Genomic DNA, 224,120 nt, shown 5'->3' with positions numbered 1-224,120 from the left:
GAAGGATGCGGGGGTCGATATCGGTGCCGGCAAGGACAGCTGGTATCGCGAGATCGGCCAGGGCATGGGTCCGGCGCTGAACATGGCCTCGTCCTCGAATGCCTATTTGCTGTCCGACCGCGGCACCTGGCTGTCATTCAAGAATCGCGGCGAGCTTGCTGTCCTGACCGAGGGCGATAAGCGCCTGTTCAACCAGTACGGCGTCATGCTGGTGAATCCGGCGACGCATGCGAACGTGAAGGCGAAGGACGGACAGGCCTTCATCGACTGGCTGGTCTCACCGAAGGGGCAGGATGCGATCGCCGGCTACAAGGTCGGCGGCGAGCAGCTATTTTTCCCCAACGCGTCCCACTAGCAGGAAGGCAATGGTCGACACCGCGACGCTGAGTGCGAGCAGGATCAGTCCGAGTCCGAGCGCCAGCGGCAGGTCGCCCTTGCTGGTTTCCAGTGCGATGGCCGTCGTCATCGTGCGCGTGAAGCCGCGGATGTTGCCGCCGACGATGATGATGGCGCCGACCTCGGCGATCGCGCGCCCGAACGCCGCGAGAAACGCCGTCAGCAGCGAGGTTCGGCCGAGCGCGAACAGCAAGCCGATGCTGCGCAACGTCGACAGCCCGTCGATGCGTGCGAGGTCGCCGTACTCCGCCCACAACAAGCTCGCCGGCCGATGCACCAGCGCGACCACGATCGGCGTCGCGAGCAGCGTCTGCGCGATCATCATGGCCGTCGGCGTGAACAACAGACCGGCCGCGCCGAGCGGACCGGACCGCGACAGCAGAAGATAGAGCGCAAGCCCGACCACGACTGGCGGAAGGCCGAGTAGTGCGTTGGTCAACACGATGACGACCTGCCGCCCGCGGAATCGGGTGATCGCGAGCAGGGCGCCGAAGGGTGCACCGATCAGCAGCGCGACGATGCTGGCGGTCAGGCTGACGCGCACCGACAGGACGACGATGCCGAGCAGCTCGGCATCGGCCTCGCCGATCAGCGTGAACGCGGCGCCGATGGACCGTGCGAACTCGTTCATCCGTGCCTGAACGGCGTCGCCAGCCAGAATGCCTTGGGTGCGTCGATTTCGGGACTGCGGAGGCGTTTCACGTAAAATTCCCTGCAAGTATCGTCGTGCAAAGCAGCGGCGCGGTCGCGTTCCGCAGGCACTGCGTGGCTAGGCCTGCCGCCGGGATGAGCTTTCCGACGGCAGGCCAGTCACAGAATACTCACGAGGAGCGGTTTGGAAACCGAATTCAGCCGGGTCCGCCGTCGGTCTCAGCGCTTGACGTTGGCCGATGCCGAGACCGTGGAGGTTGCCCCGACGCTCTGCTGCCAGTAGCCCTCGATCTGGTCGACCAGGGCGGGTGGCAACGGCACGTAGTTGAGCGTCTCGGCCTGCGGCTTTCCGTTTTCCAGCGACCAGCGGACGAAGTCGATGGCCGCAGCCGACCGTTCCGGGGATTTCGGCGCCTTCGGCATCAGCACGAACGTCGTGGCGGTGATCGGGTAGGCGTCCTCGCCGGGGGCATTGGTGAGCACCAGATGGAAGTCCTTCTCCGCCTTCCAGTCCGCGCTCGAGGCCGCCGCCTGGAACGATGCGGCGTCAGGGACGACGAAATTGCCGGCGCTGTTCTGCACGATGCCGAAGGAAATCCGGTCGAGTCGTTGCAGCGCGTAAGTGTATTCGAGATAGCCGATCGAGCCGGGAACGAGGCTGACGAGGGAGGCGACGCCGTCATTACCCTTGCCACCGAGGCCAAGCGGCCACTCGACCGAGGTGCCTTCGCCCACGCTGGTCTTCCACTGCGGGCTGACCTTCGAGAGGTAGTTCGACCAGTTGAACGTCGTCCCCGACCCGTCGATGCGATGAACCACCGTGATCGGCGCGTTCGGCAATTTCACGTCGGGGTTGACCGCGCGAATGGCCGGATCGTTCCAGGATTTCAGCTTGCCGAGATAGATGTCGGCGAGTATCGGCCCGGTAAAGCGAATCTGGCCGGGCCTGATGCCGTCGATGTTGACCACCGGTACGACGCCGCCGATCACGATCGGGAATTGCATCATGCCGAGCCTGTCGAGCTCTTTGGGATCAAGTGGCATGTCGCTTGCGCCGAAGTCGACGGCCTCCTTCTTGATCAGGCCGACGCCGATGCTCGACCCGACTGCCTGATAGCTGACAACGTTTCCGGTCTTGACCTTGTATGCGTCGATCCATTTCGCCATCACGGGCGAAACGAAGGTTGAGCCGGCTCCCTTGATCTCGGCTGCCAGGCTCTGTGTGGCGGCGAGCAGGGCGGTGAAAATGATTGGTAGTGCAATCTGTTTTTTCATATGTGCGACGCTAACGGCTGGGGCACGAAGCCCATGTGGTCCATGTCACAATGGCCTCGCGTAGCATTCGGCTGGCCATTGCGCCTCGATTACACCCCGCTGGCGGGCGCTGCATCGTCCGATCGAGGGAGATCATGCGTTGCGCCGCTCTTCCGCCGGCGAGGCGCCGGGCAGGCGCAAATTCGGCGAAAACCGGCTGCCAGGCCGCCAGATCATGCCGTTTCGCGCCCGAATGGCGGCTTTATTCCGGCTTCGGATGCTTTAAGGAAGGGGCAGGATCAGGTCGCACCAGCCCGGCGGTGGTGCTAGACCCTGATGCAGGAACAATGGGGCCGGGCCGCCAGGCACGCCCGCAAGGATGAAGGATTTGAGGCAATGATCAACACCGTTGGCATCATCGGGGCAGGGACCATGGGGAACGGCATCGCGCAGATCTGCGCGGCTGCCGGGCTTTCGGTGGTGATGGTCGACATTTCCGATGCGGCGGTGAACCGCGGGCTGTCGACCGTTGGCGGCAGCCTCGAGCGCCTGGTCAAGAAGGAGAAGATGTCGGCGGCCGATCGCGACGCCACGCTCAAGCGCATCACCGGCACGACCGATCGCGCGAAGCTCGCCGATTGCGACCTCGTCATCGAGGCCGCGACCGAGAACGAGGAGCTCAAGGTCAAGATCCTGAAGGACCTCTGTGCCACGCTGTCGCCGCGCACGCTGCTCGCGACCAACACGTCGTCGATCTCGATCACGAAGCTCGCCGCCGCGACCGACCGGCCCGACCGCTTCATCGGCATGCACTTCTTCAACCCGGTGCCGGTGATGGCGCTGCTGGAGCTCATCCGCGGCCTGCAGACCTCCGACGACACTCATGCCAAGGCACTCGATTTCGCCCAGCGCGTCGGCAAGGTAGCGATCACCGCCAAGAACAGCCCGGGCTTTGCCGTCAACCGCATCCTGTGCCCGATGATCAACGAGGCGATCTTCGCGCTGCAGGAAGGCATCGCAACCGCCGAGGAGATCGACGCCGGCATGAAGCTCGGCTGCAACCATCCGATCGGGCCGCTGGCGCTGGCCGATCTGGTCGGCCTCGACACTATGCTTTCCGTGATGGAGGTCTTCTACAAAGGCTTCAACGATCCCAAATATCGGCCAGCGCCGCTGCTCAAAGAGATGGTCGATGCCGGTCATCTCGGCCGCAAGACCGGGCAGGGCTTTTACACCTATAGCGCCTGATCATGGCGCCGGCGGTGGACGCTTGGCGTCCGCCGCCCGATCCCCGCAATTTGCGCTGCGACAAAGACGCCGCGCGCGAATGGCCCGACAATGTCGAACGGGCGGCCCGCGGGAACAACGGAACGGATAGCAAAGGACATGTCGGATCGACTGAAGGCCGAGCGCGAGGCGGCGGCCGCGCGGCGGAACCTGCTGACCCAGGACGCCATCGAGCGCACCGGGATCACAGAGGAGATGATCGGGGAACTCGTCACCCGCTTCTACGGACGCGTGCGCGAGGATGCGCTGCTGGGGCCGGTCTTTGCGATCGTGCAGAATTGGGACGAGCATCTCGCCAAGCTCAGGGATTTCTGGTCGTCAGTCGTGCTGATGAGCGGCCGCTATCACGGTTCGCCGATGCGGGCCCATATGCCACTCAGTCTGGTGGGCGATCATTTCGACCGCTGGCTCGATCTGTTCGAACAGACCGCACGCGAGGTCTGCCCGCCACCGGCGGCGGCGCTCTTCATCGACAAGGCACGCCGCATCGCCGACAGTTTCGAGATGGCATCGGCGACCATCGCCGGCCGCATCGCTGCGCCGCGTCACGTGCTCCGGTCCTGACGACGATCGGGCTGCCTGCAAAACGTGCAGTTGTATCGCTTTCAGGTTGCGCTGCGGGCCAATAGCGCGCTGCACCAATTCCAACATCATCGGTCTGATCTGCAAAATCATCATGCGGATCGCGCGATGTGACGTTGCAATTGCCAATATGCGCGGGAATACACGCATTCGCGTTCAATCAACGCGAGCAAAGACATATTGATGCACTGCGGCGCCAATTCTCCGCCTTGTTTTCGGCAGAGTTCCAGCGCCTGCTAACGTGCATGTCGCGCGCATCGTTCAACAGCACTACCTCATCATCCGAGAGCACTGCGGAACCAGAAGTCGACGAGGGCATGGAGCAGACGCGGCGAACGCTGCTGCTTGGTGCGCTCGCCACTACGGCTTGCCTTGGTTGCTCAGCACAGGCGCGCGCGGGTGAGGATCCGCCGGGCTCCGACGAACGTCCGCAGAAGGGTGATCTTCTCGTCTTCTCCGAGGGCGACCAGGAAGGGAAGCTGATCACCGCGGCGGATCTTGCGGCCGGTGGACCGCCCGTTCATGCTTGGCCGAAGGATCCCAAGACATCAGTGGTGCGCAGCGCCTCCCGGCTCAACGAGATCCTGATCATCCGGCTCGATCCCGCCGAGCTCGACGAGAAAACGCGCGAGCGCGCCGTCGACGGCATCCTCGCCTATTCGGCGATCTGCACGCATGCCGGCTGTCCCGTCACCGCCTGGGTCAAGAGCGATGTCGGCGAGAAGGACGTGTTCAAGTGCATGTGCCACAATTCCGAATACGATCCCCGCGCGGGCGCGCAGGTCGTATTCGGGCCGGCGCCGCGGCGGCTCGCCGCGCTGCCGCTCGCACTCGCCGACGGTTCGCTCAGCGTCGGCGGCAACTTCATTGGAAAGGTAGGTGGCGTGCAGCCAGGATGATGGACGGTGCGGGTTATGCCTGCGTCACGAGAGGCCGCATCCGCCGAGGGGCGGACGACGGGACAAGCGACAAGAATTCAAATCAAGAATTCAAACGGATGAAAAAGGGGAATACGTCCATGACCAGGAAGCAATGGTTACTGTCCGGCTTCGTCGCCTTTACGTGTCTTGCCTCGACCGCCGCCAGCGCCGGCCCGATCGAGAATTATTCTCCGGTCACCGCGCAACGGTTGGAAAATCCGGAACCGAGCAACTGGATGCTCTATCGGCGCACCTATGACGGGCAGGGCTATAGCCCGCTCGACCAGATCAACACCTCGAACGTGAAGAACCTCACGCCGGTCTGGACCTTTGCCACCGGCGTGGTCGAAGGCCACGAGGCGCCGCCGATCGTCAACAACGGCGTGATGTTCGTAGCGACCCCGATGGGACAGGTGATCGCGCTGAACGCGAAGACTGGCGACGAGTACTGGCGCTACAAGCGGCAGCTCCCCGACGATCTGTTCCAGTTGCATCCGACCAGCCGCGGTGTCGGCCTCTGGGAGGACAAGCTCTATCTTGCCACCACTGACGACCATGTCGTGGCACTCGACGCCAAGACCGGCAAGGTGGTGTGGGACACCAAGGTGCAGGATTACAAGAAGGGCCAGTACATGACCCTGATGCCGCTGGTCGTCGACGGCAAGGTCATCGTCGGCGGCTCCGGCGGCGAGTTCGGCGTGCGCGGCTATGTCGCTGCGTTCGATGCCAAGGACGGCAAGGAGCTGTGGCGGACCTACACCATTCCAGGCGAGGGCGAGCCCGGTCACGATACCTGGCAGGGCGATGACTGGAAGAACGGCGGCGGCTCGGCCTGGATGACCGGCAATTACGACAAGGACACCAAGACGATCTATTGGGGCGTCGGCAACGCCGCGCCGTGGCCCGGTGAGATGCACCCCGGCGACAATCTCTACACCTCGTCGGTGCTCGCGCTCGATCCCAGCAACGGCAAGATTAAGACCTATCACCAGTATCACCAGAACGATTCCTGGGACTGGGACGAGGTCGAAGCGCCGATCCTGGTCGATCTGCAACGCGACGGCCGCAACATCAAGAGCTTGATCCATCCGGGCCGCGACGCGATCTTCTGGGTGCTCGAGCGCACACCGACCAAGATCAATTACGTCGCCGGCTGGCCGTTCGTCTCGACCGACGTCTGGAAGGGCATCGACGAGACCGGCAAGCCGATCGTCGATCCTGCCCATAAGCCGGTTGTCGGCAAGCGCGTCGAGTTCTGCCCGTCGCTGTGGGGCGGCAAGGACTGGCCGTCTGCGGCCTACAGCGAGCGGACCAAGCTCGTCTACGTGCCCGCCAACGAGAATTTCTGCGGCGGCTTCACCGGCGAGAAGCTTCCGCTCAAGCCGGGCGAGCTCTGGCTTGGCACCAAGCCGGAAGACATCGGCCTGAAGACCAAGCCCGGCGCGGATCATTTCGGCGAGCTCCAGGCCTGGGATCCGGTCACCGGCAAGAAGGTGTGGCAGCACAACTTCCCGAAGTCGCAGCTGTTCGGCTCGGTGACGGCGACCGCAGGCGACCTCGTCTTTGTCGGCGGCACCAACGACCGCAACTTCCGCGCCTTCAACGCCAAGACCGGCGAACTGTTGTGGGAGCAGAAGACCAACTCCGGCATCATGGGCATGCCGTCGTCCTATGAGATCGATGGCACGCAATACATCGCGATCCAGTCCGGATGGGGCGTCGACGCGCAGCGCATCCAGGATGCGCTCGTGACCAACAATATCGGCATTGAGTCCAATGTGCCGCAGGGCGGCGTCATCTGGGTGTTCGCGCTGAAGAAATAAGCTCCGCGGGCGGATCGAAGGAAGCGGAGCGGTGAGGGGGCAAATGCGGCGGACGGCAACGTCCGCCGCATTTTGCGTGCGCTGCCCTTTTCCCCTTGTGGAAGCAGGTGGCGCGAAGCGCCGGATCAGAGGTCTCTATCCGCGGAGACAGACCCCTCACCCAAGTGAGGTCGTAGCAGCCAACGTCGCTGCCCTCTCCCACGAGGGGAGAGGGCACATCGATGCGCTTCGGCGGTGTGCCGAATTACTACTTCCCCTGCCGGTCCACCTTGTCCTTCTCCTTCTGGTTCATTTCCTGAACCTTCGGATCGGTGTTGCTCTGCCCGGTGGTCTGGGTGGTCGAGGCGGGCGGAGCGGCAGCGTTGGGGAGCGAGTTCTGGTCCGGCGCGGCGGGGCGCGTCGCGGTGGTCGGGGGCGTCGTGTTGCTTTGTGCGTGGACGCTCACGGCGGTCAAAGAAAAGGCGCCCGACAGCAACGAGACTGCGAGCGCCTTTGAGATGTTGATCATCGATCTGCTCCTGTCAGATCGATGGAAACGGCGCGAGGCCGTCTTATGTTCCCGCTTCCTACGCCTCCAATTGCTTGCCGAGCGGAAGGTTGCGGATGCGCTTTCCGGTCGCCGCGAAGATCGCGTTCATCAGCGCGGGCGCGAACGGCGGAACACCGGGCTCGCCGACGCCGCTCGGCGGCGTGTCGGGTCCGGGCGGGACGATGTAGACGTTGGTGACAAGAGGAGATTCATCCATCCTGAGAACCTGGAAGTCGTCGAAGTTCTTCTGCTCCACCTTGCCGTCCTTGAAGGTGACCGCGCCGTATTTGGCGACGCTCAGCCCCATGATCGCCGCGCCCTCGATCTGCGAGGCGATGCGTTCGGGGTTGACATAGGTGCCGCAGTCGATCGCGGTGTCGACCCGCGGCACCGTCAGCTTGCCCTTCTCGTCGACAGCCACCTCGACGATGGTCGCGATGTAGCTGACGAAGCTGCGGTGCACGGCGATGCCGAGACCGTGGCCCTTCGGCACCTGGCGGCCCCATTCGCCCTTCTCGGCAACCAGCTCGACCACCTTGCGCAGGCGCGCGGTGTCGATCGGGTAGCTGTCGAAGGGCTCGCCGTAGTTCCACATGTCCTTCACCGCGGGCTTGACGATCCGCGGGCTGCCGATCAGGGCGAGCAGCGTCTCCTTCTGGTCGCGCCCGGTCGCATGCGCGATCTCGCCGACCATCGACTGCACCGCGAAGGCCCGCGGGATGTTGGAGACCGAACGGAACCAGCCGATGCGGGTGAACGCCGCGGCTTCCGGGTTCTCGCAGGAGATGTTGGCGATCTCGAACGGCATGTCGACGAGGCCCATGCCGAGCTCGAAGGGGGCCTGGTTCTTTGCCCCCGCGGCGAAGGTCGAGGCGATGGTCGGCGCCACGCTGCGATGGCGCCAGGCGATCACCTTGCCACTCTTGTCGAGGCCTGCCTCGATCCGCTCGACCGAGACGGTGTGCAGGAAGTCGTGACGGACGTCGTCCTCGCGCGTCCATTGCACCTTCACCGGCGCGCCGAGCTCCTTCGACAGCAGCGCCGCCTCGAGCGCAAAGTCGCATTTCGACTTGCGCCCGAAGCCGCCGCCGAGCAGCGTGACGTTGACGGTGACGTTGCCCTCGGGAATTCCGAGCGTCTTGGCGACGTCCTCGCGGGTGCCGCCGGGGCTCTGCACCGGTGCCCAGATCTCCGCCTTGTCACCCTTGACGTCGGCGACCGCCACCGGCGGCTCCATGCTGACATGGGCAAGGTGCGGCAGATAGTATTCGCCGACCACGACCTTATCGGCGCCCTTCAGGGCAGCGTCTGCGTCGCCCTCCTGGCGGACGACGAGGCCCGGCTTGCGCGAGGCTTCCTCGAGCTCCTTGCGATAGGCGACGGAGTCGTATTTGCCGTTGGCGCCGTCGTCCCAGGTCAGCTTCAGCGCGTCGCGGCCCTTGATCGCCGCGCCGGTATTGCGCGCGATCACCGCGACGCCGCCGAGCGGCTGGAATTTCGACGGCCACGGCCAGCCGCGCACCTGCATCACCTTCTCGACGCCGGGGACCTTCAGCGCCGCTTCGGGATCGAACGAGACCAGCTTGCCGCCCGTCACCGGCGGGCGCGCGATCACGGCATACTTCATTCCGGGCAAACGCACGTCGGCGCCGTAACGCGCCTTGCCGGTGGTGATGTCGTGGAGGTCAACGATGCCGACCTTGCCCTTGCCGAGATAACGGAAGTCCTTGGGGTCCTTCAGCTTGAGGCCTTCGATGCTCGGCACCGATTCCTTGGCTGCGTCCGCAGCGAGCTCGCCGAAGCCGAGCTTGCGGCTGGTCGCGCTGTGGACGACCTCGTGGTTGACGGCCTTGACCTCGGTCGCTGGCACGCCCCAGCGCTTCGCCGCGGCCTGCTCCAGCATGGTGCGGGCGGAGGCGCCGATCTGGCGCATCGGGATCAGATAATGCCGCGTGCTGCGGGAGCCGTCGGTGTCCTGGTTGCCGAACTTCACCTCGTCGCCGTGGGCCTGCTCCACCTTGACCCTCGACCAGTCGGCCTCCATCTCCTCGGCCACGATCAGGGGCAGGCTGGTGCGCACGCCGGTGCCCATTTCGGCGCGATGGGCGAGGATGGTGACGGTGCCGTCCGGCGCGACCGCGACGAAGACGCGCGGATCGACCACGACGCCGTGCGGCATCTTGCCGGCGCCAGTCTCATAGGCGAAGGCCTGGCGCGACATCACGGGGGCGGCGAGCACGAAGCCGCCGGTGACGCCGAGCCCCTTCAGGATACTGCGGCGCGAGACCTTCTCGACCCGAATGGTCTTCTCGAAGCTGTGAAGCTTCCTGGGGTTGTCGATGAAATTCATGTCACACTCCCGTCGATGCGAGATGGACTGCGTTCTCGATGCGCTGGTAGCAGCCGCAGCGGCAGATGTTGCCGGCCATCGCCTCGCGGATCTGATCATGAGACGGCTTCGGGTTCTCCATCAGCAACGCGGCGGCCTGCATGATCTGGCCGGCCTGGCAGAAACCGCATTGGGGGACGTTGACCTGGCGCCAGGCCTTCTGCACCGGGTGATCGCCATTCGGATGCAGCCCCTCGATCGTCGTGACCTCGCGGCCGGCCACGTCGTTGATCGACGTGATGCAGGAGCGCACGGCCTCCTTGTCGACGATGACGGTGCAGGCGCCGCACAGGGCCTGGCCGCAGCCGAACTTGGTGCCGGTCAGCCCGGCCTCGTCACGCAGGAACCAGAGTAGCGGGAGATCCGGGTCGCCGTCCCAGCTCTGTTCCTGGCCGTTGATCTTTACCTTGATCATGATCGTCCCTCGCTCTTCATAAGCTTGTGATTTTGAACGCGCCGCCATCGGCCGGCGCAGTGGTCCATGCGTCGTCACGTCCGCATCCCCGCCGTTCGCCCGCGCAGGCAAATCCCGGCGGGCGGCTGGAATGCGCATCGCAATGTCCGGATGTGCTCGATACCTCCCGGTCTTGTTCTTGATTGATTGAACTTCGCGGCATCGTCGCGACGCGATCGTAACAGAGATCGCCTCGGCCCGGCGTTCACAGCCGGGTGTTCTTGACGGGAAAAGATTGCAACCAAGGTTTGTCAAAAGCAGGGCGCGGCATCATGCCCCCGTGCTCGCGGAAGGTGCACGACGAAAAATGCTTCGTCCGGCAGAGACTGCACGGACGAAGCAGGATGCCTCAGTCGAGGGAGGGAGAAGCGCAGAGGCGCGGACTTCGAGGGGGAAGTGGGCGGCACTGCGCAGTCATTCAGAGACCAGGACTGAGGAGTTCATGGTCCTCGCATCTGCGTCGTGCGAAGCGGCGGCATCGCCGCGATCAGTTGGGGCCGGTCCCCGTCCGGCTCGCCGGCGCTGGTTGCGGCCAGCGGGCGGACGGGGCACGGCGAAGGTCTGGCTGCCTTGGTCAGGCGGCCTTGGCTTTCGCCACGTGGGTCGCGATCGCGTCCATCAGCGCCGGCGACAGGCAGTCATAGGGCTCGAGCCCGATTTCCTTCAGCCGCGAACGGATGCCCGCCATCTGCTCCGGCTTCACGCCGGATTCGATCACGGAGGAGACGAAGGCGGCGAATTGCGGCGCCTGCGAGCCCTGTTCCTGGAACAGCTCGGGATGGATGAAGTCGAGGCCGTAGAAGGGATGGCCCTTGTTCTCGATGCGGCCATACATATGCGTGCCGCAGGCCTTGCAGGCGTAGCGCTGGATCACCGCCGAGGGATCGACGATCTGGAGCTTGTCGCCGTTCTCGAGCACGGTCACGTTCTGCCGTGGCACCACGGCGACGACCGAGAAGTTCGCGCCCTGCGGCTTCCAGCACTTGGTGCAGCCGCAAGCGTGATTGTGGGCGACGTCGCCCTTGATGCCGACCTTGACCTGATGGTCCTTGCATTTGCAGGCCAGCGTGCCGCCGGCAAAGCTGCCGCTGCCTTGCTTGACGCCGTTGTCGATCGAGGGATGGAGTGCAACAGTCATGGTTCGATCCTCCTTGGGTGTGACGCTTTCGAGCTAGAACACGACGACTGAACGGATGGATTTGCCCTCGTGCATGAGGTCAAAACCCTTGTTGATCTCCTCGAGCTTGAGCACGTGGGTGATCATCGGATCGATCTGGATCTTTCCGTTCATGTACCAGTCGACGATCTTGGGCACGTCGGTGCGGCCGCGTGCGCCGCCGAAGGCCGTGCCGCGCCAGTTGCGCCCGGTGACGAGCTGGAACGGGCGGGTGGCGATCTCTTTGCCGGATTCGGCAACGCCGATGATGATCGAGGTGCCCCAGCCGCGATGGCAGGCTTCCAGCGCCTGGCGCATCACCGTGGTGTTGCCGGTGCAATCGAAGGTGTAGTCGGCACCACCGTCGGTCAGGTTGACCAGATGCGCGACGATGTCGCCGGTGACCTTCTTCGGGTTGACGAACTCGGTCATGCCGAACCGGCGGCCCCAATCCTCCTTGGCATCGTTGATGTCGACGCCGATGATCTTGTCGGCGCCGGCCATCTTGGCGCCCTGGATCACGTTGAGGCCGATGCCGCCGAGGCCGAACACGACCACGTTGGATCCCGGCGTGACCTTGGCGGTGTTGACGACGGCGCCAACGCCGGTGGTGACGCCGCAGCCGATGTAGCAGCTCTTGTCGAACGGCGCGTCCTCGCGGATCTTGGCGACCGCGATCTCGGGCAGCACGGTGAAGTTCGAGAAGGTCGAGCAGCCCATGTAGTGGTAGACCGGCTTGCCCTTGTAGGAGAAGCGGCTGGTGCCGTCGGGCATCACGCCCTTGCCCTGCGTCGCGCGGATCGCGGTGCAGAGATTGGTCTTCTGGCTCAGGCAGCTTTTGCACTGCCGGCACTCCGGCGTGTAGAGCGGGATGACGTGGTCGCCCGGCTTCACCGAGCTCACGCCGGGGCCGATTTCGCGGATGATCCCGGCGCCCTCATGGCCCAGGATTGACGGGAAAATTCCCTCACTGTCGAAGCCGTCGAGCGTGTAGGCATCAGTATGGCAGATGCCCGTCGCCTTGATCTCGACCAGGACTTCGCCTGCCTTCGGTCCTTCCAGATCGACTTCGACGATCTCGAGTGGTTTCTTCGCTTCGAAAGCGACGGCGGCACGTGTCTTCATCGTAAACTCCTCAAATTCTCGCAGGACGCCAAGAGGTAGTACCGGCAGCCCTCGTAACGTTCATTTCTTGCCCATGCAGGCGTCTTCCGCCTTGGTGTAGACCTCGTTCTTCTCCTCCTTCTTGGAGGGGCGTTGCCGGCCCCACGCCTCGTCGGAGCGGGCGCGCAGATAGACGTAGAGATCGTCCATGTAGCAGGCGACGTTGGGGTTGTCGCCGAAGGCCGGCATGACGTTCTCCTGCGCGGTCGAGATGTTCTTGCGACCGGAGGCGACGACGCCGAGGAAGTCGCCATAGCTCATGGTCTTGACCGAATCCTTCAACGCCGGTGCGTAGGTCGATCCCATGCCGTCGGGGCCATGGCAGACGTGGCAGTCGGAGTGATAGCGGCGATATCCGGAATAGGTGAACCAGTCCACGGTGCCGTCGGCCGAAATCTTGTAGGTCGGGTTTCCTTCCTTATCGAGCCATTTTCCGTCGTCTTCCTTCTTGACGGCGGTCGGGTCGCCCGGACCGTCCGCAACGGCAATTCCGCCGGACGCAACGAAGATCATCGCAGCAATGGCAAAGCAGATTTTACGCAAGAGAATATCCTCGAAGGCGTTCGGTGGAGACGAGCCGGCGCGTGGAGTTGATCCACGCGCCGGAGCGACACGAAGGTGAGGCTAGTTCGCCGGCAGCGAGAACACGGTCAGCGTACCGCCGAGTGCCGTGTAGTTGCTGAGAGCCGCGTAGCCACCGACTGCGCCGAGACCGGCGGTCGGATCGGTCAGACCTGCTGCCAGACCGATGCCGGCCCAGCCGCCCACGCCGGAGAGCACTGCGACATACTGCTTGCCGCCGTTCTCATAGGTCGTGACGTTGCCGATGATGCCGGAGGGAGTCTTGAACTTGTAGAGCTCCTTGCCGGACTTGGCATCGACCGCCTTCAGGTAGCCTTCGAGCGTGCCGTAGAACACCACGCCGCCGGCGGTTGCGAGCGCACCCGACCAGACCGAGAACTGCTCCTTGTTCGACCAGACGATCTTGCCGGTCTTGCCGTCCCAGGCGATGAAGTTACCCATGTGGGTTTCACCCTGCGGCGGATACATCGAGAGCGTCGCACCCACATAGGGCTGGCCCGCGGTGTAGCTCACCTTGAACGGCTCGTAGTCCATGCAGACGTGGTTGGTCGGAACGTAGAACAGCTGCGTGTCCGGCGAGTAGGCTGCCGGCTGCTCGTCCTTGGTACCGAGCGCGGCCGGGCAGATGCCCTTCACGTTGTGGTCTTCGCCGGCCTTGTCGGTCGACGCTGCGTCGAGCACCTTCGGACGGCCATAGGTCGCCGAGTTCTTGTCCATGTCGACGCCGGAGGTCCAGTTCACCTTCGGATCGTACTTTTCGGCGACCAGCAGTTCGCCGTTCTCACGGTCCATCGTGTAGGCGAGGCCGTTACGGTCGAAATGGGTCAGCAACTTGCGCGGCTGGCCGTTGATCTGCTGATCCGAGAGGATCATCTCGTTGACGCCGTCATAGTCCCACTCGTCGTGGGGCGTCATCTGATAGACCCACTTGGCCATGCCGGTGTCCGCGTCGCGCGCGAAAATGGTCATCGACCACTTGTTGTCGCCCGGACGCTGCTTCGGATTCCAGGTCGAGGGGTTGCCCGACCCGTAATACACGAGGTTCAGAGCGGGATCGTAGGACATCCAGCCCCAGGTGCAGCCGCCGCCGATCTTCCACTGATCGCCTTGCCAGGTCTTCAGCGAGGAGTCGGCTCCGACCGGCTTGCCGAGCGACGTCGTCTTGGCCGGATCGACCTTGATCTGGTCATCCGGACCTTCCGAGAAGGCGCGCCAGACCTGCTTGCCGCTCTTGAGGTCGTAAGCGGTGACGTGACACTGCACGCCGAACTCGCCGCCGGAGATGCCGACCAGGACCTTGTCCTTGACGACCAGCGCGGCCGACGTACCGGTCTCGCCCTTGGCAGGGTTGCCGTTCGTCGACGACCACTCGACCTTGCCGGTCTTGGCGTCGAGCGCGACGAGGTTGGTGTCGGCCTGATGCAGGATGATCTTGCCGTCGCCGTAGGACAGGCCGCGGTTAACCGTATCGCAGCACATCACCGGGATGACGTTCGGATCCTGCTTCGGCTCGTACTTCCAGACGATCTTGTTCTCGTTTGAAAGGTCAATAGCGTAGACCTTGTTCGGGAACGGCGTGTGGACGTACATCATGTTGCCGATGATCAGCGGGCCGCCTTCGTGGCCGCGCAGCACGCCGGTGGAGAAGGTCCAGGCGACCTGGAGCTTGCCTACGTTTTGTGCGTTGATCTGATTCAGCTTGGAATAGCGGGTATTGGCGTAGTCGCCCGCCGGCATCACCCAGTCTTTGGGGTTCTGCGACATCTTGATCAGCTCGTCATTGGCTGACGCGCTGCCGACGGCGAGCATCGCCGCGGAGCCAAGATAGGTCGCCATTAGCACCTTGCGCATAGTCATTCCTCCGTTGGTCTCGTTTTATTGTTTCCGAAGCATTGCTAAATCACCGGGCTTCTCGTCCGGCGTCTGCTCGTGCAGGGCGGTCACGATTGGGACCAGAAACGATGCTGTGCTGTTTCCTCCTCCGGATGAGAGCTACGGGTCCACGTGCAGGAGCGGCCCGTTCTTCTTGTTCCTGTCGCAATCCCTAACGACTTCGTCATCGGGAAACTTGCCCAAGAGAGAAGCCGCTTTGCTCGACAGCGCACGGATGCGAAGATTTTGATTTTGCAGTAGCGAATTCAGCGGCTTCCGCGGGGCTTCGCGACCGGCTTCGAGGCTCAGGTTCCCCTTGACGGCGCTGCAACTAAGGCGGAGGATTAACTGTCAAGGGTGGCAATGGAACGATCGCGCTCGTTGCAAAGACCGCTCAATTTCGAGGTAAACGTCACGCAATCATGGCTGAGGGCTCCGGCAGCGCTGGTCGCGATTCGCGTCGAATCTCCGGATGCAACCACAGTGGCTGGATTAATGTCCGACACAATTCACACGCTCTCGACGACCGGACTGACGCCGAAGCGTCAGATCCAGAGCTGGATCGACGGGCTGACGAGCCTGTGCGGGCATTTCGACGTCGATCCGCTCGAGGCATCCTCGCTCGAAGGCCGCATCGACTACACCAGCGTCTCGCGCCTGAAGCTCTGCCAGATCGAGGTCAGCCAGCATCGCATCGCGCACACGCTGGCGCGCGCCAAGGCCAATGAACACCCGTACATCAAGATTCACTTCCAGACCTACGGCGTGTCCTATTTCGAGCAGGAAGGCCGCCACATCGAGCTGAACCCGGGCGACATCATCGCCTATGACGTCTCCTGTCCGCATTCGATCATCAGCCCCGCCTTCACCCGCCACGACGTGGTGATCGTGCCGAAGGCTTTGCTGCGCGACCGCGGATTCCCGTCGCAGCGGATGCCGGCCTGCAAATTGTCGGCAAAGACCGGGACGGGGAGGATCGCCCACGATTTCGTCCATGCCACCTTCGACGAGGCGGCCAAGCTGTCGGCGAACAGCGCGGTCGGTGTTGCCGATTCGCTGATCGACCTCCTGCTGCTGCCGTTGCGCGAAGCGGACACGATGTTCGATCGCGTGGGGCCCGAGGCGATGTATGTGCGCGCGCAATTCTTCATCCGCGAGCACCTGCGCGATCCGGATCTGTGCATCGACCAGATCTCCGCCGAGCTAGGCTGCTCCAAGCGCTATCTGCACATGCTGTTCTCCGAGCGCGGCACCACGGTGAGCGATTACATCTGGCAGGCGCGCTTGCAGAACTGCCGCCAGGAGCTCGAGGCGCACGGCGGCAAGACCATCACCGACGTCGCCTTCTCCTGGGGCTTCTCCAGCTCATCGCATTTCAGCCGCGTGTTCCGGAAATATTTTGGCGTGGTGCCGTCCTCGATCCACAAGGCCCAGCAGGGCACTACGGCCTCGGGCGAGCATTAGGCGAACGCCGCGCCGCAGCCGACGCAGGCCGCCGCGCGGCGATACCTCTCAGGCCGATATGGCGACGTAGGGAATGCTGGTCACGAGAGCGACGAGCAGCACCGCGTTGCCCAGCATTCCGCTCCAATGCAGCCACCGCAGTCGACGCGGGGCTTCAGCATCGCCGGCGTCTCTCGCGCTGAGCTGGTCGTCCATCCGTTGCATGAACCAGCGGCGTCCCCAGATGGCCAGGGCTGTGAGCAGGCCGACGCCCGTTGCGGCGACCAGGCGGCCGTCGAGGAGGAAAGCCAGCGTCCCGATCACGCCGGCAATGCGCATCACCAGAAAATGGGCGTTGAACATCCCGCGCAATAGCTGGGCGACGGGCTGAATATCGAGCTTCACCAGCAGGAAGGCCGGCGAGGCCAACGTGAAATAGCCCATCGGAAAGAGCAGGATGATCATGACGGCTACGGCGACGCCATCCGGTGTCATGCGAGCGGCCCTTCTCGTTCGCCCCGGAGAGGGCTTCCGGAAGCGGCGCACAATCATAGCCGGAAAATGCGTTTCCGACACTAGGCTTTGGTAGGACGCCGGGCTGCGATGGGACAGCCCGTGTGCCGCGTCACGTTCAGGCCGGCTCGAGACCGAGCGACTTTGCGCTCTCGATCCAGATCGGGAGCTCGCGCTGATACAGTGCGTTGGTCTCCTTGAAGCCGATCGCCGGCTCGAGCACGAAGGTCGCGAGCACCTCCTTCACCTTCGGATCGCTGTTGGCGGCAACGCATAGCTCGGCCAGCCGGTCGACGACCGGCTGCGGCGTCGCCTTCGGCACCGCCCAGCCGGAGAAGCCGCTCACGGTGAAGAATTTTGACGTCGCGCCCTGCTCGGGGAGCGTCTTGATGGCCGGGATCGCGTCCACCTTCTTCGAATGCACGGCGAAGTCCGTGCCCCGGTCGCTTTGCAGGACCGATTGCGCCGCCGTGTAGCTGCCCATCGCGGCATCGAGCGTGCCTTCCAGCATCCCCGTCCACATCGGTGCTTCGCCGCGGTAGTGAACCGGCTCGATGGAAAGGCCATACTGCTTGTTGAGCTCGTTGATCGTCATGTGCGGGGCCGAGCCCGCGCTGTAGGTGCCGAAGTTGACCTTGCCGCTCTTGCGCGCGAAGGCGACGAAATCCTCCAGCGTCTTGACGCCGGTCTTGGGGTTCGCGACCAGCAGAAGGCCGGCGCCCGGAATGACGCTCACGAGCGTCAGATCCTTGTCCATGTCGTAGCCGGGATTCTTCATGACCACCCGGTTCATGATGTAGGTGGTCGAGATCGAGCACAGGATGGTGTGGCCGTCGGGCTCCGCGCGGGCCACTTCCGCGGTGCCGATCGCGCCGGAGGCACCGGGCTTGTTCTCGACGACGACGGTCTTGCCGACCTGCTTGGAGATGAATTCGCCATAGGCGCGCGCGAGCAGGTCGGTCTGTCCGCCGGCGGGATAGCTGCAGATCATGCGGATTTGCCGCGAGGGCCAGGTGCTTTGCGCCGAGGCGCCGCGCGCGACGAAGGGCATCGCGAGTGCAGTGGTACCGGCGGCGATGAAGTGGCGGCGATCGAATTTGGCGGACATGATTCCCTCCTGATTTTGGCCGAACCTACTGCATCGGGCTGGCGCTGCCATGGTCGGGAGGCGAGACAGATTGGCGCATTGATCAGGCGGCGCGGCCTTCATTTTCCGTTACCCGGACGATCACGGCTTGCGCATGACCCGAAGCCAGACGATCTCGGTCAGGGCGACGGCGATGAGGCCAAAAGTACCGCCGATCAGCACGTTGACGATGCGCTCCTCCGCGATGCCGCTTGCGCCGCCGGCAAAGGACGCAGCCAGCGCGATGAAGAAGCAGCGCAGGCCGAAGCCGACGACATAGCGTGAGAACGAGATCAGGGTGAGGGTAGCCGCCAGCACCGCGATGGCATAGCCGACGCGGCTTTGCGGCAGGGTAAGGCCCGCGAGGAAGCCGAGCGGCACGCCGACGAAGGCGCCGATCGCCCGCTGTCTCAACTTGCCGGTGGACGCGGAGAGATCGCCGACCACGACGCTCGCGGCCGACCACATCACCCATTGCCCCTGCGCAAGGTCGAGGATCTCGACCAGCGCCGCTGCCGCAAAGACCGCCATGGCGGTTGCTACCGCGGGCAGAAACCACTCGGCCGCGGGCGGTCCGAACGAAGTCGCCGCATTGTCACTTCGCCGCTGGTCGTAAAATTGGATAGCGCAGACGAGCGCCAGCGCGATCGGGGAGGAGGCGATGATCACGCCGGCGTGACGGACGGCTTCCGAGGCGCTCACGCCCTCCCGCACCTCGCAGGCGAGGTAGACGGCGGGGATGAACACCCAATTGCCAAGCGTGCGGAAATGCTCGCCATAGCGCGTCCCGGCCACAGCAAGGAAGCCGGCGAGCGCCGTCAGCGCCACGAAGGCCGGCTTGATCGGGCTCGCGAGGAACAGCGTAGCGAAGGTAACGATGATGACGAGGTAATGCCACGCGACGACTTTTGGCGGCAGGTGCAGCCTGAGGGCTGGAATGAGCAATGAGACTGCGACCAACCCGAGATTCAACAGCGCCGTCTCGCGCGAGATGAAATAGGCGACGACCATCGGGCCGACGACGATCAGCGCCCGCAGCAGTTCGCCCGTCTTGATCTCGCGGGAGAGAAGATCGCGCAGGCCTGCGGCGGATGCGGTCGGGGAATTCACGGCGCACCGAATGGTCGAAATGAAATGCGGGGCATCATACGGTTCGCGGTGCCGCCAGGCGAATCGATGGTGACGCGCTCCGTTGCCAACCGCACCCTCCGTCATTCCGGGATGCGCGCGCAGCACGCAGGCCCGGAATCCATCGGGCCGCATGTGCTGCGGAGAAATGGATCCCGGGCTCGCCCTGCGGGCGCCCCGCAAATGACAGGCGTCACCGCTGAATGATCTTCATCCAGACATCGCCCAAGATCGCAGGCTCGCGCGGCGGCAAATAGGTGAGGCCGGCCTGCTTGCCGAATTCGGCGATCTTGCCTTCGGCAGCAAGGCCGGTCAGCGCGGAGTTGACGGCATCGATCAGCGCGGGATCGCTGGCAAGCCCGACATAGCCGCGATTGGCGCCGATCGGATAGTAATAGCCGGACGCGGTAATTGCCGTATCGGGATGTGCGGCGCGGTGGGCGTCGAAGCGGCCGAGGTCGATCAGCGTCGCGTCATAGTCGCCGCGCTGGAGCGCGCCGAGGAGATCGTCGCGGCCGGGAACGAGATGGGTGATGCCGTCGATCAGGCGGCCCTTGTCGAAGGTCATCAGGATGGCATCGCCCAGCGAGCCGCTCTCGATCGCGAGGCGAAGGCCGGCGAGGTCGCCGATGTCGCCGATCTTGCGACCCCGCGCCTTCGGCCCGAGCACGACTGTCATCGGCGAGTAAACATAGGGCTGGCTCGGCGCGAGCACGCCGACGGCGACGCGGCGGCGCCGGTCGTCACGCGTGGCCCCGGAGAAAGCCGGCAAGCGTGCCGTCTTCATGCCAGGCTTGACGAGAGAATCCGTCGTCAGCGCATAGCCGCCGACCAGCGAGCAGCGCCCGTCGGAGAGCAGGGCGTTGGCCTCGAGCTGCGGACTGGAATCCTCGTCCAGCTTGCTCTCGAACCACTGGATTTTCAGCGGCCTTCCCATCCGCTCCGCGATCGCCTGTGCCAGCAGCACGTCGAAGCCGGAATCCGGCTTGCCCCGCAGATGCACCGAGAGCGGCGGTCGGTCCTCGTCGAGACATACTTTGAGCGGATCGTCGGCCGCGCGGGCGACCGTCGCCGCCGCGAGGATCGCGGCAACACTCCACGCAGCGAGCCAGCTCCTCATGGCTTTCTCCGGCTGGAGACGAAGGCCCAGAGATCCGCGATCTGGTCGTCGTTGAGAATGTCGGCCCAGGGCGGCATCTTGTTGTTCTTGCCGTTCTTCACGGTGGTGACGAAGCGCATCTTGTCGTCGGGGAAGGCGCGCAGGTCCGGCGTGATGGTGCCGGAGTTCATCAGATTGGGGCCGTGGCAGTGCGAGCATTTCGAGGCATAGGTCGACTTACCATGGTCGATCTGCGCCTGAAGGGGATTGCCGGTTGCGTCGTCCGCGGCACGAACGGTCGCCGCAAGCGCGACCGTCAGCACCGCGACGGTGGCGATCGTCGCCACCGTCTTGTGAGATACGTCTTTCCGCATCGCGCCGGGGTTACTGCTTGACCGCAAAAACCCACAGCGAGCCGCCGGGCGGCACCTTGGCAAGCCGCTCGTCGCCGGAGAACAGCGAGTAGACGCCGCCATAGCCGGAGGTGACGGCAACGTATTGCACGCCATCCTGCTGCCAGGTCACCGGTTGTCCCTCGATGCCGGAGCCGGTCTGGAACTGCCAGAGCTTCTTGCCGGTGTCGGCATCGAAGGCCTCGAACTCGCCGGTCAGCGCGCCCGTGAACACGACGCCGCCCGCGGTCGACAGCACGCCGGAGAAGCGCGGAATGTCGGCCGGTGCCTCCCACTTGGCCTTGCCGGTCATGGGATCGATCGCCTTCAGATGGCCGCGCGCGCCGTCCCCGAACTCCCAAGGATCGGTCAGGTCCATGCCGAGATACCATTCGCCCTGCTTGAAGGTGACGGGCTCCGACTTGTACTTGCCGCCGAAGGCGAGCGTGTTGGCGTAGGCCAATCCGGTCTGCGGATTGAACGACATCGGCTCCCAGTTCTTGCCGCCGAGGATCGACGGATAGACGATCACCTTCTTGCCCTCGCGCGCATCCTTGGAAACGTCGGTCTCGATCGGCTTGCCCGTCTTCATGTCGACGCCGGTTGCCCAGTTCACCTTCACGTAGGGATTGGCCGCGAGCAGCTTTCCGTTGGTGCGGTCGAGCACGTAGAAGAAGCCGTTGCGGTTGGCATCCATCAGCACCTTGGTCGGCTTGCCCTCGACGTTCATGTCGGCGAGGACCATCTCGGCCACGGCGTCATAGTCGAACGGGTTGTTCGGCGAGAACTGGTAGTGCCACTTGATCTTGCCGGTCTTGGGATCCATCGCCAGCACGGAGCAGGTGTAGAGGTTGTCGCCGGGGCGCACCGCCGAATTGAACGGGCCGGGATTGCCGATGCCCCAATAGACCGTGTTCAGCTCGGGATCGTACGAGCCCGTGATCCAGGTCGAGCCGCCGCCGAGCTTCCAGGTGTCGCCCTTCCAGGTGTCGCCGCCGGGCTCGTCCGGCGAGGGGATCGAATGGGTGCGCCACAGATGCTTGCCCGTTGCCGGATCCCAGCCGTCGATGAAGCCGCGGGTGCCGAACTCGGCGCCCGAGATGCCGGTGATCACGACACCGTCGGCGACCAGCGGCGCCACCGTCATCGAATAGCCTTCCTTGATGTCGGCGGCCTTCTGCCGCCACAGCTCCTTGCCGTCCTTGGCATCGAGCGCGATCACGTTGGCGTCGAGCGTGGTGCGGAAGACTTTGCCGTCATAGAGCGCGGCGCCGCGGTTGATGATGCCGCAGCAGACGATGCGCGGCGTCTCGGCAGGATACTCGACCTTGGATTTCCAGATCTGCTTGCCCGTCTTGGCATCGACCGCCATCGTGGCGTTGTGGGAGGTCACATAGATGACGCCATTGTATACCAGGGGTTGCGATTCCTCGCTGCGATCATCGTTGAAGCTGTAGTTCCAGACCGGGACGAGATTCTTGACGGTGTCCTTGTTGATCTGGTTCAGCGTCGAGAAGCGCTGGAGATTGTAGCCCATCCCGTAATTGAGAACGTTCGATGTATCGGTCGCGCCCTTGACCAGTTGCTCGGTGGTTTGTGCGCTCGCACAAGTCGATGCAAGCATGACGAGGCTCGCGGCCATCGCAAAGCGTTTCATCCGTTCCTCCCAATATGCGCGCCTTTTGACGCTGCGACAGCAACACTCCGCCCGAACGCAAAACTCGTCAATACGAAAGTCGTAATTGCGACGCCGATATGCTGGGCGCCCGATGCCGGTTACCTGACGGAGACCTTACGGGCGGCTCTCACTTGTGCGCAGGCGCTGAAAAAATTCCGCGGCATGAAGCAGCGCCGGCACGGGCTGCCGCGCTCGGGCCGTCGGGTTCCGCGAGTTGTGCGGCGCGCAAGATGCAAGTCCGGACTTGAACCGCGGCTCGCTTGTGGACTTATGTCGTTTCGAACCGGCTCGAATCGGAGCCCTTGGTCAGGGAGGTTTTCATGATATCGCGTCGCTCTGTTGCGCTTGCACTCACGCTTGCACTGCTGTCCGGCCCGGCATGTGCGGCCTCCGGCAACGCCGTAAAGATGTTCGATACCGACAATGACGGCACGCTCGATCTCGCCGAAGTGAAGAAGGCTGCCAGCGCGTTGTTCGCCAGGCTCGATCCCGATCGCGACGGCACGCTCGACGCCCGCGAATTGCGCGGACGGTTAACGGCGAAAGAACTCGCGGCCGCCGATCCTGATCGCGACGGGACTCTCACGCTCGACGAATATCTCGCGGTGGTGGAGCAGCGCTTCAACGCGGCGAATCCCGACAAGGATGGAACGCTGGATGCGAAGGAGCTGAACTCGCGCGCCGGCCGCGCGCTGCTGCGATTGTTGCGGTGAAATCAGCTGCGCTTGACTGGGAGCGAAGACGGTTTGCCCGAGAGAGAAATTCGTGAGCGCGATGCGACAGTTCGCTGTGTCGGCGGTTCGATTCCCCGCTTGCGCTGTGCCTGACGCAGCCCTAGGTTTTGCCCCGCGCGATGTCGCGCTCAATCCCTTGGGAGACCCCGAATGGCTTGGAAAGCTCCGAAGATCGTGGAAGTGCCGGTCGGCATGGAAATCAACATGTACGCCTGCGCTTCGCGCAAGTAAGACTGACGACCTGCCGCGGCTTCGATGGCAAACGCCGTCGAAGCCGTGGTAGTGTCAGGGATGCGCGCGAGAGCCCATACATTCTGGACCATAGCCGCCTGCAGCATCGCGCTTGCACCGGCGTGCGCCAGCGCCGAAGAGGGCTTTGATACCGAGCATATCTTCGGCTTCATGATCGGCACCGATGTCGGCAATCCCGGCGAGCGCGAATTTCAAAGCCAGACCACGGGGCGTTTCGGCAAGGGCGGCGGGACCTATCGCGCCTTGGCGCAGGAGGTCGAGATCGAGGTGGTGCCGTTGCCGAACTTCCGCATCGAGGTCGGCGGCACCGCCACGCTGCACGACATCACCGGCGTCCCCGACATCGACGATCGCCGCCAGTTCAATTTTCAGGGCGCATCGCTCGACCTGCGCTATCGCCTGCTCGACCGCGAGCGCGCGCCATTTGGCCTGACTGTCGCCGCCGAGCTCCATGGCGACCGCATCGACGAGACCAGCGGCGCGAAAGGGCGGATGTACGGCACCGACTTCACGCTCGCCTTCGATCGCGAGCTGATCCCGAACTACGCCATCGCGGCGCTCAATCTGATCTACCAGCCGGAATGGGCTCGCTTCGAGGTCGCGGGCGTGTCGGAAAAGAGCTCGACCGTCGGCGCGGCCTTCGCCGGCATGGTGCGCGTGCGCCCCAATTTTCTGCTCGGCGGGGAGATGCGATACTTCCGGCAATATGACGGCATCGGTCTCGGCGAGTTTTCAGGCCAGGCCTTGTTCATCGGTCCGACCGCGTATTTCCAGCTCTCGGAGAAGTCGCGGCTCACGTTAAGCTGGAGCATGCAGGCCTGGGGACGTCCGGCCGGATCGAGCGCCAATCTCGACCTCGTCAATTTCGAGCGGCACCAGGCGCGATTGGTGTTCGGGGTTAACTTCTAGACCGGGTGTGTTACCGCGACGGAGGTGCATCTTCTCCCCCACGAGGAGAAGGCAGTCAGTGTGTGGCCCACGGTTCCTCCCATTATCTCCCACCAAATTGAAACTTCCCGCTCCGCGAAGCGTAACCTTTCGTGCTAATCTCTATCGCCCTTGCGAGAGGATCCCGGCATGAATCCGATTGACCTGGTGGTGACTGTGTGTGCGGTGCTCTCGCCTGCGACCTGCGAGGAGCAGCATCTGGTGTTCAACTATGCGGGGTCGCCGCGGCAATGCGCGATGGCCGCGCCACCCTATATCGCGCAATGGGTCGGCGACCATCCGAAGTGGCAGGCGGTGCGGTGGCGCTGCGAATATCCGCACCCGAACGACAAGGCGTGAAGCGCCCGCGCTACTTGGTACAGTCTTTCAGATCCTTGTCGGCGATCGAGAACACCGCATCGGCCCTGATCTCGATGTCGCGGACGACGCACTGCCGCGCGTTGGGATAGCTGACCTTGGCGTCGTAGCGGCCGGGCTCGACGCCGGTGATGCGCAGCCGCTCGTCGTGATCGACCTCCTTGTCCTTGTCGTTCAGGCACTGGTTCGGTCCCCAGTCGGTCTTGCCGGCCGGCGAGAGCTGGAAGCCGGAGATGGTCTCCGTCGTCAAATTCCAGAGCCGGATGCCCTTGCCTTTGCCTTGCGCGGCGGCTTCGCCGGCAAACGCCAGCACCGCGATCAACACCAGAGTCCAACGCATCAAATCGTCCTCCCAAGGCGACGCCGTTATTGCCTGATCAGGCGCTCGCGGTTCTTTGCCTTGTCGAAATTCTTGGCGCGGTCAAGGCCGATCGGTGCAATCAGCTTGGCGGAGGTGAGGTCGGCGCCCTCGAAATCGGTGTCGATGACGGTTGCCCCGGTCAGGTCGGCGCCGCCGAGCTGGGCGTTCCGGAGCGACGCCCCGGTCAGGTCGGCTCCCCTGAGGGAGGCAAACTCGAGATCGACGCGCGACAGGTCGGCGTTGCGCGCGTTCAACCGTTCGAGATTGGCCGATCGCAGCACGGCGCGCATCAACCCCATCGACTGGTTGCGCATGTCGGCGCCGAGATGCGCGTCGGCGATCGAGGCGCCGACCAGGCTCGCGCCGCTGAGATCGGCCGCGATGCGCGCTCCGGTGAGATCAGCGCCGTCGAGGCGAGCGCGCGCCATCTGCGCAGCGAACAGGTTGGCGCCCTTCAGGCTTGCCCCCGTGAGATCCGCGTCGAGCAGCCACGCCTGATCGAGGATCGCTCGATCAAGGCGGGCGCCGCCGAGTTTGGTCTTGTTGAGACGTGCCGTGCGAAGCACCACCCCGGAAAGGTCGAGCCCCGAGAGATCGAGTCCCGACAAGCGCGTGCCGGTGAAGTCGGCGGGCACGCCGGCGCCCGTTTTGGCCAGCACGGCCTCGACTTCCTGCCGGCTCATTTCAGCGGAGACCATGGCGGGTGAGGTGAGGTCGACGTCACGCATCATGTCCTGAGCGCTCGCCATGGTCGCGACGAACGCGAAGCCAAGCGTCGTCAGAGCAACGGTTCGTCTCATCGTCAGGCTCCGCTACCGGCCTGTTTAGCACACGCGCCGCGCGGTTGCCTATGAGACATCCCGCCCGGAGCGTTCGCCGCCCTGTTCACCCTGGGCTCGCTGCGCAAGTCCGGCCTTGATCGCGGCGATCGCGGCGTCGTCGCGTGCCTCGCGCGGGATGCCGATGGGTACCTCGGCCAGGATGCGCGCCGGCCGCGGCGACAGGAAGAACAGGCGGTCGCCGAGACGGATCGCATCATCCAGGCTGTGGGTGACGAGCAACGTCATCACCGGACGGCTCGCCACCAGCGTCGCGATCTCGTCGCGCAAGCGGCCGGCGAGCGCGTCGTCGAGCGAGGCGAGGGGCTCGTCGAGCACGAGCAGATCGGGCTCGACCGCGAAGGCGCGGGCAAGTGCAACGCGCCGGGCCAGGCCCAGCGACAATTCGCCCGGAAAGTGGCTGCGATGTGCGTCGAGCTCCAGGATCCTGAACAGCTCCGACAGTTTTGCCGCGGAGATATCAGGAGCCGCAAGCCGCACATTCTGTTCGACCGAGCGCCACGGCAACAGCCGCGGCTCCTGGAACACCATCCCGATCCGCACTTCCGGTGGCCGTGCCACGGTCCCGCGAAAATCGCGGTCGAGCCCGAGGATGATGCGCAGCATCGTGCTCTTGCCGCAGCCGGAGGGGCCGATGAGCACGCCGACCTCGCCGGACTGAAGTGAGAATTTGACCGGCGCCAGCACCTCGTGGGTTTCGCCCGCGACGCTCCGGAACGTCTTGCCCGATATCTCGACCTCAAGCCGCACGGGGCCGCCACCGTGTTGCGCGGGCTTCGAACGGCTGCACCAGCAAGGTTTCGATGACGAGCACGACGGCGGCGAATGTCAGGGAATAGGCGAGCAGCCGCGGCGTGTCGAACAGCTGGAAGGCGACCCCGATCTCGAAGCCGACGCCGTTCGGCCGTCCCAGCAGTTCGGCGACCAGCACAATCTTCCACACCAGCGACAATCCGGAGCGGGCAGATGCCGCGATATAGGGTGCAAGCTGCGGCAGCACGACATGGCGGAACGCGCGCCAGCGCGGCATTGCGAACACGGTTGCCATCTCGTCGAGCGAACGGTCGAGCGCGCGCGTGCCCTCGCGCAAGGTGACGATGGCGGTTGGCAGCTTGTTGATGGCGATCGCGGCAATTGCGGCTGCCTCGGTCAGCCCCGCCCAGATATAGGCCAGCACGATCACGACCAGTGCCGGCAGGTTCAGGAGCAGGATCAGCCAGGGATCGCAAAGCCGGTCGGCGAGCTTCACCCGTCCCATCAGGTAACCGATGGCGCTGCCGAGCGACATCGCCAGCACGAAGGCAAGCGCGACGCGGGCGAGCGTGGCGCCGAGATGCAGGAACAGCGCGCCGCTCGATGCCTCGGCGATGATGACGTTGAGCACGGCCGGCGGGGAGGGCAGCTTTGCGCCGCCGACGAACAGCGCGGCGGTCCACCAGATCGCGAGAAACAGGGCAAACGACAGAAGACGCAGCACCTCAGTCTCCGGGGACCGCATGATAGAAAGTGCCGGGATCGAGCTCGGCCGCCGGCCCGACCAGGTCGCGTCCGCCGATCCCGGCGAGCACGCGATAGAGCACGCGCGCATCAGCCTCCTCGTCCGCGATGCTCCGGCGCGGAATGCCGTCGCGATAGCGGTCGCGGTAGGTCTTGAGCATGGCCGGATCGCTCGCGCCGGTGAGTGGCGCGATCTTGTCCCAGGCCGCGTCCGAGGTGACCAGCAGCTGCTTGGCCTTGCGGGTCATCGCAATGAAGCGCGCTACCGTATCGCGGTGGCTGGCGGCCCAGCTCTCGTCGAAGACATAACCGACCGCGGACACCGCGCCCTTGGCTCCCAACTTCGGTAAAATGTCCTCGATGCCGGCGAGGCGGCGAAAGCCCTTGGCCTCGAGCTGCGCGCAGAAATTCCAGAAGTTCAGGCTCGCGTCCATCTCGCCGTCGAGCGCCTTGGCGGCGATCAAGGGCGGGGCGCCATAGACGATGGTCGCGTCCGACTTCAGGTCAATGCCGTCCTGCTTCATCCGCGCCTGAAGCATCAGCCAGCTCTTGTCGATGGGACCGCCGCCGACGGCTAGCTTTCGCCCCTTGAGATCGGCGAGGGTCTTGATCGGCGAGGCGGCCGGCACCATCACCGCGCCGAGCGCGCTGGAATAGGGGTAGAAGGTGAGCTTGGCGCCGAGCGCACGCTCGCGCGACACCCACAGCCAGTCCGACAGCATGATGTCGGCACTGCCGGCACGGAGCGCGATCTTGCCGGCTTCGGGGCTGGCGAGCTCGGTCACCTCGAGCGAGAGGTCGGCCTCCTTGTCGAGACCGGCGCTGCGGATCGTGGCCAGTTCCCAGGAGAATGTTCCGGTCTTCTGCACCGCAAGGCGAATATTGTCGGCGGCGCGGCCGCTTGTGGCCAGCGTCATCGCCAGCGCCATCGCGAGCGCCAATGTTCGTCCCAAAACTCTCATCACCTTGTGAGCCGTTTCCTCGAAGGGAGTGCTTTTCAGGACAATACGCATAGCATAGCTTTCGTCGCAACCAGCGGGAGGACGCTCATGAATCTGGCGGGACAGCTACGACCGATTGTCGCCGCATTGGCGGTGCTGACAGCGACCGCGTACGCCGCGCGCGCCGAGGACGCCAATGATTACCCGACCTCGGCACGTGCCGAGTACGTCTATGGCTGCATGAAGGCCAACGGCGAAAGCCGGCAATCGATCGAGCAGTGCTCATGCTCGATCGACGTCGTCGCGTCGATCGTGTCCTATGACCGCTACGTCACCGCCGAGACCGCGCTCAGCATGTCCCAGGTGCGCGGCAATCTCGGTGTCCAGTTCCGGACGTCCGAGCAGGCGAACACGGCCGTGAATGATTTGCGCCGCGCGCAGGCGGAGGCCGAAGTGAGGTGTTTCTGACTGTCGCGGCATAGACGGTGCAATCCCTTCTCCCCTTGCGGGAGAAGGTGGCGCGAAGCGCCGGATGAGGGGTATCTCTCCTCGTGTTCAGACGTTTGAGAGAGTCGCTCGCGGAGACATACCCCTCACCCGTCTCGCCGCTATTGCGGCGAGCCACCCTCTCCCGCAAGGGGAGAGGGTAAGAAGGTGCATCTCACGTCCCCGGCTTCTCCACATCCCATTCATTGCGGAAGATGTGGCCATCCGTATCCTTCGCCTCCGCACGGAAACGCTTGGCGCCGTTGGAGACATAGGTGAAGCGCAGATTGGGATCTTCCGAGATCGAGATGCCGCCTTCCATCGACAGCACTGGGCTGTCGTCTTGCGTCAGCTTCAGCTGGTCGACGAAAAAGGCGGGGATGTAGAGCTGCGTGACCTGGTCCATCTGGAGCCCGGAATTGTTGGGATGGCCGATCATGATCTGCGCTTCGCGGACGCGGCTCGCCGGCGCTTCCTCGCGCGCGAACTGCCGGTAGCGCATCTGGCCGAGGCGATTTTTGGCTTCCTCGATATTCTTTCCTGCCGGTGCCGAGCAGCCGCCGGAGGCCTTCACATAGACTTTCGAGACATAGAGCTGGCCGTCGCTGAGCTCGGCGACGGCGTGGACGTCGGTGTAGTTGTTGACGCGCACGCGCGTGGAGATCTCGGTGACGTTGGCATCCGCGCCGAGCTCGAACCTGGCCGCCATTGGCGCGGGGTTGCGGTCGATCACGAGCGTGATCGAGCGGATGCGCCTGCTGTCGCCGGGCGATAGCTTGCTGCGCAGGGTCACCGGCACGATGGCGGCGTCCTCGGCGCGATAGGGCATCTCGATGCCGATGACGGCGCCGCCGTCATTCATCGGACGGTTGCTGAAGATGTCCTGCACCAGGCCCGGCCAGGGATCATCGGCCTCTTCGGCAGTCGCCGGCACGGCGAAGGCGATGCCAAGGAGTAGGGCGATCAAGCTCAGGCGGCGCGTGCATCCGATCATGGTCATGGTCCTGTGCGGACGAAGCAATGTCTCGGCCATCGTAGCGCGCCCGCTACTCCCATTCAATTTCCGAGAATGCTGCGGTTGCGTTGCGGGCGTTGTAGTCGTCGAACAGCTGCCAGTGCGGCCGCTCCGATGCGGCCGCCGTGTCCGCGGCGGCCCGGATTGGCTCGCCCTTCTTGTTCAGCGCGCGGACGTCGGACAGAAGTGTCGACAAATAACGTCGTTCATCGGCCAGCGCGGCAGGCCAGTTGCTCACGGGTCCGTGACCCGGAACGACGCGTAGCGCCGGGATGGCCTCCAACCCTCTCAGCGTTTCGAGCCAGCCGCGGATGCTGCCGTCCATGACCGGAATGTGGCGGAGAAAGACGAGGTCGCCGGCGAACAGCGTCTTGCTCGTCTCGTCGAACACCGTCAGATCGTTGTCGCTGTGCCCGGCCGGCCATGCGCGCAAGGTCAAGCGGCGCGCGCCGAGATCGAGTGTCAGCGTGTCTGACACGAGCATTGTGGGTGGCACGATCTTCACTGGATCGATCAGCTCGCTGCCCATGATGCGCCTGAAATTGTCGAGATAATACGGCCCACGGCTCGCCATCGCCTGCGGCAGCTTGCTGTGGCCGACGAAGCTGGTTCCCTCCGCGACAAAGGCCGCGTTGCCGAAGACATGGTCGGGATGGCCGTGGGTGTTGATGACGTAGCGGATCGGCTTGGAGGTGCGAGCCCGCACCGCCGCCAGCAGCGCCTCGCCCTCGCGGAGGCTGCCGCCGGTGTCGATCACGGCCACCGCGTCCTCGCCGACGATGAAGCCGACATTGGCGATGTCCCCTTCGTTCTCGCGGGTCATGAGCGCGATGGTCCCGGAGTGTACGAAGATTCCCGGTGCGACTTCGCTCACAGGCAATTCGGCCGCTCGGGCACGTGCTAGCGTCGCTGTCCCCAGCAGGGACAAGGCTGCGATCACGAGAGCGATGCGAGACACTTTTCCGCCTCAGTTCAAAGGGTTGACCGCATTGCACTGCAGCAAAGTCAACAAGCCAGCACAAAGTTTGGCAAGACATGGCGCGTCATGCGTTGCATGGCTAGCATTCAAACGAACCGAGGAGGAAGCGCGATGACGGAGGCCGGACGATATCGTCGCTGGTTGTTTTCAATGTGGGTCCTGGCTGCATCCTGCGCGCTCGGCGACGTCGCCATCGCGCAGACCAGCGAGACCGGCGACCTCTCGTTCGAGCTGGTCGACCCAAAGGTGCTGCGTGTCTGCGCCGACCCGCGCAATCTGCCTTTCTCCAATGAAAAGGGCGAGGGGTTCGAGAACAAGCTCGCCGAGCTGCTCGCGGACAAGCTCCAGAAGAAACTCGACTACGTCTTCTTCCCGCAGGCCACCGGCTTCGTGCGCATGACGCTGGGCGCGCATCGCTGCGACGTCATCATGGGATTTCCGCAAGGCGATGACCTCGTGCAGGGCACCAATCCCTATTACCGCACGAGCTATGCGCTCGTTGCCAAGACCGGCAGCGGGCTCGAGGACGTCGATACGCTCGAAGACGCGCGCCTGAAGGGCAAGCATGTCGGCATCGTCGCCGGCACGCCGCCGGCGACCAACATGGCGCTGGCCGGTCTGATGGGCGATGCAAAACCCTATCCGCTGATGATCGACACGCGCTTCGACAATTCGGCGCAGGCGATGGTCGACGATCTCGTCGCCGGCAAGATCGACGCCGGCGTGTTGTGGGGACCGATGGCCGGGTATTATGCGAAGAAGGCCGGCTCGATTCACGTCACGCCGCTGGTGAAGGAAACCAGCGGGCCGAAGCTGGTCTATCGCATCGGCATGGGCGTGCGTCCCGCCGACCAGAACTGGAAGCGGCAGCTCAACAAGCTGATCCAGGAGAACCAGGGCGAGATCAACAAGATCCTGCTCGACTTCGGCGTGCCGCTGCTCGACGAGAGCGACCGGCCGCTCGGTGCGGAGACGGCCAAGAAGACGCCATGAGGCGACAGCTTGCCGCCGCGCTGCTCGCCGCCAGTCTGGCGGCGCCGGCGTTGACGCAGCAGCAGGAGCCGTTCGAGCCCGAGGGGTATCGCGCCGACAATTACCGCGCGCCGGTGCCTGCGACGCTCGCCGGAGCGCGCGTGCTGACGACTGGAGAGGCCGAAGCGATCTGGCGTGCGAAGAGTGGCGCGTTCATCGACGTGCTGCCACGCGCGCCGAAGCCGAAGAACCTTCCCGAAGGCACCGTCTGGCGCGATACGCCGCGGAAAAACATTCCGGGCAGCATCTGGCTTCCAGACACCGGCTACGGCGCGCTGCCGCCCGCCATGGACGATTATTTCCAGCGCGGCCTCGCGCTGGCCTCGCGCGGCGACAAGACCGCGTTGCTCGTGATCTATTGCCTGGCCGATTGCTGGATGTCGTGGAACGCCGCCAAGCGCGCATTGGCGTATGGTTATGCCAACGTCGCCTGGTACCGCGATGGCACCGACGGCTGGGAGCGTGCGAAGCTCCCGACGGATGAGGCGCAGCCGGAGCCGCGGCCCGAGCAGTAGGCAAACTGCACGAGTGCCCTCGTGGTTCGAGACGACCGCTTCGCGGTCTCCTCACCATGAGGGTCTCACATCTCGCCGAAACCAGACCTCACCCTCAGGAGCCCGCCGAAGGCGGGCGTCTCGAAGGATGGTCACAGAAGACTGCTACTGCTTCTGCAACTTCGTCAGCGTGCCCGTGCCGTTGGTGTCAGTTGCCGAGTACGTCACCCTGTCGCCGGCGTGCACGGCATCCAGCATCGCGGCGTCCTTGGCCTTGTACTCCTGAAGCGCGCCGGCGCCGCCTCCGCTGGCGCCGACCGTGCCCTTCTGTGTCTGCTGGATCGAGATCGTGCTGTTGAGCCGGTCGATTCTCGTGACCATTCCGGTCATGTCGTCAGCAAAAGCAGCGGATGCGAGCGTGCTGATGGCTGCAACGCTCGCGAAGATGAATTTTGTTGTTCCCATCGAGGCCTCCCGACGTCTTGGAGTTCACTTCGACAAGCCACCTTAAATGGATTTGGTTCCGGCAGATAGCACGGCAAAAGGTTAACAATCCCGAGGCGATGGCGGGAACTTTTCGTGAGCCGTCAGCGGGCCTGACGCTATTCCATTTCCTGTTGGATGACGCGGCCGAGCGCGAACAGGCGCTGGTCGATCGTGGTTGGAACCTCGCAGACGAACCTCACCACCTTGTGACGGTCCTCGAAGATGCGGGTCTTCCAGATCAGCTCGTTGCTGAGCGCCTCGACCTTGGCCTCGTCGCGCGGTGTTGCGCCCTGCAGCGCCTGAAGCTGAATCGTCTCCTCGCGAATCTTGTCGGCGGCCTCACGCTGCTTGCGGCTGACGCGTTCGAGGCCGCTCATCACCTGGGAACGCTGGGCGTTGAGCGTGTCAAACAGGCCGGCGAACAGCAATTTGGCATTCGCGGTCTTGTCGGAGGCGGAGCCGGCCAGAAATTCCTTCACGGATTTCTCGGCCTCATCCAGTGGCGTCTTGCGCGCCGACAGCTTTGAGACAAGCGCGGTGACCTTGGCATCGTCCTTCCATTTGGTCTCGGCGTCGCCGAGTTCCGGGCCGGCCCAGACCGCGGCGAGCGAAATCACGGGCACCTTTGCCTGCGTGCACGGCCAGTCCGGATAGCGCGGATCGGCCGCGCGCGCAGCCGTGCCTGCAACAGCGAGCGCCAGAGCGGCTATGGTCACGATCCCCGATCTCATCCTTCGCCTCCCGCAGGACCCCGTCGCGCCAGCCCGCGCGAGGGATCATAGGCCAGAATCGCGCCGATCATGAAGACGATTGTGCAGGCTGCCACCACCGCCAGCGAGATCCAGTTGATCTGCCCGTAGAGTGCAAAACGGATGAGTTCGACCGCGTGGGTGAACGGGTTGGCCTCGCAGAGATAGTAGAGGTAGGGGCTGCCCTCCTGCACCCGCCAGAGCGGGTAGAGCGCGGAGGAGGCGAAGAACATCGGGAAGATCACGAAGTTCATCACGCCGGCGAAACTCTCGAGCTGCTTGATGCCGGAGGAGATCAGCATGCCGAGTGAGCCCAGCATCAGTCCGGACAGGATCAGCGCCGGCAGCACGGTGAGATAGCCCGATGGCGGCGGGGTGATGTCCCAGAACCACGCGATCAGCAGGAACGCATAGACCTGGAGCAGCGACACGGCGGTGCCCGCCAGCAGCTTGCAGAACAGGAGGAACCCGCGCGGCAGCGGGCTCACCAGCAGCGTCCGCATATTGCCCATCTCGCGGTCATAGACCATCGAAAGTGAGGACTGCATGCCGTTGAAGAGCTGGATCATCGCCATCAGCCCGGGCGCGATATAGACCTCGTAGAGGATGTAGGTCTCGTAGGGCGGGATGATGGAGATGCCCAGCACCTGACGGAAGCCGGCGGCGAAGATGAATAGCCACACCAGCGGCCGAACCAGCGCCGAGACGAAGCGCTCGCGCTGATGCAGGAAGCGCAGGCCCTCGCGCCAGACGATGCCGGTGAGGCAGGTCATGTATTCCGCGGTCGAGAAACCGCGCGGTGTATCCCGCGTCGTGATGCTGCTCATGCGCCTCCTCCCGGCATCGTTTGCGCACCGGTCAGGCGCATGAAGGCGGTGTTGACGTCCTGCGCGCCCGCCTCGGTAATGACGCGGCTCATCGGCCCCTGCGCCAGTACCTTGCCCTGGTGCAGCACCACGAGTTCGTCGCCGGGCATGATCTCGTCGAACAGATGCGTGGCCCAGAGCACGCCGATGCCTTGCTCGGTCACGAGCTGGCGGACATGGCTGATGATGTCGGCGCGCGCCTTGACGTCGAGGCCGACGGTCGGCTCGTCCAGCAGGAGCAGCCGCGGCCGGTGCAGCAGCGCCCGGGCGATCTCCAGTCGCCGCATCTGGCCACCCGAGAGGTCGCGCACCTTGCTGCCGGCGCGCTCCGAGAGCCCGATGCGGCCGAGCAGTTCGACGCTACGCGCGGCGGCCTCGCGCCGGCTGATGCCGTGCAGCGCGGCGTGATAGAGCAGGTTCTGCGTCAGCGACAGGTCGAGATCGAGCGTGCGCGGCTGGAACACGACGCCGAGCAGCCGCAGCGCCTCGCCGGGGCTCTTGCTGATGTCGTGGCCGAAAATGCCGACGCGGCCGCTCTGGATGCCGAAGAGGCGCGTGACGAGCGAGAACAGCGTGCTCTTGCCGGCGCCATTGAGGCCGAGCAGGGCGGTGAAGCTCGCGGGCTGCACATTGAAGGAGACGTCCATCAGCGCCCGGCGCGGCCCGTAAGCATGGCTGACGCCGCCGATCGACAGCGCTGGCACCGCGGCCGGATCAGTCCGTGGCGTCTCGCGCTGTTCGGCGATGGGGGCAGGGCTGGTCATGGCGCGATCGTGATACCCCAGGGCAGCTCGCCCACCTGAATGGTCTTGATCACTTTTTGCGCGGCGACGTCGATGACGGAAACATCGTTCGACACGCCATTGGTGGTGAGCAGGTATTTCTCGTCCGGCGTGAACGCCATGTGCCAGACGCGCTGTCCGACCAGCAGATATTTCGTCACCTTGCGCGAGGCGACGTCGACCACGGCGACGCGGTTGGCCGGGCCGAGCGCGACGAAGGCGGTCTTGTCGTCTTTGGTCATGCCGATGCCGACCGGCTGGATCGCCTCTTTCCGTAGGCCCGGAATCTCGAACGTGACCTTGCCGACTACCTCATGCTTTTTGGGATCGATGATCGAGACGGTGCCGCCGATCTCCGAGGACACCCACAGCTCTGAACTGTCATGCTTGAATTCGGCAAAGCGCGGCCGCGCGTCGACCAGCACGTTGGCGACGATCTGGCGCGAGGCGGTGTCGATGAAATGCGCCATGTTGGTCGTCTCGGACGTGTTGATCAGGGTCTTGCCGTCGGGGCTGATGGTCATGCCCTCGGGCTCGACGCCGACCTGGATGTCGCCGAGGCGAGCGCGCTTCTCCAGGTCGATCACGGTGACCGTGTTGTCGTTCTCGTTGGCGACATAGAGGATTTTTCCGGCCGCATCCTGCGCGAACAATTCCGGGTCCGGGCCGGAGGGCAGGCTGTCCACAACGGCTTGGGTCTTGGCGTCGATGACCTGGATGGTGTCGTCGTCGCCGACCGCGACCATCACGAACTTGCCGTCGCGGGTGAAATCGATGCCGCGCGGGCGCTGGCCGACCTTGATGGTCTTGGTCACGGTCCAGCTGTCGGTGTCGATCACCGACACCGTGTTGCTTTTCTCGTTCGAGACATAGGCGATGAACGCATGCGCGGGCGCCGCCGCGAGCGCCAGTCCGGAGAGGAGCCCAACACGCCACGTGCGCAACATCCAAGTCCTCACTTTAATGTCCTCATTTCAGCTTGCATTTGCTCTCCGGGCGATCGTAGCCGAGCGTGTCGAGTTCGGAGACCTGATGCAGAAATCCCTCCTGCGGCGACACCGACACCACCATGCGGCCGTCGACCAGCAGGATCGGCTGGCGCAGCTGGAGATTCCAGTCGCGCAGGGTCAGCCGCGTGCCCTTGAAGGCGGCGACCGAGAAATCCGGGCTCTTGATGAAGTCGGTGACCTTCTTGACGTCGCCGGAATTGGTGCGCGAGGTGGCTTCCCCGATCATGCGCACCGCCGTCCAGGCTTGCATGTCGAGCGGCGTCATTCGCCGCGAGTTCAGCTTGACGAAGCGGTTTTGCATCTGGATCGCGCCCCACTGGTCCTGCGAGGCATCCCAGCTCTTCGGCACAAGCCCGGCCGAGCCCGCGACGGGGCGGGGATCCCAGGTGCGGTAGGGCAGGTAGGCGCCGAACACTTCGCTCTCGTCGGCGGCGACGAGAACATCGTAGGCCGGCGCGCCTTGCGTGAACACCGGCATCTGACGCTGGATCAGCGTCACGCCGCTATCGGTGCGCCGCGCGCCGCCCTTGTCCTCGAAGGTCTTCTCCTGCACGACCTTGGCGCCGAACCGGGTGGCGGCGCGCTTTAGTGCGTCCGCGAACAGCTTGTCCTCGTCATGCGAGCCGACCACCAGCAGCCAGCGTGACCATTTCTTCCACACCAGGTACTGGCCGAGTGCATCGGCGAGCATCGCCCGCGTCGGCGCGGTGTGGATGACATTGGCGCGGCAATCGGCCTCGCGCAGCCGCTCGTCGATCGCGCCGGCGTTGAACACCAGCGTGCCGCGGTCGCGCAGCGCGTCCGAGACTTTCAGCAGCGCATCGGCCGGCAGATCGGCGATGATGAAGCCGTTCTTGTCGGCCAGCGCGGTCGCAGCCTGGACGACGTCTTCGCCCTCCTTGATCCGGCGTTCCTCCAGCGTGAAGCGCTGGCCCGTGAATTTCCCGGTGGTGTTGTTGTCCTCGATGGCGAGGCGCGCGCCGGCGACGCCGTCATTGTCCGCGGGCTGCTCGACCAGCGACAGCGTCGATCTGGTGCCGGCGATTCCGAGATAGCCGACGCCGATCTGGGCAGGCTCCGCCGCGAGCGCGCTCGTCGCGGCAAGACCCAAGCCGATCAGGCCGACCAACCATCGGATCATGTTTCCTCCAGATGTTCTCCCTGGCTTGACCGCCGGTGGAGAATTGTCTCTGCTAAAGCATGACCGATTTGGCCCGGCTTGCAACCCCGCATTTCGTCCCCGCGCGCGCGAGGCCCGGAATCACGATCATGCGAGCGCTGCTATGTTTCGCGGCTTTGCTGTTGACGGGTTCGGTCGCGCGCGCCGATCCGCCGAAGCTGGTGGTGTTCGATTTCGAGCTGATCGACACCAGCCTGCCCGGCGAGTTCTACGGCTCCAAGCCGGAGGAGGCGCGGCTCGAGCGCATCAGCGAGCAGCTGCGCAAGGAACTGACTGCTTCGGGAAGGTTCCAGCTGCTCGATATCGCGCCGGTCAGGGATGCCGCCCGTCACGCCAATCTTCAGGCCTGCGGCGGCTGCGACCTCAAGCTTGCCGGGCAGCTGGGTGCCGACTTGGAGATCACCGGCATGGTGCAGAAGGTTTCGAACCTGATCATCAACCTCAACATCTATCTGCGCGACGTGAAGACCGGCAACATGATCGCCGCCGCCAGCGCCGACATGCGCGGCAACACGGACGAATCCTGGTCGCGCACGATGAGCTATCTGATCCGCAACCGATTGCTGGCGCCGAATTACGGCAAGCCGGAGTAGATTCTTCTCTCCACGCGCGTCACTGCGCCCTCTCCCCTTGTGGGAGAGGGTGGCTCGCCGCTTTAGCGGCGAGACGGGTGAGGGGTATCTATCCGCGCGCACGTTCACGCAGTTGAATGCGCGGAAACAACCCCTCATCCGGCGCTTCGCGCCACCTTCTCCCGCAAGGGGAGAAGGAAGAAGGCAGCGAGCGCTCGCTACCCCTTCAATCGCTCCGCATGCCAGTGCAGATGGTCTCCCATGAACGTCGAGATGAAATAATAGCTGTGATCATAGCCCGCCTGGCGCCGCAACGTCAGCGGGATGCCCGCCTTGGTGCAGGCTGCTTCCAGCAACTCCGGCCTGAGCTGCTCCTTGAGGAAATTATCGGCCTCGCCGACGTCGACCAGGAAGCCGGAGTACTTCGCGCCGTCCTCGATCAGCGCCACGGTGTCGTGGTTGCGCCAGGTGTCCTTGTTCGGCCCGAGATAGCCGGTCAGCGCCTTGATGCCCCACGGCACAAGCGAGGGCGCCACGATCGGCGCGAACGCGCTCGCGGCGCGATAGCGGTGCGGATTGCGCAGCGCGACCGTCAGCGCGCCGTGGCCGCCCATCGAATGGCCCATCACCGATTGCCGCTTGGCGTCGACCGGAAAGTTCTCCGCCACGAGTTTGGGCAGCTCGTCGGTGACATAGCTCCACATGCGATAGTTGCGCGCGAACGGCTCTTGCGTCGCGTCGACATAGAAGCCGGCCCCCAGGCCGAAATCATAGGCGTTGTTGGCATCGCCCGGCACGTCCGGCCCGCGCGGGCTGGTGTCGGGGGCGACGAAGATCAGGCCGAGCTCGGCGCAGGCTTTGCGGAATTCGCCCTTTTCGGTGACGTTGGCATGCGTGCAGGTGAGGCCGGAAAGATACCAGACCACGGGAAGCTTCGCGCCTTGCGCATGCGGCGGGACATAGACCGAGAACACCATGTCGGTTCCGGTCGTCTGGCTCGCATGGCGATACACGCCCTGCACGCCGCCGTAGGATGTATTGGTCGAGACAGTCTGAATCGTCATGCCCTAAGCTCCAGTGGCTCCTAACCACATCAACATTGCAACGCTTGTGTGACCGAAATCGTGGCGGTTGTCGCGCGTCAGGCGACGCCGCTGTCGATCGCCAGCCGAACCAGCTCGACCGAGGTCTTCACGCCGAGTTTCTGGCGCATGATCGAGGAGGTGTTGGCCACCGTCTTGTAGGACGATTGCACCAGCCAGGCGATCTCGGACAGGCTCTTTCCGGCGCTGAGCAGCCGCAGGATCTCCATCTCGCGCGCGTTCAGCTTCGACAGCGGGCTTTGCGCCAGCGCAGGTCCCGCGAACGCGATGCTGCGTGCGATCGCGGTGGGCAGATAAGTGCCGCCGCCTCCGACAGCGCGGATCGCCTCGACGAGGTCGTCGGGGTCGCCAGTCTTGGAGACGTAGCCCTTGGCGCCGCACTCGATCGCCCGCGCGGCAAAGGCAGGGTCGTCGTTCATGCTGAACATGATGATGCGGGCTTCCGGCGCGCGCTCGAGGATGCGGCGCGCGAGCTCGAAGCCGGAGACGGTCGGCAGGTTGATGTCGATGATCGAGAGGTCGGGGCGCTCGACGATGAAGACGCACTCGCCGTCTTCGGCGTCGGCGGCCTCCAGGATCTCGATCTCGCCCTCGTCGGCCAGCACGGCACGGCAGCCGGAGGCGACAATAGGATGATCGTCGACGATCAGAATGCGCATAGGCGTTCCCCGTGACAGCGTCTTGGCCTGTTTCGCGCTCGGCCGGGATTGCTGTACGCTCTCGATTAGATATCGGGCGCTTCGCCTCTGTCAACGTCATCGGACAGGCGCGGGCCAACCTTCGCGAGGCACGGGCGGCACCCATGTGGCAAAATCTATCGTTGCGCGCGCGCATCAACCTGTTGCTGGCGCTGCTGCTGGCGCTGGGGCTCGCGGTCAATATCGGCCGCCAGGTCGCCGAAGCCGGGCCGCGCGTGCAGGCCGAGGACCAGAGCGTGATCCGGCTCGCGCGCGAATTCATCGAGATGATCGTGGCCGACCTCAACGAAGCGCCCGATCCGGATGCCAAGCTGAACCAGATCGCGCGCGATCTCAGCCGCCTGCGCCATGTCAGCATAGCCCTCAAGGACGCCGGCGGGAACCCGCTGACGCCGCCGCGAACCGAAGCCGACGACGATGCGCGCGGGCCGCCGGCCTGGTTCGTCAGTCTGGTTCATCCCGAGCAGAGCGCGGTGAGCGTGCCCGTCTCGATCCAAGGCAAGCCCGGCTCGCTGGTGATCACCGCGCATCCCGATGACGAGATCGCCGAGATCTGGGACGCCATCGTCACCCAGCTCGAGGTTGGCTCGGTGATCGCGCTCGCGCTGTTCCTGGTGATGATGACGGTCGTGGGTCGCGCGCTCGCCCCCCTCCAGTCATTGGCGCAAATGATGGCCGAGCTCGAAGACGGGCGCTATGGCGCGCGCGTCGCGCCGGGCGGTGCCCCTGAGCTCGCCGCGATCTGCACCAAGCTCAATCATCTTGCGGCGACGCTGGGTGAGGCGGTCGAGGACAAGCGGCGCCTTGCCGAGCGCGCGGTGTCGCTCCAGGACCTCGAGCGCAAGGAGATCGCACGCGAGCTCCATGACGAGTTCGGGCCCTATCTTTTCTCGCTGCGCGCACATGCGAGCGCGCTGGCGAAGCAGGCGGATGGACGCGCCCCGAGCGCGGATGCCGTGCGAAAACACGGCAGTGCCATGATGGAGCAGATCAACGCGCTTCAGCAGTTCAATCGCCGGGTGCTGGAACGGCTCCGGCCCGTGGGCCTCGCCGAGCTCGGCCTGCGCCAGGCGCTGGAATCGCTGTCGCGGTTGTGGCGGGAGTCGCATCCCGACGTCGCGATCGAAACCACGATCTCGCCGGCGCTCGGCGTCACCGGCGAGACCGCCGACCTCACCATTTACCGCATCGTGCAGGAGGCGCTCACCAACGTGTTCCGCCATGCCGGCGCGACCTCGGTGAATGTCGTCATCGAACCCGTGGAGCAGGCCGGCGGCCGCGGCTGCGCCCGGGTACGGGTCAGCGACAATGGCCGTGGCATGGAGCCGGGCCAGAAGCTCGGCTTCGGCCTCGTCGGCATGCGCGAGCGAATTCTGGCGCTGGGCGGGACGCTCAACGTCGTCTCCGGCGAGGGCGGCTTGACCGTCGAGGCGCTGGTTCCGACGGCGGGGGCCTGATCGCATCCGAGATGATCGGGAAAAATTCCCGATTTTGTCGGGAAAATGGGCGCGGAGATTACCCGACCTTTTGTGGCTGGCGGGATTGCGACCGCTGATTACACTTGGTCTCACCCAAACGGCGAAAATCAAAACGGCCGGTGGTCACGGATGGGAAAGCAGGGATGGGCAGGCGTCGTTTGTTGATGGCCTCGGTGTCGACGGGGCTGATGTCGGGGTTGGTTTTCGCAGGCCCTGCCGGGGCTGCGCAGGACGAGCAGACCAACGTCCAGAACCTGCCGCCGATCGAGGTCACGGCGCCACCGCCGCCGGCCGTGAGGCGCACCGCGCCAACGCGACCGGTCGCGCGCATCGGCGCGCCGGCGTCCGCCGCTCCGAAGACCCGAATATACGTTTATCCGACATCACCGGGCACCGGCAGAGGTCTCGATGTCGACAAGGTGCCGTCGGCGATCAATGCGGTTGATGCCAGCCAGATCAGGCGTACCGCCTCGCCAGATATCGCCGTTGCCCTGCAGCAGTACGTGCCTGGTCTCAGCATCAATGAAGTGACCGGCAATCCATTCCAGCCCGATGTGCAGTTTCGCGGCTTCGTCGCTTCACCTCTGGCCGGCACGCCGCAGGGCCTCGCCGTCTACCAGAACGGCGTGCGCATCAACGAGGCGTTTTCCGACACCGTTAATTGGGATCTGATCCCGACGGCTGCGATCCGATCGGCAGTGGTCGTAACAAACAATCCGGCATACGGCCTTAACGCGCTCGGCGGCGCCATCGATCTGCAGATGAAGAACGGCTTCAACTATCAAGGTGCCGAGATCGACATCATGGGCGGTTCGTTCGGCCGCATCCAGGGCTCTGCGCAATGGGGCAAGCAGGTCGACAATAACTGGGCGGTCTACGGAGCGCTCGAAGGCATTCGCGACAACGGCTTCCGCAATTTCTCGTCATCGGACGTCAGGCGCTTCTACGGCGATGTCGGGTATCGCTTTGAAGGCAACGAATTCCACCTCAATATGGGCGTCGCCAACAATTCCCTGGCAGGACCCAGCACTGTTCCGGCCGAATTGCTCCAGCAATATTGGGGTGCGACCTACACGACGCCGCAAACCATTTCCAACAAGGTCGGCTATCTCAACCTGACCGGCAAGGTGGAGGCGACGCCGACCTGGACCTTCGAGGGCACGGCGCATTTGCGGGGCTTCAAACAGAATACCGCGGATGGAAACCCGACTGATACGGTGCCCTGCGACGCGGATGCGACACTGCTTTGCTTTGGCGACGTCAACCCTTTGACCGGCCTTCAAGCGCCGGCCAACGGCCTCAACGGCGTTCAGCTCGCCAATACCTTTGCGCCGGATGCCATTCTCGGCGAGATCGATCGCACCAGCACGAAATCGACCACGTTTGGCGTCTCCGGGCAGGCGACGAACACCGATCAGTTGTTCGGTCATGACAACCGCTTTGTGATCGGCGCAAGCTATGATGTCAGCAGCACGCGCTTTACCGGTAGCGCCGAATTGGGGACGGTAGGTACGAACTATGTCGTTACGGGCAGCGGCATATTCCTGGGCGCGTCCGGTGACCCGACATCGGTAGGCCCCGTGTCGCTTCGTACCGTCAACCAATATCAGGGGCTCTATGCGCTCGATACGTTCAACGTGGACGATCGCTTTGCGGTGACGGCGGGCGGCCGGTTCAATGCGGCCCGTGTCACGCTGATGGACCAGCTCGGCACCGCGCTCAATGGCGATCATACCTATGACCGATTCAATCCCATCATCGGCGGCACCTACAAGATCACGTCTGAAGTCACCGCCTATGCCGGCTATTCCGAAGCCAACCGGGTGCCGACGCCACTCGAACTCGGCTGCGCTGATCCGGCGAGGCCGTGCATCATCGGGCAGTTCCTGATCGCTGACCCCCCACTTCAGCAAGTCGTATCCAAGACGTTCGAAGCTGGCTTCCGCGGCACCAAGGAATTGAACATCGGTTCGCTCGGCTGGAAGATCGGTGCCTACCGTGCCACCAACTACGACGACATCCTCGCGACCCCAATTCCGGGCCTGACCGGCTTTGGCTTTTTCCAGAACGTCGGCCGGACACGCAGGCAGGGCGTCGAAGCCGAAGTGAGCCTGAAGTCGAATGTGCTTCAGTTCCAGGCGAGCTACGCATTCCTTGATGCACGCTTCCTCGACGCGCTGACGCTTGGCTCAGACAGCCCGTTCGCCGACGCGGACGGCAACATCCAGGTCTTGCCGGGTAATCACATCCCGCGCCTGCCGAGCCACCTCATCAAGGCCAGCATCGAATATGCGGTTACCGATGTTTGGAAGGTCGGTGGTGATGCGCTCTTTGTCTCGAGCCAGTATTTCGTCGGCGATGAGTCCAACCAGTTTCCGAAGTTGCCCTCGTACACCGTCTTCAACCTCCACACCTCCTACCAGATCACCAAGAACTTCCAGATCTACGGGCGGGTGAACAATATTTTCGACAACCGCTACTCGACCCTTGGCACATTCTTCGACCGCGAAGCCCTGCCCAACTTCACCAATGGCGCCGAATTCAACGACCCGCGCTCGCTGAGCCCGGCAAGGCCAAGGGCGTTCTATGCGGGCATGCGGGTGACGTTCTGAGGGTGGTTCCGTTGAGCCACCGGCGTCGGCCACAGGCGAGACAGTACAAACCCCACAGACCTGCCTGCTCGGCGCCGCGTTCCTTAACCGATCAGAAACCATCGCCAATGATCTTAAAATTGTAACGAAACGACTTGGCTGTTTCCGGGTAGGTTTGCCGGAGGGCCCGTCCGATGACCGAGCGCCAGTTGCAAGAGCAGGAATTCCAGATCGCGCGTTACAGGCGCCTGGAGCGGGAAGTCACCGATCCGCTTGCCGCCGGTCTGCTTCACAGCATCATCGAGGAACTGGAAGCCGAGTTGCGAAAGGAGCGACCGGATTCGCACGGGCCGCGCGATTAACCGTTTCTTAGCGCTGATCATGCGGATTGTTCGCGAGGGAATGTCAGCGGAGACTCCCATGCTGAAGGACGGCACCTACGCGGCCTGGTACAAGACGCCGATCGACCAGGGGACCGGGATCGTCCATGTCGCAGACGGACAGATCTGGGGCTGCGACAGCCTGATGACGTATCACGGCTCCTGCAAGCTCGATGGAGATCGCTTCACCGCCACCGTGTCGACGAAGCGTCATACCGACGGACGTGCAACGGTCTTCGGCGTCGACGATGAGCTCACGCTGGAGATCCAGGGGACGTGCCCCGGCAAGATCGCGACTTACACCGCGACGGCGGGACAGGCGCCGGGCGTCTTGCTCCAGGGAACGCTCATTCGGACCGAACAGCCGACGCCGGCCCCCGAACAGATCGCGAAGGTCCCCCCGTTCGATCCTGGCAAGCTCCCGAAATTGCCGAAGCGCTCGCGCTGACCGCACGCGCGGGCACCTGCGGGCCCTCCTGCGCCTTGCTCCGGCATCGGCTCCTCGGATGCATCGAACGCTGGCTGCGTCAGTTCGCCCGACCTATTCGTGCCAATCCGAAAGAATTCCGGTCCTGTGCCTGATAGCTGCGTATCTTCGTACCGGCTGAGTACTGGCCAGAACCGATGATCCCGCGCGATCCCGATATCACCCGATCCAACGCTTCCCGTGCCTGCGACATCTTGTCGAGATGCTGTAGCCGCAAGACCAGCGATCGCGCGACGCCTCCGCAGAACGGCCGACCGATCGACCATCGCTTCGCTGAGGGCTGAGCAGGCAATGTCGGGTCCGGAAGTTACGTTTGGACCATTTCGTTTCAGCCTGGCCAGACGCCTGCTGTTGCACGGTGAGACCCCCGTGAGGATTGGCTCGCGCGCGGCTGCGATCCTGGGTGCTCTCCTGGAAGCTCCGGGTGAGCTCGTCTCGAGGTCTGAGCTCTACGATCGGGCGTGGCCCGGGAGGATCGTGACCGAGGCCAACCTGAAGGTTCAGATCTCCGGCCTGAGAAAAGCTCTTCATGAATACGGCGACCTGATCCGCGCAGAGCCATCCTTCGGATACCGCTTCGTCGGGGAGGTCAGCGTCTATCGCGCACCGAAGAGCCGATCTCGGGCGCCGGCCGCGACGAACACGCCGATTGGCCGCGGTGCGGTGATCGGCAACATCGGGGAGCTCCTGCAGAACCACCGGCTTGTCACGGTCCTGGGGCCCGGTGGAATCGGCAAGACGACAGTGGCGCTTGCCGTGGCAAGCGAACTCGAAGCGGCCTACGCCGACGGCGTGTGCCTTGTCGAGCTCGACCGCATCACCGACGGAAGCCGGGTCTGCGCGGCAGTCACTGGCGCGCTTGATCTGCCGGTTCACATCGCCGCAAGTCTCGATCAGGTCCTGCTGGCCCTCCATGGCCGGCACCTGCTGCTGGTCCTGGATTCCTGCGAGCATGTCACCGAGAATGTCGCGCTTCTCGTCGAAAGTGTGCTCAGCGATACGAGCGACGTCCACATTCTGGTGACGACCCGCGAAACCATGCGGATCGAAGGCGAGCTGGTCTGGCGTCTCGGTCCGCTGGAAACACCGCCGTCGTCCGTTCCGGTGACGGCGGAGAACCTTCAGGATTATTCATCAGCCCAGCTGTTCACGCGAACCGTCTGCCAGCGAATTCCGGGCTTCGAGATCGACGATACCGTCGCGGCAGCGATCGCGGATATCTGCCGGCATCTCGACGGAATGCCCCTGGCTATCGAGCTCGCGGCGTCGATGGTCGACGTCCTCGGCGTCGACGAGGTTCGCCGCGGGCTCGACGAGCGGTTTTCCCTGCTCTGGGTCGATCGCCGGACCACCATTCCGCGTCATCGCTCGCTCGCCGCCACGATCGACTGGAGCTACAACCTGCTTCCCGAAAGGGAGCAGGTGGTGCTCGGGCGCCTCTCCCTTTTTGCCGGGCCTTTCACCCTCGATGCCGCGATTGCGGTTGCCAGCGATGACGATCTGGACATGGCGGGTGTCCGCGAAGCGGTTGCCGCATTGGCGAGCAAGTCGTTTCTGAGCCTCGATCATCGCGCCACGCTGCTGGAATATCGCTTGCTGGAGACCACGCGGGCCTATGCCACGCGGGCATCGGGCGCGGCAGGCGATCGGGAGCGGGTGCACGAGCGCCACGCGCGCTATTTCCTCGACGTGCTGGAACGGAGGGATTGGGACGCCCCCGAGTCCGTCGCGGACGGTGCACGGCTGCGCGGTTACATCGACGAGGTTCGCGTTGCTCTCGATTGGGCGTTTTCCGTCAACCCCGGCCTCGGGATGGCGCTGGTTCTTGCAGCCGAACGTCTATGGCTCGAGTTCACCTCACTCGCGCAAGGCGTTCCTCATCTGGAGCTGGCGTTGCGCTTTGCCGACAGCAGCCCCGATGTCGGGCCCGCCGTGAGATCTCGCGTGCTGGTCGCGCTCGCGGCGGCGCAGGTCTATGTGCCGGGCCTCGAAGGCGCGAGCCTCTACGAACACGCCTGGCGCGCAGCGCAAATCGCGCGCAACGATTTCCTGGAGATGCGAGCGCTCTACGGCATCGTTCAAAACATGCTCCTGACCAGGCGTCCCGCTTCGCCGTACATCGATGCGTTCGCAGCGGTATGCAGGAGATCGAACGATGCCGTGATGTCGAGACTTCTCCTGCGCTGGTCTGCCTTCCAGGCTTTTGAGGACTCCGACATGAGGTTGGCACAGCAGAAGTTCGAGGCGTTTCTCGACGACCGAACGGCGATTCCGCGAAGGGTTTCGCTTTATTTTGGCGGTATCGACTCGATCATCTCCTGCAAGGTCGGCCTCGGGCTCGCTAAATATTATCTGGGGTATTCCGATCAGGCGCGGTCTCTGCTGGCTTCGACCGTCAGCCAGGCGGAAAGCCAGGGCCACGTGACCACCCTGTATTTTGTCCTCGCCCAGGGAGCTATCTGGGCCAACCTTGCGTCCGGCGATTTTGAGCGCGTCAGACTCTATTTGCGGAAGCTCGAGGCTGTTTCCAGCTTCTATCGTCCATGGCGCGTTCTGGTTGATGTCTTCCAGGCCCTTCTGGTCCGCGAGGAAGCCCGTGACCTGGAGGCGGCAGAACGCAGTCTGACCCGTAGTCTGCAGGACGGATTCATCCTGAAGACAGGGACGCTTCATCCGATCCTGTGGGTTGAACTTGCGGAGACGCGACGCTTGTTAGGTGATCTGGATGGAGCGGAGGCCGCGGCAAAGCAGGCGATGACACAATGCCTCGGCGACCGGGATGGCCGGTTCATTGGACGATACAACCCCGTCCTCGCAAGGATCCTGATGGCGCGCAATCGGCCGGGCGATCTGGATGCCGCGAGAAACCTGTTCGTGGGCGCGATCGAATTGATGCGCTCGCTGGGCATCTATTTCCATGAATGCGATGCCAGCGTCGGTCTCGCCGAACTGGAGCTGGTCGCCGGACGAACGGCGGTCGCGCACGCCGTCCTCAGCGAACTGCTGGGACGTCTCGGCGACCGGGAGCACGTTCCCGGGCTGGCCCGGGCGCGGGAAATTCTTGACGAGACCAGAGGGGAGGCGATCGCGCGGCGGCAGATCGCCCGCTTGTCCTGATCCATCAAGCGATGCTGCCGCCTTGCGGTGAAATCAACCGCCGTTGTGGCCGAGGATTTCCAGCCGCCTGACCACGACGCCACCTTCCGCCAGTTCGGGAAGCCGGCCGAACCACTGCTGGACATAGGGCATGGCGTTGTGGGCCTCGAAGTCGTCGCGGGTTGCGAAGATCTCATAGAAGATGAAGCGTCCCGGCGTCTCGCGATCCTCCTGGAAGAAGTAGACGAGGTTCTTTGGATCGCTGCGGACGAGCGTGACGAGCGGCAGCGTTGCTTCGCGAAGCGCGCGCTCCTTGCCGGGCTTGGCCCGCACTTCAGCGACAACCGAATAGGCGCCGTCGGGAATGGCGCGATAGCGAACGCCATCGCGCTCCTGTGTGGCGGCCGGCGCCGCGCCGCCGAGTAAAGCAGCGGCGAGGGCCAGGATCATTCGTGTTCGTGACGTCATGGGGATCATCCTCCGGTACGCACGCATGCGTCTTGCAGGGCAGGGGCTCACAGGAACAGGCGTCGTGCTGCTCTAGCCCCGCTGCTGGCGGGCGGCGAGCGCGTCACTGAAGCGTTTCTTGACCGGCCCCAGGGCCTTGACGAATTCAAGCTGTTCTCCCTCGGGACCCTTGCAGTAGATCAGCTCCCAGCCTTCCGAGAGGCCCTGCGTGATGCGATTGGTGTTCGCCTCGATCGGGGCGGCGCGGCGTTGCTGCTCGGACGTCACGGTGATCACACGATTGGCCCGCACCTGCGTCATGCCGCGGCGCGCCGATTCTGCTTCGAGGTCATGGATGAACTTGTTGAAGTCGACGTCATCCCTCACGTAGAAACAGATGTGCATGGAGCGCGGAAACGCCGGGCTCATGTGATCGCGAGGTTCCGCGAAGCTGTCGCCGCTGCCCGACGGCTGACCGGCGTCGCGATATTGCAGAAGCTCGATCACGACGTTGTCGAACTGGACGAAGCGCACGTCCAGGCGTTGGGTGCCGCCCCTGAGATCGGGAACCCCGATCGTGCGCGGGTTGACATGACGCTCGCGCGCTTCGATTTCCTGATCGGTCAAGAGCGTGTTGTGGATCGGTTCACCCTGGAAGTCACCGTCGCGGAAAATCTCGGTGCCGCCGAGCACTTCAGTGTAGAATTCGAAGGCGCGATTCATGTTTTGCACGGTCACGCCGAAATGCTGGACGCCTTGCAGCCGCGCGCCGAGCGGCGCGGAATCGCGGGCGACCGAAGCGGGGCGGGGAGCGCCTTGGGCATTCGCAGCCGCCGGATTGGCTGCCGTCATTCCTGCCAGCATGGCTCCGGCCGTGAGAAGAACATCCCGGCGTCCAATGCCGGTCGTCTCGAGGTCTGTCTCTTCGCTCATCTTCCGTCTCCATCGCTTGATCGACATGGCTCGACGCAAAACTTGCTGGAGAACGGAGAGCTTTGCAGGTTAATTGAGGTAAATTCTGTGGTGGGTCGGTGTGCCGCAATTCTGCATCTGCAAATCCCGGCCTCACGTCTTCTCAAACCGCCTGCGACGCGCCATTGTGCCGCAGCATCAGCATCACCCTCGGAGCAGCATCAATGTCGGACAAGGTCTCGCGTCGCCAGTTTGCCACGCTGGCGGGATTGTCCGCGGCCGGGCTGGCAAATCCGTTGGAGGCCGCCGAGGCCAAGCGGGCGGCGGCGCCGCGAGGCATGGACGGCTTTCCGGCGGGCTTTGTCTGGGGCACGGCGACCTCGTCCTATCAGGTCGAGGGCGCGGTCAATGTGGACGGGCGAGGGGCTTCGATCTGGGACAAGTTCGTGCGCATCCCCGGCAAGATCGAGGACGGCACCACCGGCGATCGCGCCGTTGAGCATTATCACCGCTACAAGGAGGACATCGCGCTCATCAAGGAGCTCGGCTGCAAGGCCTATCGCTTCTCGGTGGCCTGGCCGCGGGTGTTTCCGGATGGCGACGGCAAGCCGAACCCTAGGGGGCTCGACTTCTACAACCGCCTCGTCGACGAGCTCCTCAAGAATGGCATCGAGCCGTGGCTGACGCTCTATCACTGGGACCTGCCGCAATCGCTCCAGGACCGTTTTGGCGGCTGGCGCTCGACCGAGACCTGCAAGATTTTCGGTGACTATGCGGGCTATGTCGCCGAGCGCCTGACCGATCGCGTCAAGAACGTATTCACGCTGAACGAGAGCGGGCGCTTCGTCCAGTTCGGCTATGGCCTCGGCATCGATGCGCCGGGCGTGACGCTGCCGCAGGCCGAGGTCAACCAGATCAGGCACAACAGCGCGCTCGCGCACGGGATCGCGGTGCAGGCGGTGCGAGCCCGTGGCCGCCGCGGCACACGGGTGGGGCCGGCCGAGAACATCGACGTCTGCGTTCCCGCGATCGACACGCCCGAGCATGTCCGCGCCGCCGAGATTGCGCTGCGCGAGATGAATGCCGGTTATCTCAACGTCATCATGACGGGCCAATACACCGACGCCTTCCTGAAATATGCGGGCGCCAATGCGCCGAAATACACCGACGCCGAGCTGAAGATCATCTCCTCACCGGTCGACTTCCTTGGCCTCAACATCTACGCGCCGCAGAACTACGTGGTGCCCTCCGACCAGGGCGCAGGCTTCATGCCGCTGCCGATCCCGAAATCGTTCCCGCATATGAGTTCGGACTGGCTCCGGATCGCGCCGGAGACGATCTACTGGGTGCCGAAGCTGGCGGCGAAGATCTGGAAGACGGATGCGATCTACATCACCGAGAACGGCACCTCCAGCGACGACGTGGTGTCGCCTGACGGCAAGATCTACGACACCGACCGCATCATGTACCTGCGCAACTATCTCGCCCAGCTCCAGCGCGCCACCGCCGAAGGCGTGCCGGTACGCGGCTATTTCCTCTGGAGCCTGCTGGACAATTTCGAATGGGTGTTCGGGCTCGGCAAGCGGTTCGGGCTCTATCACGTCAATTTCGACACGCAGGTGCGTACACCGAAGCTCAGCGCGAGCTTCTACCGCAACGTGATCGCGAAGAACGCGGCGGGGGTGTAGTCGCTTCCATTGCGTTCAGACGCCGTCAAGCCGGGCCATGAGGTTGCGGAGGCTTTCGTGCGCAAACCGCGCAGCGGAAAATCCGGGTGAGAAGGGTCTGCGCCGCACATTGACTCCGCCCACCCCCTGATTCAAAACCGTCCTCAACACTCATAACAAGAGGACAACGCCCATGACCGATGCGCTGATCATCGATGCCTGCCGGACCCCGCGAGGCGTCGGCAAGGCCGGCAAGGGAGCACTCTCGGGCATTCATCCGCAGCAGCTCGGTGCAACCGTGCTGCGCGCGCTCGCCGACCGCACCGGCATCGACACCGCCGATGTCGATGACATCGTCTGGGGCTGCAGCGCGCAGGTGGCGACGCAAGGCGGCGATCTCGGCCGCATGTCGGCGCTCGATGCCGGCTACGACGTGCGCGCCAGCGCGGTGACGCTCGACCGCTTCTGCGGCTCCGGCATCACCAGCGTCAACATGGCCGCGGCCTCGATCATGTCGGGCACCGAAGATCTCGTCATCGCCGGCGGCTGCGAGATGATGTCGATGGAAGGGCGCCGCGGCGGCGGTCCGATGATGATGGACTCTGGCAATCTGCGCCTGCGTGCGCGGCATCCGCAGTCGCATCAGGGCGTCTGTGCCGATGCGATCGCGACGCTCGAAGGGATCACGCGGCAGGACGTCGACGCGCTCGGCCTCGAAAGCCAGAAGCGTGCGGCGCATGCGATGGCGAACGGCTACTTCAAGAAGAGCCTCGTGCCTGTGCATCGCGAGGACGGCAGCCTCGCGCTCGACCATGAAGAGTACCCGCGGCCGCAGACCACGATGGAAGGGCTGGCCGCATTGAAGCCGGCATTCCCCGCGATCGCCGACTATGCGCTCGACGACAAGGGCACGACCTATCGCGGTCTCATCCTGCAAAAACATCCGGACCTGAACATCGACTTCATGCATCACGCCGGCAATTCCTCCGGCGTCGTCGACGGTGCTGCCGCGATCCTCCTTGCATCGCCCGCTTATGCCAAGGCGCATGGCCTGAAAGCCCGCGCGCGCGTGGTCGCGATGGCCAACATGGGGGACTCGCCGACCCTGATGCTGAACGCGCCGGTGCCGGCCACGCGCAAGGTGCTGGCGAAGGCGGGGCTGACCATCGACGACATCGACCTGTTCGAGATCAACGAGGCGTTTGCGGTGGTGGCGGAAAAGTACATCCGTGACCTCAAGCTCGACCGCGCCAAGGTCAACGTCAATGGCGGCTCGATCGCCCTCGGCCATCCCATCGGCGCCACCGGCTCGATCCTGATCGGCACCGTGCTCGACGAGCTCGAACGGCGTGACCTCAAGCGCGGTCTCGTCACCATGTGCGCCGCCGGTGGCATGGCTCCGGCCGTCATCATCGAGCGCGTCTAGCCCTATTTTTCAGGGTGAATCGCGACCGGCCTCCGGCAAAGAGGCCGGTCGTCGCTTGTCGAAAGCAGCGAATCAGCTTTAGCAAGGCGACGTGCGGGCCTTTGAAACAAGGCAAAAACCGCTGCCGGAGGCTCCTTCCGCTCTGGAAGCCGCTGAAAAGCAGGGTTTTTTGCCCGAGAGGGCCAAAAAAGCCCGTAAAACCGCGACAAAACTGTGCAGAAGGCTCTAAGCCTTCAACGGTTGGTCTAGTATGCAACCGGCAACGAATCAGAGGAGACACGATGCCAACCCAAATGTCCAAATCGCAGCTGATCGAAAAGATTGCGACCGCCACCGAGCTTTCCAAGCGCGACGTCAAGAGCGTCATGGAGACGCTGACCGATGTCGGTCACAAAGAGCTCAAGAAGAACGGCCTGTTCCTGGTGCCGGGCTTCGCCAAGTTCGTGGTCATCAAGAAGCCCGCGACCAAGGCGCGCAAGGGTACCAACCCGTTCACGGGTGAAGAGATGATGTTCAAGGCCAAGCCGGCCCGGAAGATCGTCCGCGCCCGCCCGGTCAAGGCCGCCAAGGACGCCGTGGGCTAACAACGCAAGGGCCCCCTCGGTTAGGAGGGGGCCTTTTGTTTGGGGCTGCCGCAAGGGCTCGAGACGGAGGGCTCAACCCTTGCGGCGCTTCACCCGGACCGGAACGGGCTGAAGCCGCGGCCCGGGTGCCGCCAGCGCATCGCGAACCCGGTCGATGGCACGATCGAGCAGCTGGCGCAGCCGCTGCGTCTTCCGCGATCGCTTCGCTTTTTCCAGCAGTTTCTTCATCACCTTCACTCCGCCGCCTCGACCTTGGCATCAGCCGGCTCGAGCGCAGCCGTAATGGCCTCGTCGACGCGCTCCAGCCAGATGAATTCGAGGTTGTCCCGCGCGCTCTTCGGGATGTCGTCGTAGTCCCGCTTGTTGCGCGCCGGCAGCATCACCCGCTTCAGTCCGGCGGCGGCCGCAGCCACCACCTTCTCCTTGATGCCGCCGACCGGCAGCACCAGGCCGCGCAGCGAGATCTCGCCGGTCATCGCGGTGTCGCTGCGCACCGTGCGATTGGTGAGCAGTGACGTCAGCGCCGTGAACATCGCAACGCCCGCGCTCGGCCCGTCCTTCGGGGTTGCGCCCGCAGGGACGTGAACGTGGATGTCGCTCTTCTCGAACACCTGGGGATCGATGCCGAGCTGCGTAGCCTTGCTCTTCACCAGCGTCATCGCCGCCTGCACGCTCTCGCGCATCACGTCGCCGAGCTGGCCGGTCAGGATCATGCCGCCGCGGCCGGGCACGCGCGAGGCCTCGATGAACAGGATGTCGCCGCCGACCGGCGTCCAGGCAAGGCCGGTGGCCACGCCCGGAATGCTGGTGCGCTGCGCGATGTCGCCTTCGAAGCGCGGCTGGCCGAGCACGGTGGCGATGTCCTTCGGCGTCACCACGACCTTCGCAGCCGTACCTTCTGCGACCTGCACCGCGGCATGCCGGAACACCTTGCCGATCTCGCGCTCGAGATTGCGCACGCCGGCTTCGCGGGTGTAGCCCTTGACCACCAGCTTCAGCGCCTCCGGCTCGATCTCGGCCTGCTCGGCCGAAAGGCCGTTGGCCTCCAGCTGCCGCCGCACCAGATAGCGCCGCGCGATCTCCAGCTTCTCCTCCTCGGTGTAACCGGCGAGGCTGATCAGCTCCATGCGGTCCAGCAGCGGACCCGGAATCTGGTCGAGCATGTTGGCGGTCGCGATGAACACCACGCGCGACAGGTCGAAGGGCACGCCCAGGTAATTGTCCCGGAACGTCCCGTTCTGCTCGGGGTCGAGCACCTCCAGCATCGCAGCCGAAGGATCGCCCTGGACGCCGCGGCCCATCTTGTCGATCTCGTCCAGCATCATGACGCAGTTCCGCGTGCCGGCCTTCTTGATGCCCTGGATGATGTTGCCGGGCAGTGCGCCGATATAGGTGCGGCGGTGACCGCGGATCTCGGCCTCGTCATGCACGCCGCCGAGGCTGACGCGCACGAAGGGGCGATCCATCGCACGCGCGATGGACTGGCCGAGCGAGGTCTTGCCGACGCCGGGCGGGCCGACGAAGCACAGGATCGGGGCCTTGCCCTGCGGGGCCAGCTTGCGCACCGCCAGATATTCGATGATCCGGCTCTTGATCTTCTCCAGGCCGAAATGATCGGCATCCAGGATCCGGCGGGCTTCCGTGATGTCGATCGGCTTCTCCGCGGGCAGCGCCCAGGGCAGCTCGATCAGCCAGTCGAGATAGGTGCGGACCATGCCGGCTTCACCGGCAGCCTCCGGCATGCGCTCATAGCGGCGCAGCTCCTTCTTCGCATGCGCATCCGCCTCGGGCGGCATGTTGGCCTTGGCGATGGCAGCCGTCAGCTCGGCGACCTCGGCCGCCTTGCCGTCGCCTTCGCCCAGCTGGCGCTGGATCGTCGCCATCTGCTCGCGCAGGATCGCCTCGCGCTGCCGCTCGTCGAAGCTGGCGCGGGTCTTCTGCCCGATCTCGTTGGAGATGCGCAGCACCTCCAGCCGCTCGGCCAGGTGCTTCGACACCTTCTCGACGCGCAAGGCGAGATCGATGGTCTCCAGCACCTCCTGCTTGTCCTGCGGCTTGATGTCCATGAACGAGGTCGCCAGATCCGCCAGCGCGCCGGGCGCGGTGGTGCTCTGGAACATCGCGACCAGTTCGGGCGGCGACTGCGGCAGCAGCTCGATCGCCTCGATGGCCTGGCGCTGCAGATTCAGCGCGCGCGCCTCGATCTCGGGCGAATTTGTGGTCGGCTCTGGGATCTGCTGGATGCGCGCAGCCGGGAACGGCGTCCCCGGCAGGAAGTCGAGGATGCGCGCGCGCTGCACGCCCTGGCAGACGATGTGATGGGTGCCGTCGGGCGCGGTGATATAGCGCACGATGTTGGCGATGGTCGCGACCCGGTAGAGATCGTCCGGCCCGGGCTCCTCGATCTCGGGGCTGCGCTGCAGGACGATGCCGACCGGCCGTTGCTCGCGCAGCGCCTGCTGCGCGGCGGCGATGGACTTCGCCCGGCCGATCGCGATCGGCGCGATGGCGCCGGGAAACAGCACCATCTCGCGCACGGGGATGATGATCAGCGCGTCTTCGGGGATCTTCACGTCGGAATTGCTCTGAGAGTTGGTCTGTTCGTTATTCATCTGTTCGGTGGCCATGATCGACCTCAGGATTTGGCGAGACGCAGCGCGACGCAGCCGTCCATCACGAAGCGGCTGATGGCGTAGCGGCCAAGGGGAAGCGCGATGCGCCGCTCGAAGCGGCCCTGCGGCAGCTCGAGGCGGTGGATGCGGGCGTTGCGAAGCTCCGGCGGCAGCGTGCGCTGGCCGGAGACGACGAGCACGCCGTCATGGATCACCGTCTCGACATTGTCGGGATTGACCCCGGGAAGCGCCACCAGGATCAGCAGCTCATGCTCGGTCTCGAGCACGTCGATCGGCGGCTCCCAGCAGGCGTCCTGACGACCGAACTGCTGGCGCAGCCGTTCGGCGCGGGTCAGCGAGTCCAGGGCTTCGGACAGCATCCAGTCGAGGGGATTTTTGGGTTGCATGGCAAAACTCGGGGAAGGCGCTGCGATTGGAAAACGAGGATATGGGGATGGTTCCCCAAAATTCCAGCATCGCGCGTTTGGAGCATGCCTGGCCCCACGGACCGGAAGAGGCCCTTGCACTCTAACGCATCGACGCCGCGGAGATGTTCCGCGGCGTCGGAGGCAACAGTAGGGCAGGCGCGCGTATCAGGCGGCCGCGCGGTAGCCTTCTTCCGCCTCGAGGTTGATGACGGAGGTGGCGAGCTCGGTCAGGGTGTGATCGGTCGCCTCTTCCTCATCCAGCGTGGCCTGAAGCAGCCTTGCCGCGTCGGGCATGCCGAGCTCCTCGGCCCAGGTGCGCAGCGTGCCGTAGCGGGAGATCTCGTAATGCTCGACGGCCTGCGCCGCGGCGAGCAGGCCGGCGTCGAGGGCAGGGGCGTTCTTGAAGTCCTTCATGATCTCGGCGCCCTCTTCGGTGATGCCGTTGATCGCTTCGCAGGGCTTGCCGCGCGCGGGCTTGCCCAGCATCTTGAAGATCTGGTCGAGACGTTTGACTTGGCCCTGCGTCTCGCGCAGATGCTTGTTGAAGGCGGCGGCGAGATCCCTGGAATGCGCGGCCTTGGCCATCTTCGGCAGCGTCTTGATGATCTTGTTCTCGGCGAAATAGATGTCCTTCAGCGTTTCCAGGAACAGGTCGCTCAGCATCTTCGGCGCCTGACGTGGGCGGCGCGCGGCGGTCTTCCTGGTGGTGCGTTTCTTTGCTCGTTTAGCCATAGATCCTCCTCATGAGGCGACACGGGAAGGCATGCCCTTCCTCATTCCTCTCGCGATAAAGACTCTTCGAAAGCAATTGTTCCTCGCGAAGGCGATCGCGAGCCGCTATGGCTGGTCGCCCGAGTGACGCCCGCCCGAGACGCCTGATCCATGCTTGACTTCGCCCTGTCCGCCTTCGTGACGCTGCTGCTGGTGGTTGATCCCGTCGGCCTTGCGCCGGCCTTCCTGGCCGCGACCGGCGGGATGCCCGACAAGGTCAAGCGCACGATCGCGCTGCGCGCGCCGTTGATCGCGGCGTCGATTCTGGTGGTCATCGCGTTGATCGGAAACTGGCTGCTGCGCCAGCTCGGGATCGGCATCCCCGCCTTCCAGATCGCCGGCGGACTGCTGCTGTTCGGCGTGTCCTACCAGATGATCTTCGGCGACCGTCCGCACCGCGAGGCGCGCGAGGCCGACAAGGCCACCTCGGAGCATGCCTCCGACGTCGCGGTGTTTCCGCTGGCGATCCCGATGATGGCCGGTCCCGGCGCGATCGCGACCACTCTGCTGCTGGCGGGCGATGCCGGCTATGGGGCCAGGCTCGCGATCATCATCGCTGTCGTGGTCGCGGTCTGTCTGCTCTGCATGCTGTGCTTCGTCTCTGCGGGCCTGATCGCCCGCACCCTCGGGCGTACCGGCAACGCGGTCCTGTCGCGGGTGCTCGGCATGCTGCTCGCGGCCTATTCGGTGCAGTTCGTGATCAACGGAATCGCGGCTGTCAGGGCGAGCTTTTCCTGAACCTGCGACAATCTGCTAATGTGCTGATTTTACAGCTGGTTTCCTGATGTAACGGTACAGCCGGCACGACGGGACCTCATCCGGTCCGCTTTCTCTTGCACTGCCATATTGCTTTGACGTACTTCGGGTCTAACAAGCGCCCATCGCCAAGAAATCGAGAAGAAATCGAGAAGAAACCGAGATGTCGATGACAGCGGACGAGCTCGCAAAGAGACAGGCCATCATCGACGCTTGCCGCCGCATGAACGCGCTCGGCATCAACCAGGGCACCTCGGGCAATATCAGCGTCCGGCATGCGGACGGGCTTCTGATCACGCCGACCAGCACGCCCTACGATGCCATGACGCCGGACCAGATCGTGTTCATGGCGATGGACGGCTCGCATGCGCCCGACCAGAAGCCGTCTAGCGAGTGGCGCTTCCACCTGGACATCCTGAGGGCGCGGGACGACGTCAACGCTGTCGTCCACGCCCATCCCACCTATTGCACCATCCTGGCGATCATGGGCATGGAGATTCCACCCGTGCACTACATGATCGTGGCGGCCGGTGGCGACAGCATCCGCTGCGCGCCCTATGCCACGTTCGGTACGGCGGAGCTCTCCGAGCATGCGTTGCGGGCGCTGGTGGGGCGGCATGCCTGCCTGCTCGATCATCACGGCATGATCGCGCTCGGCAAGACGCTGGACAAGGCGATGTGGCTCGCCGTCGAGGTCGAAACGCTGGCGCGGCAGTATCACGGCTGCCTCCAGATCGGGAAACCGCCGCTGCTCCCCAGCGACGAGATCGAACGTGTCCGCCAGCGCATGGCCGGCTACGGCATGTCGGAAGGCTAGGGCGGAAAGGTGTTCGTGCGGATCAGACATCTCGTCGATCGCAAGGGGTCGAACCGCACCATGGTTCGGCTGCGCGCGCTGCTGCGCAGCAACGAATTCTACCTGATCCCGCTTGCCCTCGTGATCGGCACGCTGGCCGGCGCGGTCGTGACGCTGATGGCCGAGATCGCGCAGATTGCGCACGTGGTGATCTATGGCATTCCAATCGACGTCCGCCTGTCCGCCAATACGCGCGTCAGTCCCTGGGCGGCGCTGATTGCGCCGGCGCTCGGCGGACTCGCGCTCGGCATCATGGAATGGTCGCGGCGGCGCATGAAGATCTCGAATGCGGTCGACCCGATCGAGGCCAACGCGTTGCGCGGTGGCAACCTGTCGATGCGCGACAGCGTGGTGGTGTCGAGCCAGACGCTGATCTCGAACGGCTGCGGCGCCTCGGTCGGCCTCGAGGCCGGCTACACCCAGATCGGCTCGGGCATCGCCTCGCTGTTCGGCAAGTTCTTCAATCTACGCCGCAACGATTTGCGCCTGATCGTCGGTTGCGGCGCCGCCGCTGCGATCGCGGCGGCGTTCGGCGCGCCGATCACCGGCGCCTTCTATGCCTGCGAGTTGATCGTCGGCGTCTATTCGGTCGGCAGCGCCGCGCCGATCCTGGCGGCCTCGCTGGCCGGCGCCCTGACCGCGCAATGGCTCGGCGGCGCGCCGTACTCCCTCGAGATCCCGAAGGTCAGTTCGGTCGGCATCGAGCAATATCTGGCACTGGTCGGGCTCGCGCTCGTGACCAGCGGCGTCGGCATCGCGGTGATGCGTTCGTCTTCGATGTTCGAGCGCCTGTTCGCCTGGCTGCCGATCTGGCTGCGGCCGGTGATCGGCGGCCTCATCGTCGGCGGATTCGCCATCGTCACGCCGCAGGTGTTGGCGGCCGGCCACGGCGCCATGGTGCTCGATCTCTTTCACGACATGACGATCGGCCTGATCGCGCTGATCATCGCCCTGAAGGTGACGGCCTGCCTGATCTCGCTCGCCTCGGGTTTCCGCGGCGGACTGTTCTTCGCCTCGCTGTTCGTCGGCAGCCTGATCGGAAAATTCTTTGCCGCGGTGCTGTTGCTGATCAGTCCGAATTTCGTGATCGACCCGCTGGTCGCGATGCTGACGGGCATGGCGACGCTCGGCGTCGCCATCGTCGGCGGTCCCCTGACCATGTCGTTCCTCGTGCTCGAGATGACCCGCAATGTCGACGTCACGGCCGTGGTGCTGGCCGGCTGCATCGTCACCTCGATCTGCGTCCGCTTCATGTTCGGCCATTCGTTCTCGACCTGGCGCCTGCATCTGCGCGGCGAGACCATCCGCAGCGCCAATGACGTGGGCTGGCTGCGCAACCTCACCGTCGAGCGGCTGATGCGCTCCGATGTCGGCAAGGTGCCGTCGACCACGACGATCGCCGCGGTCCGCCGCGAATTCGCGCTGGGCTCGCGGCCCGGTATCGTCATCGTCAACAATGCGGACGAATATGTCGGGCTCGTCCTGCTGCCCGACCTGTTCTCCAGCGATCTCGACACCATCGCCGACGACATCCAGGTCATCGAGCTCGCGCGCCTGACCGAGATCGTGCTGATCCCGGAAATGAACGTGAAGTCGGCGATGGCGGTGTTCGACGAGGCCGAGGCCGAGATGCTGGCGGTGGTCGATTCCACCGACAGCCGCAAGGTGGTCGGCTTCCTCACCGAGAACTTCGTCCGCCGCCGCTATGTCGAAGAGATCGACAAGGCGACGCGCGGGGTGTTGGGAGCGTTGTCGTAAAGGTCTGAGGCCTCGGGATCGAGGAGGTATTGGGGGAGGGGGCATGGCACCCGTAGTCCCCCGGCCTCCGAATTTCCTTGAAGGCGTCTTGCTTTGGACAAATCGCGTCAGCGATGATCGGGGCAAGCAAATGTGACGGACGCCTTCGGGCGACATTGGGCTGCGAAGAGGAGCGCCAATGAATTCCGTAACGACACCGATCGAGCCGTATGCGCTGTCCGCGCGCATGGACGCGGAGCTCACGCATACCTTCGAGAAAATCAAGAGCGTGGATGAAGAGATCGCGCGCGCCAACGAGCAGCTTGCCCAGCTGGAGCGCGATGCCATGCGCAGTCGCCTGCGGCGTGGCGGACCAGCGCTACGCGGCCTCGCCGGTCTCGGGCTGGCTGCAGGGATCGGCATCGCTGCCTTCGTCTCGCAATCATCCCACGGTGATACGGTCAGGCAGATGATCGCAGGTTGGGCGCCGTTGCAAACTGCGACGTCGTCGCAGTTGCAAGCAGAGCCGGTGCGCGAAGCTGAGACGAGCCCGACTGCTCAATTGGCCGAGGCGTCGCCGCAACCGGCATCTGCCGCCGAAACCGTACCGGAGGTCGTCGCGTCAACCGGCAGCACGCTCCCGCCGGAGTTGACCGAATTGCTGCAGAAGCTGGCGAGCGATCTCGCAAACGTGCAGCAAGGCATCGATCAGCTCAAGGAGAGCCAGGCGCAATTGAAAGCGAACCAGGAGCAAATGTCGCTCGACAATCTCAGGCTTGCCGATGAATTGAAAGCAGGCCAGGAACAGATGGCGCGGCTGGTCGCCAAGATGCCTGGGGACAAGGCGTCTGAAAGCAAGACGTCGGATAACAAGATGCCCGAGATCGCCGGGAAAACGACCGACCGGTCGAACGCGGGGCAGAAGAAACGCGCAGCACCAGTGCCTGCGCCACGTCCGGCTGCGGCTCAGACGCGCAAGCCGGCGCCGGCAACGTCGTCACCGCATGCGGCGGTGCGACGGGCGGCCCCGGTCCAGCTGCAATCGGCGCGACAATAGTCGCGATCGACACGGGCCCGTAGTCGCGGCCACATTCACGGTAACGATCGCCCCCACATCGATGGTGCCGACGTTGCCGAGAACTACCGCCGGCATCGCGCCGAGGAAGATGGCGGATATGCCGCTTTCGAATTCGCCGGAGCCGCACCAGCGCGAGGCGGACCACGCCGCTTATCGTATGGCGCCCATAGCCATCCGCGTGATGATCGAGCCCTGCGAGGCGCGAGAGTAGGCTGCCGGTTAGTGCATAGATCTGCCAGTCAATCGCTGCGGTGAGCGACTTGATAGGAGCATTCCGACAGGGTTCGCGCCGCGATGTAGAGCAGCAGTCGACGATGTCGCGACAAGGCAACGGGTAGAGATGAAAGAGTGGAAGCTCGATCCAAGGTGTCGGGTGATCATGGAAGCGGGACGGCGTGCTTCATGCGCGCCGCCCGCGTCCGGCTAGCGGCCTGGTTGAGACGGAGCCGCGACGAGGCAGGCCACGATCCGGCGGACCAGTGGCAGCACCATCAGCAGCGTTGGAAAGGCGACGAGCCATGACAGCGCCCAGGCGCCCGGCCAGGTCGCGAGGAACGCCGGCGTTGCGCCGAGGCTCCTGAGCGTCGAAATGACCGACACCACGGCGGTCATGAGGATGGACAGCACAAATGGCATCACGATCGGCGCATAGCGCGCCGGCAGTTTGCGAACCGCAATCATCTGGTTTCTCTCGAGGAAAAGGACGCGTCAGTCACATTGAACCTTCGAAATGGCATCGATCCCGACGGCGTCGGTTGATGCGTTGGTTCACGTGAAACGCTTACGGCGACCGAAAAACGGCGCGGCTGTTCATTATCCGCTCAGGTTGGATGGTTCAAGCTGCATCTGGTGGTTCGGTTTACAATCGTTCAAACGTGGCGGATTGCCGCGATCATGAAACTATTTCAATGGTTTGCGCGTTACGCGTTGTTGCATGTCTCTTGATTGGGCGAGAACAGAGGACTTTGAAATGAGTGATGGACTCGTGCGTTCGATAACCGGCCGCAGCACCGTGCTGGCAGCAGTCGCCAGCCTCGCCCTGGTCGCCGCCTCGGTATCGCCGTCGGCTGCCGCGTCGCCGTTGCCGGCCAAGGCGCCAGCCGCAAAGGCCGCTCTGGCAGGACAGGGCTCGTCCGGCGTGACCGACTTCAGTGCAGCCCGGCGGCGCCATTACTATCGGCGTGGTCCGAATGCCGCGGGCCTTGCCTTTATGGGTGTCGCGGCCGGCTTGATCGGAGGCGCAATCGCTGAAAGCCGGCGCCAGGAGTATTACGAGAACCGCTATTATTATGGCCCGGGTCCTTACTATGGCGGGCAGGGATATTATGGCGGCGGTCCCTACTACGGTCCGCGTGGTTATTATCAGCCTTATTAGGGGGCTGTCTGGGCTGTACTCTGCAGCTTGCCAAAGGGGCGGTGCTTGCACCGCCCCTTTGTTGCATCCGTGCGACGTGCCCCGTCGACGGCCGCCTGTTTCGCTGCCCGTCAATCCCCTGTCAGCAAAATATTCCACTTTACCGAAATTCGGAAACGGCGTATGTGTCGCGCATCCCGGCTCGATCTTGAGGGGCGATCTTGTGTCGTCGCGTTTCGCGAGGCGGGTTGCGGTGGACGCGGCAGCGTCGGCACGTGATGCTGAGGGCAGGGCGGATTGCTCTCCGTGAGCCCGAGGCTTCGTGCGGACGAGCGGCGCTGTGAGTTCGTCTCGCCAACATTTCGACGGCAAAGTGCACAACGTCGTCGAACCCTGTGGCGCCAACGAACGCGCGTACGGCAAAACCGTGTGGTCCTGGCCGTCGTTGCTACGGTCAAGCTCTTGCGGAGACGGCAGTCGCGTCAACCGGCGCGGTGTCCGCGAATTTCGCCGGGGCGAGGGAGGCCAGAACGAACTCGGCTCCCGGGAGAGCACGGCATAAGCCGTCAACCCACTGCGCAGGGAAGGCCGTGTGTTGGGCTTCACCTGTATGCCGCTGTGCATTTCTTTTGCGCTACAAGCGCACAGCGGACCGTGGGTGCCGGCCGGCACCCGGCCTTCCCTGCGCCCTCTTGGTTCAAGAGGGTGGAGTGACGAAGCAGAGCTCGGGCGAATTGAGCCGCGAGAGCGGATCAGTGTGTCCAGGATTCAAATGCGAGCTGGAGGGGCGATGCTGCTACCTTGCACCCCGGATTTCGAGCGCAGCGAAGCAATCCAGAATCCTTCCGCAGGGGGATTCTGGATTGCTTCGTCGCATCAGCGCAAAATTGCTAGGCAATTCTGTCGCGAGCTCCTCGCAATGACGGTTATGAACCAGCCGAGCGCCCCAAGGTCGTTTTGACGAAGGACTGGAGCCCACTCAGAATCATGAGCGCGTGCCGGCCAAATATTCGGCACCCTTGCCCCGCAGCGCCGGTGGACTCGCCCCCTGCAATCGGGTTCAATGGGCCGAATTCGGTTTTCAGGCGACAACGATGTCGAGATATCTGCTGATCCTTCTCCTGATCGCCGCGCCGGCGACCGCGCAAGTCAAGCTTGCTCCGAAGACCACGGCGGCGCATCCGGATCCCTGCGCCCCGATCGGGCGCACCGCGGACGGCAAGCTGGTCTACTCCCTGAAATGCGAGAACCTGCCGGCGCCGCCTCCACCGGCGCCGCAAGCGGAACTGAAGGAAGCGCCGCAGCTTGTGGCCGAGCCCGAGCCGGAGGTGCGGCGGAGTGGCATTTTCGGCTGGTCCTACGACCGCAGGTGAGGGGCCGCGCCACTTGCGCGAAGCCCTCTGGAATGCTCTTTGCTTGAAAATTCCCCGCGGGGCCACGCCCCCGATCCAGAGAGATGAGATGAGCAAACTCGTTATCCGCGCCGGTGATTTCACCTTCGATGCCCGCTTCGAGGAGCAGCTGGCGCCCAAGACCGTCGCCGCGTTCCGCAAAGCGCTGCCGTTCGAAAGCCACATCATCCACGTGCGCTGGAGCGGCGAGGGCGTGTGGATGCCCCTCGGCGATCTCGATTTCGGCGTCGGCTACGAGAACCACACCAGCTATCCTGCGCCCGGCCAGATCATCCTCTATCCCGGCGGCATCAGCGAGACCGAGATCCTGCTCGCCTATGGCGGCGTGCACTTCGCCAGCAAGATGGGTCAGCTCGCCGGCAATCACTTCATCACGCTGACCTCGGGCCTGGAGAATCTGGCGACCCTCGGCAAGAGCGTGCTGTGGAAGGGCGCGCTGCCGATCCGCTTCGAGGAAGTCTGAGTGACTGATACAAGCTACCCGCGCGATCTCCGCGGTTACGGCCGCAATCCGCCGCATCCGGAGTGGCCCGGCAACGCGCGGGTCGCGGTGCAATTCGTCGTCAATTTCGAGGAAGGCGGCGAGAACAACATTCTGCACGGCGACCGCGCCTCGGAAGCGTTCCTGTCCGACGTGCTCGGCGCGCAGCCCTGGCCGGGCCAGCGCCATGCCAATATCGAGTCGATGTTCGAGTATGGCTCGCGCGCCGGCTTCTGGCGGCTGTGGCGGATGTTTGGCGCGCGGAAGTGGCCAGCGACCGTGTTCGGCGTTGCCACCGCGCTGAAGCGGAATCCCGAGATCGTCGCGGCGATGAAGGAGGCGGGCTGGGACATCGCGAGCCACAGCCTGAAATGGATCGAGCACAAGGACATGACCGAGGCGCAGGAGCGCGCCGAGATTGCCGAGTCCATCCGCGTCCACACCGAGGCCACCGGCGCCCGGCCGCTCGGCTGGTACACCGGGCGCTCCTCGATCAACACCAACCGCCTGCTGATGGAGGAAGGCGGCTTCCTCTATCTCTGCGACTCCTATGCCGACGATCTGCCCTACTGGGTCAAGGGCGCGGCCGGCAAGCAGCTCATCATTCCCTATACGCTCGATGCCAACGACATGCGCTTCATCAACCCGCAAGGATTTGCGGAAGGCGAGCAGTTCTTCACTTACCTGAAGGACGCCTTCGACGTGCTCTATGCGGAAGGGCAGACCGCGCCGAAGATGATGTCGGTGGGGCTGCACTGCCGTCTCGCCGGCCGGCCCGGCCGCGCCGCCGGGCTGATCCGCTTCCTCGACTACATCGGCAGGCACGATCGCGTCTGGGTCCCGACGCGACTCCAGATCGCGCAGCACTGGCACGACAAGCATGCGCATCTTGCCGCCGACGCATTCGAGATCGGGTGAGACGATGCCGCAGATTTCGCTCACCGATCTCAACGCTGCAAGCAAGGCCGATTTCGTCGCTGCACTCGCCAATGTCGTCGAATATTCGCCGTGGATCGCCGAGCAGCTCGCCGGCAAGCGGCCGTTCGCCGGCATCAACCAGTTGCACGCCGCGCTGATGGCGGCGATCCAGAGCGCCGAGCCCGACGTGCAACTTGCGCTGATCCGGGCGCATCCCGATCTCGCCAACAAGACCCAGCGTGCGGCGGGCCTCACCGCGGAATCGAACGACGAGCAGAACAGCGCCGGTCTCGACCGGCTGTCGGACGCCGAATACGCGGCGTTCGAGCGCGTCAACAACGCCTATCGCGACAAGTTTGGCTTCCCCTATATCGTCTGCGTGCGCCGTCACACCAGGGATTCCGTTCTGCGCGACTTCGAGACGCGGCTGCGCAATATCGCCAAGACCGAGACGCGGCGCGCGATCGAGGAGATCGGCCGCATCTCCGCGCTTCGGCTCGATCAGCTCGTCATCGCCGACGACAAGCTGAAGGTGCACGGCCTGCTCTCAACCCATGTTCTGGACAATCACGCCGGCAAGCCTGCGTCCGGTATTGCGGTCGAGCTGGTCGAGCTTGCGAACCTCGGCGAAAGCCGCGTCATCGCGCGCGCCGTCACCAACGCGGACGGCCGCACCGACCAGCCGCTGATCGGCGGCCGTCCGCTGCCGATCGGCCGCTACGAGCTCAAATTCAGCGTCGCCAAATACTACGCGGAACGCAACGTGCCGCTGTCGGACCCGCCGTTCCTCGACGAGATCCCGCTGCGCTTTGCGATCAGCGACCCGGAAAGCCATTACCACGTGCCGCTGCTGGTCACGCCGTGGAGCTACTCGACCTATCGCGGAAGTTAATTGCCGAACTTCTCGTGCAGCGCCGGAAATAGCCGGTCCGGCTTGAAGGGCGGCGCGGTGAAGCGGATGCCGGTGGCATCCGCAATCGCGTTGCCGAGCGCGGCGGCGACTGGATTGTAGGGGCTCTCGCTCATCGACTTGGCGCCCAGCGGCCCGACCGTGTCGGACGTCTCGGCGAAGAACACGTCCGTGCGCGGAACGTCTGCGAAGGAGGGCAGGTGGTAGTCGCGGAATTTCGGGTTGGTGACGCGCCCCTCTGCGTCGATCACCATCTCCTCGTAGAGCGCCGCACCGAGCGCCTGCGCGACGCCACCTTCGACCTGGCCGCGGCACTGCATGGGATTGGCGACGACGCCGGCATCAGCCGCGTGCACGCTCCTGAGAATCCTGAGCTCGCCGGTGCCCTTGTTCACGGCGATGCGAAAGCCCTGGACGTTGAAGCCGACCGAGCGCGGCGTGCCGTCGGAATTGCCGCTGGCGACGAATGGCTGGCCGCGTTCGCGCGCGAGCTTCGCAAGCTCCGCAAATGACATCCGTCGCACGCCGCTGACGACGGCTTCGTCGTCGAGCGTGCAGCTCGCGGCGTCGCATAACCACGCGCTTGCCGCCGCCGCCTGCAGCTCGGCCGCAAGCCGCATGGCCGCATCATGCGTTGCCTTGCCTGCGACGAAGGTGCCTGCGCTGCCATAGGCGCCGGTGTCGTGGCCGCCATGGGCAGTGTCGGACTGGCGCAGACGGATCCTGTCGACGGTGGTTGCGAGCGTCGTCGCCGCGATCTGGCGGTGCACGGTGCTGGTGCCATTGCCGAACTCGGCGGTGCCGACGGTGAGATCGAAACCGCCGTCGTCGTTGAGCGCGATCATCGCGTCCGCGATATGGCCGGCCGGCGGCGCCGTGTCGATCATGGTCAGGGCGACGCCGTCGCCGATCAGCCATTCCGGCGACAGGTCCGGCTGCGGCCGATCCGCCTGCATCGCACGCTCGACGAGGTCGATGCACTGGTCGAGCCCGTAGGAGCCGTAGAGCACGTCGTGAAATTCCGACGGCGGCGGCGACAGCATGGGGTCTCCTGGCTTGACGACGTTGCGCCGGCGCATGTCGTAAGGACTGATACCGAGCTGGCTTGCCAGCTCGTCGATCGCGGCTTCGATCGCGATCTGCGTCTGGGGCAGGCCATAGCCGCGAAACGCGCCTGACGGCACCGTGTTGGTGTAGACGGCAAAGCCGTCGACCTTCTTGTTCGGACAATTGTAGACGGCGATGGACTCGGACAGCGAGTGGAACATCACGGGGCCGGCGTGATTGCCGTATGCGCCGGTGTTGGAGAGCACCTCGAGTTGGAGCGCGGTGAGCTTGCCGCCGGCGTCGGCGCCGGCCTTGATGTGGACGCGCATCGGGTGCCGCGTCGAGGTCGCGATGAACTGCTCCTCGCGGGTCAGCTCCAGCTTCACCGGACGCCCGGTCTTGAGTGCAGCGAGCGCCAGAATGTCCTCGACGAACATCTCCTGCTTGCCGCCAAAGCCGCCGCCGACGCGCTCGCAGAACACGCGGACCTTGTCCATGGGAAGCCCGAAGATGTCCGATAGCGCACGCCGGGTCAGGAACGGCACCTGCGTCGAGGTGCGGACGTTGAGCACGCCTGATGCGTCGAGCCAGGCGAGGCCGCCATGGGTCTCCAGCGCCGCATGCTGCACGCGATGGCTGTGAAACGTCGCCTCGTAGGTGACGGCGGACGTCGCAAGCGCAGTTGCGACATCGCCGTACTCGCCATGCGTCTCCGCCGCGAGGTTGCGCTGGGGATCGGCGATGCGGTTCGCGGTGGTGCGGTCAGGATGAAGGACGGGCGCGCCGGGCGTCATCGCCAACTCGGGATCGATCAGCGCAGGCAGGATCTCGTAGTCGACCTTCAGCCGGCGGCACGCCTCCTCGGCGGCGGCTTCGCTCTCGGCGACGACGGCTGCAACCTTCTGGCCGATGAAGCGGACGACCTCGTCGAGGATGCGGGTGTCCTCGGGGTCCATCCAGTCCTTCTCGTGCCGCGCGGTCGAGATCAGGACCGACGGAGCATCTTCATGTGTCAGCACCGCGTGCACGCCGGGGACGCGCAATGCGTCCGTCTTGTCGATCGCGACGATCCTCGCGTGGGCGTGCGGTGAGCGCAGCAGCTTGATGTGCAGCAGGCCGTCGATGGCGGTGTCGAAGGTGTAGCGCGCCTTGCCGCGCACGACATCCGGGCCGGCCGGTGCCGGCAGGCTGCGGCCGAAGGCGGCACCGGCCTCGACGCTCTCGTCGACATTGGTCTTGCCGAGCAGCGCATCCTCGATGGAACGATAGCCGGTGCAGCGGCAGATATTGCCCTTCAACGACGACCCGAGATCGGTACGCTGCGCCTGGTTCAGCGAGGCGCAGGTCAGGATCATGCCGGCGGTGCAGAAGCCGCATTGAAAGCCTTGCGCGTCGAGGAAAGCCTGCTGCATCGGATGCGCGCCGCCGTCGCCGCCAAGCCCTTCGATCGTGGTGACGACGCGCCCCTCGGCGCGGAACGCCGGGATCAGGCAACTGTGCACGGGCTCGCCGTCCAGCAGAACTGTGCAGGCGCCGCAATCGCCGGCATCGCAGCCCTTCTTCACCCCGAAATGACCGAGCTCGCGCAGGAACGTGCGCAGGCACTGGCCGGCGCGCGGTGTTTGCGGAAACGCCTTGCCGTTGACCTCGAAGCTCATGACGATGCTGCCCCGAGAAGTTCGCTGCGAATCTCTTCGGCGAGCCGTAGCGTCATATGCTTGCGCCAGAGCGGCTTGCCGTGGATGTCGGTGTGGTACTGATCATCCGGGATCTGCTGCGTGATCGCGTTACGGAGTGTGCTCGGGTCCGGCGGCTTGGGAAAGGATAGCTGGATCGGTCGCACCGTCGATGCCGTCACCGTCAGCATCAGCTTGCCATCGGCATCGAGGCTTCCGATCAGAAGCGCGGCCGAGCGGCCGACGGGTGCCAACGAGATCTGGCGGAACGCCGTGCGGCGCTTCAGCGCAGCAATCGGGATATCGATTTGCCGGATCAGGTCGCCCGGCGTCAGGCGGTTGCGCTGGTTGCCGGTCACGAAGTCGACGACGGGAATCTTATGTTCGCCGCCGCCGGCCTTCCAGATGGTGCAGATGCCGTCGAGCGCCGCGGTGAGCGAGATCATCGGTCCCGCCGGCAGCGACATGCAGAGATTGCCGCCGACCGTCGCCGTCTTCCAGATCTTGAATGAGGCGAGGAAGGCCCGGCAGCACTGCCCGATCAGCGGTGCCGCGAGCCAGTCGGGCGGACAGGTGAAACCGTCGAGCTGCGCGACAGTGCAGGTCGCGGCGATGGAGAGATGGCCGTCGGTGATCGTCAGCGCCGGCCATTTCAGATCGGAGAGATCGATCAGCCGCCTCAGATGGACCTGCGGCTCCGAGAACAGCCAGGTGCCGCCGGCGAGCCAAGCATCACCTGCCGTCCAGGCGGGCAGCTCCGCACGCGTTTGCGGATGGGCCACCGTCGTGATGGTATTCAAATCCATGGTTGCGCCGACGCCTTCACCCGGTGAATCGTGCAGATGAGTCTTGCAAGACCGGAGCCAAGTCGCAACAAACAAGTCGTAGCGGGACGGCGATTGGGCAGTTGGCCGCAGCAAATGCTTGTCGCGCGAATGTGAGGAGAATCGGGATCATGAGCGACGCAAAGCCGATCTGGATCAGGGATCCCCTCGCCATCCTCGCCGACGGAGCCGAGCGCGGGATCGTGATCAGGGATGGCCGGATCGTCGAGCTGGTGCCAGCCGGCGGCGTGCCGGCGACGGCGGATGTCGCAATGTTCGACGCAAGCGAGCATGTCGTGCTGCCGGGGCTCATCAACACCCATCATCATTTCTACCAGACGCTGACGCGGGCGCTGCCGGCGGCGATGGACCGCGAGCTGTTTCCCTGGCTGCAAGCGCTCTATCCGGTCTGGGCGAAGCTGACGCCTGATGCGCTCGAGCTTGGCGTCACCGTGGCGATGTCCGAGCTCCTGCTCTCCGGCTGCACCACCACGACGGATCATCACTATGTGTTCCCGGCGGGGCTCGAGGAGTCCGTCGATATCGAGGTCGGGGTCGCAAGACGGCTCGGCGTGCGCGTGCTGCTGACGCGTGGCTCGATGAACCTGTCGCAGCGCGACGGTGGCCTGCCGCCTGACAGCGTCGTGCAGGACGAGGACACGATCCTGGCCGACAGCGCGCGCGTGGTTGCAAAGCATCACCAGCGCGGCGCGGATGCGATGGTGCAGATTGCGCTGGCGCCGTGCTCGCCGTTCTCGGTGACGACATCCCTGATGCGTGCCACCGCGGACCTCGCCGAAAAGCTCGACGTCCGCTTGCACACTCATCTTGCGGAAACCGAGGACGAGAACAAATTCTGCCAGGAGATGTATGGCTGCCGTCCGCTCGACTATCTCGAGCAATGCGGCTGGCTCAATGCGCGCACCTGGCTCGCCCACGGCATCTTCTTCAATGCCGAGGAGATGAAGCGGCTCGGCAAGGCGAAGACGACCATCAGCCACTGCGCCTGCAGCAACCAGCTCCTGGCCTCGGGCTGCTGTCCCGTCTGCGAGATGGAGGAGGCCGGTGTCGGTATCGGCATCGGCGTCGACGGCTCAGCCTCGAACGACGGATCGAATTTGATGCAGGAGGTGCGCGCGGCGTTCCTGCTGCAACGGGCCCGTTATGGGGTGACGAAGGTCAGCCACAAGGATGCGCTGCGCTGGGCCACCAAGGGCTCGGCGGCCTGCGTCGGCCGTCCCGAACTCGGCGAGATCGCCGTCGGCAAGGCCGCCGATCTCGCACTGTTCAAGCTCGACGAGCTGCGCTTCTCCGGCCAAGGCGATCCGCTGGCCGCGCTGGTGCTGTGCGGGGCGCATCGGGCCGACCGGGTGATGGTGGCGGGACGATGGGCCGTGATCGACGGCGCGATCCCCGGCCTCGATGTCGCCGATCTCATCCGCCGCCACAGCGCAGCGGCGCGGGCGATGCAGGCGGGATAATCAAGGCAAAATAAAAGAGGGGGCGACCACAAGTGCCGGGTGCTTCTGGCCACCCCCTCCGAACCTCCTCCGGGAGGAGCAGGTGTTTTAGGCAATGCAAGAAGCGTGCTACTTGCCCGGCAGCTTGTCGTCGATACCCTTCACGTAGAAATTCATGCCGAGGATCTGGCCGTCGTCGAGGTGATCGCCGCCCTTGCACTCGATCGGCTTACCGTCCTGCCCAACGATCGGGCACTTGAACGGATTCAGCTTGCCCGCTGTGATCGCAGCCTGGGCGTCCTCGGCGATCTTCTTCACGTCGTCAGGCATGTTGGTATAGGGCGCCATCGCGAACATGTGGCTGTCGAGGCCGCCCCAGCTGTCCTCGGACTTCCAGGTGCCGGCGAGTTCGGCCTTGACGCGCTCGATGTAGTAGGGGCCCCAGGTGTCCAGGATCGAGGTGAGCTGGGTCTTCGGCCCGAACTTGATCATCTCGGAATCCTGACCGAAGGCGAGCTTGCCGCGTTCGCTGGCGATCTGCATCGCCGCCGGCGAATCCGTATGCTGCATGATGACGTCGGCGCCCTGGTCGATCAGCGCCTTGGCGGCATCGGCCTCCTTGCCCGGATCGAACCAGGTGTTGGCCCAGATGATCTTGACCTTGATGTTCGGGTTGATGGTCTGCGCCGCCAGGATCGTCGCGTTGATGCCTGAGACGACCTCCGGAATCGGGAACGAGCCGATATAGCCGAGCACGCCGGACTTCGACATCTTGGCCGCGATCAGGCCCTGGATGTAGCGGCCCTGGTACCATTTGGCCGAGTAGGTCGACATGTTCGGATTGCGCTTGTAGCCGGTGGCGTGCTCGAAATGCACGTTCGGATACTTCTTGGCGACCTTCAGCGTCGGGTCCATGTAGCCAAACGACGTCGTGAAGATCAGCTTGTTGCCGGCGCGGACGAGCTGCTCGATGGAGCGCTCGGCGTCGGGGCCTTCGGGCACGTTCTCGAGATAGGTGGTCTCGATCTTGTCGCCCAGCTCCTTCACCAGTGCCTGGCGCGCGAGGTCGTGCTGGTAGGTCCACCCGAGGTCGCCGATCGGACCGAGGTAAATGAAACCGACCTTCAGCTTGTCGGCGGCGGAGGCTGCACTGACGCTGCCGGCAAGCAAAAGCCCGGCAGCCAGCGCAAGAAGTGATTTCCTCATCATCAATCTCCAAACATCAGGGGAAGGCCACGATCCGCAATTTGCGCGCCCCATCGCGCACCTCGCGGAAAAAGATCAGCGATCAGGCACGAACACGGTGCCGAGCGCCGCCGGTGCGGTCGAGCCGCCGGTGCGCGCGCGGGACAAGAGGACCAGCACGATGACGGTCGCGAGGTAAGGCAGCGCCGACATGAACTGCGAGGGAATGCCGACGCCCCAGCCCTGCGCGTGCAGTTGCAGGATCGTCACCGCGCCGAACAGATAGGCGCCGACCACGAGCCGTCCCGGCCGCCAGGACGAGAACACGACCAGCGCCAGCGCGATCCAGCCGCGGCCCGCCGTCATGCCGGGAATGAAGAATGGCGTATAGGCGAGCGGCAGATAGGCGCCGGCAAGCCCGGCGCAGGCGCCGCCAAACATCACGGCGAAGGTGCGAATGCGCAGAACAGGATAGCCGAGGGCATGCGCGGAGACATGATTGTCGCCGCAGGCACGGAGGATCAAGCCCGCCCGCGTGCGGTACAGGAACCACCAAACGCCGATGATGAGCGCGATGGAGAAATAGACGAAGGCATCTTCGCCGAACAGCACGCGGCCGATCAGCGGGATGTCGGTGAGGCCGGGAATGGCGAGATGCACGGCCGGTGCGATGCGCTCGCCGACGAAGCCGGCGCCGATCAGGCCGGACAGGCCGACGCCGAGGATGGTCAGCGCGAGACCCGTTGCAACCTGGTTGACGGCGAGCCCGAGCGCCATCAGCGCAAAGATCAGCGACATCAGCGTGCCCGCGACGATGCCGAACAGCGCGCCGATGAAGATCGAGCCGGTGAGCCACGCACCCGCAAAGCCGCAGGCCGCGCCGACGATCATCATGCCCTCGACGCCGAGGTTGAGCACGCCGGAGTGCTCGGTCACGAGCTCGCCGGTGGCCGCGATCAGCAACGGCGTCGATGCGGCGAGCACCGAAAGGATGATGGCTTCAACCAGCTCCACGAGTCACCTGTCGGTTTGGGAACACCAGCCTGAAGCGGTAGAGGATCAGGGAATCGCAGGCGAGCACGTAGAACAGCAAGATGCCCTGGAAAACCTTGGTCACGTCCAACGGGATCTTCATCGCGATCTGCGCCTGCTCGCCGCCGATAAAGGTCAATGCGAGAAAGAGGCCTGCAATTAATATTCCAAGCGGGTTCAGCCGGCCGAGGAAGGCGACGATGATCGCGGTAAAGCCGTAACCGGGCGAGATGCCGGGCTGGAGATGCCCGACCGGACCCGCGACCTCGATGATGCCGGCAAGACCTGCGAGCGCGCCGGAGACGGCGAAGGTCAGGATGATCAGCTGGTTGGCATTGAAGCCGCCGAACCGCGCCGCGCGAGGCGCCGCACCGACCACGCGGATCTCGAAACCCTTGATGGTGCGCCCGAGCAGGATTGCCGCTGCCGCGACGACGAGCAGGGCGATGATCGAGCCGAGATGCAGCCGGCCGCCCTCGATCAACAGGGGCACCGTTGCGACCGGATCGAACTCGGCAGTAGTCGGGAAGTTGAAGCCGTGCGGGTCGCGCCATGGGCCGCGCACGAGATAGTCGAGGAAGAGGTCGGCGACATAGACCAGCATCAGACTGGTCAGGATTTCGCTGGCGCCGAACTTCACCTTGCAGATCGCGGGGATCAACGCGTAGAGCGCGCCGGCCGCGGCTGCGAGCACGAGCATCACCGGCAGCACCCAGGCCCCGACATCGGTGCCCTGTGTCTTCACCGCGATCCAGCTTCCGGCGACAGCGCCGATCAGGAATTGCCCCTCCGCGCCGATGTTCCAGGCATTGGCGAGATAGCAGAGCGACAGCCCGATCGCGATCATCACCAAAGGCGTGGCCTTCACCGCGATCTCCTGGAGCGAATAGCCGTCGGTCAATGGCGCGATGAAGTAGGCGTGCAGCGCGAGCAGCGGATTCTTGCCGAGGATCGCGAACAGGATGACCATGGTCACGATCGTGAGGCCGATCGCGATCAGCGGCGAGACCAGCGCGATCGTGTTGGAGCGCTCGGCGCGCTTCTCAAGCACCAGCTGCATGCGCGGCCTCCTTCGGCTCGAGGCTGCTGCCGCCCATGAGAAGGCCGAGCTTTTCGCGGCTCGCGTCGCTTGTCGCGAGCGGCGCGGAGAGCCGGCCGTGGAACATGACGGCGATGCGGTCGGCTATCTCGGCGAGCTCGTCGAGGTCCTGGCTGGTCACGAGCACGGCCGCACCTGCGGTTGCGAGATCGAGCAGTGCCTGGCGGATGACGGCGGCGGCGCCGGCATCGACGCCCCAGGTCGGCTGGCTCACGACGAGAACCGCCGGGTTGCGCAGGATCTCGCGTCCCACGATGAACTTTTGCAGATTACCGCCGGAAAGACTGGCAGCTTCCGGATCGCGCTTGGCCTTGCGGACGTCGAACGTTTCGGTCGCGCGATCGACCGTCTTCAGCGTGGCCGCCGTGTCGATGAAGCCGTGATGGACCATGCCGCTGGCCGCGTGTCCGGTGAGCAGGGCGTTCTCCGACAGCTTCATGCGCGGCGCGGTGCCGTGGCCGAGCCGTTCCTCCGGGACGAAGGCCGCGCCCAGCTTCCGGCGCTGGGTGATCGAGAGGTGGCCTGCGGCGATGCCTTCGATCACCACCGTGCCGGGGTCCTTCGACAGGCGTTCGCCCGAGAGCGCGGCGAACAGTTCGTCCTGGCCGTTGCCGGCGACGCCGGCGATGCCGAGGATCTCACCGCCCTTGAGCTCGAACGAGATGTGCTCGAGCCGGACGCCGTGCGCCTCGGCTGGTGCAAGCGAGAGGTCGTTGACGACGAGGCGCGGCACGGTGGTCTTCCGTCCGGCCGGTGCTTTGACTTCCCTGATCTCGCCGCCGACCATCATGCGCGCGAGCGAAGCGGCGGTCTCGAGCCTGGGATTGCAGGTCTCGACCTTCTTGCCGCCGCGCAGGATCGTGGCGGTGTCGCAGAGCCGCTTCACTTCTTCCAGCTTGTGGCTGATGTAGAGGACGGCGCGGCCTTCGGCCTTGAGCCGTTCCAGCACGATGAAGAGCTGGTCGGCCTCCTGCGGCGTCAGGACGGCGGTGGGCTCGTCCAGGATCAGGAATTTCGGATCCTGCATCAGCGCACGGACGATCTCGATGCGCTGGCGCTCGCCGACGGACAATTGCCAGACCTCGCGTTTGGGATCGAGCGGCAAGCCATAAGTCTTCGACACCTGCTCCAGCCGTGCCGACATGTCCCTGAAGGATTCTCTTCCGTCGAGGCCGAGCGCGACGTTCTCGGCGACGGTGAGATTGTCGAACAGCGAGAAATGCTGGAACACCATGCCGATGCCGCGGCTGCGCGCTTCCGACGGGCCGGCCAGCATAATGGGCTGGCCGAGCCAGCGAATCTCGCCGGCGCTGGGCTGGATCAGCCCGTAGATCGCCTTGACCAGCGTCGACTTGCCGGCGCCGTTCTCGCCGAGCAGCGCGTGGATTTGCTTCGGCCAGATATCGATGTCGATGGAATCGTTGGCGAGGAAATCCCCATAGCGCTTGGTGAGCCCGAGCGTCCGGAGCAGCGGCGGTTCGCTGGAATGCAGGCCGTTGGGCGTCGGATCTAACATGCGTGACTGCTTACAGGGGTGAGCTGCCTCAATTGTGGGCTAGTTTGAACCGCCACGTAAGATGTGAAAAAGCGTCATCCCTTGCTCAACGCTTCGGCAGGCGCCGGCGTTCGTTCGCTGCTATTGGCCTTCATCGACAATTGCAGCAATCGCGCCAGTGCTTCGGGCGCCTGTTGCAAATTTGTGACGCTTTGAAGTGAATCGGAACCCGCTGTGCAGGCTTGACCTGAAGTTGAGCAGCGGCACTCCCATTCCCGCATGCTGCGCCGCGACGTAAAGCGATCGCCGCATCTCGCGATCGATGCGTCGTGCAGCGCCAACAAAAGCCGAGCAAAACCAAACGGGAATGTCCGGCAACGTGCGCGCGTCCCGCGCACGCAAGTCGCGTGCGCGGACACGCAAAATCCGCGATGAAGCGCCGCGTGCTGCCAAAACATCCGGCACGCCATGGGAAATGTTGAGGCTTCTCACTTCCGGATATCGGCGCAAGTGTCGCACCCAGGGGCAGTCAATTCGACCTGTCAAAACTTGGGGGCTATCAGGATGTCGTTTCGTTTTACGGCAGTGACAGCAATGGCGTTGTCACTTGCTACGCTGGTCAATGGCGACCTGGCTCACGCGGCGGACCTGCCGGTCAAGGCGGCCAAGAAAGCCGCGGACCTTCCGTTCTTCCTGGTGATCGACAACCGCGTGACGTTCTCCTGGATGCCCAAGGGCACCGACCCCGGCATGTGGAGCGTCAACCCGAACGGCAGCATCAACGGCACCACCCCCAAGCAGGTCTACTCCTTCACCCACTTCGACCTCTGGGCCTACGGCACCAACTTCTTCACGATCTCGATGTTCAAGTCGGGCAAGAACGATCCTGCCAGCCCCTGTGTTGCGCCGGGCGTGACCATCACTGGCGGCGCCGCCGATTGCGCGGGCGCGACCGAGATCTACGGCCTGTTCCGCTCGACCCTCGGCTGGAACGAGCTGTTCAATACCAAGGCCTTCAGCATGGGGCCGCTGCACAATATTTCGTTCGAAGTCGGCATGGACGCCAATACAGAAAACAATTTCCTCGCGCCCGCCAAGCGCGACGTCGTCGCCGGTCTCCAGTTCGCTTTCGACCTTCCGTACAAGGGTTACATCAACGTCGCCCCGTTGATGTACTGGGAGTTCTCGAACCACAACGCCTTCACCGAGTGTGGCCTGTTCGGACCGGGCGTGCCGGGGGTGACCTGCAACTCCGATGGCAACGTCAGTTACAGGCCGACCTGGGCCGTCGAAATCAACTACTACATGGACTTGGGCTTCCTGCCGCCGAACATGCAGTTCTGGTCGATCAGCGGCCGCGCCGGCTGGTATGGACCGAAGGGCGACTCGAACGGCCTGCCTGCGCTTTCGGGCCCCGGGCGGCTCTCCACGGCCTCCAAAACCGAGCTGAACAGCGAACCGATCCGTCTGACCTTCGACGCCTCGAAGGCCGCCTGGGGTGACAAGTACTCGCACTTCGTCGACCTCTGGGTCGCCTACAGATACTGGCAGAACAAGTTCGGGCTCGACCACAACGCCATGCCCGGCGTCTGCACGATCGCCGCAACCGGCCAGAGCACCAACAGCTGCACCGAGTCCACGGTGTACGGTGGCGTGACAGTGAAGTTCTGATCGGCTTGGGGGCCCATTCACATCTGAAGCGTAGGGTGGATTAGCCGAAGGCGTAATCCACCTCTTCGCTTTCATCGTGTTGAAGAAAGAGTGGTGGGTTACGCTTCGCTAACCCACCCTACGCAGTCGAGTTCTTGGAAGCAGCTACTTCGTCCACACCCCGTCGTGGAGCGCCTCGGCCTCGTGCTCGAGCAGCGGGCCGACGACCTCCGTCGGCCGCTGGCCGCTGGCAAAGACCTCGCGGCAGGGCAAATCGAGCGTCGGGTTCTCCGGATGGTTGCCGGTGACACCGCGCAGGCGGTGCTCGCTGAGGCCGTAGACGACACGGCCGATGCCGGCCCAGTAGATTGCGCCTGAACACATCGCGCAGGGCTCGGCGGAGGAATAGAGCGTGGCTTTCGCCAGCACCTCGCGGCTGAGCGTACGGCAGGCCTGCGTGGCCGCCAGGCGCTCGGCATGCGCGGTGCCGTCGTGGTCGGGCATGTAGCCGTTCTCGGACTCGACCAGCACCTTGCCATCCGCATCGACGACGACGCAGCCGAACGGATGGTTGCCATGGGTGAGGGAGCGGCGGGCGACCGCGAAGGAAAGGCGGAGGAAGTGCTCGTCGCGCCCGGATCCGCCGCTCATCGCTCTTCCCTGGTCACTGACCCGCCATATGCCGGCCGACCACGGTGAGATCGGCCTCGCTGGTTCGTGCTTCATACACGAATTCGCCATGGAACATCACCACCAGACGATCGGAGAGTTCGAGCAATTCGTCGAGATCCTCGCTGACGAGCAGCACGGCGGCGCCACGGTTGCGTGCGGCCATGATCTCGGCATGGATCTGCGCCACCGCCGCGAAGTCGAGGCCGAAGCAGGGATTGGCGGCGATCAGCACCTCGACGTCGCCGCTAAGCTCCCGCGCCAGCACGGCGCGCTGGACGTTGCCGCCCGACAGCGCCGCGATCGGCGTCTCGGGCGTGCGGGTCTTGATCTTGTATTGGCCGATCTTCTTCCTGGCATCGTCGCGGAAGGCGCCGCGGTTGAGCCACCAGCCGCCGCTGGCGAAGGGTGCGCGGTCGAATTCGCGGAAGGCGATGTTGTCGGCGACGCTCATGCCGCCGACGCAGGCGTTCTTCAGCGGTTCCTCGGGCAGGAGCGACATCTTGTGGCGGCGCATCTCCTGGCGGCTGGCGTGATAGGGTTCGCCGGCGACGCGGACTTCGCCGCTCTCCGCCTCGCGCTGGCCGGCCAACACCTCGACCAGCTGGCGTTGGCCATTGCCGGAGACGCCGGCGATGCCAACGATCTCGCCCGCACGCACGGTAAGCGAGACATCATGCACAGCGACGGCACCTGCATCGTCGCGTGCGCGGACCTTTGCCAGTTCGAGCCTGGCCTGACCTGCCTCGCCGATGCGCGGAGGCTGCACCGTCAACTGCTCTGCGCCGATCATGGTGCGCGCCATCGCGTCAGGCGTGAGCTCGGCGACCTTGCCGGCTCCCGCGAGCTTGCCGCGGCGCAGGATCGTGACGTCGTCGGCGAAAGCCATGACCTCGCGGAATTTATGCGTGATCATCAGAATGGTCAGCTCGCCCTTGACGACCATGTCGCGGAGCATCCCGAGCACCTCGTCAGCTTCGGCGGGCGTCAGCACCGAGGTCGGCTCGTCCAGGATCAGGAAGCGCCGCTTCAGATAGAGCTGCTTGAGAATCTCGCACTTCTGCCGTTCGCCCGCGGAGATGTCGGAGACCTTTGCGCCGAGCGGCACCTTGAAGGGCATGCGCGCCAGGAAGGCCTCGAGCTCCTTCATCTCCTTCGGCCAGTTCACCATGGCTGGCACATCGTCGCGTGCCAGCACGAGGTTTTCCGCGATCGTCATCGCCGGCACGAGGGTAAAATGCTGGTAGACCATGCCGAGGCCGAGCGCGTGGGCGTCCTTCGGGTTGGCGATCGCCTGCTCGCGTCCGCCGACGAGGATGTCGCCTTCACTCGCGTGGTAATAGCCCATGATACATTTGACGAGCGTCGACTTGCCGGCGCCGTTCTCGCCGAGCAGCGCATGGAACGAGCCCGGCCTGACCTTCAGCTCGACATTGTCCAGCGCCAGGAAGTCGCCGAAGCGCATGGTCATGGCAATCGCGTCGACGCCGAAGGCGCCTGACGGCGGTGGCGTCTCGCCGATGATCACGAAATCGCTCCAATGAAGGCGTCCGACGTCGAGACTGCGCCGAATACGCCGCCCTGCATCTTGATCATCTTGAGCGCGTGGTCGTGGTTGCTCTTGTCGGTCGCGCCGCAGCAATCGTGCAGCAGCACGCATTCGAAGCCGCGGTCGTTGGCCTCACGCATTGTGGTGTGAACGCAGACGTCGGTGGTGATGCCTGTCAACACGATGTTCTCGATACCGCGCACGCGCAGGATCAGCTCCAGGTCGGTAGCGCAGAACGAACCCTTGCCGGGCTTGTCGATGATGGGTTCGCCGGGGAGGGGCGCCAGTTCGGGAATGATGTCCCAGCCGGGCTCGCCGCGCACCAGAATGCGGCCGCGGGGGCCGGGATCGCCGATGCCGGCGCCGATCTGCCGCGAACGCCAGCGCTTGTTGGCGGGAAGATCCGAGAGATCGGGACGATGGCCTTCGCGGGTATGGATGATGTGAAAGCCTTGCTTGCGCATCGCCGCGAGCAACCTCTTGATCGGCTCGATCGGTGCCCGGGTCAGCGAGAGGTCGTAGCCCATCTTGTCGACATAGCCGCCGACGCCGCAGAAATCGGTCTGCATGTCGATGATGATGAGTGCGGTGTTCTCCGGGCGGAGATCGCCGTTGTAGGGCCAGGCATAGGGCTCGGACTTGATGGTGCGCTCGGGCATGATTTCGCTCTCTAGCGGGTGATCGACAATTCGGCCGGGGCTCCGGTCAGCGTGCGTTTCGGCGAGCAGGTGATGATCATAATCGCCAGCGTCAGGATGTAGGGTGCGGCGTTGAAGAGGTGATAGCCGGAGGTGACGCCGACCGATTGCAAGGCCGGTCCCAGCGCCGCGGCACCGCCGAAGGCGAGCGAGGCCCACAGGCAGAGCAGCGGATCCCATCGCGCGAAGATCACGAGGGCCACGGCGGTGATGCCCTGACCGGAGGACAGGCCCTCGTTCCAGCTGCCGGGATAGAACAGCGACAGGAAGGAGCCGCCGATGCCGGCGAGGAAACCGCCGACCATGGTCGCGCGCAGGCGGATCAGCAGCACGGAGTGGCCCATCGCGCGCGCGGCGTCCGAGCTCTCGCCGGCAGTGCGGATCAAAAGGCCCCAGCGCGTGGTGCGGAAGGCCCAATAGAGGATTGGCGCGAGCGCAACGCCGATCAGGAACAGCACGTTGACCCGCAGCGCGGCGCGGACCTGCGGGACGTCGCTCCACCAGCCAAAATCGATCGCGGGCAGCCGCGGCGCAGTGGGTTCGATCAACGGCTTGCCGAGATAGAAGGCCAGTCCAGTGCCGAACAGCATCAGCGCGATGCCGACCGCGACGTCGTTGACGCGCGGCAGCGAGCAGATGCCGGCATGCAGAGCGCCCAGCAGTGCACCGGTGATGCCGGCGGCGAATACGCCGAGCCAGGGCGAGCCGGAGAGATACGAGATGCCGTAAGCACTCATCGCGCCCATCACCAGCGTGCCTTCGAGGCCGAGATTGATGCGGCCGGAGCGTTCGGTGATGCATTCCCCCAGGCTCACGAACAGGAAGGGCGTGGAGACGCGTATGGCGCCACCGAGCACGGCGAGCGGTACGGTCCACAGTCCGATCGATCCGTCTGCCATCTCAGGATTTTCCCTTCAGGAATCCGATGCGGCCGTAGAGCGCATCGCTGGCCAGCACGAAGACGAAGATGATGCCCTGGAGCACCAGCACAGATGCGTCCGGTAATCCGAGGCGACGTTGCAGCAGGCCGCCACTGGCGCTGATGCCGCCGAGCAGGATCGCGACGGGTATGATCGCGAGCGGATTTTGCCGGGCCAGGAAGGCAACGAGAATGCCGGTGAAGCCGTAGCCTGCCGCAAGATTGGCGTTGGTGCGTCCCTGTACGGCCGCGACCTCGACCATGCCGGCAAGGCCCGCGGCGCCGCCGGCGAAGAAGCAGATGGTCAGGATCAGCTTGCTGACGCTGAGGCCGACGATTTTTGCGGCGCGGATATTGCCGCCGGCAACGCGCGCCGCGAAGCCGAACACCGTGTGATAGATCAGGATATAGGCGGCGATGGCGGCAACGAGGCCGAAGACGAGTCCCCAATGCACGTCGGTGCCGGGAATCGATCCGATCATGTTGGCGGCGCCGATCTCGCGCGTGGACGGCTTGTTGAGGCTGGCGGGATCGCGCATCACGCCTTCGACGAGATGGTTGAGGATCGCAAGCGCGATGTAGACGAGCAGCAGGCTCGAGATTGTCTCGTTGACGTTGCGGTACTGGCGCAGCGCGCCTGTGAGCATGATCCACAAGCCGCCGCCGATTACGCCGGCGATGACCATGGCAATTTGCACGATGAGCGGGGGCATGCCCTGAAGCGCCAACGCGGCGCTGGTCGCCGACAGCGCGCCGATCAGGAGCGCGCCTTCACCGCCGATGATGACCATGCCGAGCTGCGCGGGCAGCGCCGTGCAGAGTGCCGTGAGGATCAGGGGCGCCGCGCGTGTCAGCGTGTTCTGCCAGGAGAACCAGGTGCCGAAGGCGCCGTAATACATATAAAAATACAGATCGAGCGGGTTCTTGCCGAACATCGCGACAAAAATACCGAAGACCACGAGCGCGCCGGCCAGCGCCGCGCCCGGGATCAGGATGTATTCGATGGTGCCGCCGTGGCGCTGGAGAAAGCCGGGATCGGCGGCCGGGGCAACTGTCCCGACCGCTTCAGTGGAATCCGCGGCTTCCGTCGTCACGAAGTCGCTCCGATCACGCCTTCGACGAGGTAGTCCATCTTCTCGAGTTCAGGATCCTTCTGGCCGCGATCGGTCCCGGCCGGGATGACCGTCTTGCCCTTGTTGTCGACCAGTCCTCCCTTGAAGATCGCGTAGCCATCGGCCGACAGGAATTTTGCCTTGACCTCGTCGGCGTGCTTGCGTGCCTCGGCGGAAACCGCTTCGCCATAAGGCGAGGTCTTGACGATTTCCTCCTTGAGGCCGCCGCGATAGAAGTTCGGAATGCTCTCGCCGGCCGCGATCATCTTCACGAACTTCGGATAGAGCGCTTCCCAATTCCACTCGGCGCCGGTCAGATACGCTTTCGGCGCGAGCGGCGACTGGTTGGTGTGATAGCCGCAGACGAAGGCGCCGCGGCGCGCCGCGTTCTCGACCATGGTCTTCGGACCGTCGACGTGACAGGTGAGGACGTCGACGCCCTGGTCGATCAGGCTGTTGGTGGCTTCGGCTTCCTTGACCGGCATCGACCAGTCACCGGTGAAGATGACTTGCGTCGTGGCCTTCGGGTTGGCGAGCCTGGCGCCGAGCGCGAAGGCGTTGATGTTGCGCAGCACCTGCGGGATCGGCTTGGCCGCGACGAAGCCGAGCTTGCCGCTCTTCGACGTGTAGCCGGCCACGATGCCGGAGATGTACTGGGCTTCGTCGATGTAGCCGAAATAGCTGCCGGCGTTCTTCGGGTCCTTGTCGCTCCAGAGGCCGCCGCAGTGCTCGAAGCGCAGCTTCGGGAACTTGTTGGCCATCTTGATCATGTGCGGGTTGTAGTAGCCGAACGAGGTCGGGAAGAGCAGGGTGGCGCCGTCGAGATTGATCATGGACTCGATCGTCTTCTCGACCGCGTCGGTCTCCGGCACCTTCTCCTCCTCGACGACCTTGAGGCCTGGAATTTTCTTCAGTGCCGCCGCGCCCTGCGCATGCGCCTGGTTGTAACCGTAGTCGTCGCGCGAGCCGACATAGATGAAGCCGATGGTCGTCTCGGCCGCAAAGGCCGGGCGGACGCCAACCGCGGCGCCGAGGGTGAGGGCCGCACCGCCCTGCAACAAATGACGTCGTGAAATCCTGCCAAAATCCATTGCTTGCTCCCCTTTGGCGGCTGCCCCGCCTTGCTCTCGCGGCCGCGCCGTCTGGCGGAGCCGGCAAGAGATGTCGCAAGCTTCGTGCCAAAGGTTAGGAAGCAATCAATTGCTTATACGTGATTGAAGAATTTGATATTTTTAGATTTCACGTCTCGTGCTAGGGAAATCGGAAGATTAATTTTTGAGCACTATCACCTTGTTGTATGCAATCTGGTTAAGCAGCCTTAACCAGTTCGGGCCGTGTATGACGAGAGCTGGGCGGTCGGCCGGCAACCCGCATTCGTGCTAACCACGCGCTGATTAGGACGGTGCCGGTCAGGTGATTTTCGCTGGCACTGAACTTGTATCGATCGTCGTAAGGACCACCGCGGTCCAGGAAATGGAAAGCTCGCCGAGATGGGTGCTGGTAACGCCGTTCAGAAAGCATCACTCGGCGAAGAGATCGTGTGCCGCACCAACGAGCTCGCCGCGATCTCTGAGGAAGGCGACAAGCTCACCCGCATCTATCTCACGAAGGAGTTGCGGAAGGCCGCGGACCTCATCCTGAGCTGGATGCGCGATGCCGGCATGAGCGCGCATCTCGACGCGATCGGCAATGTCTGCGGCCGTTATGAGTGCGAGCAGCCGGGGGCGCCCTGCCTGATGCTCGGCTCGCACTACGACACCGTGCGCGATGCCGGCAAATGGGACGGGCCGCTGGGTGTGATCACCGCGATTGCCTGCGTCGCGGATCTCAACCGCCGCGGCAAGCGCCTGCCTTTCGCGATCGAGGTGATCGGCTTTGCCGATGAAGAGGGGGTGCGTTTCGCCTCGACACTCCTCGGCAGCCGTGCGGTGGCCGGTACCTTCGACGAGAGCGTTCTGAACACGCGCGATCGCGACGGCGTGTCGATGCGCGATGCGCTCGTCTCGTTCGGCCTCGATCCCGATCACATCGGCGCCGCCGCGCGGACCCGGCGCGAACTGCTCGCCTATCTCGAATTGCACATCGAGCAGGGCCCGGTGCTGGAAGCACAGAACCTGCCGGTCGGTGTCGTCACCGCGATCGCGGGAGCGACACGGCTCGCTGCGCGGTTGACCGGCATGGCCGGTCACGCCGGCACCGTGCCGATGGCGCTGCGCCGTGATGCGCTCGCCGGCGCGGCCGAATGCATCGGCGCGATCGAGCAGTTTTGCCGAACCGACGAAAGCGGGTTGGTCGGCACCGTCGGCTATATCCAGGCGAGGCCCGGCGCGACCAACGTCATTCCGGGCGAGGTGTCGTTCACCATCGACATGCGCGCGCCGACCGATATGCACCGCAAACGGGCGGTCGCTGATGTCGTCCGGCAGATCGAGGCCATCACCAAGCGCCGGCAATTGGCGCTTCAGCTCGACGTCACTCACGAGAACCGCACCGCGCCTTGCGCGCCCTGGCTGAAGGACCAGATCGCGCAGGCGATCCAAGCCGAAGGCCTTGGAACGTTCGAGCTGCCGAGCGGGGCTGGGCACGATGGCATGGCAATGATCGACATCGCCGACGTCGGCATGATCTTCGTCCGCTGCCGCGGCGGCATCAGCCATCACCCGGATGAGCACGTCGAGCTCGCCGACGCCGACGCCGGCGCGCGCGTGCTGCTGCGGGTGATCGAGCATTTCAGGCCGCGAGAAGGCCGCTCCGGCGCGAGCTGACCGAGGGGCCCCGCGTCATCAGGGCGAGACACGAATCAGTCATGCTTGGAATGGTGACCGGCCATCGTCGGGGATCACCAGATACCAGGCGCATATGAGCAGCGATATTTCCTTGCCGTCACATCGTGGAAACCGGTTTTATCAGGGCGCGGCCGCGACCTTCGTCGCCAACGCTCTCCAGGCGGTGAATTTTCTCGGTGATCGATTCCTGAGGAGGTCGCATCATTCGTTCTCGGCCATCGAGGACCTCTATCGGCACTCGATGGACAGCGCCTTTTCGGTGACCGAGGCGTTCCTCGTCACGGGGGCGCCGCATGCTTCCGCCTATTACCCGCGCGACTTCGCCTGGTTCTATCCTGATGTCCTCGACCCCGAGACCATCATGGATTCGCAGGACGCCGTGCGGCGGGCTCGGCTGCTCGAGAAGAGCGTCCGCCTGCTGCTGGAGGCGATCCGCGCCGACATCGTCACGACGACCATCGTCCCGGCGGGACGGGCCCGCTACCTCGGCGTGAACTATTTCTCGCGTCCGTCGGATACGCTGCTCGGTATTCTCGCCGGTCTCCAGCAGATGATCTCTGCGGAGGAGAGAGCGTCGCCTTACCTGGCGATGTCGCAATGCGCGCATGCCGGCCGCCTGTTGCTGGCCGAATACGGCGGTGATCTGAAGCGGGCGATCCTGAAGCTCGCGAGCGAGCTGGAGCCGTTCGACGCTGACGGGACCAGATATTTGCTGTGCGACGCCCGCGCCCCGCGCTCTGCGGCAACCGACACGCGTGCGGAACGCCGGCGTTTCGTCACCAATGCCTGCGTCTACACGACGTTCGTGTGGGGCGTTCAGCTCGGCGTCGTCGAGGAGAGCGAACTGAAGCGGCTGCTGGGACGCGACCTCGCTCAGTACAAGACAGACCTTCTGCGCCTGTTCGGCAAGGACGGCCATATCAGGCATTCGCTAGACGGCCCGGCGGGCTCGCCGGTGTCCTCGGTTGCGCTGGATTTCGTCAGCGTGCATCGCGGATTCTGGGACCTGAACGATGCGAGCGAGCGCGCGCTGTTCGCGGCCACGACGGATCTGATCATTGCGGAGCCGCGCTTTCGCATCCCCAGCACGTTCCACTTCCTGGTCTCCGCGGACAATCCGCGGAACAAGATGATCCACAAGATCGCAGCGCCGGCCTACCAGGGACGTTCCTCCTGGCCGACATTCAACGTCGAGTTCGCGGATCGCATGCTGGACTATGACGAATTCTCGGGGAGCGATACTTACCGGGCCTGCGCGCAAGGGATATTGAAGGACATTCGCACGGCGACCGAGGTCCATGGCGGATATCAGGAGCTGATCTCGGAGCAGGGCCTGAAGTACCGCACCTGGGCCTATAAGGGCGCCGTGGCGCACTCCTGGTTTCCGCGCTTCCTGTCGGTCTGGAGGAGGGCGTATGGAACGCCGCTCCTCCAGTGGAATGACTGATCCGCGGGGGCGCTATCCCGCCGTCACGTCCACCAGTTCGCCGCCCTCCAGCACCTTGGCCGCCTTGGCGCGGTCGAGGTCGCCTTCCCACGCGGCCACGACGACCGTCGCCACGCAATTGCCGACGAGGTTGCCGACGGCGCGGGCCATGCCGATGAACCAGTCGACCGACAACACCAGCACGAGGCCGATGGCAGGAATGCTCGGCACGGCGTTGAGCGTCGCGGCCAGGATCACGATCGCCGAGCCGGGCACGCCGTGCGCGCCCTTCGACGTGATCAGCGAAACGCCGAGCACCAGCAGGAGGTCGCCAAACGACAGCGGCGTGTTGGTCGCCTGCGCAATGAAGACGACGGCAAGCGTCAGGTAGATCGAGAAAGCGTCGAGGTTGAAGGAATAGCCGGTCGGGATGACGAGGCCGACCACGGAATCCTTCACGCCCATCCGCTCCAGCTTCTTCATGATCTGCGGCAGCACGGCATCGGAGGAAGCGGTCGCGAGCACGATGGTCAGCTCTTCGCGCAAGTAAGCGAGGAATTTGAGGATGTTGATTCCGGCGAGCGCCATGACGCTGCCGAGCACGCCCAGCACGAAGATGCCGACCGAGACGTAGAACAGCATCACCAGCGACACGAGCTGCTTCAGCGAGCCGACGCCATATTTGCCGACGGTATAGGCGACCGCGCCGAGCACGCCAAGTGGGGCGACGCGAACGATCAGTCCCATGACGCGGAACAGCACGGTGGAGGCCGCGTCGATCATCGATGTGACAAGCGCGCCCTTCTCGCCGCCGACGAGCGCAAGGCCTACACCGAACAGAACCGCGAAGAACAGCACCTGGAGCACGTCGTTGCGCGACAGCGCATCGAAGGAGGTGCTGGGAATCACGTTCATCAGGAAAGCGCCGATGCCGCCGCCGGACAGCTTGTGGGCGTTGTCGGCATAGGTGTTGAGCGCCTTGGCATCCAGCGTCGAGGGATCGATGTTCATGCCATGGCCGGGGCCGAAGAGGTAAGCGAGCAGCAGGCCGACGACGAGTGCGACGGTCGTCATGACCTCGAAATAGACCAGCGCCTTGACGCCGACCCGGCCGACCTTCTTGAGGTCGCCCGCGCCGGCAATGCCGTGCACGACGACGCAGAACACGATCGGGGCCACGATCATCGAGATCAGCTTCAAAAAGGCGTCGCTCAGGATCTTGAGGCCGACGGCAAAGTCGGGGACGAGCATGCCGAGGACGATGCCGAGGATCAGCGCGGCAAGGACCTGGACGAACAGCGAGGTATAGAGCGGCTTGGACTCGGCGGCCGGTGCCGCGGCAATGGTCGACATGGTGAACTCCCCCGATTTGACGCGTCTCGATCATCAATAGGGAGCAACTACCGTGCCAGATTGTCGCGGTTTGTTCTGGAAGGTCATCCAGGGCCGTCGGAAAATCCGGGATTCCTGCGTTGCGCCCTCCGGTTTGCAAGTCGGCATCGCAACCGCTATGTCCCGGCTTTCGGAAGAGCTCGATATGACAATCTCGAATGAGAACGATCTGATCTGCCTGAAAGAGGTCGGGCGTATCGTCGCCAACGCCCTCGAGGCGATGGGGAAGGCCCTCGAGCCCGGCATGACCACCTCTGAACTCGACCAGATCGGACGAAGGATGCTGGAGGCTGCCGGGGCGCGTTCGGCGCCGGAACTGGCCTATGCCTTTCCCGGCGCAACCTGCATCAGCGTGAACGAAGAGATCGCTCATGGCATTCCCGGTGCCCGGCGGATCGAACGTGGCGACCTCGTCAACATCGACGTTTCGGCTGAGAAGAGCGGCTTCTTCGCCGATACGGGAGCCTCGTTCGCCGTTCCGCCCGTGACCCGTTCGATCGAGCGTCTTTGCAGGGATGGTCGGCGGGCGATGTGGACGGGCCTGCGGCAGGTTGGAGCCGGCAAGCCGATTGCCGGCATTGGCCAAGCCATCGGGGCCTTCGCCCGGAAAAACGGCTATACGCTCGTCAAGAACCTCGCCAGTCACGGTGTCGGTTTGTCGCTCCATGAGGAGCCGACAGAGATCGCAACATGGCCCGACTCCTCCGAACGTCGCGTCATGGGCGATGGCCTGGTGTTCACCGTCGAGCCGTTCCTGTCCATTGGCGCCGAGTGGGCAGAGGATGGCGATGATCCATGGACGCTCTACGGCAGCCCCGAGGCGCCTACGGTTCAGTACGAACACACGGTTGTCGCAACTCGAAATGGACCTTTGGTCGTTACGTTGGCGGGTTGAGGTCATCCCCGCGACGCGCCCTCAGCAGCGCGCGAAGGATCATTTTTCAGGCGATCGTGCAAAGCTGTTGCGACAGCCTCGTCACGCCACGAGATCCAGGAGCCTGCATGATCCGCGCACGAGAACCTTGCGTCCGGTCGGCGTTATCGAAGGTACGCCGTCACTGACGACAACGAGGCCGAGCTTGACGAGACCTTCCACGATGTAGGCCTTCGAGAGGCGACCGTTCGACACGGGGTTGCGAAGCGCCTTCAGCGCTTCCCATTGGTCCGGCGAAAGATCGAAGTCGATGTCATTGCTCATGTTGCCTCAAGCGATCGTCAAGTTCGCGTGCCCCTGTTAACGGCGCTGCATGAAGACCATGCGACGACAATGAGTCGGGAATTCGGTGAGCTGTTTAGAACGTCTCTTCACAAATTGCCGCACTTCATTGCGTCACAAGAGTTAAGATCGCTCGGACGCGAGTATCGTCCCGATCTTCGATCACTAATTGATGATCTGCTCTTGATTGTGCGCCGCGAGCTACCGCAGTGCACGGGAAGCATCGCTGTCCCATTCTGCGTCGCGATATGCACAGAAATCATCAGGCGAGAGGGGCGGGACTCTGTTAAGCCTGATTCACGGGGAATGACTTCACATGGCAGGAGTGGAGTGTATGAACAGACTGGTTGAAATTCGCGGTCAGGAATTTTTGTGCCGTGAACGTGCGGCTCTCGATTCGGAGCGCCGGGTATTCTGGCTTGCGCAGGCCCAGGAATGGGAGCAGCGCGCGCTCGACGAAATCGCGTATCACTTTCGTGAATGCAATCTCGCACAGGCTGAGCTGAACGCCGCCTGACGCCGGGGCCCGATCACACTTTACTGATAGGTCGCCACGATATCGGACACCGCGCGCTCGAGCTGCTGCGCGGTCGCGCATTGGCGCACGACGCTGCAGAAGGTCGCGTAGCGCGGCATCTCGGAATCACCGAAGCCCCAGGCGAGCCGTCCTTCGGGATTGAGCCAGACCACGCGCTTCGAGCGCTCGGAGATGCGGCGCAGGATGTCGGCACGCGGATCGAGATTGTTGCTGCGGGCGTCGCCGAGCACGATCACCGTGGTCTGCGGTGTCAGCGTGCTCATGAAATCGTGCTCGAAATCGACCAGCGAAGAGCCGTAGTCGGACGAACCGAATCCGACCTTGGACATGATCTCGGCCATCGCCTCTTCCGGCGATTTCTTTTCCAGGATCTCGCTGACCTCGATCAGATGCGAGGAGAAGGCGAAGGAGCGGACGTCGTCGACCACCTCGTGCAACGAGTGGATCAGCAGCAGGAAGAAATCGGAGACCTGCGCGACCGAGCCGGAGACGTCGCAGAGCGCGACGATCTTTGGCCGGTCGCGATGCTTGCGCCTCCATGCGGTGAGGAAGGGCACGCCGCCCCACGCGGCGTTGCGGCGCAGCGTGCGACGGACGTCGAGATGGCCGCGGCGCTGCCGCTTGCGCGGCTTCGAATAGCGCTCGCGCAGGCGGCGCGCGATCTGGCGGATGAGGGCGCGCATCTCCGCGACCTGCCGCCGCTCGATGCGGGCGAGCGGCGCATTGCGCAGGATCTCGTTGCGGAGGTTCTCGGCCTCCTCGCGGGCATAGAGCGCAAGCCCCTGCGAGACCGTGTCCCGCACCGCCTCGCGCAAGGCGTCCAGAGCGGCACGGAGGCGCTCGGCGAGCGATGGATTGGTCGCGGTCAATTGGTCGAGATCGTCGCGCAGGCGTTGGAGGCCCATGGCGTCGAGGATGCGGCTGGAGAAGATGCCGCGCTGGGTGGAATAGCGGATGTCGGACAGGGAGGCGGCGCCCGACGCGCTGGCGATCGCGGCCGCGATCGCGTTGCGGTCCTGCGACAGCAGCATCTGCGCCAAGGGGCCAAGTGCTTCCGGAGGCTGACCTTCGCCCGCTTCGCTGGCCGAGCCTGATGAGGGCGACTGATCCGCGTCCTGCGAGGCGTCGTCGTCGCTGTTGGCCTCGGGCTGATCCTGGCGCGGCTCCGGCTGGCTGAAGAACAGATCAAAGCAGTCGCCGAGCGCGAGCTTCTCGTCCTGCGACTTGGCGAGCGTCAGGAGCAGCGCGTCGCGCAGGATAGCGCGGTCGGAAACACCGACCTGCGACACCGCACGCATCGCATCGATGCTTTCGGCGGGCGAGACATGAACGCCGGCGCCGCGCGCTGCCCGAAAGAAACGATGGAGGTTCTCGCGCATCGGCGTCAACCGAAGACGTTGGACCGTGCCGCCTTGGCAATGAAGGTCGTGATTTGAGGGTGAGCCGCCTCGATATCGGCCTCGTATTTCAGGAGCACGTTGAGCGTGTCCTTGACGATCTCGGTATCGAGGTCCGTGGCCTGAAGCAGAACCAGCACGCGCGCCCAGTCGATGGTCTCACTGACCGAGGGCAGCTTCTTGAGGTCGAGCGAGCGGATCTCGTGGATGAAGCCGACCATCTGCCGGCGCAGCGTCTGCGAGATGCCGGGCACGCGGCTTTCGACGATGCGCTCCTCCAGCCGCTGCTCGGGGAAGCCGATATGCAGATGCAGGCAGCGCCGCTTCAGGGCGTCGCCGAGATCGCGTTCGCTGTTGGAGGTGAGGATCACCGTCGGCGGCGTGATCGCCGAGACCGTGCCGAGCTCGGGGATCGTGACCTGGAAATCGGAGAGGATTTCCAGCAGCAGCGATTCGAATTCCGCATCCGACTTGTCGATCTCGTCGATCAGGAGCACGCAGCCGCCCGGCTGCTCCAGCGCCTGGAGCAGAGGGCGGGGCTCGACGAACTCCTTAGAGAAGAAGACGTCGCCGAAATCATGGAGCTGCTCGAGCGCGGCGTGCAACGTCTGTGCGCCGCCGAGGACTTCGCCGAGCTTGTCCTTGAGGATCTGGGTGTAGAGAAGCTGCTTGGCGTATTTCCACTCGTAGAGCGCCTTGGCCTCGTCGAGGCCTTCATAGCATTGCAGGCGGATCATCTTCATGCCGCGCCAGGCGGCAATGGCCTTGGCAAGCTCGGTCTTGCCGACGCCCGCGGGGCCTTCGACCAGGATCGGTTTCTCGATCTGTTGCGACAAATAGACGGCCGTCGCGATCTGCCGGCTCGCGATATAGCCCTGTGCGGCGAGGCCGCTCTCCACTGCCTCGATCGAGGTCGAGGCCTTCTGTTCAGCCACGAAAGGGCGCTCCCAAAGGTCTTGCTTGGGGCTTGTTCTGCCTGCGTTCCCGGCAAAGAACAAGCCTCGTTTGGGAGGCATCAGACCCGCGCCGACGGCGTTTTTTCCGCTTAACGCAAATACTTGAGCGGTTCGCCGACGGCGGTCAGTGCCGCAGCAGCTCCGGCTTGCGGATGGTCTGCCGGACTTCGGCGCCGCAGTCCGCGCATTCATAGACGAAGTCGATCGTGGCAAGGCTCCAATGCGGTTCGATCTCGCGAACATACATCGGCAGGAACCCCATACAGGTGGGGCAGATTACAGGCGCGATTTCGATGTCCTGATGATGCTGTACATAAGCTGGCATCTCGGCTCTCCTTCGCAGGCGACCACCAAACCCCGTGCGAAACCTACTGCCGGTCGCACCAAGGGCCGTCATCACCTTTTACGAACAGAGGCGGAACGGCCGGCGTTTGTCGTTCGCTGTGACATTCTTGTTACGTCTCTGTACTGTAACGGGCGGACCAAATGCCTATTTCACAGGCCGATCCGCTTTCCACGGACCTTCACTGCAACGAATAAGGGAGCAACGCCCATGACGCATGCCATTCGCTTTCACAAGACCGGCGGTCCTGAAGTCCTGGTCTGGGAGGAGGTCAGCGTCGGCAAGCCCGGACCTGGCGAGGCGCGCATCCGCCACACCGCCGTCGGTCTCAACTTCGTCGACATCTACAATCGTTCCGGCGTGTATCCCGCGCAATTGCCGAGTGGTCTTGGCAGCGAGGCGGCCGGTGTCGTCGAGGAAATCGGGCCCGGTGTTACCGATCTGAAGCCGGGCGATCGCGTCGCCTATGGCGCATCGCCGCTCGGCGCCTATTCCGAGGCGCGGCTGATTCCGGCCGACCGGCTGTTGAAGCTGCCTGACGGCGTCGACGACAAGACCGCGGCGGCCATGATGCTGAAGGGACTCACCACGCAATATCTGATCCGGCAGACCTATCGCGTGAAGGCCGGCGACACCATCCTGCTCCATGCCGCGGCCGGCGGCGTTGGCCTGATCCTGAGCCAGTGGGCCAAGCATCTTGGCGCAACCGTGATTGGCACCGTCAGCAACGACGAGAAGGCCAAGCTCGCCAAGGCGCATGGTTGCGATCATGTCATCATCTACACGCGCGAGGATTTCGTGAAGCGCGTGGACGAGATCACGGGTGGCAAGAAGGTGCCGGTGGTCTACGATTCCGTCGGCAAGGACACGTTCCTGAAGTCGCTGGACTGCCTTGCGCCGCTCGGCGTGGCCGCGCTGTTCGGTGCGTCCTCCGGCGCTGTCGAGCCGCTCAATCTCGGTCTGCTCGCGCAGAAGGGCTCGCTCTACGTCACTCGGCCGACGCTGTTCACCTACGCCGCCAAACGCGAGAACCTGGTCGCGATGGCAGGCGAGCTGTTCGACGTCGTGAAGTCCGGCGCGGTCAAGATCGAGGTGCACCAGACGTATCCGCTGAAGGATGCCGCCAAGGCGCATGCCGATCTCGCCGCGCGCAAGACCACGGGCTCGACCGTTCTCACGGTGTGATCTCCAGCCGGATGTTGGCGCAGGTTTATCAGAGCGTTTTCGAGCGAAGTCGATACCGGTTTGCGTAAAGAAAACGCGTCAAAACAAAAATCTGGAGCGCCGTTCCGATTCCATCGGAGCGGTGCTCCCGGCCTGCGTCACGTCCGCTCATGCTTGCGCAGGTCGCGGGCGTGATCGAGCCGGATCGCCTGGAGGTCGACTTCTTCAGGTGGAACCCGGGGGAGGGCGGCCTCGGTCAGGATGGCCTCGGTGACGTCCTCGACCGAATTCTCCGCGATTTCGTGGATGAACGAGATGTTTTGATATTCACCCGAAGCGACGCGGGAGACGACCTCGCGCCTTGTGATTTCGGGATCGACGACCGCCTCGCGTCCGCGCCGCCCATAGTCGATCATCACGACGAAATACTGCATGAAACGATCCTGCCGCGCCCGTGGTCGGAGCGCGGCAGAGTATTTACGAAAATCAGAACTAAGTCAAGGAACTTTCCGAAAATCGGAAATAGACGCCTATTTGCTCTTCTTGCGAGGGCGCGCCGACTTGGCACGCAGCCGCTCGAGCTGACCCTTGGGCATGGACAGGCAGATCTCGCCGACCCATTCGAGCTTGACGCCGACGATCGGCTTGGCGTTGAAGCTGGTGAGGTTGACGACCGAGGGCGACTTGCCCCGCTCGATGGTCTTCAAATAACGCTCGCCGGTCTTGAGCCGCACCACGGCTTCTTCGCCGTAGAAGCTCGACAGCGGATGGCGCTGATCCTTGTAGACCACGATCACGTCGCCGCTCTCGTATTTGGGCAGCATCGAGTCGCCCACGATCTCGAAGGCGACCGTCTCTTCCATGATCGGGAATGGCAGCGCGATATCGCCGAGGCCCTCCGGCGGAACCTGCTCATAATCCGGCTCGATCACGGCGCCGGCGCCGACGCGGCCCATGATGGGCGCGAGATTGAGCTCAAGATATTCCATGATCGGAATGATTTCCGACGCCTTCACCAGGCGTTCGCCGCCGAGAATCTCCGACACCGCGCCGGGCCGCACGCCCATGGCTGCCGCAAGGCCGCCCTTGCTCTTGCCCGTCTTCTCCAGGCCCCGCTCGATCATAGCAACGTCCAACATGGTGATTCCCTCGATTACCCATCGTCCCGCCTCTTGTAATCCGAAATTCGGAATTGATGCAATTATGAATATCAGAATTATGGCTTGACTATCGCTTCGGAATACCGGAATGTGTGCTCCGCCTTCCGGTCGCGCGATCGGGGAAATCACAGGACAGCTGCATGGAACCGGGCCATTGGCCGTCGGAGCACTCCGACGCGCTTCGCGACTATTTTCTCAAAGGCATCTCTTATGCGGAGATCGGACGCCAGATTAACGCAAGGTTTGGAACCGCTTATACGCGCAGCGCGGTGGTCGGCCGCGCCAAGCGCCTCGGCCTCATCGCGCCGGCACGGATGAGGAGTCCGTCGATCGTGCCGTCTTTGCCGGGTGAGGCGTGGATGCCGTCGCCGCGCCGGTCGACATTGCCGTACCTGAACGTGCCGCCGAAGTCCGCAATGAAGCCCGTCGCGCGGGTCAAGTTGCGCTGTGTCGGCGTCCAGCCGCGCCTGATCACGCTGGTCGAACTCGGGCGCGACGACTGCCGCTATCCCTATGGCGGCGACAGGGAGGGGGAGGAGATCGCCTTCTGCGGCCATCCGCGCCAGCCGGGTTCGAGTTACTGCGCGCCGCATGCTCGCCTGACGCGGAGATCCGGATCTGGATCCGCCCGTGCCGCTGGTCCCGTCGTATTGAGGCTGGTCTCTGCCGCCTGACGGATTGCTATCCGTTGGATCGTCAATTTTGCAAGGAGTATCCGAGTGGCCCGTGCCCGACGCAACAAATCCTACAGACTGAGTGGAATCTACGACCGGCGATCGCGCGAGGCGCCGTTCAATGCCGATTTGGCGGAGGTCGAGGTCGACAATCCGCTGGCGCTTGATGCCGGCGAGAAGATCGTGGCCGTCCGCTCGGTTCGCGGCGATCCGCTCGGCCGGTTACACGCGCATCACCAGATCGACGAGGCGCAATATCGCGGCGGGCGCGCCTTCCAGACCGATTGGGAGAGGGCGGAGCGCGGTCCCCAGGCGGTGGACCCGACGCGCGAATATGTCGATGGCACGCGTTCGCGCGAGCCCGTCACCGAGGGCCAGCGCCAGGCTGTGCTGCGCCTGAACCACGTCGAGCGCGAACTCGGTACCGACGGCGCCGCGCTGGTGCACGACGTCCTGGTGCTGGGGCTGACCATGGATCAGATCGGGGAACGGCGCGCCGTTCGGACCCAGCGCTGGAACGACTATTTCGCACGGCGCTTTCGCGAATGCCTGGACCGGCTGGCGCTGGTCTACGGCTTTGCAACGGAACGCGAGGCTCGTCGGGCACAGCGGTCCCGATGACGGCGGTGCGCCTGCGAGCCCGGCCGCAGGCGCACCGCCGCTCCTTAGGGATGCGGCACGATCTGGTAAGGCGTCGTATAGGGCTCGACACGGAGCGATGCGTTGGCCAGAAGCCCGATCTTCGCGGTCGGCGCCTGTTGCAATTCGCCGTTGGGGCCGCGATGCACGTTGTACTGCCAGACCGTGAGATCGCCCTTTTGCGCCAGCGCGTGCGCAACCGCGCTCGCATCATTGCCGCCGAGCGCCTGGAGTTCCTCCGCCGACAATCCGACGACGATCTCGTCCTTGATGGTGACGATCTTGAACAGATTCATTCTGGTCTCCTGCGCCCGTGCGCCTTGTATCGAGAGGGTGAGAAGCGCGACCGCGGCGCCCTTGATGAGATCGCAGCGAGAAAGCATGCCGTCGTCCTTTGGTGCTGAGGCGCGCCCGAATCGAGAAGTCCGTCAGCCATGGCGCCCCTGGTCTGCGTGGCCGCTTCGCAACCGCTTGGTCGTTCCAGGTTGAACGACGGTTCATTGGCAGAGATAATCTTCGGACCGATGAACCTTGGGGAGGTCATCCAAGTGCCCCGTCCCTTTGCCTGCACAGAGCCGCAGTACTAAGGTGACGAATGATGGCCCGGACATGATCTTCCAGGGCGCATTCGACGAGATGCAGCGGGGCGACAAGAAGGCCGATCCCAAGGCGCTGGCCGCATCGCTCGGCTTCACTGGCGGACGGATCAAGACGCTGGAGACCGGATGCGAAGTCGAAGTTCATTTCGTCGACGATACAACCGCCAAGGTCGGGCTCAACAATTACGTGTATACTCTGAAGAAACTTTAATCTGACATCGCCAATCGCCGTTCACACCGGAAACACGGCGAAACGGCGCGCCGATTGACAGCGATCAAGGCTGTGTGCGTGAGTGATGCCGCTTCTTGACGCAGGAGGGTGACGGCTGTTCATATTCCTGTTATCCGGAATTGCCGTGGTGCGCTGCAGACGGAGCATCGCTGCGGCGACGGTTGGGCTTGCCGGAAGGGTTGTTTCTTGACATAATTGCAACCTGTTCGGTTGAGCCAGTTCGTGTGAATATGCGGTTCAGCGTGCTAACCCACCGGGTGCCCCGGCGGAGATCTCAAGGTCACCATGGCGTCCGGTCATGGTGTTCGGTTCTCGAGCGAGACCTCGATATCTGATCACGAAGGCCGATGCTTGTCATAGGTGCGAGATGAAAAACCTCAATTTCGCGGCTGAACTGCACCTTAAGCTCGGCGCGCCCGCAAGCAGCACCGTCGAAAGTCTACGCCTGCTTCGTGCGTTCCTGAAGCTAGCGCCTCGACAGCGCTTCGAGGTCATCAAGCTGGTCGAAGACCTCGGCACCGAAGAAACCCTTCCCGAGCACCCCCTGTCCTGAGCCCGGCCGAGCGCCGGCGCTACGCCTCGTTCCCCGTTTCCTACCGGAGCCGGACCGCCGGACGGCGTTTGTTCCCCAGGCTCCCGCTGGAATGCGATCCGGCAAGTGTGGTATTCAGTTGGGAAAAAGGGAGGAGGACGACCATGATCGAACCGAAGCTCGAAGTCCCAGCCGAACTGCGCGATTTGGCCGAAAAGACGATCGACCAGGCCGAAAAGGCATTCGGCATGTTTTTCGAGGCCGCCACGAAGTCGATGACGTCGGTTCCCGGAGCGGGCACCGAAGTGTCCAAGCAGGCGCTCGCGTTCACTGAGCAGAACATGAAGTCGGCGTTCGAGCACGCGCGCAAGCTCGTGCAAGCCACCGACCTTCAGGAAGCGATGCGAATCCAGTCGGACTTCCTGCGCAGCCAGTTTACCAGCGCAGGGGACCATATGCGCCAGATGACCGGCAGTTTCATGCAGCCCGGCAAGGGGAAGTCCTGATTTCCGGCGGGTGCGCCGCAGGCCCACATATTGATCGTGCGTGATGCGGAGATCCGCACGTCGCTGCTGGCGCAGGTCCATGACAGGCCACCAAACAGGCTATTCGCCGTCCATCATGCTTTTGCTGATCCCTGTCGGTCCTCCGGCAGGGATTTGCATTTCGCGGATTGTGTCGCGACCCGTCAGCGCGCAGCTGATGTAGCGATCCGATGTAGGCCGCGATGCCGTCGGGTTCGGTCCGATTCAAGGGAAAGTTGCCGATGCATCCGGCGACCCCCATGCATTTGCTTTCGGCCGCCGGCGCTCAGCCGCAGCACGATCCTGGAAATTGCGAGAGATCGATGCGGGCGATGATCGACCGCAGCAGCTTGCGGGTCGCACGATAGAGATACCGCGCAAATGCCAATGCCCTCGCTGCGGGCAGGCCAAAGCTTGCCGCATCAAGACTTTTCGTATCAAGGCTTTCGATGGAGCGCGACACGTGCCTCTCCGGGATGGTGAGGCCTTCCTATCGTAGCCAGCCCGAAGCTGCCTTGATCTGCCGCAAACGGCTCCGGGCTAATAGTCGCCGGGGTTCATGATCATCGGGCTTCTGGTGTCCGCCGGCGCGAGCGCGCTGCTGGCACTGTCACGCAGGAAGCGGTCGAGCGTCTCCTGGATCTTCTGCTTGACCGCATCGGGACCGCGATCGCTCATCTCGGTGTGCTGAGCACCGGTATGGACGATGTCGATGCCGCGCGCCTTGGCTTCTTCCGGCGTTGGCAGCACGCCCGGATCGGTCTGGAAATGCGGATCCTTGGAGCGGAACGACAAGATCTTCATGTTGTCGCTGAGCACGAAGGGCACCCGCAGATTGTCGAGCGTAATCACCTTCGACACGATCTCCGGGTGCTGATGTGCGACATACATCGAGACGTCGCCACCGTTGGAATGTCCGACGAGAGTGATGTGGTCGTAGTCGACGTTTTCCTGCCGTCGCTTCAGTTCGGCCAGGCTGAAAAGGATGTTGGCCTCGCAGCGGATATAGACCTCGCGCCGCCCGACATATTGCTGACCGACATGGGTCATCAGCGGCGGATCGCTCGGCAGGTCCTGCTGGATGCTGGCAACGAGATAACCGCGTGCGGCGAGCACGTTGGCGAGGAAGGAATACTCGGTGGCCTTGACGGTGTTGCCGTTGCTGATGATGGCGAGCGGGAGCTTCCAGAGTCCGAGATTGGCCTTGGTCTCGTAATCGCGCCGAACCGCGAGTTCGACCGTGATCGGCCGCTGACGCGCGGCATCGAACAGGGTCAAAACCTCATGGCGGATCGCGAACCGGCTGACCACGAAATACTGGCCGACGCCGAGGACGCAGAGAAAAGCCAGGATTGCAAACACCCTTTTCATGGATCGGTCTCAAATCACTTTCGGCTGAACATGGCTATCGGGAACTCCCGGATCGAGCGATCGTGAGCAGGCTGCGGGATTAAATTTCGGCAAGTCTGTGAGAAGCGCCCCAAAAGGGCCGCATCAAGGCGCGCGTCAACCGAAAGGCTGTGCGGCTAGAGGCAGCCGCCCCTGCCGCGTTCGGGGCAAAGCCGGAACGCGCTCGACAGGGTGAACAGGAAGCGCGGGCTGCGGCGCTCGTTGTCCGGCGCCCGGTAGCTCAAGGGAACGGCCACGCCGAGATCGGCCTGGAGATCGTCCGGCAGGAAGAACCGCACGCCGGCTCCGGCCGATGTCAGCGCCAGGCCGTCGCTCAGGCGGTAACCGTCGTTCCAGACTGCGCCCGCGTCGCCGAAGGCGTAGAGCTGATAACCGGTCCAGTAACGGAAATTGAGCTTCTGGTCGAAACGCACTTCGAGCGAGCCGGCAAGGCCATTGTCGCCGCTGATCTCGGCCGCCCCATAGCCCCGGCCGAACGCCGCACCGCCGAGATAGAATTGCTGCGAGGTGAAGAGCGGCCGTGATGCCGTTTGGCTCGCAGCGGAGAGCCTGAGCGACCAGGCGTCGTTGAGCGTCTGGTAGCGCGTGAACCAGAGGTTCAGCACCGAGAAGTTCGACGCGGCGCCGTCGCGCGACAACAGATCGTCGTCGAAATGCGAGGCGCCGAAGATGTCGAGGCCCTGACGGTAGGTCAGCGTCGCGAAATTGGTGCCGCCGAAGCGATCCTGGAGCCGGTAGTCGGCGGTCAGGCTCGCGGTCCTGATGTGGTCGTTGTACCACGGGCCGTAAACATCGTGCTCGGACACGTTGCTGAAGATCCCCGCCATGGTGAGCGTCAGCGCCGAAGATTGTGACATGAAGGGCACGGTGCTTGCCCGCAGCTCGAACGCCTCTGTCGTGGTGATGTCGCTGTCGAGTCGGCGGGCGTCGCCCGGCCGGACCGCGCTGTACAGCACGGAAGCGCCGAGACGCACGCCGTCGACGCCGACGGGTGCGTCATAGGACAGCCGCGCAAAGCCGAGCTCGCGCGGGTCGTTGGTAATCGTCGACAGGTTGACCGCGAGCGTGTCGCCCGGCGTGAGATAGGAGTTGAAAGCGCCGGTCGCATAGGTCTGCCACGGGCCGACTGACGACGAGCCCAGATTATCCAGGCCGAACGACGAGAAGACGTGCCAGGTCTTCAAATAGACGATGAGGCGGAAGCGGCCGGTGGCACCGCCGATCTCCTCGAGTGCGGTGTCGGTGATCCGGACGCCCGGCCTGCCGTTGATGAGAAAGAGTTGACGTTCGAGCGTTGCCAGGCGCGACGGCTGCTCGGCAAGAACCGGCCCCAGCATCGGCCTCACGCCGAACTGCCCGGCGCCGTCGCCTTTCAGCTCGGCTTGCACGATGGCGCCTTCGATCACCTGGATCCGGACACGGCCGTCGGCGATGTCCTGCGGCGGCACGATCGCGCGGCTTAAGTGGAAGCCGTCTGCGCGGTAGAGATCGCTGATCGCGCCGGCGATCGCGGCGAGGTCGGCTTGCGAGACCTTCTTGCCGAGATAGGGCTGATAGGCTGCGGCGATGCGATCGCGGGAAATGGCTTGGGCGCCGCTGACATTGACGCCGCGCAGCACGAATTGCGGCTTTGTATCTCCACCAGTGTTGGGCTGGCCGACATTCGGCAGCTTGACCGAAGGACGGCTCAGCGATTCCTGCTCGGTTTGGTTCTCAAAGTATTTCTCGGGCTGACGCGGATCAAAGCCCGGCTGGTTCGCCTGCTGTGCGAAAGAGTGCGGGACACTCGTAAAAATTGGTGCCAGGAGCGCCAATGCGGCAAGGAGATGCCGCTTCTTAAGGCACGCGGCGAAGCGGTCCCCGTAGTTTGACTGAGATCTTCCCGCAGTGCCGTAAGAGTTCGTTAGCTGCATGATTTTTCTTAGTTTTTTATGGTCAATGATTGGTTAATGCCGCTGCTCGGCTCGCCACTTCCCGCTAATCCTCTCTTGAGTGATTTCGGATACGTCCCCGGTCTGGCTGTAACGCGGACTGAGGAACGTCATGCTCGGCAGAATTGGAATGCGGTGCGGCTTTGCGGCGGCGCTGATCCTGGGAATGGCTTCCGCTGCATCGGCCGCAGAGGATGGCGTCTGGTCAGTCAGCAAAGCCACCGGCGAGGTCTGGGTCGCCACCACCGGCGCGCAGCCTGTGTCGTTGAATCAGGACGAGGCGCTCAAGCCTGGCGACACCATTCGCACCGGACGAAACGGACGCGTGCTGCTCGTCCGCGGCGAGGAATCGATTTTGATCTCTCCCAACTCGGTGGTCGGGTTGCCGGCCGAGAAGAAGGAAGGGCTCTCGACCACGATCATCCAGCGGGCGGGTTCGATCCTGCTGGAGGTCGAGAAGCGCAACGTCAAGCATTTCGAGGTCGAGACGCCGTATCTCGCCGCCGTGGTCAAGGGAACGCAGTTCAGCGTCACCGTGAATGCTGGCAGCACCAAGGTCGGCGTGGTCCGCGGCCAGGTTGAAGTCTCCGACTTCAAGACCGGACAGATCGCGCAGGTCATGCCGGGACAAGCCGCCACGGCCTTCGAGCACGGCAAGCCCGGCCTCAGCCTGAGCGGTGCCGGGACCTTCAATCCGATCGAGCACGGCAAGCCGCGCGCCTCGACGATCGAGCGCGTCCCGGTGCCCAAGTCGGGCCTGTCGGCACCGCGCAACGCGGCAAACGGCCATGCGATCCATGCGCTCGGTCCGATCGACAAGGGGACCAAGGCGGCCGGCGCGGCGGCGCAATCGCATCCAGCGGCCGGCGCTCAGGCGCCCAAGGGCGGCGTCGTGCGCATCTCGAGCTCGCTCGGCGAGGTCAAGCTGAACTTCAACAAGGTCACGCGCGGGCTCGCTCACGGCGCCGTCGCGCCGGGGCGCGTGCGTAACGCGAACGCCAGTAGCAGCAGCACCGAAACGGTCTGGAGCGATACGAAGGCAAGCACGACGACAACGGCCAGCAACAGCTCCAGCGTAACGGCGGTCACGGCGAGCAGCAGTGCATCCGCGGCCAGTGCCACGTCGACGTCGTCAAGTGCGACGACGACCGTTGCGACGACTGCTGGTTCGACCAGCGACGTGTCCGGCGGAAGCTCGGGCACCGGAGGCAGCGGGACCGGCGCGACCGGCAACGGTAGCAGCGGCAATAACGGCAACAGCGGCAGCGGGAATAGCGGAAGCGGGAATAACGGCAACAGCGGACGCGGCAACAACGGCCACCACTACGGTTGGTATTGGGGCAGGGGCCATCGCTAGGACTGTGCCGTCGGTATAGGGGAGCACCTGGCGGCGGGTACCGCCGGTGCGGGGGGGAGCAAAGTGAAGCGAAATCGGCCGCATATTCTTGTCATGATCGCGCTTGCGGTGGTGCTATCCACGGGGTGGCACGGCGCGCTTCGCAACGCGCTGACCGATCTGCGGTTCGCCTGGCAATCGCGTACCGCCAGCGGCAATGTCGTTGTGGTGGCCATCGACGCGCCCTCGATCGACCAGATCGGGGTGTGGCCCTGGCCGCGCCGGCTCCACGCGGAGCTGTTGCACAGGCTCGAGGCCGCGGGCGCGCGGGACATTGCCTTCGACGTCGATTTCAGCACACCATCGGACCCGGCCTCCGACGAGGCCTTCGTCACGGCGCTGCGCGAGGTCGGCGGATCGACGATCCTGCCCTCCTTCAAGCAGCCGACGCCGAATGGTGGCGCAGCTCACATCAATCGTCCGCTGAAGCCGTTCAGCAACCAGTCGTGGCCGGCCGTCGTCAATGTTGCGATCGAATCCGACGGGCTCGTTCGCCGCTATCCGGTCGGAGAGAAGCTCGGCGATGCCGTGATGCCGTCGATGGCCGTCGTGTTGGCCGGGCAGGACGCCAATCGGCGGCCACCCTTCCTGATCGATTTCGGCATTCGTGCAGCCTCCATCCCAAGCGTCTCCTATTTCGACGTGCTGCGCGGCGATACCGCGACCGTGGACAAGCTGAAAGACAAGAAGATCATCGTCGGTGCTACCGCGCTCGAACTGGGCGACCGGTTCAGTGTTCCAAACGGCAAGATCATCTCTGGGCCCGTTCTCCAGGCGCTCGCGGCGGAATCGATCCTCCAGAACCGGATGCTGCGCTGGACGTCCGATGTCGGCATGATCATTGGGTTGGGCCTGATCTGCCTGTTGATGATGTATTCGTGGCGCCGTTTGGCACCGGGTATCCGTGTCACGATCCTGGTCGCCGCAGGAGTGGGCGTGGAACTTGCTGCTGCCCTTGTGCAGGCAAGCTGGCCGCTCATCATCGACACGTCGCTGTTTCACATTGCAATCATTGCCTATCTGACGGCGATCGCACTCGACGAAATCGATTTCCGTAGTCTCCTGGGACGCATTGCCGAGAGCCGCTTTCACCGTATCGCGATGTCGCTCGGCGACGGTCTGATCTGTACCGACGAGGATCACCGGATCACGGTGTGGAATCCGGGCGCCAGCGCGATCTTCGGCTACATGCCGACTGAAATGATCGGACGTCCGTTCGAAACGCTCTGCGCGCAGCCCGCCGACGGTGGCGCAAAGGTGTTTGCCATGCGCGATGCTGCGCGCCAGGCGCTGTTGGTGCCCGGCGGCGCCGTCGTCGTCGAGTTCGAAGGGCGGCGGAAGAACGGCGAGACGTTCCCGGTCGAAGCGAGCTTCTCGGGCTGGCAGGGCACGGATGGCTTCCAGTACGGAGCGATCCTGCGCGACATCTCGGTCCGCAAGCGCGAGGCCGAACGCGTCAGGTATCTCGCCGAACATGACGCGCTGACAGGTCTTGCCAACCGCAACATGCTGCATACGAGCCTAACCAATCTGATCGTTGCTGCGGAGCGGCGGTCGTCCGACGTCGCGCTGCTCGTGCTCGGGCTCGACGGCTTCCAGCAGATCAACGACATGCTTGGACATGCGGCCGGCGACCTCGTGCTGCGGGCCGTCGCGGAGCGCCTCCAGTCCAAGGTCGATGGTAAGGCAGTCGTCGCCCGGCTCAGCGGCGACGAGTTCGCCATCGTGCTTGATTGTACAGAGGCCGGCGAGCCGATTGTGGAGTTTGCGGATCGGATTGCGCGCGCGTTCGAGGAGCCGCTCATAACGGGCGCGCGCCAACATCGCGTTAGGGGCAGCATCGGCGTCGCCGTCTATCCGGAAGGCGGGCACAACGCTGACGATCTTCTCAGCAATGGTCATCTGGCGCTGAGCAAGGCAAAGATGACGCGGCGCGGCAGCCATGTGATCTTCGAGAGTGCGATCAGGCAGGAGCTGGAGAACCGGCTGACGCTCGAGAGCGAACTGGCGCTTGCCGCGGATCACGGCGAGTTCGAACTGTTTTACCAGCCACAGGTTCGGCTGGTCGACGGCAGCCTGCTCGGGGCCGAAGCGCTCATTCGCTGGCGGCATCCCGTGCGCGGCTATGTCTCGCCCGGGGAATTCATGCCGGTGGTCAACACCTCGGCCCTGTCCGAGCGGATCGCGAATTGGGTGATGGAGACCGCCTGTCGGCAGGCCCGAGCCTGGGAATTGTCCGGCAACAACGTGCGCGTCGCGATCAACCTCTCGCCGTCGCAGCTGGATTCCGGCGACCTCGCGCCTGCCGTTGCGGCGCTGCTCGAGGTGACGGGGCTCACGCCGTCGCTGCTCGAGATCGAGGTCACGGAGGATATCCTGCTCCATGACGAAAGCCGCGTGCTCGACATGTTCAAGCGGATCCAGCAGCTCGGCGTCCGCGTTCTGTTCGACGATTTCGGCACGGGTTATGCGAGCTTGAGCTACCTGAAGAAGTTTCCGCTCGACGGGCTCAAGATCGACCGGTCGTTCGTGCTTGACGTGCTCACCGATTCCGATGACGCCGCGATCGTCGGCTCGACCATCGGTCTCAGCAAGCAACTCGGGCTCACTGTCGTGGCCGAAGGCATCGAGAACCGTGCCACGGCCGACTTCCTGGTCAGCATGGGATGCGAGGAAGGGCAGGGATATTTCTTCGGCCGCCCGATGCCTGCCGCGGCGTTCGAGAGGCAATTCCTGGCCGCTGAACTCGAAGCGGTCAGCGCAGCCTGAATCGCTTCAACTCCGATCGCTAGCGCCGGCGTGCGACCGCCACGCCGAAGAGGAAGGCGACGAACAGGCTGGCCAGGGGCGCTTCGCGCGTGATTGCCGCGACTGTCGCGAGCGGCCGGCCGGGTTTTCGTGCTTCGTCGATTGCGGCAGTGAGGCGATCGACCGCGGCATGCAGGCCGCCTGCGACCTCGCCGATGGTGCGGGACACGTCGGTCGCTGCGTCGATGGCACGCTCGGCAACCCCGGGCTGGGGATTGGGCTGCGGTATTTCCGTGCTCAAGCTCGCGACTCCAGAGTTGGAAAAGAGATGGAGGCCGGCACCTTTGGCTATCCGCGCGAGCGCTCGTTTTGAACAGCGGGTCGAACGACCTTTGGCTATCCGCGACAGGCGCCGTCTGTAAACGGCGGGTGCCGGCCTTGCGGAGGAAATGCGGCGTGCGGGAATTTGTTCCAGGGCGCGCGGGCCCTTTCGTCATCCCCGGGCAACGACGGGTGCGAATCTCTGTTAGGCTGGCGGAGCCTTGCTGATCTCAGGAGACTGCCGTGACCGATCGGATCATGACGGATCGAGCCCGGCGCATCGCCTTGCTCGGCGCGCCCATCGACATGGGGGCTTCGCAGCGCGGCACCTTGATGGGCCCTGCGGCGCTGCGCACCGCCGGCCTTGCGGCACTGCTCGAAGGCCTTGATTTCGAGGTTGTCGATTGCGGCGATCTCTCGGTGGCGGAGGTCAGCGACCTCGCTGACAGGCCGCCGGGAAAAGCCAATCACTACCGCGAAATCCAGCGCTGGACCCGCTTGCTGAGCCGCAAGGGATATGAGATCGCGCAAACCGGCGCGCTACCGATCTTCCTCGGCGGCGATCACACATTGTCGATGGGCTCGGTGAATGCCATGGCGCGCCACTGGCAGGAGCGCGGACGCGAGCTGTTCGTGCTCTGGCTCGACGCCCATGCCGATTACAATACGCCCGAGACGACGATCACCGCCAACATGCATGGCATGTCGGCGGCGTTCTTGTGCGGCGAGCCCGGCCTCGACGGATTGCTCGGCGATGATCCGCGCACTTCGATCGATCCTGATAGGCTGGACCTGTTCGGTGCGCGTTCGGTCGACAAGCTCGAAAAGGAGTTGATGCGCACACGCCGGATCAGGGTTGTCGACATGCGCCAGATCGACGAGTTCGGCGTCGCTGTGCTGATCCGGCGTGTCATCGAGCGTGTCAAGGCGAGCAATGGCGTGCTCCATGTCAGCTTCGATGTTGATTTCCTCGATCCCAGTGTGGCTCCGGGAGTCGGCACCACGGTACCGGGCGGAGCGACCTATCGCGAGGCGCATCTCATCATGGAGCTGCTGCACGATTCCGGCTTGGTGGGATCGGTCGACATCGTCGAGCTCAATCCGTTCCTGGACGAGCGCGGTCGCACCGCGCGCACGGCGGTGGAGTTGATCGGCAGCCTGTTCGGACAGCAGATCACCGATCGGCCGACGCCGAGCAACGCGATCGCTCCGGGCGAGTAACGCGAGAGATGTTTGTGCGTTGCGAAGAATGGAACTGCTGACGCGACCGGCGGATTTGGATCAGTCATGATCGAAATCGCCTGTTTTTGAAATACGAGCGAATTGCAATTGCACTTCGCGGAAGGTTTGATGCGGGTCGAGCTTCAGCCGAGGATCCGCAATGAGCAGCACGATCGACGCCGCCGGAAAATCCGCGCAGACAACACGCCGTCGCTTCCTGCAAGGCGGCACTGCGGTGGCGGGCAGTGCCGCTCTGGGGGCTGGCGCGGCGGCCGCGGCTGAGACGGACAACCTTCCGCCCGGCATTCCAGAATGGATGAAGGCGCCGGGCGAGCCGATGGGAGCCGAGCCCTATGGCGCGCCGTCCCCGTTCGAGAAGGGCGTCGTCAAGAACATCTCGAAGACCCTGAAGCAGTACATATCGGCCTCCAGCCGGACGCCGTTACAGGAGCTCGACGGCATCATCACGCCGAACGGATTGTTCTACGAGCGGCATCATGGCGGTGTTCCGACCATCGATCCGGCGCAACATCGCTTGATGCTGCACGGGCTGGTCGGGCGTCCCCTGATGTTCACGATGGACGATCTCCGGCGTTTCCCGTCGGAGTCGCACATCCACTTCCTCGAATGCTCCGGCAATCCCGGTTACACCAAGCCCTATGGCAAGACGGCATCGGACCTCGTGGGTCTGGTGAGTTGCGCCGAATGGACCGGGGTGAGCCTGAAGCTGGTGCTCCAGGAGGCCGGATTGAAACCGGGCGCCAAGTGGGTCGTCGCCGAAGGCGCTGACGCCGCTGCGCTGACACGCAGCATTCCGATCGAGAAATGCCTCGAGGACGCCCTTCTGGTCTACAGCCAGAACGGTGAGCGGCTGCGTCCGCAGCAGGGCTATCCGTTGCGGCTGTTCCTGCCGGGCTTCGAAGGCAATATGAGCGTGAAGTGGCTGCGCCGCCTGCATGTGACCGCGGAGCCCACCTATTCGCGCGAAGAGACCTCGAAATACACCGATCTCCTGCCTGACGGCACGGCGCGCGAGTTTTCCTTCTACATGGAAGCCAAGTCGATCATTACGCGCCCCTCGGGCGGTCAGCGCCTGGGAGCGCCTGGCTTCCACGAGATCACCGGCATCGCCTGGAGCGGACACGGCAAGATCAAGCGTGTCGAGGTGTCGGTCGATGACGGCAAGAGCTGGCAGGATGCGCGATTGCAGGAGCCGGTATTGACGCGCGCCCTCACGCGGTTCCGTCTGCCCTGGCAATGGGACGGCAAGCCGGCCGTGATCCAGAGCCGTGCCGTCGACGAGACCGGCTATGTGCAGCCGACGCTAGCCGAGCTGCTCGCAGTGCGCGGCGAGAACTATTTCTACCACAACAACGCGATCTGGCCCTGGCGCATCGCTGATGACGGCGAGGTGACCAATGCGCTGGCGTGAGACTTGCGGCATTGCCGCTGCAATCGCGCTCGGTGCCATCGCGAGCGAGGCGCAGGCGCAAAGCGTCTACGGCATCGGTCGCCCGGCGACGGCCGCGGAGATCGCGGGCTGGAATATCGATATCGGACGTGACGGCAGCAATCTGCCGAAGGGAGGCGGCTCGGTCAGCCATGGGCGCGACGTGTTCGCGCAGCAATGTGCCTCCTGCCATGGCGACAAAGGCGAGGGTGGCTTGGGTGACCGGCTCGTCGGCGGGCAGGGCACGATCGGGACGGCGAGGCCGATCCGCACCGTCGGCAGCTATTGGCCTTATGCGCCCACGCTGTTCGACTATATCCGCCGCGCCATGCCGCAGAACGCGCCGCAGTCGCTGAGTGACGAGGACGTCTATGCGGTGTCCGCCTATATCCTGAACCTGAACGGGCTGGTGGGAGCCGATGCGACACTCGATGCCAAATCGCTTGCGGCCGTCAAAATGCCGAACCGCGACAGATTCGTCGGCGACGCGCGCCCCGATGTGAAGAAGTGATCATATCGGCACGATCCGGTTTCGCGCAGTGGCTCGGAACTTGCTTAAAGCGACGGCGGAACTCGCAGGATGGGTTTGAGTTAACCTGCGAGAGGAAACATAACGGGTCTTTCGATGGCAACTCATCGCTTCGCGAACTCCATGTCCTCGGCGCTTCGCCACCCCGGCGTGATCGCGCTGATCGTGGCCGGCTTGACGATTGCTGCGATGTTGATCGTCGATCATGGGCCATGGAACCGCGCCAAGACGCAGCCGGCACATGTCGCGATGTATGCGAACACGGGTGAGGCTGCCCACGCTGCCGGCGCCAGGGTGCTACCCACCGAGCCGAAATCGCCGGTCGAGCCGGAGCGGCTGGGGCCGAAGACGTCTCCGACCGTCAATCCCGTGACGCCGTAATAGGCGGTCATCAGCGTGCCGGCCGTGTGCGCGGCGTTCGTCATCGCGTCGCAGATCTCGGCGCCCTCCAGCAGCCGACCCTTTCGAAGTTGCACTTACATATTTTTCAGCAAACGCTGATGGAGAGTTGCGGCATTGGGCTGCCTAACGGCCCATTCCAAGTTACGTTCGCCATCGATCTTAACCCAGTACGTACGAGTAGGCGCATCGCTCCCAGTGAGCGAGTTGAATGTACATGAGGCCCTTTCTCGAATGATGGCGCCGATGGCGTCCTGAGCTTGGTAGTCGATGAGGGCCACATACTGAACCGGCTGCCCTCGCGCAGCCTGGATCATAGCTTTTCTGGTTGATTCAGGCACGGACCGCTCCGGCTCAGCGAAAAACTCGTCCCATGTGATCGTACTTCTGGAGTCGTCCACACCGATCCGACGATAAGACAAAGGATCTGCCAGCCGCTCTTTGATTGCATTCTCGCAAGTCTGCACAAATTGAGACGTGAATGGTGCATAGCCACCAATGTAGGCATAACCAAGCGCGACAGAGCCAACGAGCAGGAACGCTGCGATAGCGATCGTAACCTTCATCTGTCACTCTCACGCGTCTTTGCCAATTTGCGTGCATGGTAGCCATGCCCGCCTAATTTGCACGGTGCCAATCAATAGAGACAAAATCGAAGACCGACTCTTGTTGTGAAGTCGTTTACTAGGCGCTAACGAAATCCGCTTGGGGTCAAAATCCGAAGAACTCTCGTTGAGCACAATTGGTCTGCTATGCTCCCGGAAGCAGACTTCCCATCCGGCCGTTTATGAGTGCACGCCCTGGTCAGCCGATCAATGACGAGCCGAGCAGAGCGAGGACGGCCAGCGCCATGATCGCGGTGCCGAGCCAGCCCAGCGCGACCAGCCATGGGCGGGCCTTGAAGCGGCCCATGATCGCACGGCTCGATACGATCAGCATCATCATGGCCATGATCGGCACGGCGACGATACCGTTGAGCACCGCGCTCCATACCAGCATGTGGATCGAGTCGATGCCGGTGAAGCCGAGGCCGAAGCCGATGATGGTTGCGGCCGCGATGATGGTGTAGAAGCCGACCGCTTTCTCCGGCTTCGCCTCCAGCGTGGCGCGCCAGCCGAAAATCTCCGCAACGCCGTAGGCCGCCGAGCCCGCCAGCACCGGGATCGCCAGGAGGCCGGTGCCGATGATGCCGATCGCGAACAGTGCGAAGGTGAAGTCGCCGGCGAGCGGACGCAGCGCTTCGGCGGCCTGGGTTGCCGAGTTGATCTTGGTGACACCATTGGCATTCAGCACGGACGCCGTGGTCAGGATGATGAAGAAGGCGATGCAGTTGGAGAGCAGCATGCCGACGATGGTGTCGAAGCGGATGCGCGCGATCTCGGGGTCGCCGCCGTTCGGCATGTCGCGCAGCGGCTTGTCGCGCTTGCCCTGGTTCATCTCCTCGACTTCCTGCGAGGCCTGCCAGAAGAAGAGATAGGGGCTGATGGTGGTGCCGAGCACGGCGACGACCATCAGGAAATACTCGGCGCTGACATTCGCCTTCGGCCACACCGCGGCGAGCAGGGCGGTGCTCCAGGGGATCCTCACGGTGAAGGCGGTGGCGACATAGGCGAACAGCGCCAGCGTCAGGAATTTGAGCACCGGCGAATAGCGGCGATAGGGCACGAACACCTGAAGCAGGGTCGAGCCGGCTGCGAAGATCAGCGCGTGCTCGTGATTGAGCCCGCCGATGACCAGCGAGAGCGCCTCCGCCATCGCGGCGATGTCGGCGGCGATGTTGATGGTGTTGGCGATGACGAGCAGCGACACGAGCCCCAGCACGATCCAGCGCGGCGCGAGCTGCAGGACGTTGGCGGCGAGACCCTTGCCGGTGACCCGGCCGATCAGCCCACTGACGAGCTGAATCGCGATCATGAACGGCAGGGTCAGAAACACCGTCCAGAGCAGCCCGTAGCCGAATTGCGCACCCGCCTGCGAATAGGTGGCGATGCCCGACGGATCGTCGTCGGCGGCGCCGGTGACGAGGCCGGGCCCGAGCCGCTTCAGCAGCGCCGGCCCGGACGTCGTCGGGCCTTCGGTGTTGGCGTGCCTGGCGGCGTGTTTCGATCGGTTTGACAGGGCTGACCTTCCGGAATTGCGAATTGTGCTTCAAGCGCGATAAGGCCAGCAAAGTTCCATCGTCGGCCAGCGCCGCCGCCTGCTGACGCCAATGCTCCGCCGTTGCTTTGACGCGTCGGGCAAAACACTTGTAGAGTTATACCGTCACAGAAATCGTAGAGCCCGCACCGTCGCCGGTCGCGGGCTCTTCGTTTGCCCCATGTTCAACCGGTCACCAGTGCATCGCGCCTCTCAGCGCCTTGTCGCCGATGAAGGCGAGCGTGCCATCGGACAGGGCAGCGAGGTCATGGTCCACGGTCGGGTCGTGCAAGGCAGTACTCCGCTCGGCTCTCGTGCGGATTGACATTCGTCAAACTGGAGCGCCCGCTGCAAGCTTGGAACGATAGATTGATTCGCGCGTTGCGCTGCCGCTCGACGGGCCGTTGCACACCCGCCCCCGGCAGCAAACACACGGTGCGGTCCCCCGCCTAGCCAAGGCCGGGATCGCGCGCCGTGCAGGCAAAGAATTTGCAAACACGAAAGGGGGCACGCGTGGCCGCCGACCTGGTTTTCAGAATCGCAATTGCCGGGCTGTTTGTGTTTTCAGCGGTGCTCGCTTCGATGCTGTGGCTCAACGTGTGAGCCTCGCCGCACCGTATGGAACGGCCGGTCCCCGATGGCGTTTTTCCTGCCTGAGGGAGGAAACGCCATGGACAACCTGACGAAGCGCGAGCAACCGGACCGCAGCAAGATCAACATGCACGAGGCCTTCGAGGTCAAGTACTGGACGCACGCGCTCGGCGTATCGAAGGAGGAGCTGAAGAAGGCCGTCGACAAGGTCGGCAATTCGGCCGCCGCCGTCCGCAAGGAATTGGCGAGGTAGCGCGTTGAGCGGAAGAATTCGAAGGAGGGCCTCATGGGCCTGGAAGCAGTGTTCTTTGTCGGTGCCTTCGTCCTGCTGGTGGCGCTGATCTACGGCGTGCTGCGCAATCGCTACCGCAGCCCGACCGAACGTCGTGTTGCCGAAAGCATCGTGCGCAAGCGCTACAAGAACGACGAGACTTAAAGCCGGCGCGCCGAAGCGGGTGCCGCTACTTGACGCTGACGAACATGCCCCAGGCGGCGGCCAGCGCGCCGCCGGTGAAGACCAGCACCGGGCTGTCGCAGAACGTGCTGCCATAGCGGCACATGTTCGCGCCGAACTGGCCGAGCTCGTGATGGCCCGCGGAGTAGAACAGTCCCGACAGCACCAGCAATGCGGCGGCGACGTAATACATCGACGGTCTCTCCAGCTTGCCCGAGCGTCCTTCGCAGGGGACATGTCCCAGCATGGCGCGAAGAGATTTCGTTCCGCCCAATCCGCTTCGCCGCATTTGGTTAAAGTTTGACCCGTCGGGGTATCGCGGGCGACAACCTGAGAAAATGAACGCGGCTAGATGGAAGGTCCGCACCTCAGCGAGGTGATCTTGCCGGACGCATTGAAGGTGAGTGTCGCGCTTACGACGCCGGCGTGTGAGATATAGGAAATGGCGGCTCCATCCCCGGACGGCTGGAGATCGTCCAGGCGGGAGGCGGGGTGATTTTTGAGACGGTCGACCCAATAGGCGCGCAGGCCCTGCGGGGTCGAAATCGTCTTCATGCCATCGCAGCCGCAATGGACGATCGCGTCGTCGGCATACATTCCCAGGATGGCTTCGATATTGCCGGCGCGGTAGGCGTCAAGCCAGTCGACCGCAGCGGCCATCGGGTCAAAGGACATCTTCCTACCTACGTGCCGTTGTCGGCCGGAGGTTTAGGGCAGGCATCATGAACTTGAGGTGAAGGTTAGCCTCCTATTGGATGCTGCGCGCTACCTACTTGAAACTTGCAATGGCTCGTTTTGTTTTTGGAACGAACGGTTCACTTTGGTACTTAGGAACCTCGCGGGGCACGCGGGCGATTCGAATGCTTGGAATGGTGTTGATCATGATGGTTGGCGGCGGCGGCGTTGTCGCAATCATCATCGCGCTGTCCGAGATCCATGCTGCGAAGGCTCGCAGGCGGCTCGGAGGACCCACGTGAAATCCTGATACCCCGGCATTGTCCAAAGAAGCTGGTGTGGCGACGGCGATCCTATTCGGACGTCCCGTCCACATCCCGGATGGTGCGGATTTTCTCGGCACGGCGGGCGAGCTCTTCGTAAGTCTCCGCGACCTTGCGCAGCGATGCCTTGACGGGCGGGTGCTCGGCATTGTCCGCCTTGGCTCGGAACTCCTCCGCTCTCATCCGCCAGTATCTCGGCGGCCGGTTTCGCTCGACGCCCACGATACCAATCCCTGAATTGGTTCGATCCGGTGGATTAATGGACCCCTGGTCCATGCGTTCCGGCAATATTGGTAACAGAGTCGTGCCATCGGTGTGCCTAGCCAGGTATCCTTTTGGACTGTCGTGATTTGATTTTCGGTTATGGTCGGTGGGCAATCGGAGTGCGGCAATGGTATCCGAATACGACCCCCAGGCATTTCTCGAAAGCCAAAGTCGCTTCGTGGAGGTTTATGCGCGTGGTGTTGCGGCGCATGAATTCGGCCTCGCGGTCTTGAAGCTGCCGAAACCTGATATCTTCCTCGGCCGCAAGACGCATGAGCCGTTCCCGCGCGAAGACGGCAACGCCTGATTTTTCCGATCGAGGCGCGGCGGATCGCAAAGGCCATTTCGCGATGGCCGAACTTGTCGAAGCGTCCTCCGGTTGTTCGCTTTGCCTACCCGTCGAGAAACTTGTCGAACCCGACCAGCAGCCAGAACATTGCTGCGGTGACGGCGAGGAAGGCGGTGAAATACCAGATGCGAACCATGCCGGGATAACCGGCTCGCCATGGCATTGTTCTGATCGAACCGGCCTCAATGTCGCTTCGCATTGGACTCGAAGATGAGCGCAGCCTGAAAGACGCGCCCTTCCTCCGTGCGAACCTCGACGGCCACGTCCGGCCGCTCGTCCTGAACGGCCAGGTCATGCGCCAGGCCTGCCAAGGTTTGCGCCGCCTCCACCTCGGCCTCGCGTTGCGTTGCGAACTCCAATCCTTCTTCGTCCGGATAAACTTCGCCGTCGTCTCGAATGTCGAAAAAATATCTCGCCATGATGGCACCGCTGCTCGAGCATGGCGCCAACTTGGCTCCGGCCGAGAACGTTCCTAATCGCTCACGGCGCTGTTGTGCGGGTGATGAGCCAATCGCTGAGCTTCGCGCCGGTCTCGGCGAGGCGGGCCCTTTTCAAAAGGGCTTCGCGCTCCGTGCCCGCCGGCAACTGATCGGCGCGCTCCCTGAGCCTGGCCGCGTTCTCGGCCATTCGTTCTTCGAGCGAGCGGGTTTGCTTCACTCTAAGACGGCGCGCTGTCATGGCGGACTCCCGGGGGCGTTGAAGATACCCCTCAACTGCATCGGATCGAGCCGGTTCCTGTTCGGAACGAAAGTATGACTGACTTGTTCGGCGCAATCTGCGAGCGAAAAGTTCTTGGAGTCGTCCGCTCAATTTTAGGAACTTATTGTTCCAAACGCGAATTGGTTTCGCGGCCGGCCTACCGCCGATTGCCGGCCTTGGAATGACGGCCCCGACGCTCCAGCCCCCCGTCCCCGCGCCGGGGCCGTTTTCACGATTGAGGGCTGGCGTTTTCGATCCCGACGAAACACGCCTGAAACATTGCTGAAACCCGATTGTCCTGAACGCCGCGCCCGTTCGTCCCGACCAACGGAGCGAAAGGGAAGCAAGTCATGATCCAGATCGGTTCGAAGGAAGAAGTCGCGTTGCTGCTGGCGCTGTTCGGCACCCACACCCAGCCGGTCAAGCGGCCGAGGCCGAAATCGCGGCAGGGCTGAAGGCTGAACCCATGCCCGGTTTGGCCGATTGCCAGAGCCTCTTGCGTCTGTTGATCGCAAGGGGAGATCCGAGGGCGATCCCGATCGCCAAGGGCGCCATCGATCAATATCTCAACACGGCGCCGGCCAGCCTGCGCGGCCGCGGCCTGCGCGTGCTCCAGCGCGACGCGCTCGACCAGCACGGTGCCGCGGTCGGGGTGCAGCGCTCCTTTGCCGAGACGGTGGACGCCTATATCGAGCGCAAGCTTGCGGAGGAGTGAGGGCCGCTGCGCGAGCCGGCGCAGAGGTCATTGAGGCGTCAGCAATCTCGCCGGCTCTTCGGGCTCGAGCACCGCGATCTTTCGGCCGAGCTGCCAGACCTCGACCTTGCCGTGCCGCGTGAACTGCTGCGCAATGCGAAGCGCGGACTCGTCGGAGGCGGCCTCGAACGCTTCGGCGGAGCGAAACACCCCGTTCTCCCCGACGAGGTAAGCGCGATATTGATGGGTCATGTCGGCGGCCTCAGGCCCGGCGACTTCAGCCAGGCCTCGATCTGGATCGCGGTCTCGTCCTGCCGCGCCCGGCGCAGCAGCATCTCGCGGTCGTGCCCGGGCCTGAGCGCGCGCGCTTCCTTGCGAAGCCGTGCGGCCTCGTCCGCAGGCCGTTCGTTGAGCGTTCTGGATTGTCTGAAACGACGCCGTTTCATCATGGCGCTGCTCCCTCGTTAGCGCAGGGGCGGGAGCGCAACTGGCGTTCTCATCACCGGTCTATGCCACGGGCCGTGCGGTGACGAGGGAACCGTATGCCTGCCTTCGGCGGGAGTCTGCATCATTTGATACATTGCGCTGCAAATTTCGCGCGTCCGTCGAGGCGAGGTTTTAGTCCCTTGAGCCGCTTACTCATTCTTTGCCGAGATCGACGCTGGCGATGAGGGGGCGCAACGGGGATCAATCCGACAAGTTGAGGTGCAGGAATTGTTTGAAGGCGCTCGGCCGGTCGTCGGCGAACGCCTCGCCATCGACGGAGCCATGCTAGCGGTCCAGAGCCGACGCCGGCTTGAAGGGCGGGGGAGCCGGACTTTCGCCCATCGTGCAGAACACCAAGAGAGCGAAGTGCAGCGCAATCAGGAGTTGACGTTGTTCCTGTTATGTTCTATTTTGGCGCGATACAATCTGTGGGCGAGCCGCGGCAGAACATAGGTCGCGCCTCAAGCCTTCTGTGAGGCGGCCGATGAGTAAGTCCTTTCTTGCCCTGGTCCTGCTGGATACTCCCGCAACTCCGGATATGGTCGCGCTTGCCGAGGCCATTCGCGCACGACATCCCGAGCTGCCGATGGAGGTGGAAGGAGGCGGCGAGGGGAGCGCTCGCCGGGGTTCGCCGCTCATTCGCTGTGGCGACGAACTCGTGGCGGTGATGTCGATGCCGGCGCCCATTCCAGAGGATCCAGGGCTGTGGTCGCGCGCGTCCACGTTGTGGCCGCAGGGCAAGGCGATTGCGGCGCAGCACCAAGGGCATCTGATCGTTTCGGTGCTTGGCCAAAACCAGCGACCGTTGCCCACCGCGCGTCTGACGACTGCCGTCATCGGCGCGTTGATTGCGACCATGCCACAATGCTGCGGCGTGGTCTGGAACGGCAAGGTTGCGCGACCCGCCGATCTATGGCTGGACATGTCCAGCCGATCGTTCGCGCCGTACCCCGACTATCCCTGCTCGCTGTGGGTCGACATCCTGCCGTTCCGATCAGAGACGGGCATCGGAGCGGTGACGATGGGGCTGTCGGCGTTTGCCGAACGTGAAATTCAGTTCGAGACCCACAAGCTGCCCCTTGGAACAATGATCAACAAGGTGGACGGTCTTGCCGTCTATCTGGTTGAACACGGGGCGGTGGTCAAAGACGGTAATACGTTTGGTGGCGACGCGCGCGAGCGCTTTACGGTTCGTCACAAGAACTCCGATCAATTCGGCGGCTTGCCCGTGCTTTTCTGTAGCGATGGTTCGGCACAATAGAGTGTGATGATTCGCGGAGGGAGTTGCGGGCGTGCCGTTCAGGATCGTTCGTTTGACACGTCGGGCAAAACACTGGCAGAGTGGCATCATCGAGATGAATTTGGATGAAGCCCGCGGAACGCCGCGGGCTTTATTGTTGGGCAGTTGATATTGGTTCTCTACATGGCGTCATTGCAGGTACGGTGTTTCAATGGGGCGCAGTCATCGGTGAAGAAAAGGCCGCTTCGAAACGACTCAGCGCGCGATTGAGCGGACTCCAATTAGCTCGGTCGATTGCCTTTGTTTTTCTGTACCGACGGTTTGGCATGATGGTGTGATGAGCGGAGATATGTGGAGGAGCGATAATTTATGGCTGCGACCCGTCATGAAAGGCGAAAACCAAACGCGCCGAAACTCCATCGTGTGGGGCTGGATTTCAGATTTCGGACGAATCCCGGCTGGCAAATGGAGAATTTTGACGCCCTTGGCGCCGGCCGCGTGCTGCTTTCACCGCGAGGCAAGCGAAGCTTTCCTCCACTCGCCGAAACGCCACGGCTGCTGATCGACAAATCTCTCGGGCGGCCGCCGGTCGATTGGGAGCTATTTGACGACTTTTGGCTCGTGTCTGATCGGATGAAGAGTGTTCTGGAGGCCGTGGATAGAGGCGGTGTGGCGTTCCTGAGGTGCGAAACACGGTCGCCGAGTGGAGATGCGCCTGTCTATTGGCTTTGCGATGTCGTGCGCCAGCTCGATGTCATCGACGAGGAAAAGTCGAACGTCGTAATCCTCGATGATGGGACAGATTTCAGGCGGTACGACAACATGGCGATTTCCAGTTTTGTCTTCAGAGAGGCGGCCATCGGTTCGGCTCATATTTTCCGGCCACGCTTTCTGGAGACGAGGGTTATTTGTGACCAGGCCATGAAGGACGCCTGTAAGGCTGCCGGTCTTAGGGGCCTGAGCTTCGGAGAAGCCTACCTCAATTGATAGAACCTTCGTCCCTAGTTTCTTCACGTTGAGAGTCGCGCAAGATCTGGCTTTTCCGTTCGTGGGTTCGTCGCAAAATCGCTCTGTTGCCGAAGACATTTGCACGACTCCAGCAGAGGGGCGGATGCCCTGATTTTGTTTCAGTATTGCTGAGCGCTGTCGTCGTTACGCCGACCTGAAGGCGACGACCTTTAGGCGCTGTGTGCTGAGCGGCGATGCCGGGCGCGGCGGGCCGCATGGATATCCAGCGCACGCAAAGAGGCCGGCCTTCGCTGCCGGCCATCCACCAAGCATTTCAGATCAGACCCGCCGGCTGCGATCACCAGCAGCTCGGATGCTGGCCGGCGCCAGAAAGCAGCAGTCGCATGTTCCAAGATCATCACGTTTTTCCGCAGAAATTTGCAAGCCATCCGGTCATCCGTCTCTTGGGGGAACGGTTCAATCATGATGCGATCCGAAATCTGATTAAGTTGCCGTCCAGGCAGCGGCTGGCAACGGAATTTAGTTCGAGTCCGCATACCGGGGGACATCTCGGAAAGTACTATGAGGGATTTTGCGAGTATCTAAAGCAGGTCAAGTCGTCTCCAGGGTTCGCGGCGGCTAGCACGGGCGATGCACGTGCGCTTGACGAGATAGCTTCCGACGTGAACGCGCTCGTAGCCGCTGCCAAGTACGCCCAGGCGAACGGCCATCTGTTTGCCAATACACCCGAGGGAATGACGCCTGAGGAGGCAAATGCCGAGAACCGCAAATGGTTCTCAACCTGGCGGAAGTATGCCGCGGACAATGCAGAGCAGATCCGGCAGATGCAGGAAACGGTCGATCAGTTGCACAATGCCGGTCGACGGGATGCGGCCTTGCATTTTCCGCTTCTGTACCCGACCAGCGGTCTCAGCATGGCAGAGAGGATCGAAGTCTTAAAGCGCTTCCCGGAAGGCTCGCCAATTTCGCTGCAATCCACCGCCGTCGGCCCTGTTCCTGGCCTCCCGGGACTTACTCCCTCTCAAGTTGATACTCGCTTGCGAGGCTTCTCTCCACCCGCTCACTCCGATCTAAACGAGAAGGAAGGGTTCACGCGGAGTGACCCACGCTTCTCGGGCGGTTCGCCAGCATTTCCAATGCCAAGTCCGGACGAGCAGCGGCTTGGTCGATTGCCTCCCAGCACAGCCATGCCGCCGACACCGCAAGTCCTGCAATTCCACCGCGAGACCGGTGATCCGCTGAGGTTCACCGATGGATCGCCCATGCTGGGGCCGGATCCCTACGACATGCCTCATGACCCGGCTGACGGTGCAGCGGTTCTGCGGGGCATGGCGATATTCGCGGCGGCAATGGCTACACCTGCATTGCTTCCATTGTTGCCGATTATGGCGCCAATAGCGGCTCTTGGACTGGCGGGGGCAACGGCGGCTCGTGCAGAGCCTGCTGGTGACAGAGCGACCGCAACCTCTGCCACAGAGGCGTCTCCTTACGGTCCGTTCAGTCCGAATGGTGACATGTCGAGTACTGGCAACGAGGACCGTCCACTCGGGTCTGGCCCCGCTGCATCGCAAGCCGCCGGCAACTCGTTTGATCAAGGCCCGACAAGCGCTGGCACCTTTGATGATCGCTTTGGCCGCTGGAGTGTAACGCCGAACGGTATCACGCCCGATCGGCCATCGACAGTGAGCGAACCGCGTGCTGTGGGTGCGATCGCCCGAAGAAGTTCGGCGCCTGACCCGTGTGAACGGGTCGAACGCGGGTAGCGTGTTTGCGTCGGGAAGTACGCCAATCCCATATCTGCCTCCCGCAGAATTCAACGATCGGTTTGGCAGCTGGAGCGCGCCGATTGGCGAGGGCCCGCAGCAGCAGGCGAGCAAGCCGATCGGAGTGTTTGCGGATGAACCGAGCTACCTCATTCCGCCTCCGATCTTCGGAGTGGATGATCCGGGCAATCCGCGCAACGATGCCGAGGAGTGGTTTTCGCGCTGGATAGGACCTCTCCTTCGGCCGTAGTGAACGCCAGTTGTCTTTACGCCGCTCAAGATTGGCGACGTCGCTTGAATTGCGTGTGCGTTACTCCGCAGCAGCCGGTCCGAACCAAATGGTAAGTGCCTCCGCTAGTCCGAGGTGTCTATGATCTCCGACCCATGCGACGTGCCCATCTGGCCGCACCAGCACGGCTTCGGGGGCGGCGACCTGTCCGATGACCGGAAGCTCCCATCCTTCGTCGCAAGCCGCGCGGATGAGTCTGACGCGGTCCGCCCAGGGTGCGATGTTCAAATCGCCGCCCTCACCGAGATTGAGCAGCGCGGCTCGCGCGCCGTGCAGCAGCGTGAACAGCCGCGTGGGACGGCCTTCGACCACCAGATCGAGATCGGGCATGCGGCGTCCGAGCAGTTCGTGTCCTTTGCCGAGATTGTAGTGAATGTCGAGCCCGCTCATCATCGCGCCAAAACGTTTGCGCGGCTCGTCCATGGCGAGCAGGTCGGACACCACCTCGCGCGCGGCCTTGAGGCCGTCGTCGCTGCGGCGGAGCAGGGCGATCTGCGCCATGGTGTTGCGCAGGACGCGCGCGGCAACGGGATGACGTTCGGCGTGGTAGCTGTCGAGCAGGCTGTCGGGCGAAATGCCCTTCACCACCTGCGCCAGCTTCCAGCCGAGATTGACGGCGTCCTGCACCCCGGTGTTGAGGCCTTGCCCGCCGACGGAGTGATGGATATGCGCGGCATCGCCGGCGAGCAGCACCCGCTCCCGGCGATAGGACACGGCCTGCCGCGCCGCATCGGTGAAGCGGGAGATCCAGGCGGGATTTTGGAGTCCGAAGTCGGTGCCGTACACGGCGACGAGCGCATCGCCGAGATCGCGCAGGCCGGGTTCGCCGGTGCGGCCGAGCGTCGCTTCCGTCACGACGACCAGCACGCGTCCGCTCTCCGTCTTGCTGAGGCCGTGAAAGCCGAGCTTGTCGTGGCGGAGGCCCCATGCCGGCTCGTCGCGCAACTCGACTTCGGCCATGAGATTGCTGAGCGTCGGATCGGAGCCGACGAAATCGATGCCGGCCGTCTTGCGCACCAGGCTGCGGCCGCCGTCGCAGCCGACGAGATAGCTTGCGCGCAATGCCGCGCCGCCGGAGAGCGTAACGTCGACGCCGGTCGCGTCCTGAACGAAGCCCGTCACCTCGGAGTTTCGATAGACCGGCACCGCGAGCTCCGCGACCCAGCCGGCCAGGATGCGCTCGATGTGGCTCTGTCGCAGCGCGAGGCCGTAAGCGTGCCGGGTGGGGAGATCGCCGATGTCGAGCCTGGTCCAGGCGAAGCCTGCGAGCTGGGTGACTTGCCCTTCGCGCAGGAAGCGCTCCGCGACGCCGCGCTGATCCAGGATCTCGATGGTGCGCGCGTGCAATCCGCCGGCCCGCGTGCCGACAAGCTCCTGATCCGCGCGCCGCTCGACCACGGCGACGTCGACATTTGCGAGCGCGAGCTCCGCGGCCAGCATCAGCCCGGTCGGGCCGCCGCCGGCGATCACCACGGCATGGTGCCTTGCGCGACTGGCGCCGGCGCGTTTGGTGTGGCCGCGCGGCCGGGACGTCGGAAGCAATACAGGCATGTGGATCCCCTCGAGTTGCTGCTTTGGTCTTTGGGTCGGGGGTTCTACGGCCGGGCGGGGGACTTGAAGCAAGCCCCTTGCACACCACATATCAAGCTGGGAGGAAGGGATCGTTCTTCCGCGTTCCCCGCGTTGACACGTCGGGCAAAACACCGGCAGAATGGCATCATCGACATGAGTTTGGTTCAGCCCGCGCGGGAGCCCGCCGCGGGTTTTCTTTTTGGCATCCGACGTTCAATGACCGCCGGTGGTTCGCCGCATGGCTTCGGCGAGTTCCTCGAACGAAAACGGCTTCCTGATCATTGGCAGGCCCCCGCGCCGGGGTTCGCGACCCGACAATTGCAGGATCTTCAACTCCGGGCGTAGCCGCCTCGCCAGTTCGGCCAGTTCGTGACCATCCATGCCCGGCATATTGATGTCCGTGATGAGGATGGAGATGTTCTCGTTCTGCCTGAGCCGATCGAGCGCTTCCGGCCCGCTTTGGACGCTTATCACCTCGTAGCCGAGATCTTCCAGCATGCCCACGATGACGTCGAGAACAAGGGGATCGTCGTCAACAACGAGTACAGTATGGCTCATCGCACGAACGTTCCTTTGACCGCAGGAATAAACGCGCGGCTCTTTGCGTAAGTTCCCCGCACGGCGTGGTCGAACGACGGAGTTTGACACGTCGGGCAAAACACTGGCAGAATGGCATCATCGAAAGACGTTTGGTTCGGCCCGCGCGGAGCAATCTGCGGCGGGCTTTTTCATTTCAACACAGGTTTTGACACGTCGGGCAAAACACCGGCATAATGACATCATCGAAACGAGTTTGTTCACCCGCGCGGAAAACATCCGCCGCGGGTTTTTTCGTTTCGATTCCAGAATCGGACGGTGGCCCACGCAACACGGCCACGCACTCGCTTGATACGCGTTCAGAGAGCGCCGATCGGCGTGCCGCCGTCCGAACCATTGCTGGCCGTGCACGCGCGAACGTGCCGGCCTCGCGGCGCTGGGCCAGTCGCTCGCGCCGCTGCGGTCTCCGGGCTTCACGGAGATAGGGTTCGCGCCCGAAACGATCGCGCTTCGTTACGCGATCTGCCGCGCATTTTCTTTGTCGTGGAGAGACGATGACCGCCTATCTGATATCGCTCGCGATTGCGGGCCTGATCGCAATCGTGCTGTGGGAGACATTTTCGTGAGCGAGGAAATCGAAGGCGAGGTCGAGAACGAGCCGGTCCGCCTGCCCGCAGCGCGGAAGACATCCCGAGCGCGGACGCTGACCGAGATTCGTTCGCTCGCGCGCAGCCACACCAGGACAGCCGTCCGCGTCCTCGTCGGCATCATGCGCAGCGATGACGCGACGCCGGCGGCCCGCGTCTCGGCCGCCAACGCGATCCTCGACCGCGGCTGGGGCAAGGCTACGCAGCCGATCGAGAACGGCGAGGACGGCGCGCTGGAATTGATTCACCGGATCGAGCGCATCATCGTTCATCCGGGAAGCTCGGGCAGTGACCCTGGGCGTGACGCCTGAGCTGCGGAAGAGACTCGATCTGGAAGTCGGCCGGATCTGCCGTTTGACACGTCGGGCAAAACACTGGCAGAATGGCATCATCGAAATTTAGTTGGTTCAGCCCGCGCCGAGCAATTGGCCGCGGGTTTTTCGTCTCGATAAATTGTTCTGCCAGTTGCTGGCCGCCCGTTGCCGGCTATAGGCGCGCCATTAAAGGCGATAGTGGCTTCCCTCATGGAGGGATGACGTCTCAGATCGCTGCTGCGGCGGCAAGGTACGGCGTGTCGGCCGAAGCGATCGCTGGCTGAACGTATGGCGTGACCGCAGGCGTATCGGCCTGCCCTAGGGCAAGCGAGCGTATCTATTGTCGACCCTGAAAATTCCAACCGCCAAGATCTTCGAGCCGCTGCTGAAGCCTGCGCGCTACAAAGGCGTTTACGGTGGACGTGGCTCGGGCAAATCGCATTTCTTCGGCGAGCTGCTGGTCGAAACCTGCCAGGCCGAGCGCGGCACGCTCGCGGTCTGCATCCGAGAGGCGCAGCGGACGCTGGCGCAATCCTCGAAGCGATTGATCGAGGGCAAGATCGCGAGCCTTGGCCTCGGTCACGGCTTCAAGCTGTTCAGCGACAAGATCGAGACGCCCGGGGACGGCTTGATCATTTTCCGCGGGCTGCAGGATCACACGGCGGACTCGATCAAGTCCTTGGAAGGATTTCGCATCGCCTGGATCGACGAGGCACAATCGTTGAGCGCGCGCAGCCTTGCGCTGCTGCGGCCGACGATCCGCGCCAAGGATTCCGAGCTCTGGGCGAGCTGGAATCCGCGCCGCAAGAGCGATGCGATCGACGATTTTTTGCGCGGGCGCCGTCCCGACGGGGCGGTGACCGTCAAGGCGAACTGGCGCGACAATCCCTGGTTTCCGGAGGTGCTCGAGGAGGAGCGGTTGCTCGACCAGAAACTCTATCCGGAGCGCTACGATCACATCTGGGAGGGTGAGTATGCGCGTGCCTTCGAGGGCGCCTATTTCGCCGCGCTGCTGTCAGAGGCACGCGCGCAGGGGCGGATCGGGAAGGTTGCTGCAGATCCGCTCTTGCCGCTCCGCGCCTTCATCGACATCGGTGGCGCGGGCGCCGCGGCGGATGCCTTCACGATCTGGGTCGTGCAGTGGGTCGGGAACGAAATCTGCCAATAATTTCATTCAGGCGGGCTATCGGCTCTACGAACCTGATGTGCCTTGGGCCTGGGCGCATACGCTTTATTGGCGAAAGTGGCTTCGCTGAGGGAAATGGGCAGGTTTCCCGTGGTGTGGAACGTGTTCTTCTCCACGTAGAATGGCCTACGTGAGACATAGCGCGACCTTGTGCACCCGGGATGTCCGAGGGCCCGGCAGCTTGACGGCTGCCGGGCCCCTTTTGCGTATTGAAGCGATGCTGCTGAAGCACTTGCGAAGTCGGCGGCGCCGGGCTTTAAGTTTGCTCTTGCAGGAAATTCGGCGACCATAAGCCGATGTAAGGGAGCGCCGTCGATGCCCACCAAGCCTCACTTGCCGGAACGTTCGTCGCGGACGACGGGCGCGCCTACCGCGCTCGATGGTCTTCTGGTCGTCGATTTCACGCGCGTGGTGGCGGGGCCGGCCTGCACTCAGACGCTCGCCGATTTTGGCGCACGCGTCATCAAGATCGAGAATCCGGACGGCGGCGACGATACGCGTGCCTATGAGCACGCCGAAATCGGCGGCGAAAGCGCCGCTTATCTGAGCCTGAACCGCAACAAGCGCGGTATTGCGCTCGACCTCGCCGTGCCGGAGGCCCGCCAGATCGCGCTGGATCTGATCCGCAAGGCTGATGTGGTCGTGGAGAATTTTTCAAGCGGAGTCATGAAGAAGTTCGGCCTCGATTATGAGGCGGTGGCGCCGCTCAATCCGCGGCTCGTCTATTGCTCGATTTCGGCTTACGGACGCACCGGACCGTTCGCCTCGCGCCCAGGCTTCGATCCCATCACACAGGCGGAAAGCGGCTTCATGTCGCTCAACGGGTTTGCCGATGGGCCGGCGGTTCGAACGGGCCCACCGATCGTGGACATGGCGACGGGGATGTCCGCCTGCAATGCCATCTTGCTGGCGCTGTTGGCGCGCGATCGGCTCGGTCGCGGGCAGCATGTCGAGGTCGCCCTGTTCGACGTCGCCATGGGCATGACCGGGTTCTACGGCATGGCCTATCTGATCAACGGTGAGAACCCCGGCCGGTTCGGAAATTCGCCGAGCGGGTCCCCCACCGTCGGCGTCTATGAAGCCTCCGATGGGCCGCTTTACATGGCCTGCGCGAACGACCGGCTCTACCGCCGGCTGGTGGTCGAGGTGCTGAACCGGCCTGATCTGATCACCGATCCGCAGTTCGCGTCGCGCAAAGCGCGCTCCGAAAACAAGGAGCTTCTGCGGGCAGCCATCGCAGAGGTTTTCGCGAGCGATACCCTCGAAAACTGGATGGCAAAGATGAAGCTGGCGAATATCCCTGTCGGCTATCTCCGGACCGTTGAAGAGGGGTTCAATGCACCCGAGGCTCGGGAGCGCCATCGCTTGAGCCAGATTCCACATCCTACGGCGGAATGGATCCCCAACATCGAGCCGCCGATTACAATGAGCCTGACCGGCCCGGTCGATCCCGTTGCCGCCCCCCTGTTAGGTGAGCATACCGAGGACGTCCTGCGTGATACGCTTGGTTACGACGAGCGTCGGATCTCGGAATTCACGCAAAAGGGTGTCTTTGGATCCGGGAAGCCTTCGGCGTCGGCTTGAACCTGGTTGGTTCATGGGACGAGGCATCGCCTGACTTCTGGGAATTCCTTCGATGCCGGCGTTCGCGACCTCGCATCATTTCCAGCGACCAAGAGCCTGGGCGACTGCCTCCCGTTGACCTAGCCTCGGCTTGATTTGACGAAGTTCCCGCCGCATAACTATGTCGAAGCGAGGGACACGAATGGCGCCTGGTCAAGAGCCGAGCATGGACCAGCCCACTGGGCCGGAGGCCGGCGAACGTGCCTATGCAGCAATGATCGCGAAGGCCCGGGCGCTCGCGCCGCGGCTGCGAGAGCGCGCGGCGCGGACCGAGGAACTGCGACAGCTTCCGCCGGAAACCGAACAGGATATGCACGACGCGGGTCTGTTCCGTATGCTTCAACCAAAGCGCATCGGCGGCGCCGAACTTGACTATGTCGCGCTCATCGACTGCGCCGATCTGCTTGGGCAGGCGGACGCGTCGGTCGCCTGGAATCTTGCCAATCTGGCGAGCCATCACTGGATGCTCGGCATGTTCGAGCAGAAGGCGCAGGATCTGGTCTGGGGCCGTAATGCCGACGCACTGATTGCGTCTTCGTTCATTTTTCCGGCGGGGCGCGCCACGAGGGTGGAGGGCGGTTACAGGTTGCACGGGAGCTGGCCGTTTTCCTCGGGCGTTGCCTCCTGCGAATGGAACATGCTGGCAAGCGTGGTCTATTCTGACGACGAAGCAGACGGCATCGAGTACCGGATCTTTCTGCTGCCGAAAGCCGACTACAACGTGCTCGACACCTGGAATGTCGCGGGACTGCGCGGTACCGGCTCCTGCGACGTCGAAGTCAAGGATGCCTTTGTGCCCGACTACATGACGGTCGCCGTCGGCGATCTTGCCGGCGGCCCGACGCCTGGAAGCAGAGTCAATCCCAATCCGTCATATACACTACCTGTGTTTTCGCTGTTTCCCTACGTCCTGTCCGGCGTTGCGCTCGGAAATGCGCAAGCGTGCCTCGACGACTATGCGGAAGTCGCACGTCATCGCATATCGACCTACAACCGAGCCAAGCTCAGCGACTTTCAAAGCACCCAGATCAAGATCGCGGAGGCTTCGGCCAAGGTCGATGCCGCGCGCCTGATCATGCGTTCAGCCTGCATCAATGCCATGGACGACGCGCGGCGCGGTCATATTCCCAACATGGCCAGCAAGACCAGGTATCGGCGCGACGGGGCTTTCTCTGTCAATCTGTGCACCGAAGCTGTGTCGATGTTGTTCGCCGCGAGCGGCGCCCGCGGCTTGTTCACGACGGGCGTGCTGCAGCGGCAATTCCGCGATGCGCATGCGATCAACTCGCATCTGGCATTCAATTTCGATGCGGCCGGAACCAATTATGGGCGCGTGGCACTTGGCCTGCCGTCCGAGAATCTCACGCTGTGAGGCCGGTCGATGAATGATCTGCCGAAGCAGCCGGCCGCTCCCGATCCAGCCAATGAGCTCGCGAGCGACAGCTCGCCGATCGATCCCCGCGATTTTCGCAATGCGCTCGGTACATATGGGACGGGCGTAACGATCATCACCGCCATGGCTCCTGACGGAAAGCCCTATGGCATCACCTGCAATTCGTTTGCATCGGTCTCCCTGAACCCTCCTTTGGTCCTCTGGAGCCTCGGAATCTATTCCTCAAGCCTGACCGTGTTTCAGAACGCCAGCCATTTCGCCGTTCACATACTCGGGACTTCACAGCAGGGGCTTGCGAACAAGTTTGCAAAATCGTCCGAGGATAAGTTCGCCGGAATCGACTGGACACCGGGTCTCGGCGATGCGCCGGTGCTCACCGAGAATGTCGCCAACTTTCAATGCCGATCCGTCAATCGCTATTATGGCGGCGATCACGTGATCTTTCTCGGCGCGGTCGAGGCCTATGCCTACAATACCGGGGAGCCACTGCTGTTTGCGCGTGGGACGTATGGCCGGTTCCTGGTTGACGACGAACGCAAGAAGTCGCCTTAAGGCGATTCAGGGGCGCTTGTCGGCTTGGCGGTCTGTGGCCGAGAGCTTGTAGATTTCCAAAGCGTCCGCGTCCGCGCCGCGTGCAGCCTTCGCCAGCCTGAATATCTGGCCCGCGAGGGTCGCCATCGGCACCGGCGTTGACGTCGCCTGGGCGACATCGGCGACCGTGTCGAGATCCTTGAGCATTGTCGCGATGTGACCGAGCGGCGGCGAGTGGATGCCCTGGACCATGCGCGGCACGAACAGCTGAAGCGGGATCGAATCCGCAAAGCCGCCGGCGAGCGCTTCGGGCAGCCGGCCTGCGTCAATTCCTGCATTGGCGGCAAGGCGCGTTGCTTCCGCAAGCACGGCCATCGCGCATCCGACGATCACCTGGTTGCAGAGTTTTGTGGTTTGACCAGCACCGGTAGGGCCCATGTGCGTGAACCTGCGCGCCATAGGCAGCACATAGGGTCGTGCCCGCTCGATGTCAGCAGCTTCGCCACCAGCCATGATCGCTAGCGTGCCTTCTTCTGCGCCCTTGGTGCCGCCGGACACCGGGGCATCAATCCAACCCGCGCCATTCGCGTCTTTCAGCCGCGCTGCAAGATCGCGCGTGGCGTCGGGATGGATCGACGAGAAGTCGACGACGAGCTTGCCTGCGCTGGGAGCCGCTGCAAGACCCTCGGGCCCGAAGATCACCCCTTCGACGGCGGCGGCATCCGTCACGCACATGAACACGATATCCGCGTTTGCCAAAAGGTCACGAGGCGTGGCTGCGGGCTTGGCGCCGGCTGCGACGAGCGGGGCGACCTTACCCTGCGAACGATTCCAGACCGCGACTTGATGACCGGCCTTGAGAAGACGCCGGGTCATCGGCGTTCCCATTAGCCCGAGGCCGAGATAACCTAGCCGCTCAACGCCTTGCGGGTTTGTCTTGCTCGCATCAGCCATAGGTTGCCTCCTTCTGTCGCAGCGCAACGCGGCCTTACCATACATCGTGGGTCGAACCGCGAAACCGCCGGGCTCGCATGGCTTGCCTGATTGTTTGAACCATGAAACATTTGCGGCGGTCGGGTTGAGTGGGCGCCAGTCAGCGCCGGAGCAGCGGAGTGGGCACGATGCGAACCGTTTCGAAGTGGATCCTGGCTTTGGGGGCGACCGCGGCTATGACCGCGGGTGCAGGCCCGTCATGGGCGCAGCAGACCATCCGCGTCGGCTGGACGATCCCGGCCGAGGAATCCAAGTACTGGATGATGCGCAGGCCGGCCGAGTTTCCCAATATCGGCAAGGCCTACAACATCGAATGGACCCAGTTTCAGGGCACCGCGCCGATGACGCAGGCATTGGCGGCCGGCGCTCTCGATTGCGCGACGCAAGCGCCGCTGTCGCTCGCGAACGGCGTGGTCGGCGGCAATCTCAAGGCCTACATCGTGGCGCAGCACGTCTTCGAGAAGCCCGGCGGTTTTTCGGTCTATTGGGCGGTGATGGATGACTCGCCGATCAAGACGATTGCGGATCTCAAGGGCAAGACGGTCGGCATTTCCGTGATCGGCGGCGGCACGCAAGGCCCGTTCAACCTGCTCCTGAAGCAGAACGGCGTCGATCCGGCAAAGGATATCAAGCTGGTCGAGGTTGGCTTTGCCGTCTCTGAAGATGCGTTGCGCCAGGGCCGCGTCGACGCGGTCAACATGAATCAGCCGTTTGCCGCGCGGGCGGAGGCAAAGGGCGGCACCCGCAAATTGTTCTCCCTGTCGCAGGCCATGCCGAACATCGTGCACATCCTGGAAGCGTGCCGTGCCGATTTCGTCGACAAGAACCCGGAGGTCGTCAAGGCCTATGTCCGCGATATCACGTTAGGCATGAAGAAGGCACTGGCGAACCGTGAAGAGACGCTAAAGGTCGTGAATGAAGTCCTCAAGGCGCCTATTCCGGTGCTCGAGACCTATCTGCTCAAAGACAACGATTTCGGTCGCGACCCCGGCGCAGCACCGAACTTCCCGGCGATCCAGAAGATGCTCGACATCTACGCGGAGACGGGGATGCTGCCGAAGCTGGATGCTGCGCAATTCAAGCATCCGACGATCGTCGCGCCGCTGGAATAGGCGGCCGGACAAACATTCGAACAAGGAAGATCGCAGCGCCCCGGATCATCCGGGACGCTGTATTAAGAAGATGCACTTATGAAGAAGTTGCGATCACGAGTCACGACAGACGGCCTTGACCGGGCTCCGCACCGCGCTTTCATGCGCGCAATGGGGCTCGATGACGCTGCGATTGCCAAGCCGATGGTGGGCGTCGTCAGCATGAAGGGCGAGCAGACGCCCTGCAACATGACCCACGACTTCCAGGTGGCCGCAGCCAAGACGGGAATCGAGGAGGCTGGCGGCACGCCACGCGAATTTTCGACCGTGTCAGTCTCCGACGGCATCAGCATGAATCACGAGGGAATGAAGTTTTCTCTCTTTTCGCGTGAGCTGATTGCCGATTCGATCGAAGCCGTCGTCCATGGTCTCGCCTATGACGCGCTGATCGGTTACGGCGGATGCGACAAGACGCTTCCCGGTGTGATGATGGGCATGGTTCGTTGCAACGTACCATCCATTTTCATCTACGGCGGCAGCTCGCTGCCGGGCCGAGTAGACGGACGAACCCTCACGGTGCTCGACTCCTATGAAGCTGTCGGCAGCTTCATGACCGGAGAGATCGACGGCGCCACACTTGAGCGGATCGAGCGCGCCTGCCTGCCCACCATTGGCGCCTGCGCCGGCCAGTTTACCGCGAACACGATGGGCATGGTTTCGGAGGCGATGGGCCTGACCATTCCGAACGTCTCGATGGTGCCCGGTGTCTATGCCGAGCGCGCGCAGATATCGCGGCGCGCGGGGCGGCTGATCATGGAGATGCTGGAACGAGGGAGGCCGCTGCCGCGCGACATCGTGACGCGGAAATCCCTTGAGAACGGTGCGGCCATTGTCGCTGCGACGGGCGGTTCGACCAACGCGGCGCTGCATCTGCCGGCGATCGCGAATGAGGCGGGGATCGCGTTCACGATCGATGACGTCGGCGAGGTTTTTGCAAGGACGCCGTTGATCGGAAACTTGCGACCGGGCGGCAAGTACACTGCAAAGGACGTCTACGATATTGGCGGTGCCGCCGTAGTGATCCGCGAGCTGATCCAGAGCGGTCACATCGATGGGAGCTGCTTGTCCGTCACCGGACGCACGCTCGCTGAAGAATATGGCGCGGCCAACCCTCCCGATGGAGAAGTCGTTTACCCGGCCCGCGCGCCAATCATGCCCGACGGTGGTGTGGCTGTGTTGAAGGGCAATCTCTGCCCGGACGGTGCGGTGATCAAGGTCGCGGGTTTGAAGAACCAATTTTTCGAGGGCGTGGCGCGCGTTTTCGAAGATGAGGAAGCCTGTGTCGCGGCGGTTCGCGACCGCAGTTACAAAGCGGGCGAGGTGCTGGTGATCCGCAATGAAGGACCGGTCGGCGGCCCCGGCATGCGCGAGATGCTCGGCGTCACTGCGCTGATCTATGGCCAGGGTATGGGCGAGAAGGTGGCTCTCATCACCGATGGACGGTTCTCCGGCGCGACCCGCGGCATGTGCATCGGCTATGTGTCTCCGGAAGCGTTTGTCGGCGGTCCGCTGGCGCTCGTTCGCGACGGCGACAGGATCCGGATTGATGCCGCAAACCGGCGGATGGATATGCTGGTCGATGAGCGGGAACTCGCCGCGCGGCGTCGCGACTGGAAGCAACGGCCGCCGCGTCACCGCGCAGGTGCGCTCGCAAAATATGCGCGGCTGGTTGGCCAGGCGCCCGGAGGAGCGGTCACACATGAGGGGCCTGCAGAATGGCCCTGGTTCGAATGACGCGCCGCGTCCGCGCGGAAACAGCCGGTAGTCTGGCAAGTTTCTTGCTAAGCTCGCGCTGCTGAAAGAGAACGATCAGCTGATCGGTTGCGCGAGGGGCGTGCGGGTGAGGCGAGAGACAAGATGAAGGTAGCGCCTTCGAGATCGAGCGAATGGGTGAAACCGGTGACGTCACCAAAGCCGGCTTCTGCGATCATCGAGATCGACCGCGTCTCGCAGGTTTTTCAGACCTCGGCGCGGAAGGATCATTTGGCGCTGTCGGACATCTCGCTGACGATCGACGAGGGAGCCTTCGTTTCCATCCTCGGTCCGTCTGGCTGCGGCAAGTCTACGCTGCTCTACATCGTCGGCGGTTTCGTCAGCCCGACCAGCGGCGCGGCAAAGATCAAGGGGCAGGCGATCACGGGGCCCGGGCCGGACCGCGGTCCGGTGTTTCAGGAGTTCGCGCTGTTTCCGTGGAAGACTGTGCTGGGCAACGTCATGTACGGTCCGCGCCAGCAGGGTGTGCGCGCCACCGATGCAGAAGCGCAAAGCCGGGCTCTGATCGAGATGGTCGGCCTCAAGGGCTATGAGAATTTCTATCCGAAGGAACTGTCCGGCGGCATGAAGCAGCGCGTCGCTCTGGCTCGCACGCTCGCCTACCATCCCGAGGTCCTGCTGATGGACGAGCCGTTCGGTGCGCTCGATGCTCACACCCGGACGCGTCTGCAGAACGATCTCCTGAATATCTGGGAGCGCGACCGTAAGACGGTGCTGTTCGTGACCCACTCGGTCGACGAGGCCGTCTTTCTGTCGGACAAGGTGGTGATGATGTCGAAATCGCCCGGCCGTATCCGGCAGGTGATCGACATCAACCTTCCGCGGCCACGCCGCCGCAACGAGTTGTTGCTCGACCCGCGCTATCAGAAATACGTCGTCGACATCGAGCGCATGTTCGACGAGAGCGACCAACCCGGGTCTACCCCATGATTTCATTGGCCGTCGTGATGAGACGCGCTGCCCCGGTGCTCGCCTGCATCGGATTGCTGGTGGCGTGGCAGGTCAGTTCGCTGGCGTTGAAGAACGATAGTTTCCCGACGGCGATCGAGGCGATCCGTGCGATCCCCGATATCCTTGGCGACAAGGAGTCCCTGATCAACATTCTCGCCTCGCTCCGCCGCATGGCGATCGGATTCGGCATCGCCGTGCTGGTGTCGATTCCGCTCGGTCTCTTGATGGGACGCAGCCGAGCGGTCGCAGCCTTCTTCAATCCGCTCCTGATGGTAATCTACCCGGTGCCGAAGGCGGCACTGATGCCGATCATCATGCTGTGGCTGGGCGTCGGCGATATTACGAAGACGCTGGTGATCTTCCTCGGCGTCAGCTTGCCTGTGATCTATCATAGCTTCGAGGGTGCCAAGGCGGTCGAAGAGAAGATGCTGTGGTCGGGGGCGGCCATGGGGCTTTCGCCGGTGCAAAGGCTGGTGCGGATCGTGCTGCCGGCGGCGCTGCCGGAGATCCTGACCGGGTGCCGTACAGGACTCGTGCTCGCGCTGATCACGATGATCACCAGCGAGATGATCGCCCGCCAGTCCGGCGCAGGCAACATCCTCTTTAATGCGCTCGACATGGGGCAGTACGACACGGTCTTCGCGATGATCATCATCGTTGGCGCGATGGGAATTTGCCTGGATGCGATCTTCGAACGGGTCCGCGCGCGGCTGGTGCGCTGGTCCGAGCCTCAGTTCGACATGCCGCTGAGCTTCTCATGACATCGCGCCTTCTCTCGGTAAACGTCTTCCTCGGGCTCGCGCCGATCGTGCTGGTGATCGCGCTGTGGCAAGGCCTCGTATCATTCGGCTTCGCGCCTGCGGTCTTGCTGCCGCCGCCGGGATATGTCTTCAGCCGGCTGCTCCAGCAGCTTGTGACGTGGACGTTCCAGCAGGAGATCGCGGCGACCCTGATCCGGCTGTTTGCCGGTTTTGCGATCGCGGTCGTGCTCGGCGTGAGCATCGGCATCGCCGCTGCGGCCAATCCGGCGATCAACGCGGTGGTTCGACCGATCGTCCGGGTGTTGGCGCCGTTGCCCAAGGTCGCGCTCTATCCGGCACTTCTGCTGTTGCTCGGTTTCGGTCATGGGTCGAAGATCACGCTGGTGGCGGCGGACGCTCTCTTTCCCATTCTGCTGTCCACCTACTACGGCGCATCGACCGTCGAGCAGAAGCTGATCTGGTCGGCCATGGCGGCGGGAACGCCGCGCTATGAAATCCTGTTCAAGGTGGTGTTGCCGGCGGCAATGCCCTCGATCCTGACCGGTTGCCGGATCGGGCTTGTCATTTCCTGCATCGTGGTGTTTCTGGCCGAGATGATCACGTCGACGGACGGACTTGGCCATATGCTCGTCACGGCTGCGCGAACGTTTCAGGCGGTTGACATGTTCGTGCCGCTGATCACGATCTCGCTGCTCGGGTTGATCCTGAATGGCTTGTTGGGCGCCGTGCGATCGTATCTCTTGCGGGGATTTCCTGAAGCGTGATCTGACTGGACAAGAAACTAGAAGACCGGGAGTGAACCATGCTGGCTGACCGCATCGAGGCAAAATGGATCGACGCATTTTGCGAGATCTTTGAGCGCTGCGCCGTCAAGGCTGGCGATACCGCGGCGATCCTCTCGGAAACCCAATCGCGCGCGTTGAACGTGCATCTGGCGGAGCTCGCGCTGTTGCGGATAGGTGCGAGGCCGTTTCATGTTGTGATGCCGACGCCGCGTAACCGGAATATCGTGCCGGTTCGCTCGACAGGAGCGAGCGAGGCGATCCAAAGGCTTGGCCCGGTCATCACCGCCCTTCAGCAGGCCGGTTTTGTCGTGGACTGCACCATTGAGGGCCTGATGCACGCCGTGGAGACGCCCGAGATCCTGAAAGCCGGCGCGCGGATCCTGGTGATCTCCAACGAACATCCCGAGGCGCTGGAGCGCATGGTGCCGGATCCCGCGCTGGAGAAGCGTGTCCGCGCAGCCGCCAAGATGCTGCGTGGAACCAAGCGGATGCGGGTTACCTCGAAGGCGGGCACCGCGCTCGACGTGGATATGGTCGGTGCGTCTACGGTCGGCGTCTGGGGATGGACCGACAAGCCGGGCACGCTGGCGCACTGGCCGGGCGGCATCGTCGTCAGCTTCCCCAAGAGCGGGACGATCAACGGCACGCTCGTAATGGCGCCTGGTGACATCAACCTGACCTTCAAGCGCTACCTGACGTCGCCGGTGAAGATGACCTTGAAGGACGATTACGTCGTCGAGCTGGACGGCGAGGGCACGGATGCCGCGATGATGCGCGCCTATCTCGCCGCTTGGGGCGATCGCGAGGCCTATGCGGTCTCACATGTCGGTTTCGGCATGAACCCGGGCGCGCGCTACGAAGCGCTGTCAATGTACGACCAGCGTGACACCAACGGCACGGAGATCCGTGCTGTCTCCGGCAATTTCCTGTTCTCGACCGGCGCGAACGAATTCGCGGGCCGCTATACGGCGGGCCATTTTGATTTGCCGATGATGGGAACGACCATCGAGCTCGATGGCGTGGCGGTGGTGCGGGAAGGCGTGCTTCAGGACGTCTTTGGCTAGTTGCGATCGAGCACAGGCGGGCGAGCCAGGTCGAAGTGCCGGAGCAGGTCGACCATGGCCTGAAGCCGCTTTGCGCGATAGGCGTCGACGTCCATGCCTGAATAATCGAGGAAGCCTGCGCCAGTGCGCAGGCCGATCCGGCCCTCGTGCATATTGCGGGAAATGACGTCCGGCGCGCGATAGCGGTCGCTGCCAAGTGCGCCTTCGAGATATCGGCTGGCGTAGTACAAGATGTCGCCGCCACCCCAGTCGATGAACTCGAGCAGCCCGAGCACGGCGTAGCGGAAGCCGAAGCCGTAGCGGATCGCCTTGTCGATCTCCTCGGCGCTGGCAACACCTTCCTCGACCATGCGTGCGGCCTCGTTCATCGCCAGTGCCTGGATACGCGGGACGATGAACCCTGGCGTCGCCGCGCAGACCACCGGCACCTTGCCGATGCCTTCAAGCAGGGCCTTCACCTCGTCGATGATGGCGGGGTCGGTGGCTTTGCCGGGTGAAACCTCGACCAGCGGGATCAGATAGGCCGGGTTGAGCCAGTGCACGTTGAGGAAGCGGCGAGGGTTCACGATCACGTCGGAGAGATCGTCGACGAGAATTGTGGAGGTCGTCGATGCGATGATCGTATCGGGGCCGACTTGCTTTGAAGCCGCTTCCAGCACCTCGCGCTTGAGCTCGACGACTTCGGGAACGCCCTCGAAGACCATTCCGGCTCGGGCCAGTGTCGCACCGCTTTGGCTGGCCGGCACCACCGAGACCCGCGCGATGAGGGGATCAACATCTGCCTCGGTCAGCAGCCCCAGCTTCGACAGGCTCGCAAAGGTTGTCCTGACTTCGCCGAGCGCTTCCCCTTCCAGCTTCGCGAAGTCCTCTGCGGAACGCGCCTTGATGTCGATCATCGCGACCGTATGCCCGGCGTAGGCGAACGCGACGGCGATGCCGCGCCCCATGCGGCCGGCCCCGAGACAGGCAATGTTGGTGCGGCTGGTCATCGGTCAAAATCCCGTGCGAAGAAGCGTCTGCAGTTCGGCCTTGCCGAGATTGCCAAGCCCCAGCGTATCGAGCGTTCGGCCGCTCTTTGCAAAATCCTCACCGCAGATCGCGCCGCCGATGGCCAGAAATGCTTTGGCCAGCGGCGTCGCCACGCCCGCCAAGCCGGCGACGGAGACCAGTAGCGACAGACCAAGCCGCAGATCTTCGCGCATGTAACGGTGCTCGGTCAGCACGATCCGCTCGCGCCAGTCGCCGGAATCGGTCAGGCGGTCATGCGAGCCGCGGCCGTACATCCAGATCTCGCCTTCCTTGGCGTAGTGGTGAGCGAGCGGGTAGTGGGGCGCGCCATAGCCGAGCGCCTCGCGCACGGCGATCCGCTCGGCGTCGAGCGCGTCTGTCACCCGTCGGATTGCGGCCTGTGTGCCCTCCTTGTGGATGTCCCACTTTTCGAAATGCTCGATGGGGCCAGCATTCATCACGATCAGCGGCGGATGGATGATCGGGCCTGCATTCATCAGTGCGCCGGACAGCGCGTCTCCACAGGGCTCGATCACATCGGGGAAAGCGTGCCCAATCACCGCGAGCGCATGCGATTCCTGGTCGAGCGGGAACACGCCGACCGGCAGTCGCTTGGCGCGGATGGTGATCGCGACCTCGAACGGACCGTGCTTGCGGGTGAGCCATGGTAGTGTCCCGGTTTCGGCAAAACTCGCTTTCGCGTGGTTGCCAGCATCCCTCGCAGCCTGGGCAAAGATCATCGAGCCGAATGTCGCTGGCGGCAGAAATACGACTTGTCCATCCCGCAAATGCGGGGCGAGCAGTCGAGCAATGTCCGGCTGTGCGAAGGCAGGGGCGGGGCACAGGATCAGCTCTGTGCCGTTGACGGCTTCGGCGATGTCGGTCGTGACGAGCGCGAGCTTCACGTCGTGAGGGCCATTATGGTCCTTCACCAGGATGCGCGAGCCGGCGGCGCGATGTGCCGAAACCCGCTCCGCGTCGCGGCGCCAGAGTCGGACCTCATGTCCCGATAGCGCAAAATCGCCGGCGGCCGCGAAAGAGCCGTTTCCCCCTCCCAGAACTGCGATCTTCAAGATGTTTCTCCTTGCGCGCGTGACTGCGCATCAGCTTGCTTCAGCAGGAAATGCTGGACTTTGCCCAGGGCAGTGCGCGGCAGATCGGTGACGAAGACAATATCGCGCGGGACCTTAAATCGCGCGAGCTGCGCCTGTAGATGTGCCCTCAGCTCATCGGCTTCGGGCCGGCATCCGGAACGCGCGATAACATAGGCGATCGGCACCTCGTCCCAGCGCGGGTCCGGCCGGCCGATCACGGCGCATTCGCTGACATCGGGATGCTCGAGCAGGACGCGTTCGACCTCTGCCGGGTAGATATTCTCGCCGCCGGAAATGATCATGTTCTTCTTGCGGTCGCGAATCCAGAAATAGCCGTCAGCGTCGCACAGGCCGATATCGCCGGTGCGATACCAGCCGTCGCGTAAGGCGTCGCGCGTCGCGTCCGCATTGCCCCAATATTCGAAGAAGACGTTGGGCCCGCGCACCGCGATCTCGCCCGGCGTGCCCGCAGGCACCTCGTTGCCTAGTTGATCGATCACCTGCGCTTCGCAGCACAAGCCAGCAAGTCCAGTCGATCCCGCGCGCGAAAGATCGCCGCCAAGTCGGGTGTAGACAGCGATGGGGCAGGTTTCCGTGGAACCATAAACCTGAAGCACCGGAACATTGCGCGCCTCGAAGCGGTCGATCAGATGCGGCGGCACGATTGTCGATCCGGTCGCGACGGCCTTGAGCGACGAAAGATCGGTCGTGGCCCAGTCGGGATGCTCGCTGACAGCCTGGATGATGGCCGGCACCATCACCGTCAGTGTCGGCCGTTCCCGTTCGATGGCGGCAAGTGCCGTATCCGGCGCAAAGCGAGCATGGATCGTGACGGTCGCGCCAAGCTGGAGAGCAGGTGTGGTTTGGATGTTGAGGCCGCCGACATGGAAGAACGGCAACACCGTCAATACGTGATCGTCGGACGTCATATTGTGCATGTGCTGGCTCATGACGCCGTTCCAGAACAAAGCGTCCTGCCGCAGCACGGCGCCTTTGGGCCGTCCGGTCGTTCCTGACGTGTAGACGATGAGGAGGGGGCAGGAGAGATCGGTGTGTGGGTTCCGGCCGCTGCCTTCGCGGCGAGTCAGCAGGTTCTCGAATGCCGTGCCGTGCGGCGGCTCGAAGTCGAGGCCGACGACAGCGGTTCCCGGCACAGTCTGCGCCAGCTCGGGAAGAACTCCTTCAAACGCCTGCTCGAGCACCAGGACCTTGGCGCCAGCATCGGTAAGAATGAACAGCTGCTCGGCGACGGCCAGCCGCCAGTTCAGCGGCACCAGCATCGCGCCGAGCCGCGCGCAGGCATAGAGCAGAACGAGGTAGTCCGGCCGGTTCACGCTCAGGATCGCGACGCGGTCGCCCCGACCGACTCCGAGCTCCCGCTTCAATGCTGTGGCGGTCTGCTCGATACGGGCGGCAAACGCCGCGTAGCTCAACCGTGTTCCTTCGAAGGCAATGGCCGTCTTGTCTGGCGCAAACGCCGCGTTGCGATCGATCAGACTACAGAGGTCCACCGTCAGTCATCCGTCTCGCCGGCCTCGTACAGCGCCTCGCGACCGATGCGGTCGAGGCAAAGCTCGGCGGTCCAGGGCAGCATCAGCGAGCCGCAGCGGCTGTCGCGATAGATCCGTTCCAGCGGCAGCGAACGGAGCATGGCTTGGCCGCCGCAAGTGCGGATCGCGAGAGCCGCGAGCTCATTGGCGCCCTCCATCACCGAATACTGCGCAGCGTAGGCGCGCAGCACCTGTTCCTTGCTTGGATTGGCGCGGGCCTCGGTGACGGCTTGGAACCAGACCGCCTTGATCTGCTCAAGCTTGATCTGCATCTGCGCCACCGCGATCTGCTTGGTCGGGTACATCCGGCGCTTGACCGGCGGCATGCCCGGCACCTCGCCGCGAAGATAGCGCACGGTGAAATCATAGGCGGCTTGCGCCAGCCCCATATAGGTGGGCGACAGCGTCAGGAACATGTGTGGCCAGCGCATCGCTGCCTGGAAGTAGACGCCGCGCGGCATCAGCGCAGAATCCGCCGGCACGAACACGTCCTTGAACAGCAGCGTCCGCGAGACCGTCCCGCGCATGCCGAGCGGATCCCAGTCGCCGACGACCGAGACGCCCTGCGACTTGGCAGAGATGGCGAGATAAAGGGTATTGCGGCGTGAGGCTTTCTCACCTTCCTCGATCTCGGTACAGAGCACGCCGTAATAGTCGGCGTGACCGGAAAGCGATGCAAAGATTTTTTTCCCGTTGACGATCCAGCCGCCTTCCACGGGCTTTGCCTCCGTGCCGAAGGCGACGCCGCCTGCGGCCGCAGCGCCGCCCTCGGAGAACGGTTGCGAATAGATCGCGCCGTCCTCGACGATGCGCTTGTAATGAACCGCGCGCCGCCGTTCGTGCTCGGCGCGGGTCTCAGCGTCCATGTCGAGATCGTCGGCAAGCGGACCTGACCACAGGGTCGAGCAGACGTGCATGTTCCAGGTGAGGGCAGTCGCGCCGCAATAGCGGCCGATTTCGGCTGCCGCCAGTGCGTAAGTCTGATAGTTCGCGCCGAGCCCGCCATGCTTCTTGGGAACCGCGATGCCGAGCAGGCCGACGCGATGCAGGTCGCGATAATTCTCGGTCGGGAAGATGGCCTCGCGATCGTAAGTCGCGGCGCGACCTGCGAACACGCTCTGGCCGATCTCGCGGGCGCGCGCGATGATGCCGGCCTGCTCGTCGCTCAGGCGGAATGCGACGGGATCGAAGATCGGAGCATCGAGCGCGACCTTGTCGGTTGCGCCGATGTTCTTGCTGACTTGCATGATCATTGCGCAGTCACCCTACATTTGCGAGGGAGTTCAGGAACCGGCCGACGGCCTCATCGAAGGCATCGGGGCGCTCTAGGTTGGCGAGATGGCCGACGCCGGGTAGCTCGACATATTCGGCCGAGGGAATGAATGTTGCTGTCTTCGCCATCATAGGCGCAGGCGCATTGTTGTCCTTGGAGCCGGACAGCAACAGCGTCGGGATGGTAATGTCCTTGAGTGAGCTGCGCTGATCGAAGCCGATCAAGGCCAGCATCACGGCGCGATAACTTGCCTCGGGTACGCTGCCCATGCACTCGCGCGCAAGCTCCATTCCCTTCGGATCAGGATCGTCGCCGACAAGCTCCTTCACCAGGGAGGGAGCCAGCGACTTCATCGTCTCGCCGCGATCGAGCGGCCCAAGCCGCGCCGCGATGAACGATTTCTGCCAGTCGCCGTCGGCCTTGCCGAAGGCCGGGCTGGTCTGCGCAAGGACGACCGCACGCGCCAGCTTCGGTGATTGCGTCAGCCATTTCTGGACGATCATGCCGCCGATTGAATGGCCGACGAGAACTGGCCCGGTCGCCCCAAGCTGCTCGATGAATTGCTGAAGCGCATCGGCCAGGGCCGCGATGCTGACGTTGGCGAGCGGCGCCGATCCGCCGTAGCCCGGCATGTCCCATGCAATCGCGCGGAATTGGGTGCCGAATCTGGCAAGCTGCTGTCGCCAGGCCCGTGCCGCGCCGCCAATGCCATGCAGGAAAATAAGGGGCGTCGCGTCCGGATCGCCCGCGGCTTCATAGGCGAAGCGGCCGTCTTTTGTTATCATTGGCGCAGGCTGCGACACGCGACATCCTTTTGCTTGGCCCGGCGATGCTAACAGGCCTGTGGGGGATGGGAAGCGATAATTTTATACTTAAAGCAATTTTCGGGCCGGCCTCTCGCGCGATAGCATTCGCGGCGTTGATCGGCACTTTCGTTGCAAAAACTTGAAGGTTAAAATATATCGAGGGAACGATCAGCAGATCCCAGGGAGCCAACGCATGTCCGGATTGCCGCACTCGCCGCACGCGCTGGTGACCGGTGGCGGTCGCGGCATCGGTCGCGCGATCGCGGCCTCTCTTGTCGGGGCAGGTGCGACCGTAACGGTGCTCGGCCGGAACGTCGCCGTTCTCGAAGAGGCGGTCGGGGCAGGCGCCGCGCACTTTGTGGCCGTTGCCGATGTCTCGGACGAGGCGTCGTTGAAAGCCGCCATCGCGCAAGCGAGCGCGCGACAGCCGATCGATATCCTGGTCGCCAACGCGGGCAGCGCTGAATCCGCGCCGTTTGCGAAATCCGACAGTGCAATGTTCGCGCGTATGATGGACGTCAACTTCATGGGCGTGGTCCATGCCATCAGCGCCGTTCTGCCGGGGATGAAGGATCGCCCCTATGGTCGCATTGTCGCAATTGCATCGACGGCCGGGCTCAAGGGCTATGCTTATGTCAGCGCCTACACGGCTGCCAAGCACGCCGTGGTTGGTCTCGTCCGTTCGCTTGCGCTGGAGATAGCCGGAAGCAACGTGACCGTGAACGCGGTCTGTCCTGGTTTCACCGATACCGATCTCGTCGCCGGCAGCATCGAGAACATCATGAAGAAGACCGGCAGGAGCCGCGACCAGGCGATCGCCGAGCTCGCGAAGCACAATCCGCAGGGACGGCTGATCACGCCTCAAGAGGTGGCAGACGCCGTGCTTTGGCTGTGCGGCGAGGGCGCTGGCGCGATCACAGGACAGGCGATCGCGGTTGCGGGCGGTGAGATCTAACGTGCATGGCGCAGGTGCGTAACAAGGAGCTTAAGGAGATCGCATGAGCAGACCAGCCAATCCTGTGACGGTGCCGCTCGCGGACTATTCGCCGCAGCACTTTCTGCTAGCTGTTGTCGACGGTGTTGCCAACGTGACGCTCAATCGTCCCGAGCGGAAGAATCCGCTGACCTTCGAAAGCTATCGGGAACTGACGGATTTCTTCCGCGCTTGCGCTTTCGACGATGCGGTGAAGGCGATCGTCGTCACCGGCGCCGGGGGTAATTTCTCGTCCGGCGGCGACGTGTTCGAGATCATCGGCCCGCTCGTGAAGATGGACACCAAGGGGCTGACGGCTTTCACGCGGATGACGGGTGACCTCGTCAAGGCAATGCGGGCCTGCCCGCAGCCGATCGTGGCCGCGGTTGAGGGCATCTGCGCCGGCGCCGGCGCGATCATCGCGATGGCATCGGACATGCGGCTCGCAGCGAGCGGCGCCAAGGTCGCGTTCCTGTTCAACAAGGTTGGTCTTGGTGGCTGCGACATGGGCGCCTGCGCGATCCTGCCGCGGATCATCGGACAGTCCCGCGCCTCCGAGCTCCTGTTTACCGGCCGGTTCATGACCGCGGAAGAGGGCGAGCGCTGGGGCTTCTTCAGCCGCATCGTCACGCCTGAGCAGGTGCTGCCCCAGGCACAATTGCTGGCCAAGCAGGTCGCGGAAGGACCGACCTTCGGCAACACCATGACCAAGCGGATGCTGGCGATGGAATGGGCGATGTCGGTGGAAGAGGCAATCGAGGCGGAAGCCGTTGCCCAGGCCCTGTGCATGACGACCGCCGATTTCGAACGGGCCTTTGAAGCGTTCGCCAACAAGGTCAAGCCGGTCTTCAGGGGGGATTGAGCCGGCGAGCCTTTCCTGCGGGAGGCCAACAACGGGGACTTGCGCGGAATTATTTTAGGGTTAAAATAATTTCCGCCGGGTCATTTGGCGAGGCTTCCATGAAAGTCGCGATCATCGGTGGCGGACCTGCGGGTCTCTACGCAGCCATTCTGCTCAAGAAGCAGCGGCCGAGCGCTGACATCGCCGTATACGAGCGCAACCTGGCCGACGACACGTTCGGCTTCGGCGTGGTGTTCTCCGACGCCACGCTGGACAATTTTGAGAAGCATGATCTTCCGAGTTACCGCCGCATCACCCAGGAGTTCGCTTACTGGGACGATATCGCCGTACACTTTCGCGGCACGGTGCATCGGGTCGGCGGCAACGGCTTTTGCGGCTGCTCGCGGCAGAAACTGCTCCTGATCCTCCAGGAGCGGGCGCGGGAGCTCGGCGTCGTCCTGCATTTCGAGGTGGACATCGACGACGAGTCCCGTTTCGCCGAGGCCGATCTCGTTCTGCTCGCCGACGGCATCAACAGCCGCTTCCGCGAAAAATATGTCGAGCACTTCCAGCCGGAGGTGGACCTCCGCTCCAACAAGTTCGCCTGGATGGGATCGACCAGGCCACTCGATGCCTTCACATTCATCTTTCAGGAGACTGAGTGGGGTCCGTTCATTGCCCACGCCTATCAGTATGAAGCCGGGCACTCGACCTGGATTTTCGAGACCGATCCGGAGACGTTCGAGCGGGCAGGGCTGACAGGGCTGAACGAGACCCAGTCCGCGGCGCGGATGGCAGAGATTTTTGGCTGGTTCCTCGACGGGCACAAGCTGCTCACCAACCGTTCGATGTGGCGCAACTTCCCGATGGTCCGCAGCAAGCGTTGGGTCAAGGACAACATGGTGCTGCTCGGAGACGCCAAGGCGAGCGCACATTTCTCGATCGGCTCCGGCACCAAGCTCGCGATGGAAGACGCGATCGCACTGGCCGATGCAATGGAGAAGGCGCCCAGCATCAAGGCAGCGCTGGAAGTCTATGAGCACGGCCGCCGCGAGGAGGTCGAGAAGACCCAGCACGCCGCCGACGTTTCGCTGGTCTGGTTCGAGCACGTCGACCGCTTCTGGGATTTCGATCCCGTGCAATTCGCCTTCGGCGTGATGACGAGGTCGAAGGCGATCACCTATGACAACCTCAAGCTCCGCGCTCCGGATTTTGTGGCTGAGGTCGAGAAGTCGTTTGCCAGGCAGGTTCGCGACAGCGGCTTCGACGTCGACACGGAAAAGCCGATCGTGCCGCTGTTCCAGCCATTCCGCCTGCGCGAGATGGAGATCGCCAACCGGGCCGTGGTGTCGCCGATGTGCATGTATTCGGCGAAGGAGGGAGTACCGACCGATTTCCACCTGGTACATTACGGCTCGCGGGCGATCGGTGGTGCCGGCCTGATCTTCACCGAGATGACCTGCGTTAGCCGAGACGCCCGGATCACGCCTGGTTGCGCCGGCCTGTGGAACGACGAGCAGGAGGCGGCGTGGCGGCGCATCGTGGATTTCGTCCACGGCAATTCGGCCACAAGAATCTGCCTGCAGCTGGGCCACGCCGGCCGCAAGGGCGCCACCAAGCTGATGTGGGACGGCATGGACCGTCCCCTGGACGAGGGCGGCTGGGAGGTGTTCTCGGCATCGCCGCTGCCTTATTTTCCGGACAGCCAGGTCCCGCACGAGCTCGACCGTGCCGGCATGAACGCGGTGAGGGACGCCTTCGTCGCAGCTGCCGAGCGCGGCGAGCGCTGTGGCTTCGACATGCTCGAATTGCACTGCGCCCATGGCTATCTGCTCGCGAGCTTCATCTCCCCGCTGACGAACGCCCGCACGGACGACTATAGCGGCTCACTCGAAAACCGCCTGCGCTTTCCGCTCGAAATCTTCGAAGCGCTGCGGGCGGTGTGGCCGTCGCACAAGCCGATGTCGGTGCGTATTTCCGCGACCGACTGGGCGGACGGCGGCATCACCGGCGACGATGCGGTTGCGATTGCGCGCGCCTTTGCCGAGGCTGGCGTCGATCTCGTCGACGTCTCGACCGGGCAGACCGTGCGTGATGCGCAGCCGGTCTACGGCCGCATGTTCCAGACGCCGTTTTCCGACCAGGTCCGTAACGAGGCGCGTGTCGCCACCATGTGCGTCGGCAACATCACGACCGCGGACCAGGCCAACACCATTTTGGCGGCCGGCCGGGCGGATCTCGTCGCGCTTGGCCGGCCGCATCTGGTGGATCCCTTCTTTACCATGAGGGCGGCGGCCTGGTACGGGGCAAACGATGCGTTCTGTCCGCCGCAATACCTCCCCGGAAAAGATCAGATTTTCCGCAACAGCGTGCGCGACAGGCAGGATCTCGAGGAGCTGAGAATTAAGGCTAAGCCCAAGACCCGGGCCGAGCTCAAGGCGGAGGCGACAAAGCCGCTTGCGGCGGAGTGATCGCCCGTGCGACGTTAACCCCGTTGCCTAGGTATTGAGTGGAGTAAGGGCGATGAAGGCGATTATCGTCGGTGGCGGTATCGGTGGTCTCACTACGGCATTGATGCTGCGCTCGCGCGGCCTGGACTGCGAGATCTTCGAGCAGGCCGATACAATCCGCGAGCTCGGCGTCGGCATCAACACGTTGCCGCATGCGATGCGCGAACTCGCCGGCCTCGGCCTGCTTCAGAAACTCGACGACGTCGCGATCCGCACCGACCAGCTCTATTACCTCAATCGCCACGGTCAGGAGGTCTGGCGCGAAGCCCGCGGCATCGACGCCGGCCACGATGTGCCGCAATTCTCGATCCACCGGGGCCGGCTTCAGGGCGTCATCCATCGCGCTGTCGAGGAGCGGCTCGGCCCCGCAGCAATCCACACCGGCTGCCGGCTCGGCGCTTTCACGCAGGACGAGGGCGGTGTCACCGCCTATTTCTTCGATCGCACGGGTGTGCACATCCACACTGCGCGCGGCGATATCCTGATCGGTGCTGACGGCATCCATTCACGCGTTCGCGACACGCTGTTCCCGAACGAGGGACCGCCGTGCTGGAACGGCCTGATGCTGTGGCGCGGTGCGCGCGATTGGCCGCTGTTCCTCACCGGCAAGTCGATGATCGTGGCCGGTGGCCTCAATGCCAAGGTGGTGATCTATCCGATCGCGGAAGGATCGAGCCCCGCGAGCCGCCTCACCAACTGGGCAGTGCTGGTGAAGGTCGGCGAGGGCAATGCCCCGCCGCCGCGGAAAGAGGATTGGTCGCGGCCCGGCCGGCGCGAGGAACTGATGCCGCACGTCGCACGCTTCTCCGTGCCCTATATCGACGTGAGGAGCCTGATCTCGGCAACACCCGAATTCTACGAATATCCGACCTGCGACCGCGATCCCTTGCCCTACTGGTCGTCCGGGCGCGTCACGCTGCTCGGCGATGCCGCGCATCCGATGTATCCGGTAGGCTCGAACGGCGCATCTCAGGCCATCCTCGACGCGCGCTGCATTGCCGATGCGCTGGTGCGCGCCGAGCATCCCCGCCAGGCGCTGCTCGAATACGAGAAGAAGCGCCTGCCCATGACCGCTGACATCGTCCGCTCCAACCGGCGCGGTGGCCCCGAAGGCGTCATCGACGCGGTCGAGCAGCTTGCGCCCGATGGCTTCGACAATGTCGACAACGTGCTGAGCTATTCCCAGCGCGAAGCGATCGTGCGCGGCTATGCCACCAAGGCCGGCTTCGCCGCAGTGCCGGGACTTGCGGCGGTGCGGGCTTAAAGCTAGCCGCCGGGTGGCGGCGGCAGGAAGTGGATGTTGAACTCGGCTGCCATCGCCACCACGTCCTCGGGCTTCTGCTCCTTCATGTTGTGAAGGCCCCAGAACAGGTCGAACAGTTTTTTGGTCGGCGACACCCAGAACAGCACTTTTGCGGTCTGCTCCGACTTGTTGAAGATTCCGTGCGGCACGCCCATGCCGAGGCGGATCAGATCGCCCGCGGTCGCCTGCGACTCCGAATTGCCGAGCACGAAGTCGAGCTTGCCTTCGAGCATGTAGAGATACTCATCCTGATCTGGATGGATGTGCGGCGGCACGAACGTGCCCGGCGGCAATGTCGCGTGCCAGGAGAAGCTGTGCTCGGTATTGCTCTTCGGCACATAGGTCTGGCCGAGGATGTTCCAGGAAATGCCCTGGATTCCTTCATTGGCCCGCGTGATGCCGGTGATTTCGCTCTTCATTGCAGTCCTCCCGTAACGCGATGCGGCCTAGTTCGCCGCCTTGCAGTCCTTGGCATACCGGTCGCCATAATTCTCGAAGACCTTCTGAACGATCTCGGTCTGGAACTTGCCGTCCGCACGCTTGGCGACCTTGGTCAGGTAAAAATCCTGGATCGGATAACCGTTGGTGTTGAACTTGAAGGCGCCGCGCAGCGAGGTGAAGTCGGCCTTCTTCAGCGCAGCCCCGACTGCATCCTTGTTCGAGAGATCGCCTTTCACGGCCTTGACCGCGCTGTCGATCAGCATCGCGGCGTCATAGGCCTGGAAAGCGTAGGTGCCAGGCACGACGTTATAGGCGGCCTCATAGGCAGCGACGAATTTCTTGTTCTGGGGATTGTCGAGATTGGGCGCCCAGTTCGCGCCGCCGAACATGCCGACGGCCGCATCCTGCTGCGCCGGTAGCGTCGATTCATCCACCGTGAAAGCCGAGAGCACCGGAATTGTGTCGGCAAGGCCGGCTTGCCGGTATTGCTTGACGAGATTGACGCCGAGGCCACCCGGCATGAACGTGAACAGTGCATCGGGCTTCTGCGACGAGATCTTGGAAAGCTCCGGCTGGAAGTCCAACGTGTTCAGCGGCATGTAGGATTCCTCGACGATCTCGCCCTTGTAGTCGAGCTTGAAACCCGCCACCGAATCCTTGCCGGCCTGATAGTTCGGCACCATCAGGTACATGCGCTTGTAGCCACGATCCTGCGCGACCTTGCCGAGGATCTCATGGACCTGGTCGTTCTGATAGGACGTCACATAGAAGAACGGGTTGCAGTCCTTGCCGGCGAACGTCGACGGGCCCGCGTTGGGGCTGATCAGGAACGTCTTGGACTCCGTCACGGGGCGGTGGATCGCCTGGAGGATGTTGGAGAAGATCGGGCCGACCACAAAGTCGACCTTGTCGCGCTCCAGGAGGCCTTTGACCTTCGTGACCGCTGCGTCCGGCTTCAATTCGTCGTCGGCGACGATCACCTCGACATCGCGCCCGCCCATCTTGCCGCCGAGGTCCTTCACTGCGAGCGCAAAGCCGTCGCGGACCTGCTGGCCGAGCGCGGCTGCGGGGCCCGACAGGGTCACGACCACTCCCAGCTTGATCTTCTCCTGGGCGAGGGAAGGGCTCACCGCGGTGCCGAGCACCACGGCGGCTGCGGCCAAGGTCATTTGCGTCTTCATGATGTGTCCCCCGTGACGATCGGGCTTGCGCCGCAAGCCGCGTACTCCAATCCAAGCTTATGCTGATGATGGCGGCCGCGGCAAGCAAGCTCAAGCACGCGCGAGGCGTCGCCATCCTGCGGGCAGAGGCGCATGCAAGCGGCGCGCCAATTATTTGAAGCCTAAAGAAACTCTGGTGCGGTCGATTGTTGCAGCTTTTGGCTTGCGGCCGGGGCCGATTTATTTGAAGCTCAAAACGTTGGGGAATCCGAGCCGGCGCCAATGCCGGCCGTGAGTGATTGCATCGAGATGCTCGATTCCGAGACCAAGGCCGTCGAGACGCCGGAGGACCATGCCGAAGAGCTTCGGCTGTGGTTGCGTCTGCTCACCTGCACGACCCTGATCGAGGGCGAAGTCCGCGGCCGCCTGCGGCAGCGCTTCGACGTCACGCTGCCCCGGTTCGACCTGATGGCGCAGCTCGACAAGGCGCCCGACGGCATGACGCTGTCGGACGTCTCCAAGCGCATGATGGTGTCCAACGGCAACGTCACCGGCCTCGTCGAGCGTCTCGTGGAGTCGGGTCATCTCGACCGCCGTACCTCGGAGACGGACCGCCGCGTCCAGGTGATCCGCCTCACGAAGCTGGGCCGCGCCGAGTTCCGCAGGATGGCTGCGGAGCACGAGACCTGGATTGCCGATCTGTTCGCCGACCTGACCCCGAAGGATGTCCGCGAATTGATGCGCCTTCTCGCCAAGACCAAGGCGTCGGCGCAGAAATCGGCCAGTCGCCGCCGGCCGTAGATCCGCCAGCGGGACACGCCGGCCAGTCCCACCTTGCCGCAGGAAAATGCATGGGATGCCCAAAATCCGCTATTGCGCCAAATTGTTTTAAGCCTAAAATGTTTCCCAGATAGTGCTGCCGGGTGCTTTCCATGCTGAAAGGAGCGTGCGATGGCCAACGCCGCGAAGGTTCAAGTGTCGGGCTCGCATGACGGCAACGCCGCGACGGCCCACGTCGATACATTCGCGCGGCAGCATCTGCCGCCGCGCGAGCTCTGGCCCGAATTCACTTTCACCCGGCCGGAGCTGCACTATCCGCCGCGATTGAATTGCGTCGGCTATTTTCTCGACCGCTGGGTCGAGCAGGGCCACGGCGACGCGCCCTGCGTCATCAGCCCCGCCGTCAGCTACAGCTATCGCGAGCTGCAAGCGCTCGTGAACCGCATCGCTAACGTGCTCGTTCGCAAGCTTGGCCTCGTCACCGGCGCACGCGTGCTGCTGCGCTCTGCCAACAATCCGATGATGGTCGCGACCTATCTGGCGGTAATCAAGGCCGGCGGCATCGTGGTGGCGACCATGCCTCTGCTGCGCGCTAAGGAGCTGGCTTATCCGATCCAGAAGGCGCAGATCACGCTCGCGCTCTGCGATGGGAAGCTCTCGGAGGAGATGCAGAAAGCGAAAGCGGCGGCACCCGATCTCAAGCACGTGGTCTATTGGGGCAATGGCGCGGGCGACTCGCTCGAGGCGCTGATTGCGGATGCGAGCCCGGAGTTCAAGGCGGTCGATACCGCCTCCGATGACGTCTGCCTGATCGCCTTCACGTCGGGCACGACGGGTGACCCCAAGGGCACCATGCACTTCCACCGGGATATGCTGGCGGTCTGCGACGGCTATGCGCACAATATCTTGCGGGCGGAGCAGAAGGATCGCTTCGTCGGTTCGGCGCCGCTCGCCTTCACTTTTGGATTCGGCGGCGTGCTGTTTCCGATGCATATCGGCGCGTCTTTCGTCGTGCTGGAGAAGACGACACCGGACGACATGCTGTCGGCGATCGAGCAGTACAAGACGACGGTCTGCTTTACCGCGCCGACGGCCTACCGCGCGATGATCGGCAAACTTGCCGGCCGCGACATCTCCTCACTGCGCAAATGCGTCTCAGCTGGCGAGACGTTGCCCAAGCCCACATTCGACGCCTGGCTCAAGGCCACCGGCATCAAGCTGATGGACGGCATCGGCTCGACCGAGCTGCTGCACATCTTCATCAGCGCGACCGAAGACGAGATTCGTCCCGGAGCGACGGGCAAGCCCGTACCGGGCTATGAGGCAAAGATCGTCGATGACGACGGCAATGACCTGCCGCCGGGCACGATGGGGCGGCTCGCCGTGCGCGGGCCGACCGGCTGCCGCTATCTCGCCGACGAGCGGCAGCGCAAATACGTCCAGAACGGCTGGAACATCACCGGCGATACCTATCTGATGGATAGCGACGGCTACTTCTGGTACCAGTCACGCTCCGATGACATGATCGTCTCGGCCGGGTACAATATCGCGGGTACGGATGTGGAGGCGGCGCTGCTCACGCATCCATCCGTGGCCGAGTGCGGCGTCGTCGGTGCGCCGGACGAGGCGCGTGGCATGATCGTGAAGGCTTATGTCATCGTCGCACCCGGTGTGACGCCGGACGCTCAGCTCGCAGCCGAGTTGCAGGAGCATGTCAAACGCGAGATTGCGCCGTACAAATATCCGCGCGCGATCGAGTTCGTGACGCAGCTGCCGAAGACCGAGACCGGCAAGTTGAAGCGATTTGCCCTGCGGCAATTGGCGCAGGCGGCAGCGACGTCCTCTGGCGTCGCGGCGGAGTGAGAGAAGGATGGAGAATTGTCCGTGACGACGCCGAAAGGCCCGCACCTTGCGGTGCTGCCAACAGCAGCCGAGGGCGAAACCGGTTCCAGGGTGCAGGTGCTCCAGCCGTCTGGTTGGCCGGTGCCGAAAGGCTATGCCAACGGCATGGCCGCCGAGGGACGTATCGTCGTCACCGGCGGCGTGATCGGCTGGGATGCCGAGGAGCGTCTTGCTGACGGCTTTGTCGCGCAGGTGCGGCAGACCCTAAGCAATATCGCCGAGATTCTCGCGGAGGCCGGCGCGCGGCCCGAGCATCTCGTGCGCCTGACCTGGTATGTCGTCGATATGGACGAGTACCTGGCGAACCTGAAGGAGCTCGGCAAGGTCTACCGTGCCATCTTCGGTGTGCACTATCCCGCGATGGCGCTGGTGCAGGTCGTCCGCCTCGTCGAGAAGGCGGCGCGAGTCGAGATCGAAGCCACCGCCGTCATTCCCCGCTGAGCCGTTTTGGGCCTCAGGTCGCCTCAGCTGGCCTTGGCGAGATCGTCGTCCTCGGGCGAGTTGAGATAGACCCCGGTCATGGTGTCGACCCAGCACAGATGGTCGTGCACCTTCTTGACGCCTTCGATGTTCTCCGCCGCGACGACGGTGGCCTGCCGTGCACGTTCCTCGGTGATGACGCCGCTGAGATGAACGATGCCGTCGCGAACGATGACATTCAGCCCGAACGGGCACCAGTCGTTCTTCTCCATGGTGTCGATGATGCGGCTGCGAATGTGATCGTCATCGGCCGTCGGATCCGGCACCTCGCCGGCGAGGCCCGCGACGGCCTGCAACAGGTTAGCGCGGGAGACGATGCCGACGACCTTGTCGCCGCGCACCACCGGCAGGCGCTTCACGTTGTTCCGCTCCATGAGATCGACGATCTCTGCAAGCGCCGTATCCTCGGTGATGGTCACGGGCGAGACAGTCATCACTTCCGCGACCTTGCGACCATGTTCGTGCACGAAGTCGCTGGCGGATGTACCGGGGCCGAGAATGAACCGCAGCCAGCGGCCGCGCTTGCGCCCGGTGCCGATTTCGCTGCGGCGGATGAAGTCGCCTTCCGAGACCACGCCGACCAGCTTGCCGGCATCGTCGACCACCGTGAGGCCGCTGATATGCCGGTTCAGCATGATGTTTGCGGCTTCGACGATGCTGGTGTCGGGGGTCACCGAGATAACCGACCGGGTCATGATCTGGTGGGCGCGCATGGTGGGCTCCGCAAGTTCACACTGATATCGATGTGTGGAGCTTAGATCACCGGCAGGAAGGTGATTTGACCCAGGTCAAGCCGGGTTGGCCCGCACCTAATCCTCGGGCTCTGCATTCGGCGCGAGGTCGGAGGAACGGAACGGCTTGGCCTTGGCCAGTTTCCGGTAGGCTTCCGAGGCGGTCCGCAACAGCTTCTTTTCCCGCTTGCGGTTGAGGAAGCGAATGCCCGCTCCGGGAACGGCCTCGTTCAATGACGCTGCCAGCGTTTGCCCGCGCGCATCGTCGTTCAATTGTCCGAGGGATTTCTGCGCCTTGCGCAATTGCTTGAGGATCGACTTCTGCTTCGTCAGCGATTCGTCGGCGAACAGGTCCTGAAGCGACTCGACCGAATAGGTCATCCGCTTGTTGAGAAGCCGTAGCTTGTGTCGTTTCTCGACGTCGAGCTTGTTGAGCTTCCGGGCCTTCTTGAGCAGTGTCTTTTCCCACTCTGTCAGCCGCGCCGTCGCGTGGTCGGCGAGCGAGCAGCGGCGCAGCCTGATGGCTTCCTTGGTGCGCCTGGTCGACCAGGGACCGCTCTCGATCCAGCTGGAGGTCTGCTCGACCAGGCGGCGATAGCGCGCGGATTGCAGGGCGCGCGTCAGCAGGCGATGGCTCTCGGCGCGCTTCTCGTCCCAGTGCTGAAGCTCCGCGATCACGTCAAGCTCGCCGCCGCTGTCGGCGATGACGCGGTCGATCGCGACGTCGAGGTCCCTGACCATGCCGAGCTGGCTGTTCAGCCATTTCAGCTCGGTCCAGACCTGCGGCCGCAGCCCGTCATCGACCATCGGCGAGAAGAAGCGGATGGCGGTGCGCAGATGCGTCAGTGCGATCCGGATCTGATGCAGCGCCTCGGGATCACCGCGGCATGTGCCGTCATGCTAGGTGAGGACGGCATCGAGATGACGGCGGGCAATGATCCGGAATGCGGTGTCGCAGGCCATGCCGGGGCTGAGGCGGCCGGGCAGGGCACTCCGCCGCGCCGCAGGCTTGGCGCGCGCGGTCGCCGTCGAACTCGTGGTGGGTCGCGCCATCCTTGCCCGCGCCAATCAGATTGCCTTACTTGCCCTCAGCGATCGCGTCCCGGCAGCGCTGGAGCGTCTGCTCTGGTGTCCCGGATGCATCGATGGTCGCCCAACCGACATGGCCGATATTATAGTGCTCTTGCTGCGCGGCAACCTCTTGCGTGGCGTCGGATGCGTCTCCCCGGCGGCTTCCGATTCGCGCCTGCCGGGTCGCGAGATCCGCGACGAGGAAAAGTCCGCTGAGTGGCACGCCGCACGCGCGAGCCAGGGCGGCCAGGTCGTCCCGTTCGGACTCGCGTGCAAAGACCGCGTCGACGATTGCCGAATGGCCTTGGGCCAGCACCCGCCGGGCGCGCTGCACGAGCATGTCGTACACCTGTGCCGTGACCTCGGGGCGGTACGTGGACGACGGCAGCCGGTCGGTGTGTGCCACCTGAAACAACTGCTTGCGAATGATGTCGCTGCGCAGCACGACGGCGCCCGGTTGCGGCAGCACAGTGGCCGCCAGCGCGCGGGCGAGCACGGATTTTCCGGTGCCCGACAGTCCGCCGACCGCGATCAGGCGGGGAGCGGGGGGATGGATCAACACCCGGGCGAGGTCGAAATAGCGGCGTGCCTCGTCGAGAACCGCAGGGCCGTCGGCATCGGGCCGCTCCAGCCGCGCCAGCGCCACCTGCGCACGGATCGCCGCGCGAATGGACATGAACAGTGGCAGCGCCGCCAGGGCGTCGAGCGTCTCGTCGGGCGCCGACGTCAGATACTGGTTCAGGACGGCATTGGCCGCGACCGACTGGTCGTGGCGCAGCAGGTCCATCAGCGTGAACGCAAGATCGTAGAGCACGTCCACGGTCGCCATCTGCGCGTCGAATTCGATCGCATCGAACAGGACGGGCTGCCGGTCGACCAGAACGATGTTGGCAAGATGCAGATCGCCGTGGCAGCGGCGCACGAAGCCTTTGCGGGCGCGCTCCACGAGTGTCGCACGGACGCGCAGGAATGTCTGGTGTGAGGCTTCGCCAAGCTGATCGACCTCTGCCGCTTCGAAATGGCCACCGACGCGCAGGCCATTGGTGTTGCCATCGATCAAAGCGGGAACGGACGTTATCCACGCAGCGCCATCCGCGACCATCGCTCTCGCATGCGACGCTGCGATTGCATCTGCGACGGCCTGGGCCAGCTCCACGTCCATCGGGCCGGCCTTTGCCAGATGGTCCAGCGTTTGGTCTTCGTCGAAGCGGGACATGTCGACTGCATACTCGACCGGCCGGCCGCGGCCGTCGATCTTGATCGATCCATCCGGCTCTTCCGTGATCGCCACGACGCGGTGATAGATCTGCGGCGCGAGCGGTCGGTTGATCCTGATCTCCTCCTCGCAGGCCGCCTTGCGCCTTTCGAGGGTCGAATAGTCGAGGAATGGAAACTTGACGGCCCGCTTGATCTTCAGCGCGTGACTCCCGTCGAGAAGCACCGACGCCGCGTGCGTGTCGATCCGCTTCGCGCCGGGACGCACGCTCAGAGCTTGGAAGACCCGTTCCTGGGTGGCAGAATCGTCCGTCATCTCTGCGAGCATATCCAGATGCTTCGGCGGTGAGGCAACAGGCTAACCCTTAGGGGCGGATCGGGGCGAGTCCTTGACTTCCGTCAAGGTCTGTCGTCGGCTGACTGCGTGATGTTTTCCCGCCTTGAGCAGGATCAAGCGTTCTGACAAAAGGCGGCCTATCCTGACCGGCAAGGAGAATTCCGATGCCCATCAAGGACGTCTTTCTGCCGCTTGTCGGCCAGCCGCGCGGACCGGCCCTCGTGGCGATCGAGAAATGCGTGGCTGTCGCCGCCGACCTCGGCGCCAGGATCACCGCGCTCGCGCTGGAAGACGAGATTTTCGTTCGTCCGGCGGTCGTGCTCCCGACTGATCTGGAATCCGCCGCGGCTGCGGGCGCGCGCGACGTGGGCGACATGCAGCAACTCCTCAACGCCTTCACCCTCGCGGCGTCCCGCGCCAACATTCGGGCCCAAAGCCGTTCGGGCAAGGTGCCGGCGGACCAGGTCGCGTCGATCCTGGCCGAGCAGGCGCGCTTCAGCGATCTCACGCTGATCCCCGTGAAGCCGCACGACAGTCGAACGGAGCACATCATCGAGACGTTCCTGTTCGAATCCGGCCGGCCGCTGCTGCTGTGTCCGGAACAGCGTGCGGACGAGCTGCGAGGTGAGTTCGAGAACGTCATGATCGCCTGGGACCATTCCGCGCGTGCCGCGCGGGCGGTCGGCGACGCGCTGCCCATTCTTCAGGCTGCGGCATCCGTCCGGGTGGTCACGGTGGCGGACGACAAGACCGATGCGATCATGAAATCGGGAACCGCGCTCGTCGACCATCTGCGGGAACACGGGGTCTACGCCTCGTTCGAGACCGTGAAAGGCGGCGGCAGCTCGACCGGTAAGGTGCTCGGAAGCTGGGCGAATTCCCATGCCATGGATGCGATCGTGATGGGCGCCTACCATCATTCGCGCCTGAACGAGATCGTCTGGGGTGGTGTGACAAAGACCATCATTGGCCAGCCACCGTGCTGGGTTATGATCTCGCACTAGGCGCATTGCCGATCTATCGGCCTGATCGTCAACCTTCGGAACCGCCACCGACCGGGCGCATTTATTGTCATGTCAACCTATCGCTTGAAGAATCTGCTGTCGCCGCATTCGGTTGCGCTCGTCGGCGCGAGCTCCCGCCCACTCTCCGTCGGACGCGCCGTTCTCGAGAACATTCGCAAGGCCGAATTCAAGGGTCGGTTCGGCCTCGTCAATCTACGCCATGCCGAGATCGGCGGCCTCGCCGCGGTGAAGAGCCTGGACAGGCTGGACTTCGTGCCCGAGCTCGTGGTCATCACCGCGCCGGCGCGAGAGGTTCCCGGCATTATTGACCAGGCCGGACGTCGCGGCTCGGCCGGCGCGCTGATCGTCTCGGCGGGCCTCGGTCATGGACCGGGATCCCTGCACGAGGCCGCAATCGCTGCGGCACGCAGATACGGCATGCGGCTGATCGGGCCGAACTGCCTCGGCATCATGATGCCCGGTGTCAGCCTCAATGCCAGCTTTGCCGCGCACATGCCGGGGCCGGGCAACCTCGCGCTGATTTCACAGTCGGGCGCGATCGCGGCCGGAATGGTGGATTGGGCCGCGCAGCGCGGCGTGGGGTTCTCCGGCATCGTCACGATCGGCGATCAGATCGATGTCGATATTGCCGACCTGCTCGACCATTTCGCGATGGATCACAAGACCCGCGCGATCCTGCTCTATATCGAGGCCATCAAGGACGCACGCAAGTTCATGTCGGCGGCACGGGCCGCGGCGCGCGTGAAGCCGGTCGTCGTGGTGAAGTCCGGCCGCATGGCGCAGGGTGCCAGGGCCGCGGCAACGCATACGGGCGCTCTCGCCGGAGCCGACGCCGTCTATGACGCCGCGTTCCGCCGTGCGGGCGTCCTGCGGGTCTCCGATCTGGGCGAGCTGTTCGATTGCGCCGAGACGCTCGGTCGCGTCGAATCGCCGGCAGGAAAGCGTCTCGCCATCCTCACCAATGGCGGCGGCATCGGCGTCCTGGCTGTGGATCGGTTGGTGGAGCTTGGCGGCATCCCGGCGTCCATCTCGGCCGAGACGCGCAAGAACCTCGATGCAGTGCTGCCGTCGACCTGGTCCGGGGCAAATCCCGTCGACATCGTCGGCGATGCCGATGCATCGCGCTACGCGGCGGCGCTGGAGGTGCTGCTCGCGGACCCTGATAATGACGCAGTTCTGGTCCTCAACGTGCAGACCGCGATCGCCCCGGCTGCCGACATCGCGGCAACCGTAACGGAAATCGTCGGCAAATACCGCAAGCAGCACGGCCGATGGGCAAAGCCCGTATTGGCCGTCTGGGTCGGAGCCGATCAGGACATCATTCAGGCGCTCTCCGGCGCCGGCATTCCGAACTACCCGACCGAAGGCGATGCGGTGCGCGGTTTCATGCATCTGGTTCGCCACCGCGAAGTCGTGGAGGAGTTGAGCCAGGTTCCTCCCGCGATGCCCGACACGTTCGTGCCTGACGCCCGGGCTGCCAGGCAGATCGTCGCCGCAGCGATCGCGGACGGTCGCAAATGGCTCGATCCCGTCGAGATCAAGCACTTGCTCGGGGCCTATGACATCGCGATGGTGCCGACCCGTGCTGCTGATGATGTCGAGCAGGCGGTCGCCTGCGCCGGCGAGATGTTCGGGCAAGGCGCCACAGTCGTGCTGAAGATCATGTCGCGCGACATCGTCCACAAGTCGGACGTCGGCGGCGTCGTCCTCAATCTGACCACGCCCGAGGCCGTACGCACGGCTGCCACCGACATTCTCGCACGTGCGAGGAAGCTCCGTCCCGAAGCCCGCATTGAGGGCGTTATCGTGCAGGCGATGGTCGTCAAGGCGAAGGCGCGCGAGCTGATCCTGGGTCTTGCCGACGATCCCACCTTTGGCACCGTCGTCGTCTTCGGCCGGGGCGGGACGGCGGTCGAGATCATCAACGACAAGGCACTGGCGCTGCCGCCGCTCGATCTGCAACTCGCCCGCGACCTGATCGGCCGCACGCGTGTATCACGGCTGCTGAATGCCTATCGGGACGTACCCGCGGTCGCGCAGGATGCCGTCGCAATGGTGCTGGTCAAGCTCGCCCAGATGGCCGCCGATATTCCCGAGATCCGTGAATTCGACATCAACCCGCTGCTTGCGGACGAGACCGGCGTGACCGCGGTCGACGCCCGCGTCGCAGTGGGGCCGCCGCTGCGGAAGTTCGCTGGCTCCGGCCCGGCCAATTTCGCCGTCCGGGCCTATCCGTCGCAATGGGAGCGTCGCCTGGCGCTCAAGGACGATTGGCGCATCTTCGTACGGCCCTTGCGCCCGGAAGACGAGCCGACCATCCACGAATTCCTGCGTCACGTCACGGCGCACGACCTCCGCCTGCGCTTCTTCGCGCCGATGAAGGAGTTCACCCACGAGTTCATCGCGCGCCTGACCCAGCTCGACTATGCGCGTGCAATGGCCTTCATCGCATTCGACGAAGCCACCAACGAGATGGTCGGTGTGGTCCGGCTCCACTCGGACTCGGTCTATGAGAGCGGCGAATACGCTATCCTGCTGCGGTCGGACCTCAAGGGCAGGGGGCTCGGATGGACCCTGATGCAGCTGATCATCGACTACGCGAGATCGGAAGGGTTGAAGGCCATCTCGGGCGACGTGCTCCAGGAGAACACCGTGATGCTCGAGATGTGCCGGCAGCTTGGTTTCGAAGTGAAGCCGGACCCGACCGAGCCTGACATCTGCGACGTCCGGCTCAAGCTCTGAGCGTTCGGCTACGAGCCCGCTTCGGAAGCAGCTGCCGTCTCCTTGGCCGTCTTCTGCAGGTTCTTCACGATGATCGCGATCAGCGGCACCAGCACCGGCATGAGAGTGCTGAGTGGATGATGCACCGCGCCCGATACCTGGGCTTGAAGCGCGCGCGCCTCGATCTGCAGGGCCTCGATGGACGTGCCGTGAATTTCATTGGCGAGCTCGATGTCACGGCCGGAGGGCGGGCGGCCAGCAACGAAGAAGAGGATTCCTGCAATGACGAGGTTGATCGCGCCGAGAGCGGCAGCCGACGCGACTGCACTCCAGATCTGGATCAGTGCGAAATAGGCCGATAGCTCCAGCATTAGCAGGCCGAATGTGGCGATCAGCGCCGCGAAGGCGCGCAGGCCGAGGCCCATCAGCAGATGGCGCAGCCTGATGTCCGCGATGATCCTGTCGGTGCGCCACAGCGCGCGCAGATGTCTGACGACATTTTCGATGTTCACCTAGTGCCTCCTCAGCATGAAGCCGACGACGACGCCGAGGGCGAAAGCGGAGGCGAGCGACGTGACCGGACGGTCCGCAATGAGGCCCTGAAGCTGCTCCTGCTCGTCGCTGACGGTTTCGCCGAGCTCGGCCAGCGCGGCCTTGATCTGATCGGCCAGAGCCTCGGCCCGGTCTTTCGAGCTGTCGAACATCTCCTCGCCTGCGGTGCTCAGCAGACGCGCGACGTCAATCTTCAGCGCTCGCAGTTCTTCGCTCATCCTGTCGCTGTCGAACATGGACTTAGGAACTCCCTTGAATGAAACGACCCTAAGATCCGGCGACGCTGCCGCGCTTGACTTACATCAACGGACGGCGCGCGGTCCCGGTCTTGAGGCAGGTCAAGCCGGTCGCCACATGCTGGCCTAAAAATGCCGGCTGAATGGGGACGGATTGTCCCGATGAGGTGGAAGCGTGAACTCCCAACCGCTATTGCTGGCGACGCCCTCCGGTGATGCGCTGAACTTGCGCCCGCAAGGGCCGTGGACGGCAGCCAACGTGTCGGCGCTCGAAACGCTGTCCCGATCGGTCGGAGCGGATGTCGATCGATCCAGCGCCGTGACGCTGGACATGTCCGGCGTCAGCGCGCTCGACACGCTCGGAGCCTGGGTCCTGGAGAAGTTGTCGCGCAGGGCCGCTTCATCAGGCCGATCGGCAGAGTTCGTCGGCGTCGCGGATCATTTCAGCGGGCTGATGGACGAGGTGCGTCAGGTCAATCGCCACACACCGCCGCCTGCGGCCGCGCCAAACCCGGTTCTGCTCAGGCTCGGCGATCTCGGCAAATCCACGGTTGGCGCGCGCGAAGACGTCACGATCTTCCTTCAAATGCTGGGCGCGTTGTTCATCGCCGTGATCGGCGTGCTGCGCCGGCCACGCTCGCTGCGGCTGACGTCGCTGGTCTATCAACTCTACCGCATCGGCTGGCAGGCCATTCCGATTGTCGTTCTCATTACCTTCCTGATCGGCGCCATCATCGCCCAGCAGGGGTTCTTCCATTTCCGCAGGTTCGGTGCGGAGTCCTACACCGTCGACATGGTCGGCATCCTGGTGCTGCGCGAGCTGGGTGTGCTGATCGTCGCCATCATGGTCGCGGGACGCTCGGGGAGCGCATATACCGCCGAGCTCGGCTCGATGAAGATGCGCGAGGAGATCGACGCGCTCTCGACCATGGGCCTCGATCCCGTCCATGTCCTGATATTGCCGCGGGTAGCAGCCCTGGTCATCGCATTGCCGATTCTCGCGTTCGTCGGGGCGGTTGCGGCGCTCTATGGCGGAGGACTGGTCGCGCAATTCTACGGCGGCATGGCGCCCGCGATCTACATCGCGCGGCTGCACGAGGCCATCTCCATCACCCATTTCGAGGTCGGCATCCTGAAGGCGCCGTTCATGGCGCTGGTGATCGGGATCGTGGCCTGCAGCGAGGGCTTGCGCGTGAAGGGCAGCGCGGAATCGCTCGGACGGCAGACCACGATGTCGGTGGTGAAGTCGATCTTCCTGGTGATCGTGCTCGACGGCCTGTTCGCGATCTTCTTCGCCTCGATCGGAATGTGACGATGGACGAAGCGCAAGAGGAGTTCGCGATCCGCGTTCGCGAGCTCGTGGTCGGCTTCGGCCGCCAGACCGTGCTCGACCATCTGTCGCTCGATGTCCGCCGGGGCGAGATCCTCGGGCTGGTGGGAGCGTCCGGCGGCGGCAAGTCGGTGCTGATGCGCACCATCATCGGCCTCATCCCGCGCCAGGGCGGGAGCATCGACGTGATGGGACAGCCCATCGGAGGCCGCAAGGAAGGTGCGGCGACGACGTGGGGCATCCTGTTCCAGCAAGGTGCGCTGTTCTCCTCGCTGACGGTCCGTCAGAACGTGCAGTTTCCGCTGCGCGAAAATCTGGTGCTGTCGCAGGAGCTGATGGACGAGATCGCGGTCGCCAAGCTCGAGATGGTCGGGCTGCGGGCGCAGGACGCCGACAAATATCCGTCGGAGCTCTCGGGCGGCATGACCAAGCGTGTGGCGTTGGCGCGCGCACTCGCGCTCGATCCGCCGATCCTGTTCCTGGACGAGCCGACCTCGGGTCTCGACCCGATCGCCGCCGGCGATTTTGACGCGCTGATCGGGACGCTGCAGAAGACCCTTGGCCTCACCGTGTTCATGGTCACCCATGACCTTGCGAGCCTCACCACGGTCTGCGACCGCGTCGCCGCGCTCGCCGACGGCAGAATCGTGGCGATCGGCCCGATGCGCGAATTGCTGCAATCCGAGCATCCGTGGGTGCGCGCCTATTTCCACGGCAAGCGCTCGCAGATGCTGCAACACGAGATGAGATGAGACATGGAAACCCGCGCTCCTTACGTGCTGATCGGCAGTTTCGTGCTGGCCGCAATCCTCGCGGTGTTCGGCTTCGTCTATTGGCTGAACAACACAGGAGGCATCGGACCGCGCGCGAACTATCACGTGCAATTCCAGGGACCGGTGCCGGGCCTGCTGGTCGGCGCCGGCGTGCTGTTCAACGGCATCCGCGTCGGCGAGGTGACGCAGCTTGGCCTTGCGCCGGATAATGCGCGCTTCGTCAATGCGACGATCTCGGTTGCCTCGACGACACCCGTGCGTGCCGACACCAGGGTCGGGCTCGATTTCCAGGGGCTGACCGGCGTGCCGGTGGTGACGCTGGAGGGCGGCATGATCGTTGCGAAGGCCGGCGAGCCCGTGACCTTGATCGCCGAGGCCGGGGCGGGCCAGAGCATGACGCAGGCGGCGCGCGATGCGCTGCGGCGGGTCGATACCGTGCTGGAGGACAATTCCGGCCCGCTGAAGGATACCATAGCGAATCTCAAGACATTCTCCGACGGGCTCGCACGCAACACCGGCAAGATCGATGGCATCCTGGCGGGCCTCGAGAAGATGACCGGCGGTGGGACGCCGGCGCAGAAGATCACCTACGATTTGCGCACGCCGCAGAATCTCGGGCCTGCCGGCAAGACGCTGTCGGCGTCACTGGCCATTCCCGAACCGACGGCGGTCGCGATGCTCCAGACCCAGCGTATGTTGTTTGCCCCCAGTGGCGACAATCCGGGATTCGCAGACTTCCTCTGGGCCGACAGCATTCCAAAGCTGGTGCAGGCCCGGCTGATCGACAGTTTCGAGAACTACGACATCGCCCACGCGCCGCTGCGCACGACGGATCTCGGGCAGGCGGACTACCAGCTCCTGATCGACATCAGGCGCTTCCGGATCGCCACGGAAGGCGAGGCCCGGGTCGAGATCGGGCTGTCGGCGCGAATCGTCGACAGAAACGGCAAGGTGGTCGCGTCACGCCTCGTCGAGACCAGCGAGAAGCTCGACAAGATCGAGCCGGCCGCAGCGGTCGCAGCGTTCGACGCAGCCTTCGCCCGCATCGCGAAGGAGCTGATCGGCTGGACGGTGCAGGCGGTCTGACGCCCTCGCGCCCTACAACAGGGCAAAGCGGCCATCGCTGCCAAAATTGATCTGCGTCAATCGGCTTTGGCGCAGTGCAGTAAAATGCAGCCCGCGCGGTGGACCCGGCCTGATGCGGGGCAGCCGGCGCTTGGAGCGGTCAATGAAGGCTTCCGTGGTGACGATCGAGCCGAACGGGCATTTCTGTAGCGATTGTGCGGTCCGCGACTTCGCAGTGTGTTCGTCGCTGGGCCCGGCCGAGCTCAGGGAGTTCGAGCATCTGGGACGTCGTGTCCATTTTGCCGGGGGCGAGACCGTCTTCTCCGAGGAGGACATTGCGACCTCGTTCTACAACCTCCTCGACGGCGTCATGCGGCTCTACAAGCTGCTGCCCGACGGCCGGCGGCAGATCGTGGGATTCGGGCTACCCGGCGATTTCCTGGGGATGAATATTTCCGGTCGGCACAATTTTTCGGCCGATGCGATCGGCGGCGTCACCGTGTGCCAGTTCGCAAAAGTGCCGTTTGGCCGTTTTATCGAGGATCGGCCACACCTGCTCAGGCGGATCAACGAGCTGGCGATTCGCGAGTTGAGCCAGGCGCGCGACCATATGGTCCTGCTCGGCCGGCGCTCGGCGGAGGAGAAGGTTGCCACCTTCCTGCTCGGTTGGCGCGAGCGTCTGGTCTCGCTGAAGGGATCGTCCGACACCGTCCCGCTGCCGATGAGCCGCCAGGACATCGCCGACTACCTCGGCCTGACCATCGAAACCGTCAGCCGCACCTTCACCAAGCTGGAGCGCCATGGGGTGATCGAGATCATTCACGGCGGCGTCAGCCTGCTTGATCCGGCGAAGGTCGAGGCCCTGGCCGCGGCCTGAAGTCTGATCACGACCCGGCGCGCTCCAATTTTTGATCCCGATCAATGACGGTGGCCGCGCGCGACCAATAATGTCCTAACCAATCTCGGGGAGGGCCTCATGCCGACTGACGCGCTGCTGGTGACTATCATCGTCGTGGCCATCTTTGTCGTATTCGCCGGGGCGCTGGCCTGGGCAGACCGGCAAACCAGCGGAAGCCGGCTCGATTCGGACGCCAGGCGCTCCTGAGATCATAATCGCGTGTTGCCCCGCCTGCCGCTGATGCTTCCTTGGCCAGCTCGTGGCTGTTTGGCAGCGTCTCGACGCAATGCCGCGTGCGGGGGGCTGCAACTCTGCATCGACCGGGATGCATTGGCTCATCCTTCGGATGCCGCCTCGCGCCTCACCGCGGCATTTTCGCCGTATTTGGCTCAAACCGTGCGCATGCTTTCCGGTTGAAAAGCCTGCTAACGTTGACTACGCAGGAACTCCAGTGCCTCGCAGTCTTAGGAGCCCAGCGGCGTGCCTCAGGACAAGACCGGCGACCCCCGACAAGCTGCGGGCAACAAACTATCGGTCCTGCGCAAGCACCCGATCTTTGCGGATCTCGAGCCGGACGCGCTCGATCAGCTCTGCCGTTACGCCAAGCACACCACGGTGAAGCGCGGTGCGACGATCGCCGCCAAGGGCGATCCCGGCAACAATTTGTTCGCGGTGATCACGGGAACAGTAAAGATTTCCTCTTCGTCGCCGGATGGCCGGAACGCTATTCTCAATCTGATCGGTCCCGGAGAAATCTTTGGCGAGATCGCGGTTCTCGACGGTGCGCCGCGCTCGGCCGACGCGACCGCCAACACCAATTGCGAGCTCTACATCATCGACCGCCGCGACTTCCTGCCATTCGTGAAGAGTCAGCCGGCGCTGGCGATGAAGTTCATCGAGCTGCTGTGCGCGCGCCTGCGCTGGACCAGCCAGCAGGTCGAGCAGGTGATTCTGCAAAATCTTCCGGGCCGGCTTGCGAGCGCGCTGCTCGGTCTCACCGAAGAGCGCAAGCTCGACTCCGGCAGCGGTACGCTCGCCATCACGCAGCAGGAGATCAGCGAGATGGTGGGCATGACGCGCGAGAGCATCAACAAGCAATTGCGCGCCTGGGCCGGCCGCAACTGGGTTCGCCTCGAGCACGGCGCCATCGTTGTGCTGGATACCGATGCGTTGCGCGACCTCGCCGAGAGCGGCCTCGACGGCGAGTGAGGCCTCAGCCCTGATTGTCGAGGATGGCGACCGCTCGGGTCCAGCCTGCGGACGCTCGCTCGATCTTCACCGGGAAGCACGAGACCGTGAATCCGGTCGAAGGCAGCTTGTCGAGATTGTGCAGCTTCTCGAGATGGCAATAGCCGATGTGCCGCCCCGCCTTGTGGCCTTCCCAGATCAGGCCGGCATCTTTTGTTTCGGCATATTTCTTCGCGGTGAAGACGAACGGCGCGTCCCAGCTCCAGCCGTCGGTGCCGGTCAGCCGGATGCCGCGCTCGAGCAGGTACATGGTGGCCTCATAGCCCATGCCGCAGCCTGAGTTGACGTAATCGGCCTGGCCGAATTTTGCGCCGGCGCTGGTGTTGACGACGACGATCTCCAGCGGCGCCAGCGTGTGCCCGATCCGTTTCAGCTCCTTTTCGACATCGTCGGCGGTCGCCACGTAGCCGTCAGGCAGATGCCGGAAGTCGAGCTTCACGCCGGGCTGAAGGCACCATTCCAACGGCACCTCGTCGATGGTCCATGACCGCTCGCCGCGATTCATGGTCGGGTGGAAATGCCAGGGCGCGTCGAGATGCGTGCCGTTGTGGGTGGACAGCGAGACCTGCTCGACGGCCCAGCCCTGGCCATCCGGCAAATCCTCCGCCTTGAGGCCGTCGAAGAACTGCAGCATGCGCGGCAGGCCCTGCTGGTGATCGATATACTGGATCGTCGGGTGGTTGCCCGGCGGATCGGCCGTTACATCGTTTCGGAGCGGCACGGAAATATCGATCAGCTTCCGCGGCATGGGCATTTCCTCGCGATGGTCGCACTGTCACGGCGTATCTTGAGGGGGCTGCATTAACGGCGTCAAGTAACGCCTCGGTGCGGATTAATTCGGAAAAACGGCAATTACTGCCAATTGCCGCCCCGAAGCGCGGCTTGATCGATCAATGCAACTCCAGCATCGATCGATGCCGGATTTGGCTTGGACTCAGAATGCCGCCCGCCCTAGGGACGACATTGGCGACATCGCGCCGATGCAGCGCGCATCGCACAGGAACGGGGCGACCGTCTCGCCCGAGCCTCCAAGCCGCAATCAATAGCGGTCGAGCACAACACCAGAGGAACGTCCATGGATACGACGAGCGCAACCTCGCATCCGGCATTGGCCGATGGCGAGGCGGGATTACCCGGAGCCGGCCCTTGCCGGCCTGGCACCGCATCGATCTGCGCTCCGTCATCAGCCAGCCAAATCCGCTCGACTTCGCCGCGCAATCCTACCAAGGTGGTGCGGTTGTGACGCTTGACTTCACACTTGAAGTGGAGCGACCCAAGGCGGCCGGCAGCATTTGCCCAACGACGACATAATCAACTCAGGAGGAAAGCCCAGATGAAGACACTGATCGGTATCATCGCTGCCGCTACGCTGGCGGTCTCAGCGCCTTTCGCGACCGCACGCGATTTCCGCTCCGCCGACATCCACCCTGCCGACTATCCGACCGTCGAGGCCGTCAAGTTCATGGGCAAACAGCTCGCTGCGGCGAGCGGCGGCAAGCTCGGCGTGAAGGTGTTTCCCAACGGTGCCCTGGGCTCCGAGAAGGACACCATCGAGCAGCTGAAGATCGGCGCGCTCGACATGATGCGGATCAACGCATCGCCGTTGAACAACTTCGTGCCGGAAACCATCGCGCTCTGCCTGCCCTTCGTCTTCCGCGACACGCAGCATATGCGCAACGTGCTCGATGGGCCGATCGGCGATGAGATCCTGGCGGCCATGGAGCCCGCGGGCCTGGTCGGCCTTGCCTATTACGACAGCGGCGCCCGCTCCATTTACACCGTCAAGGCCCCGGTCAAGTCGCTCGCGGACCTCAAGGGCCTCAAGATCCGCGTCCAGCAATCCGACCTATGGGTCGGCATGATTCAGAGCCTCGGGGCCAACCCGACGCCGATGCCGTATGGCGAGGTCTACACCGCTCTCAAGACCGGTCTGGTGGACGCTGCCGAGAACAACTGGCCTTCCTACGAGTCCTCGCGCCATTTCGAGGCCGCCAAGTTCTACAACGTCACGGAGCACTCCCTGGCGCCTGAAGTTCTGGTGATGTCCAAGAAGGTCTGGGACACGTTGAGCAAGGAAGATCAGGCGATGGTCCGCAAGGCGGCCAAGGAATCGGTGCCCGTCATGCGCAAGCTCTGGGATGAGCGCGAGCAGGCGTCGCGCAAGACCGTCGAAGCCGCCGGCGTGCAGGTCGTTACGATCGCCAACAAGGCCGAATTCGTCGACGCGATGAAGCCGGTGTACGACAAGTTCGCCGGTGACGAGAAGCTGAAGGGGCTCGTCAAGCGTATCCAGGACACGAAGTAAGGTTACAGCTCGGGGTCCGGTGTCGCCAATCGGCGGTGCCGGGCCCTCGCGAGGGAGACGCTGGAATGACAGACCCACATGTCGCAAGCCACGAGCAGGAGGTCGCCGGACGCCCGTCGACCGGCTTGCTGTCGCGGATCAACGCCATCGTCGCTCGCTTGGGCATGTATCTGTCAGTGACCGGCCTGCTCGTCATCGTCACCATCGTGTTCTACCAGGTGTTCGGACGTTACGTGCTCAATTCCAGTCCGACCTGGACGGAGAACCTTGCGCTGGTTCTGATCCTGTATGTCACGCTGATCGGCGCCGCCGTCGGCGTTCGCGACGCCGGACACATCGGCATGGACAGTTTGCTGGTGATGCTTCCGGATCACATGCGAGAGAAGATCGAGCTGGTGATCCACGTTCTGGTGGCCGTGTTCGGCGTTGCGATGGCCTACAACGGCTGGATCCTCGGGGCGTCGGTCGGAACCGTGAAGATTCCCAATCTCGGACTGCCCGAGGTCATCCGCTACGTGCCGCTGATCGCCTCTGGCGTCCTGATCGTCTCCTTTTCAATCGAGCACATCATTGCTCTCCTCCGCGGCGAAGAGGTCGTCCCCTCATGGAACTGATCATCCTCGGCGCCACGTTCTTCGGCTTCCTGATCCTCGGCGTCCCGGTCGCCTTCGCGATCGGCCTCTCGGCGATCTGCACCATCCTCTATGAAGGCCTGCCGGTCGCCGTCATCTTCCAGCAGATGATGTCGGGGATGAACATCTTCTCCTTCCTCGCCATTCCGTTCTTCGTCTTCAGCGGCGAGCTGATGCTGCATGGCGGTGTCGCCGACAAGATCGTGCAGCTCGCCAAGAATCTGGTCGGGCACATCCGCGGCGGGCTCGGCATGTCGAACGTGGTCGCCTGCACGCTGTTCGGCGGCGTATCGGGCTCGCCCGTGGCCGACGTGTCGGCGATGGGCGCGGTGATGATCCCGATGATGAAGAAGGAAGGCTTCGACACCGACTACGCCGTCAACGTCACCACCCACGCCTCGCTGGTTGGAGCGTTGATGCCGACCAGCCACAACATGATCATCTATGCCCTGGCCGCCGGCGGCAAGGTCTCGATCGGCGCGCTGATCGCCGCGGGCATCATGCCCGCGCTCGTGCTGATGGCGTGCATGCTGGTCGCCGCTTACGCGGTCGCGGTGAAGCGGGGCTATCCGGCCGGCAAGTTCCCGGGCTGGGCCGAGGTTTTCCGCTCCTTCGCGGCCGCGCTGCCCGGCCTCCTGATCGTCGGCATCATCCTCGCGGGCATCCTGTCGGGCGTCTTCACGGCAACCGAATCCGCAGCCGTCGCGGTCACCTACACGATCCTGCTGACGTTCTTCATCTACCGCACCATGACCTTGCCGAACTTCCTGCGGGCCGCGGCCAAGGCGGTGAAGACGACGGGCGTAGTGTTGTTGCTGATCGGCGTCTCCACCATGTTCCAGTATCTGATGGGGCTCTATGAGGTGGCCGACCTCGCCGGCGACATGATGAGCAAGGTCTCGTCGCAGCCCTGGGTCATCTTCCTGCTCATCAACGTCATCCTGTTCGTGCTCGGCACGTTCATGGATATGGCAGCGACCATCCTGATCTGCACTCCCATCTTCCTGCCAATCGCGATGAAGGCGGGCATGGATCCGGTGCAGTTCGGCATGCTGATGCTGATCAACTGCGCGCTGGGGCTGAACACCCCGCCGGTCGGAACGACGCAGTTCGTGGGCTGCGCCATCGGCGGCATCTCGGTGGGCGCGGTGATGCGCACCATCCTGCCGTTCTACGCTGCCCTGATCGCAGCCCTGATGTTCGTGACCTACGTCCCCGCATTCTCGCTGTGGCTGCCCCGTCTGCTGATGGGCTACAAGGGTTAGCAGCAACAGGAGAATCTGTCCGTGACTGACTATCGCAAGCTCTTCGATCTCACCGGCAAGACCGCCGTCGTGCTCGGCGCCGCCTCGGGCATCGGCAAATCGTCCGCGGAGGCGCTGGCGGGCCTTGGCGCGCGCGTCGTCTGCGCCGATCGCGCGCTTGACGCCGCTGAGGCGACGGCAGCCGGCATTCGCGACAAGGGCGGCTGGGCGGAAGCGGCTAGCTGCGACGCCGCGAGCGCCGCGGACGTCAATGCGCTCGCCAGGACCGTGATGGAGAAATTCCCGCGGCTCGACATCGCCGTGACGACGCCCGGGCTCAACATCCGCAAGACGATCCTCGACTACACCGAGGAGGATCTCGACCGCGTCCTGAACCTCAACGTCAAGGGCACCGTGTGGTTCTTCCAGGCTTTCGGCCGCATCATGGTCGAGCAGAAAGGCGGCAGCATCATCGCCTGCTCATCGGTGCGCGCGGTGACCATCGAGCCGGGCCTTGGCGTCTACGGTTCGACCAAGGCCGCCATCGGCCTGCTGGTGAAGGGTTTCGCTTCCGAGGTTGGCCACGCCGGCGTGCGCGTCAACGCGATCGCCCCGAGCATTGCCGAGACCGCGTTGACCGGCCCGTTCAAGCAGCGGCCCGACATCTACAATCTCTACGCCGGTCACACCGTATTCAACCGCTGGAGCAGCGCCGACGAGGTCGCCACCGGCGTGGCCTATCTCGCCTCGGACGCCGCGAGCTATGTCAGCGGCAGCACGCTGTTCGTCGATGGCGGCTGGACCGCCGTCGATGGCCCGCCGACCGGTCTCACCCAATTGCACAAATAGGGTGGTGATCCCCATCTAGCCGGCAAAGCCGACGCGCTGGCGCAGCTCCTTCCGGTCTGCGCCAGTCAGCAGCGCGATCAGCGCAGCCGCTTCCTTCGGATGTGCGGCCCGCGCCGCCACACCGGCCGTGTACATCGTCACAAGCTCGCAGCCCGGCGGCAGCGATCCCGACAACGCGATGCCATCGGTCGCGATGATCTCGGTCGCTTGCGTGCAGCCGATCGGACGCGTCGCGGTGGACGATGCAAGCTCCCGCATCGCGGTCGCGCCGTTCGGAAATATCTTGAGGCGCGAAGCCACCTCATAGGCGATGCCGAGCTGATCCAGCACCTTTGCGACGTGCTGTCCGGCGGTCGACGCCTTGGTGTCCGGAACGTAGATGGCGTCTGCGGAACGCAGCACCTCGCGCAAATCGGCTTCAGTTCTCACGGTCACCTTGGGATCGCGGCTGCGGACCGCCAGTGCAGTCTCGACCCGGCCGACATCGGCGATCGAGGAGGGGGTGATGAGCTCTTCCTCGGCGAGCTTTGCGAGGAGAGCCTGCGTCAGGATCACGAGGTCAGCCGGCGTGCTCGCACGCAGTTTGTCCGCCATCACGCCAACCGCGCCGAACTCGCCATCGATGCCGAAGCCGGTCTGCGCCTTGAAGGCGTCGGTGATGCCGCGCACCAGTCCTTGCGCCGCGCCGCCACTCAAAATGTTCACTGTCGTCACGATGCAAGCTCCATGGCTGCGATGATTCTGTCGCGCGTGATCGGCAGGTCGCGCACGCGAACGCCGAGGCAATCATGGACCGCGTTCGCGATCGCCGCTGTCACCGGGCCGTGGGCAGCTTCGCCGGCGCCGACGGGTTCGATCTCTGGCCGCTGGATGATCTCGACATCCACCGCCGGCACCTCGCTGAAGGTCAGGATCGGATAGTTTGTCCAGGACGTCGAGGTGATGTGGGTCCGGTCGAAGCGGACGCGTTCCTTCAGCACCCAGCTCGTGGCCTGGATCGCGCCGCCCTCGATCTGGTTGATGACGCCGTCCGGATTGATGGCCTCGCCGACGTCGACCGCGAGCGTCAGCCGCCGGACGCGGATATCGTCGGTGCCTTCGATCTCGGCAATCGCTGCGCAATAGGCGCCCATGTTCTTGTAGCGGGCGAAGGCGACGCCGTGCCCGATGCCGCTTTGCTTCTGCGGTTTCCACTTCGCGCGTCGCGCGGCCGCGCGGATAACGTCCCTGGCCCGCTCGTCGCGGAGATGGCGCAGGCGGAACTGGACCGGGTCCTCGCCGCGCAGAGCGGCGATCTCGTCGACCAGTGATTCGATGGCGAACACGTTGCCTTGCGCGCCGAGTGTCCGCAGCGCCGAGGTGCGCACCGGCATGGTCAGCAGCCGGTGGCTCATGATGGTCCAGGCCGGGAGATCATAGAGCGGAACCGAGTTGCGGTCGCCGCCCCCGCCATTGGCGGCTGGCGGATTCGTCGAGACCATGCGGGGGTAGGGGTTTGCGATCTCGGTCGCCGCCAGCAGCGCGGGCTGGGTCGCACGCCCGGGCCGCGCCGCGTGGCCGTTGCTCCAGATCGTATGGCGCCAGCCAATGATCTCGTTGTCCGCATCGAGGTCGGCCTCGATCTCGATGGCCATGGCCGCGCCGAACGGCGCGTGAGACATCTCGTCGTGGCGCGACCATTGCACCCGCACCGGGCGGCCGCCGGCGGCTTTCGCCAGCAGCACGGCATCGAGCGCGACGTCGTCGGCCGCATTGTGTCCGTAGCAGCCGGCTCCCTCCATATGCTCGACGACGATGTTTTCGGCCGGCCGCGCGAGCACGATCGCGAGATCGGCGCGCAGCAGGTAGACGCCCTGGCTGTGCGTCCAGACATGGACGTGATCGCCGTCCCATTGCGCCATGGCGCAGGACGGCGCGATCGAGGCATGTGCGATGTAGGGACGGGTGTATTGCCGGCGGAGGGTGTGCGCGAACGTGCGCGTCGCTGCCGCCGTCCTGCTGTCGATGACGGTCGTTTCGACCGGCTGGCTCTTCAGGAAGCTTGTCAGATTATCTTCATCGGGCAGCGGCTCGCCGTCCGACCATGTCGCACCCTTGCGCAAAGCCTTCAATGCGGCTTCCGCCGCGGCCTCGCTATCGGCGACAACGCCGGCAAAGCCGCCGTCGCGGACGATCGCCACGAGGCCGGAGATGGTGCGCGCCGCCGTTTCATCGAGCGCGCTCAATTTGGCGCCCGAGACGTCCGGCCGCAGCACGCGTCCATGCAACAGTCCCGGCAGCGCAAGATCATGGATGAAGCGCGGCCGCGCGAAAACCTTGTCGGGAATATCGACACGCTGAACCGAATGTCCAGCGAGGCCGCGCCTGTCGACGCTCTTGGCTATCGCATCCGCTGAGGCATCGCAGTCGAGCGAGACGTCGTCTGCGAGCTCCCAATAGCTGGTCCTGACATTGCCGGGGCCCGAGATCGTGCCGTCATCGATATCGAGCAGCGAGGCATCGACGCCGAGACGTTCCGATGCAGCAGTAATGAAGCGCTGCCGCACCTCGGCGCAGGCGTGGCGCAGCGCGCGACCGGACTGCTGGATGGAGAGGCTGCCCGAGGTGACGCCCTCGTTCGGGCTGGCTGCCGTGGAAGCGCGGATCATCTCGATCCGGATAACACCCACATCGAGCTCGTCCGCAGCGATCTGCGCCAGCGCCGTGACAATGCCCTGACCGATCTCGACCTTGCCGGGCGAGATCGCCACACGGCCGTCGCCGGTGATCTTCACCCAGGACGACAATCTTGGATTGGCCGCGAGGCTGACCGGCAGTTTCGGGGCAGGGGACGAGGCACTCATGACGTTACCATCTCCGCGGCAGCGCGCAGCACGGCGCGAACCATGCGGTTATGCGATCCGCAGCGACACAGATTACGATCGAGCGCGGCTCGGACCTCGGCCTCCGTCGGCGATGGATTGCGCTTCAGCAGCGCCGCCGCACTGATCAGTATCCCCGAGACGCAATAGCCGCATTGCATCGCCTGCTCCGAGATGAAGGCGCGTTGCAGCGGATGCGGTGCGTCCACTGTACCGAGGCCTTCCACCGTGACGACGTCCTTGTCCACGACCGACCACATCGGCATGTCGCAGGAAGCCATCGCGCGGCCGTCGACCATGACGTGACAGGCTCCGCACTCACCGGCGCCGCAGCCGAAATGCGGGCCGGTGACCCCGAGCCGTCCGCGCAGTACATCAAGCAATGTCTGGTCAGGATCGGTGTCCACCGCAACGGCGGCGCCGTTGAGCTGGAATTGAATGGTAGGCATTATCGCTCTACAGCCTCAGGATTTGTCGAACTTCTTGACGACGTCGGCCCATTTCTCGATGTCGCCGCGCAGGAATTTGTCGAATTCCGCCGGCGTCATGGACATGGGTACGGCGCCCTGCTCAGTCCAGAGTTTGACGATGTCGGGCCGCTTCACCATTGCGTTTACGGCGGCATTGAGCTTGTCGATGACCGGCTTCGGCGTGCCGGCCGGCGCCATCAGGCCGAGCCAGATCGTCGCCTCATAGCCCGCGACACCGGCCTCGCCAGCGGTCGGTACGTTCGGCAGCACTGCAGAGCGCTGCTTGCCGGTGGTCGCGAGCGCACGAACCTGGTTCTCGCCGATGTTCGGCGCCATCGCCGGCACCGCGTCGATCATCATCTGCACCTGTCCGCCGATCACGCCGCTGCGCGCCTCGCCGCTGTTGCGGTAGGGCACGTGGACGACGTCGATGCCGGCCATGGCTTTGAACAACTCGCCGGCCATGTGATAGGGCGTGCCCTGTCCGGAGGAGGCGTAGTTCAGCTTGCCCGGCTGCGATTTGGCGAGCGCGATGAACTCCTGGAGCGTCTTCACTGGGACCTGCGGGTTCACCACGATGACGAGATCGGAATAGTTCACCGGCGCAATCGGGGCGAGATCGCGCATCAGCTCGTATTTGCGCTTGTCCGGCGTCAGCAGCGATTCGTTCGCGGTCTGGGTGTTGGACATCATCAGCAGCGTGTAGCCGTCGGCCGGCGACTTCGCCGCCTCGACCGTGCCGATGACCCCGCCCGCGCCGGTGCGGTTCTCGATCACGAAGGGCTGGCCAAAGCTCTCCTGGAGCACGTTGCCGATCAGCCGGGCCGCGACGTCGGCCGGGCCGCCGGCGCCGAAGGGGACGACGATCCGGACCGCGTGGTTGGGATAATCTTGCGCCAGGGAGGGGGCCGCGGAGAATGCGGCGAGGAGCCCGGCCGCCAGCGCCAGCATGAATCGTCGGGCCATCATGCCCACCTCCCTGATATCGTTTTTGTTGCCCGGCACTGTAGCGGCAGGGGATGTTGACTGTCGACGCCTCACGAAGCCGATTGTGCCGGGAATATCGCGCCGTTTTCGGTGTGGTGGCGCCCATTTCGCAGTCGCGGCAGGAACCATTGGCGCGGGCGATTTGAGCAAATCGCATGGGCATTGCCGGATAAATGCCCTCGGCTGACCGGTCATTTGGTGTTACGAATTTGGCCATGAACCAGCACGCCAAGATCGAAATCCGCCATTCGACCTGTCCGCACGATTGCCCGTCGGCCTGCGCCCTCGACATCGAGGTGGTCGAAGGCCGCAGCATTGGCCGCGTTCGCGGTTCGAAGAAACAGACCTACACGGCCGGCGTCGTCTGCGCCAAGGTCGCCCGCTATGCCGAGCGCATCCATCATCCTGAGAGGGTGATGTTTCCGATGCGCCGCATTGGGCCGAAGGGCTCCGGCCAGTTCGCGCGGATTTCCTGGGACGAAGCGCTCGACGAGATCGCCGATCGCTTCAACGAGGCCGAGCGCGAGTTCGGCGCGGAATCGATCTGGCCCTATTACTACGCCGGCACGATGGGGCTGGTGATGCGCGACGGCCTCAATCGTCTCACGCATGTGAAGAAGTATTCGCGCTTCTATCAGACCATCTGCGCCAATGTCGGGCGCATCGGGTTCGCGATCGGCACCGGGAAGATCGCCGGCGTCGATCCGCGCGAGATGGCGCTCTCCGACCTCGTGGTGATCTGGGGCACCAATCCCGTCAACACGCAGGTCAATGTGATGACGCACGCCGCGCGTGCGCGGAAGGAGCGCGGCGCCAAGATCGCGGCGGTCGACATCTACGACAACGAGACCATGAAGCAGGCTGACATCAAGATCATCCTGCGGCCCGGCACCGACGGCGCCTTCGCGTGCGGTGTGATGCATGTCCTGTTCCGCGATGGTCACGCCGACCGCGCCTATTTGGACAAATACACGGATTGCCCCGCCGAGCTCGAGGCGCATCTGAAGACGCGCACGCCGGAGTGGGCGTCCGCGATCTCAGGCGTGCCGGTGTCCGAGATCGAGGCCTTCGCCAAGCTGGTCGGCGAGACCAAGAGGACCTTCTTCCGGCTCGGCTACGGCTTCACCCGCTCGCGCAATGGCGCCACGCAGATGCATGCCGCGAACTGCATTCCCGCGGTGACCGGCGCCTGGCAGTATGAAGGCGGTGGCTCCTTCTTCAACAATTACGCGCTGTGGCACTTCAATGAATCCATCATCGAGGGTCACGACGCGATCGACAAGGCCACGCGCGCACTCGACCAGTCGCAGATCGGCCGCATCCTCACCGGCGATGCCGAGGCTCTGCTTGGCAAGGGGCCGGTCAAGGCGATGCTGATCCAGAACACCAATCCAATGACGGTGGCACCTGAGCAGGCGCTGGTACGTCAGGGTTTTGCGCGCGAGGATCTGTTCGTGGCGGTGCACGAGCAGTTCATGACCGAAACGGCTGAGATGGCCGACATCGTGCTGCCGGCGACCATGTTCATGGAGCATGACGATCTCTATTACGGCGGCGGCCATCAGCACATCTCGGTCGGTCCGAAACTGATCGATCCGCCCGGCGAATGCCGCTCCAACCATGAGGTGTTGCAGGCGCTGGCGCCGCGGCTTGGCGCCAAACATCGAGGCTTCGAGATGACGCCGCGCGAATTGATCGACGCGACGCTGAAGCTGAGCGACCATGGCGACATCGCCGGCCTCGAAGCCGACATCTGGCGCGACCTGCAACCGGACTTCCGCACCGCGCATTATCTCGACGGCTTTGCCCATGCGGACAAGAAATTCCACTTCAAGGCCGATTGGGCGCATCCCCCGTTCGGCCAGACGATGGGCGATTTCGACAAGATGCCGTCTTTGCCGGACCATTGGGCGGTGATCGAGCGTACCGATCAGGCCCATCCGTTCCGGCTCGCCACCAGTCCCTCGCGCAGCTTCCTCAACACCACCTTCAACGAGACGCCGTCCTCGCAGGCGCGCGAGGGTCAAGCCAGTGTGATGATCCATCCGCTGGATGCCGCCGCGCTTGACATCGCCGACGGCGATGCCGTGACGCTCGGCAACAGCCGCGGCGAGACCACGCTGGCGGCAACGCTGTTCGAGGGCGTGCGTCGCGGCGTGCTGATTGCGGAATCCGTGCACCCCAACAAGAACCATATCGGTGGCCGCGGCATCAACATGCTGACCGGAGCCGATACGATCGCGCCGATCGGCGGGGCTGCCTTCCACGACAACAAGGTCTGGATCAGGAAGGCCGTCGCGGTCTGAGGCGCGCTCGTGCTTCGATCACCATGCAAAATTGTGTCGAGGCGCTAAAGCCGCGCCTCGCCGCAGATTGCCCTTGCGCCTGCCGCCCGAGCTGCCGCAAATGGCTGCAAAATGGGACCAAAGAAGCGAGCGTGCCATGACCGAAACCACAGCCGTCATCACCGAGAAGCGCGGGCAGGCGTTCTGGATCACCATCAATCGGCCGGAGAAACGCAACGCGCTGAACGGCGAAGTGATCGCCGGCATCACCACGGGTTATCGCGACGCGCATGACGACAAGGACGTCCGCGTCATCGTGCTGACGGGCGCGGGCGACAAGGCGTTCTGCGCCGGCGCTGATCTGCAGAATTCCGGCGCGGCTTTCGCGATGGATCATTCCAGGCCGAATGTCGACTATGCCGATCTGCTGCGCCTGTCGCAGAACGCGACGAAGCCGGCGATTGCGCGCGTGGGCGGCGTCTGCATGGCCGGCGGCATGGGCCTGCTCTGCATGACCGACATGGCGATTGCCGCCGATCACGTCATCTTCGGCTTGCCGGAGGTGAAGGTCGGTGTATTCCCGATGCAGGTGCTGAGCCTGTTGCAGTCCATCGCGCCCCCGCGCCTCGTCAACGAATGGGCACTCACCGGCGAGCCGTTCGACGCGAAGGCCGCGCAAGGGGCGGGCCTCCTGAACTACGTTGTTCCGACAGCCGAGCTGGATGCCAAGGTCGACTGGCTGATCGGCCGCATCGTCGACAAATCCCCGACCGCGATCCGCCGCGGAAAATATGCCATGCGCGCCATCGCCTCGATGTCGTTCGACGAGAGCATCGCCTACACCGAAAGCCAGATCGCGCTGCTCGCAATGACCGAGGACGCGAAGGAAGGCCTGAAGGCGTTCGGCGAGAAGCGCAAGCCGGTCTGGACGGGGCGGTGAGTGCGAAGCTCCTGGCGCAGGTCGTAGGGTGGGTTAGCCCTGCAGATGCACGAAGTGCATCTGCGTAACCCACCACTGTCTGTCGCCGCGGAAGAAGAGGTGGGTGACGCCCTGCGGGCCGCGCCTTGCGCGCCCACAGTGCTAACCCACCCTACGGCATCTTAGCCCGCGTTGGCCTTGAGCCCCGCCGCCTGGATGCCCGCCACCGCGCAGGCCTCGTCATTGTCGGAGGTGTCGCCGGAGACGCCGACGGCGCCGAGCAAGGTCGTACCATCCATGATCAGCACGCCGCCGGGGACCGGCACCAGTGCGCCCTTTGCAATCGTGTTCACGGCGTCGATGAAATAGGCCTGCTCCTGCGCGCGCTGGAACAGGGCGCGCGAGCCCATGCCCATGGCGAGCGCGCCATAGGCTTTGCCGTGGGCGATCTCGGCGCGCATCAGGCTTGTGCCGTCTTGCGCCGCGGCGCTCTTGAGCACGCCGCGTGCATCCAGGATGGTGACGACCAGCGGCTTGAGCTTCAGCTCACCGGCCTTGGCCAGGGCGGCGTCGAGAATCTTGCGGGCGGTGTCGAGCGTGAGTTCAGCCATGGCTGGTTTCCTTTGCAGCGAGAGAAGTGGAATTGGTCTCAGTACGATCGAGGCTCATCGCCAGCACGCGCGCGACATGAAGGGCCTCGCGCTGGGTGCCGTCGTGAATCTGGTGTCGGCACGAGGTGCCGTCGGCGACGACGAGTGTCCTCTGGTCTGCGCGCCGCACGGCGGGCAGCAGCGACAGCTCGGCCATCTCGATCGAGGCGTCGTAGGTGTCAGCGCCATAACCGAACGCGCCGGCCATGCCGCAGCAGCTCGATTCGATGGTCTCGACCTTCAGGCCGGGTACGAGGCGCAGCACCTGCTCGACCGGCTTGAAGGCACCGAAGGATTTTTGGTGGCAATGGCCATGCACCACGGCCTTGTCGGCCACGGTGCCGAGAGGCAGTTGCAGCCGGCCGGCCTCGGCCTCGCGCACCAAAAACTCCTCGAAGGTCAGGGCGTGGGCGCCGACGGCCTTGGCGGCATCGTCCTTGCGCAGCGAGGCGAGCTCGTCGCGGAGCGTCAGCAGGCAGCTCGGCTCCAGGCCGACGATCGGCACGCCGCGCGCGGCGAACGGCGCGAAGGCGGAGACGAGCCGGTCAAGCTCGGACCTTGCTTCGTCGACGAGTCCGGCTGACAGGAAGGTGCGGCCGCAGCAGAGCGGGCGGCTGCCGCTCGCAGGTTTTGGCAGGTGCACCCGATAGCCGCCCGCCGCGAGCACGCGCAGCGCCGCATCGAGATTCTCTCGCTCATAGATGCGGTTGAAGGTGTCGGCAAAGAGCACGACCTCGCGGCCGGTTTCCGGTCCGACGGCTTCGGCCGGCGGCACGAACACGTCCTTGCGGAAGGCGGGCAGGGCGCGGCGGGCGCTGATGCCGGCAAAGCGCTCGAACAGCTTTCGGAGCAACAGGCTGCGGTTACGCAAATTCGCCAGCGGAGCGAAGCGCGCGGCCAGGCCGGCATAGCGCGGGAGATAGCCGACCAGGCGGTCGCGAAGCGTCAGGCCGTGCGAGGCGGCGCGCGCGGCCAGCACCTCGATCTTCATCTTGGCCATGTCGACGCCGGTCGGGCATTCGTGGCGGCAGGCCTTGCAGGAGACGCAAAGTTTTAGCGTTTCCATCATCTCGTCGGAAGACAACGCATCAGGGCCGAGCTGGCCGGAGATCGCGAGCCGCAAACTGTTCGCACGCCCGCGCGTGACATCCTTCTCGTTGCGCGTGGCGCGATAGGACGGGCACATCACGCCGCCCTCGAGCTTGCGGCAGGCGCCGTTGTTGTTGCACATCTCGACCGCGCCCTGGAAGCCGCCGCCGGCACCGGGATAAGCCGACCAGTCCAGCTTCGTCTTCAACTCGCCCACGCGATAGTCGGGGTTGAAGCGGAACAGCGAGCGATCGTCCATCTTCGGCGCATCGACGATCTTGCCGGGGTTGAGAACGCCTTCGGGATCGAAGCGCTGCTTCACCTCTTTGAAGTCGGCGACGAGGCGCTCTCCGAACATCGTCTCATGAAATTCGGAGCGCACCAGGCCGTCGCCATGCTCGCCGGAGTGCGAGCCTTTGTACTCGCGCACCAGCGCGAAGGCCTCTTCCGCGATGGCGCGCATCGCCTTGACGTCCTTCTCCAGCTTCAAATTCAGCACGGGCCGCACATGCAGGCAGCCTTCGGAGGCATGTGCGTACATCGTGCCGCTGGTGCCGTGCCTGGCAAAGACTTCGCCGAGACGTGCGGTGTAGTCGGCCAGATGCGGCAGCGGCACGGCGCAGTCCTCGACGAAGGAGACCGGCTTGCCTTCCTGCTTCATCGACATCATGACGTTGAGGCCGGCGGCGCGGAAATCGGCGATGCCGCTTTGCAGCGCGGGCTCGGTGACCTCGACCACGCCGCCCCATTTGCGCCTGTCGTTATTCCAGCCGAAACCCAGATCGCTCATCAGCTCGCCGAGCTGCTTGAGGCGCGCCAGATTGTCCGCCTGGTCTTCCTCGGCGAACTCGACCACCAGCACGGCGTCCGGATCGCCCTTGATGGCGGCGGAGATAATCGGCCTGAACATCGCGATGTCGCGGCCGAGCGCGAGCATGGTGCGGTCGACCAGCTCGACCGCGATCGGCTTCAGCTTGACCAGGTGCTGGGCCGCGTCCATCGCCTCGTAAAAACTGCCGAAATGGCAGATTCCGAGCGCCTTGTTGCGGATCACGGGCCATAGCTTCAGCTCGACCTTGGTGGTGAAGGCCAGCGTGCCTTCAGAGCCGACCAGCAGATGCGCCATGTTGTTGCGCGCGTTGCGCGGCGTCAGGGCATCGAGATTGTAGCCGCCGACCCGGCGCTGCACCTTTGGAAAGCGCGCGGCGATCTCCTCGGCTTCGCGGGTGCCGAGATCGAGCATGTCGCGAAACAGGGCGCGCGCACTGTCGTTCGCGTCGAGATCGGAGAGATCGCGCGAGACTTCGCCGTAACGGCTCAGCGTGCCGTCGGCGAGCGCCGCCTCCATCGACAGCGTGTTGTCGCGCATGGTGCCATAGCGCAAGCTACGGCCGCCGCAGGAATTGTTGCCGGCCATGCCGCCGATGGTGGCGCGCGAGGCCGTGGAGACGTCGACCGGAAACCACAGGCCGTGCTTCTTGAGCTGGCGGTTGAGGTCGTCGAGCACGATGCCGGGCTCGACCACGCAGGTGCGGCCCTCGACGTCGAGCGACAGGATGCGGTTGAGGTGCTTCGAGAGATCGACGACGAGGCCGTCATTGACGGTCTGGCCGCATTGTGAGGTGCCGCCGCCGCGCGGGGTGACCTTGCGGCCCTCGTCGCGGGCGATCTCGAGGGCCCGCAGCGCCTCGTCCATGGTCCGGGGCACCACCACGCCCGCCGGCATGATCTGGTAGAACGAGGCGTCGGTGGCGTAGCGGCCGCGGCTGAAGCCGTCGAACAGGACGTCGCCGGTCATTTCCGCGCGCAGGCGCCGTTCGAGCGAGGAGGCGTTCGTCATCCCTGATCCCGGAGTGATCCAACGAGGGGCTGAGGCCCGGTTGGAGTATTCATTCTTGTTTCTGACCGATTATATTATGAATTCAAAATGAGCAAGTTGGCCGCCCCTCAAGGCGAGGTCGGCGCGCCGTCCTGGGGCTCGGTCAGGTGCTCGATCGCCGCCGTCCGCTTGTTGCGCAGGTGCTGGAACAGGATATCGCTGAGCTCGCTCGCGGCGCGGCGGCGCAGTGCGTCGAGGATGGTCTCGTGCTCGCGCATCGCCTCCGCCCAGCGCTGCCGCTTGCGGGCGAAGTTGGCGGAGTAGCGGATGCGGCGGATCCGGCCGGCGAAGTTGGCGTAGGCTGTCTTCAGCGTCTCGTTGCGCGCGGCCGCGACGATGCTCTCGTGGATGCGCTGGTTGGTCTGGAAGTAGCCGTGCATGTCGCGGTGCAGATAGTGGCCGTACATCTCGTAGTGCAGCTGCTCGATCGCGGTGATTTCCGCATCGGTAATGGCTTCGCAGGCGAGGCGGCCGGCTAGGCTCTCGAGCCCCGCCATCACGTCGAACAGCTCCTCGAGGTCGCGCTGGCTGAGCTGGCGCACGCGCGCGCCGCGGTTGGGCAGGAGTTCGATCAGGCCTTCCGCAGCGAGCACTTTCAGGGCCTCGCGCAGCGGCGTGCGGGAGATCCCGAGCATCTCGCAGAGCTGCCGCTCCGGAACGCGCGCGCCGTCGGGAATGTTGCCCTCGACCACGTAGTCGCGCAGCCGCAGCAGGATCTCGCCGTGAAGCGAGGCCTCCTGGCGGTCGCCGCCATTTGTGGCGGGTGGGGTGATCGGAACCCCGGTGTCGGGAATCGTGGATTTCATTTGCAGCACAATAGTTTGCCCATTTGACCGCGTCGACGTCCACAATCGAATACCAAAAATCGATTGAAAGGACAAAAAATGAATGCAAAGTAGCGAGCAGAGCCAGCCAGAACCCGCCGACAGGGAGGTTTTCATGCATCAGGGACGCCATTTCCTTCAGATTCCGGGCCCGAGCCCGGTCCCCGAGCGCGTCCTGCGCGCCATGGACATGCCGGTCATCGACCACCGGAGCGCGGAATTCGGTGAGCTGGGCCGCACTGTCCTGGAAGGCAGCCAAAAGATTTTCCAGACCACGGGCCCGGTCATCATCTTCCCCTCGTCGGGGACAGGCGCCTGGGAGGCCGCGATCGTCAACACGCTGTCGCCTGGCGACAAGGTGCTGATGATCGAGACCGGCCATTTCGCCACCCTGTGGCGGCAGATGGCGGGCCGCTTCGGCATCGAGGTCGACTTCGTGCCCGGCGACTGGCGCCGCGGCGCCGATCCGGCCGTGATCGAGGCGAGGCTCACCGAGGACAAGGCGCGCGCGATCAAGGCCGTGATGGTCGTGCACAACGAGACCTCGACCGGCGCGACCAGCCGCATCGCCGAGATCCGTGCCGCAATCGACCGCGCCTCGCATCCGGCGCTGTTGATGGTCGACACCATCTCCTCGCTCGGTTCGGTCGACTACCGCCACGACGAATGGAAGGTCGACGTCAGCGTCAGCTGCTCGCAGAAAGGGTTCATGTTGCCGCCCGGCCTCGGCTTCAACGCGATCTCGGAAAAGGCCCGCGCGGCGGCGAAGACCAACAAGATGCCGCGCTCCTATTTCGACTGGGAGGAAATGCTCAAGCCCAACGCCAACGGCTTCTTCCCCTACACGCCGGCGACCAATCTGCTCTACGGCCTGCGCGAGGCGATCGCGATGCTGCTCGAAGAGGGGCTCGACAACGTGTTCGCGCGGCATCAGCGGCTCGCTGCCGCGACGCGTGCGGCGGTCAATCATTGGGGCCTCGAGATCCTCTGCCAGGAGCCCTCGGAGTTCTCGCCGGTGCTCACCGCGGTGCTGATGCCGCCGGGCCATGACGCCGATCAGTTCCGCAAGATCGTGCTCGACAATTACAACATGTCGCTCGGCTCGGGCCTGTCGAAGGTGGCCGGAAAAGTCTTCCGCATCGGCCATCTCGGCGAATGCAACGCGCTGACGCTGCTCGGCGCGCTCACCGGCGTCGAGATGGGCCTGTCGGTTGCGGGCGTGCCGCACCGCTCCGGCGGCGTCGATGTCGCGATGAAGCTTCTGGAGCAGCGCCCGCAGGGCAATGCCTCGCCGCATCTGAAGGTGGTCGGCACTTAGATCGCGCGGGGCAGGCGGGCGACAATCATAACAACAAATCGGGGAGGATGGAGATGGGAGTTCGGTTCAAGGCCACGCATGTCGTGCTGGCGATGCTCTGCGCGATGTACTTCATCACCTATGTCGACCGGGTGAACATCGGCACCGCCGCGAGCGAGATCCAGAAGGAGCTGGGTCTGTCGAACACCCAGCTTGGCCTCGTCTTCTCCGCCTTCGCCTATCCCTATCTGCTGTTCCAGGTGATCGGCGGCTGGGTCGGCGACCGCTTCGGGCCGCGCAAGACGCTGTTCTGGTGCGGCATGGTCTGGGCAGTTGCCACCATCTCGACCGGCTTCGTCAACGGCCTTGCCGCGCTGTTCGTCGCGCGCTTCGCGCTCGGCTTCGGCGAGGGCGCGACGTTCCCGACCGCAACACGCGCGATGCAATACTGGACGCCGGCGAACCGCCGCGGTTTCGCGCAGGGGCTGACGCATTCCTTCGCCCGGCTCGGCAACGCGGTGACGCCGCCGGTGGTCGCGCTCCTGATCCTGTGGCTCACCTGGCGCGGCGCGTTCGTCGTGCTCGGCCTCGTCAGTCTCGTTTGGGGCGTCGTCTGGGTCTGGTATTTCCGCAATGAGCCGAAGGAGCACGCCTCCATCACGGAGGCCGAGCTTGCCGCATTGCCGCCGCGCCCGACCGGCGAGCGCCCGCGCGTGCCATGGGGCCCGCTGCTCGGGCGCATGTGGCCGGTGACGCTGACCTATTTCTGCTACGGCTGGTGCCTGTGGCTCTACCTCAACTGGCTGCCGCTGTTCTTCAAGAACAACTACAATCTCGACATCAAGAACTCGGCGCTGTTTGCCTCCGGCGTGTTCTTCGCGGGTGTGGTCGGCGACAGCGTCGGCGGCGTGCTCTCCGACAAGATCCTCGATCGCACCGGCAATGTCCGTCTGGCCCGGTTGAGCGTGACCGTTGCGGGATTTACGGGGGCGCTGCTCTCCCTGTTTCCCATCCTGTTCGTCCACGACATCACGATCGTCGCGCTGTGCCTGTCGGCCGGCTTCTTCTGCGCCGAACTGGTGATCGGCCCGATGTGGTCGATCCCGATGGATATCGCCCCGAAATATTCCGGGACCGCCTCGGGCCTCATGAACACCGGCTCGGCCTTCGCCGCCATCGTGTCCCCGCTCGTTGCCGGTTTTGTGATCGACTCGACCGGCAACTGGTACCTGCCGTTCCTGATGTCGATGGGGCTGCTGCTGCTCGGCGGCTTCTCGGCCTTCTTGATGCATCCGGAGCGCCCGTTCGCGGAGGCCGAGGAGCGCCTGCCGACCGGAAAGGTGGTCGCCGCGGAGTAAGGGGAGCGGGCCAGGGCGAGGGCCGCCGGTAATGCATGGAAGACGCCCTTAGGAGAGGGGACAAGCCGGTCAAATGGTGCTATTCGGCGGCCATCAAAACCAAGGCTAGACGGGAAGGACGCCGATGACCGTGCACACTGGAAGGCATTTCTTACAGATTCCAGGACCGACCAACGTGCCCGACCGGGTGCTGCGGGCGATGGACATGCCGACGCTGGATCATCGCGGTCCGGAGTTCGCCGAGCTCGGTTTCGCGGTTCTCGCCTCGATGCAGCGCGTGTTCCGCACCCAGCAGCCCGTGATCATCTTCCCCTCGTCCGGCACCGGCGCCTGGGAAGCGGCGATGGTCAACGTGTTCGCGCCCGGCGACAAGGTCCTGATGTGTGAAACCGGCCAGTTCGCCGTGCTGTGGCGCGGCATCGCCGACAAGTTCAAGCTCGAGGTCGACTTCATCCCGAGCGACTGGCGCCATGGCGCCGATCTCGCCGAGATCGAGAAGCGTCTTGTCGCCGACAAGCAGCACACGATCAAGGCGGTCTGCGTCGTCCACAACGAGACCTCGACCGGCTGCGTGACGCCGCCGCTCGAAGTGCGCAAGCTGCTCGACCGCGTCAAGCATCCGGCGCTGTTGATGGTCGACACCATCTCCGGCCTCGGCTCGATGGAGTATGAGCACGATGCGTGGGGCATCGACGTCTCGGTCGCGGGCTCGCAGAAGGGCCTGATGCTGCCCCCGGGCCTCGGCTTCAACGCCGTTTCGGAGAAGGCGCTGGCCGTCGCCAAGGCCAACCCCGGAATGCGCTCCTATTGGGACTGGCAGGAGGTCATTAGCTTCAACAAGCTCGGCACCTTCCCCTATACGCCCGCGACCAATCTGCTCTACGGCCTGCGCGAAGCGGTCAAGATGCTGGAAGAAGAAGGGTTGGAGAACGTCTGGACCCGCCACAAGCGCCATAGCGCTGCGACGCGTGCCGCAGCCAAGGTCTGGGGCCTGGAGACACAGTGCGCCGATCCCGCCGCGCATTCGCCGGCGCTGACCGGCGTGCGCGTGCCCGACGGCCACGACGCCGACGCCTTCCGCAAGGTTGTGCTCGAAAACTTCGACATGTCGCTCGGCACCGGCCTGAACAAGGTCAAGGGCAAGGTGTTCCGCATCGGCCATATCGGCCATTTCAACGACCTGATGCTGATGGGTACGCTCGCCGGCGTCGAGATGGGCCTGGATCTTGCAAAGATCCCGCATCGGAGCGGCGGCGTCTTGGCGGCCATGGACGTCCTGAAGGGACGCGACGTGGTGCCGATGGCCAAGGCCCAGGTAGCTTAAAGGCCCAGGTGGCTTGATCTATCTAATTTGAAGAAGAAGTGAGCGCGCGATGAACGCACCGACGACCGCTAACGAAGACCTGCTCTACTCCGTCACGGACGGCATCGCGCGGATCACCTTCAACCGCCCCCAGGCGCGCAACGCCATGACCTTCGCCATGTATGACCGCATGGCGGAGATCTGCCAGGAGATCAACGCCGACCGCTCGATCAAGGCGCTGATCCTGACCGGCGCCGGCGACAAGGCGTTCGCCTCCGGCACCGACATTTCTCAGTTTCGTGCGTTCAAAACCGCGCAGGACGCGCTCGACTACGAGGCCCGCATCGACCGCGTGCTCGGCACGCTCGAGCAGTGCCGCGTGCCCGTGATCGCGGCGATCGCGGGCGCCTGCACCGGCGGCGGCGCCGGCATTGCGGCCTGCTGCGACCTTCGCATCGGAACCGAGACGACGCGCATCGGCTTTCCGATCGCACGCACGCTCGGCAACTGCCTGTCGATGTCCAACATCAGCCGTGTCGTCTCGCTGGTCGGTCCGGCCCGCACCAAGGATCTGATCTTCAAGGCGCGCCTCGTCGAGGCGCAGGAAGCGCTGTCGCTCGGCCTGCTCAACGAGGTCGTCCCCGACGTCGAGACGCTGCAGCGCCGTGCCGACGAGACCGCAAAGCTCGTCGCGAGCCACGCGCCGCTCACGCTGGAAGCGACCAAGGAGGCGGTGCGCCGCATCCGCCGCACGCTGTCGCGCGAAGAGGGCGAGGATCTGATCCTCAAGGCCTATATGAGCGAGGATTTCCGCGAGGGCATGGACGCCTTCCTCAACAAGCGTACGCCGAACTGGAAGGGCAGATAGCGCGCGCTTCGTCAGCCGAAAGTCATATGCGGCGGAATGTCCGCCGGCTTGAACTCGCAACCTTTAGTCCGCACAATGCATCGATAAATTTCCCGGCATCACAAAGCCAATAATAACCAGGGGACGAAACTCGTGCGAATTCCAGTGAAAGCCGTCGGGGCTGCGACGGCCTTGTTTCTGAGCACGCCGGCCTTTGCCGGCTGGGAACCGACCAAACCCGTCGAGATCGTGGTGGCGGCCGGTGCGGGCGGTGCGTCCGACCAGATGGCGCGGATGATGCAGGCCGCGATCCAGAAGAACAATCTGATGAAGCAGCCGATGGTCGTCTCGCTCAAGGGCGGCGCCTCGGGCGCGGAAGCGCTGATGTACATGAAGTCGAGCGAGGGCGATCCGAACAAGGTGCTGATCGCCTATTCGCTGATCTACATGCTGCCGCTGTCGGCGAAGATCCCGTTCAACTGGCGCGAACTGACCCCGGTCTCCGTGATCGCGCTCGACCAGTTCGTGCTGTGGGACAACAGCGCAGGCCCGAAGACGGTGAAGGAATTCGTCGCAGCCGCGAAGGCGGCGAGCTCGCCGTTCAAGATGGGCGGCACCGGCTCCAAGCGCGAGGACCACGTGCTGACCGTCTTCCTCGAGCAGAAGACCGGCGCGAAGTTCTCCTATCTGCCCTACAAGTCGGGCGGCGAGGCCGCGACCCAGCTCGTCGGCAACCACACCGAATCCAACGTCAACAACCCGTCCGAAAACCTTGAAGTCTGGCGTGCGGGCCAGGTGCGGCCGCTCTGCGTGTTCGACAAGGAGCGCATCTCCTACACCAGCAAGGTCACGGACACGCAGTCCTGGGCCGACATCCCGACCTGCAAGGAGGAGGGCGTCGACGTCCAGTATCTGATGCTGCGCGCGATGTTCCTGCCCGGCAAGGTGACGCCGGAGCAGCAGGCGTTCTATGTCGATCTGTTCCACAAGGTGACGCAGACCGCCGAGTACAAGGACTACATGGAAAAGCAGGCGCTGAAGCCGATCTTCCTCACCGGCAAGGACATGGTGCAATTCCTCGAGGAGGACGATGCCACCAACAAGTCGCTGATGACGGAAGCCGGATTCGTCGCGAAGTAACTGCTCTTCTTCACCTCGCCCCGCTTGCGGGGAGAGGTCGGATTGCACCTGGCGATGCGAAGCATCGTCCAGCGCAATCCGGGTGAGGGGGACTCTCCGCGAGTCCAACTCTCACCGTCCCCGTGGAGACTCCCCCTCACCCTAACCCTCTCCCCGCAAGCGGGGCGAAGGGATCAGCCGCAGCGTTTGTTGTCAGCTCATGTCCCAAACCGATCTTGAAATCGTCGTCGACGACCCGACCGCGCCTGAAGACGACTCGCCCTCCGTCGTCTCCTCCGGCACGATCGAGATATGCGTCTGTCTGCTGTTGCTCGCGTTGGCCGCAACGCTCGGCTACGACAATTGGCGCACCGGCGCCTCCTGGGATTCCACCGGGCCTGAGCCCGGCTATTTCCCGTTCTATCTTTCCGTCATCCTCGGGGGCGGCAGCCTCTATGGCCTGATTGCGGCGTTCGTGGCGCACCGCGCGGCGTCCGAAAGCTTCGTCACGCGTGCGCAGGCGCGGCGCGTGATGGCGGTGTTCGCGCCGACGCTGCTGTTCTGCCTGGTGATGCAGTTCCTCGGCCTCTACGTCGCGAGCTTCCTGCTGATCGCGGGCTTCATGCGGCTCGTCGGCAAGATCGCGCTGTGGAAGTCGCTGCTCACCGCCTTCCTGTTCACGGCGATCATGTTCGTCACCTTCGACATCGCCTTCGACGTCATCATGCCGAAGGGGCCGCTCGAAGCGGCCTTCGGCCACTAGGCGGACCCGCGATGGAAGCTCTCGGTCTCTTGCTTCATGGCTTCGCCGTCCTGCTGACGTGGAAGACGCTCGTGCTGATGATGGTCGGGCTGGTGCTCGGCATCTTCGTCGGCGTGCTGCCCGGACTCGGCGGCCCCAACGGCGTTGCGATCCTGCTGCCGCTCACCTTCACGATGGATCCGACCTCGGCGATCGTGATGCTGTCCTGCATCTACTGGGGCGCGCTGTTCGGCGGCGCGATCACCTCGATCCTGTTCAACATCCCCGGTGAGGCCTGGTCGGTCGCGACCACGTTCGACGGCTATCCGATGGCGCAGCAGGGCAGGGCGGCGGAGGCGCTCACCGCGGCGTTCACGTCCTCCTTCATCGGCTCGCTGGTCGCGGTGCTGCTGATCACCTTCCTCGCGCCGATGATCTCGTCCTTTGCGCTGAAGTTCGGCCCGCCGGAGTTCTTCGCGGTTTATCTGCTGACCTTCTGCTCCTTCGTCGGCCTCGGGCGCGAGGCCAAGCACAAGACCGTCATCTCGATGTCGCTCGGCCTTTTGCTCGCCGGCGTCGGCATGGATACCGTGTCAGGCCAGTTGCGCATGACCTTCGGCTCGGCCGAGCTTTTGCGCGGCATCAACTTCCTCGTCGCCGTCATCGGCCTGTTCGGCATCAGCGAGATCCTGCTGACGATGGAGGAGCGACTGGCGCTGCGCGGCCACGCCGCCAGCATTTCGCTTCGCGTCGTGCTCGGCGTCTGGAAGGACCTGCCGAAATACTGGGTGACGCTGCTGCGCTCCTCCTTCATCGGCTGCTGGCTCGGCATCACCCCGGGCGGTGCGATCGCGGCCTCCTTCATGGGCTACAACCTCGCAAAGCGCTTTTCCAAGGATCCCGAGAGTTTTGGCAAGGGTCGCATCGAGGGCGTGTTCGCGCCGGAGACGGCGGCGCATGCCTCCGGCACCTCGGCGCTGCTGCCGATGCTGGCGCTCGGCATTCCCGGCTCCGGCACGGCCGCGATTCTGCTCGGCGGGTTGATGGTGTGGGGACTCAATCCGGGTCCGCTGCTGTTCGTCGAGCACAAGGACTTCGTCTGGGGCCTGATCGCCTCGATGTATCTCGGCAATGTCGTCGGCCTCGTGCTGGTGCTGACGACGGTGCCGATCTTCGCTTCGATCCTGCGCGTGCCGTTCGCCGCGGTGGCGCCGATGATCGTGGTGTCCTGCGCGATCGGCGCCTATGCGATCCAGAACGCGATGTTCGACATCTGGCTGATGCTGGGCTTTGGCGTCGTCGGCTACGTCTTCAAGAAGATCGGCATCCCGCTCGCGCCGTTCACCCTGGCGCTCGTGCTCGGCAACCGCGCCGAGGATGCCTTCCGCCTGTCGATGATCGGCTCCGGCGGCAATCTCAAGGTGTTTTGGTCAAACGGCCTGGTCGGCTCGATCACAACCTTGGCGATTGTGCTGCTGTTCTGGTCGGTGATCGATGGTCTGCTTTCCCGCGTCGGATTGACACAGGGACTAAAGCGACATCGCGATAAACCCGAATAATTCGTGGATTCAACGGCGTAAGTTAATGATGTCGTCGTAGTCCGGAGTGCCACACGCCCCGATTGTTTCTGCTTGTTGCTGACCTGGCACAGCCCTTCGGCGCCGCTCGGCGTATGTTTTGATCACAAATTCGGGCGGAAGAGGAATATGAAGCGGATAGTGATTGGAATGGCGGCAGCGATGTCGCTGTTCGCGACGGGCGCGCTGGCGGCCGATCTTGCGGCAAGGCCCTACGTCAAGGCGCCGGTCATGGTCGATCCGGTCTGGAGCTGGACTGGCTTCTATGTCGGCGGCAATGGCGGCTATAGCTGGGGCCGCTCGCGCTCCGACGTTTCCTACTTCAATTCGGCGACCGGCGCGGCGGTCGCGCCCCCGGCCGGCTCCATCACCAATGCGTCGTTTGACATGAACGGCGGCATCGCGGGCGGTCAGGCCGGCTACAACTGGCAGAACGCCAACTGGGTCTATAGCATTGAGGGCGACCTGCAATGGTCCGGTGAGAAGGGCAGAGCCGGCTTCAACTGCGCCGGTAGTGCCGTCTTTCCGATCGCCGGACCCTGCCTTCCCGGCCTGACGTTCCTCCCGCCCGGCGCCCTGACCGGCACCACTCTGACGATCGACCAACATCTGCAATGGTTCGGCACGCTCCGCGGCCGCGTTGGCATTCTGGCGACCCCCAAGGTGCTGTTCTACGGCACCGGCGGTTTGGCCTTCGGCGAGATCAAGACCACGGGCACCATGACCGGCTTCACCCCCGCGGGTGTGGCGATCGCCTCGGTCGGCTCGAACTCGGCGACGCGCGCCGGCTGGACCGCGGGTGTGGGTGTCGAAGGCAAGATCACCCAGAACTGGAGCGCCAAGCTCGAATATCTCTACATGGATCTCGGTCGCTTCTCGTCCGGTCCGTTCACGCTGGCACCGGCCTCCACGATCAGTGCCAACGTCTCGTCGCGCTTCACCGATCACATCCTTCGCGCCGGCATCAACTATCAGTTTGGTGGCCCGGTGGTTGCCAAGTACTAAGTCAACAAAGGCGTCAACATGAAGCAAAGCCCGGCCTCGCGCCGGGCTTTGTCGTTTCTGTCTTCCTCACACCACCTTGCCATCCCGGAGCTTCGCAATCTCGTCCGCGCCGAAGCCGAACTCCTTCAAGACCTCGTCGGTCTGCTCGCCGAATTCCGGCGGCCGCGCCACCATCTTGCTCGGCGTCCGCGACAGCGTCACGGGCTGGCCGACCAGTCGGATGTGACGGTCCTCGTCGTTCGGCACGTCCTGCGCGATGCCGAGATGTTTGACCTGCGCATCCTCGAACATCTGGTCGATGGCGTAGATCGGCCCGCAGGGCACACCCGCGTCGTTGAGCTCGCGGACCCAGGTCTCGGTCGACTTCGCGACCGTGCGCTTCTCGATCTCGGCGTTGAGCGCGTCGCGATTCCTGGAACGGGCCGGCGCCGTCGCATAATCGGGATGGCTGTAGAGCTCAGGGGCGCCGATCGCTTGTGCACAACGCTCCCAGATCCGACCGCCGGTCGTGGCAATGTTGATGTAGCCGTCCGAGGTCTTGAACACGCCGGTCGGGATGCTGGTCGGGTGGTTGTTGCCGGCCTGCTTGGCGACCTCCTTCTCCATGAGCCAGCGTGCGGCCTGGAAGTCGAGCATGAAGATCTGGGCCTGCAGCAGCGAGGTTTGCACCCACTGGCCCTTGCCCGAGACCTCGCGCTCGAGCAGCGCGGTGAGGATGCCCATGGCACAGAACAGGCCGGCCGTGAGGTCGGCGACGGGAATGCCGACCCGCATCGGGCCTTCCCCCGGTGCGCCGGTGATCGACATCAGTCCGCCCATGCCCTGCGCGATCTGATCGAAGCCGGGGCGCTTGTGATACGGCCCGTCCTGGCCAAAGCCGGAGATGCTGCCATAGACGATGCGCGGGTTGATCTCGCGCAGGCTCTCATAGTCGATGCCGAGCTTCTTCTTCACGTCGGGACGGAAATTCTCGACCACGACGTCGGCCTTGGCGGCGAGGCGCTTGAACACCGCGAGCCCGCGCTCGTCCTTCAGGTTCAGCGTCATTGCCCGCTTGTTGCGGTGCAAATTCTGGAAGTCGGAACCCCGCCGCGGCCCGCCAGGCTGCTCGCCGCCGGCATCCTCGGTCAGCGCGTCGATCTTGACGACATTGGCGCCCCAATCCGCGAGCTGCCGCACGCAGGTTGGCCCGGACCGGACGCGGGTCAGATCGAGCACGGTGAAGCGCGACAGGGCTTCCGAGGCATGCGGAAAGGGCATCGTGAAAGGCTCCGGGACAGATTGCAGAGCCACCATAGTGCCGAAACATCATGCGGCAAGTCTGCGCCGGCGCGGATGCCGCCTGTCAAAATGCAATGCCTGACGGGGGCCGGCCTGATTGGCTGGCTGCACCGGGTGAAGGGGATCAGCGCGACAGGCGCTTCAGCGCGCTGCGCGCCCGCTCGGCCAGCGGGTCATCGCCATGCCGTGCAATGAAGAGCTCGAACGCCTCCCGGGTTCCCTTCCGGCGGGCGGCTTCGTATTCCTCCGCCACCGCGGCGGAAGGATCGCGGGCCATTGGCATGGAGGAAGCGCGTCCTCCCTCCGTTTGGCTTCCCTTGGCACTTTCCTTGGCGCTGTCGTCCGCCTTGGCTTTCCCGACCATGACAGGCTGTTCTCCGATGGGCATGCGATCCGGTCCGGCGAACACCGCCAGGGCACCGATCAGTCCGGCTGACAATGGGCCGAGTTTCATCATGTCCCTTTATAAAACATTGTCGCAGGCGGAACCTGCATTGTGTCCGCACGTATGACTATGGAATTTATGGCTTACGGGGTCAGGCACGGACACCAAATTTAAGACAAGCCTCTGAAGCTAGAATCACCCGCCTGCGACCCGCAGCTCGTTTCAGTGTTGGCGGCCAAGGCCCAACAGCTGACGGACATGACGGACGCTCATTTCGTGTTCGACAACGTGTCCGAGATGGCGCAGCACCATGTCGGCGATTATAATCTGATCTGATCGATCGGCGTCCTCACTGCAACTCTGGATTCTCCAGTATCCGTGCACTAGTCTGGCGATGCAGGTAGGCAAGCGGGTGAGATGAAGACCCTCGATCGGGGCTTCGCCGGACGGTTTTGCGGGGACGGATGCGAGGCTCGACACGACGAGGACTTTGGCTGTTGCCGATGCTTGCGCTTGTGCTCGCCGCGCCCGCCCACGCCCAGTCGTTGCGCCAGGGCGTCGCCGCGTTCCAGCGCCAGGATTATGGGACGGCCTCCCGCATCTTCATTCCGCTCGCCGAGCGCGGCAATCGCGCGGCGCAGACCTATCTCGGCTTCCTGTTCGAGACCGGCCGCGGCGTGCCGCTGAACTACACGGAAGCCGCGATGTGGTACCGCCGCGCGGCGGAGCAGGGCGACACCCGCGCCCAATATTCGCTGGGGCTGCTCTACGACCGCGGCCAGGGCGTGCCGCAGGACATCGTCGAGGCTTCCAAATGGCTCAATCTGTCGACGGCCGCCTCGCCGCCGCCGGCGCGCGAGGCGCGGGCCCGGATCCGCGATGCCGTCACCACCAAGATGACGCGCGGAGAGATCGCCCAGGCTCGCCTGCGGGCGCTGGAATGGGCGCCGAGCCGCGAGCACTGACCGCCGGCACTTCTTGGGATCGATGAGTGTCGCGCCGGTCCTGGCTGGCGAGGTGGTCGGCGCGGAGGAGCGGAGCGAGCACCACCGCCATGATGACATCATGCCGGTGTTTTGCCCGACGAGTCAAATCGCTTCGTAAAATCCGTAGAGCATTCGGGTCGTAGCCAAGTCATTGATAAAGCTGCCTCCGTCTACTGTGCATGGGGTTGTTTTTCGATTTTTTGAGATCGGGCCTCGGTAATCACGATATCCCGGTCGTCGCGCGTTAGCCCGGCCAGCCGCCGAGCCAGTTGGCGTACCAGGTCTCGCCCAGCCAGCCGATCCAGATCGCCGGAGCCAGGAACAGGCCGAACGGCAGGAAAGCCGTGCCGCGGAGCCGCTCTCGCCTTAGCGCAGCATTGGCGAGATAAGCCGCGATCGCAGCCAGCGCCGCAAGCTCGATCACTGCGACCACGGTGGCCAGATCGAGCCAGGCGCCGCAGACCGCTCCGAGCTTGACGTCACCGAGCCCAAGCCCGTCGCGGCCGCGCCAGCGCCGGTAGGACACCATCAGCAGCAGCAGCGGCAGCGCGACGGCGGCCGCGCGGGCCACCGGCCAGAGCAGGGCCTCGACGCCAACATCAGGCACGAACGCGCCGGCGCGGAGCAAGGCGAGCGCGAAGGCCGTCGCCGTCAGCTCGTTCGGAATCAGAAAGTGGCGGGCATCGTTCGCCGCGATCGCGAGCATCAGGGCGGCGAGGTACGCACCGAAAATGCCTTCCGCGCCCGGTGCGGTGACGAGGCTTGCGAAGACGCCCAGCAGCAGGGCGACGCTGAGTGCGAGCGCTGGGCCCGTCTCCTCGTGCGCAGCTTCGTCCGTCACGCGGCTAGCGCGCCGCCCTGGGCGGGCTCACGGTGACCACGGGATTGCTGGTCCCGACCAGGCGGCTGTTCATCTTGCTGCGCATCTCCTCGGCGATGACATGCGCATCGACGCCGTCCTTGATCACCGTCGGGCGGATGAACAGGATCAGCTCGGTGCGGCTGCGCGCGTTGGTCTGGTGCGAGAAGGCGTCGCCCACGCCGGGAATGGAATCCAGGATCGGCAGGCCCTGGCGCTGCCGGTTTTCGGTCTCGCTGATCAGGCCGGCGAGCAGCACGGTCTGCCCGCTGGTCACCGCGATCGAGCTCTTGACCCGGCGCTGCGAGATTGTCGGCGTCAGCGAGTTGGCGCTGCCGGCGGCCACGCTCGAGATTTCCTGCTCGATGTCGAGCACGACATTGCCATTGGCGTTGGCGCGCGGCAGCACGCGCAGGATGATGCCGGTGTTCTTGTAGTCGATGGTGTTGACCACCGTGTTGTTGGCGGTCAGCACGGTCGCGGTGCCGGTCGAGAACGGCACCTGGTCGCCGACCTGCAAGGTCGCCGGCTGGTTGTCGAGCACCACCAGCGACGGGTTCGACAGCACCTTGACGTTGGTGATGCCATGCAGCGCGTCGAGCACGACACGCGGCGAATTTTCCGAGCCGATCAGGAAATTGAAGCCGGGCAGTGCGCGGCCGAGCAGGGCGCCGGCGGCGGCATTGACCGCGTTGCTCGTCGGTTCGGTGTTGCTGCCGATCGTGCTTGAATTGCTGATGCCCGAGATGGTGTTGGAGATCGAGCCCTGCTTGCTGGCGAGGAAAAACTGCACGCCATAGTTCAGCTGGTCGTTCAGCGTGACCTCGGCAATGGTCGCCTCGATCGCGATTTGGCGCTGCGGCCGGTCGATCTGCCGGATGGTCTGCTCGACGATGCGCTGCGCCTCCTGGTTGGCGTAGACCAGCACGGCGTTGTTGGTGACGTCTGCGGTGATCCGCACATTCTGGAGAATGCTGTTGATGCCGGGCTTCGCTCCGCCGCCCGAGAGACCGCCAAGGCCGTTGTCCTGCGCCGGGGTTGCCGAGGGCACGGCGCGGGCGCCGAGCGTCGATCCCGCAGGCGTAGTGACAGGCGTTGCGGCGCCGGCAGCGGCGGTCGGCAGCGCGCTCAGCGACGCGACCGGACTGCTGGAGGTGGAGGTCGAAATGCCGGCGCCGGGCGCGAGCTGGCTCGACGCGTTGTCGAGCGTCGCGTTGCTCGTCGCGCTCTGGTTGAACAGCATGTCGTTCAGCATCGCCACGATCACCTTGGAATTGCCGTAGCGAAGCGGATAGGATTTCAGGTTCACGCCCTCGGTGTCGGAGCGATCGAGCCGCGCGATCCAGGTCTGCGCGCGCTTGAGATATTCCGGCTTCTGGCTCACCACGAGGATGGAGTTGAGCCGCGCGATCGGCTGGAGCTTGATCACGTTCTGGCTCATGCCGCCTTCGCCGGAATCCATGATCTTCTCGATCTCGGAGATGACGGGCTCCGGCGAGGAATTGCGCACCGGGAAGATGCCGACCGACTGCCCGCGCATCCAGTCGGCGTCGAAGGACAGAATGGTGTCGACCGCGGTCGCCCGGTCGCTGCCGCTGCCGCTGACGATCAGCGTGTTGCGGGCGCTGTCGGGACGCATGGTCGCGGCCTTCACGCCGAAGGCATCGAGCAGCTTGAAGATGTTTTGCGCCGAGACGTAGCGCAGCGGCACCACGGTGACGCCCTGGCCGGCCGCGGCGTTCATCGAGCGATCGACGCCGCCGGGACCGGCTTCGGGCGCCGGCAGCAGGCGATAGCCGGTGCGGTCGCGCACCAGTGCCACGCCCGACATGCGCAGCGCGTTTTCCAGCACGTAGAGTGCGTCCGCCTTCGGCACGGGCCGCACCGAGGCCAGCGTCACGGTGCCCTGCACGCGCGGGTCGATCGTGTAGCCGACGTTGAGGACGTCGCCGAGGATGACCTTTGCGACGGTGGCGACCGGCGCGTTCTCGAAATTCAGGTCGTAGCCGCTGCCGCCGGCATCGTCCCGTTCGGGAAGTGCGCCGCCTTGCGGCGTGGTACCATCGCTGAGATAGATCGCGGGTCTCGACGATTTGGCTTGCGCAACGCCGCCCGCGCCTGCATTCGAAGGTTGCCGCGGCTGGAGATCGAGGGAGCGGACCTTGTCGGCGACGTCCTGGGCGCGCGGGTCGTTTGGATCGGCTTCGATCGATTGATCGGCCGTGACGATGCAGGACGTCAAAAGAACGGCAGATAGCAAAGGCATCAGCATGCGAGTTGACGCTGAGCGCAGGCGTAGACTCAGGCGGACTACTTTGAACAAAATATGACCGCCGCCGTTGCGAGTAAGCGAAAAATTTGTCGGATCCTTCATAGTTCGCAGGCACTAAAATTTGCGCCGCGACCATTTCTTGCTAGTATTTCGATCGCGGGCTGCATGGTTGCGAGCGGGACAGATGGACGGATTGCTAACAAGCGCAACGTGGTGAACGTTGTGCAGGACGTCACCGCCGACACCTTCGAACTGTACCTTCTCGCAAAGTATCCGTTACCGCCGCGCGCGCTTGTGGGCCTGAATGGTCCGTCGAATGCTGAACGGAGTCGGCCGCTTCGCGAACTGTGGGAAACGATGGCTCTCTCTTCAGCCGAGTTTGCTGACGAGGTCGCAGAATATTTTCGCCTTCCGCGACTGGGTCTTCCGCAGTTGCTGTCAACCACGCCCTGCCTCGACGGCTTTTCACGCAGATTCCTGCGGGAATCGACCATCTTTCCGTTCCGCTCTTCGAGTGGAGGTTATGGACTAGCGATTGCAGATCCTTTGGACGCAGCCGCCGTCCGCGCCGCCGAGATTGTCTTCAGCGCACGTGTCGACATTGTCGTCGCGTCATATGAAGATATTACGACAGCTCTCGACCAGCGGGCTGGCGCTGACGAAGCTGGTGCGAGCGACAGCGCCGGATCGGGGCAGCAGTCCGACGACGACATCGAGAGCCTGCGCGATCTCGCCAGCGGCGCGCCGGTGGTGCGCGCGCTCAACGATCTCCTGGAGCGCGCGGTGGATTTGCGTGCCAGCGACATCCACGTCGAGCCGTTCCGCGCCGGGCTGGTCGTGCGCATGCGCGTCGACGGCCTGTTGCGCGCGCTGCCGTCGCCGCACGGCATCCCGCCTCAGGCGCTGATCTCGCGCATCAAGATTCTCGCCAGCCTCAACATCGCGGAACGGCGCCTGCCGCAGGACGGCGCCGCCCGCGTGCGCGTCGGGCGCAGCGAGATCGACGTTCGCGTCGCGACCATGCCGACGCAGCATGGCGAGAGCGCCGTCATCCGCCTGCTGCCGCGCGACCGCGGTCTTCTGGAAATGAGCAAGCTCGGTCTCGCCGCGCGCGACGAGAGCGTGATGACGCGACTGCTGGCGATGCCGCACGGCATGGTCGTGGTCACGGGCCCGACCGGCAGCGGCAAGACCACGACGCTGGCGACCATGCTGTCGATCCTGAACGAGCCGACGCGCAAGATCCTCACCATCGAGGATCCCGTCGAGTACGAGATCCCCGGCATCAACCAGTCCCAGGTCAAGCCGTCGATCGGGCTGACATTTGCCTCCGCTATGCGCGCCTTTGTGCGCCAGGACCCCGACGTGATCATGGTCGGCGAGGTCCGCGACGCCGAGACCGCGCATATCGCCATTCACGCGGCGCTGACCGGCCATCTCGTGCTGACGACGCTGCATACCGAGACCGCGGCGGCCGCCGTGCCGCGCCTGATCGATCTCGGCATCGAGGGTTTCCTGCTCAAGTCCACGCTGCGCGCGGTGGTCGCGCAGCGCCTCGTGCGCATGCTCTGCGACCGGTGCAAGGTGCCGCACGCGCTGACCGAGGCCGATCTCGCCAGGGATCCGCGCTTTGCGGTGATCGGATTCAAGTGCGGCGAGGTCGTGCACGAGGCCGGCGGCTGCGAGCGCTGCGGCGGCACCGGCTATCGCGGCCGCAACGGCGTGTTCGAGATCCTGGAAATGTCCGACGAGGTGCGCACGCTGATCGGCCCGCAGACCGACTCCCATTCGATCGATGCCGCTGCGATGCGGAGTGGCATGACGACGATGCTGGAGGATGCGGTCGCCAAATGCCGGGCCGGGCTCACCACCGTGCCCGAGGTCTTCCGCGTCACGACGGTGCGCTAGAAATCATGCCGAACTATCGCTACCGCGCGCTCAACGCCACCGGCGAACTGGTCTCCGGCGCCATCGCCGCGCCCGCGCCAGGCGACGTCGCGCAGCGGATCGAGCGGCTCGGCCTCGTGCTGGTCGACAACGTCACGCCGGAAGACGGCGGCGCGGCGGGCAGCGTGTTCAGCCTCTTCAACCAGCCGAAGCCGGAAGATGTCACCATCTTCACCCGCGACCTCGCGCTGCTCTTGCGTGCCGGCGCCCGCATCAATGACGGACTGGAGTTGCTCGCGGCGGATCCCGATCTCGGCCGGCTGCGTCCGGTCGTTGCCGACATCCGTTCGCGCGTCGTCTCGGGCGAGAGCTTTGCCGAAGCGCTGGTACGGCACGAGGGGCTGTTTCCGCCGATGTATATCGCGTTGGTGCGGGTCGGCGAGGCGTCGGGCTCGCTGGATCAGGTGCTGGAGGTGCTGGCAGGCGAACGTGCGCGCAGCGAGGCCTTGCGGCGCCGGCTGTCGGATGCGATCCGCTATCCCCTGTTCGTGCTCGGCGCGGCGGGCGGCGTGCTGCTGTTCTTCCTCACCTTCGTGCTGCCGCAGTTTGCCAGCGTGTTGCAGGATTTCGGCGCCAAGGTCGATCCGGTCGTCGGCGTGTTCCTGAACATCTCCACCTTCCTGCGCGGCAATTCCGATGCGGTGCTGGCTTCTCTCGCGGCCATCGTTGCGGCAGCGTGGCTCCTGCTGCGGCAGGCGCGCGTCCGCCGCGGCATCACCGATGCGATCGTGCGGCTGCCGGCAATCCGCAACGTGATGAGCGCGTACCGCACGGCGCTGTTCTGCCGCAATCTCGGCCTGCTGCTCGGCAGCGGCGTCAATCTCACCACCACGCTGCGCATCCTGATCGACATGATGGCGACGACGGGCCCTTCCGCGGTCTGGAGCGATGCCGCCGACCGCGTCCGCCATGGCTCGAAGCTGTCCGACGCGCTGGCCGAAACCGAGGCGCTGCCGGCGATGGCGGTGCGCATGCTCCGGCTCGGCGACGAGACCGGGCAATTGCCGATGCTGTCCGGACGCGTCGCCGAATTCTACGAGACCAAGTTGCAGCGCACGCTGGACCGCGCCGTCGGCATTGCGGGACCGGCGGCGATCATCGCGATCTCGCTGGTCGTCGGCGGCCTGATCACGTCGGTGATGACGGCGCTGATGTCGGTGAGCCAGATTGTCGGTTAGACAGGTAATGGAGGGTTGGAAGTGACCAAACATCCGTCGTTAAGGCGTGGCCGGCGGCGCGCGCGGCGAGGGGAGGCCGGCTTCACCCTGGTCGAGATGCTGGTCGTCATCACCATCATCGGGATGATCATGGCGCTGGTTGGCCCGCGGGTGCTGAACTATCTCAGCGAGTCCAAGGCAAAGGCCGCAAAGATCCAGATCGAGAGCTTCTCCAGCGCGCTCGATCTCTATTATCTCGATGTCGGCCGCTATCCGACCGCCAATGAAGGCCTCGTCGGACTGACGCGCACGAACAACCAGGCCGGCTGGAACGGGCCTTACCTGCGTGGCGGCGTGGTGCCCAACGATCCCTGGGGCCACGTCTATGTTTATCGCTCGCCGGGCGCCAGCGCGCCCTACGAGGTCATCTCGCTCGGATCGGACGGTCAGGAAGGCGGCAGTGGAACGGCAGCCGACATCGTCAGCGGCGCGCGCTGAAGCTCTACGTGAGGCGCGCGGTTTCGCGCTGATCGAGATCCTGTGCGTGCTCGCGATCATCGGCCTGCTCGCGGCGATCATCCTGCCGGCGATCCCGCGCTCGACGACGCGCGCCAGGCTCGAGAGCTACGCGGTGGAGACCGCGGCACTGTTGAAAGCCGACCGCAACGCGGCGCTGCGCCGGCAGGTGAGGGTGGTGACGCAGGTCGACGCGGAGGCGCGCGCGATCCGCTCCGGCGTGACCGGGCGGACCATCCGCCTGCCCGGCGACGTGGTCGTGCAGGCGACGCTGGCGTCGCGCTGCGCCGACCGCGCGACGGGGCGGTCGATCGATTTCTTTCCGTCGGGCATGTCGTGCGGCGGGACGATCGCACTGGCGCGGCCCGGCATGGGCTACGAGGTGCGCGTCAACTGGCTGACCGGAGGCGTCGAGATTGTCCCGCAGAAGCTGCTCTGACGCCGCCGGGTTCACCCTGATCGAGGCGCTGGTCGCGCTCGCGATCATCGCTGTCGTGCTCGGGACGATCGGCTCGGTCATCGCCACCACGGCGAAGGGCACCCGCTCGATCGACCAGCATCTGGCGCTGGCGGGCACGGCCGAGCGGTTGCTTGCGGACCTGCCGGCACGCGGATTGCTGAAGCCCGGTCGGCAGAGCGGCGAACTTGCCGGCAGCCGCTGGCGCGTCGAGGTCGCGCCGATGAACGTCGCAGGCGGCGATCCCGCCACCGACCGCTTCGTGCCGATGGCCGTCAATCTGCGCCTCCAGCGCGCCGACGGCAGCGCGATCCAGGTCGCGACCGTGAAGCTGGTGCCGAGGTCGTCGCAATGAAGGGCCTGGCAATGAAACGCCTCCGCCGCGCGCTCGACAGCGAGGCCGGCTTCACCCTGCTCGAGGTGCTGCTCGCAACGCTGCTGATGACCGTCATCCTGGCGGCGCTGGCGACGGTGACGGCGCAATGGCTGCCGAACTGGAATCGCGGAATCGCGCGCGTGCAGCGGGCCGAGCGCCTCGCCACCGGCCTCGACCGCATCGTCGCCGACCTCCAGGTTGCCGAGCAGGTGCCAATCAACAGCGACGCCAGGGCGCCGCTGTTCGACGGTGCCGAATTGTCGGTGACCTTCCTGCGCACCGCGCTCGGTCCGAGCGCGCGTCCGGGACTCGAATTCATCCGCCTGATCGAGAAGGCCGATGCGCAGGGGCTGGCGCTGGTGCGCGAGCGCGCGCCGTTCCAGCCGATGCCGGCCGACGGGCAGATCCGCTACGTCGACCAGGTTGTGCTGGTCCGTGCGCCGTTTCGCGTGAGCTTCGCCTATGCGGGGCCTGATGGTCAGTGGCAGCCGATCTGGCGCGGCCAAGCACAGCTGCCGGATCGTATCCGCATCACCGTGCGCGACGGCGCCACCGGGCAGGTGCTGGCGGTCTCCGCCGCCGTGGTTCCGCATATCACGGCGCCGGCGGAATGCGCGCGGGCCAAGAACCCGGCGACTTGCGTGGCCGCGCAGAGCCGGCCGCAACCGGCGGAGAAACAGGAGCAGCAGCTATGAGCGGCGCGAGGCATTACGTCGGTGCGCTTCGCGATGGCCGCGGCTTCATCGTCGTTGTGGTGCTCTGGTTGCTGGCGGCGCTGGCTGGGCTCGCGCTGGTCTACCTGACCTATGTCACCAACACCGCGGTCACCGTCGCGGTCAACGCAGACCGGTTGCAGGCCGACGCGCTGGTGAATGCCGGCCTGGAGCTTGCGGCTTACCGGCTGACGGCGCAGAACGAGGCCACGCGTCCCACCAGCGGCACCTTCAACGCCCGCGTCGGGGCCGGCCGGCTGAGCGTCACGTTCCGCTCGGAGGCCGCGCGCATCGATCTCAACATGGCGCCGAAGCCGATCCTCGCGGGCCTGATGACGGCGCTCGGCGTCTCCGCGACGGATGCACCCGTCTATGCCGATCGCATCCTTGGCTGGCGTTCGTCGACGGAGTCCGGCCAGGACAATCCGGAGGATACCTACTACCGCACGCTCGGTGCGTCCTATCTGCCGCGCCACGCGCCGTTCCCGCACAGCGACGAGCTCTGGCTCGTGCGCGGCATCCCGCCCGCCGTCGTCGAGCGCGTGCTGCCCTTCGTCACCGTGTTCAGCAACATGCGGACGGTGAACGTGCTCGACGCCGCGCCGCAGGTGGTGGCGGCGCTGCCGGGCATGACGCCGCAGACGCTGCAACAGTTGCTGCGCGACCGCGCCGATCCCAACATCGACCCGCGATCCCTGGTTGGGCTCGCCGGCAATACCAATGCGACGGTCGAGGGCTCGCGAGCCTACCGCCTCACGGTGGCCGTCGAGGCACCGTCGCACCGGCAGAGCTCGGCCGAGATCGTCATCCTGCTTCTCGAAGGCGGCGAGGAGCCCTATCGTATATTGTCGTGGCACAACGCCTTCGACGGCTCCGCCGGAAAGCCTCTGTGAGATGAGTTCGCTCAATTCCCTTCGCACGATTGTCGATGCCTGGACCGGCACCGTGGCCGGTACCATCGTCGCCGCCCTGGAACGGATGGTGTCGCCGCGCGTGGTGCGGCTGGTCGAGGGCGAGAGCGGCGCGTTCGCGCTCGAGGCCGCCAAGTCGGAGAACATCCCGAAGGAGATCGCATTCGAGGATGGCAAGTTCGCCACTCCCAATCTCGCGCAGATCGTCCGCGGCAGCCGCGTCGAGATCGTGTTGCGGCCCTCGCGCTTCCTGTTCCGTCCGCTGGAGCTGCCGGCCCGCGCTGCGGATTTCCTCGACGGCATCGTGCGGGCGCAGATCGACCGGCTGACGCCGTGGAGCGCGAGCGACGCCGTGTTCGGTTGCAGCCGGCCATCGCCGCATGGCAGCGAGAGCATCACCACCGAGATCGCAGCCGCGCCGCGCAGGCTGGCCATGGGTTATGTCGAGACGCTGTCAGGCTTCCATCCCGCCGCGATCGCGATCGCGACGGATGCGCCCGGCGGCGGGCACATCAAGGTGTTCGAGCAGCGATCGCGCGGCGCGGTCGATCCTGCGCGGCTGAGCCGGACGCTGCAAGCGGTGCTGGCTTTCGCGGCCATCGCCGCGGTCGTCGGATCGGTTGCCGCGGGCTATCTCGCCGACAGCCTCAGTGCGCAGGAGAGCGAGCTCGACCGCCAGATCACCCAGCGCCGTGCGGCGCTCCGCGCGGGCGGGGACGGTGGCGAGCGCTCGCCGCTGGCGCTGCTGGAGCGGCGCAAATACGAGACCGCGGCGAGCGTGGTCGTGCTGGAATCGCTGAGCCGGCTGCTGCCAGACCACACTTATGTCACCGAGATGCATCTGTCCGGCAACAAGCTTCAGATCGGCGGCATCACGCGCGATGCGCCTTCGCTGATTCCCTTGATCGAGCAGTCCCAGCATTTCACCCGCGCGACCTTCTACGCCCCGACCACGCGGAGCTCATCCGATTCCGGCGAACGCTTCCACATCGAGGCGCAGATCGAACCGAGGAACGCGCCATGAGCCGCGCAGGTATCACGGGTGGAAATGCCGTCACACGTGCGCTCTCCGGCTCGCCGCTGATCGCGATCACGCTCTATCTCGCGGTAACGGGCGGGCTGCTGCTGATGGCGGGCCTGTCGATCGCCGATGTCATCGCCCACCGTCAGGCGCTGGCGCAAACCTCCGACCTGCTCGACCAGCTGCGTGGCCGCAAGGGTGGCGCCAAGAATGCCGCGGCAGCCATGGCCGAGCATCCCGGCACGCCGTTCCTGGAAGGGCCGACGGTGACGGTCGCGGGCGCCAATCTGTTGCAGCGGGTCGCGGCGGCGGTCGGCAATGTCGGCGGCTCGGTGCAGTCCTCGCAGGTCGACGTAACAGGCGCGCAGGTCAAGGACGGATTCGTCGGCCTCGTTGTGAGCTGCGAGCTCGACCAGCCCGCGCTTCAGAAGGTGCTCTACGATCTCGAAGCCGGCATGCCGTTCCTGTTTGTCGAGCAGCTCGACGTCCAGGTGCCGCAGACCACCGCGCTGAACGAGGTCGGCACCGGCCGCGTCAGGGTGATCCTGGGTGTCTCCGGCCAGTGGCAGGCGGGGAAGTAGGTTCGGAGTGTCTCCATTTCTGAAGTCCCGGATTGATGGCGGTAGGCATTGGAACTAGGTTGCGGCTTGGCTTGCATCCGCCTTGGTCGGCAGCGAGCCTAAAAGGGGTTTCGATGGCCAAATGGCTAAAATTGATAGGATTGGCGATGCTTGGAGCCGCTGTCGCGTTGAGCGCCGGCGCGGCGATGGCGGCGACGTCGTCCCGCATCGCCGTTCTGCCGGAAGAGATCGAACACGGTGTAAACGACACCATTGATGTCGGCACGCTGCGGCCGATCGCACAGCCTCCGAGCAAGGCCCGGGCGCGCGGCAATCCGCTCTGGTCGGTACCACTGTCAGGGCTCACCGCGACCGAAGAGCGTCCGATCTTTTCTGCGACCCGCCGTCCGGCGCCGCGTGTGGTGGCCGCCGTACCGACCGCAAGGGCGGCCGAACTGCCTCCGCTCGTTCCCGTCGAGGGGCCGCCGCTTGTGCTTGTTGGCGCAGTGGTCGGCGAAGGCGACGCCATTGCAATCTTCCTGGATCGAACCGATCAGAAGGTCATTCGCATGCGTCAGGGTGAATCGCGCGACGGCTGGTCGTTGAGCGTGGTGCAGTCGCGTGAGGTAACGTTCAAGCAGGGTGATCGCGACGAGGTGTTCTCATTGGGGGCGAAGGGCGTCCCCTCGGGTCAAGCTGCTCAATAGCGTTTCCGCACGGCTTTACCGTTCGGACGTAGCGCAGGCCTTAGCTTCACGTAGGCCTGGGGCGGGCAAGATCACCATGACCTACCTGGACCGGGTAATCCTTGAGTCGAACAAGAGTTGGTGCGCGACTCATTCGAAGGCAGATCGTCGACGAGGCGCAGCCGTCGGCGCCGCCTAAAGCGGCGCATCGTCGAGGGCGGTCGCCCGTTCTGACGGGTTGCGGCGGCCAAGGCCGAAGAAGGCCGAGCGCTGTTCCTCGATGGATCTTGCGGTGGCGCGAATGCGCAGGAGATCCTTGCGGGCAACCAGGCCGACGAGATGCCCGGTCGCGCGCTCGACGATCGGCACGCGCCCGACGTCCGCCAGAACCATCCGATCGGCAACGTGCGACACGGGCTCGTCGGGATAACCGAGCGTGAGCGAGCGGTCCGAGACGCGGTCGAACAGGGTGTCGCGACCATCGGCGCTTTCCGCGCGCCACCGCAGGACGTCCGAGCGGCCGACGAGACCGGAGACCCGTCCGCCGGCATCGATCAGCGGATAGGACTTGTGACGTCGTTCCCCGTCGGAGAAGAACGATACCGCTTCGCCGACGGTCATGGCCGCAGGCAGGGTATCGACGTCCTTCACCATCACTTCGTTGACGCGAAGCAGGTCGAACGGATCGATGCCGTATTCGCGCACGACGTGCTGGCCGCGCCGCGCGATCTTTTCGGTGAGGATCGAGCGCTTGAGCAGCAGCACGGTGAGCGCATAAGCAGCGCTCGTGGCGATCAGAAGCGGACCCAGCATCGCAAAGTCGCCGGTCAGCTCGACGGCGAACAGGATCGCGGTCAGCGGTGAGCGCATGGTGCCGCCCATCATTGCGGCCATGCCGATCAGTGCCCACGCACCATGCGGGCCCGGGAGCAACTGTCCTTCGAGCCAGCCGGCGCAGCCGCCGAAAATGAGAAGCGGGGCGAGGACGCCGCCGGAGGTGCCCGATGCCAGGGCAACGATCCAGATCGCAGACTTCACGAACAGGATCAGGAGCGTGGTCGATACCGCAATGTGGTCGTTGAGCAGGTCGCCGATGATATCGTAACCGACGCCGAGCGCGCGCGGCTCGATCAGGCCGCCGGCGCCGACGAGCAATCCGCCGATCGCCGGCCACCACATCCAGTGAATTGGCAGATGGCCGAAGACGTCCTCGGCCTTGTAGAGGAGGGTGGTCAGCAATCCCGATTGCAAGCCTGCCGCGATGCCAATGCCGACGCAGGCCAGCGTTCCCCACCACGGCAAATCGAGCTGGCCGGCGAACGGGAACAGCGGGCCGCTGCCGATCAGCCACGGCCGCAGTGCCGACGAGACCACGCAGGCGGCGATCACGGGAATCAGGCTGCGCGGCTTCAGCTCGAACAGGAGAAGCTCGACGGCAAGCATGACGGCGGCGACGGGGGTTCCGAAGATCGCCGTCATGCCCGCGGTCGCACCGGCGACCAGCAGCGCCTTGCGCTCGGCGGCGGTGAGATGGAAGCATTGCGCGAACAGAGAGCCGACGGCGCCGCCGGTCATGATGATCGGGCCCTCGGCGCCGAACGGGCCGCCGGTACCGATCGAGATCGCCGACGACAGTGGTTTGAGGACGGCGACCTTCGGCTGGAGGCGGCTGCCGCCGATGAGGATGGCCTCGATCGCCTCGGGAATGCCGTGGCCGCGGATCTTCTCTGAGCCAAAGCGCGCCATCAAGCCGATGACGAGGCCGCCGAGGGCCGGGGCTGCCACCATCCAGACGCCGGGCTTCAGGCCCGACAACGAGAGCGTCTGCGTGCTCAGCGTATGCAGCCATACCGCATTGGTGACGATCGCGATGGCATGCAGCAACAGCCACGCCGTCGCCGCGCCGCCGGCGCCGACGAAGACGGCCATGGCGACCAGCATCAGAACACGCCGGTCTGTCGTGAAGTCACCAAGGCGCGGCAGGGAGTTGGCGGGGATGGAGCGTGGCATCTTGGTCCGATCGGGATCACGCGACTGTGAGGAGGATGAAGTGGCGCCGATCACATCGGCCGGTGGCGGGAAATATATCGTAGAACGATATAAATCAACCGGATCAATGTTCGCGGGGAAGGCCTGTTCACAGATCAGGCGAGAAGACAGCCTAGCGCGGAAGCCCGAGAATTCGGGTGATGCGGGCATGGGCCGGCGCCGCTTCAGATGCGCACCCGGGCAGGCCGCAGGTAGGATTCGAGCAGGACGTCGACGATGACGCGGGGTTCCGCTCCGTGGAGCACGATATTCTTCGGCCCGAAATCGCCGTGATCACTTGGGCGGACTCGCAAGACGATCCCCGAGCAGTACGCAGGCCCCAAAAGCGCGATGGCATTAAGTTCGATAGCCTGAGTTTTTGAGATAGTTGGCGCATTCCTCGGGTGTGAAAGCGTCGAGCGCCTGGCCAATTGCCGCGCAGACCGCATCGACGGTTCGCGCGGCGGCTTTTCGGAGCAGGTGCTTGAGCTTGGTGTTCGATCGGGTTCAGGTCGGGCGAGTATTTTGGCAGGAAGAACAGTTTTGGCCCCGACCGAACGGATGAGCTGGCGAACTGCTTTGCTCCTGTGGCTGCCGAGGTTGTCCAAGACGACGATATCGCCGGTCGAAGGACGGGCAGCAGAACCCTCTCGACATAGGTACGAAAGCTCGCGCCGTCGATCGGTCCCTCGATGAACCACGGCGCATCGATCCGATCACAGCGCAATGCCGCCAGGAAAGGTCATGGTCTTCCAGCGGCCGTGGGGAACCTTGGCGTGAAGTCTGCTCCCGCGTGGCGCAGGGGGCCATATCGGTCCGCGTCCAGGTCTCGTCGATGAAGACCAGCCGCTCAGTTTCGACGCGGTCTTGATACTTTGTACACTGGGCTCGGCGCCGCGCGACCTCTGGACGATCGCGTTCGCCAGCCGCCACGCTTTTTTTGAAGCTGAGCTTCTCGGCATGCACGAAATCCCAGACCGAGTGATAGTCGACCTTCAGGCCGCGGCCGCCGGCTACGACGCGCTTGCGCAGATCTACAGAGTACGGCTTGCCCATCCATGCTGGCCTCCGTCCAGCCAGCACGGTGATTCAGAAACAAAGTGATTTGGGAATCCCAAATCGATCCAGACTAAACTCGTCCCGCGGGCCGCGCGCGTCAGCGTTGCACAATGTCAAACGACCTCCGATAGTCTCAGTTCGGTAATTTCGTCAGGGGCGAAGCCAAACTTAGCGGCCGCGCCACCATCCTCCTCGGCGCACGCGAAAGCGTCACCGGTTGGCCGACCAAGGCGCGCGCTGGGTGCAGGTTCGATCGGCTTGATGCGCTCCTCTAAGCAGGTCCTGGGAGAGCCGCCGGACTCGACGTCCCATGCATCCTTATGCTAATAAGATCGATCGATTCAGCTTGGTGCTTGGGATGCAGGAAGCTCCATTTCGATCAAGCCCTTTGCGCGGACCTATGTTTGTGAGGATAATGGCAGGCGGCGCTACGGTTGCGGCAAGTTTTCTCACTTCGTCCTGTATGAGCTCCGGCGATATCTCTTCGAGATCAAGCGTTGCAATTGGTGCTCCTTGGGCCCGAGATCTCAATGAGCCGCCGCCTAGCCGACCGCCAGCACGTAGACCTGACTGAACCTTGCATCGCAGTTGCCAAAGCATTGAGTCCCTGAGGACATTGGATCCTTGATGGTCTAATCTTTGGTATATGTCGCTCTAATGGATCACATTATTCAGTCGTGCGGAGCTTTCCCGGAGCACGCGACGAGCGGAAAGCGTTGAAGTGTCACGTGGTATCCTGTCAAATGGGAGTTCGCCTAAACCTACAATTCCAGAAGCAGGCGCTCTCCCGTACTTGTCGAGAGCAATTGGCATAGGCCGCGTGTAGAACGGAGCAGACCGTGAGAGTAGAGCGTTTTCGCCTTTTTGTTCTCGGAAATCTATTTGACCTCATAGACAAATGGAAGGCTAGGCGTATGCCGCTTGTGTGTCCAAGCTGCTTTGAGCGGGCGTCGGAAGCGACCTTCGCTCAGGGACGTTGGCTAGTGGGCGAAAAGAAGGTGCATTGCGGCGCGTGCGGTGCAGCCAACTATATCGCTGGATGGCGAATCGCCGCGGATTACCACGAGAGAGCCGAAAGGTTCCCACTACTGTCCGGAAATTGAAACCGGTTAAGCTTTAGAGGTCGGTCTATGAGTCTGCCGCTCGGTCGTGCGCGTTGGAGGTGAACAATGGTGCCGAGCACTGCGCCATCGTCTCCCTGTTAGTGCCTTGTAAGCTCAACGACGTCGAGCTCGGCTGGCTAACAATGAACGCGCTCACCAGGATCGTGAATAATCGTCCGATAGCGACATGGCGTGTTGCGACCTCAAAGGAGCGTCTCGAACAAGGCGTTTGTATCGTTTCGTCGCGACCATGGACGAACTAGTTTCTGCAGTTGTCCCGCGAACAGCGCATGAGAACTCAGGATTAGTCCAAGGCGAGCGCCGTCAGACAATCCGGGCCCCTCTCAGCCTCGAGATCTCGTCCAGGGCCGAAGCCGAATTCCGGCGGCCGCGCCACCATCTTGCTCGATGTCCGTGACAGGGTCAGATCGAGCACGGTGAAGCGCGACAGGGCATCCGAGGCATGCGGAAAGCGCATCGTGAAAGGCTCCGGACAGATTGCAGAGCCACCATAGTGCCGAAAACATCATGCGGCAAGTCTGCGTCAGCGCGGATGCCGCCTGTCGAAATGCAATGCCTGACGGGGTCCGGCAGGACGGAGGCTGGCCTGATCTGGCTGGCGGCGCCGGGTGAAAGGGATCAGCGCGACAGGCGCTTCAGCTCGCCGCGCGCCCGCTCGGCCAGCGGGTCATCTCGATGCCGTGCAATGAAGAGCTCGAACGCCTCGCGGGTTCCCTTCCGGCGGGCGGCTTCGTATTCCTCTGCCACCGCGGCGGAAGGATCCCGGGCCATTGGCATGGAGGAAGCGTGTCCTCCCTCCGTTTGGCTTTCTTTGGCGCTGTCGTCCGCCTTGGCTTTCCCGACCATGACAGGCTGTTCTCCGATGGGCATGCGATCCGGCCCGGCAAACACCGCCAGGGCACCGATCAGTCCGGCTGACAATGGGCCGAGTTTCATCATGTCCCTTTACAAAACTTAGTCGCAGGCAGAACCTGCATCGTGTCCGCGGCACCGTATGACTACGGAATTTATGAACGCATTACGGAGGCCAGGCACGGACACCAAATTTAAGACAAACGTTTACCTCTGAAGCTAGAATCGCCCGCCCGCGCCCAAAATCGTGCGCGACGCGTCGCTCCGGAGAATCCATTGGCCACGTCTGTCACCGTTAGCGCCACCAACAATGCCGAGATCGACGGCCTGCTGTCGGGCTACAAATGGTCCGGCGCGATCACCTTCAGCTTTCCCGACTCGCCGAGCGACTACTCGAATCCCTACTCTGGCGGCAGCAGCGAACCAACCTCCTCAGGCTTCGCTTCGGCGCCGAGCCAGATGCAGGCGGGGATCAACTACGCGGTCGGGCTGATCCTCGGCTACACCAATGCCAGCATCCAGTACGCGGGGACCAACGGCGCGGACATCATGATCGCGCAGTCGTCGAAGCCCGCTACGTCCTACGCCTACTATCCGGGCAATTATGCGGCCGGCGGCGACGTCTGGTTTGGGACTGGTTACGACTACACGCAGGCGAAGCTCGGGAACTATTACTTCACGACCGCTCTGCACGAGCTCGGCCACGCCTTAGGCCTCAAGCACAGCCAGGAGACCGGCGGGCCCGCCAACGTCGCAGTGCCGGGCGCGCACGACGACAGCGAATATACCCTCATGAGCTATCGCAGCTATGTCGGTGCTTCGACCACGAGCGGGTACACCAACGAGGCGTATGGATATCCGCAGACCTACATGGCCAACGATATCCTCGCGCTACAAACGATGTACGGCGCGAACTACACGACCCAGAGTGGCAGCACGGTCTACAGCTGGAACCCGATCACGGGGCAGGAGTTCATCAACGGCGTTGGACAGCTCGCGCCGGGCGGTGGTGCCGGAGGCTCGGCCAACCGCATCTACGAGACGGTTTGGGACGGCGGCGGCGTCGATACCTACGATCTGTCGAACTACACGACGAACCTGAGCATCAATCTCAATCCGGGTGCGTCGTCACTGTTCTCGTCGGTGCAACTGGCCAATCTCGGCAACGGCCATTCCGCCTCGGGCAACGTCTACAACGCCTATCTCTACAACAACGACGCGCGCTCCTACATCGACAATGCCACCGGCGGCTCCGGCAACGACACTATCATTGGCAACGCCATCGCCAACGTGCTGAACGGCGGGTCCGGGAACGATACGATCACCGGCGGTGGTGGCAACGACACCATCATGGGCGGCGCCGGCACCGACACGGCGGTGTATTCCGGCAATCGGGCGAACTACGGCATCTCTTACAATTCGGCGACGCAGACATTTACGCTGGTTGACCAGCGCGCGGGTTCACCTGACGGCACCGACATGCTGACGGGGCTGGAGAACTTCCAGTTTGCCGACGGCACGGTGACGAGTGCGACGCTGTTCAGCCAATTAGGCCCCATAGCCCTTGAGTCGTTCGGTTCCACGACGTTGCTTCAGGTCGGGAGCAACTATGAGCTCGGTAGCGCCGGACCGATGCTCAAGTACAACGGATCCCTGGTGACGCTCGGGCAGTTCGCACCCTGGGCCCCAATAGGGGCGGAGCAGACCGCAAGTGGTTTTGACTTCGCCTGGAAGACGCCTGGGACGGATAATTATACAGTCTGGAGCACTGACGCGAACGGCAATTATACTGGAAACCTGACCGAGATCGTCTCTGGCGGCAGCAGCGTGCTTGAATCACTGGAGACGGTCTTCCACCAGGATCTGAACGGCGACGGCACGATCGGGGTGCCCTCCGTGACTGTGGAATCGTTCGGTTCCACGGCGTTGCTTCAGGTCGGGAACAACTATGAGCTCGGTAACGCCGGACCGATGCTCAAGTACAACGGATCCCTGGTGACGCTCGGGCAGTTCGCACCCTGGGCCCCAATAGGGGCGGAGCAGACCGCAAGTGGTTTTGACTTCGCCTGGAAGACGCCTGGGACGGATAATTATACAGTCTGGAGCACTGACGCGAACGGCAATTATACTGGAAACCTGACCGAGATCGTCTCTGGCGGCAGCAGCGTGCTTGAATCACTGGAGACGGTCTTCCACCAGGATCTGAACGGCGACGGCACGATCGGGGTGCCCTCCGTGACTGTGGAATCGTTCGGTTCCACGGCGTTGCTTCAGGTCGGGAACAACTATGAGCTCGGTAACGCCGGACCGATGCTCAAGTACAACGGATCCCTGGTGACGCTCGGGCAGTTCGCACCCTGGGCCCCAATAGGGGCGGAGCAGACCGCAAGTGGTTTTGACTTCGCCTGGAAGACGCCTGGGACGGATAATTATACAGTCTGGAGCACTGACGCGAACGGCAATTATACTGGAAACCTGACCGAGATCGTCTCTGGCGGCAGCAGCGTGCTTGAATCACTGGAGACGGTCTTCCACCAGGATCTGAACGGCGACGGCACGATCGGGGTGCCCTCCGTGACTGTGGAATCGTTCGGTTCCACGGCGTTGCTTCAGGTCGGGAACAACTATGAGCTCGGTAACGCCGGACCGATGCTCAAGTACAACGGATCCCTGGTGACGCTCGGGCAGTTCGCACCCTGGGCCCCAATAGGGGCGGAGCAGACCGCAAGTGGTTTTGACTTCGCCTGGAAGACGCCTGGGACGGATAATTATACAGTCTGGAGCACTGACGCGAACGGCAATTATACTGGAAACCTGACCGAGATCGTCTCTGGCGGCAGCAGCGTGCTTGAATCACTGGAGACGGTCTTCCACCAGGATCTGAACGGCGACGGCACGATCGGGGTGCCCTCCGTGACTGTGGAATCGTTCGGTTCCACGGCGTTGCTTCAGGTCGGGAACAACTATGAGCTCGGTAACGCCGGACCGATGCTCAAGTACAACGGATCCCTGGTGACGCTCGGGCAGTTCGCACCCTGGGCCCCAATAGGGGCGGAGCAGACCGCAAGTGGTTTTGACTTCGCCTGGAAGACGCCTGGGACGGATAATTATACAGTCTGGAGCACTGACGCGAACGGCAATTATACTGGAAACCTGACCGAGATCGTCTCTGGCGGCAGCAGCGTGCTTGAATCACTGGAGACGGTCTTCCACCAGGATCTGAACGGCGACGGCACGATCGGGGTGCCCTCCGTGACTGTGGAATCGTTCGGTTCCACGGCGTTGCTTCAGGTCGGGAACAACTATGAGCTCGGTAACGCCGGACCGATGCTCAAGTACAACGGATCCCTGGTGACGCTCGGGCAGTTCGCACCCTGGGCCCCAATAGGGGCGGAGCAGACCGCAAGTGGTTTTGACTTCGCCTGGAAGACGCCTGGGACGGATAATTATACAGTCTGGAGCACTGACGCGAACGGCAATTATACTGGAAACCTGACCGAGATCGTCTCTGGCGGCAGCAGCGTGCTTGAATCACTGGAGACGGTCTTCCACCAGGATCTGAACGGAGACGAAACGATCGGGGGGCCCGTCACCACAATCGAGTCGTTCGGGTCGACGAGTTTACTCCAGCTCGGGAACAATTACGAACACGGCAGCTCGGGCTCAACGTTAAAATACAATGGAGCTCTCGTCAGCGGGCAGTTTGCGCCTTCGGTTCCGATTGGCGCGGAGCAGAGTTCGAGTGGCTTTGACTTCGCCTGGAAGATGCCGGGCGCCGATCCCTACACGGTCTGGAGCGCCGACGGGCCCTCTTGGGACAATAGCGCTCAAGTCGCGCGGGTCTCGCATCCAATCGCGCAAAGTTCTTTTCTGGTGTCTGACTCAGCGATCCACGGATGGCAAGAAGCCGCGGTACACCAGCAGGCGGTCAGCCTATTTGGTGAAATGTACGAGATTAGGTCGGACAGTCATATCGAGGGCTACATCATCCGCTAGCTGCAGTCTCAGGCGCGCCCGGCGATTGATGGCTTGTCCGACATCGGCCATTGTAAGTTGATTCAGCTTGATACGTCGGCTGCGCGTTCTTTTAGGCGTTAATCGCCACCATCACCCGCCGGCACAAACTGTACTGCTCCCGCACCGGAATGACCGTCCGCTGCTTCTCCTAAACTGACGTCACCACTCAAACAACAGTTGGGAGCGATAATCCATGCTCCGAACGGACCGAGCCGCCGCTCGCGATGATCCGTGCCTTGTCCTCGTCGCTCCAGTTCCGCCGATGGCCGGCGCCGGTGAAGACCCAAATCCGTCGTACGGCTCAGGCTGCGTCCATTCCAAACCTAACGGTCCAAACCAACGAAGACTCGCAGACCACCCCATCATCCGGCCCTGAAAAGCGTTTACAGAGCCTCTGGAAACGCCGCAGGAGCAACGCGGCTGTTGGCCACCTCTTCCGAAGGAGTGCTCTCCACTGCGATCTCGTCCAAATCTCTCGGGCACACGTACCAGAGCAGGAAAAGAAGCGCTCCCCCATGGCTCAGCAGAATCGTTGACAGCGGCACGTTCATGAAGACTTGCGGCAGCACGGCGGCGGACGTCAGGATAAACGAGGGCTTCAGACCGGCCGATGCCCTGTTTGCGAGTGCGACGAGCAAACCGCAAGCGAATGCAGAGGCTGGAGCCAGGGTGACGCCGACTGAAGCTATACCTTCGGTGACGAAGAGCGAGCCATTGAGATTGCCAAGATGGTACTTGTTCGCGAAAACTACGCCCAATTGGTCCTGATAGGGACAATCGGAAAATTTGAGCAACGATATCTGACAGAAATACGTGAGGTCGTGTTTCGAGAAATAGTCATTGTAAATGTCGAACATGCTCGCAGGTATCGCGAGCATTCGGAAATTCACCGTACCGAATACTACACCTGCCCCTCTATCCAAGAACAACAAGAGAAGCAGGCCAGTGCTTGCCGGGATCAGGAGCGACAGGATCACAACCGTTCGCGGTTTAAAGTATGCCAATAGGATAACCAGGAACAGCAGCCACCCGGGCGTGAGCAAGGTGGATTTGTTCAGAGTGATCGGATAAAATAGACTTGCCACAATGAGGCAGGCGACCGCCTTCCAAAGTGCTCTCCTGCCGGCAAAACACGCAAACGCGAACGGCAGAAGCGTCGTCGAGGTGGCGCCCATTAAATAGTTTAACCACGTCGGGTAGGCTATGTCGCGTTGCGCGCTATACATTTCCTGAAGTCCGACTAGCCTGAAGCCATATGTGGTTCCGACGCCGACGATGGTAGCCGCCAGCACTAGGATCGCCGTTGGAAGCTCGTGAAAGGCCTTTCTCGAGAGCTCATATGTCCGCGGAAGGGGAGCAGTTATCAGAACCGCGGGTATAAGAAATGCAAGGAGAGATGCGACGGCGGAAAGGCGAGCTAGAGCGAGATCGTACTCGAAGTGCGAGAAATAACTCAGCCAGATGTAGCCCATGACGAGGTTGTACAAATAGAAAGACACGAAGTAGCCGAAGCTGAATTCGCCGATGCTAAAGAAAAATGAAATGCCGGTCAGGACGCTGAGTGCCAAGGCAGCCTGATGAAGGTTGCCTGGGTCGAAAAAGATATGGAATTCCGAATACCAGCCGGCGACGTGCATCAGCGAAACGCAGCAAATCGCAGTGTAGGCGAGAAGGAGCGCAGCAAGGCCGCCCTCAAGGTTCCTTGAAGCCGGTCGGCTGGCCAAATGTCGGCTCCTCAGCGTTCGCAGGGAAATCGGCGTGTCAACTTGCGTCAATGATTGCGGCCGCGATTGAACGTTCCGGCCGTGTGAGCGAGCCCGACACCAGCAAAAGCCACCAGGACCGAAATTACGAGAGCCATCCCAATCAGGCTCAAGCGGCGGTACGACGACGTAGCTGGCGTTATGGTCGTGTCGGAAATCGCAGGACGTCTGAATAGCTGTTCGTCCAGGCGGGTTTTCAGCTCCTCGGCGGCGGCGGCATCCTTTTCCCGCTGCAAGGCGGCATTCTGAGCCGTCAAATTCGAGCGCTCATTTATCGCGCTCAGGGACAGGTTGCCGACTGCAACCCTCTGTTCCCGCACCTCCCGGATCTTTAGTTCGCTGTCCAGGGCAGCCGTGGCGGACTGGTAGGTCTTCGAAAGCTCGCTTCTCAGGTTTTCGCTTTGATTCCAGAGATCGTCGATCAGGCCTCCGATGCTCTGGATCCTTTTTTCGTTGATCGCGAGCTGCTTCGTCAAGTTCTCGACCTTCTCGGTCGCTAGCAGGTGAACCTGTTCTGCCCGTTGACGTGCCGCATCCGCGGCCGGCATTACGTCCGCTATTATAGCTTTGGCAACGGTCTGCTGGAAGTTCCGGGCTATCTGTTCAGCGCTGCTGTCGATCGTGCTCGACAGCACGATCGATATGCCTGCTCCAATATAACCAGAACCCAGCAAAGCGGTCACAACAGCCGGAGAAGCCGCCCCACTGCTTTGGAGTCGATCTATAGCGGCTGGGCCGTAGAGCATGGCGGCACGGCCGGCGATTTGATCGGCCGACTCAAGTGGCTCTGGTTTTCCGTTCGTAAAGGAGGTTGGGACTTGCACTACTGTTTTGACAGCAACCAGCTGCTTCGGAACCGTCAATACGAAGAGGAGCAAGCCAGCAAAGGACAATCCGAATATAGCCAGAAAAGAGCGGTGGTACAATAATGCTACCTTCAGTAGATCGCTTGCGTTCATCGCGCCTCCGATGGGCCCGATTCCACCTCAGGTACCCACTCATCACTGTCGGTTGAGTATATAGAAGTGGCGATTTTTTACACAGTAACTTGATCCCGAAAAGCTTTTTCGTATAGAGCGTGCCCCTTGGGAAGACGTTTGTGGCTTCTCGGTGCTGGAGGTGCCTTGGCGCGGGGCACATCTGGCGCATTGGGTAGTTTTGCCGCTAATATGGCTTTGCCTCGATGCGGCTGCCTCTCATCCGCGCAAATAGGATCGGCTGATGATTCGGTTTGGACTGCTCGGTTGCGGACGCATATCCAAGCGTCATTCCGACCTGCTCGGTGGGGGCCAAATCAAGGGTGCTACGCTCGTGTCGGTGTGCGATACGATTGCTGAACGGGCCGATGCCGTCGCATCAAGGTTTTCCGTCCCTGCCTTTTACGATTTGAGTGACTTCCTAGTGCAGAAGGACATCGATGCCGTCGCGGTGCTTACGCCCAGCGGGCTCCACCCCCAGCACGCGATCGCCTGCGCCAAGGCCGGCAAGCACGTGATCGTTGAAAAGCCCATGGCCCTACGGTTGCAGGATGCGGACGCCATGATCCGCGCCTGTGACGAGGCCGGTGTCAAGCTATTCGTAGTCAAGCAAAACAGGTTCAACGTGCCAGTCGTGAAAGCCCGTGAGGCTTTGGAAGCTGGCCGGTTTGGACGGTTGGTCCTCGGGACGGTGCGGGTGCGCTGGTGTCGCGACCAGACCTATTACGATCAGGATGCCTGGCGTGGCACTTGGGCCTATGACGGCGGCGTGCTCACGAACCAGGCCAGCCATCACATCGACATGCTAGAGTGGTTCTTCGGCGATGTTGTGAGCGTCCATGCGCGGGCGACGACAGCGCTGGTCAAGGTCGAAACCGAAGATACTGCTGTGGCCACCCTGAAGTTTCGCAGCGGTGCATTGGGAATCATCGAAGCAACTACCGCAGTCCGGCCAAGGGATCTTGAAGGCTCTCTCTCAATCCTGGGAGAGAAGGGCGCTGTGGAGATCGCCGGCTTTGCGGTCAACGAGATCAGGCACTGGCGCTTCGTCGATGAGCTGCCGATCGACAAGGTCGTCGTCGAGAGGTATTCGGTCAATCCGCCTAACGTCTACGGCTTTGGACACCAGGCCTACTATGAGCACGTGGTAGATTGTCTGCTGCACCAACGCGCCGCGCTGGTCGACGGGTTGCAAGGTCGCAAGAGTCTCGAACTCATCTCTGCCCTCTACGAGTCGATCGAGACGGGGCAGGAAGTTGCGCTTCGCTTCGAGCCGCGGCGGAGCAGGCTCGGTGTGCTCTCGTGAGCGGCAGGCCCCAAGTCCACCAAGCTGGCGTGCGGGACGTCAAATTCGGTCAGCGGGTCAAATTAGTCGAGCCCTGCAATCTCTACGGGTGCGAGATCGCGGATGACTGTTTCGTCGGTCCGTTCACCGAGATACAGACCGGCGCTGTCGTCGGCGCGCGAACCCGCGTGCAGTCGCACGCTTTCATCTGCGAACTGGTGACGATCGGCGAGGATTGTTTTGTCGGCCACGGCGTAATGTTTATCAATGATACCTTCGCCACCGGCGGCCCGGCCCGCGGCGACAAAACGTTGTGGCGGAAGACGGTGATTGGCAATCGGGTATCGATCGGCTCCAACGCCACCATCATGCCGGTGCGCATTGCCGACGATGTGGTGATCGGGGCGGGTTCGGTTGTGACCAAGGACATCGCGGCCGCCGGCACTTATGCTGGAAATCCCGCGCGCCGGTTGGCGCCCCGGAGTTAGAAGGTGGATTCATGCCAGTGCCTTATGCGGATCTGCAGCTACAGTATCAAAACATCAAGGGCGAGATCGACGCGGCAATTGCCGCGGTAATTCGCGACAATTCCTTCATTCGCGGACCGTACGTCGATGCCTTCGAGCGGGACTTCGCCAAAGCCGTCGATATCAAGCATTGCGTGTCCTGTGCCAACGGGACCGACGCGCTCTATATTGCGATGACGGCACTCAAGGTGCAGCCGGGCGACGAGGTCATCACCACAGCCCATTCGTGGATCAGCACATCCGCAATGATCACGCATGCCGGCGCAACGCCGGTATTTTGCGACACCGACGGCGCGAGCTTCACCATTGACCCGGGGGCGATCGAAGCTGCGATTACGCCGCGAACGGTCGGCATTATTCCGGTGCATCTATACGGGCAGCCGGCGGACATGGATGCGATCATGGCGATAGCGCGCAAGTACAAGCTATGGGTAATCGAAGACTGCGCGCAGGCGCATCTGGCGCGCTACAAGGGCCGGCAGATCGGCACCTTCGGGCAGGCAGCGACCTATTCGTTCTATCCGGGAAAGAACCTGGGCGCGATGGGCGATGCCGGCGCCATCGTCACCAATGACGAGGCGTTGGCCGAGCACATGACCATGCTGGCTCGCCATGGCGGCCTCGTCAAACATCAGCACCAGATCGAGGGCATCAACAGCCGGCTCGACGGCCTGCAGGCCGCGATCCTGTCGGCCAAGCTGCCGCATTTGCCGGCTTGGACTCGGGCGCGCCAGGAGGCTGCAAAGGTTTACGACGCCGGCCTCAACCAGATCGAGGGTGTCGTTGTGCCTTCGATCGCGGGGGACCGCACGCATGTCTATCACCTCTACACGATCAAGCATCCGCGCCGTGATGCGCTGGCCGCGTATCTCGGCGCCAAGGGAGTTCAGACCGCGATCAACTACCCGACGGCGCTGCCGTTCCTCGCTGCCTATGGACGGTTCAAGCACCTCCCCGAGCAGTTTCCGAACGCGCATCAGGATCAGGGCCAGATATTGTCACTGCCGATGTTCGCGGAGATCACGCGGGAGCAGCAGAACGAAGTTATCCATCTGATTCGAACGTTCTGAATTCCGCAGCAATCAAGACAACCAGAGGCCCGATCGCCCACATGGCTGAGCCGGACGGCAGTTTTCGTCTATTGGGAAATTCCGCATGGAATGCGGCGGCCTTTGTCATCGGTGTTGGCTTGAATCTGGTGATCCTGCCGTTCGTCGTCTTCCGGCTGGGCCTCGCCGCGTTTGGCGTCGCCGGTCTGGTGATGGCCTGTCTCGCGCCCGCTCTGGCATTCAGCAATGCCCTCGCATTATCGACCGCGCGTGAACTTGCCCACCGCCTGGCGCCTGCCGAACGCGACGATGCCCGACGTTTCTTCGCCACGGCGTTGCTGCTGGCCGTCGGGATCGGCGGGCTGATCGTGATCGGCTTTGTCGTGGCTGGGCCGCCACTCGCGCGCCTTGCGTTTCATCTGAGCGGCGACAGTGCCAACGATCTCGGACGCGCTTTTGCCCTGGGTGCTGTCGGGTGGCTGTGCCAGTGCCTTTCGGCGGTGTTTCTCACGCTGTTCACAGCGCGCCAGGACTATCGGCAAATTTCCTCGATCAACATTACCAGCGCCGTCGTCGCGACGGGCTCGATGGTGGTGCTGATCCCGTCCTGGCCCCAGGCGTCGACGTTTCTCGGCTGCCAGGCGCTGGGCTTTGCGACAAGTCTGCTGATGGTGTTCGTGCTGTCGCGCCTGCGGCTCGGCGAATGGCTGGCGCGTCCAGCGCTTCATCGCGGCCCGCTTGGCGATCTCGTCAATGTGGGATCCTGGCAACTCGCCGCCCAAGGTGGGGGGCTGCTCTCCGGGCAGGTGGATCGATACCTGCTGGGCGCGCTGTTGCAGCCGCAGTTTGTCGGATTTTATACCATCGCGCAGCGGCTCGAAGAGGCGATGTATATTGGCATCCTGAAAGTCGGCGAAATCCTGTTCCCGTTTTTCAGCGCCTTGCAAAGAGAATCCAGCGATCGGAAAGCCGAACTGTTGTTTCGGTCCTCCTGGATCCTCAACGTGCTTGCGGCGAGCGCCCTCGGGGCCCTGGTTCCGGTCGCCGGCCCGCTGCTTTATCTATGGACTGGCCCGGAAGTGGCGGCTGAAGCCCAGCGTGTGTTGGTCGTGCTCGCGATTGCCGGCATGCTTGGATGCAGCGCCAATGTCTTCGCATTCTATCTTCTGGCGCACGGCCAGTCCCGCTCCATTGCATTGATCTCGCTGGTGACAGCGGTGTTTACCGTGGCCACCAGCGCACTCGCGCTGCCCTATTTCGGATGGCAGGCAGCAGGCTGGAGCGCCTGCGTCGGCATGAGCGCCCAAATCGTCGCGACCAACCTGCTGCTGCGACGAAGTTTCAGCATCGCCGGCATGTGGTCGCGCGTCGCCCATTTCGTATTGCTGCCGCTCGGAACCGGCATCGCGACCGCCCTTACGTTGCGATATGCGCTTCGCGACGCGTTATTCGACCATGTGCCGCACTGGTGGTATGTGGGGGGGCTCTATTGCGTTGCGGCCGCCATTATTTTCGTCGTCGTCGTTACGGCTTCGCGGGCTGGCCCGCACGGCGCCGTCTGCTGGCGGGATTTGCGCGTCATCGCCACTCGTTTCTTACCTCTCAGGGCTACGTAACCATGTGCGGGATTGCTGGCATCCTCAATATTCGCGGCAACTCGGTCGATCCCGCGGAAATTTCGCGACTGACAAACCTGCTTGCGCATCGCGGCCCGTTTGGCGAGGGAACTTGGTTCAGCGCCAACCGAAACCTGGCTTTCGGCCACCGCAGGTTGGCGATCATCGATCCCGGCGAGGGTGGCTTTCAGCCCATGGTATCCGCCGACGGTCGTCATGTGATCGTGTTCAATGGCGAAATCTACAATTTCCTCGAGCTTCGGCGCGAGCTAGAGGCGCAGGGCGCGGTCTTTCGCAGCCAGTCCGACACCGAGGTCATTCTCGCCGCGTGGCGGGTGTGGCAGGAGGGGATGTTGTCGCGCTTCAACGGAATGTGGGCGCTGGCGATCTTCGATACAGAGACGGAGGGTTTATTTCTTGCGCGCGACCGTTTCGGTATCAAGCCGCTGTTGTATTCGTGGTCGCCAGAGCGCTTTGTTTTCGCATCCGAGCAACGCGCGCTGGTGCGAAGCGGCCTGATCGACGCCGCGCTGGATGCCGAAGTCGCACGGCGGCTGTTGATCGATGCTTTCGGGGTCGAAGGAAGCGAACGGACGCTGTGCCGGAAGGTGCGCCGCCTGCAGGCTGGTCACTGCATGTGGCTTCGTCACGGGCGATTAGAGATCCGGCGCTGGTGGCGCACCGTGGATCATCTGCCGGAGGTCCCGGCCACCGAGGGCGAGCGCGTCGAACGCTTTCGCGAACTGTTCCAGGATGCCGTCGCACTGCGGATGCGCAGCGATGTGCCGATCGGAACTTGTTTGTCAGGCGGGTTCGATTCGTCAGCCGTGATCTGCACCATGGCGGCGCATGAAAAAGCGGGGATGGGACCGCGCGACAATGCCTCCTGGCGCCACGCATTCGTTGCGACCTTTCCCGGCGCCATAAATGACGAGCGGCCCATGGCCGAGGAAGCCGCCGCCTGGGCGGACGTCGCGCCGTCCTTCCTTGAAATCGGCCGGAACGACGCGCTGGCCGATATTGACCGGATTTTGGACGACAATGACGACGTCTATATCGGGCTGCCAAGCGCGGCCTGGTTGATTTATCAGGAGCTCAGGCGCCAGAACGTGACGGTATCGCTGGATGGCCACGGGGCGGATGAGTTGATGGGAGCCTACCTGCAGGAGGGGCAATCGACGGCGTTTTGGGCCAGAAATGCACTCGCGGGTCTGTCGTCCAGTTCGGCAATTGCCAGGCGTGGCGTGGATTTAATGCGGACGCTGATGATCAAGCGGCAGGGGCATTATTTTTTGCGCGGCGGTCTGCGTGGTATCCCGGCCCAGTTCAGCCTAGTCGGCGAGGACGACCCGCTGCCGCGTGACTGGGGGTCATTGAACCAGCGCCTCTATCGAATGTTCCACGGCACCGTCTTGCCGACGATCTTGCGAAATTTCGACCGCCTTTCGATGGCGCACGGAGTAGAGGTCCGGATGCCGTTCATGGACTGGCGCCTGGTGACCTACACTATGGCGCTACCAGATTCCAGCAAGGCATCCGATGGCTACACCAAGGTCGTCGCGCGCCGTGCGATGGCCAAACATATGCCGGAGTCCATTCGCATGGGACGCCGCAAGGTCGGCTTCAATTCGCCGATGCCAGAGTGGTTGAACGGGCCGCTTTCCGGCTGGACGGCGGATTTGCTCGATCGGCAGGTTCCGGCATTCACCGAGCTGGTGGACGAGCCCGGTCTGCGCAAGACCGTCATACGCCTGACGTCTTCCAGGACCTGGGATTGGGAAACGGTCGGGCGAATCTGGCCTTATCTGAACATGAAGTGGATGCTGGCGAGGTATGCGTAACCCATGCGGTTATTCCAGAATAGCGGTCTCTATCCCTCCTATCTAAAACGCCTGAATCAGCTTGCCGCGGGAGCCCGCGGTTTCGTCGAGCGGCGCAGCATTTTCTTGGAAGATCGGTTTGGCGCTCTGCACTTCCTCAAGCCGGTACTCGACGAAGCGCCGGAGGCCTTCTTCACCAATGGTGACGATGAAACCCTGCAGCGTCATTGGGCCCGCGAGCAGGGAATTCAGGGCAAGCCGCCGCTTGAGACCATATTGCTCGCCCAGATCGAGCATCACCGCACCGAGGTGTTCTATAATCTGGATCCAGTGCGCTATCCGAGCACGTTCGTGCGGAAGCTTCCGGGCTGCGTCAGAAAAACGCTGTGCTGGCGGGCTGCACCGTCGGGAAAGGCCGATCTGACGGCTTATGGCGCGGTGCTGGGAAACTTTCCCTCGATCCTGGATTCCTGGCGCCGCACCGGCTGTCGCGCCGAGAT

Annotated in this window: 220 protein-coding genes and 2 pseudogenes (2 of these 222 cut by a window edge); 117 read left to right on the top strand and 105 right to left on the bottom strand. The window is 63.9% G+C overall.

What is annotated here, in order from left to right; all coding sequences use genetic code 11:
* On the top strand, positions 1-355 hold the 3' end of the coding sequence (locus tag NLM25_RS31825; RefSeq protein ID WP_254121638.1) for a substrate-binding domain-containing protein. It extends 455 nt beyond the left edge of the window; 355 of the gene's 810 nt are visible here — the last part of the coding sequence; the start codon falls outside the window, past its left edge; it ends in the stop codon at positions 353-355.
* Here NLM25_RS31825 and NLM25_RS31820 read toward each other — a convergent pair.
* Positions 329-1,027, bottom strand: coding sequence for an ABC transporter permease (locus NLM25_RS31820; RefSeq protein ID WP_254139647.1), 699 nt, complete (start codon positions 1,025-1,027; stop codon positions 329-331). The genes NLM25_RS31825 and NLM25_RS31820 overlap by 27 nt on opposite strands.
* A gap of 239 nt (positions 1,028-1,266) precedes the next feature.
* The gene (pstS, locus tag NLM25_RS31815; RefSeq protein WP_254139646.1) at positions 1,267-2,322 is read right to left on the bottom strand and encodes a phosphate ABC transporter substrate-binding protein PstS; all 1,056 of its coding nucleotides are present in this window, start codon (positions 2,320-2,322) and stop codon (positions 1,267-1,269) included.
* A 315-nt stretch (positions 2,323-2,637) separates the two neighbouring features.
* Between pstS and NLM25_RS31810 the strand changes: the two genes are divergently transcribed.
* From NLM25_RS31810 to NLM25_RS31795, 4 genes are all read left to right on the top strand, one after another.
* Positions 2,638-3,549, top strand: coding sequence for a 3-hydroxybutyryl-CoA dehydrogenase (locus tag NLM25_RS31810; protein ID WP_375167853.1), 912 nt, complete (start codon positions 2,638-2,640; stop codon positions 3,547-3,549).
* 138 nt (positions 3,550-3,687) lie between these two features.
* On the top strand, positions 3,688-4,152 hold the full coding sequence (locus NLM25_RS31805; protein WP_254139644.1) for a group III truncated hemoglobin: 465 nt from the start codon (positions 3,688-3,690) through the stop codon (positions 4,150-4,152).
* Positions 4,153-4,415: 263 nt separating this feature from the next.
* Complete coding sequence (locus NLM25_RS31800) at positions 4,416-5,069, top strand: ubiquinol-cytochrome c reductase iron-sulfur subunit (protein WP_254139643.1); 654 nt, start codon at positions 4,416-4,418, stop codon at positions 5,067-5,069.
* A 119-nt stretch (positions 5,070-5,188) separates the two neighbouring features.
* Entirely contained in the window at positions 5,189-6,913 is a 1,725-nt protein-coding gene (locus NLM25_RS31795) for a methanol/ethanol family PQQ-dependent dehydrogenase (RefSeq protein ID WP_254139642.1), read from the top strand.
* Positions 6,914-7,160: 247 nt separating this feature from the next.
* Here NLM25_RS31795 and NLM25_RS31790 read toward each other — a convergent pair whose 3' ends face one another.
* From NLM25_RS31790 to xoxF5, 7 genes are all read right to left on the bottom strand, one after another.
* Positions 7,161-7,421 (bottom strand): hypothetical protein, encoded by a 261-nt coding sequence (locus NLM25_RS31790; RefSeq protein WP_254121631.1) that lies wholly within the window; start codon positions 7,419-7,421, stop codon positions 7,161-7,163.
* Between the two features lie 58 nt (positions 7,422-7,479).
* Entirely contained in the window at positions 7,480-9,792 is a 2,313-nt protein-coding gene (locus NLM25_RS31785) for a molybdopterin cofactor-binding domain-containing protein (protein WP_254139641.1), read from the bottom strand.
* A gap of 1 nt (position 9,793) precedes the next feature.
* Entirely contained in the window at positions 9,794-10,246 is a 453-nt protein-coding gene (locus NLM25_RS31780; protein ID WP_014493612.1) for a (2Fe-2S)-binding protein, read from the bottom strand.
* Between the two features lie 613 nt (positions 10,247-10,859).
* Positions 10,860-11,423, bottom strand: a complete 564-nt coding sequence (gfa, locus tag NLM25_RS31775; RefSeq protein ID WP_254121629.1) for an S-(hydroxymethyl)glutathione synthase — start codon at positions 11,421-11,423, stop codon at positions 10,860-10,862.
* A gap of 33 nt (positions 11,424-11,456) precedes the next feature.
* The gene (locus NLM25_RS31770; RefSeq protein ID WP_254121628.1) at positions 11,457-12,566 is read right to left on the bottom strand and encodes an S-(hydroxymethyl)glutathione dehydrogenase/class III alcohol dehydrogenase; all 1,110 of its coding nucleotides are present in this window, start codon (positions 12,564-12,566) and stop codon (positions 11,457-11,459) included.
* A gap of 60 nt (positions 12,567-12,626) precedes the next feature.
* Positions 12,627-13,118: a c-type cytochrome, methanol metabolism-related gene (locus NLM25_RS31765; RefSeq protein ID WP_254124510.1), complete on the bottom strand. Its 492-nt coding sequence runs from the start codon at positions 13,116-13,118 to the stop codon at positions 12,627-12,629.
* Positions 13,119-13,229: 111 nt separating this feature from the next.
* Positions 13,230-15,038, bottom strand: a complete 1,809-nt coding sequence (xoxF5, locus tag NLM25_RS31760; RefSeq protein ID WP_254121627.1) for a lanthanide-dependent methanol dehydrogenase XoxF5 — start codon at positions 15,036-15,038, stop codon at positions 13,230-13,232.
* A gap of 516 nt (positions 15,039-15,554) precedes the next feature.
* Here xoxF5 and NLM25_RS31755 point away from each other — a divergent pair.
* Positions 15,555-16,523, top strand: a complete 969-nt coding sequence (locus NLM25_RS31755; RefSeq protein WP_254139640.1) for a helix-turn-helix domain-containing protein — start codon at positions 15,555-15,557, stop codon at positions 16,521-16,523.
* A 48-nt stretch (positions 16,524-16,571) separates the two neighbouring features.
* On the opposite strand, the gene NLM25_RS31750 is transcribed toward NLM25_RS31755, so the two are convergent.
* The 6 genes from NLM25_RS31750 to NLM25_RS31725 form a co-directional block, all read right to left on the bottom strand.
* Positions 16,572-16,997, bottom strand: a complete 426-nt coding sequence (locus tag NLM25_RS31750) for a hypothetical protein (RefSeq protein WP_254139639.1) — start codon at positions 16,995-16,997, stop codon at positions 16,572-16,574.
* Between the two features lie 136 nt (positions 16,998-17,133).
* The gene (locus NLM25_RS31745) at positions 17,134-18,123 is read right to left on the bottom strand and encodes a tripartite tricarboxylate transporter substrate binding protein (RefSeq protein WP_254139638.1); all 990 of its coding nucleotides are present in this window, start codon (positions 18,121-18,123) and stop codon (positions 17,134-17,136) included.
* Between the two features lie 120 nt (positions 18,124-18,243).
* A complete protein-coding gene (locus tag NLM25_RS31740; RefSeq protein WP_254139637.1) occupies positions 18,244-19,251 on the bottom strand; it encodes an FUSC family protein in 1,008 nt (335 codons plus the stop codon).
* A gap of 211 nt (positions 19,252-19,462) precedes the next feature.
* Positions 19,463-20,389 (bottom strand): ABC transporter substrate-binding protein, encoded by a 927-nt coding sequence (locus NLM25_RS31735; RefSeq protein ID WP_254139636.1) that lies wholly within the window; start codon positions 20,387-20,389, stop codon positions 19,463-19,465.
* Positions 20,386-20,742 carry a cytochrome c gene (locus NLM25_RS31730; protein WP_254139635.1) on the bottom strand — a complete coding sequence of 119 codons (357 nt, stop codon included), beginning with the start codon at positions 20,740-20,742 and terminating at the stop codon, positions 20,386-20,388. The genes NLM25_RS31735 and NLM25_RS31730 overlap by 4 nt, the downstream gene beginning before the upstream one ends.
* Before the next feature lie 10 nt (positions 20,743-20,752).
* Positions 20,753-22,417, bottom strand: a complete 1,665-nt coding sequence (locus NLM25_RS31725) for a methanol/ethanol family PQQ-dependent dehydrogenase (protein ID WP_254121620.1) — start codon at positions 22,415-22,417, stop codon at positions 20,753-20,755.
* Between the two features lie 341 nt (positions 22,418-22,758).
* Here NLM25_RS31725 and NLM25_RS31720 point away from each other — a divergent pair, with 341 nt between their 5' ends.
* The 4 genes from NLM25_RS31720 to NLM25_RS31705 all read left to right on the top strand — a co-directional run bounded on the left by NLM25_RS31720 (position 22,759) and on the right by NLM25_RS31705 (position 24,711).
* A complete protein-coding gene (locus NLM25_RS31720; protein ID WP_254139634.1) occupies positions 22,759-23,151 on the top strand; it encodes an EF-hand domain-containing protein in 393 nt (130 codons plus the stop codon).
* Positions 23,152-23,322: 171 nt separating this feature from the next.
* The gene (gene pqqA, locus NLM25_RS31715) at positions 23,323-23,403 is read left to right on the top strand and encodes a pyrroloquinoline quinone precursor peptide PqqA (RefSeq protein WP_008562446.1); all 81 of its coding nucleotides are present in this window, start codon (positions 23,323-23,325) and stop codon (positions 23,401-23,403) included.
* A 24-nt stretch (positions 23,404-23,427) separates the two neighbouring features.
* Positions 23,428-24,333 (top strand): hypothetical protein, encoded by a 906-nt coding sequence (locus NLM25_RS31710; protein ID WP_254139633.1) that lies wholly within the window; start codon positions 23,428-23,430, stop codon positions 24,331-24,333.
* A gap of 168 nt (positions 24,334-24,501) precedes the next feature.
* The gene (locus tag NLM25_RS31705; protein WP_212488791.1) at positions 24,502-24,711 is read left to right on the top strand and encodes a hypothetical protein; all 210 of its coding nucleotides are present in this window, start codon (positions 24,502-24,504) and stop codon (positions 24,709-24,711) included.
* Positions 24,712-24,721: 10 nt separating this feature from the next.
* On the opposite strand, the gene NLM25_RS31700 is transcribed toward NLM25_RS31705, so the two are convergent.
* Genes NLM25_RS31700 through NLM25_RS31680 form a run of 5 tightly spaced genes read right to left on the bottom strand, consistent with a single transcriptional unit; the run spans position 24,722 to position 28,355 of the window.
* Positions 24,722-25,069 carry a hypothetical protein gene (locus NLM25_RS31700; protein ID WP_254139632.1) on the bottom strand — a complete coding sequence of 116 codons (348 nt, stop codon included), beginning with the start codon at positions 25,067-25,069 and terminating at the stop codon, positions 24,722-24,724.
* Positions 25,070-25,095: 26 nt separating this feature from the next.
* Positions 25,096-25,890: a pentapeptide repeat-containing protein gene (locus tag NLM25_RS31695; RefSeq protein WP_254139631.1), complete on the bottom strand. Its 795-nt coding sequence runs from the start codon at positions 25,888-25,890 to the stop codon at positions 25,096-25,098.
* A 48-nt stretch (positions 25,891-25,938) separates the two neighbouring features.
* A complete protein-coding gene (locus NLM25_RS31690) occupies positions 25,939-26,679 on the bottom strand; it encodes an ABC transporter ATP-binding protein (protein WP_254139630.1) in 741 nt (246 codons plus the stop codon).
* The gene (locus tag NLM25_RS31685) at positions 26,669-27,406 is read right to left on the bottom strand and encodes an ABC transporter permease (RefSeq protein WP_254139629.1); all 738 of its coding nucleotides are present in this window, start codon (positions 27,404-27,406) and stop codon (positions 26,669-26,671) included. The genes NLM25_RS31690 and NLM25_RS31685 overlap by 11 nt, the downstream gene beginning before the upstream one ends.
* Before the next feature lies 1 nt (position 27,407).
* Entirely contained in the window at positions 27,408-28,355 is a 948-nt protein-coding gene (locus tag NLM25_RS31680) for an ABC transporter substrate-binding protein (RefSeq protein ID WP_375167888.1), read from the bottom strand.
* A 120-nt stretch (positions 28,356-28,475) separates the two neighbouring features.
* On the opposite strand from NLM25_RS31680, the gene NLM25_RS31675 reads away from it, so the two are divergent.
* Positions 28,476-28,835: a hypothetical protein gene (locus tag NLM25_RS31675; protein ID WP_254139628.1), complete on the top strand. Its 360-nt coding sequence runs from the start codon at positions 28,476-28,478 to the stop codon at positions 28,833-28,835.
* Between the two features lie 193 nt (positions 28,836-29,028).
* Here NLM25_RS31675 and NLM25_RS31670 read toward each other — a convergent pair whose 3' ends face one another.
* The gene (locus NLM25_RS31670; protein WP_254141302.1) at positions 29,029-29,847 is read right to left on the bottom strand and encodes a quinoprotein dehydrogenase-associated SoxYZ-like carrier; all 819 of its coding nucleotides are present in this window, start codon (positions 29,845-29,847) and stop codon (positions 29,029-29,031) included.
* A 52-nt stretch (positions 29,848-29,899) separates the two neighbouring features.
* Entirely contained in the window at positions 29,900-30,826 is a 927-nt protein-coding gene (locus NLM25_RS31665) for a quinoprotein relay system zinc metallohydrolase 2 (RefSeq protein WP_254139627.1), read from the bottom strand.
* Positions 30,827-30,958: 132 nt separating this feature from the next.
* Here NLM25_RS31665 and NLM25_RS31660 point away from each other — a divergent pair, with 132 nt between their 5' ends.
* Both NLM25_RS31660 and NLM25_RS31655 read left to right on the top strand, forming a co-directional pair.
* Positions 30,959-31,840, top strand: a complete 882-nt coding sequence (locus tag NLM25_RS31660) for a substrate-binding domain-containing protein (protein WP_254121610.1) — start codon at positions 30,959-30,961, stop codon at positions 31,838-31,840.
* Positions 31,837-32,394 (top strand): PQQ-dependent catabolism-associated CXXCW motif protein, encoded by a 558-nt coding sequence (locus NLM25_RS31655; protein ID WP_254139626.1) that lies wholly within the window; start codon positions 31,837-31,839, stop codon positions 32,392-32,394. Before NLM25_RS31660 ends, NLM25_RS31655 begins: the two co-directional genes overlap by 4 nt.
* Before the next feature lie 144 nt (positions 32,395-32,538).
* Here NLM25_RS31655 and NLM25_RS31650 read toward each other — a convergent pair whose 3' ends face one another.
* The 6 genes from NLM25_RS31650 to NLM25_RS31625 form a co-directional block, all read right to left on the bottom strand.
* Positions 32,539-32,838, bottom strand: a complete 300-nt coding sequence (locus tag NLM25_RS31650) for a copper-binding protein (protein WP_254139625.1) — start codon at positions 32,836-32,838, stop codon at positions 32,539-32,541.
* A gap of 137 nt (positions 32,839-32,975) precedes the next feature.
* The gene (locus NLM25_RS31645; RefSeq protein WP_254139624.1) at positions 32,976-33,590 is read right to left on the bottom strand and encodes a hypothetical protein; all 615 of its coding nucleotides are present in this window, start codon (positions 33,588-33,590) and stop codon (positions 32,976-32,978) included.
* Positions 33,587-34,435, bottom strand: a complete 849-nt coding sequence (locus tag NLM25_RS31640) for an ABC transporter permease (protein ID WP_254121606.1) — start codon at positions 34,433-34,435, stop codon at positions 33,587-33,589. The genes NLM25_RS31645 and NLM25_RS31640 overlap by 4 nt, the downstream gene beginning before the upstream one ends.
* Positions 34,432-35,238 (bottom strand): ABC transporter ATP-binding protein, encoded by an 807-nt coding sequence (locus tag NLM25_RS31635; protein ID WP_254139623.1) that lies wholly within the window; start codon positions 35,236-35,238, stop codon positions 34,432-34,434. Before NLM25_RS31635 ends, NLM25_RS31640 begins: the two co-directional genes overlap by 4 nt.
* Positions 35,235-36,203 carry a YVTN family beta-propeller repeat protein gene (locus NLM25_RS31630; protein WP_254139622.1) on the bottom strand — a complete coding sequence of 323 codons (969 nt, stop codon included), beginning with the start codon at positions 36,201-36,203 and terminating at the stop codon, positions 35,235-35,237. The genes NLM25_RS31635 and NLM25_RS31630 overlap by 4 nt, the downstream gene beginning before the upstream one ends.
* A 22-nt stretch (positions 36,204-36,225) precedes the next feature.
* Complete coding sequence (locus NLM25_RS31625; RefSeq protein ID WP_254139621.1) at positions 36,226-37,407, bottom strand: ABC transporter substrate-binding protein; 1,182 nt, start codon at positions 37,405-37,407, stop codon at positions 36,226-36,228.
* Positions 37,408-37,466: 59 nt separating this feature from the next.
* Between NLM25_RS31625 and NLM25_RS31620 the strand changes: the two genes are divergently transcribed.
* Complete coding sequence (locus NLM25_RS31620) at positions 37,467-38,039, top strand: DUF3280 domain-containing protein (protein ID WP_254121602.1); 573 nt, start codon at positions 37,467-37,469, stop codon at positions 38,037-38,039.
* Between the two features lie 197 nt (positions 38,040-38,236).
* On the opposite strand, the gene fghA is transcribed toward NLM25_RS31620, so the two are convergent.
* Both fghA and NLM25_RS31610 read right to left on the bottom strand, forming a co-directional pair.
* Positions 38,237-39,082 (bottom strand): S-formylglutathione hydrolase, encoded by an 846-nt coding sequence (gene fghA, locus NLM25_RS31615; protein WP_254139620.1) that lies wholly within the window; start codon positions 39,080-39,082, stop codon positions 38,237-38,239.
* A 77-nt stretch (positions 39,083-39,159) separates the two neighbouring features.
* A complete protein-coding gene (locus NLM25_RS31610; protein WP_232993430.1) occupies positions 39,160-39,780 on the bottom strand; it encodes a response regulator transcription factor in 621 nt (206 codons plus the stop codon).
* 143 nt (positions 39,781-39,923) lie between these two features.
* Between NLM25_RS31610 and NLM25_RS31605 the strand changes: the two genes are divergently transcribed.
* The 5 genes from NLM25_RS31605 (at position 39,924) to NLM25_RS31585 (ending at position 47,872) form a co-directional block, all read left to right on the top strand.
* On the top strand, positions 39,924-41,276 hold the full coding sequence (locus NLM25_RS31605) for a histidine kinase (RefSeq protein ID WP_254139619.1): 1,353 nt from the start codon (positions 39,924-39,926) through the stop codon (positions 41,274-41,276).
* 164 nt (positions 41,277-41,440) lie between these two features.
* Entirely contained in the window at positions 41,441-43,909 is a 2,469-nt protein-coding gene (locus NLM25_RS31600) for a TonB-dependent receptor (protein ID WP_254139618.1), read from the top strand.
* A gap of 173 nt (positions 43,910-44,082) precedes the next feature.
* A complete protein-coding gene (locus NLM25_RS31595; protein ID WP_254121598.1) occupies positions 44,083-44,250 on the top strand; it encodes a hypothetical protein in 168 nt (55 codons plus the stop codon).
* Positions 44,251-44,308: 58 nt separating this feature from the next.
* On the top strand, positions 44,309-44,716 hold the full coding sequence (locus NLM25_RS31590; protein ID WP_254121597.1) for a hypothetical protein: 408 nt from the start codon (positions 44,309-44,311) through the stop codon (positions 44,714-44,716).
* A gap of 330 nt (positions 44,717-45,046) precedes the next feature.
* Positions 45,047-47,872 (top strand): winged helix-turn-helix domain-containing protein, encoded by a 2,826-nt coding sequence (locus NLM25_RS31585; RefSeq protein WP_254139617.1) that lies wholly within the window; start codon positions 45,047-45,049, stop codon positions 47,870-47,872.
* A 33-nt stretch (positions 47,873-47,905) separates the two neighbouring features.
* Here NLM25_RS31585 and NLM25_RS31580 read toward each other — a convergent pair whose 3' ends face one another.
* Both NLM25_RS31580 and NLM25_RS31575 read right to left on the bottom strand, forming a co-directional pair.
* The gene (locus NLM25_RS31580; RefSeq protein ID WP_254139616.1) at positions 47,906-48,319 is read right to left on the bottom strand and encodes a putative quinol monooxygenase; all 414 of its coding nucleotides are present in this window, start codon (positions 48,317-48,319) and stop codon (positions 47,906-47,908) included.
* Between the two features lie 72 nt (positions 48,320-48,391).
* Positions 48,392-49,231, bottom strand: a complete 840-nt coding sequence (locus NLM25_RS31575; protein WP_254139615.1) for a VOC family protein — start codon at positions 49,229-49,231, stop codon at positions 48,392-48,394.
* 203 nt (positions 49,232-49,434) lie between these two features.
* Between NLM25_RS31575 and NLM25_RS31570 the strand changes: the two genes are divergently transcribed.
* The 3 genes from NLM25_RS31570 to NLM25_RS31560 all read left to right on the top strand — a co-directional run bounded on the left by NLM25_RS31570 (position 49,435) and on the right by NLM25_RS31560 (position 52,887).
* The gene (locus tag NLM25_RS31570) at positions 49,435-50,898 is read left to right on the top strand and encodes a GH1 family beta-glucosidase (protein WP_254139614.1); all 1,464 of its coding nucleotides are present in this window, start codon (positions 49,435-49,437) and stop codon (positions 50,896-50,898) included.
* Positions 50,899-51,070: 172 nt separating this feature from the next.
* Complete coding sequence (locus NLM25_RS31565; protein WP_254139613.1) at positions 51,071-52,303, top strand: acetyl-CoA C-acetyltransferase; 1,233 nt, start codon at positions 51,071-51,073, stop codon at positions 52,301-52,303.
* Positions 52,304-52,584: 281 nt separating this feature from the next.
* On the top strand, positions 52,585-52,887 hold the full coding sequence (locus NLM25_RS31560; protein ID WP_014493658.1) for an HU family DNA-binding protein: 303 nt from the start codon (positions 52,585-52,587) through the stop codon (positions 52,885-52,887).
* A 72-nt stretch (positions 52,888-52,959) separates the two neighbouring features.
* Here the strand turns inward: NLM25_RS31560 and NLM25_RS31555 are convergent, their stop codons facing one another.
* The 4 genes from NLM25_RS31555 to NLM25_RS31540 all read right to left on the bottom strand — a co-directional run bounded on the left by NLM25_RS31555 (position 52,960) and on the right by NLM25_RS31540 (position 56,659).
* Positions 52,960-53,115 carry a hypothetical protein gene (locus tag NLM25_RS31555; RefSeq protein WP_254121591.1) on the bottom strand — a complete coding sequence of 52 codons (156 nt, stop codon included), beginning with the start codon at positions 53,113-53,115 and terminating at the stop codon, positions 52,960-52,962.
* Positions 53,116-53,120: 5 nt separating this feature from the next.
* Positions 53,121-55,514 (bottom strand): endopeptidase La, encoded by a 2,394-nt coding sequence (lon, locus tag NLM25_RS31550; protein WP_254139612.1) that lies wholly within the window; start codon positions 55,512-55,514, stop codon positions 53,121-53,123.
* Positions 55,515-55,522: 8 nt separating this feature from the next.
* A complete protein-coding gene (locus NLM25_RS31545) occupies positions 55,523-55,906 on the bottom strand; it encodes an Hsp20/alpha crystallin family protein (protein WP_254121589.1) in 384 nt (127 codons plus the stop codon).
* A 186-nt stretch (positions 55,907-56,092) separates the two neighbouring features.
* Positions 56,093-56,659: a ferritin-like domain-containing protein gene (locus tag NLM25_RS31540; protein ID WP_254121588.1), complete on the bottom strand. Its 567-nt coding sequence runs from the start codon at positions 56,657-56,659 to the stop codon at positions 56,093-56,095.
* 150 nt (positions 56,660-56,809) lie between these two features.
* On the opposite strand from NLM25_RS31540, the gene NLM25_RS31535 reads away from it, so the two are divergent.
* The 4 genes from NLM25_RS31535 (at position 56,810) to NLM25_RS31520 (ending at position 61,104) form a co-directional block, all read left to right on the top strand.
* Positions 56,810-57,436 (top strand): MarC family protein, encoded by a 627-nt coding sequence (locus tag NLM25_RS31535; protein WP_254139611.1) that lies wholly within the window; start codon positions 56,810-56,812, stop codon positions 57,434-57,436.
* Between the two features lie 181 nt (positions 57,437-57,617).
* Positions 57,618-58,271, top strand: a complete 654-nt coding sequence (locus NLM25_RS31530) for a class II aldolase/adducin family protein (protein WP_254139610.1) — start codon at positions 57,618-57,620, stop codon at positions 58,269-58,271.
* Between the two features lie 9 nt (positions 58,272-58,280).
* Positions 58,281-60,068 (top strand): chloride channel protein, encoded by a 1,788-nt coding sequence (locus tag NLM25_RS31525; protein ID WP_254121585.1) that lies wholly within the window; start codon positions 58,281-58,283, stop codon positions 60,066-60,068.
* Positions 60,069-60,294: 226 nt separating this feature from the next.
* Entirely contained in the window at positions 60,295-61,104 is an 810-nt protein-coding gene (locus NLM25_RS31520; protein WP_254139609.1) for a hypothetical protein, read from the top strand.
* 444 nt (positions 61,105-61,548) lie between these two features.
* Here NLM25_RS31520 and NLM25_RS31515 read toward each other — a convergent pair whose 3' ends face one another.
* Positions 61,549-61,806, bottom strand: coding sequence for a DUF2798 domain-containing protein (locus NLM25_RS31515; protein ID WP_254121583.1), 258 nt, complete (start codon positions 61,804-61,806; stop codon positions 61,549-61,551).
* Between the two features lie 289 nt (positions 61,807-62,095).
* Between NLM25_RS31515 and NLM25_RS31510 the strand changes: the two genes are divergently transcribed.
* The 5 genes from NLM25_RS31510 (at position 62,096) to uraD (ending at position 66,182) form a co-directional block, all read left to right on the top strand.
* Complete coding sequence (locus tag NLM25_RS31510; protein ID WP_254139608.1) at positions 62,096-62,500, top strand: hypothetical protein; 405 nt, start codon at positions 62,096-62,098, stop codon at positions 62,498-62,500.
* A gap of 1,073 nt (positions 62,501-63,573) precedes the next feature.
* Positions 63,574-63,852, top strand: a complete 279-nt coding sequence (locus tag NLM25_RS31505) for a hypothetical protein (protein ID WP_254139607.1) — start codon at positions 63,574-63,576, stop codon at positions 63,850-63,852.
* An 88-nt stretch (positions 63,853-63,940) separates the two neighbouring features.
* Positions 63,941-64,354: a DUF3830 family protein gene (locus NLM25_RS31500; RefSeq protein ID WP_014493672.1), complete on the top strand. Its 414-nt coding sequence runs from the start codon at positions 63,941-63,943 to the stop codon at positions 64,352-64,354.
* Positions 64,355-65,290: an allantoinase PuuE gene (gene puuE, locus NLM25_RS31495; RefSeq protein WP_254139606.1), complete on the top strand. Its 936-nt coding sequence runs from the start codon at positions 64,355-64,357 to the stop codon at positions 65,288-65,290.
* A gap of 4 nt (positions 65,291-65,294) precedes the next feature.
* The gene (gene uraD / locus NLM25_RS31490) at positions 65,295-66,182 is read left to right on the top strand and encodes a 2-oxo-4-hydroxy-4-carboxy-5-ureidoimidazoline decarboxylase (protein ID WP_254139605.1); all 888 of its coding nucleotides are present in this window, start codon (positions 65,295-65,297) and stop codon (positions 66,180-66,182) included.
* Here the strand turns inward: uraD and NLM25_RS31485 are convergent.
* Positions 66,179-68,905: a molybdopterin cofactor-binding domain-containing protein gene (locus NLM25_RS31485; protein ID WP_254139604.1), complete on the bottom strand. Its 2,727-nt coding sequence runs from the start codon at positions 68,903-68,905 to the stop codon at positions 66,179-66,181. The genes uraD and NLM25_RS31485 overlap by 4 nt on opposite strands.
* The gene (locus tag NLM25_RS31480) at positions 68,902-69,729 is read right to left on the bottom strand and encodes an FAD binding domain-containing protein (RefSeq protein ID WP_254139603.1); all 828 of its coding nucleotides are present in this window, start codon (positions 69,727-69,729) and stop codon (positions 68,902-68,904) included. The genes NLM25_RS31485 and NLM25_RS31480 overlap by 4 nt, the downstream gene beginning before the upstream one ends.
* A gap of 149 nt (positions 69,730-69,878) precedes the next feature.
* On the opposite strand from NLM25_RS31480, the gene NLM25_RS31475 reads away from it, so the two are divergent.
* Positions 69,879-71,228: an 8-oxoguanine deaminase gene (locus NLM25_RS31475; protein WP_254139602.1), complete on the top strand. Its 1,350-nt coding sequence runs from the start codon at positions 69,879-69,881 to the stop codon at positions 71,226-71,228.
* Between the two features lie 108 nt (positions 71,229-71,336).
* Here NLM25_RS31475 and NLM25_RS31470 read toward each other — a convergent pair whose 3' ends face one another.
* The 5 genes from NLM25_RS31470 to NLM25_RS31450 all read right to left on the bottom strand — a co-directional run bounded on the left by NLM25_RS31470 (position 71,337) and on the right by NLM25_RS31450 (position 76,528).
* Complete coding sequence (locus NLM25_RS31470; protein ID WP_254121566.1) at positions 71,337-72,413, bottom strand: BMP family ABC transporter substrate-binding protein; 1,077 nt, start codon at positions 72,411-72,413, stop codon at positions 71,337-71,339.
* A gap of 75 nt (positions 72,414-72,488) precedes the next feature.
* Positions 72,489-73,406, bottom strand: coding sequence for an ABC transporter permease (locus tag NLM25_RS31465; protein WP_254139601.1), 918 nt, complete (start codon positions 73,404-73,406; stop codon positions 72,489-72,491).
* On the bottom strand, positions 73,393-74,484 hold the full coding sequence (locus tag NLM25_RS31460; protein WP_254139600.1) for an ABC transporter permease: 1,092 nt from the start codon (positions 74,482-74,484) through the stop codon (positions 73,393-73,395). The genes NLM25_RS31465 and NLM25_RS31460 overlap by 14 nt, the downstream gene beginning before the upstream one ends.
* Complete coding sequence (locus NLM25_RS31455; protein WP_254139599.1) at positions 74,468-76,039, bottom strand: ABC transporter ATP-binding protein; 1,572 nt, start codon at positions 76,037-76,039, stop codon at positions 74,468-74,470. Before NLM25_RS31455 ends, NLM25_RS31460 begins: the two co-directional genes overlap by 17 nt.
* A gap of 120 nt (positions 76,040-76,159) precedes the next feature.
* Positions 76,160-76,528 (bottom strand): hypothetical protein, encoded by a 369-nt coding sequence (locus NLM25_RS31450; protein ID WP_254139598.1) that lies wholly within the window; start codon positions 76,526-76,528, stop codon positions 76,160-76,162.
* 54 nt (positions 76,529-76,582) lie between these two features.
* On the opposite strand from NLM25_RS31450, the gene NLM25_RS31445 reads away from it, so the two are divergent.
* Positions 76,583-77,689 carry a hypothetical protein gene (locus tag NLM25_RS31445; protein ID WP_254139597.1) on the top strand — a complete coding sequence of 369 codons (1,107 nt, stop codon included), beginning with the start codon at positions 76,583-76,585 and terminating at the stop codon, positions 77,687-77,689.
* 144 nt (positions 77,690-77,833) lie between these two features.
* Here the strand turns inward: NLM25_RS31445 and NLM25_RS31440 are convergent, their stop codons facing one another.
* Genes NLM25_RS31440 through NLM25_RS31415 form a run of 6 tightly spaced genes read right to left on the bottom strand, consistent with a single transcriptional unit; the run spans position 77,834 to position 83,706 of the window.
* Entirely contained in the window at positions 77,834-78,319 is a 486-nt protein-coding gene (locus NLM25_RS31440; protein ID WP_254139596.1) for a nucleoside deaminase, read from the bottom strand.
* Between the two features lie 13 nt (positions 78,320-78,332).
* Positions 78,333-79,865 carry an ABC transporter ATP-binding protein gene (locus tag NLM25_RS31435; RefSeq protein WP_254139595.1) on the bottom strand — a complete coding sequence of 511 codons (1,533 nt, stop codon included), beginning with the start codon at positions 79,863-79,865 and terminating at the stop codon, positions 78,333-78,335.
* The gene (locus tag NLM25_RS31430; protein ID WP_254139594.1) at positions 79,862-80,545 is read right to left on the bottom strand and encodes a cysteine hydrolase family protein; all 684 of its coding nucleotides are present in this window, start codon (positions 80,543-80,545) and stop codon (positions 79,862-79,864) included. The genes NLM25_RS31435 and NLM25_RS31430 overlap by 4 nt, the downstream gene beginning before the upstream one ends.
* An 11-nt stretch (positions 80,546-80,556) precedes the next feature.
* Positions 80,557-81,483, bottom strand: coding sequence for an ABC transporter permease (locus NLM25_RS31425; RefSeq protein WP_128938955.1), 927 nt, complete (start codon positions 81,481-81,483; stop codon positions 80,557-80,559).
* A 1-nt stretch (position 81,484) separates the two neighbouring features.
* Positions 81,485-82,597 (bottom strand): ABC transporter permease, encoded by a 1,113-nt coding sequence (locus NLM25_RS31420; RefSeq protein WP_254139593.1) that lies wholly within the window; start codon positions 82,595-82,597, stop codon positions 81,485-81,487.
* Positions 82,594-83,706 carry a BMP family ABC transporter substrate-binding protein gene (locus NLM25_RS31415; protein ID WP_254139592.1) on the bottom strand — a complete coding sequence of 371 codons (1,113 nt, stop codon included), beginning with the start codon at positions 83,704-83,706 and terminating at the stop codon, positions 82,594-82,596. Before NLM25_RS31415 ends, NLM25_RS31420 begins: the two co-directional genes overlap by 4 nt.
* 399 nt (positions 83,707-84,105) lie before the next feature.
* On the opposite strand from NLM25_RS31415, the gene NLM25_RS31410 reads away from it, so the two are divergent.
* Both NLM25_RS31410 and NLM25_RS31405 read left to right on the top strand, forming a co-directional pair.
* The gene (locus tag NLM25_RS31410; RefSeq protein ID WP_254139591.1) at positions 84,106-85,380 is read left to right on the top strand and encodes an allantoate amidohydrolase; all 1,275 of its coding nucleotides are present in this window, start codon (positions 84,106-84,108) and stop codon (positions 85,378-85,380) included.
* A 94-nt stretch (positions 85,381-85,474) separates the two neighbouring features.
* Entirely contained in the window at positions 85,475-86,848 is a 1,374-nt protein-coding gene (locus NLM25_RS31405; RefSeq protein ID WP_254139590.1) for a hypothetical protein, read from the top strand.
* A 12-nt stretch (positions 86,849-86,860) separates the two neighbouring features.
* On the opposite strand, the gene NLM25_RS31400 is transcribed toward NLM25_RS31405, so the two are convergent.
* Positions 86,861-88,180, bottom strand: coding sequence for a dicarboxylate/amino acid:cation symporter (locus NLM25_RS31400; protein WP_254139589.1), 1,320 nt, complete (start codon positions 88,178-88,180; stop codon positions 86,861-86,863).
* Between the two features lie 184 nt (positions 88,181-88,364).
* On the opposite strand from NLM25_RS31400, the gene map reads away from it, so the two are divergent.
* A complete protein-coding gene (gene map / locus NLM25_RS31395) occupies positions 88,365-89,114 on the top strand; it encodes a type I methionyl aminopeptidase (protein WP_254139588.1) in 750 nt (249 codons plus the stop codon).
* Between the two features lie 81 nt (positions 89,115-89,195).
* Here the strand turns inward: map and NLM25_RS31390 are convergent, their stop codons facing one another.
* A complete protein-coding gene (locus NLM25_RS31390; RefSeq protein ID WP_254139587.1) occupies positions 89,196-89,417 on the bottom strand; it encodes a hypothetical protein in 222 nt (73 codons plus the stop codon).
* A gap of 352 nt (positions 89,418-89,769) precedes the next feature.
* Here NLM25_RS31390 and NLM25_RS31385 point away from each other — a divergent pair, with 352 nt between their 5' ends.
* Positions 89,770-89,952 (top strand): hypothetical protein, encoded by a 183-nt coding sequence (locus tag NLM25_RS31385; RefSeq protein ID WP_254139586.1) that lies wholly within the window; start codon positions 89,770-89,772, stop codon positions 89,950-89,952.
* 20 nt (positions 89,953-89,972) lie between these two features.
* Here the strand turns inward: NLM25_RS31385 and NLM25_RS31380 are convergent, their stop codons facing one another.
* From NLM25_RS31380 to NLM25_RS31370, 3 genes are all read right to left on the bottom strand, one after another.
* Positions 89,973-91,352 carry a VWA domain-containing protein gene (locus NLM25_RS31380; protein WP_254139585.1) on the bottom strand — a complete coding sequence of 460 codons (1,380 nt, stop codon included), beginning with the start codon at positions 91,350-91,352 and terminating at the stop codon, positions 89,973-89,975.
* A gap of 5 nt (positions 91,353-91,357) precedes the next feature.
* Positions 91,358-92,305 carry an AAA family ATPase gene (locus NLM25_RS31375; protein WP_254139584.1) on the bottom strand — a complete coding sequence of 316 codons (948 nt, stop codon included), beginning with the start codon at positions 92,303-92,305 and terminating at the stop codon, positions 91,358-91,360.
* 145 nt (positions 92,306-92,450) lie between these two features.
* Positions 92,451-92,651: a hypothetical protein gene (locus tag NLM25_RS31370; protein ID WP_254121548.1), complete on the bottom strand. Its 201-nt coding sequence runs from the start codon at positions 92,649-92,651 to the stop codon at positions 92,451-92,453.
* Between the two features lie 228 nt (positions 92,652-92,879).
* On the opposite strand from NLM25_RS31370, the gene NLM25_RS31365 reads away from it, so the two are divergent.
* On the top strand, positions 92,880-93,854 hold the full coding sequence (locus NLM25_RS31365; RefSeq protein WP_254139583.1) for a quinone oxidoreductase: 975 nt from the start codon (positions 92,880-92,882) through the stop codon (positions 93,852-93,854).
* Between the two features lie 137 nt (positions 93,855-93,991).
* Here NLM25_RS31365 and NLM25_RS31360 read toward each other — a convergent pair whose 3' ends face one another.
* Positions 93,992-94,267: a hypothetical protein gene (locus NLM25_RS31360; protein WP_254139582.1), complete on the bottom strand. Its 276-nt coding sequence runs from the start codon at positions 94,265-94,267 to the stop codon at positions 93,992-93,994.
* A gap of 96 nt (positions 94,268-94,363) precedes the next feature.
* Complete coding sequence (locus NLM25_RS31355) at positions 94,364-94,972, bottom strand: S24 family peptidase (RefSeq protein ID WP_028156659.1); 609 nt, start codon at positions 94,970-94,972, stop codon at positions 94,364-94,366.
* Positions 94,973-95,133: 161 nt separating this feature from the next.
* On the opposite strand from NLM25_RS31355, the gene NLM25_RS31350 reads away from it, so the two are divergent.
* Positions 95,134-95,667, top strand: coding sequence for a GcrA family cell cycle regulator (locus NLM25_RS31350; protein ID WP_254139581.1), 534 nt, complete (start codon positions 95,134-95,136; stop codon positions 95,665-95,667).
* A gap of 45 nt (positions 95,668-95,712) precedes the next feature.
* Positions 95,713-96,288, top strand: a complete 576-nt coding sequence (locus NLM25_RS31345) for a hypothetical protein (RefSeq protein ID WP_254139580.1) — start codon at positions 95,713-95,715, stop codon at positions 96,286-96,288.
* Between the two features lie 44 nt (positions 96,289-96,332).
* On the opposite strand, the gene NLM25_RS31340 is transcribed toward NLM25_RS31345, so the two are convergent.
* On the bottom strand, positions 96,333-96,689 hold the full coding sequence (locus NLM25_RS31340; protein ID WP_254139579.1) for a hypothetical protein: 357 nt from the start codon (positions 96,687-96,689) through the stop codon (positions 96,333-96,335).
* 205 nt (positions 96,690-96,894) lie between these two features.
* Here NLM25_RS31340 and NLM25_RS31335 point away from each other — a divergent pair, with 205 nt between their 5' ends.
* The 3 genes from NLM25_RS31335 (at position 96,895) to NLM25_RS31325 (ending at position 98,175) form a co-directional block, all read left to right on the top strand.
* Positions 96,895-97,116 (top strand): hypothetical protein, encoded by a 222-nt coding sequence (locus NLM25_RS31335; RefSeq protein ID WP_254139578.1) that lies wholly within the window; start codon positions 96,895-96,897, stop codon positions 97,114-97,116.
* Positions 97,117-97,504: 388 nt separating this feature from the next.
* Entirely contained in the window at positions 97,505-97,690 is a 186-nt protein-coding gene (locus tag NLM25_RS31330) for a hypothetical protein (protein ID WP_014493704.1), read from the top strand.
* 143 nt (positions 97,691-97,833) lie between these two features.
* On the top strand, positions 97,834-98,175 hold the full coding sequence (locus NLM25_RS31325) for a phasin (RefSeq protein ID WP_254121542.1): 342 nt from the start codon (positions 97,834-97,836) through the stop codon (positions 98,173-98,175).
* A 304-nt stretch (positions 98,176-98,479) separates the two neighbouring features.
* On the opposite strand, the gene NLM25_RS31320 is transcribed toward NLM25_RS31325, so the two are convergent.
* Positions 98,480-98,656: a hypothetical protein gene (locus NLM25_RS31320; protein ID WP_254139577.1), complete on the bottom strand. Its 177-nt coding sequence runs from the start codon at positions 98,654-98,656 to the stop codon at positions 98,480-98,482.
* 96 nt (positions 98,657-98,752) lie between these two features.
* On the opposite strand from NLM25_RS31320, the gene NLM25_RS44495 reads away from it, so the two are divergent.
* Positions 98,753-98,884 carry a hypothetical protein gene (locus tag NLM25_RS44495; protein ID WP_375166945.1) on the top strand — a complete coding sequence of 44 codons (132 nt, stop codon included), beginning with the start codon at positions 98,753-98,755 and terminating at the stop codon, positions 98,882-98,884.
* 116 nt (positions 98,885-99,000) lie between these two features.
* On the opposite strand, the pseudogene NLM25_RS44490 reads toward NLM25_RS44495, so the two are convergent.
* A pseudogene (locus NLM25_RS44490) lies at positions 99,001-99,243 on the bottom strand (alpha/beta fold hydrolase); the annotation flags it as partial.
* 476 nt (positions 99,244-99,719) lie between these two features.
* Positions 99,720-101,516, bottom strand: coding sequence for a ShlB/FhaC/HecB family hemolysin secretion/activation protein (locus tag NLM25_RS31310; RefSeq protein ID WP_254139576.1), 1,797 nt, complete (start codon positions 101,514-101,516; stop codon positions 99,720-99,722).
* 130 nt (positions 101,517-101,646) lie between these two features.
* Between NLM25_RS31310 and NLM25_RS31305 the strand changes: the two genes are divergently transcribed.
* Positions 101,647-102,891, top strand: a complete 1,245-nt coding sequence (locus NLM25_RS31305) for a FecR domain-containing protein (protein WP_254139575.1) — start codon at positions 101,647-101,649, stop codon at positions 102,889-102,891.
* Positions 102,892-102,954: 63 nt separating this feature from the next.
* The gene (locus NLM25_RS31300; RefSeq protein ID WP_254139574.1) at positions 102,955-105,699 is read left to right on the top strand and encodes an EAL domain-containing protein; all 2,745 of its coding nucleotides are present in this window, start codon (positions 102,955-102,957) and stop codon (positions 105,697-105,699) included.
* A 19-nt stretch (positions 105,700-105,718) separates the two neighbouring features.
* Here the strand turns inward: NLM25_RS31300 and NLM25_RS31295 are convergent, their stop codons facing one another.
* Positions 105,719-105,979 (bottom strand): hypothetical protein, encoded by a 261-nt coding sequence (locus tag NLM25_RS31295; protein ID WP_254139573.1) that lies wholly within the window; start codon positions 105,977-105,979, stop codon positions 105,719-105,721.
* A 263-nt stretch (positions 105,980-106,242) separates the two neighbouring features.
* Between NLM25_RS31295 and rocF the strand changes: the two genes are divergently transcribed.
* The 4 genes from rocF to NLM25_RS31275 all read left to right on the top strand — a co-directional run bounded on the left by rocF (position 106,243) and on the right by NLM25_RS31275 (position 109,580).
* Positions 106,243-107,220 (top strand): arginase, encoded by a 978-nt coding sequence (rocF, locus tag NLM25_RS31290; protein WP_254139572.1) that lies wholly within the window; start codon positions 106,243-106,245, stop codon positions 107,218-107,220.
* A gap of 160 nt (positions 107,221-107,380) precedes the next feature.
* Positions 107,381-108,652, top strand: coding sequence for a sulfite dehydrogenase (gene soxC / locus NLM25_RS31285; RefSeq protein ID WP_254139571.1), 1,272 nt, complete (start codon positions 107,381-107,383; stop codon positions 108,650-108,652).
* A complete protein-coding gene (locus tag NLM25_RS31280) occupies positions 108,639-109,181 on the top strand; it encodes a c-type cytochrome (protein ID WP_254139570.1) in 543 nt (180 codons plus the stop codon). The genes soxC and NLM25_RS31280 overlap by 14 nt, the downstream gene beginning before the upstream one ends.
* 114 nt (positions 109,182-109,295) lie before the next feature.
* Entirely contained in the window at positions 109,296-109,580 is a 285-nt protein-coding gene (locus tag NLM25_RS31275) for a hypothetical protein (protein WP_254139569.1), read from the top strand.
* A gap of 95 nt (positions 109,581-109,675) precedes the next feature.
* Here the strand turns inward: NLM25_RS31275 and NLM25_RS31270 are convergent, their stop codons facing one another.
* Positions 109,676-110,164: a hypothetical protein gene (locus tag NLM25_RS31270; protein ID WP_254139568.1), complete on the bottom strand. Its 489-nt coding sequence runs from the start codon at positions 110,162-110,164 to the stop codon at positions 109,676-109,678.
* A gap of 238 nt (positions 110,165-110,402) precedes the next feature.
* Positions 110,403-111,647 (bottom strand): NRAMP family divalent metal transporter, encoded by a 1,245-nt coding sequence (locus NLM25_RS31265; protein WP_254141301.1) that lies wholly within the window; start codon positions 111,645-111,647, stop codon positions 110,403-110,405.
* Positions 111,648-112,404: 757 nt separating this feature from the next.
* Here NLM25_RS31265 and NLM25_RS31260 point away from each other — a divergent pair.
* Positions 112,405-112,578 (top strand): DUF3606 domain-containing protein, encoded by a 174-nt coding sequence (locus tag NLM25_RS31260; protein ID WP_254121531.1) that lies wholly within the window; start codon positions 112,405-112,407, stop codon positions 112,576-112,578.
* A gap of 33 nt (positions 112,579-112,611) precedes the next feature.
* A complete protein-coding gene (locus NLM25_RS31255; protein ID WP_254121530.1) occupies positions 112,612-112,761 on the top strand; it encodes a hypothetical protein in 150 nt (49 codons plus the stop codon).
* A gap of 25 nt (positions 112,762-112,786) precedes the next feature.
* On the opposite strand, the gene NLM25_RS31250 is transcribed toward NLM25_RS31255, so the two are convergent.
* From NLM25_RS31250 to NLM25_RS31235, 4 genes are all read right to left on the bottom strand, one after another.
* Positions 112,787-112,972, bottom strand: a complete 186-nt coding sequence (locus NLM25_RS31250; RefSeq protein ID WP_254124504.1) for a hypothetical protein — start codon at positions 112,970-112,972, stop codon at positions 112,787-112,789.
* Positions 112,973-113,127: 155 nt separating this feature from the next.
* On the bottom strand, positions 113,128-113,454 hold the full coding sequence (locus tag NLM25_RS31245; protein WP_254139567.1) for a nuclear transport factor 2 family protein: 327 nt from the start codon (positions 113,452-113,454) through the stop codon (positions 113,128-113,130).
* Positions 113,455-113,548: 94 nt separating this feature from the next.
* Positions 113,549-113,698: a hypothetical protein gene (locus NLM25_RS31240; protein WP_254139566.1), complete on the bottom strand. Its 150-nt coding sequence runs from the start codon at positions 113,696-113,698 to the stop codon at positions 113,549-113,551.
* Positions 113,699-113,807: 109 nt separating this feature from the next.
* The gene (locus tag NLM25_RS31235) at positions 113,808-113,960 is read right to left on the bottom strand and encodes a hypothetical protein (RefSeq protein WP_254139565.1); all 153 of its coding nucleotides are present in this window, start codon (positions 113,958-113,960) and stop codon (positions 113,808-113,810) included.
* A 208-nt stretch (positions 113,961-114,168) separates the two neighbouring features.
* Here NLM25_RS31235 and NLM25_RS31230 point away from each other — a divergent pair, with 208 nt between their 5' ends.
* Positions 114,169-114,348, top strand: a complete 180-nt coding sequence (locus NLM25_RS31230; RefSeq protein WP_254139564.1) for a hypothetical protein — start codon at positions 114,169-114,171, stop codon at positions 114,346-114,348.
* Positions 114,349-114,572: 224 nt separating this feature from the next.
* On the opposite strand, the gene NLM25_RS31225 is transcribed toward NLM25_RS31230, so the two are convergent.
* Together NLM25_RS31225 and NLM25_RS31220 are read right to left on the bottom strand one after the other, a co-directional pair.
* Positions 114,573-114,809 carry a DUF6894 family protein gene (locus tag NLM25_RS31225; RefSeq protein WP_254141300.1) on the bottom strand — a complete coding sequence of 79 codons (237 nt, stop codon included), beginning with the start codon at positions 114,807-114,809 and terminating at the stop codon, positions 114,573-114,575.
* A gap of 61 nt (positions 114,810-114,870) precedes the next feature.
* Positions 114,871-115,068 carry a hypothetical protein gene (locus NLM25_RS31220; RefSeq protein ID WP_254139563.1) on the bottom strand — a complete coding sequence of 66 codons (198 nt, stop codon included), beginning with the start codon at positions 115,066-115,068 and terminating at the stop codon, positions 114,871-114,873.
* A gap of 487 nt (positions 115,069-115,555) precedes the next feature.
* Between NLM25_RS31220 and NLM25_RS31215 the strand changes: the two genes are divergently transcribed.
* Positions 115,556-115,804, top strand: coding sequence for a hypothetical protein (locus NLM25_RS31215; protein ID WP_254139562.1), 249 nt, complete (start codon positions 115,556-115,558; stop codon positions 115,802-115,804).
* A gap of 27 nt (positions 115,805-115,831) precedes the next feature.
* On the opposite strand, the gene NLM25_RS31210 is transcribed toward NLM25_RS31215, so the two are convergent.
* Complete coding sequence (locus NLM25_RS31210; RefSeq protein WP_254139561.1) at positions 115,832-116,035, bottom strand: hypothetical protein; 204 nt, start codon at positions 116,033-116,035, stop codon at positions 115,832-115,834.
* Positions 116,032-116,232 (bottom strand): hypothetical protein, encoded by a 201-nt coding sequence (locus NLM25_RS31205; RefSeq protein ID WP_254139560.1) that lies wholly within the window; start codon positions 116,230-116,232, stop codon positions 116,032-116,034. The genes NLM25_RS31210 and NLM25_RS31205 overlap by 4 nt, the downstream gene beginning before the upstream one ends.
* Positions 116,233-116,753: 521 nt before the next feature.
* On the opposite strand from NLM25_RS31205, the gene NLM25_RS31200 reads away from it, so the two are divergent.
* The 4 genes from NLM25_RS31200 to NLM25_RS31185 all read left to right on the top strand — a co-directional run bounded on the left by NLM25_RS31200 (position 116,754) and on the right by NLM25_RS31185 (position 120,241).
* Complete coding sequence (locus tag NLM25_RS31200) at positions 116,754-117,530, top strand: DUF4261 domain-containing protein (protein ID WP_254139559.1); 777 nt, start codon at positions 116,754-116,756, stop codon at positions 117,528-117,530.
* Between the two features lie 104 nt (positions 117,531-117,634).
* Positions 117,635-117,847: a hypothetical protein gene (locus tag NLM25_RS31195; RefSeq protein WP_254139558.1), complete on the top strand. Its 213-nt coding sequence runs from the start codon at positions 117,635-117,637 to the stop codon at positions 117,845-117,847.
* A 31-nt stretch (positions 117,848-117,878) separates the two neighbouring features.
* Positions 117,879-118,496, top strand: a complete 618-nt coding sequence (locus NLM25_RS31190) for an imm11 family protein (RefSeq protein ID WP_254139557.1) — start codon at positions 117,879-117,881, stop codon at positions 118,494-118,496.
* Between the two features lie 236 nt (positions 118,497-118,732).
* Complete coding sequence (locus NLM25_RS31185; protein ID WP_254139556.1) at positions 118,733-120,241, top strand: hypothetical protein; 1,509 nt, start codon at positions 118,733-118,735, stop codon at positions 120,239-120,241.
* A gap of 310 nt (positions 120,242-120,551) precedes the next feature.
* Here the strand turns inward: NLM25_RS31185 and NLM25_RS31180 are convergent, their stop codons facing one another.
* Positions 120,552-122,081, bottom strand: coding sequence for an FAD-dependent monooxygenase (locus NLM25_RS31180; protein ID WP_254139555.1), 1,530 nt, complete (start codon positions 122,079-122,081; stop codon positions 120,552-120,554).
* 234 nt (positions 122,082-122,315) lie between these two features.
* On the bottom strand, positions 122,316-122,660 hold the full coding sequence (locus tag NLM25_RS31175; protein ID WP_254139554.1) for a response regulator: 345 nt from the start codon (positions 122,658-122,660) through the stop codon (positions 122,316-122,318).
* 601 nt (positions 122,661-123,261) lie between these two features.
* Between NLM25_RS31175 and NLM25_RS31170 the strand changes: the two genes are divergently transcribed.
* The 5 genes from NLM25_RS31170 (at position 123,262) to NLM25_RS31145 (ending at position 128,354) form a co-directional block, all read left to right on the top strand.
* The gene (locus NLM25_RS31170; protein WP_254121518.1) at positions 123,262-123,597 is read left to right on the top strand and encodes a hypothetical protein; all 336 of its coding nucleotides are present in this window, start codon (positions 123,262-123,264) and stop codon (positions 123,595-123,597) included.
* A 343-nt stretch (positions 123,598-123,940) separates the two neighbouring features.
* Positions 123,941-124,768 carry a PBSX family phage terminase large subunit gene (locus tag NLM25_RS31165; protein ID WP_254121517.1) on the top strand — a complete coding sequence of 276 codons (828 nt, stop codon included), beginning with the start codon at positions 123,941-123,943 and terminating at the stop codon, positions 124,766-124,768.
* Between the two features lie 333 nt (positions 124,769-125,101).
* On the top strand, positions 125,102-126,370 hold the full coding sequence (locus tag NLM25_RS31155; protein ID WP_254139553.1) for a CaiB/BaiF CoA-transferase family protein: 1,269 nt from the start codon (positions 125,102-125,104) through the stop codon (positions 126,368-126,370).
* 181 nt (positions 126,371-126,551) lie between these two features.
* Positions 126,552-127,781, top strand: a complete 1,230-nt coding sequence (locus NLM25_RS31150) for an acyl-CoA dehydrogenase family protein (protein WP_305887438.1) — start codon at positions 126,552-126,554, stop codon at positions 127,779-127,781.
* Between the two features lie 9 nt (positions 127,782-127,790).
* Positions 127,791-128,354 carry a flavin reductase family protein gene (locus NLM25_RS31145; RefSeq protein WP_254139552.1) on the top strand — a complete coding sequence of 188 codons (564 nt, stop codon included), beginning with the start codon at positions 127,791-127,793 and terminating at the stop codon, positions 128,352-128,354.
* A gap of 6 nt (positions 128,355-128,360) precedes the next feature.
* On the opposite strand, the gene NLM25_RS31140 is transcribed toward NLM25_RS31145, so the two are convergent.
* Complete coding sequence (locus NLM25_RS31140) at positions 128,361-129,287, bottom strand: NAD(P)-dependent oxidoreductase (protein WP_254139551.1); 927 nt, start codon at positions 129,285-129,287, stop codon at positions 128,361-128,363.
* 167 nt (positions 129,288-129,454) lie between these two features.
* Here NLM25_RS31140 and NLM25_RS31135 point away from each other — a divergent pair, with 167 nt between their 5' ends.
* The 6 genes from NLM25_RS31135 to NLM25_RS31110 all read left to right on the top strand — a co-directional run bounded on the left by NLM25_RS31135 (position 129,455) and on the right by NLM25_RS31110 (position 135,811).
* A complete protein-coding gene (locus NLM25_RS31135) occupies positions 129,455-130,438 on the top strand; it encodes an ABC transporter substrate-binding protein (RefSeq protein WP_254139550.1) in 984 nt (327 codons plus the stop codon).
* 78 nt (positions 130,439-130,516) lie between these two features.
* Positions 130,517-132,211, top strand: coding sequence for a dihydroxy-acid dehydratase (ilvD, locus tag NLM25_RS31130; protein ID WP_254139549.1), 1,695 nt, complete (start codon positions 130,517-130,519; stop codon positions 132,209-132,211).
* 123 nt (positions 132,212-132,334) lie between these two features.
* Entirely contained in the window at positions 132,335-133,180 is an 846-nt protein-coding gene (locus tag NLM25_RS31125; protein WP_254139548.1) for an ABC transporter ATP-binding protein, read from the top strand.
* Positions 133,177-133,962, top strand: a complete 786-nt coding sequence (locus NLM25_RS31120; protein ID WP_254139547.1) for an ABC transporter permease — start codon at positions 133,177-133,179, stop codon at positions 133,960-133,962. The genes NLM25_RS31125 and NLM25_RS31120 overlap by 4 nt, the downstream gene beginning before the upstream one ends.
* Positions 133,959-134,726: an ABC transporter permease gene (locus tag NLM25_RS31115; protein WP_254139546.1), complete on the top strand. Its 768-nt coding sequence runs from the start codon at positions 133,959-133,961 to the stop codon at positions 134,724-134,726. Before NLM25_RS31120 ends, NLM25_RS31115 begins: the two co-directional genes overlap by 4 nt.
* A gap of 38 nt (positions 134,727-134,764) precedes the next feature.
* On the top strand, positions 134,765-135,811 hold the full coding sequence (locus NLM25_RS31110) for a peptidase M29 (RefSeq protein ID WP_254139545.1): 1,047 nt from the start codon (positions 134,765-134,767) through the stop codon (positions 135,809-135,811).
* Here the strand turns inward: NLM25_RS31110 and NLM25_RS31105 are convergent.
* The 5 genes from NLM25_RS31105 to NLM25_RS31085 are packed head-to-tail and all read right to left on the bottom strand — an operon-like array spanning position 135,808 to position 141,539.
* Positions 135,808-136,800, bottom strand: coding sequence for a 3-hydroxybutyryl-CoA dehydrogenase (locus NLM25_RS31105; RefSeq protein ID WP_254139544.1), 993 nt, complete (start codon positions 136,798-136,800; stop codon positions 135,808-135,810). The two genes, NLM25_RS31110 and NLM25_RS31105, sit on opposite strands and share 4 nt — an antisense overlap.
* A gap of 3 nt (positions 136,801-136,803) precedes the next feature.
* Positions 136,804-137,892: an NAD/NADP-dependent octopine/nopaline dehydrogenase family protein gene (locus tag NLM25_RS31100; protein WP_254139543.1), complete on the bottom strand. Its 1,089-nt coding sequence runs from the start codon at positions 137,890-137,892 to the stop codon at positions 136,804-136,806.
* On the bottom strand, positions 137,889-139,424 hold the full coding sequence (locus NLM25_RS31095; protein WP_254139542.1) for a class I adenylate-forming enzyme family protein: 1,536 nt from the start codon (positions 139,422-139,424) through the stop codon (positions 137,889-137,891). Before NLM25_RS31095 ends, NLM25_RS31100 begins: the two co-directional genes overlap by 4 nt.
* A gap of 2 nt (positions 139,425-139,426) precedes the next feature.
* Positions 139,427-140,716, bottom strand: a complete 1,290-nt coding sequence (locus NLM25_RS31090; RefSeq protein ID WP_254139541.1) for an acyl-CoA dehydrogenase family protein — start codon at positions 140,714-140,716, stop codon at positions 139,427-139,429.
* Positions 140,717-140,723: 7 nt separating this feature from the next.
* Positions 140,724-141,539: an alpha/beta fold hydrolase gene (locus NLM25_RS31085; protein ID WP_254139540.1), complete on the bottom strand. Its 816-nt coding sequence runs from the start codon at positions 141,537-141,539 to the stop codon at positions 140,724-140,726.
* A 196-nt stretch (positions 141,540-141,735) separates the two neighbouring features.
* On the opposite strand from NLM25_RS31085, the gene NLM25_RS31080 reads away from it, so the two are divergent.
* The 4 genes from NLM25_RS31080 to NLM25_RS31065 all read left to right on the top strand — a co-directional run bounded on the left by NLM25_RS31080 (position 141,736) and on the right by NLM25_RS31065 (position 147,130).
* On the top strand, positions 141,736-142,497 hold the full coding sequence (locus NLM25_RS31080; RefSeq protein ID WP_254139539.1) for an SDR family NAD(P)-dependent oxidoreductase: 762 nt from the start codon (positions 141,736-141,738) through the stop codon (positions 142,495-142,497).
* A 43-nt stretch (positions 142,498-142,540) separates the two neighbouring features.
* Positions 142,541-143,377 carry an enoyl-CoA hydratase family protein gene (locus NLM25_RS31075; RefSeq protein ID WP_254121500.1) on the top strand — a complete coding sequence of 279 codons (837 nt, stop codon included), beginning with the start codon at positions 142,541-142,543 and terminating at the stop codon, positions 143,375-143,377.
* 98 nt (positions 143,378-143,475) lie between these two features.
* Entirely contained in the window at positions 143,476-145,827 is a 2,352-nt protein-coding gene (locus NLM25_RS31070) for a bifunctional salicylyl-CoA 5-hydroxylase/oxidoreductase (protein WP_254139538.1), read from the top strand.
* A 52-nt stretch (positions 145,828-145,879) separates the two neighbouring features.
* On the top strand, positions 145,880-147,130 hold the full coding sequence (locus tag NLM25_RS31065) for a flavin-dependent oxidoreductase (RefSeq protein WP_254121498.1): 1,251 nt from the start codon (positions 145,880-145,882) through the stop codon (positions 147,128-147,130).
* A gap of 2 nt (positions 147,131-147,132) precedes the next feature.
* On the opposite strand, the gene NLM25_RS31060 is transcribed toward NLM25_RS31065, so the two are convergent.
* Both NLM25_RS31060 and NLM25_RS31055 read right to left on the bottom strand, forming a co-directional pair.
* On the bottom strand, positions 147,133-147,588 hold the full coding sequence (locus NLM25_RS31060) for a cupin domain-containing protein (protein ID WP_254121497.1): 456 nt from the start codon (positions 147,586-147,588) through the stop codon (positions 147,133-147,135).
* Positions 147,589-147,615: 27 nt separating this feature from the next.
* Positions 147,616-148,791 carry an ABC transporter substrate-binding protein gene (locus NLM25_RS31055; protein WP_254139537.1) on the bottom strand — a complete coding sequence of 392 codons (1,176 nt, stop codon included), beginning with the start codon at positions 148,789-148,791 and terminating at the stop codon, positions 147,616-147,618.
* 261 nt (positions 148,792-149,052) lie between these two features.
* On the opposite strand from NLM25_RS31055, the gene NLM25_RS31050 reads away from it, so the two are divergent.
* The 3 genes from NLM25_RS31050 to NLM25_RS31040 all read left to right on the top strand — a co-directional run bounded on the left by NLM25_RS31050 (position 149,053) and on the right by NLM25_RS31040 (position 151,893).
* Positions 149,053-149,571 carry a MarR family winged helix-turn-helix transcriptional regulator gene (locus NLM25_RS31050; RefSeq protein ID WP_254139536.1) on the top strand — a complete coding sequence of 173 codons (519 nt, stop codon included), beginning with the start codon at positions 149,053-149,055 and terminating at the stop codon, positions 149,569-149,571.
* Positions 149,572-149,721: 150 nt separating this feature from the next.
* Positions 149,722-151,413, top strand: a complete 1,692-nt coding sequence (locus NLM25_RS31045; protein WP_254139535.1) for a benzoate-CoA ligase family protein — start codon at positions 149,722-149,724, stop codon at positions 151,411-151,413.
* Between the two features lie 21 nt (positions 151,414-151,434).
* The gene (locus tag NLM25_RS31040; RefSeq protein ID WP_375167852.1) at positions 151,435-151,893 is read left to right on the top strand and encodes a RidA family protein; all 459 of its coding nucleotides are present in this window, start codon (positions 151,435-151,437) and stop codon (positions 151,891-151,893) included.
* A 23-nt stretch (positions 151,894-151,916) separates the two neighbouring features.
* Here NLM25_RS31040 and NLM25_RS31035 read toward each other — a convergent pair whose 3' ends face one another.
* From NLM25_RS31035 to NLM25_RS31025, 3 genes and pseudogenes are all read right to left on the bottom strand, one after another.
* Positions 151,917-152,645, bottom strand: coding sequence for a CBS domain-containing protein (locus NLM25_RS31035; RefSeq protein WP_254139533.1), 729 nt, complete (start codon positions 152,643-152,645; stop codon positions 151,917-151,919).
* 96 nt (positions 152,646-152,741) lie between these two features.
* Positions 152,742-153,716, bottom strand: a pseudogene (locus NLM25_RS31030) (CHAD domain-containing protein).
* Between the two features lie 25 nt (positions 153,717-153,741).
* On the bottom strand, positions 153,742-155,265 hold the full coding sequence (locus tag NLM25_RS31025; protein ID WP_254141299.1) for a bifunctional aminoglycoside phosphotransferase/ATP-binding protein: 1,524 nt from the start codon (positions 155,263-155,265) through the stop codon (positions 153,742-153,744).
* 185 nt (positions 155,266-155,450) lie between these two features.
* Here NLM25_RS31025 and NLM25_RS31020 point away from each other — a divergent pair, with 185 nt between their 5' ends.
* Both NLM25_RS31020 and NLM25_RS31015 read left to right on the top strand, forming a co-directional pair.
* Positions 155,451-156,290: a universal stress protein gene (locus NLM25_RS31020; RefSeq protein ID WP_254139532.1), complete on the top strand. Its 840-nt coding sequence runs from the start codon at positions 155,451-155,453 to the stop codon at positions 156,288-156,290.
* 69 nt (positions 156,291-156,359) lie between these two features.
* A complete protein-coding gene (locus NLM25_RS31015) occupies positions 156,360-159,053 on the top strand; it encodes a bifunctional acetate--CoA ligase family protein/GNAT family N-acetyltransferase (protein ID WP_254139531.1) in 2,694 nt (897 codons plus the stop codon).
* Positions 159,054-159,061: 8 nt separating this feature from the next.
* Here the strand turns inward: NLM25_RS31015 and NLM25_RS31010 are convergent, their stop codons facing one another.
* Positions 159,062-159,544, bottom strand: a complete 483-nt coding sequence (locus NLM25_RS31010; RefSeq protein WP_254121488.1) for a phage holin family protein — start codon at positions 159,542-159,544, stop codon at positions 159,062-159,064.
* Positions 159,545-159,820 (bottom strand): hypothetical protein, encoded by a 276-nt coding sequence (locus NLM25_RS31005; RefSeq protein WP_254139530.1) that lies wholly within the window; start codon positions 159,818-159,820, stop codon positions 159,545-159,547.
* Positions 159,821-159,995: 175 nt separating this feature from the next.
* On the opposite strand from NLM25_RS31005, the gene NLM25_RS31000 reads away from it, so the two are divergent.
* The 6 genes from NLM25_RS31000 (at position 159,996) to NLM25_RS30980 (ending at position 165,095) form a co-directional block, all read left to right on the top strand.
* The gene (locus NLM25_RS31000; protein ID WP_254139529.1) at positions 159,996-161,132 is read left to right on the top strand and encodes an MlaE family lipid ABC transporter permease subunit; all 1,137 of its coding nucleotides are present in this window, start codon (positions 159,996-159,998) and stop codon (positions 161,130-161,132) included.
* Between the two features lie 2 nt (positions 161,133-161,134).
* A complete protein-coding gene (locus NLM25_RS30995; RefSeq protein ID WP_254139528.1) occupies positions 161,135-161,902 on the top strand; it encodes an ABC transporter ATP-binding protein in 768 nt (255 codons plus the stop codon).
* Between the two features lie 3 nt (positions 161,903-161,905).
* Positions 161,906-163,009: an ABC-type transport auxiliary lipoprotein family protein gene (locus tag NLM25_RS30990; protein WP_254139527.1), complete on the top strand. Its 1,104-nt coding sequence runs from the start codon at positions 161,906-161,908 to the stop codon at positions 163,007-163,009.
* Between the two features lie 142 nt (positions 163,010-163,151).
* Positions 163,152-163,865 carry a helix-turn-helix domain-containing protein gene (locus tag NLM25_RS30985; RefSeq protein ID WP_254139526.1) on the top strand — a complete coding sequence of 238 codons (714 nt, stop codon included), beginning with the start codon at positions 163,152-163,154 and terminating at the stop codon, positions 163,863-163,865.
* Between the two features lie 99 nt (positions 163,866-163,964).
* Positions 163,965-164,093, top strand: a complete 129-nt coding sequence (locus NLM25_RS43950; RefSeq protein WP_256570760.1) for a hypothetical protein — start codon at positions 163,965-163,967, stop codon at positions 164,091-164,093.
* A 273-nt stretch (positions 164,094-164,366) separates the two neighbouring features.
* On the top strand, positions 164,367-165,095 hold the full coding sequence (locus tag NLM25_RS30980) for a Crp/Fnr family transcriptional regulator (RefSeq protein WP_028156606.1): 729 nt from the start codon (positions 164,367-164,369) through the stop codon (positions 165,093-165,095).
* 4 nt (positions 165,096-165,099) lie between these two features.
* Here NLM25_RS30980 and NLM25_RS30975 read toward each other — a convergent pair whose 3' ends face one another.
* Complete coding sequence (locus NLM25_RS30975; protein WP_254139525.1) at positions 165,100-165,882, bottom strand: cyclase family protein; 783 nt, start codon at positions 165,880-165,882, stop codon at positions 165,100-165,102.
* Between the two features lie 398 nt (positions 165,883-166,280).
* Here NLM25_RS30975 and NLM25_RS30970 point away from each other — a divergent pair, with 398 nt between their 5' ends.
* The 5 genes from NLM25_RS30970 to NLM25_RS30950 all read left to right on the top strand — a co-directional run bounded on the left by NLM25_RS30970 (position 166,281) and on the right by NLM25_RS30950 (position 170,164).
* Entirely contained in the window at positions 166,281-166,445 is a 165-nt protein-coding gene (locus tag NLM25_RS30970) for a hypothetical protein (protein ID WP_254139524.1), read from the top strand.
* 22 nt (positions 166,446-166,467) lie between these two features.
* The gene (locus NLM25_RS30965) at positions 166,468-167,439 is read left to right on the top strand and encodes a TRAP transporter substrate-binding protein (RefSeq protein WP_254121481.1); all 972 of its coding nucleotides are present in this window, start codon (positions 166,468-166,470) and stop codon (positions 167,437-167,439) included.
* Between the two features lie 65 nt (positions 167,440-167,504).
* The gene (locus tag NLM25_RS30960; RefSeq protein ID WP_254139523.1) at positions 167,505-168,053 is read left to right on the top strand and encodes a TRAP transporter small permease; all 549 of its coding nucleotides are present in this window, start codon (positions 167,505-167,507) and stop codon (positions 168,051-168,053) included.
* Complete coding sequence (locus NLM25_RS30955; protein ID WP_254121479.1) at positions 168,044-169,336, top strand: TRAP transporter large permease; 1,293 nt, start codon at positions 168,044-168,046, stop codon at positions 169,334-169,336. The genes NLM25_RS30960 and NLM25_RS30955 overlap by 10 nt, the downstream gene beginning before the upstream one ends.
* 21 nt (positions 169,337-169,357) lie before the next feature.
* The gene (locus NLM25_RS30950; RefSeq protein ID WP_254139522.1) at positions 169,358-170,164 is read left to right on the top strand and encodes an SDR family oxidoreductase; all 807 of its coding nucleotides are present in this window, start codon (positions 169,358-169,360) and stop codon (positions 170,162-170,164) included.
* A gap of 15 nt (positions 170,165-170,179) precedes the next feature.
* Here NLM25_RS30950 and NLM25_RS30945 read toward each other — a convergent pair whose 3' ends face one another.
* From NLM25_RS30945 to NLM25_RS30930, 4 genes are read right to left on the bottom strand one after another with little or no spacing between them, the layout of a single operon-like run.
* Positions 170,180-170,878 carry a substrate-binding domain-containing protein gene (locus tag NLM25_RS30945; RefSeq protein ID WP_254139521.1) on the bottom strand — a complete coding sequence of 233 codons (699 nt, stop codon included), beginning with the start codon at positions 170,876-170,878 and terminating at the stop codon, positions 170,180-170,182.
* Positions 170,875-173,007 (bottom strand): molybdopterin cofactor-binding domain-containing protein, encoded by a 2,133-nt coding sequence (locus NLM25_RS30940; RefSeq protein ID WP_254139520.1) that lies wholly within the window; start codon positions 173,005-173,007, stop codon positions 170,875-170,877. The genes NLM25_RS30945 and NLM25_RS30940 overlap by 4 nt, the downstream gene beginning before the upstream one ends.
* A complete protein-coding gene (locus tag NLM25_RS30935; protein WP_254139519.1) occupies positions 173,004-173,474 on the bottom strand; it encodes a (2Fe-2S)-binding protein in 471 nt (156 codons plus the stop codon). The genes NLM25_RS30940 and NLM25_RS30935 overlap by 4 nt, the downstream gene beginning before the upstream one ends.
* A gap of 15 nt (positions 173,475-173,489) precedes the next feature.
* On the bottom strand, positions 173,490-174,464 hold the full coding sequence (locus NLM25_RS30930) for a tripartite tricarboxylate transporter substrate binding protein (protein ID WP_254139518.1): 975 nt from the start codon (positions 174,462-174,464) through the stop codon (positions 173,490-173,492).
* 233 nt (positions 174,465-174,697) lie between these two features.
* On the opposite strand from NLM25_RS30930, the gene NLM25_RS30925 reads away from it, so the two are divergent.
* Both NLM25_RS30925 and NLM25_RS30920 read left to right on the top strand, forming a co-directional pair.
* Positions 174,698-176,788: a molybdopterin-dependent oxidoreductase gene (locus NLM25_RS30925; protein WP_254139517.1), complete on the top strand. Its 2,091-nt coding sequence runs from the start codon at positions 174,698-174,700 to the stop codon at positions 176,786-176,788.
* Between the two features lie 136 nt (positions 176,789-176,924).
* Entirely contained in the window at positions 176,925-177,707 is a 783-nt protein-coding gene (locus NLM25_RS30920) for an enoyl-CoA hydratase/isomerase family protein (RefSeq protein WP_254139516.1), read from the top strand.
* A gap of 161 nt (positions 177,708-177,868) precedes the next feature.
* Here the strand turns inward: NLM25_RS30920 and NLM25_RS30915 are convergent, their stop codons facing one another.
* The 3 genes from NLM25_RS30915 to NLM25_RS30905 form a co-directional block, all read right to left on the bottom strand.
* Positions 177,869-178,297: a heme-binding protein gene (locus tag NLM25_RS30915; RefSeq protein WP_254121471.1), complete on the bottom strand. Its 429-nt coding sequence runs from the start codon at positions 178,295-178,297 to the stop codon at positions 177,869-177,871.
* On the bottom strand, positions 178,290-181,265 hold the full coding sequence (locus NLM25_RS30910) for an FAD-binding and (Fe-S)-binding domain-containing protein (protein ID WP_254139515.1): 2,976 nt from the start codon (positions 181,263-181,265) through the stop codon (positions 178,290-178,292). The genes NLM25_RS30915 and NLM25_RS30910 overlap by 8 nt, the downstream gene beginning before the upstream one ends.
* Before the next feature lie 107 nt (positions 181,266-181,372).
* Positions 181,373-182,110 (bottom strand): GntR family transcriptional regulator, encoded by a 738-nt coding sequence (locus tag NLM25_RS30905; protein ID WP_254139514.1) that lies wholly within the window; start codon positions 182,108-182,110, stop codon positions 181,373-181,375.
* Positions 182,111-182,243: 133 nt separating this feature from the next.
* Between NLM25_RS30905 and NLM25_RS30900 the strand changes: the two genes are divergently transcribed.
* The 8 genes from NLM25_RS30900 (at position 182,244) to NLM25_RS30865 (ending at position 191,376) form a co-directional block, all read left to right on the top strand.
* Positions 182,244-183,446 carry a pyridoxal-phosphate-dependent aminotransferase family protein gene (locus tag NLM25_RS30900; protein WP_375167851.1) on the top strand — a complete coding sequence of 401 codons (1,203 nt, stop codon included), beginning with the start codon at positions 182,244-182,246 and terminating at the stop codon, positions 183,444-183,446.
* A 53-nt stretch (positions 183,447-183,499) separates the two neighbouring features.
* Positions 183,500-184,783: an MFS transporter gene (locus NLM25_RS30895; RefSeq protein ID WP_254139512.1), complete on the top strand. Its 1,284-nt coding sequence runs from the start codon at positions 183,500-183,502 to the stop codon at positions 184,781-184,783.
* A gap of 124 nt (positions 184,784-184,907) precedes the next feature.
* Complete coding sequence (locus NLM25_RS30890; protein ID WP_254121466.1) at positions 184,908-186,107, top strand: alanine--glyoxylate aminotransferase family protein; 1,200 nt, start codon at positions 184,908-184,910, stop codon at positions 186,105-186,107.
* Between the two features lie 49 nt (positions 186,108-186,156).
* Positions 186,157-186,954, top strand: coding sequence for an enoyl-CoA hydratase/isomerase family protein (locus tag NLM25_RS30885; protein WP_254139511.1), 798 nt, complete (start codon positions 186,157-186,159; stop codon positions 186,952-186,954).
* A 132-nt stretch (positions 186,955-187,086) separates the two neighbouring features.
* Positions 187,087-188,073, top strand: a complete 987-nt coding sequence (locus NLM25_RS30880) for a Bug family tripartite tricarboxylate transporter substrate binding protein (protein WP_375166876.1) — start codon at positions 187,087-187,089, stop codon at positions 188,071-188,073.
* A 199-nt stretch (positions 188,074-188,272) separates the two neighbouring features.
* Complete coding sequence (locus NLM25_RS30875) at positions 188,273-188,815, top strand: tripartite tricarboxylate transporter TctB family protein (RefSeq protein ID WP_254139510.1); 543 nt, start codon at positions 188,273-188,275, stop codon at positions 188,813-188,815.
* 11 nt (positions 188,816-188,826) lie between these two features.
* Positions 188,827-190,353 (top strand): tripartite tricarboxylate transporter permease, encoded by a 1,527-nt coding sequence (locus tag NLM25_RS30870; protein WP_254139509.1) that lies wholly within the window; start codon positions 188,827-188,829, stop codon positions 190,351-190,353.
* Positions 190,354-190,500: 147 nt separating this feature from the next.
* Positions 190,501-191,376: an outer membrane protein gene (locus NLM25_RS30865; RefSeq protein ID WP_254139508.1), complete on the top strand. Its 876-nt coding sequence runs from the start codon at positions 190,501-190,503 to the stop codon at positions 191,374-191,376.
* 66 nt (positions 191,377-191,442) lie between these two features.
* On the opposite strand, the gene NLM25_RS30860 is transcribed toward NLM25_RS30865, so the two are convergent.
* A complete protein-coding gene (locus NLM25_RS30860; RefSeq protein ID WP_254139507.1) occupies positions 191,443-192,636 on the bottom strand; it encodes a CaiB/BaiF CoA-transferase family protein in 1,194 nt (397 codons plus the stop codon).
* A 145-nt stretch (positions 192,637-192,781) separates the two neighbouring features.
* Positions 192,782-193,111, bottom strand: coding sequence for a hypothetical protein (locus NLM25_RS30855; protein WP_254124498.1), 330 nt, complete (start codon positions 193,109-193,111; stop codon positions 192,782-192,784).
* 434 nt (positions 193,112-193,545) lie between these two features.
* On the opposite strand from NLM25_RS30855, the gene NLM25_RS30850 reads away from it, so the two are divergent.
* The gene (locus NLM25_RS30850) at positions 193,546-194,007 is read left to right on the top strand and encodes a tetratricopeptide repeat protein (RefSeq protein WP_254139506.1); all 462 of its coding nucleotides are present in this window, start codon (positions 193,546-193,548) and stop codon (positions 194,005-194,007) included.
* A gap of 265 nt (positions 194,008-194,272) precedes the next feature.
* Here the strand turns inward: NLM25_RS30850 and NLM25_RS30845 are convergent, their stop codons facing one another.
* Positions 194,273-194,869 carry a prepilin peptidase gene (locus NLM25_RS30845; RefSeq protein WP_254139505.1) on the bottom strand — a complete coding sequence of 199 codons (597 nt, stop codon included), beginning with the start codon at positions 194,867-194,869 and terminating at the stop codon, positions 194,273-194,275.
* Between the two features lie 4 nt (positions 194,870-194,873).
* The gene (gene gspD, locus NLM25_RS30840) at positions 194,874-197,159 is read right to left on the bottom strand and encodes a type II secretion system secretin GspD (RefSeq protein ID WP_254139504.1); all 2,286 of its coding nucleotides are present in this window, start codon (positions 197,157-197,159) and stop codon (positions 194,874-194,876) included.
* A 165-nt stretch (positions 197,160-197,324) separates the two neighbouring features.
* Between gspD and NLM25_RS30835 the strand changes: the two genes are divergently transcribed.
* The 10 genes from NLM25_RS30835 (at position 197,325) to NLM25_RS30790 (ending at position 205,524) form a co-directional block, all read left to right on the top strand.
* Positions 197,325-199,067, top strand: a complete 1,743-nt coding sequence (locus NLM25_RS30835; RefSeq protein ID WP_256571044.1) for an ATPase, T2SS/T4P/T4SS family — start codon at positions 197,325-197,327, stop codon at positions 199,065-199,067.
* 5 nt (positions 199,068-199,072) lie between these two features.
* Positions 199,073-200,284 carry a type II secretion system F family protein gene (locus tag NLM25_RS30830; RefSeq protein ID WP_254139503.1) on the top strand — a complete coding sequence of 404 codons (1,212 nt, stop codon included), beginning with the start codon at positions 199,073-199,075 and terminating at the stop codon, positions 200,282-200,284.
* A 21-nt stretch (positions 200,285-200,305) separates the two neighbouring features.
* The gene (gene gspG, locus NLM25_RS30825) at positions 200,306-200,761 is read left to right on the top strand and encodes a type II secretion system major pseudopilin GspG (RefSeq protein WP_254139502.1); all 456 of its coding nucleotides are present in this window, start codon (positions 200,306-200,308) and stop codon (positions 200,759-200,761) included.
* Positions 200,724-201,218: a prepilin-type N-terminal cleavage/methylation domain-containing protein gene (locus tag NLM25_RS30820; protein WP_254139501.1), complete on the top strand. Its 495-nt coding sequence runs from the start codon at positions 200,724-200,726 to the stop codon at positions 201,216-201,218. Before gspG ends, NLM25_RS30820 begins: the two co-directional genes overlap by 38 nt.
* Entirely contained in the window at positions 201,196-201,591 is a 396-nt protein-coding gene (locus tag NLM25_RS30815; protein WP_254139500.1) for a type II secretion system protein J, read from the top strand. Before NLM25_RS30820 ends, NLM25_RS30815 begins: the two co-directional genes overlap by 23 nt.
* Positions 201,592-201,602: 11 nt before the next feature.
* Positions 201,603-202,307 (top strand): prepilin-type N-terminal cleavage/methylation domain-containing protein, encoded by a 705-nt coding sequence (locus NLM25_RS30810; RefSeq protein ID WP_254139499.1) that lies wholly within the window; start codon positions 201,603-201,605, stop codon positions 202,305-202,307.
* Positions 202,304-203,218 carry a general secretion pathway protein GspK gene (locus tag NLM25_RS30805; RefSeq protein WP_254139498.1) on the top strand — a complete coding sequence of 305 codons (915 nt, stop codon included), beginning with the start codon at positions 202,304-202,306 and terminating at the stop codon, positions 203,216-203,218. Before NLM25_RS30810 ends, NLM25_RS30805 begins: the two co-directional genes overlap by 4 nt.
* 1 nt (position 203,219) lies before the next feature.
* Positions 203,220-204,260, top strand: a complete 1,041-nt coding sequence (locus tag NLM25_RS30800) for a PilN domain-containing protein (protein ID WP_254139497.1) — start codon at positions 203,220-203,222, stop codon at positions 204,258-204,260.
* Positions 204,257-204,838, top strand: coding sequence for a type II secretion system protein GspM (gene gspM / locus NLM25_RS30795; protein ID WP_254139496.1), 582 nt, complete (start codon positions 204,257-204,259; stop codon positions 204,836-204,838). The genes NLM25_RS30800 and gspM overlap by 4 nt, the downstream gene beginning before the upstream one ends.
* A 167-nt stretch (positions 204,839-205,005) precedes the next feature.
* Positions 205,006-205,524 (top strand): hypothetical protein, encoded by a 519-nt coding sequence (locus NLM25_RS30790; RefSeq protein ID WP_254139495.1) that lies wholly within the window; start codon positions 205,006-205,008, stop codon positions 205,522-205,524.
* Positions 205,525-205,698: 174 nt separating this feature from the next.
* Here the strand turns inward: NLM25_RS30790 and NLM25_RS30785 are convergent, their stop codons facing one another.
* The 4 genes from NLM25_RS30785 to NLM25_RS30770 all read right to left on the bottom strand — a co-directional run bounded on the left by NLM25_RS30785 (position 205,699) and on the right by NLM25_RS30770 (position 210,650).
* Positions 205,699-207,513 carry a chloride channel protein gene (locus NLM25_RS30785; protein ID WP_254139494.1) on the bottom strand — a complete coding sequence of 605 codons (1,815 nt, stop codon included), beginning with the start codon at positions 207,511-207,513 and terminating at the stop codon, positions 205,699-205,701.
* A gap of 151 nt (positions 207,514-207,664) precedes the next feature.
* Positions 207,665-208,258, bottom strand: coding sequence for a hypothetical protein (locus NLM25_RS44485; protein ID WP_375167850.1), 594 nt, complete (start codon positions 208,256-208,258; stop codon positions 207,665-207,667).
* A 1,739-nt stretch (positions 208,259-209,997) separates the two neighbouring features.
* Positions 209,998-210,171, bottom strand: coding sequence for a hypothetical protein (locus NLM25_RS30775; protein WP_254139493.1), 174 nt, complete (start codon positions 210,169-210,171; stop codon positions 209,998-210,000).
* Positions 210,172-210,332: 161 nt separating this feature from the next.
* A complete protein-coding gene (locus NLM25_RS30770; RefSeq protein ID WP_254141297.1) occupies positions 210,333-210,650 on the bottom strand; it encodes a hypothetical protein in 318 nt (105 codons plus the stop codon).
* Positions 210,651-210,842: 192 nt separating this feature from the next.
* Between NLM25_RS30770 and NLM25_RS30765 the strand changes: the two genes are divergently transcribed.
* Positions 210,843-214,562 carry a M10 family metallopeptidase C-terminal domain-containing protein gene (locus NLM25_RS30765; RefSeq protein ID WP_309143622.1) on the top strand — a complete coding sequence of 1,240 codons (3,720 nt, stop codon included), beginning with the start codon at positions 210,843-210,845 and terminating at the stop codon, positions 214,560-214,562.
* Between the two features lie 404 nt (positions 214,563-214,966).
* Here NLM25_RS30765 and NLM25_RS30755 read toward each other — a convergent pair whose 3' ends face one another.
* Both NLM25_RS30755 and NLM25_RS30750 read right to left on the bottom strand, forming a co-directional pair.
* Positions 214,967-216,307 carry a hypothetical protein gene (locus NLM25_RS30755; protein ID WP_254139492.1) on the bottom strand — a complete coding sequence of 447 codons (1,341 nt, stop codon included), beginning with the start codon at positions 216,305-216,307 and terminating at the stop codon, positions 214,967-214,969.
* Positions 216,308-216,354: 47 nt separating this feature from the next.
* On the bottom strand, positions 216,355-217,305 hold the full coding sequence (locus NLM25_RS30750; protein ID WP_254139491.1) for a hypothetical protein: 951 nt from the start codon (positions 217,303-217,305) through the stop codon (positions 216,355-216,357).
* A gap of 262 nt (positions 217,306-217,567) precedes the next feature.
* On the opposite strand from NLM25_RS30750, the gene NLM25_RS30745 reads away from it, so the two are divergent.
* The 6 genes in view from NLM25_RS30745 to NLM25_RS30720 are tightly spaced (at most 41 nt apart) and all read left to right on the top strand, a layout consistent with a single transcriptional unit that may run on beyond the window.
* Positions 217,568-218,629 carry a Gfo/Idh/MocA family protein gene (locus NLM25_RS30745; RefSeq protein ID WP_254139490.1) on the top strand — a complete coding sequence of 354 codons (1,062 nt, stop codon included), beginning with the start codon at positions 217,568-217,570 and terminating at the stop codon, positions 218,627-218,629.
* On the top strand, positions 218,626-219,096 hold the full coding sequence (locus NLM25_RS30740; RefSeq protein ID WP_254139489.1) for an acyltransferase: 471 nt from the start codon (positions 218,626-218,628) through the stop codon (positions 219,094-219,096). Before NLM25_RS30745 ends, NLM25_RS30740 begins: the two co-directional genes overlap by 4 nt.
* Before the next feature lie 11 nt (positions 219,097-219,107).
* Complete coding sequence (locus tag NLM25_RS30735; protein WP_254141295.1) at positions 219,108-220,205, top strand: DegT/DnrJ/EryC1/StrS aminotransferase family protein; 1,098 nt, start codon at positions 219,108-219,110, stop codon at positions 220,203-220,205.
* Between the two features lie 41 nt (positions 220,206-220,246).
* On the top strand, positions 220,247-221,800 hold the full coding sequence (locus NLM25_RS30730) for a lipopolysaccharide biosynthesis protein (protein WP_254139488.1): 1,554 nt from the start codon (positions 220,247-220,249) through the stop codon (positions 221,798-221,800).
* 2 nt (positions 221,801-221,802) lie between these two features.
* A complete protein-coding gene (gene asnB / locus NLM25_RS30725; protein WP_254139487.1) occupies positions 221,803-223,641 on the top strand; it encodes an asparagine synthase (glutamine-hydrolyzing) in 1,839 nt (612 codons plus the stop codon).
* Positions 223,642-223,644: 3 nt separating this feature from the next.
* Positions 223,645-224,120: the 5' end (the start) of a glycosyltransferase gene (locus tag NLM25_RS30720; protein WP_254139486.1), read on the top strand. It continues 613 nt past the right edge of the window; only the first 476 of its 1,089 coding nucleotides appear in the window; its start codon is at positions 223,645-223,647; its stop codon lies off the right edge, out of view.

This window comes from Bradyrhizobium sp. CCGB01, from assembly GCF_024199795.1.
Lineage (GTDB): Bacteria > Pseudomonadota > Alphaproteobacteria > Rhizobiales > Xanthobacteraceae > Bradyrhizobium.
The sequence above is the reverse complement of the archived record's forward strand: the minus strand, read 5'-3'. Positions and strand labels throughout refer to the sequence as shown.

What these genes read in the sequence shown, in the direction of transcription:
- NLM25_RS31820 (WP_254139647.1), bottom strand. Translation starts at nt 1,027, where the DNA reads ATGAACGAGTTCGCACGGTCCATCGGCGCCGCGTTCACGCTGATCGGC.
- pstS (WP_254139646.1), bottom strand. Translation starts at nt 2,322, where the DNA reads ATGAAAAAACAGATTGCACTACCAATCATTTTCACCGCCCTGCTCGCC.
- NLM25_RS31810 (WP_375167853.1), top strand. Translation starts at nt 2,638, where the DNA reads ATGCAGGAACAATGGGGCCGGGCCGCCAGGCACGCCCGCAAGGATGAA.
- NLM25_RS31805 (WP_254139644.1), top strand. Translation starts at nt 3,688, where the DNA reads ATGTCGGATCGACTGAAGGCCGAGCGCGAGGCGGCGGCCGCGCGGCGG.
- NLM25_RS31800 (WP_254139643.1), top strand. Translation starts at nt 4,416, where the DNA reads ATGTCGCGCGCATCGTTCAACAGCACTACCTCATCATCCGAGAGCACT.
- NLM25_RS31795 (WP_254139642.1), top strand. Translation starts at nt 5,189, where the DNA reads ATGACCAGGAAGCAATGGTTACTGTCCGGCTTCGTCGCCTTTACGTGT.
- NLM25_RS31790 (WP_254121631.1), bottom strand. Translation starts at nt 7,421, where the DNA reads ATGATCAACATCTCAAAGGCGCTCGCAGTCTCGTTGCTGTCGGGCGCC.
- NLM25_RS31785 (WP_254139641.1), bottom strand. Translation starts at nt 9,792, where the DNA reads ATGAATTTCATCGACAACCCCAGGAAGCTTCACAGCTTCGAGAAGACC.
- NLM25_RS31780 (WP_014493612.1), bottom strand. Translation starts at nt 10,246, where the DNA reads ATGATCAAGGTAAAGATCAACGGCCAGGAACAGAGCTGGGACGGCGAC.
- gfa (WP_254121629.1), bottom strand. Translation starts at nt 11,423, where the DNA reads ATGACTGTTGCACTCCATCCCTCGATCGACAACGGCGTCAAGCAAGGC.
- NLM25_RS31770 (WP_254121628.1), bottom strand. Translation starts at nt 12,566, where the DNA reads ATGAAGACACGTGCCGCCGTCGCTTTCGAAGCGAAGAAACCACTCGAG.
- NLM25_RS31765 (WP_254124510.1), bottom strand. Translation starts at nt 13,118, where the DNA reads ATGATCTTCGTTGCGTCCGGCGGAATTGCCGTTGCGGACGGTCCGGGC.
- xoxF5 (WP_254121627.1), bottom strand. Translation starts at nt 15,038, where the DNA reads ATGCGCAAGGTGCTAATGGCGACCTATCTTGGCTCCGCGGCGATGCTC.
- NLM25_RS31755 (WP_254139640.1), top strand. Translation starts at nt 15,555, where the DNA reads ATGTCCGACACAATTCACACGCTCTCGACGACCGGACTGACGCCGAAG.
- NLM25_RS31750 (WP_254139639.1), bottom strand. Translation starts at nt 16,997, where the DNA reads ATGACACCGGATGGCGTCGCCGTAGCCGTCATGATCATCCTGCTCTTT.
- NLM25_RS31745 (WP_254139638.1), bottom strand. Translation starts at nt 18,123, where the DNA reads ATGTCCGCCAAATTCGATCGCCGCCACTTCATCGCCGCCGGTACCACT.
- NLM25_RS31735 (WP_254139636.1), bottom strand. Translation starts at nt 20,389, where the DNA reads ATGAGGAGCTGGCTCGCTGCGTGGAGTGTTGCCGCGATCCTCGCGGCG.
- NLM25_RS31730 (WP_254139635.1), bottom strand. Translation starts at nt 20,742, where the DNA reads ATGCGGAAAGACGTATCTCACAAGACGGTGGCGACGATCGCCACCGTC.
- NLM25_RS31725 (WP_254121620.1), bottom strand. Translation starts at nt 22,417, where the DNA reads ATGAAACGCTTTGCGATGGCCGCGAGCCTCGTCATGCTTGCATCGACT.
- NLM25_RS31720 (WP_254139634.1), top strand. Translation starts at nt 22,759, where the DNA reads ATGATATCGCGTCGCTCTGTTGCGCTTGCACTCACGCTTGCACTGCTG.
- pqqA (WP_008562446.1), top strand. Translation starts at nt 23,323, where the DNA reads ATGGCTTGGAAAGCTCCGAAGATCGTGGAAGTGCCGGTCGGCATGGAA.
- NLM25_RS31710 (WP_254139633.1), top strand. Translation starts at nt 23,428, where the DNA reads ATGGCAAACGCCGTCGAAGCCGTGGTAGTGTCAGGGATGCGCGCGAGA.
- NLM25_RS31705 (WP_212488791.1), top strand. Translation starts at nt 24,502, where the DNA reads ATGAATCCGATTGACCTGGTGGTGACTGTGTGTGCGGTGCTCTCGCCT.
- NLM25_RS31700 (WP_254139632.1), bottom strand. Translation starts at nt 25,069, where the DNA reads ATGCGTTGGACTCTGGTGTTGATCGCGGTGCTGGCGTTTGCCGGCGAA.
- NLM25_RS31695 (WP_254139631.1), bottom strand. Translation starts at nt 25,890, where the DNA reads ATGAGACGAACCGTTGCTCTGACGACGCTTGGCTTCGCGTTCGTCGCG.
- NLM25_RS31680 (WP_375167888.1), bottom strand. Translation starts at nt 28,355, where the DNA reads ATGGCGCTGGCGATGACGCTGGCCACAAGCGGCCGCGCCGCCGACAAT.
- NLM25_RS31675 (WP_254139628.1), top strand. Translation starts at nt 28,476, where the DNA reads ATGAATCTGGCGGGACAGCTACGACCGATTGTCGCCGCATTGGCGGTG.
- NLM25_RS31670 (WP_254141302.1), bottom strand. Translation starts at nt 29,847, where the DNA reads ATGATCGGATGCACGCGCCGCCTGAGCTTGATCGCCCTACTCCTTGGC.
- NLM25_RS31660 (WP_254121610.1), top strand. Translation starts at nt 30,959, where the DNA reads ATGACGGAGGCCGGACGATATCGTCGCTGGTTGTTTTCAATGTGGGTC.
- NLM25_RS31655 (WP_254139626.1), top strand. Translation starts at nt 31,837, where the DNA reads ATGAGGCGACAGCTTGCCGCCGCGCTGCTCGCCGCCAGTCTGGCGGCG.
- NLM25_RS31650 (WP_254139625.1), bottom strand. Translation starts at nt 32,838, where the DNA reads ATGGGAACAACAAAATTCATCTTCGCGAGCGTTGCAGCCATCAGCACG.
- NLM25_RS31645 (WP_254139624.1), bottom strand. Translation starts at nt 33,590, where the DNA reads ATGAGATCGGGGATCGTGACCATAGCCGCTCTGGCGCTCGCTGTTGCA.
- NLM25_RS31640 (WP_254121606.1), bottom strand. Translation starts at nt 34,435, where the DNA reads ATGAGCAGCATCACGACGCGGGATACACCGCGCGGTTTCTCGACCGCG.
- NLM25_RS31635 (WP_254139623.1), bottom strand. Translation starts at nt 35,238, where the DNA reads ATGACCAGCCCTGCCCCCATCGCCGAACAGCGCGAGACGCCACGGACT.
- NLM25_RS31630 (WP_254139622.1), bottom strand. Translation starts at nt 36,203, where the DNA reads ATGTTGCGCACGTGGCGTGTTGGGCTCCTCTCCGGACTGGCGCTCGCG.
- NLM25_RS31625 (WP_254139621.1), bottom strand. Translation starts at nt 37,407, where the DNA reads ATGATCCGATGGTTGGTCGGCCTGATCGGCTTGGGTCTTGCCGCGACG.
- NLM25_RS31620 (WP_254121602.1), top strand. Translation starts at nt 37,467, where the DNA reads ATGACCGATTTGGCCCGGCTTGCAACCCCGCATTTCGTCCCCGCGCGC.
- fghA (WP_254139620.1), bottom strand. Translation starts at nt 39,082, where the DNA reads ATGACGATTCAGACTGTCTCGACCAATACATCCTACGGCGGCGTGCAG.
- NLM25_RS31610 (WP_232993430.1), bottom strand. Translation starts at nt 39,780, where the DNA reads ATGCGCATTCTGATCGTCGACGATCATCCTATTGTCGCCTCCGGCTGC.
- NLM25_RS31605 (WP_254139619.1), top strand. Translation starts at nt 39,924, where the DNA reads ATGTGGCAAAATCTATCGTTGCGCGCGCGCATCAACCTGTTGCTGGCG.
- NLM25_RS31600 (WP_254139618.1), top strand. Translation starts at nt 41,441, where the DNA reads ATGGGCAGGCGTCGTTTGTTGATGGCCTCGGTGTCGACGGGGCTGATG.
- NLM25_RS31595 (WP_254121598.1), top strand. Translation starts at nt 44,083, where the DNA reads ATGACCGAGCGCCAGTTGCAAGAGCAGGAATTCCAGATCGCGCGTTAC.
- NLM25_RS31590 (WP_254121597.1), top strand. Translation starts at nt 44,309, where the DNA reads ATGCTGAAGGACGGCACCTACGCGGCCTGGTACAAGACGCCGATCGAC.
- NLM25_RS31585 (WP_254139617.1), top strand. Translation starts at nt 45,047, where the DNA reads ATGTCGGGTCCGGAAGTTACGTTTGGACCATTTCGTTTCAGCCTGGCC.
- NLM25_RS31580 (WP_254139616.1), bottom strand. Translation starts at nt 48,319, where the DNA reads ATGACGTCACGAACACGAATGATCCTGGCCCTCGCCGCTGCTTTACTC.
- NLM25_RS31575 (WP_254139615.1), bottom strand. Translation starts at nt 49,231, where the DNA reads ATGAGCGAAGAGACAGACCTCGAGACGACCGGCATTGGACGCCGGGAT.
- NLM25_RS31570 (WP_254139614.1), top strand. Translation starts at nt 49,435, where the DNA reads ATGTCGGACAAGGTCTCGCGTCGCCAGTTTGCCACGCTGGCGGGATTG.
- NLM25_RS31565 (WP_254139613.1), top strand. Translation starts at nt 51,071, where the DNA reads ATGACCGATGCGCTGATCATCGATGCCTGCCGGACCCCGCGAGGCGTC.
- NLM25_RS31560 (WP_014493658.1), top strand. Translation starts at nt 52,585, where the DNA reads ATGCCAACCCAAATGTCCAAATCGCAGCTGATCGAAAAGATTGCGACC.
- NLM25_RS31555 (WP_254121591.1), bottom strand. Translation starts at nt 53,115, where the DNA reads ATGAAGAAACTGCTGGAAAAAGCGAAGCGATCGCGGAAGACGCAGCGG.
- lon (WP_254139612.1), bottom strand. Translation starts at nt 55,514, where the DNA reads ATGGCCACCGAACAGATGAATAACGAACAGACCAACTCTCAGAGCAAT.
- NLM25_RS31545 (WP_254121589.1), bottom strand. Translation starts at nt 55,906, where the DNA reads ATGCAACCCAAAAATCCCCTCGACTGGATGCTGTCCGAAGCCCTGGAC.
- NLM25_RS31540 (WP_254121588.1), bottom strand. Translation starts at nt 56,659, where the DNA reads ATGGCTAAACGAGCAAAGAAACGCACCACCAGGAAGACCGCCGCGCGC.
- NLM25_RS31535 (WP_254139611.1), top strand. Translation starts at nt 56,810, where the DNA reads ATGCTTGACTTCGCCCTGTCCGCCTTCGTGACGCTGCTGCTGGTGGTT.
- NLM25_RS31530 (WP_254139610.1), top strand. Translation starts at nt 57,618, where the DNA reads ATGTCGATGACAGCGGACGAGCTCGCAAAGAGACAGGCCATCATCGAC.
- NLM25_RS31520 (WP_254139609.1), top strand. Translation starts at nt 60,295, where the DNA reads ATGGACGCGGAGCTCACGCATACCTTCGAGAAAATCAAGAGCGTGGAT.
- NLM25_RS31515 (WP_254121583.1), bottom strand. Translation starts at nt 61,806, where the DNA reads ATGATTGCGGTTCGCAAACTGCCGGCGCGCTATGCGCCGATCGTGATG.
- NLM25_RS31510 (WP_254139608.1), top strand. Translation starts at nt 62,096, where the DNA reads ATGAGTGATGGACTCGTGCGTTCGATAACCGGCCGCAGCACCGTGCTG.
- NLM25_RS31505 (WP_254139607.1), top strand. Translation starts at nt 63,574, where the DNA reads ATGTCGAGATATCTGCTGATCCTTCTCCTGATCGCCGCGCCGGCGACC.
- NLM25_RS31500 (WP_014493672.1), top strand. Translation starts at nt 63,941, where the DNA reads ATGAGCAAACTCGTTATCCGCGCCGGTGATTTCACCTTCGATGCCCGC.
- uraD (WP_254139605.1), top strand. Translation starts at nt 65,295, where the DNA reads ATGCCGCAGATTTCGCTCACCGATCTCAACGCTGCAAGCAAGGCCGAT.
- NLM25_RS31485 (WP_254139604.1), bottom strand. Translation starts at nt 68,905, where the DNA reads ATGAGCTTCGAGGTCAACGGCAAGGCGTTTCCGCAAACACCGCGCGCC.
- NLM25_RS31480 (WP_254139603.1), bottom strand. Translation starts at nt 69,729, where the DNA reads ATGGATTTGAATACCATCACGACGGTGGCCCATCCGCAAACGCGTGCG.
- NLM25_RS31475 (WP_254139602.1), top strand. Translation starts at nt 69,879, where the DNA reads ATGAGCGACGCAAAGCCGATCTGGATCAGGGATCCCCTCGCCATCCTC.
- NLM25_RS31470 (WP_254121566.1), bottom strand. Translation starts at nt 72,413, where the DNA reads ATGAGGAAATCACTTCTTGCGCTGGCTGCCGGGCTTTTGCTTGCCGGC.
- NLM25_RS31460 (WP_254139600.1), bottom strand. Translation starts at nt 74,484, where the DNA reads ATGCAGCTGGTGCTTGAGAAGCGCGCCGAGCGCTCCAACACGATCGCG.
- NLM25_RS31455 (WP_254139599.1), bottom strand. Translation starts at nt 76,039, where the DNA reads ATGTTAGATCCGACGCCCAACGGCCTGCATTCCAGCGAACCGCCGCTG.
- NLM25_RS31445 (WP_254139597.1), top strand. Translation starts at nt 76,583, where the DNA reads ATGTCGTTTCGTTTTACGGCAGTGACAGCAATGGCGTTGTCACTTGCT.
- NLM25_RS31440 (WP_254139596.1), bottom strand. Translation starts at nt 78,319, where the DNA reads ATGAGCGGCGGATCCGGGCGCGACGAGCACTTCCTCCGCCTTTCCTTC.
- NLM25_RS31430 (WP_254139594.1), bottom strand. Translation starts at nt 80,545, where the DNA reads ATGCCCGAGCGCACCATCAAGTCCGAGCCCTATGCCTGGCCCTACAAC.
- NLM25_RS31425 (WP_128938955.1), bottom strand. Translation starts at nt 81,483, where the DNA reads ATGGCAGACGGATCGATCGGACTGTGGACCGTACCGCTCGCCGTGCTC.
- NLM25_RS31415 (WP_254139592.1), bottom strand. Translation starts at nt 83,706, where the DNA reads ATGGATTTTGGCAGGATTTCACGACGTCATTTGTTGCAGGGCGGTGCG.
- NLM25_RS31410 (WP_254139591.1), top strand. Translation starts at nt 84,106, where the DNA reads ATGGGTGCTGGTAACGCCGTTCAGAAAGCATCACTCGGCGAAGAGATC.
- NLM25_RS31405 (WP_254139590.1), top strand. Translation starts at nt 85,475, where the DNA reads ATGAGCAGCGATATTTCCTTGCCGTCACATCGTGGAAACCGGTTTTAT.
- NLM25_RS31400 (WP_254139589.1), bottom strand. Translation starts at nt 88,180, where the DNA reads ATGTCGACCATTGCCGCGGCACCGGCCGCCGAGTCCAAGCCGCTCTAT.
- map (WP_254139588.1), top strand. Translation starts at nt 88,365, where the DNA reads ATGACAATCTCGAATGAGAACGATCTGATCTGCCTGAAAGAGGTCGGG.
- NLM25_RS31390 (WP_254139587.1), bottom strand. Translation starts at nt 89,417, where the DNA reads ATGAGCAATGACATCGACTTCGATCTTTCGCCGGACCAATGGGAAGCG.
- NLM25_RS31385 (WP_254139586.1), top strand. Translation starts at nt 89,770, where the DNA reads ATGAACAGACTGGTTGAAATTCGCGGTCAGGAATTTTTGTGCCGTGAA.
- NLM25_RS31380 (WP_254139585.1), bottom strand. Translation starts at nt 91,352, where the DNA reads ATGCGCGAGAACCTCCATCGTTTCTTTCGGGCAGCGCGCGGCGCCGGC.
- NLM25_RS31370 (WP_254121548.1), bottom strand. Translation starts at nt 92,651, where the DNA reads ATGCCAGCTTATGTACAGCATCATCAGGACATCGAAATCGCGCCTGTA.
- NLM25_RS31365 (WP_254139583.1), top strand. Translation starts at nt 92,880, where the DNA reads ATGACGCATGCCATTCGCTTTCACAAGACCGGCGGTCCTGAAGTCCTG.
- NLM25_RS31360 (WP_254139582.1), bottom strand. Translation starts at nt 94,267, where the DNA reads ATGCAGTATTTCGTCGTGATGATCGACTATGGGCGGCGCGGACGCGAG.
- NLM25_RS31355 (WP_028156659.1), bottom strand. Translation starts at nt 94,972, where the DNA reads ATGTTGGACGTTGCTATGATCGAGCGGGGCCTGGAGAAGACGGGCAAG.
- NLM25_RS31350 (WP_254139581.1), top strand. Translation starts at nt 95,134, where the DNA reads ATGGAACCGGGCCATTGGCCGTCGGAGCACTCCGACGCGCTTCGCGAC.
- NLM25_RS31340 (WP_254139579.1), bottom strand. Translation starts at nt 96,689, where the DNA reads ATGCTTTCTCGCTGCGATCTCATCAAGGGCGCCGCGGTCGCGCTTCTC.
- NLM25_RS31330 (WP_014493704.1), top strand. Translation starts at nt 97,505, where the DNA reads ATGAAAAACCTCAATTTCGCGGCTGAACTGCACCTTAAGCTCGGCGCG.
- NLM25_RS31325 (WP_254121542.1), top strand. Translation starts at nt 97,834, where the DNA reads ATGATCGAACCGAAGCTCGAAGTCCCAGCCGAACTGCGCGATTTGGCC.
- NLM25_RS44495 (WP_375166945.1), top strand. Translation starts at nt 98,753, where the DNA reads ATGATCATCGGGCTTCTGGTGTCCGCCGGCGCGAGCGCGCTGCTGGCA.
- NLM25_RS31310 (WP_254139576.1), bottom strand. Translation starts at nt 101,516, where the DNA reads ATGCAGCTAACGAACTCTTACGGCACTGCGGGAAGATCTCAGTCAAAC.
- NLM25_RS31305 (WP_254139575.1), top strand. Translation starts at nt 101,647, where the DNA reads ATGCTCGGCAGAATTGGAATGCGGTGCGGCTTTGCGGCGGCGCTGATC.
- soxC (WP_254139571.1), top strand. Translation starts at nt 107,381, where the DNA reads ATGAGCAGCACGATCGACGCCGCCGGAAAATCCGCGCAGACAACACGC.
- NLM25_RS31280 (WP_254139570.1), top strand. Translation starts at nt 108,639, where the DNA reads ATGCGCTGGCGTGAGACTTGCGGCATTGCCGCTGCAATCGCGCTCGGT.
- NLM25_RS31275 (WP_254139569.1), top strand. Translation starts at nt 109,296, where the DNA reads ATGGCAACTCATCGCTTCGCGAACTCCATGTCCTCGGCGCTTCGCCAC.
- NLM25_RS31270 (WP_254139568.1), bottom strand. Translation starts at nt 110,164, where the DNA reads ATGAAGGTTACGATCGCTATCGCAGCGTTCCTGCTCGTTGGCTCTGTC.
- NLM25_RS31260 (WP_254121531.1), top strand. Translation starts at nt 112,405, where the DNA reads ATGGACAACCTGACGAAGCGCGAGCAACCGGACCGCAGCAAGATCAAC.
- NLM25_RS31255 (WP_254121530.1), top strand. Translation starts at nt 112,612, where the DNA reads ATGGGCCTGGAAGCAGTGTTCTTTGTCGGTGCCTTCGTCCTGCTGGTG.
- NLM25_RS31250 (WP_254124504.1), bottom strand. Translation starts at nt 112,972, where the DNA reads ATGTATTACGTCGCCGCCGCATTGCTGGTGCTGTCGGGACTGTTCTAC.
- NLM25_RS31245 (WP_254139567.1), bottom strand. Translation starts at nt 113,454, where the DNA reads ATGTCCTTTGACCCGATGGCCGCTGCGGTCGACTGGCTTGACGCCTAC.
- NLM25_RS31240 (WP_254139566.1), bottom strand. Translation starts at nt 113,698, where the DNA reads ATGATGATTGCGACAACGCCGCCGCCGCCAACCATCATGATCAACACC.
- NLM25_RS31235 (WP_254139565.1), bottom strand. Translation starts at nt 113,960, where the DNA reads ATGAGAGCGGAGGAGTTCCGAGCCAAGGCGGACAATGCCGAGCACCCG.
- NLM25_RS31230 (WP_254139564.1), top strand. Translation starts at nt 114,169, where the DNA reads ATGGTATCCGAATACGACCCCCAGGCATTTCTCGAAAGCCAAAGTCGC.
- NLM25_RS31225 (WP_254141300.1), bottom strand. Translation starts at nt 114,809, where the DNA reads ATGGCGAGATATTTTTTCGACATTCGAGACGACGGCGAAGTTTATCCG.
- NLM25_RS31220 (WP_254139563.1), bottom strand. Translation starts at nt 115,068, where the DNA reads ATGACAGCGCGCCGTCTTAGAGTGAAGCAAACCCGCTCGCTCGAAGAA.
- NLM25_RS31215 (WP_254139562.1), top strand. Translation starts at nt 115,556, where the DNA reads ATGCCCGGTTTGGCCGATTGCCAGAGCCTCTTGCGTCTGTTGATCGCA.
- NLM25_RS31210 (WP_254139561.1), bottom strand. Translation starts at nt 116,035, where the DNA reads ATGACCCATCAATATCGCGCTTACCTCGTCGGGGAGAACGGGGTGTTT.
- NLM25_RS31205 (WP_254139560.1), bottom strand. Translation starts at nt 116,232, where the DNA reads ATGATGAAACGGCGTCGTTTCAGACAATCCAGAACGCTCAACGAACGG.
- NLM25_RS31200 (WP_254139559.1), top strand. Translation starts at nt 116,754, where the DNA reads ATGAGTAAGTCCTTTCTTGCCCTGGTCCTGCTGGATACTCCCGCAACT.
- NLM25_RS31195 (WP_254139558.1), top strand. Translation starts at nt 117,635, where the DNA reads ATGAAGCCCGCGGAACGCCGCGGGCTTTATTGTTGGGCAGTTGATATT.
- NLM25_RS31190 (WP_254139557.1), top strand. Translation starts at nt 117,879, where the DNA reads ATGGCTGCGACCCGTCATGAAAGGCGAAAACCAAACGCGCCGAAACTC.
- NLM25_RS31185 (WP_254139556.1), top strand. Translation starts at nt 118,733, where the DNA reads ATGGATATCCAGCGCACGCAAAGAGGCCGGCCTTCGCTGCCGGCCATC.
- NLM25_RS31180 (WP_254139555.1), bottom strand. Translation starts at nt 122,081, where the DNA reads ATGCCTGTATTGCTTCCGACGTCCCGGCCGCGCGGCCACACCAAACGC.
- NLM25_RS31175 (WP_254139554.1), bottom strand. Translation starts at nt 122,660, where the DNA reads ATGAGCCATACTGTACTCGTTGTTGACGACGATCCCCTTGTTCTCGAC.
- NLM25_RS31155 (WP_254139553.1), top strand. Translation starts at nt 125,102, where the DNA reads ATGCCCACCAAGCCTCACTTGCCGGAACGTTCGTCGCGGACGACGGGC.
- NLM25_RS31150 (WP_305887438.1), top strand. Translation starts at nt 126,552, where the DNA reads ATGGCGCCTGGTCAAGAGCCGAGCATGGACCAGCCCACTGGGCCGGAG.
- NLM25_RS31145 (WP_254139552.1), top strand. Translation starts at nt 127,791, where the DNA reads ATGAATGATCTGCCGAAGCAGCCGGCCGCTCCCGATCCAGCCAATGAG.
- NLM25_RS31140 (WP_254139551.1), bottom strand. Translation starts at nt 129,287, where the DNA reads ATGGCTGATGCGAGCAAGACAAACCCGCAAGGCGTTGAGCGGCTAGGT.
- NLM25_RS31135 (WP_254139550.1), top strand. Translation starts at nt 129,455, where the DNA reads ATGCGAACCGTTTCGAAGTGGATCCTGGCTTTGGGGGCGACCGCGGCT.
- ilvD (WP_254139549.1), top strand. Translation starts at nt 130,517, where the DNA reads ATGAAGAAGTTGCGATCACGAGTCACGACAGACGGCCTTGACCGGGCT.
- NLM25_RS31125 (WP_254139548.1), top strand. Translation starts at nt 132,335, where the DNA reads ATGAAGGTAGCGCCTTCGAGATCGAGCGAATGGGTGAAACCGGTGACG.
- NLM25_RS31120 (WP_254139547.1), top strand. Translation starts at nt 133,177, where the DNA reads ATGATTTCATTGGCCGTCGTGATGAGACGCGCTGCCCCGGTGCTCGCC.
- NLM25_RS31115 (WP_254139546.1), top strand. Translation starts at nt 133,959, where the DNA reads ATGACATCGCGCCTTCTCTCGGTAAACGTCTTCCTCGGGCTCGCGCCG.
- NLM25_RS31110 (WP_254139545.1), top strand. Translation starts at nt 134,765, where the DNA reads ATGCTGGCTGACCGCATCGAGGCAAAATGGATCGACGCATTTTGCGAG.
- NLM25_RS31105 (WP_254139544.1), bottom strand. Translation starts at nt 136,800, where the DNA reads ATGACCAGCCGCACCAACATTGCCTGTCTCGGGGCCGGCCGCATGGGG.
- NLM25_RS31090 (WP_254139541.1), bottom strand. Translation starts at nt 140,716, where the DNA reads ATGATCATGCAAGTCAGCAAGAACATCGGCGCAACCGACAAGGTCGCG.
- NLM25_RS31080 (WP_254139539.1), top strand. Translation starts at nt 141,736, where the DNA reads ATGTCCGGATTGCCGCACTCGCCGCACGCGCTGGTGACCGGTGGCGGT.
- NLM25_RS31075 (WP_254121500.1), top strand. Translation starts at nt 142,541, where the DNA reads ATGAGCAGACCAGCCAATCCTGTGACGGTGCCGCTCGCGGACTATTCG.
- NLM25_RS31070 (WP_254139538.1), top strand. Translation starts at nt 143,476, where the DNA reads ATGAAAGTCGCGATCATCGGTGGCGGACCTGCGGGTCTCTACGCAGCC.
- NLM25_RS31065 (WP_254121498.1), top strand. Translation starts at nt 145,880, where the DNA reads ATGAAGGCGATTATCGTCGGTGGCGGTATCGGTGGTCTCACTACGGCA.
- NLM25_RS31060 (WP_254121497.1), bottom strand. Translation starts at nt 147,588, where the DNA reads ATGAAGAGCGAAATCACCGGCATCACGCGGGCCAATGAAGGAATCCAG.
- NLM25_RS31055 (WP_254139537.1), bottom strand. Translation starts at nt 148,791, where the DNA reads ATGAAGACGCAAATGACCTTGGCCGCAGCCGCCGTGGTGCTCGGCACC.
- NLM25_RS31050 (WP_254139536.1), top strand. Translation starts at nt 149,053, where the DNA reads ATGCCGGCCGTGAGTGATTGCATCGAGATGCTCGATTCCGAGACCAAG.
- NLM25_RS31045 (WP_254139535.1), top strand. Translation starts at nt 149,722, where the DNA reads ATGGCCAACGCCGCGAAGGTTCAAGTGTCGGGCTCGCATGACGGCAAC.
- NLM25_RS31035 (WP_254139533.1), bottom strand. Translation starts at nt 152,645, where the DNA reads ATGCGCGCCCACCAGATCATGACCCGGTCGGTTATCTCGGTGACCCCC.
- NLM25_RS31025 (WP_254141299.1), bottom strand. Translation starts at nt 155,265, where the DNA reads ATGACGGACGATTCTGCCACCCAGGAACGGGTCTTCCAAGCTCTGAGC.
- NLM25_RS31020 (WP_254139532.1), top strand. Translation starts at nt 155,451, where the DNA reads ATGCCCATCAAGGACGTCTTTCTGCCGCTTGTCGGCCAGCCGCGCGGA.
- NLM25_RS31015 (WP_254139531.1), top strand. Translation starts at nt 156,360, where the DNA reads ATGTCAACCTATCGCTTGAAGAATCTGCTGTCGCCGCATTCGGTTGCG.
- NLM25_RS31005 (WP_254139530.1), bottom strand. Translation starts at nt 159,820, where the DNA reads ATGTTCGACAGCGACAGGATGAGCGAAGAACTGCGAGCGCTGAAGATT.
- NLM25_RS30995 (WP_254139528.1), top strand. Translation starts at nt 161,135, where the DNA reads ATGGACGAAGCGCAAGAGGAGTTCGCGATCCGCGTTCGCGAGCTCGTG.
- NLM25_RS30990 (WP_254139527.1), top strand. Translation starts at nt 161,906, where the DNA reads ATGGAAACCCGCGCTCCTTACGTGCTGATCGGCAGTTTCGTGCTGGCC.
- NLM25_RS30985 (WP_254139526.1), top strand. Translation starts at nt 163,152, where the DNA reads ATGAAGGCTTCCGTGGTGACGATCGAGCCGAACGGGCATTTCTGTAGC.
- NLM25_RS43950 (WP_256570760.1), top strand. Translation starts at nt 163,965, where the DNA reads ATGCCGACTGACGCGCTGCTGGTGACTATCATCGTCGTGGCCATCTTT.
- NLM25_RS30975 (WP_254139525.1), bottom strand. Translation starts at nt 165,882, where the DNA reads ATGCCGCGGAAGCTGATCGATATTTCCGTGCCGCTCCGAAACGATGTA.
- NLM25_RS30965 (WP_254121481.1), top strand. Translation starts at nt 166,468, where the DNA reads ATGAAGACACTGATCGGTATCATCGCTGCCGCTACGCTGGCGGTCTCA.
- NLM25_RS30960 (WP_254139523.1), top strand. Translation starts at nt 167,505, where the DNA reads ATGACAGACCCACATGTCGCAAGCCACGAGCAGGAGGTCGCCGGACGC.
- NLM25_RS30955 (WP_254121479.1), top strand. Translation starts at nt 168,044, where the DNA reads ATGGAACTGATCATCCTCGGCGCCACGTTCTTCGGCTTCCTGATCCTC.
- NLM25_RS30940 (WP_254139520.1), bottom strand. Translation starts at nt 173,007, where the DNA reads ATGAGTGCCTCGTCCCCTGCCCCGAAACTGCCGGTCAGCCTCGCGGCC.
- NLM25_RS30935 (WP_254139519.1), bottom strand. Translation starts at nt 173,474, where the DNA reads ATGCCTACCATTCAATTCCAGCTCAACGGCGCCGCCGTTGCGGTGGAC.
- NLM25_RS30930 (WP_254139518.1), bottom strand. Translation starts at nt 174,464, where the DNA reads ATGATGGCCCGACGATTCATGCTGGCGCTGGCGGCCGGGCTCCTCGCC.
- NLM25_RS30925 (WP_254139517.1), top strand. Translation starts at nt 174,698, where the DNA reads ATGAACCAGCACGCCAAGATCGAAATCCGCCATTCGACCTGTCCGCAC.
- NLM25_RS30920 (WP_254139516.1), top strand. Translation starts at nt 176,925, where the DNA reads ATGACCGAAACCACAGCCGTCATCACCGAGAAGCGCGGGCAGGCGTTC.
- NLM25_RS30915 (WP_254121471.1), bottom strand. Translation starts at nt 178,297, where the DNA reads ATGGCTGAACTCACGCTCGACACCGCCCGCAAGATTCTCGACGCCGCC.
- NLM25_RS30910 (WP_254139515.1), bottom strand. Translation starts at nt 181,265, where the DNA reads ATGACGAACGCCTCCTCGCTCGAACGGCGCCTGCGCGCGGAAATGACC.
- NLM25_RS30905 (WP_254139514.1), bottom strand. Translation starts at nt 182,110, where the DNA reads ATGAAATCCACGATTCCCGACACCGGGGTTCCGATCACCCCACCCGCC.
- NLM25_RS30900 (WP_375167851.1), top strand. Translation starts at nt 182,244, where the DNA reads ATGCATCAGGGACGCCATTTCCTTCAGATTCCGGGCCCGAGCCCGGTC.
- NLM25_RS30895 (WP_254139512.1), top strand. Translation starts at nt 183,500, where the DNA reads ATGGGAGTTCGGTTCAAGGCCACGCATGTCGTGCTGGCGATGCTCTGC.
- NLM25_RS30890 (WP_254121466.1), top strand. Translation starts at nt 184,908, where the DNA reads ATGACCGTGCACACTGGAAGGCATTTCTTACAGATTCCAGGACCGACC.
- NLM25_RS30885 (WP_254139511.1), top strand. Translation starts at nt 186,157, where the DNA reads ATGAACGCACCGACGACCGCTAACGAAGACCTGCTCTACTCCGTCACG.
- NLM25_RS30875 (WP_254139510.1), top strand. Translation starts at nt 188,273, where the DNA reads ATGTCCCAAACCGATCTTGAAATCGTCGTCGACGACCCGACCGCGCCT.
- NLM25_RS30870 (WP_254139509.1), top strand. Translation starts at nt 188,827, where the DNA reads ATGGAAGCTCTCGGTCTCTTGCTTCATGGCTTCGCCGTCCTGCTGACG.
- NLM25_RS30865 (WP_254139508.1), top strand. Translation starts at nt 190,501, where the DNA reads ATGAAGCGGATAGTGATTGGAATGGCGGCAGCGATGTCGCTGTTCGCG.
- NLM25_RS30860 (WP_254139507.1), bottom strand. Translation starts at nt 192,636, where the DNA reads ATGCCCTTTCCGCATGCCTCGGAAGCCCTGTCGCGCTTCACCGTGCTC.
- NLM25_RS30855 (WP_254124498.1), bottom strand. Translation starts at nt 193,111, where the DNA reads ATGAAACTCGGCCCATTGTCAGCCGGACTGATCGGTGCCCTGGCGGTG.
- NLM25_RS30850 (WP_254139506.1), top strand. Translation starts at nt 193,546, where the DNA reads ATGCTTGCGCTTGTGCTCGCCGCGCCCGCCCACGCCCAGTCGTTGCGC.
- gspD (WP_254139504.1), bottom strand. Translation starts at nt 197,159, where the DNA reads ATGCTGATGCCTTTGCTATCTGCCGTTCTTTTGACGTCCTGCATCGTC.
- NLM25_RS30835 (WP_256571044.1), top strand. Translation starts at nt 197,325, where the DNA reads ATGGTTGCGAGCGGGACAGATGGACGGATTGCTAACAAGCGCAACGTG.
- NLM25_RS30830 (WP_254139503.1), top strand. Translation starts at nt 199,073, where the DNA reads ATGCCGAACTATCGCTACCGCGCGCTCAACGCCACCGGCGAACTGGTC.
- NLM25_RS30810 (WP_254139499.1), top strand. Translation starts at nt 201,603, where the DNA reads ATGAAACGCCTCCGCCGCGCGCTCGACAGCGAGGCCGGCTTCACCCTG.
- NLM25_RS30805 (WP_254139498.1), top strand. Translation starts at nt 202,304, where the DNA reads ATGAGCGGCGCGAGGCATTACGTCGGTGCGCTTCGCGATGGCCGCGGC.
- NLM25_RS30800 (WP_254139497.1), top strand. Translation starts at nt 203,220, where the DNA reads ATGAGTTCGCTCAATTCCCTTCGCACGATTGTCGATGCCTGGACCGGC.
- gspM (WP_254139496.1), top strand. Translation starts at nt 204,257, where the DNA reads ATGAGCCGCGCAGGTATCACGGGTGGAAATGCCGTCACACGTGCGCTC.
- NLM25_RS30785 (WP_254139494.1), bottom strand. Translation starts at nt 207,513, where the DNA reads ATGCCACGCTCCATCCCCGCCAACTCCCTGCCGCGCCTTGGTGACTTC.
- NLM25_RS30775 (WP_254139493.1), bottom strand. Translation starts at nt 210,171, where the DNA reads ATGCGCTTTCCGCATGCCTCGGATGCCCTGTCGCGCTTCACCGTGCTC.
- NLM25_RS30770 (WP_254141297.1), bottom strand. Translation starts at nt 210,650, where the DNA reads ATGAAACTCGGCCCATTGTCAGCCGGACTGATCGGTGCCCTGGCGGTG.
- NLM25_RS30750 (WP_254139491.1), bottom strand. Translation starts at nt 217,305, where the DNA reads ATGAACGCAAGCGATCTACTGAAGGTAGCATTATTGTACCACCGCTCT.
- NLM25_RS30745 (WP_254139490.1), top strand. Translation starts at nt 217,568, where the DNA reads ATGATTCGGTTTGGACTGCTCGGTTGCGGACGCATATCCAAGCGTCAT.
- NLM25_RS30735 (WP_254141295.1), top strand. Translation starts at nt 219,108, where the DNA reads ATGCCAGTGCCTTATGCGGATCTGCAGCTACAGTATCAAAACATCAAG.
- NLM25_RS30730 (WP_254139488.1), top strand. Translation starts at nt 220,247, where the DNA reads ATGGCTGAGCCGGACGGCAGTTTTCGTCTATTGGGAAATTCCGCATGG.
- asnB (WP_254139487.1), top strand. Translation starts at nt 221,803, where the DNA reads ATGTGCGGGATTGCTGGCATCCTCAATATTCGCGGCAACTCGGTCGAT.